The 188,741-nt window shown below is 61.9% G+C and carries 162 protein-coding genes and 1 pseudogene; 103 read left to right on the forward strand and 60 right to left on the reverse strand.

Annotated features, from left to right (window positions below):
* The 4 genes from P3T40_RS23730 to P3T40_RS23745 all read left to right on the forward strand — a co-directional run.
* A partial coding sequence (locus P3T40_RS23730) for an electron transfer flavoprotein-ubiquinone oxidoreductase (protein WP_429270147.1) occupies positions 1–856 on the forward strand: 856 nt, incomplete at its 5' end.
* Between the two features lie 53 nt (positions 857–909).
* A complete protein-coding gene (gene bktB / locus P3T40_RS23735) occupies positions 910–2,106 on the forward strand; it encodes a beta-ketothiolase BktB (RefSeq protein WP_429270300.1) in 1,197 nt (398 codons plus the stop codon).
* Between the two features lie 34 nt (positions 2,107–2,140).
* On the forward strand, positions 2,141–2,992 hold the full coding sequence (locus P3T40_RS23740) for a 3-hydroxybutyryl-CoA dehydrogenase (RefSeq protein ID WP_429270148.1): 852 nt from the start codon (positions 2,141–2,143) through the stop codon (positions 2,990–2,992).
* Positions 2,993–3,218: 226 nt separating this feature from the next.
* Positions 3,219–3,578: a hypothetical protein gene (locus tag P3T40_RS23745; protein WP_429270149.1), complete on the forward strand. Its 360-nt coding sequence runs from the start codon at positions 3,219–3,221 to the stop codon at positions 3,576–3,578.
* A 105-nt stretch (positions 3,579–3,683) separates the two neighbouring features.
* Here P3T40_RS23745 and P3T40_RS23750 read toward each other — a convergent pair whose 3' ends face one another.
* The gene (locus P3T40_RS23750; RefSeq protein WP_429270150.1) at positions 3,684–4,049 is read right to left on the reverse strand and encodes a hypothetical protein; all 366 of its coding nucleotides are present in this window, start codon (positions 4,047–4,049) and stop codon (positions 3,684–3,686) included.
* Between the two features lie 389 nt (positions 4,050–4,438).
* Here P3T40_RS23750 and P3T40_RS23755 point away from each other — a divergent pair, with 389 nt between their 5' ends.
* From P3T40_RS23755 to P3T40_RS23770, 4 genes are all read left to right on the forward strand, one after another.
* Entirely contained in the window at positions 4,439–5,410 is a 972-nt protein-coding gene (locus P3T40_RS23755; protein WP_429270151.1) for a LysR family transcriptional regulator, read from the forward strand.
* 527 nt (positions 5,411–5,937) lie between these two features.
* Positions 5,938–6,819: a glutamate/aspartate ABC transporter substrate-binding protein gene (locus P3T40_RS23760; protein WP_429270152.1), complete on the forward strand. Its 882-nt coding sequence runs from the start codon at positions 5,938–5,940 to the stop codon at positions 6,817–6,819.
* 66 nt (positions 6,820–6,885) lie between these two features.
* The gene (locus P3T40_RS23765; protein ID WP_429270153.1) at positions 6,886–7,626 is read left to right on the forward strand and encodes an amino acid ABC transporter permease; all 741 of its coding nucleotides are present in this window, start codon (positions 6,886–6,888) and stop codon (positions 7,624–7,626) included.
* Positions 7,626–8,327 carry an ABC transporter permease subunit gene (locus tag P3T40_RS23770; RefSeq protein ID WP_429270154.1) on the forward strand — a complete coding sequence of 234 codons (702 nt, stop codon included), beginning with the start codon at positions 7,626–7,628 and terminating at the stop codon, positions 8,325–8,327. The genes P3T40_RS23765 and P3T40_RS23770 overlap by 1 nt, the downstream gene beginning before the upstream one ends.
* A gap of 101 nt (positions 8,328–8,428) precedes the next feature.
* Here P3T40_RS23770 and P3T40_RS23775 read toward each other — a convergent pair whose 3' ends face one another.
* Positions 8,429–9,262 carry an oxidoreductase gene (locus P3T40_RS23775; RefSeq protein WP_429270155.1) on the reverse strand — a complete coding sequence of 278 codons (834 nt, stop codon included), beginning with the start codon at positions 9,260–9,262 and terminating at the stop codon, positions 8,429–8,431.
* 164 nt (positions 9,263–9,426) lie between these two features.
* On the opposite strand from P3T40_RS23775, the gene P3T40_RS23780 reads away from it, so the two are divergent.
* Positions 9,427–10,338: an AraC family transcriptional regulator gene (locus P3T40_RS23780; protein ID WP_429270156.1), complete on the forward strand. Its 912-nt coding sequence runs from the start codon at positions 9,427–9,429 to the stop codon at positions 10,336–10,338.
* Between the two features lie 7 nt (positions 10,339–10,345).
* On the opposite strand, the gene P3T40_RS23785 is transcribed toward P3T40_RS23780, so the two are convergent.
* Together P3T40_RS23785 and P3T40_RS23790 are read right to left on the reverse strand one after the other, a co-directional pair.
* The gene (locus P3T40_RS23785) at positions 10,346–11,512 is read right to left on the reverse strand and encodes an MFS transporter (RefSeq protein ID WP_429270157.1); all 1,167 of its coding nucleotides are present in this window, start codon (positions 11,510–11,512) and stop codon (positions 10,346–10,348) included.
* Positions 11,509–12,303, reverse strand: a complete 795-nt coding sequence (locus P3T40_RS23790) for a DeoR/GlpR family DNA-binding transcription regulator (protein WP_429270158.1) — start codon at positions 12,301–12,303, stop codon at positions 11,509–11,511. Before P3T40_RS23790 ends, P3T40_RS23785 begins: the two co-directional genes overlap by 4 nt.
* A 306-nt stretch (positions 12,304–12,609) precedes the next feature.
* Between P3T40_RS23790 and P3T40_RS23795 the strand changes: the two genes are divergently transcribed.
* From P3T40_RS23795 to P3T40_RS23815, 5 genes are all read left to right on the forward strand, one after another.
* Complete coding sequence (locus tag P3T40_RS23795) at positions 12,610–13,509, forward strand: LysR family transcriptional regulator (RefSeq protein ID WP_429270159.1); 900 nt, start codon at positions 12,610–12,612, stop codon at positions 13,507–13,509.
* A 153-nt stretch (positions 13,510–13,662) separates the two neighbouring features.
* Positions 13,663–14,337, forward strand: a complete 675-nt coding sequence (locus tag P3T40_RS23800) for a histidine phosphatase family protein (protein ID WP_429270160.1) — start codon at positions 13,663–13,665, stop codon at positions 14,335–14,337.
* A 24-nt stretch (positions 14,338–14,361) separates the two neighbouring features.
* Positions 14,362–15,378, forward strand: coding sequence for a phosphotransferase (locus P3T40_RS23805; protein WP_429270161.1), 1,017 nt, complete (start codon positions 14,362–14,364; stop codon positions 15,376–15,378).
* A 55-nt stretch (positions 15,379–15,433) separates the two neighbouring features.
* Complete coding sequence (locus P3T40_RS23810) at positions 15,434–16,198, forward strand: SDR family oxidoreductase (protein WP_429270162.1); 765 nt, start codon at positions 15,434–15,436, stop codon at positions 16,196–16,198.
* Positions 16,199–16,271: 73 nt separating this feature from the next.
* Positions 16,272–17,516 carry an acyl-CoA dehydrogenase family protein gene (locus tag P3T40_RS23815; RefSeq protein ID WP_429270163.1) on the forward strand — a complete coding sequence of 415 codons (1,245 nt, stop codon included), beginning with the start codon at positions 16,272–16,274 and terminating at the stop codon, positions 17,514–17,516.
* A gap of 69 nt (positions 17,517–17,585) precedes the next feature.
* Here P3T40_RS23815 and P3T40_RS23820 read toward each other — a convergent pair whose 3' ends face one another.
* On the reverse strand, positions 17,586–18,275 hold the full coding sequence (locus P3T40_RS23820) for a TetR/AcrR family transcriptional regulator (protein ID WP_429270164.1): 690 nt from the start codon (positions 18,273–18,275) through the stop codon (positions 17,586–17,588).
* 63 nt (positions 18,276–18,338) lie between these two features.
* Between P3T40_RS23820 and P3T40_RS23825 the strand changes: the two genes are divergently transcribed.
* The 3 genes from P3T40_RS23825 to P3T40_RS23835 all read left to right on the forward strand — a co-directional run bounded on the left by P3T40_RS23825 (position 18,339) and on the right by P3T40_RS23835 (position 23,623).
* Entirely contained in the window at positions 18,339–20,489 is a 2,151-nt protein-coding gene (locus tag P3T40_RS23825) for an alpha/beta hydrolase fold domain-containing protein (protein WP_429270165.1), read from the forward strand.
* Between the two features lie 2 nt (positions 20,490–20,491).
* Positions 20,492–22,192, forward strand: a complete 1,701-nt coding sequence (locus P3T40_RS23830; RefSeq protein WP_429270166.1) for a long-chain-fatty-acid--CoA ligase — start codon at positions 20,492–20,494, stop codon at positions 22,190–22,192.
* A gap of 279 nt (positions 22,193–22,471) precedes the next feature.
* Positions 22,472–23,623 (forward strand): porin, encoded by a 1,152-nt coding sequence (locus P3T40_RS23835; protein ID WP_429270167.1) that lies wholly within the window; start codon positions 22,472–22,474, stop codon positions 23,621–23,623.
* A 55-nt stretch (positions 23,624–23,678) separates the two neighbouring features.
* Here the strand turns inward: P3T40_RS23835 and P3T40_RS23840 are convergent, their stop codons facing one another.
* Positions 23,679–24,371 (reverse strand): Crp/Fnr family transcriptional regulator, encoded by a 693-nt coding sequence (locus P3T40_RS23840; RefSeq protein ID WP_429270168.1) that lies wholly within the window; start codon positions 24,369–24,371, stop codon positions 23,679–23,681.
* Positions 24,372–24,860: 489 nt separating this feature from the next.
* Here P3T40_RS23840 and P3T40_RS23845 point away from each other — a divergent pair, with 489 nt between their 5' ends.
* The 6 genes from P3T40_RS23845 (at position 24,861) to P3T40_RS23870 (ending at position 31,474) form a co-directional block, all read left to right on the forward strand.
* The gene (locus P3T40_RS23845; RefSeq protein ID WP_429270169.1) at positions 24,861–26,504 is read left to right on the forward strand and encodes a fatty acid--CoA ligase; all 1,644 of its coding nucleotides are present in this window, start codon (positions 24,861–24,863) and stop codon (positions 26,502–26,504) included.
* 30 nt (positions 26,505–26,534) lie between these two features.
* On the forward strand, positions 26,535–26,999 hold the full coding sequence (locus tag P3T40_RS23850) for a MaoC family dehydratase (protein WP_429270170.1): 465 nt from the start codon (positions 26,535–26,537) through the stop codon (positions 26,997–26,999).
* Positions 27,000–27,151: 152 nt separating this feature from the next.
* A complete protein-coding gene (locus P3T40_RS23855; protein WP_429270301.1) occupies positions 27,152–28,786 on the forward strand; it encodes an alpha/beta fold hydrolase in 1,635 nt (544 codons plus the stop codon).
* A 58-nt stretch (positions 28,787–28,844) separates the two neighbouring features.
* On the forward strand, positions 28,845–29,267 hold the full coding sequence (locus tag P3T40_RS23860; RefSeq protein WP_429270171.1) for a phasin family protein: 423 nt from the start codon (positions 28,845–28,847) through the stop codon (positions 29,265–29,267).
* 78 nt (positions 29,268–29,345) lie between these two features.
* A complete protein-coding gene (gene phaZ, locus P3T40_RS23865) occupies positions 29,346–30,179 on the forward strand; it encodes a poly(3-hydroxyalkanoate) depolymerase (protein ID WP_429270172.1) in 834 nt (277 codons plus the stop codon).
* 92 nt (positions 30,180–30,271) lie between these two features.
* The gene (locus tag P3T40_RS23870) at positions 30,272–31,474 is read left to right on the forward strand and encodes a DUF445 domain-containing protein (protein WP_429270173.1); all 1,203 of its coding nucleotides are present in this window, start codon (positions 30,272–30,274) and stop codon (positions 31,472–31,474) included.
* Positions 31,475–31,528: 54 nt separating this feature from the next.
* Here P3T40_RS23870 and P3T40_RS23875 read toward each other — a convergent pair whose 3' ends face one another.
* Complete coding sequence (locus P3T40_RS23875; RefSeq protein WP_429270174.1) at positions 31,529–34,273, reverse strand: LuxR C-terminal-related transcriptional regulator; 2,745 nt, start codon at positions 34,271–34,273, stop codon at positions 31,529–31,531.
* A gap of 431 nt (positions 34,274–34,704) precedes the next feature.
* Between P3T40_RS23875 and P3T40_RS23880 the strand changes: the two genes are divergently transcribed.
* From P3T40_RS23880 to P3T40_RS23895, 4 genes are all read left to right on the forward strand, one after another.
* Positions 34,705–36,495, forward strand: coding sequence for an acyl-CoA dehydrogenase C-terminal domain-containing protein (locus tag P3T40_RS23880; protein WP_429270175.1), 1,791 nt, complete (start codon positions 34,705–34,707; stop codon positions 36,493–36,495).
* 93 nt (positions 36,496–36,588) lie between these two features.
* Positions 36,589–37,350 (forward strand): OmpW/AlkL family protein, encoded by a 762-nt coding sequence (locus P3T40_RS23885; RefSeq protein WP_429270176.1) that lies wholly within the window; start codon positions 36,589–36,591, stop codon positions 37,348–37,350.
* A gap of 459 nt (positions 37,351–37,809) precedes the next feature.
* Positions 37,810–39,987, forward strand: a complete 2,178-nt coding sequence (locus P3T40_RS23890; protein ID WP_429270302.1) for a TonB-dependent siderophore receptor — start codon at positions 37,810–37,812, stop codon at positions 39,985–39,987.
* Positions 39,988–40,076: 89 nt separating this feature from the next.
* On the forward strand, positions 40,077–41,294 hold the full coding sequence (locus P3T40_RS23895) for a PepSY-associated TM helix domain-containing protein (RefSeq protein WP_429270177.1): 1,218 nt from the start codon (positions 40,077–40,079) through the stop codon (positions 41,292–41,294).
* A gap of 156 nt (positions 41,295–41,450) precedes the next feature.
* Here P3T40_RS23895 and P3T40_RS23900 read toward each other — a convergent pair whose 3' ends face one another.
* Complete coding sequence (locus P3T40_RS23900) at positions 41,451–42,329, reverse strand: LysR family transcriptional regulator (protein ID WP_429270178.1); 879 nt, start codon at positions 42,327–42,329, stop codon at positions 41,451–41,453.
* Positions 42,330–42,420: 91 nt separating this feature from the next.
* On the opposite strand from P3T40_RS23900, the gene P3T40_RS23905 reads away from it, so the two are divergent.
* The gene (locus P3T40_RS23905) at positions 42,421–43,500 is read left to right on the forward strand and encodes a nitrilase-related carbon-nitrogen hydrolase (RefSeq protein ID WP_429270179.1); all 1,080 of its coding nucleotides are present in this window, start codon (positions 42,421–42,423) and stop codon (positions 43,498–43,500) included.
* A 111-nt stretch (positions 43,501–43,611) separates the two neighbouring features.
* Entirely contained in the window at positions 43,612–44,073 is a 462-nt protein-coding gene (locus tag P3T40_RS23910; protein WP_429270180.1) for a hypothetical protein, read from the forward strand.
* Between the two features lie 13 nt (positions 44,074–44,086).
* Here the strand turns inward: P3T40_RS23910 and P3T40_RS23915 are convergent, their stop codons facing one another.
* Positions 44,087–45,178 carry a phosphoserine transaminase gene (locus tag P3T40_RS23915; RefSeq protein WP_429270181.1) on the reverse strand — a complete coding sequence of 364 codons (1,092 nt, stop codon included), beginning with the start codon at positions 45,176–45,178 and terminating at the stop codon, positions 44,087–44,089.
* Positions 45,179–46,543 carry a hypothetical protein gene (locus tag P3T40_RS23920; protein ID WP_429270182.1) on the reverse strand — a complete coding sequence of 455 codons (1,365 nt, stop codon included), beginning with the start codon at positions 46,541–46,543 and terminating at the stop codon, positions 45,179–45,181.
* Positions 46,544–47,152: 609 nt separating this feature from the next.
* Between P3T40_RS23920 and P3T40_RS23925 the strand changes: the two genes are divergently transcribed.
* The 10 genes from P3T40_RS23925 to P3T40_RS23970 all read left to right on the forward strand — a co-directional run bounded on the left by P3T40_RS23925 (position 47,153) and on the right by P3T40_RS23970 (position 56,329).
* Positions 47,153–47,566 (forward strand): DnaJ family domain-containing protein, encoded by a 414-nt coding sequence (locus tag P3T40_RS23925; protein ID WP_429270183.1) that lies wholly within the window; start codon positions 47,153–47,155, stop codon positions 47,564–47,566.
* 185 nt (positions 47,567–47,751) lie between these two features.
* Complete coding sequence (gene tadA / locus P3T40_RS23930) at positions 47,752–48,276, forward strand: tRNA adenosine(34) deaminase TadA (protein WP_429270303.1); 525 nt, start codon at positions 47,752–47,754, stop codon at positions 48,274–48,276.
* A 27-nt stretch (positions 48,277–48,303) separates the two neighbouring features.
* A complete protein-coding gene (ldcA, locus tag P3T40_RS23935) occupies positions 48,304–49,230 on the forward strand; it encodes a muramoyltetrapeptide carboxypeptidase (RefSeq protein WP_429270184.1) in 927 nt (308 codons plus the stop codon).
* 315 nt (positions 49,231–49,545) lie between these two features.
* Positions 49,546–50,262 (forward strand): GntR family transcriptional regulator, encoded by a 717-nt coding sequence (locus P3T40_RS23940; RefSeq protein ID WP_429270185.1) that lies wholly within the window; start codon positions 49,546–49,548, stop codon positions 50,260–50,262.
* A 351-nt stretch (positions 50,263–50,613) separates the two neighbouring features.
* On the forward strand, positions 50,614–52,098 hold the full coding sequence (locus tag P3T40_RS23945; protein ID WP_429270186.1) for an NCS1 family nucleobase:cation symporter-1: 1,485 nt from the start codon (positions 50,614–50,616) through the stop codon (positions 52,096–52,098).
* 23 nt (positions 52,099–52,121) lie between these two features.
* Positions 52,122–52,901, forward strand: a complete 780-nt coding sequence (locus P3T40_RS23950; protein ID WP_429270187.1) for an aspartate/glutamate racemase family protein — start codon at positions 52,122–52,124, stop codon at positions 52,899–52,901.
* A gap of 335 nt (positions 52,902–53,236) precedes the next feature.
* A complete protein-coding gene (gene puuE, locus P3T40_RS23955; RefSeq protein WP_429270188.1) occupies positions 53,237–54,187 on the forward strand; it encodes an allantoinase PuuE in 951 nt (316 codons plus the stop codon).
* A complete protein-coding gene (uraD, locus tag P3T40_RS23960) occupies positions 54,184–54,705 on the forward strand; it encodes a 2-oxo-4-hydroxy-4-carboxy-5-ureidoimidazoline decarboxylase (protein ID WP_429270189.1) in 522 nt (173 codons plus the stop codon). The genes puuE and uraD overlap by 4 nt, the downstream gene beginning before the upstream one ends.
* A 101-nt stretch (positions 54,706–54,806) precedes the next feature.
* A complete protein-coding gene (alc, locus tag P3T40_RS23965; protein WP_429270190.1) occupies positions 54,807–55,817 on the forward strand; it encodes an allantoicase in 1,011 nt (336 codons plus the stop codon).
* Positions 55,817–56,329, forward strand: a complete 513-nt coding sequence (locus P3T40_RS23970) for an ureidoglycolate lyase (protein WP_429270191.1) — start codon at positions 55,817–55,819, stop codon at positions 56,327–56,329. Before alc ends, P3T40_RS23970 begins: the two co-directional genes overlap by 1 nt.
* A 159-nt stretch (positions 56,330–56,488) precedes the next feature.
* On the opposite strand, the gene P3T40_RS23975 is transcribed toward P3T40_RS23970, so the two are convergent.
* The 3 genes from P3T40_RS23975 to uraH form a co-directional block, all read right to left on the reverse strand.
* On the reverse strand, positions 56,489–56,758 hold the full coding sequence (locus P3T40_RS23975; RefSeq protein WP_429270192.1) for a helix-turn-helix domain-containing protein: 270 nt from the start codon (positions 56,756–56,758) through the stop codon (positions 56,489–56,491).
* Between the two features lie 247 nt (positions 56,759–57,005).
* Entirely contained in the window at positions 57,006–58,199 is a 1,194-nt protein-coding gene (locus P3T40_RS23980; RefSeq protein ID WP_429270193.1) for a urate hydroxylase PuuD, read from the reverse strand.
* A gap of 359 nt (positions 58,200–58,558) precedes the next feature.
* Positions 58,559–58,912 (reverse strand): hydroxyisourate hydrolase, encoded by a 354-nt coding sequence (uraH, locus tag P3T40_RS23985; RefSeq protein WP_090686492.1) that lies wholly within the window; start codon positions 58,910–58,912, stop codon positions 58,559–58,561.
* 604 nt (positions 58,913–59,516) lie between these two features.
* Here uraH and P3T40_RS23990 point away from each other — a divergent pair.
* Positions 59,517–60,947 carry an 8-oxoguanine deaminase gene (locus tag P3T40_RS23990; protein WP_429270194.1) on the forward strand — a complete coding sequence of 477 codons (1,431 nt, stop codon included), beginning with the start codon at positions 59,517–59,519 and terminating at the stop codon, positions 60,945–60,947.
* 151 nt (positions 60,948–61,098) lie between these two features.
* On the opposite strand, the gene P3T40_RS23995 is transcribed toward P3T40_RS23990, so the two are convergent.
* The gene (locus P3T40_RS23995) at positions 61,099–62,031 is read right to left on the reverse strand and encodes a LysR substrate-binding domain-containing protein (RefSeq protein WP_012433318.1); all 933 of its coding nucleotides are present in this window, start codon (positions 62,029–62,031) and stop codon (positions 61,099–61,101) included.
* A 253-nt stretch (positions 62,032–62,284) separates the two neighbouring features.
* Here P3T40_RS23995 and P3T40_RS24000 point away from each other — a divergent pair, with 253 nt between their 5' ends.
* From P3T40_RS24000 to P3T40_RS24015, 4 genes are all read left to right on the forward strand, one after another.
* A complete protein-coding gene (locus P3T40_RS24000; RefSeq protein WP_429270195.1) occupies positions 62,285–63,898 on the forward strand; it encodes an ABC transporter ATP-binding protein in 1,614 nt (537 codons plus the stop codon).
* 100 nt (positions 63,899–63,998) lie between these two features.
* Positions 63,999–65,117, forward strand: coding sequence for an ABC transporter permease (locus P3T40_RS24005; RefSeq protein ID WP_429270196.1), 1,119 nt, complete (start codon positions 63,999–64,001; stop codon positions 65,115–65,117).
* A gap of 19 nt (positions 65,118–65,136) precedes the next feature.
* Positions 65,137–66,066, forward strand: a complete 930-nt coding sequence (locus P3T40_RS24010; protein ID WP_429270197.1) for an ABC transporter permease — start codon at positions 65,137–65,139, stop codon at positions 66,064–66,066.
* 78 nt (positions 66,067–66,144) lie between these two features.
* Positions 66,145–67,239, forward strand: coding sequence for a BMP family ABC transporter substrate-binding protein (locus P3T40_RS24015; RefSeq protein WP_429270198.1), 1,095 nt, complete (start codon positions 66,145–66,147; stop codon positions 67,237–67,239).
* Between the two features lie 200 nt (positions 67,240–67,439).
* On the opposite strand, the gene P3T40_RS24020 is transcribed toward P3T40_RS24015, so the two are convergent.
* Complete coding sequence (locus P3T40_RS24020) at positions 67,440–67,649, reverse strand: dodecin (RefSeq protein ID WP_429270199.1); 210 nt, start codon at positions 67,647–67,649, stop codon at positions 67,440–67,442.
* Between the two features lie 250 nt (positions 67,650–67,899).
* On the opposite strand from P3T40_RS24020, the gene P3T40_RS24025 reads away from it, so the two are divergent.
* The 7 genes from P3T40_RS24025 (at position 67,900) to P3T40_RS24055 (ending at position 75,912) form a co-directional block, all read left to right on the forward strand.
* Positions 67,900–69,492: an ABC-F family ATPase gene (locus P3T40_RS24025; protein WP_429270200.1), complete on the forward strand. Its 1,593-nt coding sequence runs from the start codon at positions 67,900–67,902 to the stop codon at positions 69,490–69,492.
* A gap of 454 nt (positions 69,493–69,946) precedes the next feature.
* Complete coding sequence (cyoA, locus tag P3T40_RS24030) at positions 69,947–70,840, forward strand: ubiquinol oxidase subunit II (RefSeq protein ID WP_429270201.1); 894 nt, start codon at positions 69,947–69,949, stop codon at positions 70,838–70,840.
* 3 nt (positions 70,841–70,843) lie between these two features.
* On the forward strand, positions 70,844–72,853 hold the full coding sequence (cyoB, locus tag P3T40_RS24035) for a cytochrome o ubiquinol oxidase subunit I (protein WP_429270202.1): 2,010 nt from the start codon (positions 70,844–70,846) through the stop codon (positions 72,851–72,853).
* Entirely contained in the window at positions 72,853–73,461 is a 609-nt protein-coding gene (cyoC, locus tag P3T40_RS24040) for a cytochrome o ubiquinol oxidase subunit III (RefSeq protein WP_429270203.1), read from the forward strand. Before cyoB ends, cyoC begins: the two co-directional genes overlap by 1 nt.
* A complete protein-coding gene (cyoD, locus tag P3T40_RS24045; protein ID WP_429270204.1) occupies positions 73,462–73,755 on the forward strand; it encodes a cytochrome o ubiquinol oxidase subunit IV in 294 nt (97 codons plus the stop codon). It abuts the gene before it with no gap.
* 239 nt (positions 73,756–73,994) lie between these two features.
* A complete protein-coding gene (locus P3T40_RS24050) occupies positions 73,995–75,185 on the forward strand; it encodes an NAD(P)H-dependent flavin oxidoreductase (protein WP_429270205.1) in 1,191 nt (396 codons plus the stop codon).
* 70 nt (positions 75,186–75,255) lie between these two features.
* A complete protein-coding gene (locus P3T40_RS24055) occupies positions 75,256–75,912 on the forward strand; it encodes an OmpW/AlkL family protein (protein ID WP_429270206.1) in 657 nt (218 codons plus the stop codon).
* Positions 75,913–75,997: 85 nt separating this feature from the next.
* Here P3T40_RS24055 and P3T40_RS24060 read toward each other — a convergent pair whose 3' ends face one another.
* Positions 75,998–76,201: a DUF1289 domain-containing protein gene (locus tag P3T40_RS24060; protein WP_074299488.1), complete on the reverse strand. Its 204-nt coding sequence runs from the start codon at positions 76,199–76,201 to the stop codon at positions 75,998–76,000.
* A 601-nt stretch (positions 76,202–76,802) separates the two neighbouring features.
* On the opposite strand from P3T40_RS24060, the gene P3T40_RS24065 reads away from it, so the two are divergent.
* The 4 genes from P3T40_RS24065 (at position 76,803) to P3T40_RS24080 (ending at position 80,912) form a co-directional block, all read left to right on the forward strand.
* Positions 76,803–77,903 (forward strand): polyamine ABC transporter substrate-binding protein, encoded by a 1,101-nt coding sequence (locus tag P3T40_RS24065; RefSeq protein WP_429270207.1) that lies wholly within the window; start codon positions 76,803–76,805, stop codon positions 77,901–77,903.
* A 98-nt stretch (positions 77,904–78,001) separates the two neighbouring features.
* Entirely contained in the window at positions 78,002–79,168 is a 1,167-nt protein-coding gene (locus tag P3T40_RS24070) for an ABC transporter ATP-binding protein (RefSeq protein WP_429270208.1), read from the forward strand.
* Positions 79,165–80,094 (forward strand): ABC transporter permease subunit, encoded by a 930-nt coding sequence (locus P3T40_RS24075; RefSeq protein ID WP_429270209.1) that lies wholly within the window; start codon positions 79,165–79,167, stop codon positions 80,092–80,094. Before P3T40_RS24070 ends, P3T40_RS24075 begins: the two co-directional genes overlap by 4 nt.
* Complete coding sequence (locus tag P3T40_RS24080) at positions 80,094–80,912, forward strand: ABC transporter permease subunit (protein WP_429270210.1); 819 nt, start codon at positions 80,094–80,096, stop codon at positions 80,910–80,912. Before P3T40_RS24075 ends, P3T40_RS24080 begins: the two co-directional genes overlap by 1 nt.
* A 769-nt stretch (positions 80,913–81,681) precedes the next feature.
* Here P3T40_RS24080 and P3T40_RS24085 read toward each other — a convergent pair.
* The 3 genes from P3T40_RS24085 to P3T40_RS24095 form a co-directional block, all read right to left on the reverse strand.
* Positions 81,682–83,085 carry a methyl-accepting chemotaxis protein gene (locus P3T40_RS24085; RefSeq protein WP_429270211.1) on the reverse strand — a complete coding sequence of 468 codons (1,404 nt, stop codon included), beginning with the start codon at positions 83,083–83,085 and terminating at the stop codon, positions 81,682–81,684.
* 370 nt (positions 83,086–83,455) lie between these two features.
* Complete coding sequence (locus P3T40_RS24090; protein WP_429270212.1) at positions 83,456–84,427, reverse strand: alpha/beta fold hydrolase; 972 nt, start codon at positions 84,425–84,427, stop codon at positions 83,456–83,458.
* A 53-nt stretch (positions 84,428–84,480) separates the two neighbouring features.
* On the reverse strand, positions 84,481–86,049 hold the full coding sequence (locus P3T40_RS24095) for a flavin-containing monooxygenase (RefSeq protein WP_429270213.1): 1,569 nt from the start codon (positions 86,047–86,049) through the stop codon (positions 84,481–84,483).
* A gap of 182 nt (positions 86,050–86,231) precedes the next feature.
* Here P3T40_RS24095 and P3T40_RS24100 point away from each other — a divergent pair, with 182 nt between their 5' ends.
* Positions 86,232–86,879, forward strand: coding sequence for a TetR family transcriptional regulator (locus P3T40_RS24100; RefSeq protein ID WP_429270214.1), 648 nt, complete (start codon positions 86,232–86,234; stop codon positions 86,877–86,879).
* A 175-nt stretch (positions 86,880–87,054) separates the two neighbouring features.
* On the opposite strand, the gene P3T40_RS24105 is transcribed toward P3T40_RS24100, so the two are convergent.
* The 3 genes from P3T40_RS24105 to P3T40_RS24115 all read right to left on the reverse strand — a co-directional run bounded on the left by P3T40_RS24105 (position 87,055) and on the right by P3T40_RS24115 (position 90,110).
* On the reverse strand, positions 87,055–88,227 hold the full coding sequence (locus tag P3T40_RS24105; RefSeq protein WP_429270215.1) for a tetratricopeptide repeat protein: 1,173 nt from the start codon (positions 88,225–88,227) through the stop codon (positions 87,055–87,057).
* A 117-nt stretch (positions 88,228–88,344) separates the two neighbouring features.
* On the reverse strand, positions 88,345–89,025 hold the full coding sequence (locus P3T40_RS24110) for a PspA/IM30 family protein (RefSeq protein ID WP_429270216.1): 681 nt from the start codon (positions 89,023–89,025) through the stop codon (positions 88,345–88,347).
* Positions 89,026–89,510: 485 nt separating this feature from the next.
* Positions 89,511–90,110, reverse strand: a complete 600-nt coding sequence (locus tag P3T40_RS24115) for a plasmid mobilization protein (RefSeq protein WP_429270217.1) — start codon at positions 90,108–90,110, stop codon at positions 89,511–89,513.
* 436 nt (positions 90,111–90,546) lie between these two features.
* On the opposite strand from P3T40_RS24115, the gene P3T40_RS24120 reads away from it, so the two are divergent.
* Together P3T40_RS24120 and P3T40_RS24125 are read left to right on the forward strand one after the other, a co-directional pair.
* Complete coding sequence (locus P3T40_RS24120) at positions 90,547–93,024, forward strand: penicillin-binding protein 1A (protein WP_429270218.1); 2,478 nt, start codon at positions 90,547–90,549, stop codon at positions 93,022–93,024.
* 367 nt (positions 93,025–93,391) lie between these two features.
* Positions 93,392–94,270 (forward strand): lipid A biosynthesis lauroyl acyltransferase, encoded by an 879-nt coding sequence (locus P3T40_RS24125; RefSeq protein ID WP_429270219.1) that lies wholly within the window; start codon positions 93,392–93,394, stop codon positions 94,268–94,270.
* Positions 94,271–94,388: 118 nt separating this feature from the next.
* Here the strand turns inward: P3T40_RS24125 and P3T40_RS24130 are convergent, their stop codons facing one another.
* Complete coding sequence (locus P3T40_RS24130) at positions 94,389–95,198, reverse strand: hypothetical protein (RefSeq protein WP_429270220.1); 810 nt, start codon at positions 95,196–95,198, stop codon at positions 94,389–94,391.
* Positions 95,199–95,617: 419 nt separating this feature from the next.
* Here P3T40_RS24130 and P3T40_RS24135 point away from each other — a divergent pair, with 419 nt between their 5' ends.
* From P3T40_RS24135 to P3T40_RS24155, 5 genes are read left to right on the forward strand one after another with little or no spacing between them, the layout of a single operon-like run.
* A complete protein-coding gene (locus P3T40_RS24135) occupies positions 95,618–98,095 on the forward strand; it encodes a type VI secretion system Vgr family protein (RefSeq protein WP_429270221.1) in 2,478 nt (825 codons plus the stop codon).
* Positions 98,096–98,099: 4 nt separating this feature from the next.
* Positions 98,100–100,040, forward strand: coding sequence for a T6SS effector phospholipase Tle3 domain-containing protein (locus P3T40_RS24140; protein WP_429270222.1), 1,941 nt, complete (start codon positions 98,100–98,102; stop codon positions 100,038–100,040).
* A complete protein-coding gene (locus tag P3T40_RS24145; RefSeq protein WP_429270223.1) occupies positions 100,030–100,746 on the forward strand; it encodes a T6SS immunity protein Tli3 family protein in 717 nt (238 codons plus the stop codon). Before P3T40_RS24140 ends, P3T40_RS24145 begins: the two co-directional genes overlap by 11 nt.
* On the forward strand, positions 100,743–101,003 hold the full coding sequence (locus P3T40_RS24150; protein WP_429270224.1) for a PAAR domain-containing protein: 261 nt from the start codon (positions 100,743–100,745) through the stop codon (positions 101,001–101,003). The genes P3T40_RS24145 and P3T40_RS24150 overlap by 4 nt, the downstream gene beginning before the upstream one ends.
* Positions 101,000–102,400 carry a hypothetical protein gene (locus P3T40_RS24155; protein ID WP_429270225.1) on the forward strand — a complete coding sequence of 467 codons (1,401 nt, stop codon included), beginning with the start codon at positions 101,000–101,002 and terminating at the stop codon, positions 102,398–102,400. The genes P3T40_RS24150 and P3T40_RS24155 overlap by 4 nt, the downstream gene beginning before the upstream one ends.
* Before the next feature lie 140 nt (positions 102,401–102,540).
* Here P3T40_RS24155 and P3T40_RS24160 read toward each other — a convergent pair whose 3' ends face one another.
* Genes P3T40_RS24160 through P3T40_RS24170 form a run of 3 tightly spaced genes read right to left on the reverse strand, consistent with a single transcriptional unit; the run spans position 102,541 to position 108,355 of the window.
* On the reverse strand, positions 102,541–104,127 hold the full coding sequence (locus P3T40_RS24160; protein WP_429270226.1) for an efflux transporter outer membrane subunit: 1,587 nt from the start codon (positions 104,125–104,127) through the stop codon (positions 102,541–102,543).
* 2 nt (positions 104,128–104,129) lie between these two features.
* Positions 104,130–107,261 carry an efflux RND transporter permease subunit gene (locus tag P3T40_RS24165; protein WP_429270227.1) on the reverse strand — a complete coding sequence of 1,044 codons (3,132 nt, stop codon included), beginning with the start codon at positions 107,259–107,261 and terminating at the stop codon, positions 104,130–104,132.
* Positions 107,258–108,355 carry an efflux RND transporter periplasmic adaptor subunit gene (locus P3T40_RS24170; protein WP_429270228.1) on the reverse strand — a complete coding sequence of 366 codons (1,098 nt, stop codon included), beginning with the start codon at positions 108,353–108,355 and terminating at the stop codon, positions 107,258–107,260. The genes P3T40_RS24165 and P3T40_RS24170 overlap by 4 nt, the downstream gene beginning before the upstream one ends.
* Positions 108,356–108,617: 262 nt before the next feature.
* Here P3T40_RS24170 and P3T40_RS24175 point away from each other — a divergent pair, with 262 nt between their 5' ends.
* A complete protein-coding gene (locus P3T40_RS24175) occupies positions 108,618–109,241 on the forward strand; it encodes a TetR/AcrR family transcriptional regulator (RefSeq protein ID WP_429270229.1) in 624 nt (207 codons plus the stop codon).
* Positions 109,242–109,339: 98 nt separating this feature from the next.
* Here the strand turns inward: P3T40_RS24175 and P3T40_RS24180 are convergent, their stop codons facing one another.
* Positions 109,340–109,552, reverse strand: coding sequence for a hypothetical protein (locus P3T40_RS24180; RefSeq protein ID WP_429270230.1), 213 nt, complete (start codon positions 109,550–109,552; stop codon positions 109,340–109,342).
* 411 nt (positions 109,553–109,963) lie between these two features.
* Here P3T40_RS24180 and P3T40_RS24185 point away from each other — a divergent pair, with 411 nt between their 5' ends.
* On the forward strand, positions 109,964–111,070 hold the full coding sequence (locus tag P3T40_RS24185) for a LysR family transcriptional regulator (RefSeq protein WP_429270231.1): 1,107 nt from the start codon (positions 109,964–109,966) through the stop codon (positions 111,068–111,070).
* A 271-nt stretch (positions 111,071–111,341) separates the two neighbouring features.
* Positions 111,342–111,800 carry a GNAT family N-acetyltransferase gene (locus tag P3T40_RS24190; RefSeq protein ID WP_429270232.1) on the forward strand — a complete coding sequence of 153 codons (459 nt, stop codon included), beginning with the start codon at positions 111,342–111,344 and terminating at the stop codon, positions 111,798–111,800.
* A gap of 215 nt (positions 111,801–112,015) precedes the next feature.
* Here P3T40_RS24190 and P3T40_RS24195 read toward each other — a convergent pair whose 3' ends face one another.
* Positions 112,016–112,873, reverse strand: a complete 858-nt coding sequence (locus P3T40_RS24195) for an alpha/beta fold hydrolase (protein ID WP_429270233.1) — start codon at positions 112,871–112,873, stop codon at positions 112,016–112,018.
* Between the two features lie 112 nt (positions 112,874–112,985).
* Positions 112,986–113,681, reverse strand: coding sequence for an alpha/beta fold hydrolase (locus P3T40_RS24200; protein WP_429270234.1), 696 nt, complete (start codon positions 113,679–113,681; stop codon positions 112,986–112,988).
* A gap of 171 nt (positions 113,682–113,852) precedes the next feature.
* On the opposite strand from P3T40_RS24200, the gene P3T40_RS24205 reads away from it, so the two are divergent.
* Together P3T40_RS24205 and P3T40_RS24210 are read left to right on the forward strand one after the other, a co-directional pair.
* The gene (locus tag P3T40_RS24205) at positions 113,853–114,485 is read left to right on the forward strand and encodes a CGNR zinc finger domain-containing protein (RefSeq protein WP_429270235.1); all 633 of its coding nucleotides are present in this window, start codon (positions 113,853–113,855) and stop codon (positions 114,483–114,485) included.
* Positions 114,486–114,539: 54 nt separating this feature from the next.
* Positions 114,540–115,238 (forward strand): haloacid dehalogenase type II, encoded by a 699-nt coding sequence (locus P3T40_RS24210; protein WP_429270236.1) that lies wholly within the window; start codon positions 114,540–114,542, stop codon positions 115,236–115,238.
* 43 nt (positions 115,239–115,281) lie between these two features.
* Here the strand turns inward: P3T40_RS24210 and P3T40_RS24215 are convergent, their stop codons facing one another.
* The 6 genes from P3T40_RS24215 to P3T40_RS24240 all read right to left on the reverse strand — a co-directional run bounded on the left by P3T40_RS24215 (position 115,282) and on the right by P3T40_RS24240 (position 121,404).
* Positions 115,282–115,512, reverse strand: a complete 231-nt coding sequence (locus P3T40_RS24215; RefSeq protein WP_429270237.1) for a DUF2795 domain-containing protein — start codon at positions 115,510–115,512, stop codon at positions 115,282–115,284.
* A 73-nt stretch (positions 115,513–115,585) separates the two neighbouring features.
* Positions 115,586–115,837 carry a hypothetical protein gene (locus P3T40_RS24220; protein WP_429270238.1) on the reverse strand — a complete coding sequence of 84 codons (252 nt, stop codon included), beginning with the start codon at positions 115,835–115,837 and terminating at the stop codon, positions 115,586–115,588.
* A 276-nt stretch (positions 115,838–116,113) separates the two neighbouring features.
* Positions 116,114–117,451, reverse strand: coding sequence for a C45 family autoproteolytic acyltransferase/hydolase (locus P3T40_RS24225; RefSeq protein ID WP_429270239.1), 1,338 nt, complete (start codon positions 117,449–117,451; stop codon positions 116,114–116,116).
* Between the two features lie 123 nt (positions 117,452–117,574).
* Positions 117,575–119,308, reverse strand: a complete 1,734-nt coding sequence (locus P3T40_RS24230) for a ClcB-like voltage-gated chloride channel protein (protein WP_429270240.1) — start codon at positions 119,306–119,308, stop codon at positions 117,575–117,577.
* A 100-nt stretch (positions 119,309–119,408) separates the two neighbouring features.
* Complete coding sequence (locus P3T40_RS24235) at positions 119,409–120,146, reverse strand: glutathione S-transferase (RefSeq protein WP_429270241.1); 738 nt, start codon at positions 120,144–120,146, stop codon at positions 119,409–119,411.
* Between the two features lie 154 nt (positions 120,147–120,300).
* Positions 120,301–121,404: a YeiH family protein gene (locus tag P3T40_RS24240; protein ID WP_429270242.1), complete on the reverse strand. Its 1,104-nt coding sequence runs from the start codon at positions 121,402–121,404 to the stop codon at positions 120,301–120,303.
* 119 nt (positions 121,405–121,523) lie between these two features.
* Here P3T40_RS24240 and P3T40_RS24245 point away from each other — a divergent pair, with 119 nt between their 5' ends.
* The 8 genes from P3T40_RS24245 to P3T40_RS24280 all read left to right on the forward strand — a co-directional run bounded on the left by P3T40_RS24245 (position 121,524) and on the right by P3T40_RS24280 (position 129,466).
* Positions 121,524–122,432 carry a LysR family transcriptional regulator gene (locus P3T40_RS24245; RefSeq protein WP_429270243.1) on the forward strand — a complete coding sequence of 303 codons (909 nt, stop codon included), beginning with the start codon at positions 121,524–121,526 and terminating at the stop codon, positions 122,430–122,432.
* 173 nt (positions 122,433–122,605) lie between these two features.
* Positions 122,606–123,469 carry a sugar phosphate isomerase/epimerase gene (locus tag P3T40_RS24250; RefSeq protein WP_429270244.1) on the forward strand — a complete coding sequence of 288 codons (864 nt, stop codon included), beginning with the start codon at positions 122,606–122,608 and terminating at the stop codon, positions 123,467–123,469.
* Positions 123,470–123,574: 105 nt separating this feature from the next.
* Positions 123,575–124,579 carry a sugar kinase gene (locus tag P3T40_RS24255; RefSeq protein WP_429270245.1) on the forward strand — a complete coding sequence of 335 codons (1,005 nt, stop codon included), beginning with the start codon at positions 123,575–123,577 and terminating at the stop codon, positions 124,577–124,579.
* Positions 124,580–124,608: 29 nt separating this feature from the next.
* Complete coding sequence (locus P3T40_RS24260; RefSeq protein ID WP_429270246.1) at positions 124,609–125,892, forward strand: MFS transporter; 1,284 nt, start codon at positions 124,609–124,611, stop codon at positions 125,890–125,892.
* A gap of 4 nt (positions 125,893–125,896) precedes the next feature.
* Positions 125,897–126,862 carry a 2-hydroxyacid dehydrogenase gene (locus tag P3T40_RS24265; protein WP_429270247.1) on the forward strand — a complete coding sequence of 322 codons (966 nt, stop codon included), beginning with the start codon at positions 125,897–125,899 and terminating at the stop codon, positions 126,860–126,862.
* Between the two features lie 13 nt (positions 126,863–126,875).
* Positions 126,876–128,066, forward strand: coding sequence for a LacI family DNA-binding transcriptional regulator (locus P3T40_RS24270; RefSeq protein WP_429270248.1), 1,191 nt, complete (start codon positions 126,876–126,878; stop codon positions 128,064–128,066).
* Between the two features lie 59 nt (positions 128,067–128,125).
* On the forward strand, positions 128,126–129,040 hold the full coding sequence (locus tag P3T40_RS24275; protein ID WP_429270249.1) for a YhfC family intramembrane metalloprotease: 915 nt from the start codon (positions 128,126–128,128) through the stop codon (positions 129,038–129,040).
* Between the two features lie 60 nt (positions 129,041–129,100).
* A complete protein-coding gene (locus P3T40_RS24280; protein ID WP_429270250.1) occupies positions 129,101–129,466 on the forward strand; it encodes a DUF3022 domain-containing protein in 366 nt (121 codons plus the stop codon).
* 37 nt (positions 129,467–129,503) lie between these two features.
* Here the strand turns inward: P3T40_RS24280 and P3T40_RS24285 are convergent, their stop codons facing one another.
* Together P3T40_RS24285 and P3T40_RS24290 are read right to left on the reverse strand one after the other, a co-directional pair.
* Positions 129,504–129,941: a PGDYG domain-containing protein gene (locus P3T40_RS24285; protein ID WP_429270251.1), complete on the reverse strand. Its 438-nt coding sequence runs from the start codon at positions 129,939–129,941 to the stop codon at positions 129,504–129,506.
* 117 nt (positions 129,942–130,058) lie between these two features.
* Entirely contained in the window at positions 130,059–130,517 is a 459-nt protein-coding gene (locus P3T40_RS24290) for a Spy/CpxP family protein refolding chaperone (protein WP_429270252.1), read from the reverse strand.
* A gap of 196 nt (positions 130,518–130,713) precedes the next feature.
* On the opposite strand from P3T40_RS24290, the gene P3T40_RS24295 reads away from it, so the two are divergent.
* From P3T40_RS24295 to P3T40_RS24305, 3 genes are all read left to right on the forward strand, one after another.
* On the forward strand, positions 130,714–131,598 hold the full coding sequence (locus P3T40_RS24295) for a LysR family transcriptional regulator (RefSeq protein ID WP_429270253.1): 885 nt from the start codon (positions 130,714–130,716) through the stop codon (positions 131,596–131,598).
* 51 nt (positions 131,599–131,649) lie between these two features.
* Entirely contained in the window at positions 131,650–132,114 is a 465-nt protein-coding gene (locus P3T40_RS24300) for an Lrp/AsnC family transcriptional regulator (RefSeq protein ID WP_429270254.1), read from the forward strand.
* Positions 132,115–132,392: 278 nt separating this feature from the next.
* Complete coding sequence (locus tag P3T40_RS24305; protein WP_429270255.1) at positions 132,393–133,490, forward strand: saccharopine dehydrogenase C-terminal domain-containing protein; 1,098 nt, start codon at positions 132,393–132,395, stop codon at positions 133,488–133,490.
* A 19-nt stretch (positions 133,491–133,509) separates the two neighbouring features.
* Here P3T40_RS24305 and P3T40_RS24310 read toward each other — a convergent pair whose 3' ends face one another.
* Positions 133,510–134,091, reverse strand: coding sequence for an AAA family ATPase (locus P3T40_RS24310; RefSeq protein WP_429270256.1), 582 nt, complete (start codon positions 134,089–134,091; stop codon positions 133,510–133,512).
* Positions 134,088–134,246 (reverse strand): cytochrome bd-I oxidase subunit CydX, encoded by a 159-nt coding sequence (gene cydX, locus P3T40_RS24315; protein WP_429270257.1) that lies wholly within the window; start codon positions 134,244–134,246, stop codon positions 134,088–134,090. The genes P3T40_RS24310 and cydX overlap by 4 nt, the downstream gene beginning before the upstream one ends.
* 255 nt (positions 134,247–134,501) lie before the next feature.
* Between cydX and P3T40_RS24320 the strand changes: the two genes are divergently transcribed.
* From P3T40_RS24320 to P3T40_RS24370, 11 genes are all read left to right on the forward strand, one after another.
* Positions 134,502–134,942 carry a hypothetical protein gene (locus P3T40_RS24320; protein ID WP_429270258.1) on the forward strand — a complete coding sequence of 147 codons (441 nt, stop codon included), beginning with the start codon at positions 134,502–134,504 and terminating at the stop codon, positions 134,940–134,942.
* Between the two features lie 208 nt (positions 134,943–135,150).
* Positions 135,151–136,128: a magnesium/cobalt transporter CorA gene (gene corA, locus P3T40_RS24325; protein WP_429270259.1), complete on the forward strand. Its 978-nt coding sequence runs from the start codon at positions 135,151–135,153 to the stop codon at positions 136,126–136,128.
* Between the two features lie 423 nt (positions 136,129–136,551).
* Positions 136,552–137,508 (forward strand): sugar ABC transporter substrate-binding protein, encoded by a 957-nt coding sequence (locus tag P3T40_RS24330; protein WP_429270260.1) that lies wholly within the window; start codon positions 136,552–136,554, stop codon positions 137,506–137,508.
* Positions 137,509–137,830: 322 nt separating this feature from the next.
* Positions 137,831–139,426, forward strand: coding sequence for a sugar ABC transporter ATP-binding protein (locus tag P3T40_RS24335; protein ID WP_429270261.1), 1,596 nt, complete (start codon positions 137,831–137,833; stop codon positions 139,424–139,426).
* On the forward strand, positions 139,423–140,481 hold the full coding sequence (locus P3T40_RS24340) for an ABC transporter permease (protein WP_429270262.1): 1,059 nt from the start codon (positions 139,423–139,425) through the stop codon (positions 140,479–140,481). Before P3T40_RS24335 ends, P3T40_RS24340 begins: the two co-directional genes overlap by 4 nt.
* Positions 140,482–140,623: 142 nt before the next feature.
* On the forward strand, positions 140,624–141,676 hold the full coding sequence (locus tag P3T40_RS24345) for a LacI family DNA-binding transcriptional regulator (protein ID WP_429270263.1): 1,053 nt from the start codon (positions 140,624–140,626) through the stop codon (positions 141,674–141,676).
* Between the two features lie 379 nt (positions 141,677–142,055).
* Complete coding sequence (locus P3T40_RS24350; RefSeq protein ID WP_429270264.1) at positions 142,056–143,834, forward strand: methyl-accepting chemotaxis protein; 1,779 nt, start codon at positions 142,056–142,058, stop codon at positions 143,832–143,834.
* A 350-nt stretch (positions 143,835–144,184) separates the two neighbouring features.
* A complete protein-coding gene (locus P3T40_RS24355) occupies positions 144,185–144,946 on the forward strand; it encodes a 2-keto-4-pentenoate hydratase (RefSeq protein ID WP_429270265.1) in 762 nt (253 codons plus the stop codon).
* 602 nt (positions 144,947–145,548) lie between these two features.
* Positions 145,549–147,471, forward strand: coding sequence for a PrkA family serine protein kinase (locus tag P3T40_RS24360; RefSeq protein ID WP_429270266.1), 1,923 nt, complete (start codon positions 145,549–145,551; stop codon positions 147,469–147,471).
* 182 nt (positions 147,472–147,653) lie between these two features.
* Positions 147,654–148,925, forward strand: a complete 1,272-nt coding sequence (locus tag P3T40_RS24365; RefSeq protein ID WP_429270267.1) for a YeaH/YhbH family protein — start codon at positions 147,654–147,656, stop codon at positions 148,923–148,925.
* On the forward strand, positions 148,922–150,640 hold the full coding sequence (locus P3T40_RS24370; RefSeq protein WP_429270268.1) for a SpoVR family protein: 1,719 nt from the start codon (positions 148,922–148,924) through the stop codon (positions 150,638–150,640). Before P3T40_RS24365 ends, P3T40_RS24370 begins: the two co-directional genes overlap by 4 nt.
* A 311-nt stretch (positions 150,641–150,951) precedes the next feature.
* Here the strand turns inward: P3T40_RS24370 and P3T40_RS24375 are convergent, their stop codons facing one another.
* From P3T40_RS24375 to P3T40_RS24385, 3 genes are all read right to left on the reverse strand, one after another.
* Positions 150,952–151,281 (reverse strand): DUF4148 domain-containing protein, encoded by a 330-nt coding sequence (locus P3T40_RS24375; protein ID WP_429270269.1) that lies wholly within the window; start codon positions 151,279–151,281, stop codon positions 150,952–150,954.
* A 68-nt stretch (positions 151,282–151,349) separates the two neighbouring features.
* Entirely contained in the window at positions 151,350–151,625 is a 276-nt protein-coding gene (locus P3T40_RS24380) for a hypothetical protein (protein WP_429270270.1), read from the reverse strand.
* 225 nt (positions 151,626–151,850) lie between these two features.
* Positions 151,851–152,072, reverse strand: coding sequence for a hypothetical protein (locus P3T40_RS24385; protein WP_429270271.1), 222 nt, complete (start codon positions 152,070–152,072; stop codon positions 151,851–151,853).
* A gap of 257 nt (positions 152,073–152,329) precedes the next feature.
* On the opposite strand from P3T40_RS24385, the pseudogene P3T40_RS24390 reads away from it, so the two are divergent.
* Positions 152,330–152,527, forward strand: a pseudogene (locus P3T40_RS24390) (transporter substrate-binding domain-containing protein); the annotation flags it as partial.
* 106 nt (positions 152,528–152,633) lie between these two features.
* Here P3T40_RS24390 and P3T40_RS24395 read toward each other — a convergent pair.
* Complete coding sequence (locus P3T40_RS24395; RefSeq protein ID WP_429270272.1) at positions 152,634–152,804, reverse strand: hypothetical protein; 171 nt, start codon at positions 152,802–152,804, stop codon at positions 152,634–152,636.
* 218 nt (positions 152,805–153,022) lie between these two features.
* Between P3T40_RS24395 and P3T40_RS24400 the strand changes: the two genes are divergently transcribed.
* The 3 genes from P3T40_RS24400 (at position 153,023) to P3T40_RS24410 (ending at position 154,754) form a co-directional block, all read left to right on the forward strand.
* Positions 153,023–153,964, forward strand: a complete 942-nt coding sequence (locus P3T40_RS24400) for a DnaJ C-terminal domain-containing protein (protein ID WP_429270273.1) — start codon at positions 153,023–153,025, stop codon at positions 153,962–153,964.
* Positions 153,965–153,973: 9 nt separating this feature from the next.
* The gene (locus tag P3T40_RS24405; protein WP_429270274.1) at positions 153,974–154,291 is read left to right on the forward strand and encodes a chaperone modulator CbpM; all 318 of its coding nucleotides are present in this window, start codon (positions 153,974–153,976) and stop codon (positions 154,289–154,291) included.
* A gap of 136 nt (positions 154,292–154,427) precedes the next feature.
* On the forward strand, positions 154,428–154,754 hold the full coding sequence (locus tag P3T40_RS24410) for a DUF3443 family protein (protein ID WP_429270275.1): 327 nt from the start codon (positions 154,428–154,430) through the stop codon (positions 154,752–154,754).
* Between the two features lie 49 nt (positions 154,755–154,803).
* Here the strand turns inward: P3T40_RS24410 and P3T40_RS24415 are convergent, their stop codons facing one another.
* Entirely contained in the window at positions 154,804–155,673 is an 870-nt protein-coding gene (locus P3T40_RS24415; RefSeq protein ID WP_429270276.1) for an EAL domain-containing protein, read from the reverse strand.
* Positions 155,674–156,047: 374 nt separating this feature from the next.
* Here P3T40_RS24415 and P3T40_RS24420 point away from each other — a divergent pair, with 374 nt between their 5' ends.
* The 3 genes from P3T40_RS24420 (at position 156,048) to P3T40_RS24430 (ending at position 159,117) form a co-directional block, all read left to right on the forward strand.
* On the forward strand, positions 156,048–157,070 hold the full coding sequence (locus P3T40_RS24420; protein WP_429270304.1) for a VTT domain-containing protein: 1,023 nt from the start codon (positions 156,048–156,050) through the stop codon (positions 157,068–157,070).
* Positions 157,071–157,414: 344 nt separating this feature from the next.
* Positions 157,415–158,002 (forward strand): ATP phosphoribosyltransferase regulatory subunit, encoded by a 588-nt coding sequence (locus P3T40_RS24425; RefSeq protein WP_429270305.1) that lies wholly within the window; start codon positions 157,415–157,417, stop codon positions 158,000–158,002.
* A gap of 296 nt (positions 158,003–158,298) precedes the next feature.
* Complete coding sequence (locus P3T40_RS24430; RefSeq protein WP_429270277.1) at positions 158,299–159,117, forward strand: formate/nitrite transporter family protein; 819 nt, start codon at positions 158,299–158,301, stop codon at positions 159,115–159,117.
* A 95-nt stretch (positions 159,118–159,212) separates the two neighbouring features.
* On the opposite strand, the gene P3T40_RS24435 is transcribed toward P3T40_RS24430, so the two are convergent.
* Genes P3T40_RS24435 through P3T40_RS24450 form a run of 4 tightly spaced genes read right to left on the reverse strand, consistent with a single transcriptional unit; the run spans position 159,213 to position 161,612 of the window.
* Complete coding sequence (locus P3T40_RS24435; protein ID WP_429270278.1) at positions 159,213–159,593, reverse strand: DUF1634 domain-containing protein; 381 nt, start codon at positions 159,591–159,593, stop codon at positions 159,213–159,215.
* Complete coding sequence (locus P3T40_RS24440) at positions 159,590–160,453, reverse strand: sulfite exporter TauE/SafE family protein (RefSeq protein WP_429270279.1); 864 nt, start codon at positions 160,451–160,453, stop codon at positions 159,590–159,592. The genes P3T40_RS24435 and P3T40_RS24440 overlap by 4 nt, the downstream gene beginning before the upstream one ends.
* Before the next feature lie 17 nt (positions 160,454–160,470).
* Positions 160,471–161,223: a GntR family transcriptional regulator gene (locus P3T40_RS24445; protein WP_429270280.1), complete on the reverse strand. Its 753-nt coding sequence runs from the start codon at positions 161,221–161,223 to the stop codon at positions 160,471–160,473.
* A 53-nt stretch (positions 161,224–161,276) separates the two neighbouring features.
* The gene (locus P3T40_RS24450; protein ID WP_429270281.1) at positions 161,277–161,612 is read right to left on the reverse strand and encodes a thioredoxin family protein; all 336 of its coding nucleotides are present in this window, start codon (positions 161,610–161,612) and stop codon (positions 161,277–161,279) included.
* A gap of 310 nt (positions 161,613–161,922) precedes the next feature.
* Here P3T40_RS24450 and P3T40_RS24455 point away from each other — a divergent pair, with 310 nt between their 5' ends.
* On the forward strand, positions 161,923–166,866 hold the full coding sequence (locus P3T40_RS24455) for a response regulator (RefSeq protein ID WP_429270282.1): 4,944 nt from the start codon (positions 161,923–161,925) through the stop codon (positions 166,864–166,866).
* Between the two features lie 130 nt (positions 166,867–166,996).
* On the opposite strand, the gene metG is transcribed toward P3T40_RS24455, so the two are convergent.
* Entirely contained in the window at positions 166,997–168,517 is a 1,521-nt protein-coding gene (metG, locus tag P3T40_RS24460) for a methionine--tRNA ligase (RefSeq protein WP_429270283.1), read from the reverse strand.
* Positions 168,518–168,921: 404 nt separating this feature from the next.
* Here metG and P3T40_RS24465 point away from each other — a divergent pair, with 404 nt between their 5' ends.
* Together P3T40_RS24465 and P3T40_RS24470 are read left to right on the forward strand one after the other, a co-directional pair.
* Positions 168,922–169,827, forward strand: a complete 906-nt coding sequence (locus tag P3T40_RS24465) for a LysR substrate-binding domain-containing protein (protein ID WP_429270284.1) — start codon at positions 168,922–168,924, stop codon at positions 169,825–169,827.
* Between the two features lie 285 nt (positions 169,828–170,112).
* Positions 170,113–171,246, forward strand: a complete 1,134-nt coding sequence (locus tag P3T40_RS24470) for an acyltransferase family protein (protein ID WP_429270285.1) — start codon at positions 170,113–170,115, stop codon at positions 171,244–171,246.
* Between the two features lie 128 nt (positions 171,247–171,374).
* Here the strand turns inward: P3T40_RS24470 and P3T40_RS24475 are convergent, their stop codons facing one another.
* The 10 genes from P3T40_RS24475 to P3T40_RS24520 all read right to left on the reverse strand — a co-directional run bounded on the left by P3T40_RS24475 (position 171,375) and on the right by P3T40_RS24520 (position 184,738).
* Positions 171,375–172,688 carry an MFS transporter gene (locus P3T40_RS24475; protein WP_429270286.1) on the reverse strand — a complete coding sequence of 438 codons (1,314 nt, stop codon included), beginning with the start codon at positions 172,686–172,688 and terminating at the stop codon, positions 171,375–171,377.
* A gap of 78 nt (positions 172,689–172,766) precedes the next feature.
* Complete coding sequence (locus P3T40_RS24480; RefSeq protein ID WP_429270287.1) at positions 172,767–174,641, reverse strand: diguanylate cyclase domain-containing protein; 1,875 nt, start codon at positions 174,639–174,641, stop codon at positions 172,767–172,769.
* Positions 174,638–175,765, reverse strand: coding sequence for an extracellular solute-binding protein (locus P3T40_RS24485; RefSeq protein ID WP_429270288.1), 1,128 nt, complete (start codon positions 175,763–175,765; stop codon positions 174,638–174,640). The genes P3T40_RS24480 and P3T40_RS24485 overlap by 4 nt, the downstream gene beginning before the upstream one ends.
* A 465-nt stretch (positions 175,766–176,230) precedes the next feature.
* Positions 176,231–177,676: an NAD-dependent succinate-semialdehyde dehydrogenase gene (locus tag P3T40_RS24490; protein WP_429270289.1), complete on the reverse strand. Its 1,446-nt coding sequence runs from the start codon at positions 177,674–177,676 to the stop codon at positions 176,231–176,233.
* Positions 177,677–177,829: 153 nt separating this feature from the next.
* Positions 177,830–178,159, reverse strand: a complete 330-nt coding sequence (locus P3T40_RS24495; RefSeq protein WP_429270290.1) for a hypothetical protein — start codon at positions 178,157–178,159, stop codon at positions 177,830–177,832.
* 202 nt (positions 178,160–178,361) lie between these two features.
* The gene (locus tag P3T40_RS24500; protein WP_429270291.1) at positions 178,362–181,121 is read right to left on the reverse strand and encodes a UPF0182 family protein; all 2,760 of its coding nucleotides are present in this window, start codon (positions 181,119–181,121) and stop codon (positions 178,362–178,364) included.
* A gap of 130 nt (positions 181,122–181,251) precedes the next feature.
* Positions 181,252–181,998: an SDR family NAD(P)-dependent oxidoreductase gene (locus P3T40_RS24505; RefSeq protein ID WP_429270292.1), complete on the reverse strand. Its 747-nt coding sequence runs from the start codon at positions 181,996–181,998 to the stop codon at positions 181,252–181,254.
* 191 nt (positions 181,999–182,189) lie between these two features.
* Positions 182,190–183,680, reverse strand: a complete 1,491-nt coding sequence (locus P3T40_RS24510; RefSeq protein WP_429270293.1) for a S41 family peptidase — start codon at positions 183,678–183,680, stop codon at positions 182,190–182,192.
* Between the two features lie 115 nt (positions 183,681–183,795).
* Positions 183,796–184,212, reverse strand: a complete 417-nt coding sequence (locus P3T40_RS24515) for a DUF1398 domain-containing protein (RefSeq protein WP_429270294.1) — start codon at positions 184,210–184,212, stop codon at positions 183,796–183,798.
* Between the two features lie 52 nt (positions 184,213–184,264).
* Positions 184,265–184,738: a MarR family winged helix-turn-helix transcriptional regulator gene (locus tag P3T40_RS24520; protein WP_429270295.1), complete on the reverse strand. Its 474-nt coding sequence runs from the start codon at positions 184,736–184,738 to the stop codon at positions 184,265–184,267.
* Between the two features lie 749 nt (positions 184,739–185,487).
* Here P3T40_RS24520 and P3T40_RS24525 point away from each other — a divergent pair.
* Positions 185,488–186,498 carry a helix-turn-helix domain-containing protein gene (locus P3T40_RS24525; protein ID WP_429270296.1) on the forward strand — a complete coding sequence of 337 codons (1,011 nt, stop codon included), beginning with the start codon at positions 185,488–185,490 and terminating at the stop codon, positions 186,496–186,498.
* A 91-nt stretch (positions 186,499–186,589) separates the two neighbouring features.
* Here P3T40_RS24525 and P3T40_RS24530 read toward each other — a convergent pair whose 3' ends face one another.
* Positions 186,590–187,897, reverse strand: coding sequence for an MFS transporter (locus P3T40_RS24530; protein ID WP_429270297.1), 1,308 nt, complete (start codon positions 187,895–187,897; stop codon positions 186,590–186,592).
* Between the two features lie 192 nt (positions 187,898–188,089).
* On the opposite strand from P3T40_RS24530, the gene P3T40_RS24535 reads away from it, so the two are divergent.
* Both P3T40_RS24535 and P3T40_RS24540 read left to right on the forward strand, forming a co-directional pair.
* Positions 188,090–188,284 (forward strand): hypothetical protein, encoded by a 195-nt coding sequence (locus P3T40_RS24535; RefSeq protein WP_429270298.1) that lies wholly within the window; start codon positions 188,090–188,092, stop codon positions 188,282–188,284.
* A gap of 152 nt (positions 188,285–188,436) precedes the next feature.
* Entirely contained in the window at positions 188,437–188,691 is a 255-nt protein-coding gene (locus tag P3T40_RS24540; protein WP_429270299.1) for a hypothetical protein, read from the forward strand.
* Positions 188,692–188,741 lie beyond the last annotated feature (50 nt).

Below are 188,741 nucleotides of genomic sequence, written 5' to 3' on the forward strand. Positions count from 1 at the left end.
GGGTCTCGGCTATTCCAACCCGTACCTCTCGCCGTTCGAGGAATTCCAGCGCTACAAGACGCATCCGTCGATCCGCGCGTTCCTCGAAGGCGGCAGGCGCGTCTCGTACGGCGCACGGGCCATTACCGCGGGCGGCCTGATGTCGCTGCCCAAGCTCGTGTTCCCGGGCGGCGCGCTGGTCGGCGACGATGCCGGCTTCCTGAACGCCTCGCGCATCAAGGGTTCCCACGCCGCGATCAAGACCGGCATGCTGGCCGCCGAGGCCGCGTTCGATGCGGTGCAGGCTGGGCGTCACTCGGACGAGCTGGCGGCCTACCCGGAGGCATTCAGGACCTCCTGGCTGCACAACGAGCTGTACCGTGCGCGCAACTTCAAGCAGTGGATGAGCAAGGGCCTCTACCTGGGCACGCTGATGGTGGGTCTGGAGCAGAAGCTGCTGGGCGGCAATGTGCCCTGGACGCTGCACCACCAGCATTCGGACCACGAGACGCTGAAGCCGGCCTCACAGTGCAAGCCGATCGTCTATCCGAAGCCCGACGGCAAGCTGACGTTCGACCGTCTGTCCTCGGTGTTCATCTCAAACACCAACCACGAGGAGAACCAGCCGGCGCACCTGACGCTCAAGGATGCGAGCGTGCCGGTGAACGTCAACCTGCACACCTATGCGGGACCGGAATCGCGCTATTGCCCGGCGGCCGTGTACGAGTTCGTGAAGAACGACGACGGCAGCGAGCGGCTGGTGATCAACGCGCAGAACTGCGTGCACTGCAAGACCTGCGACATCAAGGACCCGACGCAGAACATCGTGTGGGTGACGCCTGAGGGCGGTGGCGGGCCGAACTATCCGAACATGTAATCCAAGGGCGCACCCGTGCGCCGACGAACAGGAGCCACACGATGAGCAATACGATGAACAGTACAACGAATGAAGTGGTGGTGGTGAGCGGTGTGCGGACCGCGATTGGCGATTTCGGCGGTGCCCTGAAGGACATTGCGCCGACCGAGCTCGGCGCGCGAGTCGTGCGTGAGGTGCTGGCACGCGCGAATGTGGACGGCGACGCGGTCGGTCACGTCGTGTTCGGCAACGTCGTGCACACCGAGCCGAAGGATATGTACCTCGCGCGCGTCGCGGCTATCGAAGGCGGCGTCGCACAGCATACGCCCGCGCTAACGGTGAACCGCTTGTGCGGATCTGGCCTGCAGGCGATCGTGTCGGCCGCGCAAACGATTCTGCTCGGCGACGCCGACGTCGCGATCGGCGGCGGTGCGGAGAACATGAGCCGCGTGCCATACAGCGTGCCGTCGGCGCGTTTTGGACAGCGCATGGGCGACGCGAAGCTTGTCGACATGATGCTGGGCGCACTGCACGACCCGTTCCACTCGATTCACATGGGCGTGACGGCCGAGAACGTCGCTCGTAAGTACGGCATCACGCGCGACGATCAGGACGCGCTCGCACTTGAATCGCATCGCCGTGCCGCGCGCGCAATTGCGGAGGGCTATTTCCGCGAGCAGATCGTGCCCATAGCGGTGCGCACGAGGAAAGGCGAGGTCGCGTTCGATACGGACGAGCACGTGCGCCTCGACGCGAGCCTCGACGACTTCTCGAAGCTCAAGCCTGTGTTTGTGAAGGATAACGGAACAGTGACGGCGGGTAACGCTTCCGGTATTAATGACGCGGCCGCCGCCGTGTTGCTGATGAGCCGGGACGCCGCGCGCGCTCGAGGCGTCAAGCCGCTTGCCCGGCTCGTTTCGTATGCGCATGCGGGGGTCGATCCGGCCTATATGGGCATCGGCCCTGTGCCGGCAACACAAAAGGCGCTCGAGCGCGCGGGCATCGATCCGAGCCAACTGGACGTCATCGAGGCCAACGAAGCGTTTGCCGCGCAGGCCTGCGCGGTCACGCGTGAACTCGGGCTCGATCCGGCGAAGGTCAATCCGAACGGATCCGGCATCTCGCTCGGTCACCCAATCGGCGCGACTGGCGCGGTGATTACCGTGAAGGCACTGTATGAACTGCAGCGAATCGGTGGCCGCTACGCGCTCGTGACGATGTGTATTGGCGGAGGCCAAGGCATTGCTGCCATCTTCGAGAATCTCCAGTAGACGTGCTACGCAGCAACAGGCAAATCGACCAATCATGACAATCGAAACGTTAGGCGTCGTCGGCGCAGGCACGATGGGCAATGGAATCGCGCAGGCCGCGGCCGTTGCAGGACTTAAAGTCGTTTTGATCGACGTTACCGACGCCGCGCTGGTCAAAGGCGTCAACGCAATGACAGCCAGCCTTGAGCGGCTTGTGGCAAAAGGCAAACTGGAGGCGGCTACGCGCGACGCGGCGCTCGCTCTCATCGAAACGTCCACTGACTATCAGCGCCTCGCTGTCGCCGATTTCGTGGTCGAAGCGGCCACAGAAAACCTCGATCTGAAGGTGCGTATCCTGCAGCAGATTGAGTCTGTGGTGCGACCCGATGCCATCATCGCGTCGAACACCTCGTCGATCTCGATCACGGCGCTCGGCGCGAACCTCGCTGATCCATCGCGCTTTGTCGGCATGCATTTCTTCAATCCGGTGCCGCTGATGCCGCTGGTTGAAATCATCAGCGGCTTACAAACCCGTGCCGCGACTGTCGAACTGGTTCGTGAACTGACGGTACGGCTCGACAAGTCGCCGATCAGCGTCAAGAATTCACCCGGATTCGTGGTCAACCGGATTCTCGTGCCGATGATCAACGAAGCATTCTTCCTGCTGTATGAAGGCGCCGCGACGGCAGAAGAAATCGATGCTGGAATGCGGCTAGGTGCAAGTCATCCCATTGGCCCGCTCGCACTGGCAGACCTGATCGGACTGGATGTCCTTCTTTCCGTGACGGACGTGTTCCTGAGGGACTTCGGCGATTCGAAGTATCGGGCTTGCCCGCTGCTGCGCGAACTGGTCGCGGCCGGGCGTCTTGGGCGAAAAAGCGGCTGGGGGGTGTATCGGTATGAATGACGGGGCCGAGCGGCTGGATTTCGAGGGAGTCGAGTGATGGAACGGACCCGAACTATCGTTTAATCCTGGGCGAGCGGCATTTCGAGCGGCGCGTGATATCAGCAGGGCGCGCTCGCAAGCGTAATTTTCGGCTAATTCTCACTGCGTAATGTGCGCGTCAGTTCCGATGTCACGACAAGGGAGAATTATGATGCGCAGGTGGGCCGCTATTCTGACTGCAGTGAGCATGAGTGTGCTGATAACAGCTTGCGCTACACCCGTGGAGCGAGCCAATGAGAAAAATGATCTGCTGTCCGCAGCAGGCTTCCATATCGTCCCGGTGACCACAGACCAACAACGCCTGGCGTTGCAGACCTTGCCGCCCAATCGGGTCGTCCAGAAAGTCAAGGACGGTAAGGTCATATTCGTCTACGCGGACCCTTATGCGTGCGGCTGCCTGTATATCGGCGACGAAGCCGCGTGGGACAACTACAAACGCGAGCAGCTCCAGCAGAATTTCATCGATCAGCAACGGATGACCGCCGAAATGAATGAAAACGCGGCCTGGAACTGGAGCATGTGGGGACCGGGCTGGTGGGCGTATTGACCCGTTCAGGCCGCACATCAGGCCAGAGTGCCACAGAGAAGCGTGATCGGCGCTTCTCTGTGCCTTGCGTCGTCGAGCGCGACGCCTTCGCGATCAGGCCTGCTGCTACGTTTCGGACCGCATCGCTTCGTCGTCATGCGTCGCGGCGAGCTTGCGTATCGTCGCCGTGCTCCGCTTTGGCTTCAAACGCCTGATCGCAATAGCCGCCGCACTCGCGGAGACCCGGTTGATCAGCGCGAATGGGTTGCGGTCACTGCCCTGCACCAGTGCAGTTGCGCCGGGCAGACTCACTCGCATGACACAGTGCTTGTCACCGGGGCCGTCCGCATCAGAAAGGTGTACCGTGACTCGGGTAATCCGTTGCCGTATGCGCCCAAATACTTCTTCAATGCGCTGCTGTATGTGCTTGCGCATGTTGCTGGCGGCAGTGGCCGACAAACGGTGACCTGACGTCTGAATGGTGATTTCCATCGCACTCTCCTGTTGGCAGTTTGTAAGGGAAGCGAGTTCAATCTAACGAACCAAGCCGGTCGCGACTATTCGAATTTTTCGTTCACCGGTTGAAAAAAGCCGAAGGGTGGCCGGTTCACCCCCTGCCACCTAAGACCTAAGTTTCCCCTCATTCTCGAGCCTTAGCATGACCTGACATCGAGGCCGCCTTCGTCATGGACGCGAGGCGCCGCGGATCAAACAACGGTTGTGTGCAGGAGCGTGAATCATGGATTTCTTTTGGATACCTATGGGAATTTTGGGGCGAATCAGGCTTCTCGGTACCGGGTCGGCTGGTCGGGTATCGGAGATGGAGAGCCACATTCGGGAGATCGAGAAAGTAAGGTTATCTGTCGATCATCGAGGCCCAATTGACGGACTGTTTCGTGACAGAAGCTCACTTCTTGACTAGCGGGGGGAGGGTCGCGAAAGTGAATTTCAAGCACCTGTACTACTTCTGGATGACCGCGAATACGGGCGGTGTTCTTCGTGCAAGCGCTCTCTTGCATATCACGCCACAGACGCTAAGCAGCCAGATAAAGAGGCTCGAAGAGCGATTGGGTCGACGCCTCTTCGAGCGCGACGGGCGAACTGTCCGCCTGACCGAGGCGGGCAAGGTCGCTGTCGGCTACGCAGCGCAGATCTTCGAACTGGGCCATCGGCTCGAGGCTTCGCTCAAAGGTGGAACGTCATCATCCCCACCGGCTGAGTTCAGAGTTGGCATTGATCAATCGATGCCGACGCCGATCGCATGGCGTCTCCTCGAGCCTGCTGCCGCGTCGACGCGCATCGTCGGACGTACAGGTGATCTGGCAACACTGTTGGCAGAACTGGATATGCGAAACCTCGACCTCGTGCTTGCCAACGCGCCGGCGCCAGCCGGAGCAAACGAACACGCCGTGAACCATCGGCTGGGGTCATCGAGCCTGGCCATGTTTGCCGCTCGAAGCGTGAGAGAAACAGCAACCGCACCGTTTCCGCAGTGTCTGGAAGGGATGCCCCTACTGATGCCGGGACCGGAAAGCCCCGTCGGTGATGGTCTGCAGAAGTGGCTGCGCCACAAGCAGGTAAGTCCGCGCATCGTGGGTGAGTTCAATGACTGGGCTCTAATGATCTCGTTTGGAGAGGGAGGCAGAGGCGTATTCGCTGCCCCGGACGTCCTCGAGGAAGACTTGTCGCGGCAATACGATTTGCGTCCAATTGGACTCGTCGACGACCTGGCCCTGGAGTTTTACGCAATCTCCAACGCAAATGGCGATTGCAATGCCTGGATTGCGCAAATCGTCAAAGCGGCACGGAACACGTTGCGGTTAAACGCCGATTGCCAGCTGAACGTCATCTAAATGATTTTGCGCGAACTGGATGAGCCCGCGCTCATTCAGACGCCGCGTTTCGCACCGGGCACTTCCATCAGGCAGCCGGTCGGACGTCGTAAATAAAGCCATAAATGGGAATGTTTGCGGGTACGAGCGGATGCGCTGCAATGCGCTGGACGTCTTCGACGACGCTTTGGTCAGCATCGCTGATGGTGCGCCATTTGATGTAGCGGCCCTCCGGTGAGCCGGCGTAAGGACGTCCGCCCCTATAGAAGCAATTGCTATATGCATATGCGCAGCGGTGCGGTGCTGTCTACCGCCAGTTCAACCGCGCAGTCCGAAATCGGCTTGCGACGATTGCAGAAGCGGTTGACGCCGTGGCAAACCAGCAACTGAAAAAAGAATAGGGTACATTGCAGGTCATGCTGCCTCTGCCCGAAGCAGCAGAGGCTCGCGATGGCGCGCGCTGTGCGTCAACCGGGTGCTGAGCCTGATCGAACCTTAGTCCACACGAAACCATCCGTCTCGAGACCATGATTACGCCTGGAAAAAAAATGCTTCGATTGCTGCTCGCCGCCACGTGGGTGGGAGCGGGATCCGCCCATGCGCAGAGCGCCGGCACGCTACAGAAAATCAAGGAGAGCGGGACGGTCGTCCTTGGCGTCCGCCCTGCGGTGGTGCCATTCTCGTACTACGACGACCAGCAGAAGCCCCTCGGCTATTCGCAGGACGTCGCGCTGGCGATCGTCGACGGGATCAAGAAGAAGCTGAATCTGCCGAACCTCACCGTGCGCACGGTTGCGATCACGCCGCAGAACCGCATTCCGCTGCTGCAGAATGGCACGATCGATATCGAATGCACTACCACGACCAACAATGCGGAGCGGCAGAAGCAGGTGGCCTTTTCCGATACGATTTTCGTCATCGGCACGCGCCTCCTGACGAAGAAGGATTCGGGCATCAAGGACTTTGCCGATCTCAAGGGGCGCACGGTCGTCACCAACGCCGGCTCCACCTCCGAGCCGATCCTGCATAAGCTCAATACCGAGCAGCACCTGGGCATGACGATCACGACGCAGAAGGACGTGGCGGAATCGTTCCTCTCGCTGTCGACGGGACGCGCCGACGCCTTCATGCTCGACGATGCGATGCTCGCGGGCGAACGGGCGAAGTCCCCTGATGCCGCCGACTACGTGATCGTCGGCAAGCCTCAATCGAAGGAGGCATACGGCTGCATGTTCCGCAAGGACGATCCGGACTTCAAGCAGGTGGTGGACGATGCCGTCGCACGGCTGCAAACGTCGGGCCAGGCCGATGCGTTCTACAAAAAGTGGTTCGACGGCCCGATTCCGCCGAACGGACTCAACCTCCATCTGCCGGAGAGCGATGATCTGAAGACGCTCTTCAAGGCTCCCAACGACAAGCCGCTGAGCTGACCTGAGCTGAGCCGGGTGCGCGGCCGGATCGGCCGGTCATTGCGGCCGTCATGACGTGGAGCGGGCATGAGCTATCGTTGGGAGTGGACGGTCTTCGTCCAGCCTGTCGGGACCGGGGAGCCAACCACCTACCTCGGCTGGATCGCCGCCGGCCTGGAAACGACCGTCGGCATCGCGCTCGCGGGCTGGATCATCGCGCTGGCGGTCGGCACGGCGATGGGTATCGTGCGGACCTTGCCCGGCAGGTGGCTGTACTGGTGTTCGGCCACCTACGTCGCGGTGTTTCGAAATATTCCGCTGATCGTGCAGTTCTTCCTGTGGTTCTGGGCGGTCCCCGAACTGCTGCCAGGCCGGCTCGGTAGCGCGATAAAGCATTTGCCGCCCACCGAATCCGGTGCGCTGGCGTCCGTCATCTGCCTCGGCCTGTTCACCTCGGCGCGGGTGTGTGAACAGGTCCGCGCGGGCTTGCAGGCGCTGCCGGCCGGGCAGCGGGCCGCGGGGCTGTCGCTCGGGCTCAGCCGGTTCCAGACCTACCGCTATGTGCTGTTGCCGGTGGCCGCGCGCAATCTCGTTCCGCCACTGACGTCCGAATTCCTCAACATCGTCAAGAACTCCTCAGTGGCCTCCACGATCGGCGTGCTCGAACTGACCGCACAGGCGCAGCGCATGATCGACTACACGTCCCAGGCCTACGAGTCTTTCATCGCGATCATCGCGGGTTATGCGCTGCTGACCGGCATCATCATGTTCGTGGGGCGGCGCATCGAGCGGTCGGTTCGGCTACCCTTGGGTTCGGGTGGCCGATGATGTCGTATCGCTTCCACTGGTCAGTCATCCCGAAGGACTTGCCCGAGCTCAGCCGGGGGCTGCATATCACGCTGGAAATCACGGCGGTTGCGCTCATTGCAGGGTTTTGTCTCGGGATTCTGCTGACCTTGTGCCGCCTGTCCCGTTCGCGACCGCTCGCGGCGTTCGCCCGGGGCTACGTCACGGCCTTTCGTGCAGTGCCATTGATCGTGGTGCTGCTCGGCTTCTTTCTGGTCGCACCGCAACTCCTGCAGGCGTTGTTGCATCTTCCCGCGAGCACCGACATTCGTCGCGTGTCGGCGCTGATCGCCTTCTCGCTGTTCGAGGCCGCCTACTATGCGGAGATCATTCGTGCAGGTATCAATAGCGTACCGGCGGGACAGACTCAGGCTGCATTGGCGCTCGGCATGACGCCACTGCAGGGCATGTTGCTGATCGTGCTGCCGCAGGCGATACGGGCGGTGGTGCCGCTACTGCTGACACAGGCCATCATCCTCTTCCAGGACACGTCGCTCGTCTATGTCATCGGACTCGGCGACTTCTTCACGATCGCATCGAACGTCGGCGCGCGGGACGGCACGACGGTCGAGCTGATCCTGTTCGCCGGCGCATGCTATTTCTGTGCATGCACGGCAATGTCGGCACTGGTCAGGCGCCTGCAACGTCGTCTGGGCGTCGGCGCGGACAGCATGACGCTGTGAGCCGGTGGGCAATCCACGCGGTGCCGTTCAAGCCGTTGACACTCCAGGATTTACGATTCGGCCGGCGATGGCATTGCGCGTCTGACTGCGCACACTGACATTCAACCGTCCGTCGACCGGGTGATCGCCTCCCACGTCGTGATTTCATCGGCGAGCTCAGACAGTTTCGTTCGCACCAGACCCAGTGCGTCACTGCCAAGGATCAGGTGGGCCGGTGGCGCGTCGCTGGCGATGACCGCTAACATGGCGCGCGCGGCCTTCGCAGGATCCCCGAGCTGCTTGCCGCTTTTCTTCTCGCGCGCGTGCCGGATCGGGTCGAACAGGGCGTCATAGTCCGCGATCGAGCGGGGCGTCCGGGTCATCGAGCGTCCGGCCCAGTCCGTGCGGAACGAACCCGGCGCAACAGCGGTCACGGCGATGCCGAACGGCTTGACCTCCTTGCCGAGTACCTCGGAAATGCCTTCCAGCGCGAACTTGCTACCACAGTAATACGCGATGCCCGGCATGGTGATGAAGCCGCCCATCGACGTAATGTTAAGAATATGTCCACGCCGGCGTTCGCGCATGTAGGGCAGTACGGCTTTCATCATGGCGACGGCGCCGAACACGTTCACGTCGAACTGCCGGCGCATTTCAGCCAGCGGGGACTCCTCCATCACGCCTTCGTGACCATATCCGGCGTTGTTGACGAGCACGTCCACCGGTCCGACAGTCGCTTCGATCTGCTCAACAACGCCATCAATGGCCGCGAAGTCGGTTACGTCGAGTATCCAGGCGCTAACCCTCTGCGGAGCCAGTGCTTCGAAGTCGCGTCGTGCCTGCCCGCTTCGCACTGTGCCGACTACGCGATGACCAGCCGCGACCGCCTCCTGGGCCAACGCCCGGCCGAAACCACTGCTGACGCCAGTAATGAGCAACGTCTTGTTGGATGACATGAATACCGCTCCTAAGAAGCACAAGAGAACTTCATGGTATTCCTTTGCGTAGCCGATTTTCAGGTCTTATATTCTGGCGTTATTGCCTATTCCTATGACACAGGAGAAACTCCGTGGGAACGACTGAGCGCGGCCAACAGCCTTCCAGGACCCATCAGCAGCGAATGGCAGGATTACTCCGGACGTTAGCACCAGAGGAGGGATACAACCTCACGGCGGTGCCTGATGTGCGCGTTTTGCGTTCTGACCGGACGTTATCCCGCGTTCCGGTCTTGTATGATCCGGGCATCGTGATTGTCTGCCAGGGACGCAAGCGAGGATATTTCGGCGAGCAGGTCTATCTGTACGACGAGCAACACTACCTCGCGGTGTCGGTGCCGGTGCCTTTCACGATGGAAACGGACGCGACGCCAGAACGCCCTTTGCTGGCCATCTACATGCACCTTGATTTCCAGGTGGTGGCTGACTTGCTGATCCGGCTCGATCGCAATGGCATGCCGGCGCACGATGACGCACCGCAAAGCATGATGTCCAGCCCCATGGATCCCTTGCTGCGAGAGTCCGTGCTGCGCTTCCTGGAGGCGCTGAACGAGCCTCTCGATGCTGCCATCCTTGGCCCGGCGCTGGTGCGGGAACTCTATTTCCGCGTGCTGACGGGCGCGCAGGGCAATGCCATGCGTGCGGCTTTGGCGATGCAGGGACAGTTTGGCAAGATCGGAAAGGCGTTGCGGCGGATCCACGCCACATACGCGCAGTCGCTCGATCTTTCGCAACTGGCTAGCGAGGCCGGCATGAGCGTGCCCACGTTCCATAGCCATTTCAAGGCCATCACGCGTTCGTCGCCCATGCAGTACGTGAAATCCACGCGCCTGCATCAGGCCCGTCTGCTCATGGTGCGCCAAGGCATAACGGCAGAGGCGGCAAGTCATGCCGTGGGCTATGCGAGTCCCTCGCAGTTCAACCGCGAGTTCAAACGGCTTTTTGGGCTGACACCGGCCGCAGAGACGAAGCGCATGCGCGAGAGCTTTGCGATCCCGCCTGCACATACGAAGTCAGACTACGTATCGTCTCACTGACCGTCCCTCACTCCACCGCCACCTTCGCGCCACCCAGACGACTCGCGCCGCGCACTGCCTGCCCACCAAACGCGCAGACGATCAACGCTGCCACCACCAGCACGCACAACGCCAGTCGCAGCCCCAGCAGCCCTGCGCCGAATCCGATCAAAGGCGGTCCCACCAGAAAGCCTGCGTAGCCTGCCGTGGCAGCCATGGAGACACCTACGGCGGGCGTCGCAGTCGAGCGGCCCGCTGCACTGAAGATCACCGGGACGATGTTGGCCAGACCGAGGCCGACGAGCGCAAATCCTACGCAGGCGGTGAACGCGCTCGGAAAGCCCAGCACCAGAGCAAGGCCGCTCGCCGCGACGAAACCGCCCAGTGCCACGACGGTGCCGGAACCCAGCCGGCGCACGGACACGTCGCCGATGATGCGACACGCTGCCATCGAAAACGCGAACGCGGAATAGCCAACTGCCGCAACGCTCGCCTCGCCAGTCAGAACGGTGCGCAGGAACACCGCGCTCCAGTTGGCCACTGCGCCTTCCATCATCATGCAAAGGAACGCGAGCGCCGCAAGCTTCATGACGCCCGCGCTTGGCAGCGCAAAGCCGCCGCCACCTGGCTTCGCACGCGGTCCAAGATCGCGAAGCGCGAGACCGGCGGCAGAAAGGATCAGTACTCCGATCAAAACATCCGGCAACGCCAGACCGGCGATCACACCCATGCCGTTTTTCTGGATCATCGCGCCGGTTGTGGCGCCGAGCAGGCCGCCCGCGCTCCATGCGGCATGGAACGAAGACATGATCGGCGCTTGCCACGCGCTTTCGATGGTACTGGCGTGGCCGTTCATCGAGACATCCAGCGCGCCGTTTGCCGCGCCCAGCAATAGAAGCACGGCGCACAGCAGCGGAAAGCTCGGCGCCAGCGCAGGCAGCGGCAGTGCGACCACAAACGCCGCGCCCAGCAGTGCCGTTGCCCGTCCGCTGCCAAGCCGGGGAGCGAGGCGTCCGGCAAACGGCATCGCGACGACGGCGCCTAGCGCAAACGCAAACAGAGCGATACCCAGCGAGGTGTCGCTCAGCGAAAGGTGTTCCTTGATGCGCGGCACCTCGACCGCCCATGCGCCAATCCCAAAGCCATTGGCCATGAACACCGCGAGGGTCGCAATACGTTCCTTGATGGGCTTCATGACGTGGCCACCATGACACTACCGCAGACCTTTTCAAGCTCGCGTCGTCCTTCGGCGCGGAGGTCTGCCTCGACAATCAGATAGTCGACATCCGATGCAGGCGCGATTGCGTACGGCGCCGCGGTCATCAGCTTTTCGGATGTCATGGCAATGGCGACCAGACCGCTCGCTTTCACCATGGCACGCTTGAGTTCGGCATCTTCCGCGTCGAACGCCGCCACCCCTTCGATGGGATCGAGGGCGCACGCGCCCAGGAAGCATATATCCGCCTTGATCTGCTGGATCTGCAGCAATGCAGTCGCCCCCACCGCGCCAGCGACATGTTTGCCGACGCGACCGCCGACCAGAATGACCTCGAACCCCGGCCGATCCAGCAAACGCAAGCAGGCCTCGGGCGAGTTCGTGATCACCGTGAGGCCGGCGTTGTCAGGCAGCGCTTGCGCAATCGCGACGTTCGTTGAGCCCGCGTCGAGCAGGATGATCTGCTTCGGCTGCACGATCGACGCCGCAACGATGGCGAGCCGCTGCTTGCGGTCGACCGCCTCGCGCATCCGCGTGGACGCCGGCTGGTCAGCGGGGGAGGTGAGCAGTGCGCCACCATAGACGCGCTTGCAATGGCCGGCACTCGCGAGATCGCGCAGATGGCGGCGCACGGTGTGCTCAGACGTGCTGAGTTCGAGTGCCAGCTCCGACGCGAGCACGCGGCCCTGCGCTCTTAGTCGCTCCAGAATGAGCCGCTCGCGTTCCTCGGGCAGAAGCCCGTCCACCGCGTCCTGTCGCGTACGTTGCATGAGTGTTTCTCGCTTGCCTGGTGAAAACGTTCATAATCGAGCATAAAGTAGCATAAACGAGCGAGGCGTGCAATGAGAGCTACGCGCCGCGCAGCGACGCACCGAAGATGCGAATCGCTTCCTTCATCGATGGGTCGCGTACACGCACAATGGCATGATGCGGATACACGGACATCACGTCGGTTGGGCCGGAGATTCTCGCGGCGCATCATTTGCCGCGGCTTTAGCAATCTTTGCGGCGCCGACGCGTGCGGGTGAACATGAGAAGTCGAAAATACAGTTCAAGAGGCGTCGCGGAATTTGAAAATGAGTCTGTCAAAGGTCGATCTGAATCTCTTCGTTGTCTTCGAAGCCGTCTACAGGACGCGAAATCTGACGCGGGCAGCGGAGTTGCTGTTCATCACTCAGCCTGCTGTCAGCAATGCATTGGCCCGCATGCGCAAAACATTCGACGACCAACTCTTCGTGAGTACCTCGGCCGGTATGATTCCGACGCCCGTTTCGGAAAACATCATCGGTCGGGTTCGCGAAGCGCTGCAGTTGCTTGACTCGAGCACTCACGTCGGAGGACTTTTCGACCCCGCCTCGTCCGAGCGTACCTTTCGGCTCAGCATGACCGATCTCACAGAGGCGCTCCTTTTGCCCGCGCTGGAGGAGGTGCTGCAGCGGCTCGCGCCCGGTATCCGTATCGAAAGCTACTTCACGACGCGTAAAGACGTGCCGGAAGCGTTAGCCAGCGGTGCGGTCAATCTGGCGATCGACGCGCCGCTGCTTGACGACCCCTACCTCGAGCAGGAGCCGCTCGGCCGCGACCGCTATGCATGCATGCTGCGCCACGATCATCCGTATACAAAGAAGAAGCTGACGCTCGATGACTACCTGAGTTTCGGTCATATCCACGTATCCAGCCGTCGGCAGGGACCGGGTCTCGTCGATGCGGAACTGAACAGGCTGGGCGTGAGGCGATCGATTCAGACGCGGGTGCAACACTATCTGGTCGCCCCGCTGATTGCGATGCGAACCGATCTCGTCCTCACAGCCCCGCTCGTGCTCCTGCAGCGCTATGACGCGCGAATCCTCGAGTTGCCGTTCGATCTAGCGGATCTCGAGTCCCATTGTTACTGGCACCGAAGCGTGACCGGGGACCCGGCGCATCGTTGGCTGCGCGAGCAGATTGGCCGTCTGATGCGGGAAATGAACCAATAGCCAGGGCCTACGGACGCCTACTGACGGCTACGGCGGCCCCCGAGAGCACCGGCGCTAGGTGTCACGAAAAGTTATAGCCAGTCATCATAACAATAAATTTCCTGAATGGTGCGGCGCTGGGTATTCTGCTAGTCATGTTGAGACGAGGATGGCATGGCAGAACTCTATCTTGTACGGCATGGCCAGGCGTCTTTCGGCGCCGAAAACTATGACGAGCTATCACCTACCGGTCGTACCCAATCACTTTGGCTCGGCGAGTATTTCACGCAGGCGGACTTGCGGTTCGATCGCGTGGTCATCGGCACGATGCAGCGGCATCGGCAAACTGCCGACGCCATTCTCTCCGCAATGGGTGGCCCGCAAGTCGAGATCGCGCAAGACGCGGGTTTGAACGAATACGATTTCCAGGCATTGTTCGCCGCCTTGGGCGAAGAGGGCTTGCCGCAGGGTTTGTCGGCCACAAGTTCAAAAAGGGACTTCTACAAGGGGCTGCGGCACGTGCTGCAGCTCTGGGCCGATGACCGCTTGCCGGGCCGTGTACCTGAGACATGGCATCAGTTCCAGGCGCGTGTCGAACGTGCGCGCCTGGCAATCCAGCGAACGGGTGGCAGGCGCGTTCTGGTAGTGAGTTCGGGTGGTCCGATCGCGGTCACTGCCCAACAGGTCCTGCAGGCGCCTGCAGCGAGCGCGATTGCACTCAACATGCAGATTCGCAACAGCAGTCTTTGCCAGTACGTCTTTAACGATTCCGCAATGTCGCTAGTCAGTTTCAACTCAGTGCCTCATCTCGAGCGTGCCGAGCGGCATGAATTCGTCACCTATGGCTGACGCCATCGCAACTGCAAATACATCATGAACGCCAGCCTTCAATTCGACATCGAGCATCTCACACGTTATCTGACGGCGCACGTGCCCGGGTTTCGTGGCCCGTTGTCCGTCGAGAAATTTCCCGGCGGACAATCCAATCCGACATTCCTTTTGAACGCGCAGAGCGGGCGCTACGTCCTCAGGCGTCAACCACCCGGCGAACTGCTCAAGGCCGCGCATGCCGTCGATCGTGAGTTTCGCGTGATATCGGCGCTCGGCCGGACACCCGTCCCTGTCGCCCGTGCGTATCACCTTTGCGAGGACCGTGACGTCATCGGCAGCCTGTTTTACGTCATGAGCTACGAAGACGGGCGAATCTTCTGGAATCCTGCGTTGCCCGAGGTGCCTGTCGAGGGACGCGGCGCCATCTACGACGCACTGCTCGGCACGATGGCGGCTCTGCACGACGTGGATATCGACGAAGTCGGCTTGTCGGACTACGGCCGACCGGGCAACTATTTCGCGCGTCAAATCGACGTCTGGACCCGGCAATATCGCGCCGCGCAGACCGATGGACTGGAATCGATGGAGTCGCTGATCGAGTGGCTGCCTGCCTACTGTCCAACGGAAGCCGACAAGCCTTCGCTCGTGCATGGCGATTTCCGTATCGACAATCTCATGTTCATGCACGACGCGCCGCAAGTTCGCGCGGTGCTCGACTGGGAGCTGTCCACGCTCGGCAATCCACTGGCTGATATCGCGAACTTCTGCATGTGTTTGCGGCTGCCGCCCGACGGTCATATCGCCGGACTCGCCGGCCTGAATCGAGAGGCGTTGGGTGTGCCGGATGAGGCATCGATTGTCGAACGGTACTGCGAGCTGCGGGGCCTGTCGTCGATTGAGAACTGGAACTTCTACCTGGCGTTCAGCTTCTTCCGGTTCGCCGCGATCGCGCAGGGCGTGAAGAAGCGGGCCCTGAGCGGCAATGCATCGAATGAACAGGCGCGACAGGTGGGGGAGATGGCAGGGGTGCTTGCGAAGATGGGCACTGACCTGATCTGAAAGCCGGCAAGAAGGCCGGCAAGAAAACCGGAACATGGACATACGGAGACTCATTGTGACTACTAATTTGTTTGATCTGCAAGGAAAGATTGCGCTGGTGACGGGAGCGAGCCGCGGTATTGGTGAGGAGATCGCCAAACTGCTCGCGGAGCAGGGTGCCCACGTAATTGTGTCGAGCCGCAAGCTGGAAGATTGCGAGTCTGTGGCACGCGAAATCAAGGAAGCGGGCGGCAGCGCGGAAGCGCATCCGTGCCATGTCGGACGTGTCGAGGACATTCTCGCGATCTTCCAGCATATTCGCGCACGGCATGGCCGTCTGGATATCCTCGTCAATAACGCAGCGACCAATCCGTACTTTGGCCACATCCTCGATACTGATCTGACCTCCTTCGAAAAGACGGTGGAAGTCAATCTGCGCGGTTACTTCTTCATGTCCGTGGAGGCGGGCAAGTTGATGCGGGAACACGGCGGCGGTGCGATCGTCAACACGGCTTCGGTCAATGCCTTGCAGCCCGGCGACAGGCAGGGCATCTACTCGATCACCAAAGCCGCCGTCGTCAACATGACGCGGGCATTCGCGAAGGAGTGCGGCCCGCTCGGGATTCGAGTGAATGCGCTGCTCCCTGGATTGACCAAAACCCGCTTTGCAGGAGCCTTGTTCGAAGATCGGGCTACCTACCAGAACTGGGTGTCGCAGATCCCGCTGCGGCGCCACGCAGAACCTCGTGAGATGGCGGGCACCGTGCTTTATCTGGTGTCCGATGCAGCGAGCTACACCAACGGAGAGTGCATCGTCGTCGACGGTGGACTGACGATCTAGTCAAGTCGAAGAAAAGCGCGTCGTTGGCCGATGCGTCGACGACGACTTCAATCAGGATTATGGAAGAGTAAAAATGGATTTCGCATACAGCCCGAAAGTTGAAGCGTTGCGCACCCAGGTGCGTACGTTCATGGACACCCACATCGTTCCGCGCATCCGGCAATGGCACGACGAAGTGAGTGCAGGTCAATATCCGGTTTCCTTTATGGAGGATTTAAAGGAGAAGGCGCGTGAAGAGGGTCTCTGGAACCTGTTCCTTCCGCACCTGCGCGACGACGAGCCCGGTACCCGGCTGACCAATCTCGAGTACGCGCCGCTCGCTGAAATCATGGGGCGGGTGTCGTGGGCGTCGGAAGTGTTCAATTGCAATGCGCCGGACACGGGCAATATGGAGCTGCTCCATATGTTTGCCACACCCGCTCAGCGCGAGCAGTGGCTCAAGCCTCTGCTCGACGGCAAGATCCGCTCGGCCTTTGCGATGACGGAGCCGGCCGTGGCCTCCTCGGACGCAACCAATATCACGACGTCGATTCGTCGTGACGGCGATGACTATGTCATTGACGGCAGGAAGTGGTTCATCACGAACGCAGCCCACCCGAATTGCCAGATCTTCATTGTGATGGGCAAAACGGATCCCGACGCACCAAGCCACGCTCAGCAGAGCATGATTCTCGTGCCCCGCGATACACCCGGCGTGAAGGTGATCCGCAATATCACGGTGGTCAATCACGTGGCGCCGGAAGGCCACTGCGAGATCGAGTTCAAAGGCGTGCGCGTGCCGCGGTCGAATCTTCTTGGTGAAGAGGGCAGCGGCTTTGCACTGGCGCAGGCGCGTCTTGGGCCGGGACGGATTCACCACTGCATGCGCTCGATTGGCGCCGCGGAACTGGCGCTCGAACTGATGGTGGAGCGAGCCCAGGCACGCACGGCATTTGGCAAGACGCTGTTTGAACACGGGACGGTCGCCGAGTGGATCGCGAAGTCCAGAATCGAAATCGATCAAGCGAGGCTGTTTGTGCTCAAAGCCGCGTGGATGATCGACAACGTGGGGGCGAAGGGGGCGCGCAAGGAGATCTCGATGATCAAGGCGCTGGTGCCGAGTGTTCACATCGCCGTTTGCGAGCGGGCGATGCAGGTGTTTGGCGCGATGGGGCTGAGCCCCGACACGCCATTGGCCGATAGCTGGACGTGGGGCCGTGCGTTGCGGTTCGCAGATGGCCCGGACGAGGTTCACCTGCAGAGCATTGCACGCATGGAACTCAAGGCGCAGCGCTATGAGCCGGGGAAGAATAATCCCTACCTGATGGCGCCGGTGTAAGGCATCGCGCCAGTTTCAACGCGTGACCTTGCGAGGGCGCCGTGGGTTTCCGGCGCTCTCGCGAGACAACTAGCTCTCGCCGCCTGACCCCTCCAGCAGGGACCGCGTTTCTTCCGACGGCTTAGCCGTGAGTATGGTTTCAAAGGTATCCATCAAACTGGACACCGCGTATCGCGGGGACCAGAGTCCTCCCGAATCGCCACTATCGCGGCTCGCTTCCCACGCGGCCAGCGAGGCATTGCCATAGATGCCAATAAGCGACAGTCGGTGATCGACGATTGCCGGCGCAATATCGGCAAGCAGATTCCGCAGCAGTGCGTTGCAACGCTGATAACCCAGATTCCACTTGTTTTCCAGCGCCTCTCGCAAGAACGCGCGGTTGTTCAACTGCAGGTTCGCGATCATGCGGATGTAGGTTGCTTGACCCGTACGATCCGCCAGTTCAAGCATCGGAAAGAGCAGCGCGCCTAATACCGCTCGCACGTTTATCCCTTCCTCTGCCTCCAGTTTGTCGAGCCGCGCCTGACGGTCTTCGTCGATCAGGCGCGCGCCGTCGACGACAAGCTCACGTGCCAGTTCCAGTTTGTTGCCGAAGTAGTAGCGCAGCGAGGCGCTGTTGCGTTGTCCTGCGGCGGAAATGATGTCCTGCACGGATACCCCGTCCAGTCCGCGCAGCGCGAACAGGCGTTGGGCTTCTTCTTTTAAGCGAATTCGTGTCTCCGCTCCATCTGAGCGAAGGGTTTTCCCTAGCGTCGTCATTACTTTACCGTGTCGAGTTAATTAACTACACTGGCATAACTAACCCAGTTTGAGAAACTTAGCATGAAAGTCGTAATCGTTGGAGGAGGCATTGGTGGCCTCACGACCGCTCTGGCGCTGCTGCGCCACGGCATCGAGCCGATTGTACTGGAGCGCGCCCCGCAATTGACCGAGGTCGGAGCGGGCGTCCAGATCGCTGCGAACGGCACGATCGTGTTGCGGGAACTGGGGCTCGAGCCGGCGCTGGCGAGCGTTGCGACCGTGCCCGCGCGCTTTGATTACCTCGAGTTGTCCACGGGACGTCTTCTGTACGTTGCTCCGCTGGGCAAGGAGGCAGAGGCACGTTACGGCGCGCTGCTCTACAACGTCCACCGCGCGGACCTGATCGACCTGCTCGCGAACGCCGTGCCGCCCAATGTGGTCCGGCTGGGGGCAGAATGCGCGTCGATTTCCCAGGACGCGGAGGGCGCCTACGTCACCCTGAAAAACGGCGAGGTGATTCGTGGCGACGCGGTGATCGGCGCGGATGGCATTCACTCTGCGGTTCGGACGGCCCTGCGGGGACCCGAGGAGAAGCAGTTCGCCAATATCCTGATGTGGCGCTCGCTTATCCCGGCCGACCGGCTCACGGACCTGAAGTTGCCGGTGGCGGGGAACAACTGGTTCGGCGTGGGCAGGAATATCGTTTCGTACTGGGTGCGCAAGGACCTCTACAGCGTGCTCGCGTCGGTGCCCGCAACGGAAGTGAGCCGCGAGTCGTGGACGCAGTCGGGGGACGTCGAGCAGCTGCGGCGCTCGTTCGCGGGTTCCGAGCCGACCGTCCAGAAGATGCTGGAAGCCGCGGACTCGACGTTCATCACGGGGATGTACCACCGGGATCCGATCGAACACTGGAGTTCCGGACGGATCGCGCTGCTCGGCGACGCCGCGCATGCGATGGTGCCTTATCTGGCGCAAGGCGCCTGCCAGGCGATCGAAGACGCGTGGGTCCTTGCCACCTGCCTCAAGAATCATGGGCCGGACGGCGTTCAGGACGCCTTACTGGAATACGAACGGCGCCGCCAGCCGCGTACGACGCGGATTCAGGCGGGCGCGCGCTTTGTCGTCGATTGGGCACACGAGCCTGACGAGGCACGTGTGCGTCAGCGGAACGGACGACTGAAGGGGCTCTCACGTATCGATCCGCTGGCAGAGGCGTCGTGGTCGTTCGCATGGGGGCACGACATTCTCAAAGCGGTCAAGCTGCCGCCGGGCGAGGTTGTGGGTCTGAGCGCGGCACGCGAAGGCAAGCGAATGGCACGCCCCGAGAGCCAGCGCGCTTTCGATCTCTGGAAGGGCGTGTTCAAGCCGGATGATATTGCGCGTGGCGACCGGGGACAGCGTGCCGCCTACGAACGGTTCCTGCTGGAGCAGTTCCCGGCGCCGGCTAGCACCGAAGTGACGGACGTCGATCTTCACGGCGTGAGCGCGTTGCGCGTGGTTGCGGCGGGAGCAGGGCAAACGGCGACCGTCTTGCACTTCCACGGCGGCGGCTATGTGCTGGGTTCGGCTGCGAGTTCGGTTGAATACGCGAGCCGTCTCTCGCACGCCCTGAACGGTCCGTGCTACACGGTCGACTACCGCCTCGCGCCCGAGCATCCGTATCCAGCGGCATTCGATGACGCATTCAGCGCCTATCGAGGCTTGCTTGCTGCGCGTGTCGATCCGTCGACGGTGTTCCTGAGCGGCGAATCGTCCGGTGCCGGCCTGGCTCTAGCGCTGGCGGCTGCATTGCGTCGCGCGGAGCTGCCGTTGCCGGCCGGCGTCATTGCAATCTGCCCGCTTACTGACCTCACGCTGGGCGGCCCCTCCGTCATGGCGAATTCGGGCGACGACCCGGCTGCGAATCGCGAGACGTTGTCCAACCTTGTCGCGTCCTACTTCCAGGGCCACGAGCCGACCGACCCGATGGTGTCGCCGCTGTTCGCGGATCTGGCAGACCTGCCGCCGGTGTTCCTCGCAGCCGTTGAGGGAGAGGTGCTGGAAAGCGACACGACGCGTTTTGCGCAGCGCGCAAGGACAGCCGGCGCGAACGTGACGTTGAAGATGGTGGCCGATTCGGTCCACGTCTTCACACTATTCCCGTTCTTGCCGGAAACCGCTGCGACGCTCGAAGAAATCGGCCAGTGGAGTCGCCACCTGCTTCCACTGCATTTCGTCTCATGCCCGGAGTAGACATGACGGCAACCTCAACGCGTCGGTTGAGCGGCGTTCCGCGAGATATATCCGCGCCGCAGACATCGCTATACACGAATCTCGAAGTCTCCTCGAACCGCCATCCGGAAAAGGCCGCGATCCTTTACTACGGCAGTACCGTTAGCTACCGGCAGTTGCGATCCGAAGTCGACGCGATGGCCGGATTCCTGCAGCAGCATTGCGGCATTGCCCGGGGTGACCGCGTCGTCCTGTACATGCAGAACAGCCCGCAGTTCGTGGTCGCCTTCTATGCGGTGCTGCGCGCGGATGCGATCGTGGTGCCCGTCAATCCAATGAACCGCTCTTCGGAGCTGCAGCACATACTTGAAGATAGTGGGGCGAGAGTCGCCTTCGTCGGCGAAGAACTCATGGAGCACGTACGCTCGCGGCTGGGCAACCAGGTAGACCATGTGATCCGTGCGCGCTATGCCGACTATCTTCGCAACGGCACTGATCTGCCGCTGCCCGATGTCCTGGCTTCGGGTGAGCCGCAGCGTCATGCAGAGTCGATCGGCGGCCATGCTGGCGTCGTCAGCTGGAACGACGTTCTCGCGCGCGCGTGTATTCCGCGCGATCACGAATCCCGGCTTGAGGATCTGGCGGTCATTCCCTATACGTCCGGTACGACCGGTCGCCCCAAAGGGTGCATCCATACCCATCGTAGCGTGATGCATTCAACGGTCTCGTGCGCTGAATGGCCGAACCTCGCGAACGAGACCGTGATGCTGTGCTCGGTGCCGCTGTTTCACGTCACCGGAATGCAGAACTGCATGAACATGCCGGTGTTCATCGGCGCCACGATGGCGATCATGACCCGCTGGGACGCGAAATGCGCCGCACAGGTGATCGAACGCCACCGCGTGAACACGTGGGTCACCGTTCCCACCATGATCATCGACCTGCTGAACCTTGCGGACATCGGCAGGTTCGACCTGAGCTCCATTACGTACCTGAGCGGCGGCGGTGCCGCGATGCCGCACGCCGTTGCGCAACAGATCCAGGAGCGCTGGGGCATCCCGTACGTAGAAGGGTATGGCCTGACCGAAACAATGGCTGCGACCCACATCAACCCGCCGCGGCACAGCAAGCCACAGTGTATGGGCGTGCCGGTCTTTTGCACGTATTCACTGGTTGTCGATCCCGAGACGTTCGAGCCTCTCGGTGAAGGGGAAACCGGCGAGATTCTCGTGAGCGGTCCTCAGGTATTCGACGGCTATTGGAAGTCGCCGGAAGCCACACACGATGCATTCGTTCTGATCGATGGAAGGCGGTATTTGCGCACGGGAGACCTCGGCTATATCGATCGTGACGGGTATTTCTTCGTCGTCGACCGGTTGAAACGCATGATCAATGCCTCCGGCTACAAAGTCTGGCCGGCCGAGGTCGAGGCCATGCTGTTCGAGCATCCGGCCGTCCAGGAAGCGTGTGTCATCGCGACTCACGATCCGCGACGAGGCGAGTCGGTAAAGGCGCTCATCGTGCTACGGAACGGCGAGCACGCGACGCAAGAAGACATTGTGTCGTGGGCCCGCGAGCGCATGGCGTCGTATAAGGTCCCGCGCGTCATTCAGTTCGCGGCCAGTTTGCCCCGTACGACGAGCGGAAAAATCCATTGGAGACTGCTGCAGGAAGAGGAAACGCGCAGTCGAGACGTCCACCCCGAAGGCTGCCGGCCGGGTTGATCTGTTGCTTGCGCGCCGCGCTTTGTCAGGCTCGTAGGGTAATCCCCCACGCCTCTTCAACGCGGCGGAATAAGGCGTGCCGCAGTGGTCGCCGAGTTCGCAGCGCGGAATGTAAATTTTCTGGCAGTTACGGTCGACGTTTCCGGGCACCGTGTGGTTGTGGGCACAACGTTACGCAACAAAGAAACGCGGTGCTCGTCGCCAGTTGGCGATACACAGTTTGTGGATGTGGTTCACATGGTTCGTAGTACGACATAATCATAATATTGGAGTTGATCAATGAGGAAGGCAAGGAGATTGGCTGGAAAAGAGTGGCATCGACGCAAGGCCGGCCTGTTGGCCGCCGTCGTGTCTACTGCGACGCTGTATTCCGTCTCAGCAGCGGCGCAGTCATCGGTCACGCTTTTCGGCCTCGTCGATGAGGGAATTCGCTACACGACGCATGCGGATCCGCAAGGTGATTCTCGCGTCCAGATGGCCAACGGCGGTAGCGAGAGTCTTTGGGGACTCAAGGGAGCGGAAGACATTGGCGGCGGAACGAAGGTTATCTTCGCGCTGGAGAATCGCTTTTTCCCGAACACCGGGGAGGTCGATCCGGCTTATCCGTTCTTCAATACGGCTTACGTTGGCCTGCAGTCGAGCAGTTACGGAAAACTGACAATGGGTCGGCAGATCAACCCGCTTGCCGACGCTGTTCTAAGCGCCTTCGTGACCAATGCATGGATGCCGACCTTCTACCAGTTCCGGCCGGAAGTCATGATGGCTCAGGGCGTCTGGACGAGCAACATGGTCAAATATGCCGCGCGATGGCAATACCTGACGGCTGAGCTGTCGTATGCGTTTGGCGGCAATGCAGGCGCGTTTGGTTCGGGCAGTCAGATTGGGGCGTCGCTTCTCTATCTGCCCGCCATACCGCTGCGTCTCGCTGCGGCGTACCTGGACTCGCGCGATGCCGTGAACACTTCCGCGCACCTCAAGTCATGGACGGCTGGCGGCTCCTATACCTTCGGCAGCACGACGGTCACGGCCGGCTGGGCCGAAAATCGGCAGGATGACGGGTTTGTCGGCAATTTCCCTAATGGTCCGTTCAGCCCGCCGGAATTGTCCGCGCTTGAATTCAATACGTTCAGTTCGCGGCGCATGTTTTACGGCGGCGTCACGCAGCTGCTAGGGGATGCAACCCACCTTTCTGCGAATGTGTGGCGCACGACCCAGACCGGGAAGACGGAAGCAGCCAACGGGAATTCGACGCAATTCCAGCTGGTCGCGGACTACAACTGGTCGAAACGCACAGATACCTATCTGGAAGCGGACTACTCGCTGTATCGCGGTGGCATGGTCGGCGCACAGTTCCAGGGGATCAACGCCCTGAGCTCGTCGTACACCACGACGCAGCTAGGCATCATGGCCGGCATACGGCATACGTTCTAGGCTGCAGGATAGGGCGACGAGGCCGGCGCGCGGCTCTAAAGCCCGGTGGGAGCGATCACGGATAGTCCTGGAAGGACGAGAGAATGTCTTTCGAACATATTTCGATTCGACCGTACCGGAGAGCGATCGCTCCTTTTTCGGCCAATACCTTGAGTTCGAGCGACAGCGTCTGGCGCGTGATGCCGAGCATCATGGCTAGGGTGTCCTGCGAGATGCTGACGTTCTGGCGGCTCTCTGGCCACGTGCTCACGTCGCCTGACGCGAGCAGCAGCAGGCGCCGGGCAACGCGTGCACGCGTCGAGTGGAGGGTGGCATCCTCGACCATGCGATAGAGCCAATTGAGGTGGATGGTCTGCAACTCGGCGATGGCCCGGAGGAAGGCCTGACTTTGCATCAGTTCGTCAAAGGCAGGTGTCCTGACCACGAAGACGGTCGATCGCTCGATCGCGACGACATCGCGCGCGCGTGGCTGGCGACTGGCCATGGAGGTTTGTCCGAACCAGTTGCCTGGTTCGAGGACGGCCAGGATTGCCTCTTTGCCGTCCTCGCGCAGCGTAAAGGCTTTGAGTCGGCCATTTTTGAGGCCACAGAAGCAGGTCGGCATATCGCCGCGGTGGAATAGATATTCGCCGGGCTGCAGCGTCACCAACTCGCTTCGCTGGACAAGCGCTTCCTGCTCGGCCGCAGGCAAAGAGCGGAACCAGTGGTTCGTCCGCATTTCTTCGGACGTGTCCGTCATGAATGCCATTATCGGGTTCGGGCTGCTGATCAAGAATATCAATGCATTTTATATGTGCGGAAAATCGCAACGCAAGCCAGGGCAAAGAGGGGGAGCCCTCGGCTAGCGGCAGCGACAGCTTGCCTTCACCGCCCCATACCTTGGTGATCCTCGTGTTGTCCATGATGGACATGACGAGCTCGTTGACCGCGGGTTTCCGTGTTGTCCAGCGGTATGACGCGGGAAATACCGCAGATTGACCACAGGACGACCGGCAATACCGAGCTTCGACGAAATCATTAACCCGGGTCTTGCAAGCGCCCGTCCCCCGGTTGTTTCCTCGGTACTCCCCCATTCAGGGGGTACTTCCCGAGCCCTGACCCTTGGATGATTGACCCAACGCGATACCACAGCAGGCCGGGAAAGACAAATAGACCTGCGTTTCGCCCGCAATCCACGTTTGCAGCCCAGATTTGCAACCCACGCTTGCAACTTATTCAGGAACTGAAGGAGACATAGATGCAGAACGCAGTCAACACGCTCGAATCCGACGCTTACGCCTATCCGCTGCTCATCAAGCAGCTGTTGCTCACACCGTTCGTTCAGGCGCAGGAAGAGGAGATCGTCTACCGCGATCAGGTCCGCATGACCTATTCGACGTTACGCGAACGTATCGCACGCCTTGCCAACGGTTTGAGCGAACTGGGTGTGAAGCACGGCACCACCGTCGGGGTGATGGATTGGGACAGCCACCGCTACCTCGAAAGCTATTTCGCCGTGCCGATGATGGGCGCTGTCCTGCAGACCGTGAATGTGCGTCTGTCGCCCGCAGAAATCGCCTACACGATCAATCACTCCGGCGCTGAAGTCCTGCTGGTTCACACTGATTTTCTGTCTGTCGTGGAATCGATCAAGGACAAACTGGAATCGGTGCGTACTTTCATCTGGATCGATGAACCGGACAGCGAAGCAGTCGAACACACAATTCCGTTTTCGACCGAATACGAGGCGATGCTGGCGGCGAGTAGCACGAGCTACGTGTTTCCGGATTTCGATGAGAACACGCGCGCAACGACTTTCTACACCACCGGCACGACCGGTCTTCCGAAGGGCGTCTACTTCACGCATCGGCAACTGGTTCTGCACACCCTCACCCTGATGGGCGCGCTGGCGAGCCCTGTTTCGGGACAGCGTTTCCATCGAGGCGACGTGTACATGCCGCTCACCCCGATGTTTCACGTCCACGCATGGGGCATGCCGTATATCGCCACGGTTCTGGGTGTGAAGCAGGTCTATCCCGGACGCTATCTGCCGGACCGGCTCGCGCGACTCGTGCGCGAAGAGGGCGTCACGTTCTCGCATTGTGTCGGCACGATCCTGCACATGCTGCTCTCGTGCGAGGAAGGGAAGGCGACTGACATGAGCGGATGGAAGATCGTCATCGGTGGCGGCGCGTTGCCGCAAGGCCTTGCCAAGGCGGCGGTGGACCGCGGCATCGATGTGTTCGTCGGTTACGGGATGTCGGAAACGTGCCCCGTACTCAGTCTCGCGCAACTTCCGCCCGGCGCCGAAAAGCTCGACGCCGACGAGCAGCTCCGCCTGCGCTGCAAGACCGGCCGCCCCGTTCCTCTCGTTGACCTGCGTGTCGTCGACGACAACATGGACGAGCTTGCCCACGACGGCAAAGCCACCGGCGAGCTCGTCGCGCGGGCACCGTGGCTTACGCAAGGCTATCTGAACAATCCCGACGCTTCGAAGCAGCTTTGGGCCGGCGGCTATCTGCATACGCAGGACATTGCCAATATCGATCCTACCGGCAACATCCAGATCACCGATCGTCTCAAGGACGTGATCAAGTCCGGCGGCGAGTGGGTGTCTTCGCTCGAGATTGAAAATCTGATCTCGCGCTACGACGGCGTTTCCGAAGTGGCCGTCATCGGCATCAAGGATGACAAATGGGGCGAGCGACCGGTGGCGCTGGTCGTGCTCAAGGAGGGATTCGCGGTCACGGAGGACGACATCAAGCAACACGTACTGTCGTTCAGCACATCCGGAAAGATATCCAGATACGCGGTGCCGCAGATCGTGAAGTTCGTCGATGGGCTGGCAAAAACGAGTGTCGGCAAGATCAACAAGAAGTGGCTGCGCGAGCAGTTCGCCTGATTGGCAAGCAAATTTCCAGGAGCGGAAGCGATGAGTTTGGAAAATTACAGCGTTGCCACCATCGGCGACTTCGTAGGGCGCGAGCTGGGCGTATCGAACTGGGTGGTGGTCGACCAGGCGCGTATCAATGCCTTCGCCGAGTGCACGGGCGACAAGCAATGGATTCACGTGGACGAGGAGCGGGCGAAGCGTGAGAGTCCGTTCGGCGGCACGATCGCACACGGCTATTTGACCCTGTCGTTGCTGGGTGGCTTCGCGATCGAGATCGGCGTCGTTCCCAAGGATGCTTCGGCGGGCCTCAACTACGGTCTGGACAAGGTGCGCTTCATGACGGCCGTCAAGGCAGGGGCGCGTGTGCGGAGTCGTGTCACGCTCGTCTCGGCGGAAAGCAAGGGCGGCGGCCGCGTCCTCATCAAGATCATGAACGAACTGCAGATCGATGGCGAAGACAAGCCGGCACTGATTGCAGAAACCCTCGCGATGCTGGTTGCGTGATTCCTGACGTTTGGCGAAGCGGAAGATATTCCTGAAGGAGCAGCAAAATGGCGGTAATCAAAGAAAGCCGGCAGCAGAGCGCGCAGCAAAGCCAGCAAGCAAGCCAACCAGGCGATAAGGTCGATGATCTCGCGGCGTCGGCTGCTGAGGGAATGCTGGGTCCCAATCCCTTTGTCGGCCTGCGGCCCTGCGACATCGTCGCAACCGCACAGAAAATCGGCGCTCAGGCATTGCGTCAACCTGGGTTGGCCATGGAGCAGGAAGCGGCTCTCGTTCGCGAGCTTTTCGGGCTGTTCTCGGGTAACGCGGAATCCACGCCCCCAAAGGGCGACAAACGCTTCACCGACGCCGCGTGGCAGAACAATTCGCTGTATCGCATGACACTGCAAGGCTACCTTGCGTGGCAACGTGCCCTTGCGGGTTTCGTCGAGCGCTCCGGGTTGGACCCCGCTAACAAGGAGCGTGCGCGCTTTGTGATGTCGCTCATAACGGACGCGGCGTCTCCGACGAACACGCTATTAGGCAATCCTGCGGCGCTCAAGAAGGTCATTGATACGGGTGGCGCCAGCCTGCTGGACGGCGCCAACAACATCATGATGGACCTGCTCAAAAATCAGGGCATGCCTGCGCAGGTCAACAAGACGGCTTTCGAGGTAGGCAAGAATCTGGGTACCTCCAAAGGCGCGGTCGTTTTCCGCAACGAAGTGCTGGAACTGATCCAGTACGCGCCGACGACGCAGCAGGTCCACAGCCGGCCGCAACTGATCGTGCCGCCGCAGATCAACAAGTTCTACATCTTCGATCTCTCCGAGGGCAAGAGCATCGTCGACTATCTGGTCAAAAACGAGCTTCAGGTGTTTGTCGTCAGCTGGCGCAATCCGACTGCGGCGCAAAGCCACTGGGATCTGGACACCTACGTCACCGCGCTCATGGAAGCCATTACGGCTGTGCGTGAGATCACCGGCTGCGACGACGTCAACCTGCATGGCGCCTGCTCGGGTGCGATGACCATCTCCGCCTTGCTTGGACATCTCGCGAGCAAGGGTGACAAGACAGTCAATGCCACCACGCTGATGGTCGCTGTACTCGACAACACCGCCGACTCGCAACTCGGCCTCTTTGCAACGCCTGAGGCGATTGCGGCGGCCAAGCAGCACAGCATTTCACGCGGCGTGCTGGCGGGCGAGGAAATGGGCCGGGTCTTCGCGTGGATGCGGCCCAACGATCTGGTGTGGAACTACTGGGTCAACAACTACCTGCTGGGCAATGCACCGCCCGCTTTTGACGTCCTGTACTGGAACAACGATACGACCCGGCTCCCGGCGAAGATGCATGGGCAATTGCTGGACATTTTTACGCAGAACCTCTTCAGCAAGCCGGGCGCGCTGACGGTGCTGGGCACGCCGATCGACCTGGCCGAGGTCAAGTGCGACAAGTATGTGGTGGCAGGCGTCACCGATCACATTACGCCGTGGAAGGGGGTGTACAACACCGCGACGACGTTTGGCGGCGATACCCGTTTCGTTCTGAGTTCGAGCGGTCATATCCAGAGCCTGATCAATCCGCCTGGCAATCCGAAGTCAAAGTACTACCTCAACCCCAAGTTGCCGGCTAGCGCCGAAGCGTGGCTTGATGGCGCAAAGGCTGAAGCGGACACGTGGTGGGGCAACTGGCGAGACTGGCTGGTGGCCCGGTCCGGCGAAAAGCGGGCAGCGCCTGCGGCCCTTGGCAGTCAACAGCACCCGGCCGGTGTGGAAGCACCCGGCACCTATGTTTCGGAAGCCTAACCGGCTTGACTGCCGGATAGCGAAAGCAATTTTTTTCAACTACTTTAACGGAGTCATCATGACAGCAACCAATCCCAGCAATATCTTTGGTGAATATACGAAGCTCATCACGCAGTTCAAGCTGCCGGGCGTCGACGTAGCCGCCATCCTCGAATCGCGCCGCAAGGACATTGAGGCGCTCGCCGAGGCGAACATGACGGCGCTCGCCGGTGTCCAGCAACTTGGTCAGAAGCAGGTAGATATCGCGCGTTCGACGATGACTGAACTCCAATCGCTCGTGACCCGTTTGAGGTCCCCCGGCAGCGAATCCGCTGTTGCAACGGGTGAAGGGGTGCAAAAGGCACTGCAAAAGGCATTCGTGGACATGCAGGAACTGGCTGACGCGGCGTATCGCGCTCAAACGGACAGTATTGCTGTCGTGACGAAGCGTTTTGCGGAGCATGTCGAGGAACTGAAAGCGCTTGTGCAGCCGAAGAAGTGATCTGGCGGGCGGGTGCGAGCCCGCCGTCATGAGCGAACCAAGCGAAGCGCAACGTCCACGCAACAGGGAACCAACCGGATGACCGAATTACAAACAAGCCCGGAGTTTGTCGACGCCATGCAAATCCAGACGATCGACCTGGACGGCCAGTTGCTGCGCGTCGCCGTCCGGCGTGGCAGCGACGCCTCGCCGCCGCTGCTCCTGTTCAATGGCATCGGTGCGAATCTCGAACTGGTTGAACCGTTCGTTGCGGCACTGGATGACGTCACCGTCATCATCTTTGACGTCCCCGGCGTAGGCGGCTCGCCCGCCCCTTTGATCCCGTACCGGTTTTCGACGCTTGCCGTCCTGTCCGACAAGCTCCTGACACGGCTGGGTTACACCGGCCCTGTCGACGTGCTCGGGGTATCGTGGGGTGGGGCGCTGGCCCAGCAGTTCGCGCACCTTTACCCCCAGCGTTGTCGCAGGCTGATTCTCGCGGCGACGTCGCCCGGGGTGATCATGGTGCCAGCGCGGCTGTCGGTACTTTCAAAACTGATCGGCCCACGACGGTATACTGATCCGGCGTACCTGCGGCAAATTGGGGCGGAGATATACGGCGGCGCGTACCGGCACGACGCCGCGCTGCTCGATGCACACACCCGCCATATCCAGCCGCCGCGCGGGCGTGGCTATCTGTATCAATTGCTGGCTGCATCGGGCTGGACCAGCTTGCCCTGGCTGGGCGGCCTTCGGCAAACGACGCTCGTCATGCATGGCAACGACGACCCGATCGTGCCGCTGACGAACGCAAAGATCCTTGCGGCCAGGATTCGAAACGCAACCCTGCACGTGATAGATGACGGCCATCTTTTTCTGATCACGCGGGCAACTGAGGTTGCTCCGGTGGTGAAGCGGTTCCTTCGGGAGTAGGCGAGTTGAGTTTTGTGACTGGGACAGACAGGAACGACGGAAGCGCGCAGGTTGACTCAACAACGGACGAGAAGCTCGTTCGGCTGAGGCGTATGCGCACGACGGCGACCTGTCTGCTCGCGGCGATGATCGTGCTGCTGGTTGTGTGCGTAGCCTGGCAGGCGGCGCATCCGTGGCTGCAGTGGCCGCGTGCGTTTGCCGAGGCGGGTACGGTCGGTGCGATTGCGGACTGGTATGCCGTAGTTGCGTTGTTCCGGCACCCGTGCGGAATCCCGATCCCGCACACGGCCATCATCCCCAAGAACCAGCAGCGCATCGCCGAGAGTCTGGGTAGCTTCATCGAGCAAAACTTCCTGACCCCCGAAGTCATCATCGGCCGACTGAGTGGCTTCAACGCGGCAGAAGCGCTGGCAGGATGGCTCGCAGTCCGTGAAAACAGCGCAGTGATCGCGGACGTAGTGGCGGGCTCGCTCCCCCGATTGCTTGAGGGTATCGACGAGACGGACGTTGAACACATTTTCAACCGGCTCGTGATACCGCGTTTGCGCACGCTGGACGTATCACGCGTCGCGAGCCAGGTCCTGGATATCCTCACCGAAGGCAACCGTCATCAGCCTCTACTAGATCGCGGACTGAGCGCCGTGGAAACGTGGTTGAGCGACAACGTGGACCTGATCAAGGCGAAGTTCAGCGAGGCGTCGAAATTCACACCCGCGCCGCTGGACGCCTATATCGTCAACAAGTTTGTCGAAGGCATCATCGCGCTCATTCATGAGGTCGTGGCGAATCCCGAGCATGAGCTTCGGCATCAGTTCGACGGCGCGGTGCAGGATCTATCCAATAACCTGCGGACGTCAGCGGTTTATCGCCGGTTTGGTCGAGTGTTGCTGCGCGACTGCATCCGGCATATCGAGGAAGGCGGCTATTACCGCGTCCTGCTCGATCATCTCCGTGCGCACGTACTTGCCGATCTAGGAAGCGGGCGCTCGGCGTTGCGCGACATGATCACCGGCACCTTCGTCTCCATCGGCAAAGGCGTGGCGAGTGAACCCTCCATTCAGCACAAGCTGAACGCATGGTGGCTCGATATTGCCGGCCTGCTCGTGCTGCGCCATCGTCATCAATTGTCGGGGCTGATCACCGACGTCGTGAAAGGCTGGGACGCGAAGGAGGTGAGCGGGAAGCTTGAGGCGGAGATAGGGCGGGACCTGCAGTACATCCGGATCAACGGTACGTTTGTCGGCGGCATGGCGGGCGTCCTGATACATGCCTGTGTATTTCTTATCGCGCGATAAGCCAGCATGGTGAGGCACCAGGTGGCCCAGATTCGGCCCGCGTAGCGCGGGTTGCTACCTGTGTTTAACCAGGCCGAGTGCCTGTGCGCGCGAGACAGCCTGGGCGCGTTTATCAACTTCGAGCTTGGTAAACACGCTCTTGATGTGGGACTTGACCGTTTCAGGTGTGATCCCGAGCGTACGCGCAATTTCCTTGTTCGACTGTCCCTGTGCGATCAACTCGACGATGCCGCGCTCCCGCGAGCTGAGGCGCTCCCGCTCGGCTTCCTGGGGGGGCTTGCTGTTGGGTTCGTGCTGTGCTCGCCAGCTATCCAGCAGACGGTCTAGCCACTTCACGATTACCTGCGCTTTGGCAGGGGTGGGGACGTTGTCGCGCGCCAGCTTCAGTAGCGGGCCGACCTCAGGCCCTTGATCGACGATGGACTGGCAGACACCTGCGGGTGCTGCGACCGTCGCAACCTCGTGGAATACCTCGAGCGCCCGTTCGCGCTCGCCTGCGTTCAGCCACGCCAGCGCGAGGAGGGTCCGTAGTCGTAGCGCGAGATAAGTTCCGTGGATGTGTTCGAGACGCTCCAGTGCGCCGCTCAGGATGACGACCGCCTCTTGTGTCTGCTGCCGTCGTATCGCCAGGTACGCAGCCCCGAGGTCCCGGTAGTTCTCGATCTCCGGCGACACCGGAGTGGACAACTGGCCATTTGATCCGGCCAACTGACGAAGTTGTGCGACGCACGCGCCCGCTTCAGCAAGCCTGCCTTCTGCAAGATTCAGCCGGGTTCTTTCTGCGAGCGCGGCGGCAACCAGCCGGTTCCATCCACGTGCCTGCCCCAGTGCCTGCCCACTATCGAGCAAGGCATACGCGTGCGCAAAATTGGAGCGCGCCACGGCGATTCGAACGAGTATGCGATAGCTGATCAGCACGCTGTCGAGAAATACGGCAAGTTCCATGACCGGCATCAGCTCGACGAGCAGCGCTTCAGCTTCGTCGAGGCGCCCTTGCTCATAAAGCAACTGGGCGATCATCGGGGCGCACAACGCCGCCGCTATCGAGTGCGAGCCTGAATGGTGCTCGGCGAGATCCATCGCTTCTTTGAACAGGCGCTCCGCAAGCGGAAAGTGCAGTTGCTGCATTTCCACATGGCCGAGCAGGCAAAGCCGATACACCGACGAGAATACGCTGCGCTGGTCTTCCGCGACGGAATCGGGAATCCACGGTGTGGCGTGAAGGGCTTCAAGATTGCCCGCTTTCCAGTGGCAAAAGCGGGCCACGTTCGAGACCGCATTGGTGGTCCAGGCATCGCGCGACGGTCGGCTCAGATAGTCTTGCGCGAGCGTGAGCGCCCTTTGCGGGTCATCCTGCAAGGCGGCAAGCGCCGAGCGAATGGCGACGCACTCCCTGCGGACGCGATCAGCGTCGCTACCCTTGCCGGCGGCATCGCGTTCGATCGAATCCAGCATCGGCACCGCGTCAGCGAAGCGCATGGCGAGGACCGTGCCCCAGGCCGTCGCAAGCGTGACGGTGACCTGTGCCCGCATCAGGTCAGCTGGGAATTGACGCTGCCAGCCGACCAGCGTGAGCAGATCGCCTGCCTTGAGGAGGGACATTGCGCAGTGTTCCATGAGGCGAAGGGCATCCCTCGTTGCGCCGGCCGCAATGGCATGCCTGACCGCGTCGGTCCACTGGCGCTGCGCCGCGTACCATTGCCACGCGTGGCGATGCAGTTCGGTGATTTCGTCGTGGTACCGGGCCTCCAGCCGCCGTTGCAGGTACTCGGCCATGAGCGGGTGATAGCGGAACCAGTGTCCTTCCAGGTCCAACGGCTCCAGCAGCAACTGGCGCGCGACAATGGCGTCCAGCATGAGCTGGCTGGTCTTCAGGCCGGTGAGCGCCTCACAAAGCGGTGCACTCAGGCGATCGAGTATCGCCGTACGCAGCATGAACTCGAGCATCGCAGAAGGTAAGGACTGCAGTATGTCTTCGAGGTAGTCTGCAAGCGGCCTCGATGCGCCGGTCGGAGCGCTTGCCCGCCAGCCTCGCGGGCGATCGTCCCGGGCCAGCACCGACGCGGAAATGCGCAGCGCGGCGGCCCAACCTTCGGTGGTCGCGAACAGCGATTTCACGTCCGTGGTGCGGAGCTTGCCAGGGCATTCGCGCTCGACGAAACGGCGCGTCTCGTCGAAGTTGAATCTCAGCGTCGACGCATCGATTTCCAACAGGTCGTTTCGCGCTCGCAGCTTCGCCGTGGGAAGCGGGGGATCGGTTCGGGTGCAAAGCACCACATGGACCTGCGAGGGCACATTGGCGATGAAGAGCGACATCGCCTCGTGAATCGGTGCCTCGCTGATCAGGTGGTAGTCGTCGATGAAAAGGTAGACCTCGTCGTCGACGTCGACAAGTTCGTTAATCAACGTCGCCGCGAGCGCATTCGCCGGCACAAACGACGCTTCCGCGGTCAAGCCGATCACTGAGACGCCTACGTTGGCGCACGCTTGCCGTAATGCATGCGCGAGGTGATTGAAGTATCGGCCGGGTTCGTCATCTTCGGCGTCGAGAGATAGCCAGGCGACCCGCGCGCTGCCCGCCGCGAGCACATTTAGCCAGCTGAGCGCGAGCGATGTCTTGCCGAATCCGGCGGGTGCCTTGATCACCGTCAGGCGCTTCGTTTCCGTCTGGGCGGCAAGAGCGGCAAGGCGCGGACGATCGATCAGGCCCGTGGGCAGGCGTGGCGGAAAGACCTTCGTTGCGAGGAACAGAGGTGGCCTGTTCGTGGGCGGCGTTTTTGTCGCTTCTATCACGTGCATCAACTGCTCCGGGCATACGGGTTGACCCTGGCTGCCATCCCCCGTCCACGCAATCGTGCTCCCCTCTACGGGGGATGTTGTGCGGTGCTGCGCTCGGACACTATGTATTCCAGCGAGGCGATCGCAGTTCTACAACCGGACAACTGCACGGACAACGGTGCTGGACAAGGGTGCGGCACGCCGGCCGGTCATGGGGGAATCGCCCCTCGGTGGGCGCCTCCTGAACCGGTGTTTTGTTCATCAAATGATACGCCCAACGACCTTGACGGAGGAGACATGTCTGCCGGATCGCATCGTATTGCGGCGCACAAACTGCAGACACTGATCTTTCAGAGCGCTGGTTATTCGATCGTCGGCGATTTTTTCAGGGGCTGGCCGGCGTTGTCCGGTGAACTGGACCCACTGCAACAAAACCCATACTGGAGATGATGATGAGCACCTATATGGCACCACTGCGCGACATGCGCTTCGTGATGACGGAACTGGCCGGGATTAGCGAGTTGTCAGCGCTGCCGGGCTTCGAGGAGGTGACGCCCGAACTCGCCGAGGCTGTGCTCGACGAGGCGGCGAAGCTCGCGACCGAAGTGCTGGCGCCGCTCAACAAGCCCGGTGACGAGCAGGGCGCACGCCTGACGAAGGACGGCGTGGTTGCAGCGGACGGTTTCGCGAAAGCCTACCGGCAGTTCGTCGCCGGCGGCTGGAGCGGTCTCTCCGGCGACCCGGAATTCGGCGGACAGGGATTGCCCGAGTTGCTGCAGGCGGCGACTGTCGAGATGTGGAACTCGTCCAACATGGCGTTCGCACTGTGTCCTCTGTTGACGGCGGGCGCCACCGAGGCGCTGAGACAGCACGGCTCGGAAGAGCTCAAGGGGCGCTATTTGCCCAATCTCGTCAGCGGCGAGTGGACGGGCACCATGAACCTGACCGAGCCGCAAGCGGGCTCGGATCTCGCCGCCGTGCGCACGAAGGCCGTACCCGAAGGCGACCACTACCGCCTCTTCGGCCAGAAGATTTTTATCACGTGGGGCGATCACGATATGACGGACAACGTCATTCATCTCGTCCTCGCACGCACGCCGGACGCGCCTGAGGGCGTGCGCGGCATATCGCTGTTTGTCGTGCCCAAGTTCCTGCTGAATGACGATGGCTCTATCGGGCAGCGCAACGACGTGCACTGTGCGTCCCTCGAACACAAGCTTGGCATTCACGCGAGTCCGACCTGCGTGATGAGCTTCGGTGATCAGGATGGGGCGATCGGTTATCTGGTAGGGCAGGAGAACAAGGGTCTCGCCCATATGTTCACGATGATGAACGAGGCACGCCAGAAGGTCGGTATTCAGGGGCTCGCGATGGCGGAGCGGGCTTATCAGCAGGCCCGCGAATACGCGAAGGAACGCGTCCAGGGGCGGCTCGCGGCGAGCAAATCGGGTGGCGCCGTAGCCATCATCCATCACCCGGATGTGCGGCGCATGTTGATGACGATGAAGTCCCAGGTCGAAGCGATGCGTGCTTTCGCGTACGTGATGGCGGCGGACATGGACCGCGCGCACCGTGACTCCGACGCCGCTGAACGCGCACGTCGCCAGACGCGTGTCGATCTGCTGATCCCCGTGTTGAAGGCATGGTGTACGGAGTTGGGCGTCGAGGTGGCGTCGACGGGCGTGCAGGTGCACGGCGGGATGGGCTACATCGAAGAGACGGGCGCATGCCAGTTCCTGCGCGACGCACGAATCGCGCCGATCTACGAGGGCACGACAGGCATCCAGGCTGCCGACCTCGCAGGCCGCAAGCTCGCGTCAGATCAAGGCGCGGCGATGATTGAACTGATTGCGCAGATGCGTCAGGACGCGGCGCAGCTGGTGGGCAGCACGGATACGCAAGTGGCGTCCATTGGCAAGGCGCTGGAGGCCGGCATCCAGGCGCTCGACGATGCCACCGCCTGGATGCTGCACGCATTGGCGACTCAGCCCGATGCCGCGCTTGCCGGTTCCGTCGACTATCTGATGCTCACCGGCTACGTGTGCGGCGGTTGGCAGATGGGGCGCGCAGCGCTTGCTGCATCAGGAAAGATCGCAGCGAATGAGGACCCGGACTTCCATCGCGCCAAGCTCGTCACTGCATGTTTCTACACCGACAAGGTCTTGCCCAAAGCGAATGCGCTTCTGGCGACAATCCGCAGCGGTGTATCGAGCGGGTCGAACCTGCCTATTGAACAGTTCTGAGCGGCGGCTCAGGAAAAAGCGTCGGTGCGACGATCAAGAAAAATCATCGACGCAAAATAATTGATATGGTATGCGAAATAAATAGGAGGAGACATGTTTAAAAAATCTGCATACCTTGCGCTATTGTTATCGGGCGCGATATGTACCAGTGCGATGGGGCAGAGCGCAGGCAGTCTCATCACCAGCGTAGGCGGGGCCTGGCTCGACTTTGGCCCATCTTCCGCAACCTCGTTGCAGAGCAGCTCCGCTTTGGGCACGTTCACGTCTTCGGGAACGGGTGGTCAGATACATAACACATTCACCTTAAAGCTCTCGACGACTTATTTTGTTACGGACCATATTGCGCTGGACCTGGCAACGGGCGTACCTCCCAAGCTCAAGCTTTATGCGCAGGGCAACGCCACACCATTCGGTGCCGGCGGGCCATCGCTCAATTTGGGAAATCTACAGCCGCTCGCCACCACCCGGTCGTGGGCACCCGTTCTTTTCCTGAAGTATTTCTTCTTCGACGCGCAGACGAAACTGCGCCCGTTCGTCGGTGTTGGTGCAAACTATACGTGGTACTCGCATACCGAACTCAATCCGACCTTCAGTGGGGCGTTGCAACAGATCGCAGGACCGGGCGGGCAGGTCAAGGCTTCGCTCAGTCCGTCATGGAACCCCGCGTTCGAGGCGGGCGTTTCTTACAATATCAGCAAGAACCTGTACGCGACTGCGTCGGTGACGTATCTGTCTCTCAAGACAAATGCGACGGTCAGCTCCGTGGCCGCCAATGGTCAGACGGTGTTGGCCAACAGGACGCACATTACGGCGGATCCGATCATTACTTTTATCGGGATTGGGTACCGGTTTTAACCCGTTGAAGTTGCCGTTCATGGGTGTCGCAGATTCGTTCGTGCATCGTCGTTGCTGGGTTTGATCGCAGCGTGGTGCAGCGGGGGGTTGTCCTTTTCTTTGCCGCCGGTTTCCGCGTGCGCCATCGTTTTGTTTAAAGAGGCAGTCTCGGTGTCACCATCGGCGTCAAAGCGTCGTGCCTCTGCTTCTACACTTGCCGCGAAGGCGAAACCTACCGCTGAGTTCAGCCCGCAAGCCGGCCGTAGTAGCCACCCCCGTACTAGACCTACCCCCGCTGTAATCCTCCCACGCTTCCGAAAGCTTCCCGCAAGAATTTTCTTGCAGATGCGAATGACTCGCATTATGATTCGCATTCTGTATTGAACCTTTCACTTAACAACGATCCGCTACGAGCGCTCCCGTCCCGTGCAGACCTTGCTGCACGGGCGTTTGCCTGCGCCTGCGCTCAATCAGAACAACATGCAGAATCCGTTTTCCATCCGCCGCCTGGCGTTTGCCCGCGGCACGACCCGTACTCCCTCGCTTCTCAGTGCCGCGCTTCTGGCAAGCGCCGGCCTCTCGCTCTCCACGCTGTCGACGCCCGGCTGGGCGCAAGCCGCCGCGACCGATGCGGTTACGTTGCCCGCTGTTAGCGTCACCGCATCGGCTGCTGACGCGGCCACGCAAACCGATCAGGTCAGCGCCGGCGCGCTCGGTTCACGCAAGCAGGTCGACACGCCTTTCTCGACCCACGTCGTATCGAGCGAGGAGGCGGACGATCTGATGGCATCGACGGCCAACGATCTGTTCCAGTACGATCCGGCGGCAGCCGTTAGCAGCAGCAACCGGGTCAGCGAAAACTCGATGTTTACCGTGCGCGGCATGCCGGTCGACACGCTGAACGGCATCAAGGTCGACGGTCAGAGTTTCCCCTCGTGGGACACGGATCTCCCGCTCGAGCCGTTCGAACAGGTGCAATTGCTCAAAGGGCTGTCGGGCTTCATGTATGGCTTCGGCTCACCGGGCGGTATCGTCAACTACGTCCTGAAGCGCCCAACCGACGATCCGTACCGGAGCATTTCGGTCGGCTACGAGTCGGCGGGCGTGTTCAGCGAGAGGGTCGATCTGGGCGGCCGCTTCGGCAACGACAACCGCTTTGGCTACCGCCTGAACCTGGTGAACGAAGACGGCAATACCGAGGAGCCCAACGGTCATGTGCGCCGCCAGGTAGCGTCGCTGGCGTTCGACTTCCGCATCACGCCGGACCTGACCTGGAGCGCCGACGCGTTCTATCAGAAGCGCAAGACCAACGGCACGCTGTTCGGCCTGATGTTCGGTACGGGATTGGGCATTCCCGATGCGAGCTCGATCAACCGCGACCTCACGCAGCCGCAGAATTACTACGAGACGGAGATGGCTTCGTTCGGCACGGGCCTCGACTACCGTCTCTCCGAGAACTGGCACGCGAGCCTGAAATACCGCTTTGCCAAGGAAAATCGCACCAACTCGGATAGCCTGATCTTCGTAAACGACAGCGCCGGTGACTATTCGAACACGCTTTATGCCGCGTTGACGCGCTACTTCTACCAGAACGTCGATGCGATGGTGCAGGGCCAGTTCAATACCGGCAGTATCAAGCATGACGTTGTGATCGGGGCAGGCTTCCAGTCGCAGACCAGCGAGTACGACAACAGTGAAGGCTGGAACGAAGGCTACAGCCTCGGCACCGGCAATCTGTATGGCAGCAGCCTGCTCACCAATGCAGACGTCGGCATTGGCGAGAATCTGTACCGGCAGTCGCGTACCACTCAGGCTGCCTTGTACGCAAGCGATACCGTGCAGTTCACCTCGCGCTTCTCGGCGTTGCTGGGCCTGCGCTACACGCAGTTCCGTCAGGACGTCTACGCTCCGAGCAGCGCCGTCACCTCGCAATACAGCGCGGATCCGGTCACGCCGACTGTAGCGCTGATGTTCAAAACTGATCCGTACTCCACACTTTATGCGAGCTATGTCGAGTCGCTGGAGCAGGGCGGTTCGGCATCGAACACCAACCTCAATTATCCGGCCACGTACGGGCCGCTGCGCAGCAAGCAGTACGAGATTGGCTTCAAAACGGATCACCGGAAGTGGGGCGCCAATGTGGCGCTGTTCCGTGTCGACCAGGGCTACAACTACACCAACACCGAGAACGTCTTCGTGCAGGACGGCACCAAGCGCTACACCGGCGTCGATGCGAGCGGCTGGCTCGCGCTGACAAACGAGTGGCGCGTGCTCGGCGGCGTGATGTGGCTCGATACGAAGGCGGTGGATATCGAGGACCCGAGCATCGAAGGCAAGCGCATCTACGGCGCGCCGCGCTTCACGGTGACCGGCCGCGTCGAATACAACCCGTCTTACCTGCGCCCGCTCACGCTGGCCTTTGGCGGCAAGTATGTTGGCAACGAAGCGGTAGATGCGGCCAATACACAGTTCGTGCCGTCGTATGTGACGTATGACCTGAGCGGCAAGTACGAAACGCGCATTGCCGGCAAGGACGTGACGCTGCGTGCGGGGATCAACAACCTGTTCAACCGTCGCTACTGGACCACTGCGTGGGGCTATTACGTCTCGCCTTCGCCGACGCGCACCGCTGTGGCGAGTGCGACGATGCAGTTCTGAATGCGGCCCGCTCGCGTTTTGCAACGCGCGGCCCTCGGGGCCCTGCCGCAGCCGATGCGAGGGGCCCGCACGCGTTCGACGCTGCGCCTATGAGATCGATCCTTGTCCGCCTGCATCGCTGGTTCGGAATTGGCACAGCGCTCTTCCTGTTCGTTTCCGGTCTCACGGGCGCGATCATCGCGTGGAATCAGGAACTGGACGCGCTACTGAATCCTGAGTTCTACTACGCGCGTTCCACGGCACCCGCGCTCACGGCACTCGAACTCGCCAACCGGGTCGAGGCGGCAGACCCGCGTCTGCATGTGACCTACCTGCCGCTGGGCATCGTGCCGGGCCGAACCCTGCAAATGCGTGTGCAAGGCCGGCCCGATCCGGCTACCGGCAAGCCTTATGTGCTGGACTTCAATCAGATCGCGGTCGATCCCGGCACCGGGACCATCCAGGGGCGCCGCGACTGGGGCGCCTTGTCGCTCAAGCGGCTCAATCTGATGCCGTTCCTCTATCAGTTTCACTACACGCTTTATTTGCCGACCACAGGCAGCGGTATCGCGATCGGCGTTTGGCTGTTGGGCATCGTCGCGATCGTCTGGTTGTTCGATAGTGTGATTGCGCTGGTGCTGGCGTTTCCGAGCTTCAAGACGTGGCGTAAGTCGTTCGCGTTTCGTCTGCGCCGCGGCGGCTATACGCTCGCATTCGACCTGCATCGCTCGGGTGGCGTATGGGTTTGGGGCCTCCTGTGCGTGATTGCGTTGACGTCGATCTCGATGAACCTCGAGCGCCCCGTGATGCGTCCCATCGTGTCGCTGTTTTCGAGCTTGGCGCCCGAACCTGAGAGCAACCCCGAGTTGCAGTCGACCCAACCGGCCGGCACCGCCATGTTGAGTCGCGAGCGCATCGTCGAGCTGGCGACCGCTGCGGGACATAGGATGAAGTTGAATGCCGAACCCGGCGCGACGTTTGAAATCGCTTCGCTTCGTCTATACGGGGTGGGCTATTTTGAACCGGGCGGTCTTTACGCCGACGGCCGTCTTGGCAATGCCTGGACCTACTGGGATGCAAGGACCGGGCGCGAGATGGGCGGCACGGTGCCGGGGCACGGTACGGCTGGCGATATCTTCCTGCAGGCCCAATTCCCATTGCATTCGGGACGACTCTTCGGGCTGCCGGGCCGTATCCTCGTCAGCTTTATGGGTGTGATGGTGGCACTGTTGAGCGCGACCGGCCTCGTCATCTGGTTCAAGAAGCTCAAGGCGCGGCGCAGTGCCTCGCGGCGGGTGAAGGCCGGCAAGTCGGCGTTGATTCAATAGTTTTCTGCTTGCCGGTGCGCGTGGCGTAACTCGCTTGCCCCGTTTGCCTTGCTCATCCGGCTCGCGCTACGTTATTCGCGTCGCTGGACCTCGCGGTGGGCTGACCGCGCCGACCGTTTCATCCGGCTTAGCTGCCTTGTCACGCGCGTAGTATTTTTACGCCGGATATTTGACCGTCGCCCGCACGAATTCAACGAACCGGGTTACCACGGCATCATCCCGTCCGAGCTGCCACGTCAACCCAACTTGCCATTGCGCGGCGGGATTGCGTAATGGCAGCACGCGCGCATCGCGCAGCAGGTACTGCGTGCGCGAGGGCAGAAACGCCGAGCCGACGCCTGCCGCAACGGCAGCGAGGACCGACTGGATGTCGTCGACCTGCTGGATCACGCGCGGCACAAAGCCATGCTCGCCACACCAGCGATCGATCTGCGCAGCCAGCCCCGGCCCTCGTCCACGTGCGAGACCAATAAACCCCAGTTCGTTCAATTCGTTCAGATTGGCCGGTGTGCGTTTCCAGCGCGCGTGTTGCGGCACAGCCAGTGCCAACGCTTCGTCCAGCACCGGAAACGCCTCCAGCCCGGCGTCCGCTGGCAAACGCAGGAATCCGACATCCAGCTTGCCGGCGAGCAAGCGCCGGCTTTGCTCCGCCGACGACAGGTCGTTCAGCGTGACGCTCACGTTCGGATGGCGTCGGCGGAACTCCGCAATCAGTTGCGGCGCGAGTGTCAGGGTCGAGAGTCCGAGCCCGACCCGCAAAAAACCGCGCTTGCCGCTGCTCGCCTCGCGCGCACGCGCATGAATCTCGTCCGCGTCCCGCACCAGCGCCTGCGCGTCGGCAAGAAACCCTGAGCCGAAGGTGGTGAGTTCCGCGCCGTGCCGGCCGCGCTCGAAGAGCCGCGCGCCGAGACTCTCTTCCAGCGCAACGATCTGCTTGCTGAGGGCCGGCTGACTGACGTTCAGCGCTTCGGCCGCGTGGCCGAAGTGCCGCAGCTCAGCGACGGCCAGGAAGGCACGCAGGAGTTTGAGTTCCATTCCAAAAGGTAATCGAACATATCGGAATATTCATTTTACTTATCGAATGCCCAGCGGTCCAATGGAGTTGTCCTGTTCATCACGCCGCGAGATGTCATCCATGTCAGTTCCCACGCTTCGCGTTGCATCCATTCCGTTGCGATCCCGTCGCGGCGAGGCCATGCAGAATGTCGCGCATATCGCGCAGTGGCTTGCGCTGAGCGCTCGCGAGGCGATCGGCCTCGTCGTTTTTCCGGAGACCTGTCTTGCCGGCTATGGCAGCCTTGTGAAACTGCATCGCGATGAACTCGAAGCGCTTGCTGAACCGCTCGACGGGCCTTCGCTCGGCGCGGTAGCGGATGCCGTCGAGCGCACGGGTGTCGGCGCTGGCGTGGGCCTGATCGAGCGTGCGCCGGATGGACGCCTCTTTAATAGCTACGTGGTGTGCATGCCCGGCGGAATCCGGCATTGCCACCGTAAGCTGCATGCATTCGAGCATCGGCGCATTGTGAGCGGCGACCGCTTCACGGTGTTCGATACCGTGTGGGGCGTTCGAATCGGAGTCCTGATCGGTGGCGACGCCTATCTGGTTGAGAACGTGCGTATGACGGCACTCATGGGGGCGACGCTGCTCGTCGTTCCGCATCGAAGTTATGCCACGCAGCGCGGCGGTGGACGGGCGATGCAACCGGTGTCCGCCGAACAATGGCAAAGGCGCGACAGCGCGGCTGGCGGAGTAACCGGGCTTGCTACTCGTGGCGGCACAGCGGTGGGTGAAGTGGGTGCAGTGGACGGACGCGCGGATGGCAACGCAGCGGCTTGGCTGCGTGCCTGGCTGCCCGCTCGGGCAGCCGATAACGGTATGTTCGTCGTACTGAGCGATGGACTGGACGCTGTCAGCGAGGGGGCTGGCTCAGGCGCCGCCATGATCGTCGATCCGTGCGGCCGTATTCTGGCCGAAAGCGCCGGCGCGGGAGGTGAGGAAAGCGCCATCGTTTCGGCAGGCATTGACCCGCATCTGATCGATACCAGCGCGGGTCGTCAATGGCTCAAGGCTCGTCGCCCGGATCTGTACGCGCCGCTCGGTCGAGCGGACCATCAGGCGGCGAGCTTCGAACCGCGCGCCGTCTCCGCACGCGGTTCGATTGCTCTCAGTTTCGCTCAGGTCTCGCGCAACCGGCTGCCACGCTAGCGTCCCCTCGAGCGAAAACGAGGCACAGTCCCCACTACCATCCTTACAACTGCACCCGGGTCTGGCACACGTCTATAATCTCCCTCGAATTCGACTCGGGACATTCAACCAGTGAAAACGATTATTGCCGTCGCGCTCACCGCGCTCGCCCTCACGGCCTGTGCTTCGTCCTACGACAAAGAGACGCAACGAGACCACGACTTCACCCGCTCCGAGCGCCTTCTCGATGCGGCACAAACGAATGCCACGGTGAACTGCCACGATGCGGCGCAATGCGATGAGGCGTGGCAGTGGACCAAGACCTACGTGGGCCAGCGCTCGGAAGAGCCGGTGACTCGCGCGGACGCGCTCGCTATCGAGTCCGACGTACCGGGCAGTTCGGGTCACGCCACCTATTCGGCCACACGGGTGGCGAAGGGTGGCGGCGCGACGATCACCTTATATGCGCAGTGCAAGGGCATGTACGGCCCGGACCATTCGATGGGCTCGGACTACGACGAGTGCGTGAAGAAGATCTCGACGACGCAGAACGGCTTCGCACTGTTCCTGCAACAGCACGTTAGCGCCAATTGACGGCACGTGCTGTTTAACCTTCCCGGCGGCGAAACTCGCCCAGCCATTCCGACAGGGCGGTGACCGCGTCCAGCGTCACCGCGTTGTACAGCGAAGCACGCAGGCCGCCGATCGAGCGGTGGCCTTCGAGGCCATGAAAACCCTCCCGCCGCGCGGCCTCCAGCAGGCAAGCCTCCATCTGCGGCTCGGGCAGGCGGAACGCCACGTTCATCGTCGAGCGGCAAGACGGTGCGCTGTGCACGTGATAGAAGCCGCGGGCCGCATCGAGCGCACGGTATAGCACTTCCGATTTAGCGCGGTTGATCGCGGCCATCGCCTGCACACCGCCGACTTCATCGCGCAGCCAGCGCGTCACCAGCATCAGCACGTAGATGGCGAACACCGGGGGCGTGTTGTAGACCGAGCGCGCGTCGATATGGGTGCGGTAGTCGAGCAGCGTCGGCAAGCCGGTTGTCGCTCGCCTGGCGAACTCATCGCGCAGGATGACGACGGTGACGCCGGCCGGTCCGAGGTTCTTCTGCGCGTGCGCGTAGATCATCGCGTAGCGTTCGATGTCGATCGGCGCAGCCAGCAAATTGGACGACATGTCGCAGACGAGCGGCACATCGGGTAAGCCTGGTGTGTCGGCGAATTCGAGTCCTTCCACCGTCTCGTTGGACACGTAATGCAGATAGGCCGCCTCTGGCGAGAGCTTTAGTTCGTCCGCAGACGGCAACTGTCGGAAGCCGTCGGCACGGCCGTCCCATATGACGCGCGTGTCGCCCTCGAACCGCGCCTCGACCGGCGCCTTGGCGCTCCAGTAGCCCGACACGATGTATTCGGCGTGACGGCGGCTCGCGCGCAGGAAATTCATCGGCAACATCGAGAATTGCAGGCTGCTGCCGCCCTGCATGAACAGCACGTGGTAGCCGGCAGGAATACCGAGCAGCGCGCGCAGATTGCGCTCGGCTTCATCGAGTACGCCGCGGAACCAGTCCGAGCGGTGGCTCATGCCCAGCACCGACAGACCGGTCTCAGGCAGCGCTTCGATGGCGTCACGCGTTTGGCGCAACACGGAGGCCGGCAAGGCGCCTGGGCCGCCGGAAAAATTCATAGGTTCGTTCATTCAAGCCGCCGTGCGACGCTGCATCAACCGTTCGAACGCGTCGACGATATGTTGGACAAAAGGATTCTTGTGGGCCATCGTACCCGAGCTCCGCTCGTAGTGGGCGAGCATGGTCGCGTTGGCCTCGAAGACGAAGACCTGCCCGTCGGGCAGCACAGTGAAGTCGATACCACCGTAATCGAGATCGAGCCGGCGGCCGATGGCGATGATCGCCTGCAACGCCCGCTCGCCCAGCGCGGTGGCAGGGTCCTGCAGGAAACGCCGCTCCTCGTCGAGCTTCCAGGCGTGGCCTTCCATCTCGGCAGAGAAGTAGTGGACCATCCAGTGCGGCGAGATGGCCAGGTGATACGGAAACGGTTCGCGGTCGACGAAAATCATCCGGTACTTGCGGTAGTAACCGTCTGCGGAGCGATAGTCGCGAAACGCGGTCAGATATTGCGGACCCTGGCTTTCGCGTAGCCGTGTTTCCAGCGCAGTGACGCTCTCGCAGTGAACCAGCCCTTCGCCGCCGTGAGTGGCCGCAGGCCGGACCAATAAAGGCAGTGCGAGGCCGCTGTCGTGTAGCAGGCCGGCAAGCGCAGCAGGCGAGGAAGGCGCGCTATCGATACGGATGCACTGCGCGACTTGCACGTCGTGCAGATCGCCGAGCAACTGGGGGATGCGGTCCCGTGCCGTCCGCTCGATCGCTGCAGGAGGATTGAGCAGCGGGCGCTTGTCGTAAGTAGCGAGGTGTGACATGAAGCGAGCAAGGCGCCCGGCGAGCGGCGCCGCGACATCCGGTTCGCCGATTGCATTGAACACGAGATCGAACGGCGGAAGCTGCGTGTCTTCTGCGCCAGCGGCGTAGTCGATGGCGTATTTGATCCGACAGTTGATGGCGCCGGGCAAGAGCGCTTCGAACGGCACGTTGCCCGAGGCGCGCGCCGCGCACAGCACCAGCACCCGGCGCGCCTGGCCAGGCGCCTGTTCGACAAATACGCGCTGGATGCGATAGGCGCGCTCGCGATACGTGTCCGCCTTTGCGGTACGTCCCGCCCCGGCGTGGATCGCGGCGAGATTCTGGCAGGCAATCGCGACGTTCGGGTCGAGCGTGAGGACGAGTTGATACCAACTGGCGGCGATGTCGTGATCGCCTTTCATGAAGTAACCGGTGGCGACGTCGCACAGGTTCGATGCGCTGGCTTCCGCGGAGCCGCTCGCGTACGCGTCGAGCGTGTGGGCGGCGATCAGATGGGCGACGGCGCCGAGCTCGTCGCTGGCGGCACGCCTTGCGTCGGCGAGCGCGCGATGTTGCGCCGGGTCGAGCGGGAAGGTACGCGTTGTGTCGGCTGACGGCGCGGCTGAGTGATCTGTATCTCGAGTCATATTCCTGCGGGATGTGCGTCGTGGCGATGCGCCAGCGCGCGACCGAAGGATAGTGGGCGCGCGCGAGATCCAGATTACAGCCGTTCGCGCGCCCGTTACAGAAGTTTACGCGGGGCTCAGGTATGGGCTCAAAAGCGCATGCCCGTTGAGCAGCCTCCCGCGAGCGCACCGCCGCTGCCACCGGCGGCGCCGCAGAACACGCCGCATCCGGAGAGTGCTGCGGACAGCACTACGCCCGCGAACACGGCGCGTGCGAGAGACCGTCCGCTCCGACTGCCGGCAAGCTTGGCGGCTGCGACATCGCGTTTGCTGGATGACAAAGGTTGGGGCGGGGCGTTAGACGAACAGATCATGCTGGATGGGCTGGGCACGAGGTTAACACGCATAAGAAAGCTCAACGCAGAAGTAAAAGGTAGGGTGGCCGTCGCCAGCGAAAGCAGATCGTAATGTGTGACCTGCGAGGCAGCCGGGAGAGACACGACCCTAACGCGGCACCCTGCGCCCTCAAATACGCAGAATCCGAAAATCAGAGGGGATCGTCAGTTGCCAGCCGAGCCTTACACCTGGCTCCCTGATAGAATGCGTGAGCCGCAACGTAGTGGACTGCAGATGAGATTGCTTGATGCGTTAGTTGAACAACGTATAGCCGCCGCGGCAGCGCGCGGCGAGTTCGACGATTTGCCGGGAGCGCGCGCCGCGCATGCGCTGGAGGACGACGTCCAGGTCCCTCAGGAAGTGCACGCCGCGAACCGTATCCTCAAGAATGCGGGATTTATGCCGCCCGCCGTCGAACAACTGCGGGCGCTGCGCGACCTGCACGACGAACTGAACGCGGTCAGCGATCGCGCCACCCGTTGCCGTCTCCATGCACGCATGCTTGCGCTCGACATGGCGCTCGAATCGCTGCGCGGCGGCCCGCTGGTCCTGCCGCGCGAGTATTGCCGGCGGATTGCCGAGCGGCTCTCCGAACGGGCAGCGGGCAGCGCGACCAGCGTGCCTGCCGGTGAGCCGGGGCCGCAGTGAGCGAGCCGCTCGCGAACCCCGCAGCGTTTGCAGGTTCGGCGGTCTCATCCGATGCGCTCGAGCTTGCCGCTAGCGAAGTCTCTTCCGGCGCCACACACGATCTTCCAGCCAGCGCCTGTGCCGGTACCGGCAGCGGCGAATCTGCTCCGGCTAGCCACGCTGCAACGGCCGACGAACCTCAGGCTATCCCAGTCTCCTTCTCGGAACGCGATCTCCACTTCATGAAGCTGGCCCAGGCCGCCGCTGAGGAAGCGCGTGCGGCAGGCGAAGTGCCGGTCGGTGCAGTGCTGGTTCGTGGCGACGAGGTCATCGCGAAGGGTTTCAATCATCCCATCGGGGCACACGACCCGTCCGCTCATGCCGAGATGGCCGCGCTGCGGGCCGCGGCGCAGGCCCTGGAAAACTACCGATTGCCTGGCTGCGAGTTGTACGTGACGCTTGAGCCTTGTTTGATGTGCGCCGGTGCGATCATGCACGCGCGCATCGCCCGCGTGGTGTTCGGTGCCCGAGATCCGAAGACGGGGGCGTGCGGCAGTGTGGTCGACGCGTTTGCCAATCCGCAGCTCAATCACCACACGACGGTGGTGGGCGGCGCGCTGGAAAGCGAATGCGCCGCTGCGCTCAAGTCATTCTTTGCAGACCGGCGGCGCGCCGTGCGGGAAGCGCGGGATGCAGCTCGGGGCGAACCTGGCCCCGCCGAGCCACTCTAAAAACTAACCCTTCCATCACTGCCGATCATGATCGCCCATCGCACTTTCGAATTGATCGCGCCTTCGGGCTACCCGCATGACCCGGAAGCGATTCACCGGGCGCTGCATCGTTTGCATGCGCAGGGGCATCGCGTCGAGGGCGTCAACGCAACCGAGCGCCGCTATCAGCGCTTCGCGGGTACAGACGGTGAGCGCGCCGCCGAGTTGAACCGGCTAGCCGACCCGGCGCGCAAGCTGCCGGATATCGTGCTCGCCGTGCGCGGCGGCTACGGCGCCGTGCGCATTCTGCATGGCCTCGACTATGATGGCTTGCAACGGCGGCTGACCGATCAGCCCATCGCGTTCGTCGGCCATAGCGATTTCACCGCAATCCAATTGGCGCTGCTGGCGCGTGCCGGCCTGAAGACCTTCGGCGGTCCGATGCTGATGGGCGACTTCGGCGCGGAAAGTCTTAGCGAGACCATGTCGCAGCACTTCTGGGAGGCGCTCACCAAACCGACCGTCACGCTGACGAGCACGGTGCCTCAAGTTCAGACGGTGGACGTCAGCGGCACGCTGTGGGGCGGCAATCTGGCCGTGCTGGCCTCGTTGGTCGGCACGCCTTATATGCCGCCGGTAGAGGGCGGCATCCTGTTTGTCGAGGACGTCAACGAACAGCCGTTCCGGCTCGAACGGACGCTCTATCAACTGCATCTGGCGGGGATTCTCGAGCGGCAACAGGCGCTGGTGCTTGGCGATTTCTCGGGAGGCAAGCCCTTCGAGTACGACAATGGCTACGACCTGAACGCGATGATCGAGCACATGCGCTCGGTGGTCGGCATTCCGGTAGTCACGGGTCTGCAGTTCGGACATATTCCGAACCTGGTGACGCTGCCGGTCGGCGCAGACGCGCATCTGGTCTCCAATGCGCATGGCTTCAAGCTAACGGCGTCGGGCTATCCGTACCTCAGTTGACGGGTGTGGCCGGAGCAAGGTGAAGCGGGCATTGCCCGCTTTTTTGCTGGCCACAAACGCAACTAACGGTCAAATGTTTGAAGCAGCCACAAACACTGGTGTGGGTGACGAGCGCAAATTTTGTTGACAAAATCCGCTATCAGAAAGGTGGCCGATTTCCACGAACCGGGCGCTTGGCCAAGCGGGGCGGGCCTTCGCGCAACGCCGATGGGCTCCGCCTATCGATCCGCCCTCCAATTGTCGAAAATTCAATATAGAAATTGTTGACAATCATTGTGTCCAACCTATGATGAGCAACATAACGGAACGCATACTATGTCGACCCCATCCTCCGCCACCTCGAATGGTTCGAAACCCGAAGCGATCGCTGAGCGCATCCGCGCCGCGATCCTCGAGCACCGGTTGGCGCCTGGGGCCAAGCTCACTGAAGCGCAGTTGTGCGAAGTATTCGACGTCAAGCGCGGACCGATCCGCCAGGCGCTCGCGTCATTGGCGACCGAACGGCTTGTCGATCTCGAGCCGAACCGTGGCGCCTTCGTCGCGAGTCCGTCGCTGCAGGAAGTGCACGAAGTGTTCGAGATGCGCCGCATCATCGAACTGGCGGTGGTGGAACGGATCTGCGCAGGGCATGGTCCGCGTCGTCTGAAGAATATCGGCAGCATGATCGGCCGCGAGCGCAAAGCGTTCGAAACGCGCGATTTTTCTGCGTGGATCCGCCTCTCGGGCGAGTTCCACACGGAGTTGGCATCGCTCACCGGCAATACGGTGTTGTGCGACTGCCTGAATGGACTCGTTGCACGCTCAACCTTGATTTCGGCTTTGTACGAATCACTCGGCCGCAGCCCGTGTTCGTTCGAAGACCATGAAGCGATTCTCGCCGCGCTCGACGCCGGCGATGCCAAGGCGGCGGCGGCCCTGATGTCGCGCCATTTGCAAAGCGTCGAACTGAAGATGCTCGACAGGCCGACCCGCGGCGCAGCGGATCTGCACGAAGTATTCGGCGCACGGCCGGGAAGTACCGCGGCAGCTTGATGTGACCTGCCCCAAGCGCGCCGGGCGGCGTGCGCAAAAAAGAGCGCGGCTACGCGCTGTACTAAACGTGAACTGATGAATCATCGCGAACTGGCGGTGTGGCGAACTTCGCCCATACGACCTGTACGCGGCTGCTCATAAAGAGTCGTGTAAACGCGAGAACGCTTCGGCGCGAGCCCGCGGCCAACGGCGAAGCGATAACAATAAGTGCTTAGGTGTACAGATAAGTACAGAGACAACCGCGGAGCCACGATGCGTGTGCTGACCAACCCAGCTGGGAAGGGCGTTGTGCGTATCGGATGCATTGCCCGTCGATCTGCAATCGACGGTCCCTATATTCAAGGAGGAGTCATGGCTCAGTTCAGTGCAGCACCGCATAATCCCGCTATCCCTGCCTTTAACGACGAGGGTCCGGCCGCCGACCCCGGCATGCCTGCCGGTTACAGCGAGCGACTCTATAACGAAGACCTCGCACCGCTGCGTCACCAGACCTGGAGCGCGTACAACATCTTCGCGTTCTGGATGTCCGACGTGCACAGCGTGGGCGGTTACGTGTTCGCCGGCAGTCTGTTCGCACTGGGTCTCACCAGTTGGCAGGTGCTGATTGCGTTGCTGGTCGGCATTACCATCGTCAACCTGTTGTGCAACCTGATCGCCAAGCCGAGCCAGCAGAACGGCGTGCCGTATCCGGTCGCGTGCCGCGCGACGTTCGGCGTGCTCGGCGCGAACCTTCCTGCGGTGATTCGCGGCCTGATCGCCGTTGCGTGGTACGGCATTCAGACCTATCTCGCGTCGAGCGCGCTTGTGATTGTGGTGCTGAAATTCTTCCCGCAACTGCTGCCCTATGCGGACGTACACCGCCATGGGTTCATGGGACTCTCCACGGTCGGTTGGGGCGGTTTCATGCTGCTGTGGGTGCTGCAGGCGCTGGTGTTCTGGCACGGCATGGAAACGATCAAGAAGTTTATCGATTTCGCCGGACCGGCTGTGTATGTGGTGATGTTCATCCTCGCCGGCTACATGGTGTGGCGTGCGGGCTGGCAGAACATCGGTATCAACCTGGGCGGCGTCAAATATCACGGGCTCGAAGTAGTGCCGGTGATGATCACGGCCATCTCGCTGGTGGTGTCGTATTTCTCGGGGCCCATGCTGAATTTCGGCGACTTTTCGCGCTACGGCAAGAGCTTCCGCAGCGTGAAGAGGGGCAACTTCTGGGGCTTGCCGGTCAACTTCCTCGCGTTCTCGCTCGTGACCGTGATCACGACCGCCGCCACGCTGCCGGTGTTCGGCCAGTTGATCACGGACCCGGTGGAAACGGTCGGTCGGATCGACTATCCGAGCGCCGTGATTCTCGGCGCGCTGACCTTTACGATTGCGACGATCGGGATCAATATCGTGGCTAACTTCGTTTCGCCGGCGTTCGATTTCTCGAACGTTGCGCCGCGCTTGATCAGCTGGCGCATGGGCGGGATGCTGGCGGCGGTCGCGTCGATTTTCATTACGCCGTGGAATCTGTTCAACAACCCGGCGGTGATTCACTACACGCTCGATGTGCTGGGTAGTTTCATCGGTCCTTTGTATGGTGTCCTGATCGTTGATTTCTATCTGGTGAGGCGTCAGAAGATTCTGCTGAACGATCTTTACACGGTGTCCGAAACGGGGGCGTACTGGTATCGCAACGGCGTGAATTACAAGGCCGTCGCCGCCTTGTTGCCCGCGGCGGTGATCGCAGTGATTTGCGTGATGGTGCCGTCGCTCAACGGCATGGCGAATTTTTCGTGGTTCATCGGCGCGGCGCTCGGCGCAGTGTTCTATCGCGCTTTGACCATCCGGTAAGCCAGTGGCAATAGGAGTTGAAGATGCGTATCAAACTGATCAACCCGAACACAACCCTGCGTATGACGGAGGCAATGGGGCGTTGCGCGAGGGAAGTCGTCGCACCCGGTACCGAGCTGATTGCGGTGAGCCCGTCCATGGGCCCGCCGTCGATCGAGGGCTATTACGACGAAGCGCTCGCCACCCCCGGCTTGCTGGCCGAGGTCGCAGCGGGCGAGCGCGAAGGTTGCGATGGTTACGTGATCGCGTGTTTCGGCGACCCGGGCCTGTATGCGGCGCGGGAACTGGCGCGTGGTCCCGTGATCGGCATTGCCGAAGCGGCGATGCACGCGGCCAGCGTGCTGGCGCCGGGTTTTTCCGTCGTGACGACGCTCTCGCGCACCTGCGGCATGGCCTGGCATCTGGCCGAGCGCTACGGCATGACGCGCTTTTGCCGCAACGTGCGCGCCACGGACGTCGCCGTGCTCGAGCTGGATCAGCCGGGGTCGGCGGCGCGCCGCATCATTCTCGACGAATGCCGTCGTGCGCTGGAAGAGGACGGTTCCGATGCCATCGTGCTCGGCTGCGCCGGGATGGCCGAACTCTGTGCTGAGATCGAGGATGCGCTGGGTGCGCCGGTTGTCGAAGGCGTGACGGCGGCGGTGAAGTGGGTGGAGGCGCTGGTGACGCTGCGGCTGGGTACCGCCAAGCGCGGCGACTACGCAAGGCCGCTTGCCAAACGCTACGACGGTGCGCTGGAAGCCTTCAGCCCGACGGAGGCGAATCCGAACCCGATGCCGGCGCGCGTTTCTCGCGTCGGCTAGGCAGAGCGTTGGGGACCGGGCATGACGATCGCAAAGACGCGAAAACGCGCGAAAGCGCCTCTCGAGGGCGGGTAAACGCTAGCGCGTCGCGGTCCCAAACCCCCAGCGGGCCGACGGCGCACATACATCCGGTCTGACACGCACTATCTGGCCGGGTGTATGGGCGCGCCGGGGTGTTTTCGCTACACTGGTTCCACCGGACGCTGGTGGCAATCAGTCGGCGTTTTCTGCTGTTTCCGCCCGTGCCGGCGCCAGTTTGAAGCGAATTTCAAGCGAGTTTCAAGCGAGTTTTCAAGTTCCATCACCCAGTTTTGTCACCACGCATTCGTCAAACCATGCCACTCGACTCGAACTATCCACGCGACCTGATCGGCTACGGCCGTCACCCAGTGCAGGCAAACTGGCCCGGACGGGCGCGCGTCGCGGTGCAATTCGTGCTGAATTACGAAGAGGGCGGCGAAAACTGCGTGCTGCATGGCGATCCGGGCTCGGAGCAGTTCCTGTCCGAGATTGTCGGTGCGGCGGCCTATCCGGCGCGCCACATGAGCATGGAGTCGATTTACGAATACGGCTCGCGGGCAGGTGTCTGGCGCATTCTGCGCGAATTCGAAAAGCGCGGTTTGCCGCTGACCGTATTCGGCGTCGGCATGGCCATTGAGCGTCATCCTGACCTCGGCCGTGCTTTTGTCGAATTGGGGCACGAGATTGCGTGCCACGGGTACCGCTGGATTCACTACCAGGACGTGTCGCCGGAGAAAGAGGCTGAACACATGCGCCTCGGCATGGAAGCGATCGAGCGTGTGACGGGCGAGCGTCCGCTTGGCTGGTACACCGGTCGCGACAGTCCCAATACACACCGTCTGGTCGCCGAATACGGCGGCTTTCTGTACGACTCGGATTACTACGGCGACGACCTGCCGTTCTGGATGGACCTCGAGGTCACCGGCGGCGCGAAGACGCCACACCTGATCGTGCCGTACACGCTCGACACCAACGATATGCGCTTTGCGAGCCCGCAAGGTTTCAATACCGCCGATCACTTCTTCACGTATCTGCGCGACGCGTTCGACGTGCTCTACGAAGAGGGCGACGAAGCACCGAAGATGCTCTCTATCGGCATGCACTGCCGGTTGCTGGGGCGCCCGGGCCGGTTCCGCGCGCTGCAGCGCTTCCTCGACCATATCGAACAGCACGATCGCGTGTGGGTCACGCGGCGTGTCGACATTGCGCGGCACTGGCGCGAACACCATCCTTACCAACAAAACAACCGCGGGGCTGCGGCATGAAGGCGATGCAATACACTCTGGACCAACTCAACCGCATCTCGACCGACGCGTTCGTCGCAGCGCTGTCGGGCATCTTCGAGCATTCGCCGTGGGTCGCGGAAGTCGCGGCTGAGCAGCGGCCTTTTGCGAGCATCGACGCGCTGCATCGCACGATGTCGAACGCCGTCGAAACAGCCGGTGAAGCGAAGCAGCTCGCGCTGATCAACGCCCACCCGGAGCTTGCAGGTAAGGCCGCGGTGCGCGGCGAACTGACGGCAGAGTCGACCCGCGAACAGAGCGGTGCGGGCCTCGCCCAGTGCACGCAGGAAGAATTCGACAAACTCGTGGGACTGAACGCGGCGTATCGCGAGAAATTCGGTTTCCCGTTCATTCTCGCGGTGCGCGGCTACGACCGCCACGGCATCATCGCCAACTTCGAAGCGCGCGTGAACAATAGCCGCACCGACGAACTGCGCGCGAGTCTCGACCAGATCTACCGTATCGCACGCTTTCGGCTCGACGACCTGATCGACGCGTAATCACGCGTTGGCATCAACCAGGCACGCGCAGGCGTTCACGCACGGCGCAAGTCTCGAAACGAAGCGTTTTCTAGCACTATTAGACAGGAAGGAAGACAAAGATGGCACTCCCGATTCTCGACCCCAACGCACCGGATTTCACACGCCGCTATGTGAACCTGGCGGACCCGCGTCTTGGCGCGCAGGCGCTCGAGGCTAGCGACGATTTCTTCGCGCCGAAGGAACGGATGCTGAATCCGGAACCTGCTGTCTTCATTCCGGGCAAGTACGACGATCACGGCAAGTGGATGGACGGCTGGGAAACGCGCCGCAAGCGCACCACCGGCTACGACTGGTGCGTGGTGAAGCTGGCGCGTCCGGGCGTGATCAAGGGTCTTGACCTCGATACGAGCCACTTCACGGGCAACTTCCCGCCGGCGGCTTCGGTGGAGGCCGCGCGCGTGGTGGACGGCCAGCCGAACCAGTCGACCCAGTGGACCGAAATCGTCCCGTCGACGACGCTGCAAGGCAACAGCCACCACTATCATGAAGTCAGCGACGCCAACGCGTACACGCACCTGCGCGTGAACATCTACCCGGACGGCGGGATTGCGCGCCTGCGTGTCTACGGCCAGCCGCAAGTGGACTGGGCCGGCGCGAGCCGCACCGAGCAGTTCGACCTGGCTGCGATGGAAAACGGCGCATATCTGGTCGCTGCGAACAACCAGCACTTCGGTGCAGCGTCGACGATCCTGATGCCGGGCCGTGGCGCGAACATGGGCGACGGCTGGGAAACCCGCCGCCGTCGCGAACCGGGTAACGACTGGGCGATCGTCGCGCTAGCGCAACCGGGCGTGATCAGGAAGATCGAAGTGGATACCGCGCACTTCAAGGGTAACTATCCGGACCGCTGCTCGATCCAGGCTGCATACGTGACGGGCGGCACCGACAGCTCGCTGATCACGCAAGCCATGTTCTGGCCGGTGCTGCTGGGCGAACAGAAGCTGAAGATGGACAACCAGCATTACTTCGAAAGCGAAGTGGCTTCACTTGGCCCGGTGACGCACGTGCGCTTTAACATCATTCCGGACGGCGGTGTCTCGCGTCTGCGTCTTTGGGGTACGCTCGCATAATGAAAACGCTCGCCATCGAACCGTTGACGAAGGATGCGTTCGCCCCGTTCGGCGACGTGATCGAACTCGAAGGCGCGAAGCAGATTCCGATCAACCTCGGCACCACCATCCGCTATCACGATCTCGCGAAAGTGGACGTGACGGACGAGGGCGGTCGGACGTTGGTGAACCTGTTTCGCGGCCAGCCGCGCGTGCTGCCGTTCGAGGTGAAGATGCTCGAGCGTCATCCGCTTGGTAGCCAGGCGTTTGTGCCGCTGAACGACAAGCCTTACCTGGTGGTGGTGGCGCCAGCCGGCGAGTTCGATCCGGCGCAGATTCGTGCGTTCGTGACGAGCGGCTGGCAGGGGGTGAACTATGCGAAAGGCGTGTGGCACCATCCGCTGATCGCGCTTGGCGATGTGAGCGATTTCATCGTGGTGGATCGCGGTGGAGATGGACTCAATCTCAATGAGCAGGATCTTGCCGAGTCGCTGTGGCTGACCGAGGATGCGTTGAGTACGGTGACGGTTTGATGGAGTAGCGTGCGACGCGTGCGTAGCGAGCAGATTAGTCGCAGGAGGAACAAAAACGCCCAAGGCACTTGCCTTGGGCGTTTTTTATTGGCGTGGCGTCATCAAAGGGGCGTAGCGAAGCATCGGCCGGAGCCGATTTCGCCGCCGGAATGGGACGGCTCATCGCGTAGGCGCCGGCTCTGCACGCTGCTCAATCAGGATGTCCTCAAGGGTGCGGCCATAGCCATGCTCAACGACCCTCAGATCGTATCCCGCTGCTTCGAGCAAACGCACGAGTGCTGACACACTCATATCGTGTCGCGCGAGCGTTTCCATGCGCGCCACGGTGGTACGGGCAACACCCGCGCGGCGCGCCAGTTCTTCCTGCGATACGCCTGCTTTGCGGCGGCAGTCTTTTAGCATGTCGGCGACGTCGGCGAGCGTGGTCATGTGTGGCCCCGGGGCATCAGATTGTGCGGAATGAGGCGATATAGTAGCCGTTGGGCTACATCTTGAATTACCTGAAAGCTCGATCGCGGCGGCAAACCTACACTGCCTGGTGCGTTATGCAGCGGAAGGGCAGCGTCGTCCTGGTACAACGAAAAACGGGCTTTCCGCTTCCGCGAAAAGCCCGCTGCTTGGCTGATGCCACCAACTACACCGGCCAGCCGCCATAGCGGCCGGCCCCTCAGCTACTTTACTTCAAAGCCCCAGCCTGGAACCACGCCGCAACTTTCTGACGTTCATCGTCCGTCATATGCGTCACGTTCCCGAGTGGCATTGCCTTCAGCGTCACCGCCTGCTGGTACAGGCGCTGCGCATTCTGCGAGATCTCATCGGGCGTGTCGAACATCACACCTGCCGGCGCGCTGCCCATCAAGGTCGGATGCGCGGAGTGGCACGCAGCGCAACGTTGCTGCAGAATCGGCGCAATGTCGGCGACCTTCAGTGTCGGCGCATTGGCAGCTTCGGCTTGCGGCACGACTGGCCTCGGCATCGTCCAGAAGAGGGCGCCGAACATCAGCGCAATCCCGACCAGCGGCAGATACCACAGCACCTGACCGCGGTGACGCATGACGAAGAACTGACGAATCAGTGCGCCGGCCATCATGATCATCGCGAGGATGATCCAGTTGTACTGGTTCGCGTACGTCATCGCGTAGTGGTTCGACAGCATCGCAAACACCACCGGCAGCGTGAAATAGGTGTTGTGCACCGAACGCTGCTTGCCGCGCTTGCCGTAGATCGGGTTCGGCGTGTCGCCCTTCAGCATCGCGTCGACCATCTTGCGCTGACCCGGAATGATCACGAAGAACACGTTAGCCGACATGATCGTCGCGAGCATTGCGCCGACGATCAGGTAGGCCGCGCGGCCCGCGAAGATATGGCAAGCAAGCCATGCGGCGAACAGCACGTAAAGGCCGACGCAAATGCCGAGCACCTTGTCCTTGTTACCCAGCACGCGGCACAGCGAGTCGTAGACGATCCAGCCGGCGGCAAGGAAGCCGAGCGCGGAGAAGACCGCCACCACCGGACCCATATCCAGCACGTTCGTGTCGATCAGGTAGGTGCTCGGCGAGAACAGATACAACACCGTGAAGAGGCTCGCGCCCGACAGCCACGTGGTGTACGACGGCCACTTCGACCAGTGCAGGTCGTCCGGCATTTCCGGCGGCGCGACGGTGTACTTCTGCATGTTGTAGAAGCCGCCGCCGTGCACGTGCCACAGTTCGCCGAACACGCCACGCCTGCGCTGGTTCGGGTCCGTAGGCGGTTTCAGGCTGTTGTCGAGTGCGACGAAATAGAACGATTCGCCGATCCAGGCGATCGCGGCGATGACGTGAAACCAGCGCAATGCCAGGTTCAGCCAGTCAGTGATAAAGCCTTCCATGAACTCCTCCACTTCTCATTCGTTGTCTACGCGGGCCGGCGGCGGCTCGATCCGGGTCAGTGACGACCTGGTTCCCAGGTCTGCCATGCGCCACTCGCGCAAACTGCTGTTAGGGGACGCGGTGCGCTCAGTTCGCACAGCGCCGTATTGCGGTTATTGGTTTGCCCCGATGGGTCAAAGCGATCGAGGTCAAACAGGGTGGCTCGCATTCGACTGCGCTTCGCAGGTGTCTCCAAGCATCTGCGAAATGCAGCGGTGGCGAAGTCGGTGAGGCGTAAGCCCGGCCCGGTTTCCATCCTGTATCTCCGCGGCGTCCTGGTTGCCCCTCAGTTGTCGCTCAGTTGCCGCTTAGCTGCCGCTTAACTGCCCCGATACGTGCTGTACGACCACGGCGACACCAGTAGCGGCACGTGGTAGTGCGCACCGGCATCGGCCACGCCAAAGCGCAGCACGACGCGATCGACGAAGCGCGGCTCCGGAACCTTGGTGCCGATCGAAGCGAAGTAGTCGCCGGCGCCGAACACGAGTTCGTATTCGCCTGCGACCAAAGCGTCGCCTTCGAGCAGCGGCTGGTCACAGCGGCCGTCGTCGTTGGTAAGGGTGGTTTTCAGCGCGCGGCGCGTATCGCCCGAGAGCGCGAAGAGTTCGACCTTGATGCCCGCGCCGGGACGGCCGTTGGCGGTGTCGAGCACATGGGTAGTGAGCTTTCCCATTCGCAATTTTCCTTATGTGGATGCGAGGTTTCGGCGGCGGCCCGATCCAGAATACGTTGCGGCGGATCGAGGCTCCACGTCAGTGGCTACATACCCGTCGGCGAATTGAAGCGAGCGCCGTGGCAACTATTTTAAGAAGGATGTTCCCCTCCGCGCACGAGCGATAGGAAAGATAATAGCTGGCGCATGACAGCCCGCTGTAAGGCTCGCCGCCACGCCTCGCAAACCTCGCGCAAACCCTTGTCGCGCGGTCACGAGCCCTGAATGACTGCTTGTCTCGATCCTACCGACGCCAAAAATGCCCACTATATCGGTGGCCTGAACCTGGGTATCGCAGTGGCGCATGTTGTCAGCGTTATTTTGGCCGTCGAAGGTTACGTCTGTGCGCAGCAGCAATGCGGCGCACCCCGAAGACGGCGTAGCACGCTGGGTAACCGGGCCAACGGCGTTCGAATGGACGCGGCGGCACGGCAGCGTGTCCGCCACATCGCGTTCGAACGACTTTGCACACGGTAGGGCGTACCGGCACAGCCGGTATCAGCCTCGCCGTTGCGGCCAGCTCGCAGGGCACGCCGTAACGGCAGCAACAAAGCGGAGAAAACGAATGACGATGGAACAGCAGGAAGGCGTAGGCGCAGGCGCAAACACAAGCGCAGGGGCAAGTGCATATAAACGCGGCAAAACGATGCTGGTCAGGCACGCGGACGTGCTGGTCACGATGGACGGCGCCCGGCGCGAGTTGCGCGACGGCGGCCTGTATATCGAGGACAACCGGATCGTCGCAGTCGGGCCGACGCCGGAGTTGCCGCAAACGGCCGACGAAGTGCTGGATATGCGTGGGCACCTGGTGATACCGGGCCTGATCAACACGCATCACCACATGTATCAAAGCCTGACGCGGGCGATTCCGGCCGCGCAGGACGCCGAGTTGTTCGGCTGGCTGACGAACCTTTACAAGGTGTGGGCGAATCTCACGCCGGAGATGATCGAAGTCTCGACGCTGACTGCGATGGCCGAGTTGCTGCTGTCCGGCTGCACGACCTCGAGCGACCATCTGTATATCTACCCGAACGGTAGCCGGCTCGACGACAGTATTGCGGCCGCACGCCGGATCGGCATGCGCTTTCATGCGGCGCGCGGCAGCATGAGCGTGGGGCAGAAGGACGGCGGATTGCCGCCGGATTCGGTGGTCGAGCGCGAACCGGACATTCTGAAGGACACGCAGCGCCTGATCGAGACGTATCACGACGAGGGACGTTACGCGATGCTGCGCGTGGTGGTCGCACCATGTTCGCCGTTTTCGGTGAGCCGCGACCTGATGCGCGAATCGGCGGTGCTGGCGCGGCAATACGGTGTCTCGCTGCACACGCACCTGGCGGAGAACGTCAACGATATTGCTTATAGCCGCGAGAAATTCGGCATGACGCCGGCGGAGTATGCGGAAGACCTCGGCTGGGTGGGGCACGACGTGTGGCATGCCCACTGCGTGCAACTGGACGACGCGGGAATTGAGTTGTTTGCACGGACCGGTACGGGCGTTGCGCATTGTCCCTGTTCGAATATGCGCCTGGCCTCAGGCATTGCACCGGTGAAGCGGATGCGGCTCGCGGGGGTGCCGGTAGGGCTTGGCGTGGACGGCTCGGCATCGAACGACGGTGCCCAGATGGTCGCGGAAGTGCGCCAGGCGCTGTTGTTGCAGCGGGTCGGCTTCGGTCCCGACGCGATGACCGCCCGCGAGGCGCTGGAGATCGCAACGTTGGGCGGTGCGAAGGTGCTCAACCGCGACGATATCGGCGCGCTGGCGCCGGGCATGGCGGCCGACTTTGTCTCGTTCGACCTGCGTCAACCGTTGTTTGCCGGCGCCTTGCATGATCCGGTGGCCGCACTGGTGTTCTGCGCACCGTCGCAGGTGTCGTATAGCGTGATCGGCGGGAAGGTGGTGGTGAAGGACGGGCAGTTGGCGACGCTCGAACTGGGCCCGGTGATCGAGCAGCACAATCGTCTGGCGAAAGCTCTGTATCAGGCCGCCGTTTAAGGTATTTGAGCTAATGCACCGATCGGGTCTATCGTGAACTTGGCTGCATAGTCGGACCGTGCAGATAGACCTGCATATGAAGAAGCAAAGCCTGACAGGTGTAAGCCAGGCACAACCTGGCGCCCGCGTCCCGTGACGCGGGCAACAAGACTTACGGTTTATCGATCAAGGTCTTGGTCGCTTCGGCAACCAGGCTTCTCAACCAGCGCACTTCGTCGGAGTAGTGAACCCGTTCGTGCCACAACTGGTAGTACTGCATCGGCGGGAAATCCAGCGGCGCGGGCACCACGGTCAGGGGCAGGAACTTCGCGTAGTAATCCGCAAAGAGCCGCGTCGTCGTGAAGATCAGGTCTGACTTGATCAGCACATACGGCGCGAGGTTGAAGTACGGCAGAGTCACGACGACATGACGCTTTAAGCGCTCGCGCGCGAGATGCACGTCGATCGCGCCGCGTTGGCCCACCGAATAGGGAGTAGGCGCAAGATGCGGAGCATTCAGATACTGGTCGAGCGTCAACCCGCCGCGCTTGGCGAACGGATGGGCGTTGCTCATCAGGCAGACGATCTGGTCGACAAACAGGTTCGACAGATGCAACTGCTCGGGCGGCTCCGGCCAGTTGCCGACCACGATATCGAGCTTGCCGTCTTCGAGCGCCAGTTCATAGTCGAACGCCGGCCCGAGCGAATGAAATTCAAGCGTCGCATTGGGCGCAGCCTGACGAAAACGCTCGACCACCGTCGGCACGAACAGCACGTTCAGATAGTCCGGGCAGCCGATCCGGTAGCAGCGAATCGAGGTCGCCGGATCGAAGTTGTGCTGCTGGAACTTGATGCGCTCGATTTCGCGCAGGGCGTTTTGCACCGGTTCGAGCAGACGCAGCCCGTACTCGGTCGGGACCATGCCGGACTTGCCGCGCACCAACAGCGGGTCGCCGGTGATGTCGCGCAGACGCCGCAACGCCGCGCTGATGGCGGGCTGGGACTGATTGAGTTTGACGGCCGCGCGCGTCACGCTGCGCTCCATCAGGAGGGTGTGCAAGACGCGTAATAAATATGTGTCGATCGCCTCGCGTTGCTGGCTCATGACTTCTCCGAAATATATGTTCTGGCTGATCGAACGGACCTTGGGGTATATGACTTTTAATATGAACGCAAAGATGCGTCAAGAGAGGGATACCCGCACAGCGCGCTCTGGCGCGGGTTTGCGGGAATTTTGGCGGCTCGACTGACAGGGTCGAATTAGGTATTGTCATTTCGATATAGCGAAGGAACGGCGCATTCGTCCGGGGCGCGCCGCCTCGTAGCAACAGACCGTCACAGGCGTATTACGGAAACTCATGGGCGATACTTCTTTTCATAACGGCGACGCCGCCGCGCAGTCTGCGGGCGGCCCGGCGATCCCGGCTACTGTGCCGCGCCTCGTGCTGGCGGGCATCACCAAGCAATATCCGGCCGTGCGGGCCAACGACGATGTGACGTTGATCGTCGCACCCGGCGAGATTCACGCGGTACTCGGCGAAAACGGCGCGGGCAAAAGCACGCTGATGAAGATCATCTACGGTGCGGTGCGCCCGGATGCCGGCGAGATCCGCTGGGAGGGGCAGGCGGTGGAGATCGCGAGCCCGGCGGCCGCGCGCAAGCTCGGTATCGGCATGGTGTTCCAGCATTTCTCGCTGTTCGAGACGCTGACGGTGGGCGAGAACATCGCACTCGCGCTCGACGAACCGTTCGACCTGAAAACGCTGGCGAGGCGCATCCGCGAGGTGTCGGCGGATTACGGCCTCGATATCGATCCGCAGCGCCACGTGCACAGCCTGACGGTGGGCGAGCGGCAGCGCGTCGAGATCGTGCGCTGTCTGCTGCAGAACCCGCGTCTTTTGATCATGGACGAACCGACTTCGGTGCTCACGCCGCAAGCGGTCCGCAAGCTGTTCGAAACGCTGCGGCGCCTCGCTGCGGAAGGCTGCAGCATTCTCTACATCAGCCATAAGCTCGACGAAATTCAGGAGCTATGCGACACCGCTACGGTGATGCGCGGTGGCCGCGTGACCGGTCATGTGAAGCCGCGCGAGGAAACCCACGCGTCGCTCGCGCAGTTGATGGTCGGCCATTCGCTGCCGGACTACACGCGCCGCACGCATACGCCGGGTGACGTGCTGCTCGACGTGAAGCATCTCTCGGCGGCGAGCGCCGATCCGTTCGGCACCTCGCTCGACGACGTCTCGTTCAGCGTGCATGCTGGCGAGATATTCGGCATCGCCGGCGTGTCGGGCAATGGCCAGGCGGAACTGCTCTCGGCGCTGTCCGGCGAGCAGTGCGGCACGCGCGCCGATGCGATCACGATCTGCGGCAAGCCCGCGGGCAGGCTCGGTGCAGGCGGACGCCGCTCGCTCGGCTTCGGCTTTGTGCCGGAGGAGCGCCTCGGTCGCGGTGCGGTGCCGGCCATGACGCTCGCAGAAAACGCGCTCCTGACCGGCTATCGTCAGAAGATGGTGAACTCCGGCTGGATCAAGGCCGGTGCCATGCGCGCTTTCGCAAAGAAATGTATCGACGCGTTCGACGTGCGCTGCGGCGGCACCGAGGCGCTCGCGCAGAGCCTGTCGGGCGGCAATCTGCAGAAGTACATCGTCGGACGCGAGATTTTGCAGGCGCCGAAGGTGCTGGTGGTTGCGCAGCCCACCTGGGGCGTCGATGTCGGCGCCGCGGCGTTCATTCGTCAGCAGTTGCTGGATCTGTCGGCGCGCGGCGTCGCGATTCTGGTGATCTCCGAAGAACTCGAAGAACTATTCGATATCTGCGATCGCATCGCGGTGCTCGCGCGCGGCCGGCTGTCGCCGGTGCGCGTCACCGGCGACACCAATGCCGAGGAGATCGGTCGATGGATGGCGGGCCTGTTCGGCGGCCGGGAAGAGGGCGCGGCGCCTTCGCCTGAGGAGCCGGCGCATGCCTAGCATGCCTACACCTCGAATGGCTCACGAGGCACCGTTATCGAACCCGTGGAACACCTGAAACCTCACGCTCACGAATAACCCTACGGCACCACGCAGACTCATGATCTTTCCGTATCGACTCGAAGCCCGCACCGCGCCCTCGCGCACGATGCAGCTCGCCGTGCCACTGATCGCCGCGCTGCTCACACTCGCGATCGGCTTCCTGATTTTCGGTCTTGTTGGCCGCGATCCGCTGGAGGCGATGCACGCGTTCTTTATCGAACCGCTTTCCAGCGTCAACGGTTGGTCCGAACTGTTGCTGAAAGCCTCGCCGTTGTGCCTGATTGGACTCGGGCTCGCCATCGGCTATCGGGCCAACGTCTGGAACATCGGCGCCGAAGGGCAGATGCTGCTCGGCGGCATTGCGGCAAGCGGCGTTGCGATCTATTTCGACCAGGCAAGCGGCTGGTGGATTCTGCCCACCATGATGCTGGCGGGTGTCGCGGGCGGCATGGTGTGGGCCGCGATTCCCGCGTTTCTGAAGAGCCGCTACAACACCAATGAGATCCTCACGAGCCTGATGCTCACCTATGTCGCCACCCAGTTGCTGATCTATCTGGTGAGCGGCCCGTGGCGCGATCCGCAGGGGATGAATTTCCCGCTCTCCGAGATGTTTAGCGGTGACGCGCTCTACCCGACGTTCTCCGGTGACTGGCACTGGAAATTCCTGCGCGGCACGCGTCTGAATGCATCGATCTTCGTCACGCTCGTGGCGATTCCGCTCGTGTGGCTGTTCATGCGCAAGAGCTTCGCCGGTTTCCGCATGAACGTGGGCGGCCTCGCGCCACTCGCCGCGCGCTATGCCGGTTTCTCGGACAAGAAGACCATCTGGACTTCGCTCCTCATCAGCGGCGGTCTTGCCGGCCTCGCGGGCATGGGGGAAATCGCCGGGCCGATTGGCCAATTGCAGGCCACCTGGTCGCCGGGCTACGGCTTCACGGCGATCATCGTCGTGTTCGTGGGGCGGTTGCATCCTGTGGGCATCGTGCTGGCCAGTCTCCTGATGGCGCTGCTGTACCTCGGCGGTGAAGCGGTGCAGACCTCGATGCAGTTACCGCAGGCGCTCTCCGGTGTGTTCCAGGGGCTGTTGCTGTTCTGCCTGCTGGGCGCCGATCTGTTTGTGAATTACCGCGTGCGCCGCCGTACGGCAGCGGCTCATGTGGCCAATGAAGCCCACTGATTTTCCCCGACCCGGTCTTATGGATATCCAACAAGCTAGCGCGCTCACCTCGAGCGCTGTCACCGCCGCGATTCCGCTGATGTTTGCAGGCGTGGGCGAACTCGTCACCGAGAAATCGGGGGTCCTCAATCTTGGCGTGGAAGGCATGATGCTGATGGGCGCTGTCAGCGGCTACGCGGTCACTGCCATCACCGGCGACCCGTGGCTCGGTGTGCTGGCTTCGATTGTGGCCGGGCTCGCCATGTCGCTGCTGTTCGGCTTCCTCACGCTGACCATGCTGGCCAATCAGGTCGCCACCGGTCTTTCGCTGACGATCTTCGGCATCGGGCTGTCGGCTTATGTCGGCAAGCCGTATACGTCGGCGGCCGTGCGTGCGTCGATCGATGTATGGGCCATTCCGCTGCTATCGAAGATTCCCGTGCTGGGGCCAGCCTTCTTCAGTCTGACGCCGCTCGACTACCTCGCGTTCATCATGTTCGCCGTGGTGGGCTGGTTTCTGTACCGCACCCGCGCGGGCCTCGTGCTGCGCTCGGTCGGCGAGTCGCCGCAGGTGGCGCACTCGGTGGGTTTCCCGGTGATTGGCGTGCGCTACGGCGCGGTCGCGTTCGGCGGCGGCATGGCGGGCCTGGCGGGCGGCTACTACTCGATCGTCAATCTGCACCTGTGGCAGGAGCAACTCACTTCGGGCCGCGGCTGGATCGCGCTGGCGCTGGTGGTGTTCTCCACATGGCGCCCGGGGCGTCTCCTGATCGGCGCGTTGCTGTTCGGTGCCGTCACCGGCCTGCAGTTCTACGCACAGGCGATCGGCGTACCGGTGCCCACTCAGTTCCTCGCGATGCTGCCGTATGTCGCGACGATCGTGGTGCTGGTGCTGATCTCGCGCAATCCGAACACGATCCGCCTGAACGCGCCGGCGTCACTCGGCAAGCCTTTCTTTGCGGCGGGTTAGCCGGTCCGCCCCGACATGCCTCCCATACATAAGCTCGCTACATGGTTTGAACGAATCAATTACACGACAGGAGAAAACATGAAGAGAAGAAATCTGCTGACCGCCACGGCGCTGGGGGCCATGTCGCTCGGCCTCGGCATAACGCTGTCGCAAACCACGCAGGCGGCCGACGTGCCCGGCGTCGCATTCGTCTACCTCGGCAACCCGGGGGACGCCGGCTGGACCTACGCGCACGATGCGGGTTCGAAGGAAGTCGAAGCGAAGTTCGGCAACAAGATCAAGATCACACGCGTGGAGAACGTGCCGGAATCGGCCGACTCGGAGCGCGTGTTCCGCGATCTGGCCAACAAGGGCAACAAGATCATCATCGGCTCGAGCTTCGGCTACCAGGATTTCGAACTGAAGGTGGCGAAGGATTTCCCGGACACGGTGTTCCTGCACGCGACCGGCTACAAGAAGGCGCCGAACTTCGGCACCTATGACGTGCGGATGTATCAGGGCGCGTATCTGGCCGGCGTCGCCGCGGGCTATGTGACCAAAACCAACACGCTCGGCTTTGTCGCTTCGGTGCCGATTCCTGAGGTGGTCCGCAACATCAACGCGTACACGCTCGGCGCGCGTTCGGTGAATCCGAAGATTCATACCAAGGTCATCTGGATCAATAGCTGGTTCGATCCGGGCAAGGAAAAGCAGGCAGCGGAAACGTTGATCGGGCAGGGCGCCGACGTGCTGTTGCAAAACACCGATTCGAGCGCCACGTTGGCGACGGCTTCGGAAAAGCATGTGCATGCGTTCGGCTGGGATTCGGACATGAAGAAGTTCGGTCCTGACGCGCACCTGGGTTCGGTGGTGGGTAACTGGGGCGTGTATTACACCGCGGTGGTCCAGCAGGTGCTGGACGGCAAGTGGAAGAACGATCCGGTGTGGTGGGGCATTCCGCAGAAGGCGGTCAGCCTGGATGACCTGAACACGTCGGCGATTCCGGCCAACGCGCTGAAGGACGTCGAGGCGAAGCGCGACCAGATCGCGGGCGGCAAGTGGGATGTGTTTACCGGTCCGATCAAGGATCAGGCGGGCGAAGTGAAGGTGCCGGCCGGCAAGACGCTGACCGATGCGGAACTGCAGCGTCTGAACTGGTATGTGGATGGCGTCGACGGCGCATTGCCGAAGTGATGGCCACGCGCGTTGACGGATGGCGGCAGGCGTGACTGCCGCTAATGCGTGCCGGTTTAGCGCAAGCCTGGTGCCGGTTAATGGCAGTTAATGGCGGTTAATGGCGGTTAGGGCCGCTCAACGCGAAAAGTCGACCAGGGCGGCGGTTCAGCGACCGCTGCTTTTAAGGGCTGCGTCCTCGCGGACGCAGCTTTTTTTCCTTATTCGATCCGCAGACCGACCTTGATGGTCACCTGCCAATGCACGACCTTGTCGTCTTCGATCTGACCCCGCGTTTCGGTCACTTCGAACCAGTGCAAATTGCGCAGGGTCTTGGATGCTTTTTCAATCGCCGTGCGGATCGCATCGTCGCTCGACTTGGCCGATGAGCCGGTCAACTCGATCTGCTTGTAAACGTGGTCTTTCGACATCTCCTCCTCCTTCTTCTTCAGGTTAGTGAGAAAAGTATAGGCAATCGCGCCCCGTGTGCACTGACGGATCAAGGTGCACATCGCGTGCCTGACGGTTCAAATGGAGGGCGCGATGATTCGGCCCTTTGTCGCGCGAGAAGCGGCTGAACGACCCTTTACAGGAAATCAAGCCGCCCACGCGCGGGCTAACATCTTGATAACCTGCTAAAATGATGGGTTGTTCGCCGCAAATTCATTCAAAGGACGCGCCGTGCTGTCTACCGCAAATATCACCATGCAATTCGGGCCTAAGCCCCTCTTCGAGAACATCTCGGTCAAATTCGGGGAAGGGAACCGGTATGGCCTGATTGGTGCGAATGGCTGCGGCAAGTCCACCTTCATGAAAATCCTCGGCGGCGATCTGGAGCCGAGCTCGGGCAACGTGATGCTCGAACCCAACGTGCGCCTCGGCAAACTGCGCCAGGACCAGTTCGCCTATGAAGACGTACGCGTGCTCGACGTCGTTATGATGGGCCACACGGAAATGTGGGCCGCCATGACCGAACGCGACGCAATCTACGCGAATCCGGACGCGACCGACGACGACTACATGCACGCCGCCGAACTCGAAGCGAAGTTCGCCGAGTACGACGGCTACACGGCCGAAGCGCGTGCAGGCGAGCTGCTGCTCGGTATCGGCATTGCCATCGAAGACCACAACGGCCCGATGAGCAACGTGGCGCCGGGCTGGAAGCTGCGCGTGCTGCTCGCGCAGGCGCTGTTCTCAAAGCCGGACGTGCTGCTGCTGGACGAGCCGACGAACAACCTGGACATCAACTCGATCCGTTGGCTGGAAGACGTGCTCAACCAGTACAACTCGACGATGATCATCATCTCGCACGATCGACACTTCCTGAACCAGGTCTGCACGCACATGGCAGACATGGACTACGGCACGCTGAAGGTCTATCCGGGCAACTACGACGACTACATGCTGGCCAGCACGCAGGCGCGCGAGCGTCAGCAGAACGCCAACGCCAAGGCGAAGGAACGCGTGGCCGATCTGCAGGACTTCGTGCGCCGCTTCTCGGCCAACAAGTCGAAGGCCCGTCAGGCCACCAGCCGTCTGAAGATGATCGACAAGATCAAGATCGAGGAATTCAAGCCTTCGTCGCGGCAGAATCCGTTCATCCGCTTCGAATACGAGAAGAAGCTGCACAATATCGCGGTGGTCGCGGACACCATCACGAAGAAGTACGACCGCACGATTTTCAGCAACTTCAGCATCAGCGTGCAGCCGGGCGAACGTATCGCCATCATCGGCCAGAACGGCGCCGGCAAGACCACGTTGCTGCGTTCGCTGCAAGGCGGCGTGAAGACGGACCACGGCACGGTCAAGTGGGCTGAAAACGCGAATATCGGTTACATGCCGCAGGACACGTACGAAGAGTTTCCGGACGACGTCACGCTGATGGACTGGATCGACGGCTACCGCAAGGAAGGCGACGACGAGCAGATGGTGCGCGGCACGCTGGGCCGTTTGCTGTTCAATGCAGACGACATCCGCAAGTCGGTGAAGGTGCTCTCCGGTGGCGAGAAGGGCCGCATGATCTGGGGCAAGCTGATGCTGGGGCGTCACAACGTGCTGCTGATGGACGAGCCGACCAACCACATGGACATGGAATCGATCGAGTCGCTGCAGATCGCGCTCGACAAGTACGAAGGCACGCTGATTTTCGTGTCGCACGATCGTGAGTTTGTCAGCGGTCTGGCGAACCGGATTATCGAAGTGCGTTCGGACGGCACGCTGTATGACTTTGGCGGCAACTACGAGGACTTCCTGTCTAGCCAGGGCGTGCAGTAAGCCGCTTAGTTCGCTTCGATCCGCTTCATGATGTAGCCGCTTTGCACCTGTCCTGGACTTAGGGTGGGTGCAAGGCGGATCCCGCGGTAACGCGATTCGATCGCGCTTCAATTCCTTCCTCGATTTTCCTGCGGCACATCCCTCTTGCGTCTGGTCAACATCTTGTTGGCAAGCGCGTCGCTGCTTTTCACATGTCCATTCCATCACCTGCCGGATGAGCTCCAGGCGGCGCGAACATGTCATTTTCCAACTGCTCACGTTATGGCCTCCCGCGTGGCCTGCGCTCGCATGCACACAAAATGACACATCGTCTGTGCTTTCCTTGGCCAGGATCAAATTTCGCCTGAACCTCCGCTCGTAAAATCCTGCGGCGTACGCATTCAACTGCGTGGGTTGCGTGTTGCGAAGATGCAGCTGATTTCGGGGGTGGCTCAATGAAAAGCAGGCAAATATGATGAACAAGGGAGTCCTTAACAACAGGGTGTGGATACCCGCCGGGGCCGCACTGGCCACGTGTCTTTCAGGATGCAGCACGCTCGACGTACTCGACCCGAAAGGTAGCATCGGCATCGCCGAGAAGTCGCTGATCGGCACAGCGACGTTCACGATGCTGATCGTCGTCGTGCCGGTCATCCTGATGACGCTCTGGTTTGCCTGGCGCTATCGTGCCAGCAACCGTCAGGCGACTTACGCGCCGAAATGGGCACACTCCACGGCGATCGAAGTGGTCATCTGGACGGTGCCGTCCATCATCATCCTGTGTCTCGGGGTGCTGACATGGAAGACCACGCACGAACTCGATCCGTACAAGCCCATCGAGTCGGCCGTCAAGCCCATCAACGTTGAAGTAGTGGCGCTCGACTGGAAATGGCTCTTCATTTACCCGGATCTCGGCATTGCATCGGTCAATCAACTGGCTTTCCCGGTGGGTACGCCAGTTAATTTCCTGATTACGTCTGACTCGGTCATGAACTCGTTTTTCATTCCGCAGCTGGGTAGCCAGATCTACGCCATGGCGGGCATGCAAACGCAGTTGCACCTGGTTGCGGACGAAGCAGGCGACTACGCCGGCGTCTCGGCCAATTTCAGCGGCAAGGGCTTTTCCGACATGAAGTTCCGCGCGCTGGCCACCAACCCCGAGCAGTTCAACGCGTGGGTGGAAAAGGTCAAGGCATCCTCCGGCCGGCTCGACATGAACGAATACAACACGGTGGCGCAGCCGAGCGAGAAGGAGCCGGTGCGCTATTTCTCATCGGTCGATCCGAAGCTGTTCCACAACATCATTGCGAAGTACAACAACGGCAATGTTCTCGATTTACAGAACGCCAATTGCAGTACGAAGGGGTAACACATGTTCGGAAAACTGACACTTTCGGCGATTCCGTTCGATCAGCCCATCATCATGGGTGCGGGCGCCCTGATGGTGATCCTCGTCCTCGCTGCACTGGGCGCGCTGACCTGGTTCGGCAAATGGAAATGGCTGTGGAGCGAGTGGCTTACCAGCGTCGATCACAAGAAGATCGGCGTGATGTACATCGTGGTTGCAGTACTGATGCTGCTGCGCGGTTTTGCCGACGCGGTCATGATGCGTCTGCAACTGGCACTCGCCTATGATTCGCCGGGCTATCTGCCACCGCATCACTACGACCAGATCTTTACGGCGCACGGCGTCATCATGATTTTCTTCATGGCGATGGCGCTAATGGTGGGTCTGTTCAACCTGATCGTGCCGCTGCAGATCGGCGCACGTGACGTGGCGTTCCCGTTCCTGAATTCGCTCTCTTTCTGGATGACCGCAATCAGCGCGATTCTGATCAACCTGTCGCTCGTCATCGGTGAGTTTGCGCAGGTCGGCTGGCTCGCGTATCCGCCGCTGTCGGAGTTGCAATTCAGTCCAGGCGTTGGGGTCGACTATTACATCTGGAGTTTGCAGTTGTCGGGCGTCGGCACGCTGATCACGGCCATCAACTTCTTTGTCACCATTATCCGGATGCGTGCGCCGGGCATGTCGCTGATGAAGATGCCGGTGTTCACATGGTCCGCGCTGTGTTCGAACGTGCTGATCATGGCGACATTCCCGATCCTGACGGTGACGCTCGCGTTGCTCGGTCTCGACCGTTACCTCGGCATGCACTTCTTTACGAATGATGGCGGCGGCAACGCGATGATGTACCTGAACCTGATCTGGGCCTGGGGCCACCCCGAGGTCTACATTCTGGTTCTGCCTGCGTTCGGCATTTACTCTGAAGTGATCGCGACGTTCGCGAAGAAGCCGTTGTTCGGCTACAGGACGATGGTGTACGCAACATGTGTGATTACGGTGCTGGCGTTCCTCGTCTGGCTGCATCACTTCTTCACGATGGGTTCCGGCGCGGACGTCAATGCGTTCTTCGGCATTATGACCATGGTCATTGCCATCCCGACCGGCGTGAAGATTTTCAACTGGCTGTTCACGATCTATCGTGGACGCCTCGAATTCACCGCCCCGGTGCTCTGGACGATCGGCTTCATGATCACGTTCACGATCGGTGGCATGACCGGCGTGATGATGGCGATTCCCGGCGCGGACTTCGTGCTGCATAACAGCCTGTTTCTGATCGCCCACTTCCATAACGCGATCATCGGCGGCGTGGTGTTCGGATATCTGGCGGGCGTTCACTACTGGTTCCCGAAGGTCTTCGGCATCAAGCTGAACGAGAGACTCGGCAAGGCCGCATTCTGGCTCTGGTTCGTCGGCTTCTATGTGTCGTTCATGCCGCTCTATGTGCTCGGCTTCATGGGCATGACGCGACGCCTGAATCACTATGACAACCCTGCGTGGCATCCGTGGCTGATCTTCGCTGCATGTGGCGTGGTATTTATCGCGCTCGGCGTGGTCTGCCAGGTTCTGCAGGTGGTCGTCAGCGTGCGCAATCGCAAGCTGCCCGAGTACCGCGACCTGACGGGCGATCCGTGGGACGGCCGCACGCTCGAATGGGCCACGTCGTCGCCGCCGCCGGTCTATAACTTCGCGACCATCCCGGCGGTCCATGAACTCGATGCGTTCACGCATATGAAGGAAACGGGGCAGGGCCTTGGCAAGGACGTGGTGTACCGCGACATTCATATGCCGTCGAATACCAGCGCAGGTTTCTTCATCGGCATCTTTAGCCTGATGCTCGGTTTTGCCGGGGTCTGGCACATCACGTGGCTCGCGGTCCTGGCGCTCATCGCCATCATGGCGACGGTGATCGGTCGCAGCTTCGGTGACAACGACGGCTACTACATTTCTGCCGATACGGTGCGCCGGACCGAAGAGAAAAACGGCAAGGCAAGTAAAGAGAAGCTGGGCGACGTGTTTGCCGCTGCGGAGGTCAACTGATGTTACAGAACACTCATGTCGCCGCACTGGGCGAACTGGAAAGCGAGCACGCGCCATCTCACTCGGTATTCGGGTTCTGGCTTTATCTGATGACCGACTGCGTGCTGTTTGCGTCACTATTTGCGGCGTTTGCCGTGATGGCGCACCAGTTCGCGGGCGGGCCGTCCGGTAAGGATCTGTTCGATATTCCGGGTGTCGCGCTGGAAACCGCCGTCCTGCTGCTGAGCAGTATCACCTACGGCTTTGCAATGCTCGGCGCGCACAAGCGCAAGTCGGGCGTCGTGCTCGGCTGGCTGGCAATTACATTCGTGCTGGGTCTGGCGTTTCTCTGGTTCGAAATGCAGGAGTTTTCGCACCTCATCGCCGAGGGCGCCGGGCCGAGTCGCAGCGCCTTCCTCTCGGCGTTCTTCACGCTGGTCGGCACACACGGCTTGCACGTCACGGTGGGGCTCATCTGGATGGTCGTGCTGGCTATGCAGATCGTCCTCAAGCCCGAAATGTCCGAGCGCGAGATTACACGCCTCGCGTGCCTAAGTCTCTTCTGGCACTTTCTGGATATCGTGTGGATCTGCGTATTTACGTTTGTCTATCTTGGGAGCGTGCTCTAAATGGCTCATACGCAATCGCTGCATGAAGAAGAGGCACACGGCAGCGCGCTCGGCTATATCGTCGGGTTTGTCCTTGCCGTTCTGCTGACGGCCGCATCGTTTGGACTGGTGATGGGCGGTATGCTCCCCCCACAATCAGCCATGGTTGTGCTGGCCGTGCTGGCGCTCGTGCAGATCGTCGTTCATCTGGTGTTCTTTCTGCATCTGAACACCTCGTCCGGTCAACGCTGGAACGTGATGGCGCTGTGCTACACGGCGGTGGCCGCGGTCATTCTGATCGGCGGCACGGTGTGAGTGATGCATAACGTCAGCATGAACATGATGTCGCGGTAAGTCTGTTGCTCGTTGGGTTACGGTGCTCACGCCACAACACGTGTCGCGTTCACCGGCCCCGCTGATTCTGCGTTGCCCATGACGCCGGACAAAGGAGCGTGTGCCCGAACAGGCACACGCTCCTTTTGTTTGATGTGCCGCAATGCGTGCGCCACCCGATTGACGAGTATTGACGTTTTATTTCGTCGACCCGGGGCCTCATGTTCTCATCTCATTCCTTTGCACCGCTGGTCATCCGCGGCCACACGCTGCTGCCGATCGTTCAAGGCGGCATGGGCGTTGGCGTTTCGGCGCACCGGCTGGCTGGCAGCGTCGCGCGTGAGGGCGCACTTGGCACGATCGCCAGCATTGACCTGCGCCATCATCACGCCGATCTGGTCGATCTGTGCCGGGCGAATCCGGATCGTGCGACGCTCGAAAGCGCCAATCTCACCGCGCTGGCACGCGAGATTCACGCGGCCCGCGCCTTGAGCGAAGGGCGCGGCATGCTGGCCGTCAACGTGATGAAAGCGGTCAATGCACACGCGGACTATGTGCGGGTCGCCTGCGAGAACGGTGCTGATGCCATCGTGATGGGCGCGGGGCTGCCGCTCGACCTGCCTGACATGACCCAGGGCCACGATATCGCCTTGATTCCGATTCTCTCCGACAGTCGCGGCATCGCACTCGTACTGAAGAAGTGGATGAAGAAGGGGCGCTTGCCCGACGCGATCGTCATCGAACATCCGGCCCACGCCGGCGGTCACCTCGGCGTGACGAACCTCGCAGATATGAACGATGGCCGCTTCGGCTTTGCACGCGTTCTCGAGGAACTGGAGCCGATTTTTGCGTCGCTCGGCCTGAGTCGCAAGGACGTGCCGCTGATCGTCGCCGGGGGTATCAACAGCCACGACGCCGTGCGGTCCTGGCTCACAGCGGGCGCCAACGGCGTGCAGATCGGGACGCCTTTCGCCGTCACGGAGGAGGGCGACGCGCATCCGAACTTCAAACGTGTGCTGGCCGAAGCGACAGCCGACGACATCGTTGAATTCGTCAGCGTGACCGGACTACCGGCGCGAGCCGTCAGGACGCCATGGCTCACGCGATATCTGCGTAACGAAACCCGCATTCGCGACAAGATTGGGACGCTGAAGAACGCGTGCCCCACCGCGCTGGAATGTCTGAGCGTGTGCGGTTTGCGCGACGGCATCGAAAAGTTTGGGCACTTCTGCATCGACACGCGGCTCGCCGCGGCGCTACGTGGCGATGTCGCCAACGGCCTGTTCTTCCGCGGCCGTGAGGCGTTGCCGTTCGGCAGTGCGATTCGCAGCGTGCACGACCTGATCGAGCTGTTGCTGACCGGAGTGGCGCGACCTCCTGTCGCAGGCCGATGGGCGTTTTCGCTAGGTTGACGCGGGTCAACCCGACGATTGAGCAGAGCTTCCACAATCCCCGGGAACCTTTCAACGACCGGGGAATAACATGAAGAACAAGACAAAAAGCGGCCTCAAGGCCGCAGTGATCGCATCGTGCCTGCTGGGTATGGGTCTTACGATGTCGCAGGCGCGCGCGGCGGGCGATGACGAAATGAGCGGTATCCACGCGGGCGACGTCCTGGTGCGTTTGCGGGCCATCAGCATCACTCCGAACGTGTCCACGAGCAACACCCTGTCGGCGCTGAATGTAGGCGTCAACAATGCAATCGTGCCGGAACTCGATCTGACCTACATGATTCGCGACTACCTCGGCGTCGAGCTGATTCTCGGGACGTCGCGCCACCAGGTGACGTCGAGCCTCGGCAACCTGGGCGGCGTGAACGTGTTGCCGCCCACGCTATTGCTGCAGTATCACTTCAACCACCAGGGCCGCATCCGGCCGTACCTCGGCGCGGGCGTGAACTACACGTATTTCTACAACAACGGTCTGAATGTCGGCGGTCAGCCGATTTCCATCACCAACCACAGCTTCGGACCGGCCGTGCAGGGTGGCATCGACGTCCAGGTGACAAAGTCGGTGTTCGTCAACGCGGACATCAAGAAGATCTGGATGAGAACGGACGCGTCGCTTGGCGGGGCAGCGCTGGGCCGGCTGGATATCGATCCGGTCGTGGTGGGGCTCGGCGTCGGGATGCGCTTCTGAGTCGAAGAACAGAACGCCGGGTCTCCCGGCGTTTTTTATTCAACCGCTGATTCGGGCAACGCCCGCCAGGCGGACAGTCTGGTCGTCAAAGCTTGTCGTTCTTGAAACGCATTGCCGTCCCTTCCTGTTCGATGCGTACCCACACCGCGCGCTTTTCCTCATCGGTCAGGAAGACCCAGTTCGACACCTCGGTTGCCGTGCGTCCGCAACCCTTACAGACCTCATCGAAGAGCGTGGAGCAGACGCCAATGCACGGGCTGTCCGGAAGAGCGTGGAGATTCGAAGCCATTCAAAACCTTGGGACGGGACGCAGGAAAGTGCCGCTATGTTAACCGATACGGCGAATTCGCCTCGGGCGCCGCCGCCGGGTGTCATTGTAAAGATTGCTTACATAGTGACTTCGATACCTGTCGCTACCTATCGATTCCGTCAAACCAGCAACGAACGGATGTCGCTCCGACGCCGAACATCGTGCCGCAACGGCCCGTTGCTGAAGCGAATCCGCTCGAATCCCGCAGCGTGGGTATGAAAGCCATTCGAAGGCTGTCGCGCCATGTCCAATGCTGTCGCGTTCCCGAGCGTATGCGCGACGACCCGATAAAGCCGCAGCGAAATCCGCCAAGACGATTCGAGGTAAGCACCCCGTGTTTTTTTCCGGGTGGACATGTGGCAATAACCCGCTAAAATTGCGCGCAATTTTGTATCCGCGCGTCAAGCTGGCGTGCTCGCGCAAGCCATTCGCGCTGTACCCTTTGCGCGACAGCCTGGCTTTTTTTTTGAAGCGCGCAATAATTAGTGGTAGTTTTCGGGTTTTTCAGGGGAGCCGCAGGCGGTGCGCTGCGGCGCGTGGAGTAGACGGTCGGCCGTGGCCGACAGGATGGGAGAACGGGATGAAAAAACTGGTAGTGCGCCAACTGGCGACGCTCATGCTGTGCGCCACGCCGTGGCTGACGGCGGCCGCAAAAGATACGCAGTTGAATGTGTATAACTGGTCCGACTACATTGCCAAGGACACCATCCCGAACTTCACCAAGCAGACCGGCGTTCAGGTCAAATACGACAACTACGACAGCGACGATACGTTGCAGGCCAAATTGCTGACTGGCAATTCGGGCTATGACATCGTCGTGCCGACCAGCAATTACGCCGGCAAGCAGATTGCAGCGGGCATTTTCGCCCCGCTCGACAAATCGAAGCTGCCCAATCAGAAATACCTCGATCCGTCGCTGATGGCGCTCGTCGCCGGCGCCGATCCGGGCAACAAGTACGCCGATCCATGGGCCTACGGCACGACGGGGCTTGGTTACAACGTGACCAAGGTCCAGCAGATCCTCGGCAAGGACGTCCCGCTTAACAACTGGGACATTCTGTTCAAGCCCGAATACATTTCGAAGCTGAAGGCGTGCGGCGTCTCGGTGCTCGACGCGCCAGACCAGATGTTTGCGGCTGCGCTGCATTACATCGGCAAGGATCCGATGAGCACGAACCCGGCCGACTACCGCGCCGCGCTCGAGATGATGAAGAAGATCCGCCCGTACATCACGCAGTTCAACTCGTCGGGTTACATCAACGATCTGGTCGGCGGCGACATCTGTTTCGCGTACGGCTGGTCGGGCGACGTGGTGATCGCGAAGCATCGCGCGGTCGAAGCGAAGAAGGCGTACAAGATCGAGTATTACATTCCGAAGGGCGGTGCACCGGTCTGGTTCGACGTGATGGCGATTCCGAAGGACGCGAAGAACAAGGAAGCCGCCCTCGAGTGGATCAACTACATCGAGACGCCGCAGGTCCACGCCGCGATCACGAACGAGGTCTACTACCCGAGCGCGAACCTCGAAGCGCGCAAGTATGTCGACAAGGACGTGGCAGACGATCCGGCTGTCTATCCGCCGCCTGACGTCATCAAGACGCTTTTCCTGCTGAAACCGCTGCCGCCGGAAATCCAGCGTCTGCAGACCCGGCTGTGGACTGAGTTCAAGTCGGGCCGCTGAAGTTCGCGGCCGAATGATCCGCAGCTAAGCCTCATCATGAAGCCCCCGGTGTTCACCGGGGGCTTTGTTCGTCAAACGCGGGAGTGAAGTAGCAAATCATGAGTAGTGACCAGTCGGGTGCGCTGGCAGGGGCCGGCACGCCGCCCCCGGGCAGCTATGCCGTTGCGAACGATGCAACGGAAAACTTCGTGCAGATTGTCGATGTCGTCAAGAAGTTCGGCGAGACGTTCGCGGTCAAGCAGGTGAACCTGTCGGTGAAGAAGGGCGAACTGTTCGCTCTGCTCGGCAGTTCGGGCTGCGGCAAGTCGACGCTTTTGCGGATGCTGGCGGGCCTCGAGAGCGTGACTTCGGGCAAGATTCTGATCGACGGCGAGGACCTCGCGCAGATGCCGCCGTATCGCCGGCCGGTCAACATGATGTTCCAGTCATATGCGCTGTTTCCGCATATGACGGTCGAAGGGAACGTCGCTTTCGGGCTCAAGCAGGAAGGCGTGCCGAAGGCGGAGCTGAAGGAGCGCGTGCAGTCGGTGCTGGACCTCGTGCAGATGGGACGCTTTGCCAAACGCAAGCCGCATCAGCTCTCGGGTGGCCAGCAGCAGCGCGTGGCCCTTGCGCGCAGCCTGATCAAGCGGCCCAAGCTGCTGCTGCTCGATGAACCGATGTCCGCGCTCGATAAGCAGATTCGTCAACGCACGCAGATCGAGCTGGTCAACATTCTGGACAAGGTCGGCGTCACCTGCATCATGGTGACTCACGATCAGGAAGAGGCGATGACGATGGCCGGGCGCCTCGCGGTGATGAGCGAAGGCGAGATCATCCAGCTCGGCACGCCGCATGAAGTGTACGAGTACCCGAACAGCCGTTTTTCGGCCGAGTTCATCGGTTCGACCAACCTGTTCGATGGCAACGTGGTCGAGGACGAACCGGATCACATCTTCGTTGAGACGTCCGATCTGCCGGTTCGCCTGTACGTGAACAATGGCATTACCGGACCGCTCGGCATGCCGTTGACGATCTCCGTGCGACCCGAGCGCATCGCGCTCACGCGTAAGCCGCCAGAGGGCGCGTACAACTGGGGCAAGGGCGTCGTCACGAATATCGCGTACATGGGCGGCTATTCGCTTTACCACGTGAAGCTCGACGGCGGCAAGACGGTGGTGGCGAACGTCACGAGTCTGGCGCTCTCCGAGATCGACCCGCCGACCTGGGGCGACGAAGTGTATGTGCGCTGGAGTGCTTCTGCGGGAGTGGTGCTGACGTCATGAAAAGCGCGCTGAGTTCTTTCGCGTCGTGGCCCGTGCGGCGCTTCGGCCTGACGGGCCGCACTGCCGTGGTGGCCGGACCTTTCATCTGGCTGCTGCTGTTTTTCCTGGTTCCGTTCCTGCTGGTCGTGAAGATCAGCTTTGCCGACCTGCAGCTCGGCATTCCGCCGTACACGGAGCTGACCAGCTTCCAGGACGGCATGGTTCATATTGCGCTCGACCTGTCGCACTACGCGTTTCTGCTGACCGACAGCCTGTACTTCGCGACGTATGTGAACTCGGTGGTGGTGGCGGCGGTGTCGACGCTGCTGTGCCTGCTGCTTGGCTACCCGATGGCGTATTACATTGCGCGCTCGAATCCGGCCACCCGCAACATTCTGATGATGGCGGTGATGTTGCCGTTCTGGACGTCGTTCCTGATTCGCGTGTACGCATGGATCGGTATCCTGAAGAATAACGGCTTGCTGAATAACTTTCTGATGTCGATTGGCCTGATTCATACGCCGATCGAGCTGTATCACACGAATACCGCGGTTTATATCGGCATGGTGTATTCGTACCTGCCGTTTCTCGTGATGCCGCTGTATGCGCATCTTGTGAAGATGGACATCACCTTGCTGGAAGCGGCCTACGACCTCGGCGCGAAGCCGTGGAAGGCGTTCTGGCAGATTACGTTGCCGCTGTCGAAGAACGGCGTTATCGCGGGATGTCTGCTGGTGTTCATTCCGGCGGTGGGGGAGTACGTGATTCCGGAACTGCTGGGCGGGGCGAACACGTTGATGATTGGCCGCGTGATGTGGAATGAGTTCTTCGACAACGCCGACTGGCCGATGGCTTCCGCGGTGACGTGCGCAATGGTGTTGCTGCTGCTGGTGCCGATGGCGTTCTTCCAGTACGCGCAGGCGAAGGCGTTGGAGGAGCGACGCTGATGAAGCCGAATCGCATTTTGCAGATCATTGCGCTTGGTATTGGGTTTCTGTTTTTGTATATCCCGATTGTCAGCCTGGTGGTGTATTCGTTCAACGAGTCGCAACTGGTGACAGTGTGGACGCATTTCTCGACACGCTGGTACGCCGCGCTGCTGAACGATGACGAGCTGATCGCCGCGGCGTGGTTATCGTTGCGGATTGGTTTGATGACGGCGTTTGCGTCGGTGTTTATCGGCACATGGGCTGGATTTGTGCTGGCGCGGATGGGGCGGTTTCGCGGGTTTACCTTGTACACGGGGATGATTAATGCGCCGTTGGTGATTCCGGAGGTGATTCAGGGGATTTCGCTGCTGCTGCTGTTTATCGAAATGGCGAAATGGCTTGGGTGGCCAGCTGGACGTGGAGTGTTCACGATCTGGATCGGGCATGTGATGCTGTGTATTTCTTATGTGGCGATTATTGTGCAGTCTCGTGTGCGGGAGTTGCATCCTTCGCTGGAAGAGGCAGCTCTTGATCTTGGGGCTACGCCGTTGCGGGTGTTCTTCTTTATTACGTTGCCGTTGATTTCGCAGGCTCTTGTTGCTGGGTGGCTTTTGTCGTTTACTTTGTCTATCGACGATCTCGTTCTGTCTGCGTTTTTGTCTGGGCCCGGGTCTACTACTTTGCCGCTTGTTGTGTTTTCTCGTGTTCGCTTAGGGTTGAATCCTGAGATGAATGCCTTAGCTACGCTGTTTATTGCTGTTGTTACCGTTGGTGTTATCGTTGGGAATCATTTTATGCAGCGCAGTGAGAGGAAGAGGATGGCCATGGCCGTTTGAGGTTTTTGACGTTTTTGCCTGCGCGGCGCTTTGGTTGTTTTCTTAGGGCGTTGGCCTTTCCTTGCATTGTTATCGGTCTATTAGGTTCGCCCCTGTGCGGGGCGGCACCTACTTTCTTTGCCGCCGCAAAGAAAGTAGGCAAAGAAAGCGGGCTGCAACCGCCAGCCTGTAGTGAGCCATCTCGGTCTTCGACCGGGAACGGCCCAAGACGAGACGTGCTCTCGCGCCGCCCCCGTTCGTGACAAAGCACTCATCCGTTCCAGCGTCGCGCTGCGCGCCCCGCCGTCGGGTATATTGCCTTCTGCAAAGTCTATAGGAAGTCTAAGTGTTGGCCCATCCCCCCCCCCCGTCTTCCCCGGCAGACCCATCCGCGACGCACGGAGTGCGGAGTGGGGTGGATGGGCGCTTTGTCACTTACGGTGGGAATGCGAGGGCGGGTCTTGTCTTCGGACCACTAACGGTTACGTGCAGAGGCGGACACCTACGGGCTGGCGGTGTGAGCCCGCTTTCTTTGCCTACTTTCTTTGCGGCGGCAAAGAAAGTAGGTGCCGCCCCGCACAGGGGCGAAGCTAATAGACCGATAACAAATCAAGGAAAGGCCAACGCCGTAGGCAAACGACCAGAGACAACCTGACCAGACCGATAACAAATCGAGGAGAGGCCAACGCCGTAAGAAACCAGCCAAGGGCAACGCAACCAAACCAAAAAAGCAAGCAAATCCCAACGCCGTAGGCAAACCACCAAACCGCCGCGCAGGCAAAAAAAACCGTCAGGCCTTATACCCCATCCTAACCCCACCCCAATGCCTGCCATCAACAAAAACAGGCGCAGAAGCATCCTTCATAAGCACAAACTCCCCACCCCCCATATCGCGCCGATACGTCTGCAACAAAAACCGCTTCGTATGAGTAGCAGCAGCGAGCCCAGTCCGATCGTCGAACACCCTCCGATTCCGGCAATTCGCCGCATTCCAGACCGGATCATCGCGCTGCGGCTGAGAAAACTTCTTGTTGTGCGTCGGCAAATACCCCCGCGCATCGACCGCGGCACAAAACGCCACTCGCGGATCTAGCGCGAGCAAAGGCTCCTGCACCGCAGGCAACACCCGATCCGTAAAAGCAAGAAACCGCGTCGTGAACTGCGGCGGGTTCGTCCCCGGAATGGGCACATACGTCTGATCGAACAGGTCCGCTATCGTCAATTCCCCACTCGCCACCGCGCTCTCAAACATCTTCCCAATCTTCGCCGCCGTCTGCTGCACCGCTTCAATAAACCGCGTATCCGTCGTCTCCACACCTGTGGCGGCAGTCAGTTCGATCAACGTCTCCGATACGCCCAGCAAATTCCCCAGCCGGTCCTTCGCCTGCACGAAGTTCTGGCTCGAATCCTCCACGCCGCTCGCCATCTCCAGTACCTGTGCTTCCAATCCCGTGCACTGACTCTCGATCTCCCCCGTCAACGTCGCAATCTGTCCCGCCTCCGCATTGAGCTGCGTAATCGCTTCGCCCGTCGAATGCACCACTTCGCCAATTTTTCGCGTGCCTTCGCGCACCCGATGCGCTCGCGCTGTATTCGCCGACCCCTCGTTGGTCAGTTGTTCCGTCTGCTGGGTCAATTGCGCGAGGGTGGTCTCGATCTGGCCCGTCGCCTTGGCCGTCTTCGCCGACAGGTTCTTCACCTCCGCCGCGACCACCGCGAAACTCTTGCCGGAGTCGCCAGCCCGGGCGGCTTCGATTGCTGCGTTGAGCGCCAGCAGATGGGTCTGGCGCGCAATCAGTGAAATCTCCTCAGAGACCCGGCTCACGTGCGCCAGCGCGGCTCGTAACGCGCCTATGTGGCTTTCGATCACCGTCACACCCTCGACGAGGCCGTGGATGTCGTCGAGCGACGCCTCCAGCGTCTGCTGCGACTCCTGGACCCCGCTGGCAACCGAGGTCGTCACGTCGCGCATTTCGCGCGCGGCCGTCGCAATCCGGCGATTACCGGCCATCGTCTGGGTCGCGGCGTCGCGCAGCGAGCGGCACACCTGGGCCTGGCGCTGCACGCGTGCCGCCACCTCTTCGACGTGGCCCGACACGTCGCAGATCTCAATGCCCAGTTTGCCCGCTTGCGCGGCAATGTCGCCGACGATAGACGGCGTCCGGCCCGCCCGGCGAAAGCTAAAGCGCGTCATGAGTGTCTCCTGGATGGCGCGGTTTGGCGCGGTCATCCAGGTCGGATGCCGCGTCTTCTCGCTGTATTGACGGCATCCTGGCGTGCGACTTGATACGGGGTATCCCGAGGTCGATATGATGTGGGTCTCGGCACCGGGTCGTCGATCCCACCCCCGGCGTGCCGGGAAACCGCTACCGTCCATCGCCTGACTGACTATGATCGAAGCTTTTGCGTGCGTTACCGGCTGGCAGCAGCTCTACCAGTTGTGGGAGCTGATCGTAATGGCCTGCAAGTTTCTGTGGGATCTGTTGCGACTGCTGGGAGGCGGGGGCTGAGCGAGCGCACGCGCCACTGAAGACGGGCATGTGCCCGTCGATCCTCGCCCCCCATCAAGCCGTAACCGTCTTCCTGCTTACCGTTTCTTTCGCGAGAAACGCACGCAAGTCCTCCAGCACCCGCCCGGGATCTTCCTCCATCGGAATGTGGCCAAGCCCCTCATACATGACGGACTGTGCACCCGGAATCCGCTGCGCGAATTGCGCCGCGTGCGCGGGCGGAATCCAGCGGTCCTTCGCACCCCACAGCACGAGCGATGGGACGTCGAGCGACTTCAGCACATCGGTATCGAGGTCGGCGAAATCGAGTGTCGGCACCATCTTGCCGATCGCCGCGCGCGTGTCCTCGCCGTGGAAGAACTCGATATAGCGTCGCAGCACCGGCGCGGCAAGCCTGCGCGGATCGCCATAGACATTTCGCACAGCACTCCTGATGATCGGCTCGGGAAGCCACCACGGTGCGCTCGTGCGCACCAGTGCACTGTTGAACAGTCCAATGTAAATCGGCAGCTTCATCGGGAAACCCGCCGAGTCGATCAGCACCAGCCGCTCCACCGCATCGCGATGGCGTACCGCGTAGTCCCACGAGATCAGACCGCCGAGCGAGTTGCCGATCAGCGTCGCGCGGCTGATGCCGAGCGCCTGTATGAACGTATCGATGAAGCGCCGGTAGGTGGGCATGTTCATCGTCTCGATCGCGCCGGACGGGCTGCGCAGCGGCCCGGTCACGCCGAATGGCGGCAGATCGAGGCGGATCACGCGATAGCTGCGCGCGAGTTCTTCCGCGACCCCGTCCCAGGTATGCAGCGATGACGCGAAGCCGTGAATCATCACAAGCAGCTCGCCGCTGCCTTCGTCGACGTAGTGAACGTCGGTGCCCATGATACTGACGAATTTCGAGCCAGACCGCGTGTAGCGCCGCCGCAGCGCCTCGCGTGATACGCTGGTGATGCCAAGACGCGCGGCGAGCGAGCGCGGCGGCAGCACCGCGTTCTGCGCTTGTGGAGCGGTATCGAGGCTTGCCATGCTTATCTCCCTGATTGTTTGAGTTCGAGAACGGCGGTGCCTCGCGGCCGACGTCAGCGCACGAAGCGATAGTCGTGCGTGCGCACCCGGCGGGTGCGCTTGCGGAAGCTGAAAGTGAAGCCGGGCCAGATGGCGGTGACCTTGCCGCTCTTCGTCTGATACCAGCTATGGCAACCGCTCGCCCACACCGAGCGCCGCATGTCCTCTTGCAGGCGCGCGTTGAATGCCTGTTGCACGTCGGGCCGCAGGTTCATGGTGCGGGCGCCGCGTCGGCGCAGTTCGCTCAAACAGTCCGCGATGTACTGCACCTGTGACTCGATCATGTAGATCATCGAGTTGTGGCCGAGCCCCGTGTTCGGTCCCGCCATCATGAAAAAATTCGGGAAGTCGGCGATGCTGGTGCCGAGATACGCCTCGGGCCCGTCGCGCAGCCACCTGGCGCCGAGATCCGCGCCGCCGATGCCGGTGACGTCGAACGGCGCGCCGACGCCGTTGACCTGAAACCCGGTGCCGCAGATGATCGCGTCGGCTGCGTGATGGATGCCATCTTCGGTGACGATGCCGTCGGCGACGATCTCGCGGATCGCGCTGGTGACTACATCCACATTGGGCTGGCTGAGTGCCGGATAGTAGTCGCTCGACATCAGCACGCGTTTGCAGCCGAGCCGGTAGTTCGGCGTCAGTTTGGCGCGCAGGGCAGGGTCCTTCACGCGCCGCTCCAGATAGCTTATGCCGAACTTCATCGGATACTTCATCAGCTTCGGATTGACGACGAAGGCGATGGCGCGCGATTCAAGCTGCCAGTAGATTGCGCCGCGCACGAAGCGCTGCGTGAACGGCAGATGCCGGAACCACCATTGCGCCCGCTCGCTAACCGGCTTGTCGGGTTTCGGCATGATCCACGGCGCGGTGCGCTGAAACAGCTCGAGTTGTGTGACGCGCGGCTGGATCTGTGGCACGAACTGGATCGCGCTCGCGCCGGTGCCGATCACCGCGATGCGCTTGCCGTCGAGCGAATAGTCATGGTCCCAGCGCGCCGAGTGGAACAGTTTGCCGGCAAAGCGTTCGAGGCCGGCGATCCGCGGCAGTGCCGGCCGTGACAACGGTCCGCTGGCCGCAATCACGATGTCGGCTTCGATTGTCTCGCGCCCGGTCCAGGCATCCGCCGTCGGCAATGCAGGCGCTGCGCCAGGTGTCGCGCCGACGGCGTCGTCGCCAGCCGCTGCATGCGCCGCTCTCTCACCATGCTCGATCTCCAGCCGCCACACCTGACGGCTCTCATCGAAGCGAGCTGCCGCCACGCGCGCATGGCAACGCACGAACGGCTCGAGTCCGTACTTGCGAACACAGTGCTTCAGATACGCGAGAATCTCGGCCTGCGGCCCGTACGCACTTGTCCACCCGGGATTGGGCTCGAAGGAAAACGAATACAGATGCGAGGGCACGTCGCAGGCGGCGCCCGGATAGGTGTTGTCGCGCCACGTACCGCCGATGTCGCCCGCCGCCTCGTAAATCGTGAACGACTCCAGTCCCATCTGCCGCAGGCGGATCGCCATGCCGATGCCGGCGAAGCCGCTCCCGACGATGGCAATGCGTGGCGTAGCAGGCGAGGGGGACGGCATAACGACAGTACTCCGGGTCAATTGGGATGCAGTGAGACGCGAGCGAGGGCTCGAACAAGCGCATGAGCAATCCCGCCATGTCTACAGTTGTCTACTCCGTAACGCGCAGGGTAGACAACTGTGCACCTCGCGTCAAGATGGTTTACAGTTCAGACGTTGCACGCGCTTTGCTTTTGAACTCCATGGAACCCATTCCCAACCCCGAGCTTGATCTCGCACCCGGCAAGCGTCGGCTGATTGAAGCGGCGTTGCGCCTGACGGCGGGCGGCCGCAGCTTTGCGACTCTGGGTCTGCGCGAACTGGCGCGTGAGGCCAGTTTGAATCCCAACACGTTTTACCGGCATTTCGACACGCTCGACGATCTGGCGCGCGAAGCGGTGGAGTGGGTAAGCCGGCGCTTGCGGCCGATGCTGAGGCGCGAGCGCTGGCTCGCCGCGCACGACGAGCCGCATAGTGTGCCACGTCGGGCCTGTGCGGCGTTTTTCGCGTTTGCGCTGGACAACCGCGAAGCGTTTTTGAGCGCGCTCGCCGAGTATCACGGCACCTCGCCGGCGCTGCGTGATGCCGTGCGCGTGAACCTTCACGAGGTGTCCGCGGAAATGGCCGATGACATCGTGCAGCTCAACCTGATGCCGGCCCTGGCACGGGCGACGGTGGATGAAGTCTGCACGCAGATCGTGCTGCAACTGTTTCATCTGTCGCATGAGTACATCGGCAATGCGGCTCACCGCGAGGCGCTGATCGATTACGCAGAGCGCTTTATCGTCAGGCTGTTCGCAGGCGCCGTGGTGCTCGCGCAGCATCAATCGCCGCTTTCTGCGAGCGCATAAGCGGGGCATCGGCAGGACATCGGGCTTCGCATACTTCGCATAGATTGCCCAAAAAAAACAGGCTCCACGAGGGAGCCTGTTTTCACTGGTGTTTCGCGCATCAGAACATCAGAACATCAGCGCATCGGCCCCTGGCATCAGCGCGCGGCACCAGGCCGCATGGCGCATCGGTCGATCAGGTATCGCTCCAACCACCCGAGTCGTCGTTGCCCATATCGACACCGCCACCGCCGTTGCCGTCGTCCCAGTTGTTCGACCCCTGGCCGAAATCGACGCCGCCGCCATTGTCGCCGTTATTACTGTCGTCACGGCGGCGACGGCTTTCATCGTCGACGATCACTTCGCGTTCACGGCCCGAATTGAGCGCCTCGCCGAGCAGCACGCCGGTCAAGAGGCCACCCATGCCGCCGCCGAAACCGCCGCCGCCTTGTTGCACGATAACCTGCGGCGGTTGCTGCGGCGGATAAGGATAGGGCGCTTGCGGCGGATTGCCGAAACGCTCGGCCTCGCGTGCGTAAGCGGAGTCGCCCGTGCCGGCCGGCGCGGCCGCACACGGATCGGGACGGCCCTCAGCGCGTGCCTTGAGGCTCGCGACACGTTGTTCCAGTTCGTCGAGCTGATACGGCGGCACCGGATTCTTGCTGTTCGACAGCGCTTCGACAAGACTGCGCAACTGGTCTTCCGTCCCTTCGACTTCCCTCGCCAGCGCCTCGTGTCCCACAGCGGTGGAAAGCTTCACATCGAGCTTCAGCGAACGCACGGCGTTCAGCAGGTCGGTGGCACGTTTGAGCTGGGTACGACGATCGTCGTCGGCACGCGAATCATCCTGCGTGCGGGCACGGCGCAGCGTCCAGCGCAGCACCAGCGCAATCGCGCCGATCAGCACAATGATGCCGATCCACATGCCCATGGACGGACCATGCCGCTCAGGGACCTGCGGCGCCATCGGCGACTGCTGCTGCACGGAACCGGTGTTCTGTTGCGCGAACGGATTGCTGGTATGGCCCGTTGCCACGCCACCACGTTCCGCGTCGCGGCGGATGCGCGCTTCGGTCTGCGCGAAGCGTGTCGCGTCGGTGAAGCGGATTTGCGGGTCGAGCGTCTTGGCCTGCTGGATCTGCGCCAGTGCGTCGCCCGAGCGGCCTTCGCGATCCAGCACCTGGGCGTAGAGGTAGTGTGCGCGCGCGTTGTCCGGATGCGCCTGCAGCACTTCGGTCAAGCCGGCGTCGGCCTGTTGCCAGTTGCCCTGAGCCATCGCCGATTCGATCTGCTGGGCAGTCGGCACCGCGAAGGCCGCGCCGGACACCAGCATCAGTGACGCGAACAGGGCTGCGAGAAATTTTTTCATGTGTCGGACCGGACGGCTTGACGCCCGTCTCCATGTCAGTCGATTCTCCGGTGTGACACGCAGCGCCGCACGGGTCGCCGGCGCTGCGTCACCTCCGGTGTACTACCTCACTGAGTGTTACTGCGCCGGCGTGTTCAACTGCTTCTTCAGCGCTTCAAGGCGGTCTTCGACCGAGGGGCCGCGATTGAGATCGGCGAGCTTGTCGTCGAGCGCCTTGCCGCTTTTCACGTCGGCGGAATTCAGGCGAGCGTCGGAGCGTGCATTCGACAACGCCACCTTGTCTTCGAGCTTCTGGAAGTCCTCGGACAGATTGCGCCCGCCGATGCCGCCCAACGCGGTCGCCGCGACGTCCTTGGCCTGGGCGATCTGTTGCTTGGCCTGCAGGATGTTCGAACGTGCGTTCAGGTCGTTGCGACGGCCACGCATGTCCTCGATCTGGCTCTTCAGCTGATCCACAGACGGCTCGAGCGTGGCGAGTTCTTTCGCGAGTGCATCGCGTTCCGTCTCGGCGGTGGCCTGCGCACCGAGGGCTTCACGGGCGAGCGCTTCGTCACCCGATTGCAGCGCGCGCTTCGCGCCGTCTTCGTACTTCTTCGCCTTGTCGGCGGCAACGTCGCGCTTGCTTTGCTGAGTGGCGACCTGCGCCTGGATCTCGATCAGCGAGTTCTCCGCCTTGGCGATGCTTTCGTCGAGCTCGCGCACGATCTGGCGCGAATCGCGCGACGGATCTCGCACGGAATCAGCAGCGTCGTTCAGGAGACCTTTAAGCGTGCGCGAGATGCTGTCAATTAGCGACATGAATACCTCCGTAGAATGAAATCGGCGCTGAGTGCCTGGCGCGTCCAACCACTTGTGACGACTAGTTTACGCTGCCGCGCGCGGTATTGCGCGGGCAACCGGTGCGGAGGTCGGGGTTTGCGTGCCAATTGCAATAGCGGCATCGCAAATTGTTTGGCCACTGCATTGCGTCTGCGTGTCAAACGTAAGCCAGGCGGGCTCAGCAGCTGGCGGATATTACACCACGAGATATCTTAAAACCGTCTTAAAGGCTCGCTTCCTGCGAGTTTCAAACGTCGATTCCCAGCATACGCCGGCCAAATATTTCAACGTTTGTAAAGAGCGACGCGAAATGCATCGAGGGGGACGCGGGCGGGGAGACGCGCTGTGCGCGCATCACGAGTCGTGCCCTGCGGCCGTCGTGACCTTACAGTGGCGAAAGTATCGTTCTGACGACTTCAATCGCTCTGCGGCATCACGCCGCGTGAGCGAAGAAAAAGGAGGGTTCAGGCGAAGCGGCCGTCTTCCGCCGTCGGATCGTTGCGCGAGTCTTCCTCATCGGGCCTCGTGTCGATACGCACACGCAACCGTGGAGCAACGGGCGTAATCGGCGCAACCGGCGCAACCGGCGCAACGACGTGCGGCGTATTGCCCGGGGCCTGCGGCTGGGGCGCGATTGTGGCCGCCTTGGCTGCGGCGACGCGCGCCACTGCCTCCGCATCCGCCATGGCCTGTGCTTCTTCAGGCGTGCGCACCAGCGCTGCGAGCACATCGGCCGGCAGCAGCGGTTCGTGTGCCGCTTGCGGCTCGGCCGCCACGGCATTGGGAGCGCCCTTCTTCAGCACGGCGGGCAGGGCTGCCTGAGCGTCGCGGGTACCGCGCGCGACCCGCTCCAGCGCTTCGTTGAGTGCGTCCGGCTCGCGCGGCGCGCGCAGCCTGTCGACAATGCTCGCCGCCTTCACCGGTTCGCTGGTCGCGCCGAAACTCAGCACGGCGCGCCGCATCAGCTCACTGACGCTAATGCCGAGTTCTTCGGCGCTAGCGGCAATTGCGCGCTTCTGGGCGGGTGTCACGAATACGACGATGCGTTCGCTGGGCTTGTTCATAGTCTGCTCGCGTACTTGTTGGCGTCGAACGGCTGGTTTTGCGCGCTGCCGCGCTTTCCCCGCGCGAGGAGTCCATCATAAGGCGAGTTGCGCCGATGCGAAACGGGCGGTGCATTAAAATCCCGTGACATCAAAGGCTTGGATTGTTTCCGGCAGACTTGTCCACAGGCCTTTCAACAATTTCTGTTGATAACCTGCCGCGGCCCGTGCAGCATGGCGGAGGCGGCTTTCGAGGAAGCTTCGCCAAGGAATTCTTACAAAAAAAGCGCCTTGGGCCCCGCGCGATTTCTTTAAAATGTGCTGTTACGTTGCGCCGGGACCCGTCTGCGCGGGCCCCTATCGGGGCGCGCCGTGGGGCTAGCCGGGGGCGTTCGGCCACGCGGTGGTATTAGCCGCCCGCAGAGAGGCGTGGAGTCAAGCGCCAACTATTCGAGTCATGCCAATCATCAAACGACCGCAATCCGCAAATTCTCCGGGTGGTGACGACCGGGATCCCTACCACCGCAACTCAGGACGCAACGACGCTTCGCGCGACGAACCGCGCCGCCGTTCGCTGGGCGCGCGTATTGCGCTGACCTTCGTCGGCCTGCTGGCGACGCTCATGGTCGTCGGGGCGCTGATCGTCGGCTATGCGCTCGTCGTGATGGGGCCGCAACTGCCGTCGCTCGACGCACTGACTAACTACCAGCCGAAGGTGCCGCTGCGCATCTATACCGCGGACCACGTGCTGATCGGAGAGTTCGGCGAGGAGCGGCGCAATCTCGTGCGCTTCCAGGATATTCCGGACCAGATGAAGAAAGCGGTGCTCGCGATCGAAGACTATCGCTTCTACGAGCATGGCGGCGTCGACTTCGTGGGTATCCTTCGCGCGGGTTCGGCCGACCTGCTGCACGGCGGCGCATCGCAGGGCGCAAGTACGATCACCATGCAGGTGGCGCGCAACTTCTTCCTCTCCAGTGAGAAGACCTACACGCGTAAGGTCTACGAAATGCTGCTTGCATACAAGATCGAGCGCGCACTGACGAAGGACCAGATCCTCGAGCTGTACATGAACCAGATTTATCTGGGCGAGCGCGCTTACGGTTTTTCGGCGGCGGCGCGTGTGTATTTCGGCAAGGATCTGAAAGATCTTTCACTCGCCGAATGCGCGATGCTCGCCGGCCTGCCGAAGGCACCGTCGGCGTATAACCCGGTGGTCAATCCGAAGCGCGCGAAGATCCGTCAGGAATACATCCTGAAGCGCATGCTCGATCTGAAATACATTACGCAAGACCAGTACGACGCGGCGGTCAAGGAAGAGATTCACACCAAGAACCCGGGCAATGAATACAGCGTCCACGCCGAGTATGTGGCGGAAATGGTTCGCCAGATGATGTACGCGCAGTACAAGGACGAGACCTATACGCGCGGTCTGAACGTGATCACCACGATCGACTCCGCGGATCAGGACGCCGCCTACCATGCAGTGCGCAAGGGCGTGATGGACTACGAGCGCCGCCATGGTTATCGCGGGCCGGAAGGATATGTCGATTTGCCGGCGCCCGGCGACGACCGCGATCAGGCGATCGACGACGCCTTGACGGATCACCCGGATAACGGCGAGATCGTCGCGGCCGTGGTCACCGCGGCGAACTCGAAGGAAGTGAAGGCGCAGTTCCTCGACGGCACCGAGGCGACCATCAATGGCGACGGCCTGCGCTTCGTGACCGCCGCGTTGGGCGCGCGCGCCACCGCGGCGCAGCGCATCAAGCCGGGTTCGATCGTGCGTCTTGTCGCGGACGACAAGGGCAACTGGCAGATCACGCAATTGCCGCAGGTGGAAGGCGCACTGGTGTCGTTGACGCCGCAGGACGGGGCGATTCGCGCGCTGATCGGCGGCTTCGACTTCAACAAGAACAAGTTCAACCACGTGACGCAGGCATGGCGTCAGCCGGGCTCGAGCTTCAAGCCGTTCATCTATTCGGCGTCGCTCGACAAGGGCCTGGGACCGGCGACCATCATCAACGACGCGCCGCTGTATTTCCCGCCGAGCCAGCCGGGCGCCGACCCGTGGGAGCCTAAGGACGACGACCAGCCGGACGGTCCGATGCCGATGCGCGTCGCATTGGAGAAATCGAAGAACCTGGTGTCGATTCGCATTTTGTCCTTCATCGGCACGAAGTACGCGCAGGACTTCGTCACGCAGCGTTTCGGTTTCGACGCCGACAAGACGCCGCCCTATCTGCCGATGGCGCTCGGGGCAGGCCTCGTCACGCCGCTGCAATCGGCGGGGGCGTACTCGGTGTTTGCCAACGGCGGCTACCGGATCAATCCGTATCTGATCGCCGAAGTGACCGACGCGCGCGGCGACGCGATCTCGAAGGCGCAGCCGTTGACGGCGGGCCGCGACGCGCCGCGCACGATCGAGCCGCGTAACGCGTACATCATGAACAGCCTGCTGCACTCAGTGGCGACGGTGGGTACCGGCGCGGGCACCAACGTACTCAAGCGTTCGGACCTGCAGGGCAAGACCGGTACGACGAACGACGCTAAGGACGGCTGGTTCGCCGGGTACCAGCAATCGCTGGTGGCGGTGGCCTGGATGGGCTACGACCAGCCGAAGAGCCTCGGCAGCCGCGAGTTCGGTGCGCAACTGGCATTGCCGATCTGGGTGGATTACATGGGCAAAGCGTTGCGCGGCGTGCCGCAGGCCGAGCCGGCCATGCCCGATACGGTCACCTCGGTCGACGGCGAACTGTTCTACACGGATATGACCCCGGGCAACGGCTTCGTTGCCAGCATCGGCCTCGATTCGGCCAATCCGCTGGCCGGTGCGAGCGATGCCATGGGCGGCGTGGGTCCTGCGGGGATGACGCCGCCGGACGTGTCGTCGAGCGAGAAGCAGCAGATCATGGACATGTTTACCAAACACTGATGCTGCGGGCGTGTCCGGGCTGCAGGACGCCGGGACACGCCATGCCTCGCGGCGCCACGCGCCGCGGCGGTTTGCAGCGGCACGACGGCAGGGCGACACGGTACGAATTGCCCCGCCAGCCCGATGTCAAATGAATGCGACGTAATGTAACTTCTACCTAATAGTGCGCCGGGCGGGGTCATTCCGGTTTACTATCCAATCCTCATATGTAAACTTCCGTCTCGCTGAAACGCGAGATCTCCCGCTTTCCCACCTTGGCGCAGCGCGCTACCCGGTTTCGACGCGCGCGCATGTCACTTCACCTGGCAACTCTGGCTTAGCTGGCGGCGAAGTGTTTGCAACACCGCTCTCACCGGGATCTCTTCCTTTGAAAAGCCGAATACTCATCGTTCTGATGACAGGACTGTTGCGCGCGTTCGCGTTCCTGCCCTATGGCGTGCTCGCGCGCCTCGGCACCGGAATCGGCGCGCTGCTCTACCGCATTCCCAGCACGCGCCGCCGCGTCGTCCACACCAATCTGAAACTGTGCTTCCCCGACATGAGCGACGAGGAGCGTGAGCGCCTCGCGCGCGCGCACTTTTGCCATGTGATTCGCAGCTATGTCGAACGTGGACCGCAGTGGTTCGGTAATGCGCAGGCGATTTCGCGGCTGGTGGAAGTGGAAAGCGCCATCGACCTCGCGGAAGCTCACTCGCGGCCGACGATTTTCGTCGGCTTTCACTTCGTGGGGATCGAGGCCGGTTGCATGATGTACTCGACGCGTCATCCGGTCGCTTCGTTGTACACGCCGATGTCGAACGTGCTGTTCGATGCGATGGCCAAGCGCCAGCGCGGCCGTTTCGGCACGGAGATGATTCCGCGCAGCGACAGTGTGCGCCGCGCGCTGCGCGTGCTGCGCGACGGCAAGCCGGTGATGCTGGCGGCGGATATGGACTTTGGTTTGCGCGACTCGGTGTTCGTGCCGTTCTTCGGCGTGCCGGCCTGCACGCTCACCTCCGTGTCACGCCTTGCCAAGGCGGGCAATGCGCGGGTCGTACCGTTCGTCACGGAAGTGTTGCCGGATTATCGCGGCTACAAGCTGACAATCTTCGAAGAACTAAGCGATTTTCCCTCGGCCGATACCACGGTCGATGCGCGCCGGATCACCGAGTTTCTCGAATCCCAGGTGCGGCGGATTCCGGCGCAATACTACTGGGTGCACAAGCGCTTCAAGCACCGGCCGGTGGGGGAGCCGGCGGTGTATTGAGCGGGTTGCGCAGGTCGCAGCCCAGCAGGGTTGCGAGTAAGGCGGCTTTCGCTCGCTACACGAGGCGCCGCGGACCACGCTCGACGCATTGGCTCGCACCAATGAAGCCGGTGCGAGTTCAACGACTTATGCTGGTTGTCCTAAGGTTAGCAATAGGGCATTCGACAAACGATGTGGACAATTGGATCCGGTCCGCGATGTCGGATAGAACCACTTCGCGCAAAGGCATTAACTTCAGACAGGGAGTAACGCACTCCTTATTAAAATGCTGATGCCGTACATATTCATGCGACGCATGAAAGTCAACAGGCAATTTTAGTTCTGGTCTTTTCAGCGCCTTCTTCGTGTCGCATCTCACAATGTCAATCAGCGATTCGGCCGCCCCGTCAATTGCACGCAGCGCGTCCCCGGTATCTGATGCCCAGTCGATGCCCCCACGCATGGTGCTGAGCCTGAATACATCACGATATAACGGCAGCAGCAAGATACGGATACCACCATCCAGCTCATTGAAGCGCTGGTCAACCGGGCTGTCGGGGCCAATCCGGTCGATCTCGGCAGGATAACGCCTCAAAAATGCGGTCTGTTTCCGGATCTGCCATGCCACGTAGTCGGGCTCATTTCCTAACCTGATTCGCAAGTCCTGATCGCGCTTTTCGCGAACGGCCATTGGCTCATTTTCGGACGGGGCCACGGGCAAATGCGGCTGACGCAGCGGCGCTTCCTCCTGTTCAAGCGCCGCGATCCGGGCGTCCGACGGTTGCGGAGTAGTGCGGTCAACGGTATCAAGTGCGGCCAGCCATCTCTGTTTTGCTACCTCCCGGTAGTCCGACCTGCAGACGGAAAGCGGCGGTACCGGAGACAGGGCCATTATCGACGACGAAGCAATCACGAAGAACAGTGGAGCAAAAAGGCGACGCGATTTCATGGCACACACAAGACGAGTTTTGAAACGGCAGCAGTATGGGGTATAGGGCTGAAAACGACCAAATGCTCGCGTACCACCCTCTATATCGTGCGTGCCCCTGCCCACCCCCCCTTTGAATGAGGTGGCGGAAAACGTACAAAAGCCAAAAATCATAGGCTGTCATCTTGTGCATTTGCCTTGTCGACAAGTCACTTGTTCGTCGGGATGACGGTTCGCACTACCATACAGGTCGTGGCACGTCCCTCGGCCGTAGTCGTTCTTTAGGGATGCCCTCTTGCCCCCCTTTTCTCTGCATCCTCCGTTCATTTTCCGATATCGCGATTTGGGACCTGTCCTATTGCGACCGTTCAACCCGGCTGTGCATTATCGCGGGGAATGATCTGTCACGATATGTCGAACGGAGAATTAGAAGAATGAAAATGGAGAGTGTGGCTGGTACTGCTCGACCAGTATCACCTGCAGGGATCACAGGACGGCAGCGCTACTTTCTCAAAGTGCTGGGTCAGGAGAAACTCAAGGACATTTCGGTGGTGTCCTTCACCCTCAGTGAAAAGATGGGTGAGCCTTACCACATCGATATCAATGTGAGGCATTCGCACAGGTTGGCACGGGAGATTGTCCTGGGCCATCAGGCCAGGTTCAGGATGGAGCCGGAGGACGGCAGCGAGCCACGCGTCTTCTGGGGGCGCGTGACACGCTTCTCGCACACGAAGACCACGAAGGATGAGAGCCACTTCGAGATCGTTGTCGAGCCGCACATCGGCTGCCTGAGTCCGCGCACGACACAGACGTACCAGCACAAGAGCGCTCCCGAAATCATCGAGGGCATCCTGCGGCGCAACGGTCTGAAAGGGCACGACTTCCGGTTCACGTTGCGTCGCCAGTATCCCCAGCACGAGTTCAGGTTCCAGTACCAGCAGGGCGACTGGAACTACATCAATATCCTCATGCAGCAGGAAGGCATCTACAGCTACATCGTGCCAGGGAAGGTGGGTGATGTCGTGGTATTTGGTGATGACATCGACCACTACATCTATCAGCCGACGCTGACGGCACTGGCGCGGGCGGCATCGGGCCTCATGACGGACGCTGAAACTGTGTCGGCCCTGCGCACGCATACCACCATGGTTCCGCAGTCGTATGTTGTCGCTGACTACAACCCCGACCAGGCATGGGAGCGGTTCAGGGCAGAGGCCAATGTTGCCCGGAAGGACACGACGACATACGGACGGCCGTACATTTACGGCACCCATCATCTGGACCAGAGTGGGGCGCAATGGGAGGCACAGTTGCGCCACGAAGCGGCGCTCGCATGGCAGGTGGTCTACGAAGGGGAAAGCAATGTCCACGGACTATGCGTAGGGCGCATCCTGCGCACCGATGCTGATCTGCCGGACGCTCCGCACGGTCAGGTGATGATCGAAGTCACCCATACCGGAGCGCGGGACAAGCCCTACCGCAACACCTACAAGGCGATTCCATCTGACCGGCGCTTCCGTTTGAAGATCGAGGATGACAGGTGGCCGAAGATAACCGGCTCGCTCAGTGCCCGTGTTACATCGCCTGGCCGGTACAAATACGCGTACCTGACGCAGCAGGGCTACTACGTGGTGCGCTTCGACTGCGACTATGGAGAATGGCCTGCCGGTGGCGAGAGCGTGCCGTTGCGCCTGGCCAAGCCATTTGCAGGTGCTTTGCAGACGGGCTTCCATTTCCCTGCCGTTGACGGCACCGAAGCCATCATCGAGTTCCGGGACGGCGATCCGAACAAGCCCTATATCAGCGCGTTTCATCACAACAGCCAGCACGTTGACCTGGTCACCAGTAACGACCGGTGGATGTCACGCAACGTCATCCACACCCAGGGTGACAACAAGTTCGTGCTGGAGGACTGGGAAGGTGAAGAGCACGCCAGTTTGTCGACCCGGCACTCGGGGAAGAGTCAGCTGGTCCTCGGGCACATTGTCAACGGCAGGCGCGAGCATCGTGGCAATGGCTTCGAGTTGCGCACCGATGCGCAGGGAGCCGTGCGCGCGGGTGGCGGGCTATTGCTGTCCAGCGACATGCAGACGCAGGCGGACGGGAAGCAGACAGACACGACCGCAGCGCTGAGCCAGCTACAGGTTGCACTGGCGCAGGCACGGGGACTGGCCGAAGCCGCGACTATCGCCAAAGCTGAAATTGCTGATCTGAAGGCCGAAAACGAATGGCTTAGAAACAGCCTGAGTGAGTTGAAAGAGGCGGTGATGCTGCTGTCTTCACTCAAGGGGATCGCGCTCGCGACCCCGGATCGGGTCTCCGTGGCTGCGGGCAAGGACGTGAACATCACGACCAGTGGTGGTTTTAACGTGAACGCACAGCGCAATGTAACCCTTGCGTCCTCTGACACGCTTTCGCTGTTTGCGCACAATGCCGGGGCGAAGCTCTACGCCGCGCGCGGCAAGGTTCAGATTCAGGCGCAGTCGGACGCGATGGAACTCGTGGCACAGCAGAACATGCAGCTTACCAGCGCGGCAGGCACGCTCACGCTCAATGCGGCCAATGGTGTCGTGCTCAGTGGCGGCGGCACGGCCTACATCAAAGTGCAGGGCGATAACGTAGAAATCGGCGGCGCGGGAGACCTCATCCTGAAGATCACGGATATCGACAAGAGCAGCCCCGGCGCGTTGTCGCTGCCGCTGCCGAAGTTCAACCAGACGAACGTCCCGAGCGACGAACGATTCATCCTCAGTGACGATATTACCGGGCGACCGCTCACAAATCGTCCGTACAAGATTCAGACGGCAGACGGCCGCGTCGTGGAAGGTGTGACCAGTGACAAGGGCGAAACGTCGCTGACGCAGAACGATATCGCCCAGGGTATCAAGCTGATGCTTTCGAAAATCAAGGGGACCTGATTCAATGGATGACCAGAACAACCGGCCGGACGCGCAGTCCGGTGCGCAGCCACAGCCCTACCAGCACGATACTGCGACCAACGTGGCTCCGATGCAGCGCGATCACCTTGGACGCCCGTATTGGGAGTCCTACATGTCGCCAGCAACCTATCAGGTGCGGGCTGAAGCGCGCGTCCCACCACACATGCCGGGTGTCATCATCTTCGTGCACGGCGTGAACTCCGAGGGTGAGTGGTATGACTTGGCAGAGAAAGCGCTATGCGAGGGGCTCAATGTCAGGCTTGGCCGGAATGATGAAACCAAGTTGGTACAAAACTCATACACCGATAAGGCGGAAGGAGGGGATCGTGTAGGGCCGCGTCAGATGGAGACATTTCGCAACTCTCCCGTCATCCGCTTCTACTGGGGCTATCGCAGTGAATACGATGACCTGAAACGGTGGAGGGTGCCGTTGCGCAATCTTGAAGGTGACGATTATTGGGCACTGGAGTGTCTCAGGGATGGAGGTCCGTGGTATTGGGGTGGTGGTCCGTTCCAGAACGGCACCAACAACCTCCAGCAGCTCTGGAGCGAGAAGGGTTTCTCGCGCTCGGTCTTTGGTTTCGACATGCAACACCTGAATACCGAAGTCGAGCGGCAGTTGCAGAGTGCGCCGCCGCGCATCTATTACTCGCACGCGGCACAACGCCTCGCTAAACTGATCGACACAATCCGGAAAGAATACCCCCGTGACGCCATTACGCTGATGTCGCACAGTCAGGGAACGATGATCGCAATGGCTGCAACCCTGCTTTGCAAGGAGCGGGCGCCTGACGCGGTGTTCGTGATGAATTCCCCATATGCACTTGAGGACAAGAACACGGATGCGCTGACCTGCGGCAGCGAGCGCCCTACCGGCGAAGCTCGCGTCAATACGTTCCGTGCGATTGCGAATCGCATCAGGCAGGACAAGCAGGTCTACACCGAAGAGATGATGCAGCAGTTGCATGTCGGCGCCTCACAGGACATGAATTTCTGGCGGCCCGACCTGAAGCTGAACTATGGTGTGCCGGAACGGGACAATCATGGCCGTCTTTACGTCTATTTCACACCGCATGACCGGGTGATGGGGGCATCGCCTCTGCAGAGTATCGGCTGGCAGGGCGTGAACGACACGCTGCTTGCAGAACTTGGCGATACCGTCAAGCAGCGCATGCTCGCGCGTAGTACGGCGGTTGGCGATGAGCCCGGCGTGCGGAAGTTCGGCACGCTGCCGCCGATTTCCGAGGATCAGCTTGTGTCTGGTGCAAAAAACACTGACTTCTGGAACGGAAATCGCGGAGTAGCGGGTGGGCTGTTCGGTGTTACGGATATATGGGCGGTCCCAAATGCCAGCCAGACGGTGACTGTCAATGCCGAGAAGGTACCGAACCCGCTAACGGCGGAAGATATGAGTACCTTTGAGAAATCGCGCAGGTACGCGCCCGAGTACGGGAAATTCAATGCGGACAAAAACAACCCGAACGAAGGCTCTTACGATGATTCTACGTTTCCGTACTACAGGTCAATCTATGAGCCGGAAAAATACGGGGCCCGTGACGATGTCTACAGCAATTGCGGACGCAGGACCGGGCGGGAATCGCGTGACGAAATGATTGACCGTATCAGTGACTACAAACCCGAGCCAACCAATCACAGCACGCTTCCTATGTACAGCGACTTCATGACGCGGGTGGCGGCATGGGACGTTCCAGTTGGCTTCTGCGACGCCTTTGAGGACCGTGAATTCTGGTTTGATCTAGTCAAAATGGCTGAATGGACAAGCGGACACGACACGTATTTCGACTACGGCACGTTCGAAAAGGTTGAAAAGCCTGGGACGGTGGACTGGACCACAGTGGCGGAGGAAATCAGTGGGGCAGAAGCGAAACGCATTCAATTCGGGAAAAATTATCGTGGTTCGTAAGCTCATCACACTGGCCCTGTCGGTAGCCGCGATCGGCTGTGCGGCGCAGCAACCATGGTCGTTCAACCTTGCAGATTTTTTGGGCGCAAAGGAATTACCCTATGACTCGCCGCCCCAGGTGATCTACCGCATTGATGATCATCGCTTCGTCACGCTGGAGCATTACCGGGACTGCAATCACGGCGACGCGTTCTACAACGATACCAAGGCTGGGATTCGCAGTTACCTTGGTCGTGGCACTGTCGAGAACTTTCAGGGGCGCGTTATCAACGCCGATCCTACGGGTAGAAATTTGGTGTTTCCGGCAGGTACGGCACCGTACACGGCATGTAGTGACCGTGGCTGCAATCCCACGATGGCTTATTCGACTGACGGAGGTGCGACGTTTCATGGAATGACATACTTCGAACACAGTATGGACCCGTTTAAGGATTCCAAGGACTACACGGTTGCCGCGACACAAGACGCCCTCTATGTAAGTGAACGACTCGGTGAGACGACCGACCGAACAGCTACTACCAGATATCCAATGGTTCCCGGTTTCGCTTACTTCGCAAAGCAGAAGTTGCCTGACGGGCAGCACATTGACTTCAATGCTAAAGCTCCAACCGGTCTACATACCCCGTCCGGTCAGGACCACATAACCTGTGACGCCTCGATCAAGCCGACCAATCCCGATGCGCCGCTTGAGAGGGATCGCCAATGAAAAATCCGGTACGTGAAGGTGACGCAACCACGCACGGCGGCGTGGTCAAGCACGGTTCGGCTTCGTTCAAACTCGGTGGGCATCGTGTCGCGTTGCAGTATGACATCGTGACATGCCCCGAACATGGGGACAATCCGATCATCGAGCACGGCGAAGGGTACAAGGAAGATGGTCGCAAGTGGGTTGTCGATCGGTGCCGTACACAGTGCGGTAGCCTCGTCATTGCAAGCCAGTCAGGGATGAAGAACCGGTCATGAGCACGAAATGGGTGGAACCCACGGTAAAGGAATTCGACTACAGCAAACCGCCTTCCATCTGGATCAGCGTGATTGCCTTTGTCGTTATCTATGTCGCTGCCTTTGTAATTACGGTGCTGACGTGGAAGCAGGGGCAACCGTTAATATCCACCGCGTTTCTCGTGCGGGTGCTGGTGGTTCCGCTGCTACTTTGGGGGGCGCTGTGCAGTCTGAACTACTTCAGCCACGAGGACTGGATCGAACGCGTCAACATCTGGAATAACCTGTGCCGGATGACATATGTCCACTGGCGCCTGTGGGCGCAAGCCCGTGTGGCGATCATTGGCAGCGTCACGCTGACGCCTGAAAACGAGTTGGCCGAGCGCATGCTTGGGCTCGAAGGTAGCGCACCCGCGAACGCCGGAAAACTTCTACCGGTGTTGCTGGAGAAAAGCACGGTCAGTGCGTCACGTAGCCACCAGATTCTGGAGCAGCTGGTGACGCCGTTTGTGCCGTATATGTCGGGCATTGCGGGGCGACATACATTCAGCATCGTCGTGCAGTCGAACCGCGAACAGGACGTCAATGATTTGCGTGCGCTGCTGCGCAGGCTGATGCCGCGCGACTTCGATTTTGTGGAGATTTCAAGGGCGGAGGAAGCGTTGGATGTGGGGCTGGTCGAGGGCTGGCTATCCGGTGAAAGGATGCCGGACTTCTGCCTGGTGCTGGCGTATCAGCTTCACTCAGAGAGCAAACAGGCGACCTGCTCGGAGGCGGCGGTTGCGCTGCTGTTTGCATCAACGACGATCATTGCCAACAGCAAGGGCAAGCTCAAGCCCCACGCGTGGCTGTTCCGGCCAGTCCCCGCAGCAATGGATACGGTGTTCGATGCGCTGAAGATTATGCTGGCGGCCCAGCAGACACCGAATGAGCGCATCAAGCATCTCTGGCTCAGCCACGTACCGGGGCGAGGGAAACATGCGACGGTGACGGCTGTGAAGGATACGGAACTGAACCTCGCCGTACATGACCTGGACGCTGCTATCGGCGTACCAGGGCCAGTGAATCCACTGCTGGTCCAGGCGCTCGCCGCGCAGATGGTGCAGCACGGCCAGGGAACGCAACTGGTCGCGACCCCGCACAAGGGGGGAGTCATGCTGAATCTGGTCGGCACCAGCATTGCACCGGTCCAAGGCGTCGAGGAGAGGCTTCCGACAATGCTGAATATCAGCTTCACGCTCCTCGCGGGCTGTCTGCTGCTCCTGCTTCTGCTCGTGTTTGTTGACGCACAGGCATCGACCGGTTGGTTTATCGCTCTGCCTGTTGCTTTCGTCGTTTTCCTGATCGTGCAGGCGTTCTTTTCCCTCGTAAGACGCAACCAGGTCGCGGATGACTTTTATCGCAAGTTACCTTGGTAAGCCGGGGCCGTCGCAAGCGGGGAGACGGGGCGCGGCGAGTGCGCGGCTCGGCGCACCGCGGGGGTGAAGAAGAACCTGTGAGGCGCTGCGCTCGGGCGTCTACGCTGCCTGCGCAGACGCTGATAGCAGCGCCGCAGGGCTCATTGGGGCGTGATGCTGTCCGTCTGTACGGTGGATGTTGCCGCAACCGGGCCTGCCTTTGGCGCTGCCGAAGCTGAAGCGGAGCCCGCAGCCGCAGCCGCAGTTGCACCCGTTCCCGCACCTCCCGCCGCCTCCACCGGCGGCGTCCCCATCGCCTGAAACAACGCCGCCGTATCGGTCAGCCGCGCGCCCGTATAGCGGATCTCATCGAGCCTCGCGTTGCGAAACTGCTGCTCACTCGAGCGTGCAGCCGACACCGGCACAGCCCCCAGACGGTAGCGTGCCGCCGTCTCATCCGAAATGCCCTGCGCCGCACGGGCGGCGACGTTGGCGGCATCGAGCGCCTGCGCGTCGTGTTCGAGCGCCGCGAGCGTATCGGCCACGTTCTGGAAGGCGGCGAGCACCGTTTGCTTGTACTGATCGGTGGTGGCGTCGTAGGTCGCCAACGCCGCGCGCCGTTGCGCGAGCAGCGCGCCGCCATGAAAGATCGGCTGTGACAGCGTGCCCGCGACCGCCCAGATCGCTCCCGCACCGGAGAGCGCCGCCGGCCAGCTGAAGCCGCCTTGTCCCATCGAAGCCGTCAGCGACAGGTTCGGGTACATCTGTGCCGTGGCCACGCCCACATCGGCCGCGGCCGCCTTGAGTGCGGCGTCTGCGGCCTGAACATCCGGGCGCGCGCGCAGCAGCTCCGACGGCACGACCACCGGCACTTGCTCAGGCACACGCAACTGCGCCAGATCGAGATCGGGCGGGGCGGCGTCGGGCGTGCGGCCAATCAGTACTGCAAGCGCGTGCCGCGTCGTCGTCCACTGTTGCTTCAGGCCCGGCAAACTGGCCGACAGCGACGCCGCGCTCTGTTGCGCGTTCAGCATGTCCGCATGCGAGATCGCGCCGAGGGCGTAGCGCCGGGCCGCGTCGCGCGCGTCATCGTTGGCCAGCGCGACAAGCCGCTCGGTGGTGTCGATCTGCGCATGCAGCGCGGCTGCCGTGATCGCCGCAGTGACGATGTTAGCCGCCAGCGCGCGCCGTGCTGACTCCAACTGGTAGATCTGCACATTGACGCGCGAAGCAAGCGCTGCGTTGGCGAGCCGCGAGGCGCCGAACAGGTCGATCGTGTAATGCGCCTGCAACTGGCCGACGAACGTGTTGTACAGGAACGTGTTCGGCCCGAGTTCTGGAACCGCTAGCGCACGCTGTCGGGCTCCTTGAGCAACTGCATCGATGGTGGGCAGCAATGAACTGCCGATCTGGCCGCGCAATTGCTCGCGCGCGGCGGTCAGGCTCTTGTCGGTGGCAGCGAGTGTTGGGCTGTTGCGCAGACCTTCGTCGACCAGCGCGTTCAGGTCGTCGGACTGATAAAGATGCCACCACGTCGGCACCGGCTTGGCGCCCACCACGAACTGCTGTGTGACGCCCTGCGCGGGCACGGTTTCGGTGATCTGCGGCTCGGCGCCATAGTGCGCCGGTTGCGGCATCGCCGGTGGGTCGCCGTTCGGGCCGAACGAGCAGGCCGCGAGCGCGAGGGCGCCGCTGCTCAGCACGAGCGCCCGGGCATGTCCGGCACGTTTGAAGACAGAAGTAGCCATGATCAATTTCCCGAATGCGACGCTTGCGTCGAGGAAGCCGGCGGCTCGCGCTCGTCGCCGCGCACCCTGAACGAGGCGGCATATAACGCGGGCAGATAGAACAGCGTGAGCACCGTGGCGCTCGTGATGCCGCCCATCAGCGCGGTGGCCATCGGCCCGAAGAAGTTCGAGCGCAACAGCGGAATCAGCGCCAGCACGGCCGCCGCCGCAGTCAGCGTAATGGGCCGGAAACGCCGTACCGTAGCGCCGACGATGGCATCGAAGCGTTTGTGCCCAGCGGCGATATCCTGCTCGATCTGATCGACCAGAATCACCGAGTTGCGCATGATGATGCCGAACATGGCGATCACGCCGAGCATCGCCACGAAGCCAAATGGCTGGCCGAACAGCAGCAGCGTGGCGACCACGCCGATCAGGCCGAGCGGGGCGGTCAGCACCACCATCAGCACTCGCGCAAAGCTCTGCAACTGGACCATCAGGAGCACCAGCACGGCAATGATCATGATCGGCATCTGCGCGTTGATCGACGTTTGACCCTTGCCGCTTTCCTCGACCGAGCCGCCGATTTCAATGCGATAGCCCACCGGCAGCGTCTCGCGGATCTGGGCAAGTGCCTTGTCCACGCTATGTGTCACGTCGATACCTTGTGCGTTGGCGGTCACGTCCGATTGCACCGTGATGGTCGGTTGCCGGTCGCGCTCCCAGATCACGCCGTACTCGAGGTCGTAGCGCATGTGGCCGAGCGTGCCAAGCGGCACCGGGCCGTTCGGCGTGGGCATGGCCAGTGTGACGAGCTGCGCAGGATCGACGCGTTCCGTCTTCGGCGCGCGCAGATCGACACTGATCAGCTTGTCGCGTTCGCGATATTGCGTGACCGTGTAGCCGGACAGCGTCATGGCGAGGAAGCTCGACACGTCGTCCGAGGTGACGCCCAATTCTCGTGCCTTCTTCTGGTCGATCTCGAAGCGCACCGAGCGTTCGGCCGGCTCGTCCCAGTCGAACTGGACGTTGTTCGTACGCGGGTCGGCGCGCATCGTCGCGGCGACGCGTTCGGCAATCGAGCGCACCGTGGCAATGTTGTCGCCGCTGACGCGGAACTGCACCGGATAGCCGACGGGCGGTCCGTTTTCGAGGCGCGACAGGCGCGTGCGGATCGCCGGGAACTGGTTGCGCAATTCCGGTTCGAGCCATTGCGCGAGCTTCTCACGGTCCTTGACCGACTTCGCGGTGATCACGAACTGCGCGAAATTCGGCTGCTGCAATTGCTGGTCCAGCGGCAGATAGAAACGGGGCGCGCCAGTGCCGACGAAGTCGACCGTGTGATCGATCTCCGGGCGACCGACCAGCACCTTTTCGAGCCGCTGTGCCTGGCGCAAGGTTGCCTCGAAGGACGCGCCTTCAGGCAACCGGACGTCGACCAGCAATTCCGGTCGGTCCGAACTCGGGAAGAACTGTTGCGGTACCAGCGTGAAACCTAGCAGCGAGACCACGAATAATGCAACGGTGATCGTCAGCACGACGAAGCGCCGCTCGATGCACCAGGTAATCCAGCCACGCAGCCGCGTGTAGAAGCGGGTGTCGTAGATATCGTGTTCGTAGTCGTGCGCTTCGTGATCCTGACGCTTGCGCTCCGGCAACATGTGATAGCCGAGCAGCGGGATCAGCACCACGGCGGCGAGCCACGACGCGATCAACGCAATGGCCGACACCTCGAAGATGGAGCGCGTGTATTCGCCTGTGCTCGACTTCGCCAGCGCGATCGGGAGGAAGCCCGACACCGTGACGAGCGTGCCGGTCAGCATCGGAAACGCGGTGCTGGTGTACGCGAACGCGGCGGCGCGGGTGCGGTTCCAGCCCTGTTCGAGCTTCACCGACATCATCTCGACGGCGATGATCGCATCGTCCACCAGCAGCCCGAGCGCAAGCACGAGCGTGCCGAGCGAGACCTTGTGCAAGCCGATATCGAACAGATACATGCACAGCGCGGTCACCGCCAGCACGATTGGAATGGAGATGACGACCACCATCCCGGTGCGCACGCCCAGAGACACGAGACTCACCACCAGCACGATCGCAATCGCTTCGGCCACCGCTTCCAGAAAGTCGTCCACCGACTTCGCGACGGCATCCGGCATGCTTGAGACTTCCAAGAGCTTCAGCCCCGCCGGCAGATACGAGCGCAGGACGGCCGACTGCTTGTCGAGCGCCTTGCCGAGCTGGATCACATCGCCGCCGGGCTGCATGGTCACGCCGATGCCGAGCACGGCCTTGCCGCCGTAGCGCATCTGTGTGGAGACCGGATCGTCGTAGCCGCGTTTGATGGTGGCGATGTCGCCCAGACGAAACGAGCGATTGTTGATGCGGATCAGCGTATCGGCGAGCGCATTGACGTCCTTGAACTGGCCGGTCGGGCGCACGAACACGCGGTCGTCCAGCGTGGTCAAGGTACCAGCCGGCGACACGCTGTTCTGCGAGTTAATGGCCTGCGCAAGCTGTTGCGGCGAAACGTTCAGACGCGTGAGCTGAGTGTTGGCGATCTCGATGTAAATGTGCTGGTCAGGATCGCCAAAGTAGTCGACCTTGGCCACGCCCGGCACGCGCAGCAGCACCGTGCGCAATTCATCCGCGTAGTCGTGCAGTTGCGCGGCGGAAAAGCCGTCGCCTTCGAGCGTATAGATATTGGTGTAGACGTCGCCGAATTCGTCGTTGAAGAACGGCCCCTGGATGCCTTGCGGCAGGGTGCCGGCGATGTCGCCGACTTTCTTGCGCACCTGGTACCAGGTTTCCGGCACCTCCTTGACGGGCGCGGAGTCCTTCATCGAGAAGAACATCAGCGATTCGCCGGGGCGCGAATAGCTGCGCACGAAGTCGATATACGGCGTTTCCTGCAGCTTGCGGCCAATGCGGTCGGTGACCTGTTCCTGCACCTGGCGGGCGGTGGCGCCAGGCCAGAAGGTGCGGATCACCATCACGCGGAACGTGAACGGCGGGTCTTCCGATTGTGCCAACTTCGTGTAAGCGAGAATCCCGAAGGCCGTTGCGAGCGCAATCAGAAACACCACTAGCGCCTGATGACGCAGCGCCCACGCGGACAGGTTGAAGCGTCCCTCTTCGTGTTCATGCGTTGTGCTCATGAAGCGAAGTCCTCGGGATGCAGCGGGGCGATCGGGTGGACCTTCTCGCCGGCAGTCACGGTGTGCACGCCCTGCAGCACGACGCGTTCGCCGTCCTTGAGGCCGCCGGAGATGGCGATGGTGCGTTCGTCATAGCGTGTGACCTGCACGCGGCGCAATTCCAGCACGTTGTCGCCGTCATGCACGACCCAGACAGCGGTGTCTGTGCCGTCGTGGAACAGCGCGGTGGCGGGTAGTGTGAACGATGCGGCGGGCTGCGTACCGGTGTTGCCGGAGGTGAGCGCAACGTCGGCCGTCATGCCCAGCCTCACATCCGGGCCGGGGTCGAGCAGCGTGAGATTCGCGCGATACGTGCGGCTTTGCGGATCGGCTGCCGGCGAGAGTTCCCGCACGCGGGCGTTGAAGGCGCGGTGAGGCAGCGCCGACATCGTGACCTTGGCGGTCTGGCCGACGGCAAGCGCCGCGAGCGTGCTTTCCGGCACATCGACGACCACGTCGATATCGCCGCTCCACGCGAGGTTGTAGACGGCTGTTCCAGCCGAGACGTTCTGCCCCGTCTGCGCGTCCTCCGCAGTGATCACCCCGGCGTGATCCGCGAGCAGGTCGGTGTACTGCAACTGGTTCTTCTGCAGCGCGGCTTGCTGTGCTGCCTGATCGCGCTGGGCCAGTGCGGAGGCGTACGCATTGGTGGTCTGTTCGAGCTGCGCGGCCGAAATCAGGTTTTCGCGCGCCTGCGCCTGGTCACGATCGAGTTGCTGCTTCGCGTACACGAGGCTGTGCTGCGTGGCGTCGAGTTGCGCCTGCGCGCTGGCGGCGCTCTTCTGCGCATCCGCCGGGTCGAGGCGGGCCACGACTTCGCCGATCTTGACGGTGTCGCCGAGCCGTACATGCCGCTCGATGATCTTGCCGGCAATCCGGAACGACAGCGGCGTCGAGTAACGCGCCTGTACTTCGCCAGGCAACGAAGCCGAGAGCGGGCTGCCGTCGGCATGTGCGGTGGCAACCACCACCGGGCGCGGCACGGGCGCTGCCGCCTGTTGCTGATGGCATGCGCCTAGCATCACGAGGCCGGCCAGCGCGAGAGCGTAGGCCATGCGGCGGGCGGGGGCGGAACGGGAATGCGGATGAGAGTGCGCGCGCATCACATGCGATGCGCTACAACCGGGACGATTCACAATTACCCCAATCAGGAGACGGCGAACGAACACGGCAAGCCACAGCGGCTGGCCGGCGAGGGCACGTTTGAAACGACGCGTGCAAGACACTGTTGCTTCAAATGATCAGTTGCATTCTAATACACACCTGTATCTGAGTGTATGCTCGTATGTGAAATCTTTCCGGTGCTAAACTTCCCGCATGAAACGCCAACGACTCACACGCGAACAGAGCAAAGACCAGACGCGTCAGCGCCTGCTCGACGCCGCACAAGCTATTTTTATGAAGAAAGGGTTCGTCGCCGCGAGTGTCGAAGACATCGCTGAGGCGGCCGGTTACACACGCGGGGCGTTCTATTCGAACTTCCGCAGCAAGCCCGAGTTGTTCCTCGAGCTGCTCAGGCGCGACCATGAGGAGATGCAGGCGGATCTGGATAGCATCTTCGAAGAAGGTGCGACGCGCGAAGCGATGGAGGCGCGCGTGCTGGAGTACTACAGCAATATGCACCGCGACAACAAATGCTTCCTGCTATGGGCGGAGGCAAAGCTGCTGGCCGCGCGCGACGGCCGCTTCAGGCTGAAATTCAACGCGTTCATGCACGAGAAGCTGCAGCAGTTGAGCGAATATATCCGCGAGTTTTCGGCGCGCGCAGGCACGCCGCTGCCGCTGTCGGCTGAAACTTTGGCGTTAGGGCTGATGGGACTGTGCGACGGTGTGCAGTACTTCTACACGGTCGATCCGCAAAACGTCACGAGCGACACTGCGGAGGCGGTGCTGGCGGGATTCTTCGCGCGCGTAGTACTCGGGCGCGATGTGGGGAAGTGAGGCTGGCGGCGGGGTTATCGTGCTGCGAAGGCCTTGCCTTTTAACATTCATCGGGCGTTAATCATCCGATGAATGTTCGCAGAGCGATTGGCGCGGACTCAGTCGACCGGAAAATTCGCGCAGGTGTCCGTCACGGGAGCCGAGCAGGCGAACGAATACTCGCCGCTCCATTGCAGGGCAGTCTTACCCGCATGCAGGACCTGGCGGACGTCGGGGCTGGTTTCGTAGGCGATGAAGGCGGAGCAGGCGACTGCGGACAACACGACCAGTGAAAACGCGATTTTTTCGAAAACTTGAAAACGGTATGGCATGGCGATATCTTCCTTTCACCCTCAATGATACCGCAGATTAGGGTTTTCACCTAGTCGTTTGAGCCGCAAATCACGCCTTCCTGGCACGCGTTTTTAATTGCCCAAAAACGGTGCGGCATGCCTGCTTCACGCGCCGAACGGCGCGCAACTTCCTTCAATTTCCTCCGCAGCGCCAATCTGACCGTTTTGCCATCTTCGGGTCAGGGTTGGGCCATGAGCGATCGATACAATCAAACCCGTTGGGCAAGCCTTGGTGCGAGCGACTGGGGGCGTGGTTCTCACGCACACAGTCCGTCGTCGAGGTGCGATGTCACCTGCTTCTAGTCATCGGCTTGCGTAGTCGCCGACGCTCCGTTTACGCGCCGCGTTGGTGTTCGTTGGCATGGCTTTAATAGCGGCAGGAGTGGCCTCATGAATCATTTGCAGTCGATGCGGGTTTTCGTCAAAGTGGCCGAACTCGGGAGCTTCGCCCGTACTGCCAGCACGATGGGTATTTCTACCGCCGTCGTCACCCGCCACGTGGCCGACCTCGAAGAACGTCTAGGCACGCGGTTGCTGAACCGGACCACGCGCAGCCAGTCGCTGACCGAATCGGGCCGGGTCTATCTGGAGCGCGTGCGCCCGATCCTCGACGATCTCGAAGGGGTCGAGCAGATGGTGGTGGCGCGCAATCACGAACCGGTCGGCACCTTGCGCATCGTGGCGCCCGTGGTGTTCGGCCTGCATAACTTCGCGCCGGTGCTGCAGTCCTACGCCGAGCGTTATCCGAACGTCATCCCCGATGTCACGCTGGTGGACCGCCATGTCGATCTGGTCGAAGAAGGTTTCGACGTCGGCGTGCTGATTGCGCGGCAGATGCGTAGCGCGAGCATCGTCACGCGGCGCCTGACTACCGGCCACATGACCGTGTGCGCGACGCCCGCCTATTTGCAGAAACACGGCGCGCCGACCCGTCCCGAACAGTTGCAGGATCACCCGAGCCTGTCGTTACCGTCTGAATACGGAGGCGACGAACGTGTTTTCACGAGCATCGACGGAACCGGCGAAGTGCGGGTGCGGCCGACCAACGCGATCGTCGCGAACAATACGGAAATGCTGCGTCAGTTCGCGCTGCTCGGCATGGGCATTGCCATCCTGCCGAGCTACCTGATTGGCCGCGACCTCGAGCGTGGCCGGTTGGTGCGTCTGCTGGGCGCTTATCGCTTGCCGCAGATCGAAGTGACGATTGCCTACCCGAGCCGCCACCATCTGCCGGCCAAGGTGCGCACCTTCATCGATCATCTGGTGGAGCATTTCAGCCAGATGTCGAGCAACCTGCCGGGCGAACCGGCAAGTGCGCAGGACGCAGTAGCGCGCGTGGCGCAAGCAAAGCGCGCCGTGGTCGACGCCGAGGCAGTAGCGTTCGACTTCGACGACCGCGAAGAGGAAGCCTCCGTGCCGCGCGGCAAAGCCGCCACGTCGGTCACGCGCAAGGCTCCCCGGCCGACGCGCATGAGCGAGCAGCCGTCGCCGGTTTGAGCGGTACGCGCAAGCGGCGCAGGCCGCTTGCTTGCCCTTGATCGCGGAACGCCCAAACGCAGGCGAAAGCGGTGCAAAAGGGCGGCGATCACCACACCGCAGCGGATTTCGATGACGGTTTCGGGGCGATGCGAAGGTACGCAGGCTCAACTGAAATGCCCTTGAGCGTGTGACGGCAGTCAGGCGATACTTGCAGGTCGACGGGGTGCGAACACGCGCATCCCGACTATCTGCGGCAGGCCCGCACACGCTATTCGGGGAGCATGACGAGTTGGACGTGACCTTTGCCAACACCAGCGCCGATGACATCGAAGCGCTGGTGCAAATTCGTATCGATGCCATGCGCGAGAGCCTGGAGCAGATCGGCCGTTTCGATCCGACGCGTGCCCGTGAGCGGTTTCTCGCCTCGTTCGACGCAGCGTATTGCCGCTACATCCTCGTGGACGGCGTCAAGGCCGGCTTTGTGCTGCTCAGGCCCGAACCGGATCATCTGCTGCTCGATCATCTGTACATCGTCCCAGGGCATCAGGGGAAGGGCGTGGGTGCCGCGGTGCTAGACGCCGTGCTGGCCGATGCTGACGCGCAAGCATTGCCGGTCAGATTGGGGGCGCTGCGCGAGAGCGACTCGAATCGCTTTTATCAACGCCACGGTTTCATCAAAACCGGCGAGGGCGAATGGGATATTTACTACGCTCGCGCGCCGCGCACTCTGGCTACGCCCGGCGCCTGATTGACTGTGGCTTGACTTGACGCTGGCTGATCTTGCCCCGCTTGCCCAGAGCACCTGCAACACCCACCACAGAGGCCGCGACATCACGCGCATCGCGGCCCACCGCTCGGATCGACTTCACTTCTCCGCCGTCCCGATGACTGAAGACGAGTTCAGGGAACGACGACAGTCGTTCCCGTTGTCGATGCTGACCGTCGGATACCTCAGCGGATAAGTCAGCGAGTGAGGAAGTCCGAGATGGCGGCTGCAATCTCCGTGGCGTGCGTTTCCAGCGCGAAGTGGCCGGTATCGAAGAAGCGCACCTCGGCGCCCGGGATGTCGCGCTTGAATGCCTCGGCGCCGGGGGGCAGAAAGAACGGATCGTTTTTCCCCCACACCGCAAGCAAGGGCGGCTGATGGGTGCGGAAGTACTGTTGGAATTCCGGGTACAGCGCGACGTTGCTTCGATAGTCGCGGAACAGGTCGAGTTGGACCTCGTCCGCACCAGGCCGGTTCAGATAGAAGTCGTCAAGCGAGTAGCCATCGGGGGAAACCGACGCCGTGTCGGGCACGCCATGCGTGTACTGCCAGACCGTTGTATCGTGCGTGAGCAGCGCACGAAGGGCTTCGCGATTCGCGGGCGAAGCGTCTTGCCAATAGGCCCGGATCGGATTCCAGCCGTCGCTCAAGCCTTCTTCGTAGGCGTTGCCGTTCTGCGAAATGATCGCAGTGATCCGCTCGGGATGTCGGACTGCAAGCCGGAAACCGGTTGGTGCACCATAGTCGAACACGTAGACCGCAAAGCGATCGAAGCCGACCACCTCGGTGAAACGCTCGATGACGCTAGCAATGTTGTCGAACGTGTACGTAAAACTGTCGCGGCTGGGCATGTCGGACTGGCCGAATCCGGGCAGATCCGGCGCGACGATATGGAAACGATCGGCGAGCTTCGGAATCAGGTCCCGAAACATATGGCTCGAGCTCGGGAAACCGTGCAGGAGCAGCAGCTTTGCCGCACCCGGCTGGCCGGCTTCGCGATAGAAAACCTTGAAGCCGTCGACGTCGGCATGGCGATAGGTAATAGAACAAGTCATGATCTCTCTCCACAGGGGAACAGGGTAACGCGGGTGACCCAACAAACGCGCCGTGCGATGTTCGACATCGCAGGCCACTCGCGGAAAAACACGCGGAAAAGCGCGGAAAAAATTAACGAGCGGAAACCGACTGCACCGCTTCAACGATGATGTCCGTCACAGCGCCAGGAGCCGTTACGCTCGGCGTGTGATCGACCTGATGCGACCGCACCTGCGCCTTCATGCGGCCTGCCATGAAATGCTGGGTCTCGGGATTGATCATGCGGTCCTGTTCCGCGATGAGGAACCAGCTCGGACGGTCTTTCCACAACGGACGCCCGACCGCCTCGCCGATGCACGCCACCGAAATCGGACGCTGCACCGCGGCGAGCACCGCCAGTTCCTGCGGCGTCGCGTGCTGCGCAAACGCCTGCGCGAACGCCTCCTGCGGCAGCCAGATCAAGCCATGTTCATCCGGAGCGAGCTTCGGCGCCTGCGGATGCGATTCGCCACGGTAGAACACCTCGCCCACCGTTTCCCCTTCGTCGGGTGCAAGCGCGGCGACGTACACCAACGCCTCGACATTCGCAGACCGGGTCGATCCGATCACACCGCCTGCATACGCATGCCCGGCCAGCACCACAGGACCGTCGATCCTTTCAAGCACCCGGTCAAGCGCAGCCACATCGTCGCTCAACGAGGTCAGCGGCAACGGAGCCGCAACTGCGTTGATTCCTCGTTCATTCAGACGCTCGATCACCTTGCTCCAGCTCAATCCGTCCGCCCATGCACCGTGTACCAGCACGACGCTCACATTGCCTGACGACATGTCCCGCTCCTTTCAAGATAGTGGATGCTGCCTGTGACGTACGGCCAACCGCTCCGCACATGTAACCTGACTGATGTTGTTTTAAAGGTTACACAATGACAATGTAACTTGTCAAGATGGTTTTTAGTGGTTACGATATCTTCATCGTCATTGAAGATTCGACACAAGAAAATGGACTACCGTCGTATTCCCGCGATATTCGTCGCCGATGCACCGGGCCTCGATTTCCTGAATTCGATCGCCACGCCAGTGGATGAAGAAGTGGACTGGATCAGCGATGGAGCAGGGCTGCTGAGCTGGCTGGAACAGGCCGGCATGGTGCCGCCCGCCACGCTTGCGGCACTGCGCTCGCAATCCACACCGGCTGAGTTCGACGCCGTTGCGGAACAGGCGCGCGCGCTACGCGAGTGGTTCCGGGGATTTGTCCGGCAACGGAAGGGGCGGCCGCTCGCCACCGCGGATCTGCGCGAGCTCACACCTCTGAATCAACTGCTCGAGCGGGACGAGCGATATGGGGAAATCGTCGCTGACATCGCGGATGGAGTGTCGAGGCTTGAATTGCGCGCAAACCGGCGCTGGAAGTCGCCGGAGTCACTGCTGCTACCCATCGCCGAGGCGCTGGCAAGACTGGTGTGTGACGAAGACTTCACGCAGGTGAAGGCGTGCGAAGGTCCCCGCTGTACGTTGCTGTTTGCCGATCACACACGAGGCCACGCGCGCCGGTGGTGCAGCATGGCCCTATGCGGTAACCGCGCCAAGGTTGCGGCGCACCGGAAACGCCTCAAGGAACAGGAAGCCCACTGAGCTGACGTGGGCAGCCTCTAGGCGTTGTGCGGAACTCTTTTCAGGAGACATGAGATGAATCACATCAAGGCGATTGCGTTCGATTTGTACGGCACCCTGTATGACGTCCATTCAGTGGTGGCCCGCTGCGACCAGCAATTCCCAGGGCGCGGACGTGAAATCAGTACGCTCTGGAGACAGAAGCAGCTCGAATACACGTGGTTGCGCAGCCTGATGAACCGCTATGTCACGTTCGAGCAGGCGACGGAAGACGCATTGCGCTATACCTGCCGACACCTTCGGCTCGATCTGGATGACGAAGCCTGCAAGGCGCTTTGCGATGCGTATCTGCGCCTGCAGCCGTTCCCCGAGGTACCCGAGACGCTACGCGAATTGCGTCGACGCGGGCTGAAGCTCGCGGTGCTGTCGAACGGCTCGCCGCATTCGATCGGCGCGGTGGTGGGAAACTCCGGACTTCGCGCCGAATTCGACTATCTGCTGAGCGTCGACCCGGTCCGCGTGTACAAGCCGGACGATCGCGCCTACCTTCTTGCCGAACAGGCTTTCCAGCTGAACCGGTCGTCGATCCTGTTCGTGTCGTCGAATGCGTGGGATGCAACGGGGGCGCGCTATTTCGGCTTTCCGACAGGCTGGATCAACCGGAGCGGCGGCGTCTTTGAAGAAATGGGGCAGACACCGGATTGGCAACTGCGAGGACTTGACGGGTTGCCGGCGCTATTCGATGGGGATGCTGCGGCATTGACGCAGCGCTGATCCGGAGATCGTGACGCTGCCAGGGTCGTACACTCAGCGCAACTCAGATACCGAGGCCGGGGCCGAAATTGCCAGCGAGGTACGGGGTGATGGCGGAGATGTCCGCGTAATCCTGCTCGGGCAAGCCGTCTAGCATCGCCAGTACTTCATTGCTGACGCCGGCGTCGCGGGCGACGTCGACGAGTCCGTCTTTGTTGGTCGGAAACTGCACTTCACGCAAGAGATCGGCGATCTGCAGGTTGATTGCTTCGCCAGGGATAGCCGGGTTGGCCATGCACGCACTCCTTGATCGGGAAAGATAACGCCGTTGCGTGGCCGGATGGCCTCATGCAAGGGTAAAGCCGGGATCAGGTCTGCAGGTGTTCGTTCTGCCCCGTGAGCCCGCGCTCCAGATGACGCGACTTGGGCAGCGCGATGTGTTCCCACTGCTGTGGACGATTTTGGTCCGTCACGGCAACTCCGGGCGCCGCCGGTGCAACCGGCGCGGCGTTGGCGCGTTCGGCGGCCGGATTGGCGGTGCTATCGAGCGCGGTATGAACCGGCGCTGCGAAGCACGAAGCCGACAGCGTCACCATCACCATCAGTGTCGAGGTTTTCATCGCCCGACCTCCTTTACTCATGCAGCGCAGAGACTGCAGCAAGCACTGTGCCATTCCTGCGGCCGCAGGGGAGGCGCGTGCCCAGTGCAGCCGCGCTCGCGGCGCGCCGCACTTCTTCCATCTTAGACGGCAAATCTTGCAACTGCCGCACAAAAGCGTGCAACTCACCGCAAGACCGCGAGAGGGGGCCGTCTGCGGTCAATCATGGCAGAAAAAGGAATTTTGCGTTGGAAACGAGCATGCAGACCGGGCGCCCCAAGGCGGACCGTGCGGTCGTCAGCGGAGCACCTCAAAGCGCGTCCACGGCCACGACGGCCGGTCCTGCATGTAGCCGTTGAGCCAGTTCCACTGCGGATGGCGTTTCATGAACGCCTGAGCGTCGAACGGCCGCCCGCACGGGTGGCCCCAGCGCGCTCTGAAAGCCATCTCGCGTGCCATTTCGCTGTCCGCCACCTTGCCGTCGTTGGCGCCCCACGGATTGAACGGCCCCTGATCCGAGCCGCCAAAGCGCGCATCGTCCAGTTCCAGGTGGCCGCAGATGGTGCGCGAACAGGGGTTGTCGTTGCGGTCGAGATAGACGTCGTGATGGTCGGCAATCATTTCTCTCGCCAGGTCGACGTCGATCTTGCCGTGATGCAGCTCCGCAAGCTGCATGAAGCGCAAGCGCCGCGCGCCGTTCTTGCGCACGTCCGTGTAATCCTCGCCTTCGCCGACACACTCCTGGTTGCGGATCTTCAGGTCGGTCGCGGTGTTGTAGCCGCTATAGAAACCGTCTTTCGTGCTTTCGAAGCCGGAATAGTGCAGGCCGAGTTCGTAACGGGCAATCTCGCCCGTTTTCACGTCGCCGAGCAGCCAGCTATTCGCATAGCCGCCATTGTTGGCAATCGCAAACATTTCGCACCACTCGCCGATGCTGTTCGCATACTGCGTGGCGCGCCGGGAACGGTAGAACTCCGGCGCGCCAGCCGGGTTATAGCCGACGAAGTTGGAGATGGTGGTTTCGGTCACCATCAGGCCGGCGGCGGTAATCCAGAAATCGGTGAGGCTGGAAATGCAGCCCGGCAGGCCTTGCATCAGAATGCGGTGGCCGGATTCCGGCACGATGTCGAAGACGACGTTGAACGCGTCGCCCGCCGCGTAGCGGTCCCATGAGTTGTGCGCCATCACGATGCGGCCGTCGCGGGTGGCGTTGCCGGTGGCGATGAAAGCGCTGCAATGGTGTCCGCGCCGGCCGCGCCAGGGTTTGACGCCAAGCCGCGGCTGCTGGGCGGCCACGTGGCTTGGCCACCAGCTTTGCAGCAGATCCATGTAGCCGTTCCACGCCAGCACCTCGGCAAACGGCAGCTTGGCGCCGTCGGCGATGCCCTGGATTTCGTCGGCGAATTCGGTGTCGAGTTTGGGCGCGAACTGGGCGACCGCGGCGTTGACGAAGGTGTCGAAATCTTCGCCGGTGTCCCATTTGGCGAGGTAGCGCGCGGTGCGGATGGCGTTCTGGATTTCCGTGGCGAGTAACTGGCCGTGCTGTTCGCCGCGGTCGTACGGTTCGCCTTCGATATGCACGAAAATCCAGCCCGCCTGATCGCGGCGTGCCGCATCGGAGGAGGGTTCACTCATTATTGCTCCCGGTCGAAGGCGCGGGCGTCGGGGGGCGCCCGTCGCGGCGTTTCAACCGCGCCGCGCAAGGCGGCGTGCTGCCTATTCCATTCTAGAAGGTATGCCGCGCTTTGCACGGCGCGTTCAGCGCGTCGGGTTCATGCGGAAATAGGCGTCGAGCAGCGAGGTCTTGTAGACGACCCCGGCCAGTTTCGGATGCGTGACGCTTTCGATCACCGGCAGCCGTTCGCCCTGGAATGCCAGGAAGTGCTGAAGCGCGACGCCGAGCGACATATCGGGCGTCAGCACATCGAAGTGCGGCTGCAGGTAATCGGCAGCGGTTTTGCTGGCAGTGTCGCGCTTTTCCAGCAGGTCGGACGTGATGTCCTTCAGCGCGACGACGCCGAGGAACGCGCCGGCTTCGTCGGCGACATAGAGATACTTCACCGGATACTCGAGGAATACTCGCGTCATCTCCTGGACGGTGGCGTTCGGCTGCACGACCGTCTCGGCGGGGCGAATCAGTTCGCGCATCTGGGTGGCGCGCAGCCGCATGCGTTCCTGCTCCTCGCGATTGCGGTGCAGGGTGATTTCGTACATCGAGGTCTTGCCGATGGCGCGTGCCACGAAATACGCCACCACGCATGACAGCATCAGCGGCAGCACGACCTGATAGCTGAGCGTCATTTCGAAGATCATCAGGATCGCCATCAGCGGTGCCTGGGTGGCACCGGCGAGGAAGGCGCCCATCCCGACCATCGCGTAGGCGTAGGGCGCGGAGGTGGCGTGGGGCCACAGCGCATGCATGCCCTGGCCGAACAGCGAGCCGACGACTGCGCCGACGAAGAGAGTTGGAGTGAACACCCCGCCTACCGCGCCCGAGCCGGCAGTGGCGGCGGTGGCGACCAGCTTGAACACCAGTACGAAGACGAGCGCCGTCCAGGTCCACGGCGAATGCAGGACCGAGTTGACGACGCTGTACCCGTTGCCCCAGACCTCCGGCGACCACACGGACAGAATGCCGACCACGAGGCCACCCAACGCGAGCCGCACGGGCAGCGGCAACGGCAGCTTGCGAAAGCCCGCTTTCGAGACATCGAGCATGCGCAGAAACTGCGGCGCCGTGGCGCCGCACAGCACGCCTAGCGCGACGAACAGGAGTACTTCGAGACCCGCCACCGGCGGGAACGCCGGCATCTCATACGGTGGCCGGTAGCTGGTGAACTCGCGCATGGTGATGTTCGCGACCACGGCCGCGACCACGACGGGCCCGAAGCTTTCCATGGCCATCGAGCCGAGCACAATCTCGGTCACGAAGAAGGCGCCCGCAATCGGCGCGCTATATGCCGCGGTAATCCCGGCCGCCGCGCCGCAGGCCACCAGGAGACGCAGGCGCGCCGGGTCGAAATGCACCCAGCGGCCGATCAGCGACGCGGCGAGCGCCGCCAGTTGCACCATCGGACCTTCGCGGCCAATCGAGCCGCCGCTCGCAATCGTGAACAGTGACGAGACGCTACGCCAGAAGGACAGCTGCACCGGGACGATACCGTCGCCGATCGCGACGGCTTCCATGTAGTCGGTATGCGCGTTCTTGTCCGCGTGACGCCGCGCGAACAGCAGCAGGAAACCGGCGGCGAGACCGCCCGCAGCGGGGAGCCAGATGCGCGTGGTCCACGGCAAGCTGCGCGCCATTTCGACGAAGCTGCCTGAGTGGCCGACAAACCCCAGTTGCAGCAGCGAGATCGCCTGCCGAAAGGCGATGGTCGCAAAAGCGCCCGCGACGCCCACCACCACCGACCAGACCAGCATTGTGTGGGCGTCCGACAGCCGGAACAGGTCTTGCGCGCGGGTGCGCAGTTTCAGCAGGAATGAAAGCACGACGGCAGCAGGGTAGGTAAGGAATGGAGAGAAACCGCGCGCAAGAATAGCATTGCGCCGCGCGCATGGGAGAGCCGGGCATGGCGCGGTGCCAGCGTGGTCACCGCGCGGCCTTGTCGAGTTCCGGGTAGTGTCGGAATATGCCGCTTTCGTTGTAGGCCAGGCGCCGTTCAGAAGCCAGATAGGCGGCGATGTTCGGACGTTCCGCCACGGCGTCGTGGAGCGCGGCGAGCAGGGGGTAGTGCTCGCCGAAATGCTTCGTCGCACGCGGAAACGCGTAGTGCAGGCCGTCGATCAACTGGAACATCGACAGGTCGACGTAGGTCAGCTTGTCGCCCACCAGATGCGCGTCGCTCTGATAGTTCTGCGTGATCACGCGCTCGAAGTAGCGCATGAATTTCGGTATCCGGTTGTCGATGAAATCATGGGCGCGAATCTTGGCGGCGTCCATCTGGTCGTCGTAGTAGAGGTCCGTGGCAAGCGGGTGATGAGTGTCATGGACTTCGGTCACCACATCGGCGATCGTCAGTTGCAGCCCGTTCGCGACGTAGCGCAGGTCTTCGTCGGCGGGCGCGAGGCCGAGCTTCGGGCCGAGGTAGAACAGGATGTTGGCGGTCTGCGATATGAGCAGATTGCCGTCGCGCAGGAAAGGCGGTGCGAATGGCGGGCAGGATTCGCGCTTGCTTTTCATGACGGCCAGCATTGCACCCGTTCCTTGACCCTTCGCTTCGTCGCCGCGCGCCACTTCGATGTAGTCCGCGCGCGCTTCTTCGAGTGCGAGCCGCACGAATTCCCCGCGACCCTGCAAACCGTCCCAATAGTAGAGTTCAAAGCTCATCGATCGATCCTCTGTTGGTTGATTTCGCTGATTCCGGCTGATTCAGACTGCCTGCATGGCCAGTATGCCGCGCACGCGCGCCGTGTTGTGCGCAGAAATGCGCAAAGCCCCGCGCACGGCAGGGCAGGTTGCAAGCGGCGCACCCGGGTCGGTATCAACCGAACAGACGCTGCACGGCCCAGGTGATACCTAGACCGCCGCCAATCAGCCAGACATACAGGATCAGCCCGGTGGTCAGCGCCCGTGGACCGGCCTCGCGAATCTGCGAGATGCGAGTCTCGATACCGAGCGCGGTCATGGCCATGGTCAGCGCGAAGGTGTCGAGCGTGTTGAGCGTTTGCGTCGCCGTTTCGGGCAACACGTGCAGCGAATTCACCACCACGAAGCCAAGGAAGCCGAGCGCGAACCAGGGGATCGCCAGCTTGCGCGGCGCGTGCGGGGCGGCGCTTTGCTCGCCGCCTTGTTGCGAACCCGCTGCTGCAGCGCGCGGCGTCCGGTTGATCCACATGCCGATCACGAGCAGGACTGGTACGAGCAGCATCACGCGCGTCATCTTGACGATGGTGGCGATATGCTCGGCTTCTGGGCTGACGTTGCTGGCCGCGCCCACTACCTGGGCCACTTCGTGAATCGTGCCGCCAAAAAACAGGCCCGCGCCGATGGTATCCAGATGCAGCCAGCCGGCCTTGAACAATACGGGGTAGAGGAACATCGACAGGGTGCCGAACAGCACCACGCTGCCGACGGCCATGGCGCTCTTGTGCGGCTTCGATTGCAGCGTCGACTCGAAGGCGAGGACGGCTGCCGCGCCGCAGATCGCACTGCCGGCGGCGGTGAGTAACGCGGTATCGCGGTCGAGCTTCATCAGCTTCATGCCGGCCCAGGTGCCGATAGCGAGCGTGCTCACCACCACCAGCACCGACTCGGCGAGTCCGGGCAAGCCGACCTGGGCGATTTCCTGCAGGCTGACCCGCAAGCCGAAGAACGCGACGGCGATACGCAACAGTTTGCGTGCCGAGAAGTTGACGCCGGCCGCCCAGCTCGCGGGCATGCCGTCGCGCAGCGCATTGCCATACAGCGCGCCGGCGACGATGCCGACGATCAGCGGACTGAGGCCGAGGGCGGCAATGGCAGGTATGGCCGCGATGCGGGTCACGGCGGCGGCGAACAGGGCAACGAACAGGATGCCGTTGAGCTGTCCGCGGGTGGTGGAGACGGCGTGTTGGGGCGTCGCGGCGTGGAGGTGAGCGGTGGTCATGATCTTCGCCTGCAAGGCGGTTCTTTCTGATTGATTGGCGTAATCCTAATTTGAATATATCGATATGAAAAATCGTCATTTGTGACATAAACTATCTGCTGAACCGATAGTTCTTTTCCATGACCCCCGATCAGCTTATAACCTTCGCCGCCGTCGCCGAGCATCGCAATATCAGCAGGGCGGCCGTCGCCTTGCATCTGTCGCAGCCGGCGGTGTCGGGACAATTGCGCCAGCTGCAGGACGAATTCGGCGAGCCGCTGTATCAGCGCGATGGCCGCGGGGTTCGGCTGACCCCCGCTGGTGAACAGCTCGCCAGCTATGCCACGCGCCTGCGCGAGACCTGGCGGCAGGCTCATGCTTACCGCGATGCGTTGCGTGGACTCGAGAGCGGGACGCTGCGGGTCGGCGCGAGCACCACGCCCGCCAGCTATCTGCTGCCGTATCTCATTGCTGGATTTCACCGTCGTTATCCGGATGTGACGGTGCATACGACGGACGGCAACACGGCCGATATCGTCGGCGCGCTGGCATCGCTCGATATCGCGATGGTCGAAGGGCCGGTGGGCGTCGATCTGCCGCCGGATACGGCCGTGCAACCGTGGCGCGAAGATGAGATCGTGGCGATCATGCCGCGGAGTCATCCGCTCGCGCAGACTATGGGCGCTGGAGCGGGAGCACCGGCTAGCCGGATCGATCTGCAGGCGCTCAGCGCGCATCCGCTGGTGCTGCGCGAGGCCGGTTCGGGCGTACGCCAGATGGTCGAGCGGGCGTTCGCACGCGCCGGCGTGCCGATGCGGGTCGCGCTTGAGATCGCCGGTGTCGAAGGGGTAAAGGAGGCGGTGCGCGCGGGCATGGGGATCGGCTTCGTCTCTGCCATGTCGATGCGTCACGAGGCCGGCGCGCTATGCCTGTTTTCGCTCAGTCCGGAGCCGTTGACACGGCGTTTCTCGATCCTGATCCCGCATGCGAGTGCGCCGTCACGCGTGGTCGAACGGTTTCTTGAATTGACTGCAGGCGACGCAGGCTGATGGCGGGTTGCGACCTCCCGCGTCCAAGGCCGGTTTAGGGATTTCCACTATGGCGCCGCAACCCGATCGAGGCGCACCATTTGTCCTTCGAAGCGCGTTGGCGCTTTTTTTAAACATTCAGATGGAACCGGTTCCATTTGTCAGGAAACTGCGAAAAGCGGGGTGGTTTCGATATGTCCGAAGTAGTGATCGTCGCGAATGCTTTCGGTGCAGACGCCATCCGGCGCGATGGCCACGAGGCATGGCTGGAGGTGGTGGCACGCTCCGGCGCGGCGGCCTTCGAGGTGCGGCGAGAGCTGTTTGCGTCTGATGCGCAGGCCGGTTTGCCGGCCCTACGCGCACTGGGCGAAGCGATTCGCGCAAGCGGCATGTGGTCGGTCTACTCGACGCCCGCTGAGCTTTATACGGCTGCAGGTGAGTTCGATGAAGCCGCATTGCGGCTTGCGCTCGCGGAGGCGGATGCACTCGGCGCCAGGCTGGTGAAGCTGCAACTGGGCGGGTTTGGAAATGATGCTCGTTATGCGGGTAACGCCGACAAAAGCTACAGCGCCAGCAGCGCCGAAGTGCCGGGCAACTTTAACAGTACCGCAGGCACGACCCAGACAGCCCGGGCCGACGGCGCAAAAATCGCATCCTGCGTGCGCGGTTCCACCGCACGGCTCGTGGTCGAGAACGGACAGTTGCAGGAGGGCGGCCTGGTCGCACAGTTCGTCGGCCTATTCGAGGCCCTGCAACGCGAGGACTATGCGGACGTGCTCGGCATGACCTTCGACATGGGCAACTGGCAGTGGCCCGGCGAAATACCGCTGGATGCCGCCCGGTTGCTCGCCGCGCACGTCGAATACATCCACTGCAAGGCAGTGACCGGCGAGGGTGCGCGGCGTTTCGCGGTGGCCCCGGCAGCGGACGATCCGCTCTGCACCGAAGTGCTGCAAATGCTGCCGCGCGACGTACCGCGTGGCATCGAATTCCCGTTCGACCCGAACCGCTTCGCAGCCGACGCGGCGCACTATGTCGCGTGGCTAGCCGCCGCGTAGCGCGGTCAATGGACGGCAAAGCAACGCTAAACGACGACTCAGTCCACAGCAGACGCAAACCAGATGAATCGGCCACACAATGAATCAGCTTGATCAGGAGACCGCATGAATTCCCCACTCGATGTCATCACCTACGGCGAAGCGATGGCGATGTTCGTCGCGGCCGAAACGGGTCCGCTCGCCGGCGTCGGGCAGTTCACGAAGCGCGTCGCCGGCGCCGATCTGAACGTGGCGATCGGTCTCGCGCGGCTCGGCTTCAAGGTGGGCTGGATGAGCCGGGTCGGCAACGACTCGTTCGGCCAGTACGTGCGCGAAACCTTGATCCGCGAAGGGATCGACCAGCAGCGCGTGATCACCGACGAGCGCTATCCCACCGGTTTCCAGCTCAAGTCGAAAAACGACGACGGCAGCGACCCGGCAATCGAATACTTCCGCAAAGGTTCAGCGGCGAGCCATCTGTCGCCGGACGACTACACAGCGTCCTATGTGCTGCCGGCGCGCCACCTGCATCTGACTGGCGTCGCCCCGGCGATTTCCGCGTCGTCGCGCGAACTGGCCTTCCTGCTGGCGCGGGAAATGCGTGCAGCAGGAAGGACGATCTCGTTCGACCCGAACGTGCGTCCGACCCTTTGGCCTTCGCGTGCGGCGATGGTCGAAGGCTTGAATGCGTTGGCTGAACTCGCGGACTGGGTGTTGCCCGGCATCGGTGAAGGCGAGATTCTCACGGGTTATACCAAGCCTGAAGATATTGCGCGCTTCTATCTCGAGCGGGGCGCGCGTGGCGTGATCATCAAGCTCGGCGCCCGGGGCGCGTATTTCCGCACGGCGGACGATGCCGGCGTGGTCTCGGCGCAGCCGGTCGCGAAGGTGGTCGACACGGTGGGGGCGGGCGATGGTTTCGCGGTCGGCGTCGTGAGCGCCTTGCTCGAAGGGCGGCCGTTGCCGGAAGCGGTGGCACGCGGCAATCGCATTGGGGCGCTGGCGATCCAGGTGATCGGCGACTCCGAAGGTCTGCCGAACCGTGCCGAACTCGATGCATTGGAACAGGGCGACGCCTGCGCGTTGGGCGTCGCAGGGACTCATCAAAAGATGCCGGAGACGCAGGCGTAACGCGACCATCTGGCCGACAGGAGACAAACATGACCTCAACGCTTGCGATTCGCCGCTGGTGGACGATCATGCCGATCGTGTTCATCACGTACAGCCTCGCGTATCTCGACCGCGCGAACTTCGGCTTTGCCTCAGCGGCCGGGATCAATCAGGATCTCGGCATCAGCAAGGGACTGGCGTCGCTGATCGGGGCGCTGTTCTTCCTCGGCTATTTCTTCTTCCAGATCCCCGGCGCGATCTACGCGGAACGCCGCAGCGTCAAGAAGCTGGTGTTCTGGAGCCTGATTCTGTGGGGCGGTTGCGCGTCGCTGACGGGCATCGTCAGCAATATTCCGTCGTTGATGGTGATCCGCTTCGTGCTCGGCGTGGTCGAAGCGGCCGTGATGCCGGCCATGTTGATTTTTATCAGCAACTGGTTCACCAAACGCGAGCGCTCGCGCGCCAATACCTTCCTGATTCTCGGCAATCCGGTGACGGTGCTGTGGATGTCGGTGGTGTCCGGCTATCTGGTGCATTCGTTCGGCTGGCGGCACATGTTCATCGCCGAAGGTGCGCCGGCCATCATCTGGGCCGTGTGCTGGTGGTTCATCGTGCAGGACAAGCCTGCCGAGGTGTCATGGCTCACGCAGCAGCAAAAGAACGACCTCGCCGACACGCTGCGCGCCGAACAGGCCGCCATCAAACCGGTGCGCAACTATGGCGAGGCGTTCCGCTCACCGGCGGTGATCAAACTGTGCGCGCAGTATTTCTGCTGGAGTATCGGCGTGTACGGTTTCGTGCTGTGGCTGCCGTCTATTCTGAAGAACGGTTCGACGCTCGGCATGGTGGAAACCGGCTGGCTCTCGGCGCTGCCCTATCTCGCCGCGACCATCGCCATGCTGGCGGCTTCGTGGGCATCGGATAAACTGAATCGTCGCAAGGTGTTCGTCTGGCCGTTCCTGCTGATCGGCGCGGCGGCGTTTGCGGCCTCCTATGCGATCGGCTCGACGCATTTCTGGATTTCGTATGCGCTGCTGGTCGTCGCAGGCGCGGCGATGTACGCGCCCTACGGACCGTTCTTCGCGATCGTGCCGGAGCTGCTGCCGAAAAATGTCGCCGGTGGCGCGATGGCCCTGATCAACAGTATGGGAGCGCTGGGTTCATTCGTCGGCTCGTATGTGGTCGGCTATCTGAACGGCGCGACCGGCTCGCCGGCTGCATCGTATGGTTTCATGAGCGTGGCGCTCGTCGCCGCGGTGATCCTGACGCTCGCCGTGAAGCCGCAACAGCCGGCATCCGCGAAGCTCGTCGCCAATCCATTGCAAGGAAAATAAGCTGATGAACAAGATTGTCGCCTACAAGCCGCTGCCCGACGACGTGCTCGCGTATCTGCGCGAGCATGCCGAAGTGGTGCAGGTCGATGCCGGGCAGCGCGACGCGTTCGCGGCGGCGCTCAAGGACGCGGACGGCGCGATCGGCGCAAGCGTGAAGATCACCCCGGCCATCCTTGAAGGCGCGAAGAAGCTCAAGGCGCTGTCCACCATCTCGGTAGGCTTCGATAACTTCGATGTGCCCGATCTCACGCAGCGCGGCATCGTGCTCACGCATACGCCGGACGTGCTGACCGAATCGACGGCCGACACGGTGTTTTCGCTGATCCTCGCCACGGCTCGCCGGGTGGTCGAACTGGCGGACTGGGTGAAGGCTGGGAAGTGGCAGGGGAGCGTCGGTCCGGCGCAATTCGGGCTCGAGGTGCAGGGCAAGACGCTTGGCATTGTCGGCCTGGGGCGGATTGGCGGCGCGGTGGCGCGGCGCGCGGCGCTCGGTTTCAACATGAAGGTGCTCTATACCAACCGTAGTCCGAATCCGCAGGCGGAACAGGCCTACGGGGCGCGCCGTGTCGAACTCGCCGAATTGCTGGCGAGCTCCGATTTCGTGTGCCTGCAGGTGCCGCTCACGCCCGAGACGCAGCATCTGATCGGCGCGGCCGAACTGCGTGCGATGAAGAGGAGTGCGATCCTGATCAACGCCTCGCGTGGCGCGACGGTCGACGAAGCGGCGCTGATCGAAGCGTTGCAGTCCGGCACGATCCACGCCGCCGGCCTCGACGTGTTCGAAACCGAACCGTTGCCGGTTGACTCGCCGCTGCTCTCGATGCCCAATGTGGTCGCGCTGCCGCACATCGGTTCGGCGACTCATGAGACGCGCCATGCCATGGCGTTGAACGCAGCGGAAAACCTGGTTGCCGCGCTCGACGGCACGCTGACGCGCAACGTCGTGAACCGCGACGTCCTGCGCAAATAACAGTGAGCACGCCGTGAACAACCCGCATCCCGCAGCCCCGCGCCGCGCCACCATCACCGACGTGGCGCGCGAAGCCGGCACCGGCAAAACCAGCGTGTCGCGTTATCTGAACGGCGAATTTAACGTGCTGTCGCAGGAACTGCGCGCGCGTATCGAAGCGGCGATCGAGCGCCTCGACTACCAGCCTAATCAGATGGCGCGTGGCCTGAAGCGTGGCCGCAACCGGCTGATCGGGATGCTGGTTGCGGACCTGACGAATCCGTATTCGGTCGAAGTGCTGCAGGGTGTCGAAGCGGCCTGCCACGCGCTCGGCTACATGCCCCTCATCTGCCATGCGGCCAACGAAGTGGAGATGGAGCGCCGCTATCTGCAACTGCTGACCACCTACCGGGTGGAAGGCGTGATCGTCAACGCGCTTGGCGTGCGCGAAGAAACCTTGCGACCGGTGGGTGAGGGCGGCATTCCGGCAGTGCTGGTGGACCGCATGGTGGACGGGCTCGTTGCCGACATGGTGGGGCTCGACAATACGGCGGCGGTCGAACTGGCCACCCATCATCTGCTCGAGCGCGGCTTCGACGACATCTGGTTCGTCGTGCAACCGTTCGAGCGGGTCAGTTCGCGGCGGCTGCGCGAGGCGGCGTTTCGCGAGGTGATCGACGGCCAGGCTCGCGCCCGAGGCCACACGGTGGTGCTGGAGCTGGGCGATGCGGCGGCGGTCGAGCAGACGCTCGCCGAACTGGATCGCGCCGTGGACGCTGCCATTGATGCTTCACCTGGTGTGACCTTCCACCTCGCACCCGGTGCCGCCTCCGACGTGGCACCCGGCGTTACCGTCGACCTCACACACGGTACCCGGGCCGTCGACACGAAGTCAGGCACTGCACCTGGCCACGCTCAAGGTAGCACTGCCGCAGGCGCCCGACGTGTCGCGTTGTTCGCGGCCAACGCCCCGGTCGCGCTGTGTCTCGCCCGGCATCTGAACGCGCGCCGTGGCGCACGCTGGCAGGAGCGCATCGCACTGTTGTCGGTCGACGACCCTGAATGGGCCGAATTCGCCGGCATTACGACGATCCGCCAGCCGACTTATCAGATCGGCTACCGTGCGGTGGAGTTTCTCCATGAGCGCATCGATGGGGTCGAGGCGGCCGTTCGCGACTGCCTGCTGCCCGGCGAATTGATCGTGCGCGCCTCAACTTCGCGCTGATCTGCGATCATTCGGGCTGCGGCGCGCAGCGGTGCGCGCCGGTCATCGCAAGGAAACCCATGGTTGTTGCACCCCTCACGCTTACCTGTCTCGTACTCGCGACGCTGTTCGTCGCTCTTTTACCGATTGTGCTGTTCCGGCGCCTGCGCCGCCCGTTCGGGTTGAACGGCCGCGATACGATCGCGGGCATCGCCGTGTTTGCACTGTGCGCCATGGTGATCGAACGCGCGGTAAATGGCTTCGTGCTGCATCAGGCGATCACCGCCGCATGGCTGTCGAACCCGCTCAACTTCGTCATCTACGGCGCGCTGATCGCCGGCGTTTGCCAGGAGGTGGGACGTTTCGTTGCGATGCGGCTGATGTGGCGGCGTGCGACGGCAAGCACTGGGACGGCGGCCCATTCCGTCCCGGGACCGTCTATCGCGGCGGCGGACGCGGCTGCTACGACGACCGCAACGGCTACGAAGCTGGCGAGGGCGGCAAGGCCCAGAAAGGCACCTGCCACCTCGACCGGCGATAGCACGGCCCTCGGCTATGGCATCGGCCATGGCGGCGCCGAGGCCTGGATGGTCGGCGTGCTGGTTGAGATACAGTGGATCGTGTTTGCGGTGGTGGAAAACCGCGGCCAGCTCGAGAACTATCTGGACAACGTCCCCGTCGATTCGATGATGCGGATCCACCTGATTCTCGCCAGCCTGTCGCCGCAGACCGCGGGCATTTTCGTGTTGGAACGGGCGGCGTCGCTGGTGCTGCAGATCGGCCTGTCGGTGCTGATGTGGCGTGGCGTGCGAGCCGGCTGGCGCGGTATTCTGCCCTTGGCGATCGCGGCACATGCACTCGTCGAAGTACCCGCCGCGCTGTTTCAGGCCAAGCTCTTGCCGCTCGCCGCGGTGGATGGCCTGTATGCGCTGCTGGCGCTGATCGTGGCCGGTGTGCTGGTCAAAATTTTCCGCCGCGAGGCGCAAATGGCCTGAAAGCGGACCTGAGCACGCACCCCAACCCTCTGGCGATTTTCCTACCTTCGGTCTGTAAAAATGGAAGCCTACCAATACGACTGCGCGAGCCCCGACTTTGAAGAGCTGGCGCGGGTCATCAGCGACCTGTTTCCCGAACAGACGCAGTTTATCCAGCGCGCGGCCGAGGACGGCACGCCAACGCTGGCGGTGCACTGGGTGGCGATGCGCTTTGGCGCAGCGGCACGCCGCATTACGGTGACGCTGGCGATGACACCTGCGGTGCTGGAGCGTTACCGGGCAACGCCGGCGCGGCAGCGCGGACGCAGCTTTGCGGTGCTGCGCGCGTACGTCGAAGCGACCATCGGCTCGCTTGAAGAGCAGTATGCGAACGGCGAGGCGGTGCCGCGCGAAGTCACGATCGAACTCGACGAGCAGTTCGCATGACCGTGGGGCGGCAGCGTGCCGCCCTGGCGCGCTGTCTTCAATCTACCGTTCGATAAACCTTGGCAAAGCGCGCCGCCTGCACGACGCCAAAGTCGCCCGGCGCGTATTGCATTACCCAGTCGCCGGCCGTGCCGTGCAGCACGTCGCCGCCGGCCGCGGAACGCGCCAGCGAGAACGGCTCGTCCATCCGCCGCGCCAGTACGACAGCCGGGCGGTTGCGGTATGGGCCCGGCTCGCCGTGGGCGAGAGCAGGCTCGGCGGGGACGTATTTCGCGTCGAAGCGATCGCGCGACACCACCCAGCGGTCTCCGGTTGAGCCCGTCACCAGGGCATCGCGCGGCGCATAGCGGTTCGGGCCTTCGAGGCTCATCAGTTCACCATCGCCGGGCGCAAATTCGACTGTGACGGTTTCGTCCTTGACGACACGTTGAGCGGCCGCGTCGGAGCGCAGGTCGAGGTTCTTGAGTTCGATCATGAGGCAGGGTGCCGGTAAGGTAAGAGCCGAATAATGCCAGAAGCATAAAAGACAACGCCTGCCGGTGAGGGCAGGCGTTGTGTGAGGCGTACCTGAAGCGTTCGGACAGCGAGGGCCTTACTGCGGCGCTTTACCGTGCTTCTTGCCACCGTTGTGCGGACCTTGGTGGAAGGTCTGATCGGCCAGCTTCTTCTGTTCCGGCGAGAGGCTGCTGTAGAGCGGTTCGAACGCATCCACCAGCTTCTTCATGCCGTCAGCATGCGCTTGTGCGATCGTCGAGTATTGCTTCATGTCGTCGAGCGCCGACAGGGCGCCCGCTTCCTGGCGCTGTTTGAACAGCGCGCCCATGGTCTCGCCGTTGTTGCGCATCACGTCCGCAAAAGCGTTCCACTGCGTTTCCTGCGCCGAGGTGATCTTGAGCTGCGAGTGCAGGTAGGCAATACGGTCTTCGACGTTGCGCTCATGCTTGCCCGCCGGTGCGGACGCGGCGGCGGGAGCCGAGGCCGGTGCGGCGGTCTGTGCGAAGGCGCCGCTCATGGCGAGCGTGGAAGCCAGGATTACCAGTGCTTTTTTCATCGAAACTCCTGATGTTCGTTCGTATTCGGATACAGCGCAGTAGCGCGCGGACAAGGCGCGGGTCATGCAGATGGCGTCTTGCCAATGAGCCGGTCGGAATGCCCGCTTTGCCAAGCTCGCTATTAGTATCACGATATCCCTACAATGCGACTACGTTGCGACAAACGCTTACAACCGAAACGAACAGGAAACGCGGGTGGATAAATTTGTCAGCATGGAGATCTTCGTGGCTGTGGTGGAGGCGGGTAGCCTGACGGCCGCAGCCGAAAGGTTCGATATTTCTTCGGCAATGGTTGGTAAACATATCCGTTCGCTTGAGACGCGGCTTGCCACCCGCCTTCTGACTCGCACCACGCGCCGTCAAAGTCTGACGGAGATTGGTCGTCAGTACTACGAGCAGTGCCGGCGCATTCTGACTGACGTGAAGGAGGCCGAGTCACTTGCCGAGGCGATGACCGCGACGCCACGCGGTGTGTTGAAAGTGACAGCGCCGCTGACCTACGGCGTCGAGGTGTTCGCACCGGCGATGACCGACTACCTGAATGCATGGCCCGACGTGAGTCTCGAACTCGATCTGTCCAATCGGGTGATCGACCTTGTCGAAGAGAGCTTCGATGCCGCTGTGCGGATCGGCCGGCTGCCGGATTCAAGCTTTGTCGCGCGGCCGTTGAAGCCTTACCGGATGCGGGCGTGTGCCTCGCCCGAGTATCTGACGCGGGCCGGCACGCCGCGCTCGCCGGCCGATCTGGCGCAGCACGAGTGCCTCGGATTTTTGCATTGGGGCCGCGAGGGCGCGTGGCGGCTAAACGGCGAAGCGGAGGGCGAGAGCCCGCTGCGTGCCGGCCGCTTTCGGGCGAACAACGGGCAGGCGCTCAAAGTGGCGGCGTTGCGCGGCTTCGGTTTGGTGTTGCAACCGGAGGCGTTGCTCGCGAGAGAAATTGCCAGTGGACAGCTGGTGTCGGTGCTCGAAGAGTATCTGCCGCCGGGCGCGCCCGTGCATCTGATCTACCCGCGCGACCGCCGCGCCACGCCTAAGCTGACGAGCTTCATTGACTTCGTGATCGAACGCTTCGGCGCGTGATGTGATAATCCGCACCATGCTCTTCAACTTTCCCAAACAAGATTGCCATCGATGAGACCACCGCGCCTCGATCAACTCGACGACCTCGACCGTAACCTCGTTGCGCTGCTGCAAGCCAACGCGCGCGAAAGCGTGGCCGACCTCGCGCGCCAGCTCGGCGTGGCGCGCACGACGGTGATCGCGCGCATTGCGCGGCTCGAACGCACCAACGTCATTGCGGGCTACAGCGTGAGGCTCGGCCAGGATGTGCTCGATGCGAGCATCTACGCTTACGTCGGCATCATCATCGCACCCAGGCACGGGCTGGACGTGCAGAAGCGGCTCGGCAAGATGCCCGAGGTGCAGTTGCTGTGCGCGGTGAGCGGCGAGTTCGATTACGTCGCGTGGCTACGCGCGGATTCGCCGGACCGGCTCAATGACCTGCTCGATCAGATCGGCACGCTGGAGGGCGTCGAGCGCACGACGACGTCGATCATTCTGGCGCGCAAGATCGATCGGGGGATGATTGGGGGGTGAGCGAGGAGGGCTGGAGCCGCTATAAGCGCCTGCCCTCGGAACTGTTATCGGCCCTCGCTTTCACCACTCTGTTTACACCGCTTTTATGCATTTTCGTCAGATTGATGTATTGCGTCGTCATATCGTCGAAATAGCTGGTCATAGCGCAGCACTTTGTGCCTATAAACTGATTTTGCTTCTCCCTAAACTGTATCGCAGGGTTCAGCCCGCCGGGCGCAGCGCCAAGCGCAGCGCACTTTCGACGCTGGAGACAGCATACACAGAACAAGGAGAAGCATATGAAAGTTGCCATCGTTGGCGCAGGTTTGATCGGTCACACCATTGCTCATATGCTGCGTGAAACCGGGGACTACGAAGTCGTCGCGTTCGACCGTGATCAGCACGCCCTGGACAAGCTCGCCGAGCAGGGCATCCCGACCCGCCGCGTGGACTCCGCCGACGCCGCCGCGTTGCGCGCCGCCGTGCAAGGCTTCGACGCGCTGGTCAACGCACTGCCGTACTACCTGGCTGTGAACGTTGCGACGGCGGCCAAGGGCGCCGGGGTTCATTACTTCGACCTGACCGAAGACGTCCGTGCGACGACCGCGATTCGCGCGATCGCTGATGAATCCGACCACGCCTTCATGCCGCAATGCGGCCTGGCGCCTGGCTTTATCGGCATCGCCGCGCATGAACTGGCGAACCGCTTCACCGAAATCCGCGACGTCAAGATGCGCGTCGGCGCGCTGCCGGAATTTCCGACCAATGCGCTGAAGTACAACCTGACGTGGAGCGTCGACGGCCTGATCAACGAGTACTGCCAGCCGTGCGAAGCGATCCGCGACAGCCGCACGCAATGGGTGCAGCCGCTCGAAGGCCTCGAGCACTTCTCGCTCGACGGCACCGAATACGAAGCCTTCAACACCTCCGGCGGTCTCGGTACGCTGTGCGAAACGCTGTCGGGCCGCGTCGAAACGCTCGACTATAAATCGGTCCGCTATCCGGGCCATCGCGAACTGATGAAGTTCCTGCTGGAAGACCTGCGCCTTGCGAGCGATCGCGATAACCTGAAGTCGATCATGCGCCGTTCGGTACCGTCGACCGCACAGGACGTCGTGCTGGTCTTCATCACCGTGACGGGGATGCGCGACGGTCAGTTGGTGGAAGATGTGTTCACGCGCAAGATTTTCGCGAAGACGGTCTGCGGTGTGCCGATGAGCGCGATCCAGATCACCACGGCTGGGGCCATGTGCGCCGTGCTCGATCTGTTCCGCGAGAAAAAGCTGCCGCAACGCGGGTTTGTGCGTCAGGAGCAGGTCTCGCTGCGTGATTTCCTGGCGAACCGCTTCGGTCAACTGTACGAGGGGCGCTCGCTTGACACGATGGCGACGGTTTAAGTCGCGCGCTCACGCGCTGCTACGCGGTCACAATCCGCGCAAGCAGCGCGTCGTAGTCCTGCGCATCGGGCGCCGTGTTGTCGAACATCAGCACGTCCACGCTGCTTTCGGCACTCGGCACGAAGCGCCGTTGCCGGTATTCGTCCCAATGGGCGAGCTTATAGGCGTCGTTTGGATCCCCTCGCTCAAGGATCCGTTGACGCGCCGTCTCTTCCGAGGTGGTCACCCAGACCACGCGAATCTCGATGTCATCGCTGACTTCCAGCCACGCCCGATCGAACAGTTTGCGCTCGCGCACTTCGCGCGAGAGCGGCGCCACAACCAGTGCGCCGATGCCGAGTGCGAGGTTGTCCCGCGCGGTGTCGATCAGGCCGCGGTACTCCGGGTCGCGCAGATGCTGAAGGAAGAGTGGGCTGTCGCGGTCGTTGGGGTCGTTGGTCAGCAGTCCCATCGCGGCGGCACTGTAGCCGCCGTATAGCGTGTCTTTGTCCAGCAGACAGAAGGCGCTGCCGGCTGCCGTCATCAACGGGCCGATCAGCCGTCTGGCGAGTGTGGTCTTGCCCGTGCCTGCATGTCCGCAGATAAAAACCAGGTACGTCACAAACGCTTGTCTCCGTTCGGGCCAACCGGGCTGACAGCCGCATCGTTCGGCGCCGCGTCACGGGTGAACGTGCCGTTGGCCTCGAGCCACATCACATTGATGATCCCAAAGCCGAGCGCCACGCCGATACCCAGAATCCAGCTGAAATACCACATGGCAATCTCCTTGATGGAAATCCGGAATACTCGATGCGTGGCGCGTCGCGTTGGCGGGTGTAGCGAAGCAAACGTGGTGGCACGTGAGGAGCATGCTGTCCCTGTGACACGATCATGAACAAGTTGCGGGCCGCGCGCAAGAGGGCGTGAGGCTAGCCGTTCGGCCAGGCTGGCGGATTGGTGGTGCGTTGCTATCATGGCAAAACGCTGGCATCCGCCGCACGCCACATCAATAAAAAGGGGAGACGCGCCATCATGCCAAAGCACCTGCCAGTCATCTGGCGAGCCGCAGTGCTGGCCGCCGTGCTCGCCGGCCTTGCCGCCTGCGCCTCGGAACCGGCGGAGCCGGTGGCGTTCAAACCGGTGCCGGCAGAACGCATCGTCAAGGCGGGCTACACCCAGCCCGGGGAGGGGCTCGTCGCCGTGGACGTGCGGCGCGAACGTTCGCGCGATCTGGTCGTTCGGTTTCGCGACGCGCTCGTGTACGTGGACGGCGAGCAGGTCACCGACCTGTTGAACGGCGAGCATGTCGTCTTCTACCTGAGTCCTGGCGTGCACCGCATTGCGGTCTCGACGCAATTCGATCCGATTGTCGAAATCCGTTTCGTCGTGACCGCCGACAACCGTTACACCAACCGCGCCTCGGCTACCTTCAACGCGGATCATCGCATTGAACTGCACCGGGTCGCGCAATAGCGTAATCACGCGAATACCGCGCCGTACGTGTTCCGCCCGGCTGGGTTGCCCACGCCGCGCTGGCTCGAAGTGACAATTCGCGGACATCCCTGACACATAAAGCCGCTAACATGGCGGCTGTCATGTGTTCAAACGCGCCTGCGTGCTGTCCCGGTCAAGCACCGCGACGGCTTGCAAACCCGGCGCCGCTTTCAAGGTAACCCACACCATGCTGATCAATTGCGCGGCCTACCAGGATGGCCGCAAGCTCGCCGATATCCCGATCGAAGACATCAGCGAGTACGTTGCGCGGCCCGAGTGCTTCGTCTGGGTCGCACTGAAGGACCCGAGTCCTGACGAGCTCGGCGTGATGAAGGAAGAGTTCGGCCTGCACGAACTCGCTGTCGAAGACGCGCTGGTGGGCCACCAACGACCGAAGATCGAAGAGTACGGCGAGTCGCTGTTCGCAATCATGCATACGGTCGAGATGGATGACGACAACGAGCTGCTGATCGGCGAGGTCGACGTGTTTGTCGGCTCGAACTATGTGCTTTCCGTGCGGCACCGGACACGCTTTGGTTTTAGCGACGTGCGTGCGCGCTGCGAGCGCGAACCGAAGCTGCTCAAGGAAGGTTCAGCCTTCGTACTGTATGCGCTCGCTGACTTTATCGTCGACCGCTACTTTCCGATTCTCGAGGCGCTTGGCGCGGAAATCGAGGAGGTCGAAGACCGCATCTTCGACAAGAACAGCTTGAGCGTGTCGCGCGCGATCATCGAGGACCTGTATTCGCTCAAGCGCCGGCTCGTGAGCTTCCAGCATCACGTGGCGCCGTTGCAGGAAGCGATCAGCAAGCTGAGCGGCGGCCGGGTTCCGCAGGTGTGCTCAGGAATGGAAGCCTACTTCCGTGACATCTACGACCATCTCGAACGCATCGTGCGCACCATAGACGGCCGCCGGGAAATGATCGTGACGGCGATCCAGGTCGATCTCGGCATGATTTCGCTGGCCGAGAGCGAGGTGACCAAGCGCCTCGGCTCCTTCGCCGCCCTGTTCGCGGTGCCGACGATGATTGCCGGCATCTACGGCATGAACTTTCAGACCATCCCCGAGCTGCACTACAAGTACGGCTATCCGATCTGCATCGCCGTGATGTTCACGGTTGACGTGTTCCTGTGGTGGCGCTTTCGCAAGGCCGGCTGGCTTTAACTACCGGCCAGTGCAGCACGGCGGGGCCCAATACGCCCAGGGCCGTGCCCACGAAACCCACTCGCCGCCATGCCGTACGCATAACCATCGCTCCCCGCACGATGCTCCCACTTGCATCGTACGCAATATCAGTCCAGCATTAGCGGCCCGCCGCCGGCAAACCTTGCAGGCGGTGGCAAACCAGCATGTGCGGACCAAACGGGAGATCCATGCCAAAACAACCTCAGAAGACCTGTTCAAACGGACGCCTGAGTTCGAGCCAACGCGGACGTATCAACTGCACGCAGCGGGCGAGGCGCCTGTGCGGTGCAACAATACAATCCGTTGACACTGACAACTGGCTGCATTGAGAATGGGCTTCGCAAACGTTTGCGCTAAATTAATAACGCGGCTCATCGTGAGCCTATAAATCTGGAGATATGCATGGACCACCGCATTCGCCGCCGCGTCCTGGCGGCCGCTGTCGTTCTGACTGCTTCCGTTGCGCTGCCTTTTTCATCCGCTCATGCAGAGGCTGCCAAAAAGCCGAAAGTGGCGCTCGTCATGAAGTCGCTCGCCAATGAGTTCTTCCTCACCATGGAAAACGGCGCGAAGGACTATCAGAAACACAACCCGAATGAATTCGACCTGATCACCAACGGCATCAAGAACGAGACGGACACGGCCGCCCAGATCCAGATCGTCGAGCAGATGATCGTTTCGAAGGTCGATGCGATCGTGTTGGCGCCGGCCGATTCGAAAGCGCTGGTGCCAGTGGTCAAGAAAGCGATCGATGCAGGCATCATCGTCGTGAATATCGACAACCGGCTGGACCCGGACGTGCTTAAGTCGAAAGACTTGAACGTGCCGTTTGTCGGTCCCGACAACGCCAAGGGCGCGCAGAAGGTGGGCGACTACCTGGCGAAGAAGCTGAAGGCCGGTGACGAGGTCGCCATCGTCGAAGGCGTGTCGACGACCACCAACGCGCAGCAGCGCACCGCCGGCTTCAAGGCGGCGATGCAGCAGGTCGGCGCGAAGATCGACTCGGTGCAGTCGGGCGAGTGGGAAATCGACAAAGGCAACGCCGTCGCTTCGGCCATGCTCAACGAGTACCCGAACCTGAAGGCGCTGCTGTGCGGCAACGACAACATGGCCATCGGTGCGGTCTCGGCCGTGCGCGCGGCCGGTAAGCAGGGTAAGGTCTATGTGGTCGGCTATGACGACATCGACGCCATCAAGCCGATGTTGAAGGACGGCCGCGTGCTCGCGACCGCCGATCAGTACGCGGCCAAGCAGGCCGTGTTCGGCATCGATACGGCGCTCAAGGCCTTGAGCGAGCACAAGAAGCAATCCGAATTGTCTGGCGTGGTGGAAACGCCGGTCGATCTGGTGACGAAATAAGCTGAGTTCAGCTTAACGCAAGCGGGCACCGCGATCGCGCTGCAGTTTGGCGCGATCCGGCCGGCCGGATTGGACGGCCAGTGCAGATGGCCAGTTCGGAGAACCTGCCCGTGCCAATTCAATAAACGCTCAAGAAAGCTGCGCCGCCGCCGTTATTCCAGAGATAAGCGTCATGTTGGCGGACGCGGCGGGACGGGGCGCGTTGGAAAGTCCAGCGTGTTACCCGCCTTGAGCCGGCATGACACGTGGTCGCCCGACCCGGGCTTGAGCCGGCTGCGTCCGTCTGAAGCCCACGTAAGGCGGCCCCGGAACCAGGATCGCGATGGAATTGACTGATCACCACGCACTGCCCGCCGTGTTGTCCGTGACGGGGATCGGCAAGACATATGCCGAACCCGTGCTCGCTGACGTTGCGCTCTCGCTCTTTGCCGGCGAGGCGTTGGCGCTGACGGGCGAAAACGGCGCGGGCAAGAGCACCTTGTCGAAGATCATCGGCGGCCTTGTCGTGCCGACCGGCGGCACGATGCGTCTTGCCGATGCGCCGTATGCGCCGGCCAGCCGCACCGAAGCCGAGGCGCTCGGGGTGCGCATGGTGATGCAGGAACTGAACCTGCTGCCGACCTTGTCGGTGGCAGAAAACCTGTTTTTGAACCGCTTGCCGCAGGCTGGTCCGCTGCGCTTCGGCTGGATCGACCGCCGCCGCCTGCGCGAAGATGCGCGCGCCGCGATGGCGCAGGTTGGGCTCGAAGCGATCGACCCGGACACGTTGGTCGGCGAGTTGGGCATCGGTCATCAGCAGATGGTCGAAATCGCCCGCAACCTGATTGGCGACTGTCGGGTGCTGATCCTCGACGAGCCGACCGCGATGCTGACCGCGCGCGAAGTCGACCTGCTGTTCGAGCAGATTGAGCGGCTCAAGTCGCGCGGCGTTGCTCTGGTCTATATCTCGCACCGGCTGGAAGAGTTGGCCAAGGTGGCCGAGCGGGTGGCGGTGCTGCGCGATGGCCGGCTGGTGAAGGTCGAGGCCATGAACGCGCTCACGAGCGAGCAGATCGTCACGCTGATGGTGGGGCGCGAGATCGGCGAGCGGATCGATCTGGGCGTGCGCAACATCGGTGCGCCGCTCCTGAAGGTCGAGGGCCTCACGCGTGGCAAGGTCGTGAATGACGTTTCCTTCGAGGTGCGCGCGGGCGAGATCTTCGGCGTGAGCGGTCTGATCGGCGCGGGCCGTACCGAGCTGATGCGGCTCATTTTCGGCGCCGACCAGAAGGACAGCGGCACGGTGTCGCTGGCAGCTACGCCCGGCGCGGCACCGACGCCAGTGCAGATTGGGTCGCCGACGGACGCCGTGAATCACGGCATTGCGCTCATCACCGAGGATCGCAAGGGGGAAGGATTGTTGCTGCCGCAACCGATCGCGGCGAATGTCTCGCTCGGCAATATCGGCAGTGTGGCGCGCCACGGTGTGGTCGATGCGAAGCGCGAGAACGCGCTGGCGCAAAAGCAGATCGCAGCGATGCGGATTCGCAGCTCTGGGCCGGGGCAGATAGTCGGCGAGCTATCGGGCGGTAATCAGCAGAAGGTCGTGATCGGCCGCTGGCTGGCGCGCGATTGCCGCGTGCTGTTATTCGACGAACCGACGCGCGGCATCGACGTCGGCGCGAAGTTCGATATCTATGGTCTGATGGGCGCGCTGGCTCGCGAGGGCCGTGCGCTCGTCGTGGTGTCGAGCGACCTGCGCGAACTGATGCTGATCTGCGACCGGATCGGCGTGATGTCGGCGGGACGCATGACGGGGATGTTCGAGCGCGCCAGCTGGACCCAGGACGCGTTGCTGGCCGCGGCATTTGCGGGCTATCGCGCGCGCGAAACGCTGCTGCACGCCGTCGACACCAACGAACCAGGGAGTCTGTCATGACGAAGCAACCGGTACCTCCGGGCGGCAATCAGGGCGCCGCTCAAGGTGCCCCCGGCGCGGCGAGCGTGACGCCCCCGGCCGACCCGTCCGCGCCGCTCGCGAGCGGCAAGCCGGCGGGCACGCGTCTCGGCTTTTCGAACTATCTGGGTCTGGCGGGCGCGCTGCTGGCGATGATCGTGCTGTTTTCGGTGCTCAGCTCGCACTTTCTGACCTACGACACGTTCAGCACGATCGCCAACCAGATTCCCGACCTGGTCGTGATGGCGGTGGGCATGACTTTCGTGCTGATCATCGCCGGGATCGACCTGTCGGTCGGCTCGGTGCTGGCGTTGGGCGCGTCGGTGGTCAGTGTGGCAGCCCTGAAGTGGCATTGGGCGCCGCTGCCGGCGGCGGTGCTCGGTATGGCCGCGGCCGCGCTGACCGGCACGGTGACGGGCGGGATCACGGTGGGCTGGCGGATTCCGTCGTTCATCGTCTCGCTCGGCGTGCTGGAAGCGGCGCGCGGCCTGGCCTACCAGATGACGAACTCGCGTACCGCCTATATCGGCGACGCATTTGACGTGCTGTCCAACCCGATCGCCTTCGGCATTTCGCCGGCCTTCCTGATCGCGGTGGCGGTCATGGTAATTGCGCATCTGGTGCTTACGCGCACGGTGTTCGGCCGCTACCTGGTCGGCATCGGCACGAATGAGGAAGCGGTGCGGCTGGCCGGCGTCAATCCGCGCCCTTATAAGGTCATCGTGTTTGCGCTGATGGGGGCGCTCTCCGGCCTCGCGGCGCTGTTCCAGATTTCGCGGCTCGAAGCGGCCGACCCGAACGCGGGCGACGGCATTGAACTGCAGGTGATCGCGGCGGTCGTCATTGGCGGTACGAGCCTGATGGGCGGCCGGGGTTCGGTGATCAGCACGTTTTTCGGTGTGTTGATCATCTCGGTGCTGGCGGCGGGACTTGCGCAGATCGGCGCGAACGAACCCACCAAACGTATCATCACCGGCGCGGTGATCGTAGTGGCGGTGGTGCTGGATACGTATCGAAGCCGACGCAAGCGCGCCTAGGCGGCGAGCGTCGGCGTGGTAGCAGGCAAGTGGGGCCAGGCAGTGCGTGGATAGAGCAGGTTGGATCTGTCATTGATGCAAGCGCCCGGTATGGTGCAGGTCGCACCGGCCGGCGGGAAAACAGGCAGGAGAGCAACAGGATATGGCGACCATCAAGGATGTAGCGGCCGTGGCAGGTGTGTCGTTCACGACGGTTTCGCACGTCGTGAACAACTCGCGGCCGGTGTCGGCCGATGTGCGCGCAAAAGTCGAACGTGCGATCCATCAACTCCACTATGTGCCGTCGGCGGTCGCCCGGTCGCTGAAGGCGCGTGCGACCGCGACGATCGGGCTGGTGGTGCCCAACAGCACGAACCCGTATTTTGCGGAACTGGCGCGCGGTATCGAGGACGGTTGTGCGCGCAACGGTTACTGCTTGTTCTTCTGCAATTCCGACGACGATCCAGCCAAGCAGCGTAACTATTTGCGGGTGCTGCAGGAAAAGCGCATCGATGGACTGATCGTGGCCTCGGCCGGCGACGACGCCGTGCTGGCGCAGGCGCTGGCCGACGCGCGCGAGCCGCTGGTGGTGGTCGATCGCAACATCGAGGGACTCTCGGCGGATCTGGTGCAGATCGACCATGAAAAGGGCGCGTACCTGGCCACGCGCCATCTGCTCGAACTCGGCCATGTGAAGATCGGTTGCATTACCGGGCCGGTTGCCACGGCCGTCAGCGCCATGCGGGTGCACGGCTTCATTCGCGCCATGGCGGAGCGCGGCATCGAGATTGCGCCGGGCGCGATCGTCGAAAGCGATTTTTCGGGCACCGGCGGCTATCGCGCGGCGAGCCAGTTGTTCGACGCGGTAATGCCCTCGGCGATCTTCGCCGGCAACGACATGATGGGCATCGGCGCTTTGCGTGCCGCGGCGGAGCGCGGCATCAACGTGCCGCGCGACTGCTCGATCATCGGTTTTGACGATATCGAACTGGGGCGCTTCACCTATCCGGCCCTGTCGACGGTGGGCCAGTCGGTGCGCGCGCTTGGCGAGATGGCGGCCCAGACCCTGATCGAGCGGATCACCGGCACGGCTGCGGGCACGGCGGGCGCGCCGGCGCGCCGGCGGGTGGTCGCGCCGCGGCTGATCGTGCGCGAATCGACCGCGACATGGGCGGGCGCCGGGGCAGGGGCGGACCGACAGGGCGTCACGGCATAGGCATAGGGTCCGGTTGCCCCACCGTTCGCTCCCACCTTCCACAATAACGGTTTGATGGAAAAGGCCGTCGCAAGTCATCCTTGCGCGGCCGGGCAGCCATGCCTGGCCGCCTGAAAACATAATTCTCAGGGCACGCTGCTCTCCGCCCGCATTCCCCGCCAGCCGTCCCCACAGCCCCTGGTTCAATCCTGACGGTTTTGTAATTCATACCAATTCGGTCCGCTAGATTCCTCACACCATATAAAAACTTTAAGTATGGGATTGGCATGCCGTAAACGCCTGTTAGAGCGCGAATTCTAAAAGCGCCAGGCAGATCGAGGCGACTCGCACGTCGCGCCACGTACGCACTCTCCCCATTCGATACGTCACAGGAACAAGCATGTTGAACAAGGGCATCACCATCAAGGCGCGGATCGGCCTGATCATGGCTTTTCTCGCCGCATTGCTGCTGATCATCGGCGTGCTCGGCCTGACGGGCATGAGCCACTCGAACGACGCCTATCACGAGACGTTCACCAACGAGATGCCGAGCGCCGTCGATATCGGCAACGCCGAGCTTTACGCGGCGCGCGAACGCCTTGCGCTCGATCGTGCGGCTTTCCTGTTCGGGACCCCGGAAGTGGCGGCCACGGTGGAGCGCGCGCGAACCATGCGCACGACCTCCGATGCGTGGTGGAAAAAATATTACGACCTGCCGCGTGACGCGGAGGAGGACCGGCTCGCCCAGGATGTCTCGGCCAGGCGCGAGACGCTGCATCAGGCGATGGACGGGTTTGCCGCGATCGTGAGCGGGTCCGACCAGTCGAAGGTCGCGGCTGCCGCGAAGGACCTGCAAGTCAAATACAACGAACTGTCGTCCGCCGACGATGCCTTGCGCAAGCTCCAGTTCACGCAGGGGCAGGCAGGTTTCGATACCGTGCAGAATAACTTCGCCACGTTCCGCCTCGTGAGCATGGTCGCGGTGGTCGTCGGGCTGCTGGCGGCGCTGTTTTCGTATCTGACGCTCAGCCGCGCTATCGGCCGGCCGCTTGGCGAGGCACTCGGTCATTTCGACGCGATCGCTGCCGGCGACCTGCGCCGTCCAGTAGTGGTGGCCTCGCGCGACGAAATGGGCCAGTTGCTCGAAGGCATCGCGAAGATGCAGCGCAGCCTCACCGAGACGGTGCGCTCGGTGCGTAGCGGCAGCGAATCGATTGCCACCGCGACACGCCAGATCGCCGCGGGCAATTCCGACCTGTCCTCGCGCACGGAAGAGCAGGCCTCGGCCCTGCAGGAGACTGCATCGAGCATGGAAGAATTGACCGGCACCGTGAAGCAGAACGCCGACAACGCCCGCCAGGCGAGCTCGCTGGCGGCCAATGCATCGGACATTGCCAACAAGGGCAGCGCGGTGGTCGGGCAGGTGGTCGGGACCATGGGTGACATCAACCAGAGCTCCGCGAAGATTGCCGACATTATTTCGATTATTGAAGGCATTGCCTTCCAGACCAACATTCTGGCGCTCAACGCGGCAGTCGAAGCGGCCCGCGCCGGTGAGGAAGGCCGCGGCTTCGCGGTGGTGGCCGGTGAAGTGCGCAGTCTGGCGCAACGCTCGTCGGCGGCTGCGAAGGAAATCAAGGAACTGATCGACACCTCGGTGGAGCGGGTCCAATCCGGCTCGGCGCTGGTCGACGAGGCCGGCCGCACGATGACGGAGATTATTGGCGCGGTGCAGCGCGTCACGGACATCATGGGTGAAATCGCCGCCGCCTCCGAGGAGCAGAGCAGCGGCATCGAGCAGGTGGCGCGCGCCGTCAACCAGATGGATGAAGTGACCCAGCAGAACGCGGCACTGGTCGAAGAGGCTGCTGCGGCGGCTCAATCGCTCGAAGATCAGGCCGGCAAGCTGCGCACCGCCGTGGCGGTGTTCCAGCTCGAAGAGGGGGCGTTCAAGGCGCCCGTTACCCAGATAGTGAACCGTCCGGCCACGAAGCCCGCGGTGCGCAAGGCGGCTGCGACGCCTCGGGCCCGCGCGTCGGCGCCAACGCCGGCCACGACGCCGGCTGCGGCCTCTGCCGCAAGCGCAGCGAGCGCACCGGCGCCGGGTAAGGCCGCGGCGTCGATCAAAGCCCCCGTGCCAGCCACGGGCGGCAGCGACAACGACTGGGAAACGTTCTGATGGGCGTCCGAGAGGCAGGCTGACACCCTGCCGCTGCAGCGCCATCGGCCGCTTGTGAGGCCTAGCCCACCGCGCTGGAGCAGAAACTAATCAACAATCAGGACCACGGTTGCGTATGCAACCGTGGTCTTTTTTCGTTGTCAGCGTACTAAGCGACCCGGTTCGACTCCTGATCCGGTACATTGACGGGCGCGACTACCGTTGTATCCGGGTAGCTGCGGCCGGTGAGTGCGTCTGCCGCGGCCGGTCGCATCCTGCTTATCCTGCCCGGAACGCTGCGCCGTGCGGCATCGCCCGGCCCCGCTCATGCCATTCCGACCCATTCAATGCGCCAGCCAGAAAGGACCGACATGACGCCACACGACCTCGCGCAACGCCTCGTTGACGCGCGCAGGCAGCATCGCCTGATCGATGCACCACCGCCGGACAGCCTGCCGCCCGACGCAGCCACCGCTTATGCGATCCAGCAGGCGGTGATTGCGGGACTCGGCCAGCGGACCGGCGCCTGGAAAATCGGCGCCAAGGCGCCGGGCGGAGCGGCCTCGGGCGCGCCCATTCCGGCCTCGCTCGTGTTCGAGTCGCCCGCGCGCGTCGCACATGGCGGCTTTTTCCGCGTCCTGCTGGAACTGGAGATTGCGTTTCGCTTCAGCGAGGCCATTGAGCCGCGCGGCGAGGCCTATGCGCGCGACGAGGTGCTCGCGCGGGTTGGCGTGGTGCTGCCGGCGATTGAGATCGTGGATAGCCGCTTTGGCGAGTGGCCCAATATTGCTCCGCTTGCGCAACTGGCCGACGCGCAGAACAACGGCGCGCTGGTAACCGGACATCCGGTGGCCTACTCGGGATTCGCGCGCACGTTCGATTTCGTGTCGCCGGAGCTGGAATTGACCTTTGAGGGCGCGTCGTTGCTGCCGGAAGCGCTCGGCAACCCGGTTGGAGATCCGCGCGAGTTGCTGGTCTGGTTTGTGAATCATTGCGCGGCAATGGGTATTACGATCGAACCGGAGTGGACCATTACCACCGGTTCCTATGTGGGCGCGCACCGGATCGGCCAGGCCGGCATCGTGCATGGCCATATCGACGGGCTGGGTGAAGTCGAAATCGAGTTGACCTGACCCATCCCAATCAGGTGTCCGCACGGACATCCTGTCCCTGGGGACGCATCCGGGCATGCCGTCTCCCCGTATACACCTATGAAAGCCATCCCGCGAGCGGCCGAAATCCAGTTATGTAAGTAGCCGACCATGCCACTGATATGGATATCGGTCGTGATAGCCGGACACTGTACGTTTGCGTGTAACTTGCGGTGAACGAAAGCGGCGCTGCAGTGACGAACGCATCGAGTGCCACGCGCAAGCCAACATGTAACACGGCGTGAATGTTGTGCACGAAAACGCTTCGCTGCGCGTTGAGGAAAAAAGGCGCACGCTGCAGTCATTGCGATGCTTCGGGCCAATGCAGGGAAACAGAAGAGACACAAGACGTTTTGCGCAAGATAGCAGTGTGGGTGGCTGCAATCCTGGGCAATCCGGTCGAAGATTGTAGGTGACCGAATCTGTGTTTCCAAGTGAGGATTGTAGGGAGGGCAACACGGCACGATTTTCATCACGTAGTCCGTGAAAAAAAATTTAAAAGGGTTTAGGATGAATTCGAGCGATGTCGTTTCCGAATAGCGCGCCGCGCACGACATCGGTCTAGACTTTGGCGAGGAGGTAGCATGGATATCTACAGCAGTTTCGCGACCCGCTTCGAGAAAACGCGAGAAGATGAACTCTCGCTCGAGGAGTATCTCGCGCTCTGCAAAGACAATCCCGCCGCGTACGCTACAGCTGGCGAACGCATGTTGACGGCAATCGGAGAACCCGAACAGATCGACACTCGCAACGACCCGCGCATGTCGCGGATCTTCGCGAACAAGGTCATCAAGGTATACCCCGCATTCCGTGAGTTCTACGGAATGGAAGACGTGATCGAGCAGGTGGTCGCGTACTTCCGGCACTCGGCCCAGGGGCTCGAAGAAAAGAAGCAGATTCTGTATTTGCTCGGCCCGGTCGGTGGCGGCAAATCGTCGATCGCGGAACGTCTGAAGCAACTCATGGAGCGTGTACCGTTCTACTCGATCAAGGGCTCGCCCGTGAACGAGTCGCCGCTGGGTCTGTTCGACTACGACGAAGACGGTCCGATCCTTGAAGAGCAGTACGGCATTCCACGCCGTTATCTAAAGAGCATTCTCAGCCCATGGGCCGTCAAACGGCTGCATGAATATAACGGCGACATTCGCAAGTTCCGCGTCGTGCGCCGCTATCCGTCGATCCTTCGGCAGATTGGTATTGCCAAGACAGAACCGGGTGACGAAAACAATCAGGACATTTCGTCGCTGGTCGGTAAAGTCGACATCCGCAAACTCGAGCAATACGCACAAGATGACGCCGATGCGTACAGCTACTCCGGTGGCTTGTGCCTCGCGAATCAAGGCCTGCTCGAATTCGTCGAAATGTTCAAGGCGCCAATCAAGGTCTTGCACCCGCTCTTGACCGCTACCCAGGAAGGCAACTTCAAGGGCACGGAAGGCTTCGGCGCTATCCCGTTCGACGGCGTGATCCTCGCTCACTCGAACGAATCTGAATGGAAGGCGTTCCGCAATAATCGCAACAATGAGGCACTGCTCGACCGGATATTCGTCGTAAAAGTACCGTATTGCTTGCGCTACGGCGAAGAGATCAAGATCTACGAGAAGCTGCTCCGTAACTCGTCGCTGTCGAGCGCGGTGTGTGCGCCCGGCACCTTGAAGATGATGGCGCAGATGTCGGTGCTGACGCGCTTGCAGGAGCCGGAGAATTCGAGCCTGTTCTCGAAGATGCAGGTCTACGACGGCGAGAATCTGAAAGACACTGATCCGAAGGCGAAGTCGTTTCAGGAGTATCGCGACTTTGCCGGCGTCGATGAAGGCATGACGGGTGTGTCGACCCGCTTCGCATTCAAGATCCTCTCGCGCGTGTTCAACTTCGATTCAACCGAGGTCGCAGCGAATCCGGTGCATCTGATGTACGTGCTCGAACAGCAGATCGAACGCGAGCAGTTCCCACCGGAAACCGAGCAGAAGTACCTGTCCTTTATCAAGGACGTGCTCGCGTCGCGCTATGCAGAGTTCATCGGCAAGGAGATTCAGACCGCTTATCTGGAATCGTATTCGGAGTACGGGCAGAACATCTTCGATCGTTACGTCACGTATGCCGACTTCTGGATCCAGGACCAGGAGTTCCGCGACCACGACACGGGCGAGAGTTTCGACCGCGCGTCGCTGAATGCGGAACTGGAGAAGATCGAGAAGCCCGCTGGCATCAGCAATCCAAAGGACTTCCGCAACGAGATCGTCAACTTCGTACTGCGTGCGCGTGCGGCGAACGCAGGCAAGAACCCGGCGTGGATCAGCTACGAGAAACTGCGCGTCGTGATCGAAAAGAAGATGTTCTCGAACACGGAAGAACTTTTGCCGGTCATCTCGTTCAATGCAAAAGGATCGGCGGAGGAACAGCGCAAGCACGAAGACTTCGTCAACCGGATGGTCGCGAAGGGTTATACGCCCAAGCAGGTGCGACTGCTGTGCGACTGGTATCTGCGCGTGCGTAAGTCATCGTGATTGGCTCATGAAACTTATAGCGTGCCGCCCGCGCAAGCAGACTGCGCGGGCACCTTGCGAGGCGCAAGTTGCATGGCATAGCGTGCATTTGCAAGGCGTCTCGCGCACCTGAAATGAGTGCGGCTGCATGGGATCAGAGTAAGTGCTGAAGCACTAACTCTGATCGACACGGGAGACCGGATGTGCTTCATCAAATCATCGACCGCAGGTTAGCTGGCAAGAACAAAAGTATTGCAAACCGCGAACGCTTCTTGCGTCGTGTCAAAGGCTATATCCGTCGTGCCGTCTCGGAAGCGGTGCGCGACCGCAGCATCAAGGATATTCAGAACACCCAGAGCATCACGATTCCGCGCAAGGACATTGCGGAGCCGTCGTTCAGGCATGGACCTGGCGGCAAGCGCGAAATGGTGCACCCGGGTAACGCCGACTATATCCGCGGCGACAAGATTCCGCGTCCCCAGGGCGGTGGCGGCGGAGGCAGCGGCAACCAGGCCAGCAATGAAGGCGAGGGTCAGGACGACTTCGTGTTCGAACTGAGCCGCGAAGAATTCATGCAGTATTTCTTCGACGACCTCGAATTGCCGCGTCTGGTCAAAACCCATCTGCTGGCCGTGCCTACCTGGAAAAGCATTCGTGCAGGCTGGGCGGCGGAAGGCACCCCCAATAACATCGACGTGGTCCGTTCGCTGCGTAGCGCGCTTGGCCGGCGTATTGCGCTCGGTGCGCCGCTCGTCAACGAGTTACATGAACTCGAAAAGCAACTCGAAGTCATGAAGGCCGACCCCGACGATCGCCGCGAAGACATCAAGGTACTTGAGGAGGAAATTCATCATCTGCGCGGGCGCATCTGGCGCATCCCGTTCATCGATCCTTTCGATCTGCGTTACGTGAACCGCGTGAAGCAGCCGACGCCGTCCAGTCAAGCAGTGATGTTCTGCCTGATGGACGTGTCGGGTTCGATGGACGAGCAACGCAAGGATCTCGCCAAGCGCTTCTTCATTTTGTTGTATCTGTTCCTCAAGCGTAACTACGAAAAAATCGAAGTGGTGTTCATTCGCCATCACACGCGGGCAGAGGAGGTCGACGAAGACACCTTTTTCCATTCGACCGAAAGCGGCGGCACGGTGGTGTCGAGCGCGCTGGAGTTGATGAAAAAGGTCCAGGAGGAGCGCTATTCGCCCACTGAATGGAACATTTACGGGGCGCAGGCCTCCGACGGCGACAACTGGACCGACGATTCGCCGAAGTGCCGCAAGATCCTCAGTGATGACATTCTCGAAAAGGTGCGCTATTTTGCGTATATTCAGGTAACGCCCGAAGAACAGAACCTGTGGCTCGAATATGCGCAGCTCGCACTGTCGCAGCCGCACATGGCGATGAAGAAGGTCGAAACGGCCGCCGACATCTATCCAGTGTTCCGGGAGTTGTTTGAAAAGCAGGTGGCGTCGTCATGAGCACCAAACATCTGCACAATGAGGCGCGCGGCTATCAGCCGGAGCGCAAAAAAGGCGTGCCGAAGCAGAAGTCCGGGCATGCCGAAGCCGCAGCGGCCGGAACAGAGGCCACTGACGCGGGAGCGGGTCTTGACGTAGCTGAAGCACGGGGACACACCGGAACGCCCGCCGACGGGCAAAGGGAAGTCCGTATGAACGTAGTCGATAGACGGCCTTTGCCGTGCCCGTCCGACTGGACCTTTGAGCTGATCGAGGAATACGACACCCATATTGCGCATGTTGCAGAGCAATATGAGCTTGACGTGTATCCGATCCAGCTTGAACTCATCAGCGCTGAACAGATGATGGATGCGTACGCGTCCGTCGGCATGCCGGTCAACTACCGGCACTGGTCGTTCGGCAAGCACTTCCTTTCAACGGAAAAAAGCTACCGTCGCGGCCAGATGGGGCTGGCGTATGAAATCGTCATCAATTCGAACCCCTGCATCGCGTATCTGATGGAAGAGAACACGATGACGATGCAGGCTCTCGTCATCGCGCACGCGGCCTACGGGCACAACTCGTTCTTCAAGGGCAACTATCTGTTCAAGCTCTGGACGGATGCGCACGCGATCATCGATTACCTCGTCTACGCGAAGAATTACATTGCGGAGTGCGAGGAGCGCTTCGGTCTGGACCGGGTGGAGGAACTGCTGGACTCCTGCCATGCGCTGCAGAATTACGGCGTCGACCGGTACAAACGGCCCCAAAAGCTCTCGTTGCAGAAGGAGTCCGCGGCGCGGCGCGAGCGGGAAGCGTATCTGCAGTCGCAGGTGAACGAGTTGTGGCGCACGTTGCCGAACAAGCACACGCCGCTGCCGGAAGAAACCGACGACCGCTATCCGCCCGAGCCGCAGGAAAACCTGCTGTACTTCGCGGAGAAGAATGCGCCGTTGCTGGAGCCGTGGGAGCGCGAGGTGATCCGCATCGTGCGCAAGATCGGCCAATATTTCTATCCGCAGCGCCAGACCCAGGTGATGAACGAAGGCTGGGCGACGTTCTGGCACTACACGCTGCTCAACACGCTCTATAACCAGGGCAAGCTGGAAGACGGCTTCATGATGGAGTTTCTCCATTCGCACAGCAACGTCGTCTACCAGCCGCCGGTCACGAAGCCGTATTACAGCGGGATCAATCCGTATGCGCTCGGCTTTTCGATGATGAGCGACATCCGCCGCATCTGCGAAAACCCGACCGACGAGGATCGCAAGTGGTTTCCCGAGCTGGCGGGTAGTCCGTGGTTGCCGGCGCTCCACTACGCGATGCGCAATTTCAAGGACGAAAGCTTTGTGGCGCAGTATCTGTCCCCGCATCTGATCCGCGAAATGCGGCTCTTCTCGGTGCTGGACGACGACATGCGCGACGCGCTGGAAGTCTCCGCGATCCACGACGACAGCGGCTATCAGTATGTGCGCCAGGCGTTGTCGCGGCAGTACGATATGCATCACCGCGAGCCGAACATCCAGGTCTGGTCGGTCAATACGCGCGGCGACCGCAGTCTGACGTTGCGGCATTTCATGAGCGACAACCGCCATCTGTCCGGCGATAGCGATGAGGTGCTCAAGCACATGGCGCGGCTGTGGCAGTTCGACGTGTATCTGGAAAGCGTCGACGAAAACGGTACGGTCAGGAAGCGCTATGAGTGCCGGTACGTGCCGCCGGCGGTGCGGGTTTGAGGCGCAGCATGCGCTAAGGGATGTTTCTATTAAAAGCCAGCCTTCGGGCTGGCTTTTTGTTGGCGCGATGGCCTGCGTGGCGCCCACGCAGTCTTGCCTACCCGGGCGCTATCGCCAGCACGTGAGGGCGGCAGCGTGCAAAAGTAACTTCGGAAGGACAAAAAAACGCCCAGTCAGGGGGCTGGGCGAAGTCACCAGGAGTCTGGCGACGGAGGATTTCTGTACTGGGATACAGGCTGGCGTGTACAGCAGCTACGGGCCTGTTTCCTATTTGCGGCTTGTGAGCCGCTCTGTCCTGAACAACGCGTCGGTTAATGAGCGACGTACACGGGCGGCGAGTAGCTGCTGACCGTCACTTCGCGCCGTTGACCCGACTGCGAGCTACCGCTGGTGCTCGGGCCGTAGCCGGTGCTCGCCGCTTGCGCGGTGGCGTTCTGCGCAGCCACACGGGCTTCAGCAGCCTGGATGTCCGACGGGTAATACGGGTCAGCGCCACGGGCAGGCGAGTAGCCGGCCTGTTCCACTTGCACCAGTTCCGCACGCACCTGGGCGCGGGTCAGGGGCTGGCTCGATTGGGCGTACGAAGCCACCGGAGCAGCGAGCACAGCGGCGATAGCAACAGCTTGAATAAGGGATTTCATGATCTTTGACCTCCGAAGATTATTTTGTCGACTGCCACAAACAAACTTTCTAAACCGGTACGACCGAATTAATGGCCGAAGAACACCGAGTGCAGGCCGGTAACGGGCTTAGCCGAACCCGACTGCGACGTTTGTTGGTTCACGCCACCGTACGAGCTGTTCGTATTGGCGTTGGCATCGGCGCGTTCAGCGGCAATCGTTTGTACGCTCTGGCCTTGTTGCGAAGCAGGTGCTCCAACTGAAGGACGGTAGAACGGAGCCGGGCCGTAGCCGCTTGCGAACGCGGGAGCAGCGAGGGTGGCAGAAGCGGCAACCAGCAGGGCAGCAAGAATCTTGGTCTTCATGATGGACTCCATATACGTTTCGACTTCGGTTCAGGAAGGCGTCGCGACAAGGGCCTGAGCGGTGTGTCTGCAACGTCGATGGAGCCAGTGTATACCCTAGCTATCAAATATTTGTATCGATAGGATGAAATCACTGTTATAAATTGGCCGCCAATCCCATCAGGCCTGTCAGATAAGGCTGAGCGGCGGCGGCCCGGTGCGGCCGCCCGAAAAATGGCGCGTCCCTTACGCCACGACGATATCCGTCCCCAATTGATGCAGCAGGTCGCGTAACGCTTCGGCCTGGGCCATCCGCGCGCCGCCACGTAGATGAATCTGTACGGCGTGGCCGGCAATGCCATCGACGGGATGCGCAAGCCATAACTCGACCGCGAGACCGAGGCCGTCGGGCTGATTGTCGGCCACCGGTTCGATGACACGCGGCTTGAAAGAGGCACGCTCGGACATGTCGAATTTCCTCCTGATCGGATGTTGAGCCTCGATCCTAGTCAGCCTCAGGTGGGTCGACAAACGACAAATACGCGTTTGCAAATCATCGTGCCGCTTAGCAGGAATCGCGCTTAGTACAGGAACATTTGTTGGTTCTGCTGGACTGGTGGTGGCTGCTAAGGTAGCGCTCGTACATCGTTGCAGCGATGCCGCTGCCTTAGCAGCGTTGCCTGTATTGCAACACGGCGTTTCAATACGCGGCCGCCACACGCAAGAAGCTGCAGCCCACCAATCCGGCTGACTGGATTGCGTTCCTCACGTCGGGGAAGGTCGATCTGGTACTTGCTAACTTCACTATTACGGATGAGCGTGCCAAGCAAGTCGACTTTAGTATTCCTTACTTTTTGTCGGGTAAGCAGTTCCCCGCCAAAAAGGGCGTGCTGAAGTGGGCGCCGACATCCCGAAGGGCAAGGTGCGCCTGACGGCCTTCGTCAACCGAGGTGCACGCTACGAAGGCCGCGAACGGGAGGTCCGAAACTTCGGCCTCCCGGATGGGTCAGTCCCGGGAGGCCGCCACGTCTAACTCACCGACGGCTCGCCTTCCCCGGGCTTCTTGCCGGGCCGGTCGGCCGGCGATTGCTTGCGTTTTTCGTCATGCCGCTCGGGCATTTTGCTCTTCTCGCTGTCACTATGAACGGCTTGCGGCGGATGCTCAAGATCTGGCGGAGTGGTGTGTTGGGATTTGCTCATGACGGGCTCCTTGGGTGAATCCAATCAAGGAGTAGCAACCGCCGGTCCTGAGGTTGGGGTTTGTCTGGCGCCTGATGGGTGATCGCGGTGGGATTGGTCTTACAAGCGTGCTGCGCAAGTAACACGGCGCGTGAGGCGCCTCTAGTTTGATATAGAGTAATAAAGCAGCCGGATTTGAACACAGTGCCGTCCTCACCTTTTATGGGGCTGTCTTTCACATGAAATACAAGGACTATTACGCCACCCTCGGGCTGGAGCGCAGCGCAACCGAGGATGACATCAAGCGCGCCTACCGCAAGCTTGCCCGCAAGTATCACCCGGACGTCACCAAGGAGGCGGACGGCGAGGAGCGCTTCAAGGAAGTGGGCGAAGCGTACGAGGTGCTCAAGGATCCGGAAAAACGTGCGGCCTACGACCGGATGGGCGGCGAATGGCAGAACGGCCAGGAATTCCAGCCGCCGCCGAACTGGGACGAAGGTTTCGAGTTCAGAGGAGCGGGCAGGGAAGCGCCGGACGAGGCCAATCTGGACGATTTCTTCGAAGCCATGTTCGGTCATGCACGCGCCGCGCAGCAACGGCAGGCCGCCGGCGCGATGGCCGGCCAGGATCACCACGCAAAAGTGGTGATCGATCTGGAAGACACCTATCGCGGGGCGCAGCGGTCCATTTCACTGCAAATGCCGGTGCTCGACCCACAGGGCAATGTCACGCTGCAGTCGCGTACGCTGGACGTGACCATTCCGAAGGGCATCCGGGCCGGCCAGCACCTGCGGCTCAACGGTCAGGGCGGCCCCGCAGTGGGCAACGCGCCGCCCGGAGACCTGTATCTGGAGATCGCCTTTCGCGAGCATCCGCGTTTTCGCGTCGACGGCCGCGATGTTTCTCTCGACTTGCCGGTCGCGCCCTGGGAAGCAGCGCTTGGCGCTCAGATCAAGGTTCCGACACCCGACGGATCCGTCGAAATGACCGTGCCCAAGGGTTCGCAAGGAGGACGTCGCCTGCGACTCAAGGGCAAAGGCATTCCGGGGACGCCACCAGGCGATCTGTACGTAATCCTGAACATCGTCTTGCCGCCGGCCGATACCGAGCGCGCAGCCGCCGCCTATGACGTGATGCGGCAGGCGTTCAACTTCGACCCACGTGCGCATTTTTATGGATGATCGCTCATCATGAAAGAGTCCGTGACGACCTATCTGGAAGGCCAGATTGTCAATGAAGAGATGGAGTTCACGCTTGTCGAGTTGTGCCAGGCGAGCGGTGCGTCGCAAGATGAGGTGACCCTGTGGGTCGCTGAGGGCGCATTTACTCCGCGCGGAGCTGAACCGCAGGAGTGGCGTTTTAGCGGTGCATCGCTGCGCCGCGTGCGCACGGCCCGGCGTCTCGCGCACGATCTCGAGATCAATCCGCCAGGTATTGCACTGGTGCTCGATCTGCTCGACGAAATCGATGCGCTGCGCGCCAATCCGAGGCGTGCGCGGAGCGCTTAAAACGCGTTGATGTGAACACTGCGCGGTGAATACTGCGCGACTGAAAATGCGCCCCGCCTGAAGCGCGAATGCACCGCATAGGTAAGCGGTTGCCTCGCGATGAGAGCACCGTCGCTGCCTTCGCGTGTTCGAGTCCATGCGAAGGCAGCCCCGAGCGTGTTTCCGGCCCGGTTCCAGATGTAAAAATGATCCCGCTCAGCCGCTCCAGGCAACGACGCTGGCACGCTCCGTCTCGATTGCCATCAGCAGTCTGGCCACCGCGACCATCGATTTCAACGTGGCCAACGCAAACACGCTGTTTGCTTCGGGCAACTATGCGTTCAACGATATGGCATCCTATATGACCGGCATCTTCGATATGGGCATACCGTTTTTCTACGGGCGTCACGTCTACTATGGGATCACGGGTACGACGTCAGCCGGCGGCGGCACCGGGCCGTACGTTGCGTTCACGTCGAGTTGACGGGATAGCAGGGCTGGTTAGGCGCGGTGTGCAATCCGAGGCGCGCCACTCAATGGATAGCGAGTGCATTTTCGAGCTTCGCTTGCGGTCGCGCCACGTGATAGCCCTGCACGTAGACTTCTGGTCGTTGCCTGAGCCAGCGTAACTGCGCCTCGCTTTCTACACCCTCCACGACGACCCGCATATCCAGCTTGTCGAGCAGGTCGAGGAGGCCGGTCATCACCACGCAGTCGCGTGCCGACACCGGCACGCGAGCCATAAAGCCGCGTGCCAGCTTGACCGTATCGATCTGGGTCGCGCCCAGCATCGCGAGCAGCGAATAACCCGAGCCGAAGTCGTTAAGCGCGATCCGCACGCCGAGTTGACGCAAGGAGCGCGTGAACTCTTGCGTCGACAACACCGTCGATGCGTCTTCCGTCGCGACGAGTTCGAATTCGAGCAACAACGGATCGATTCCGTGACGCTGGGTCGTCTCGCGGATGGTGGTGGCGAGCGCAACATCGAGTAACTGCGACGGCTGGATATTGATCGCTGCAGCCGGCAGCGCCTGGCCGGCCCGCCGCATCTCGCCGAGTTGCAGGCATACCGACTCCAGCATGAATTCCGTGACCTCGCGCGCGGTCTCTCGATCTTCGAAGGCTGACACGAAGCACTCGGGCAGCAGCAGACCATACTCGGGATGCTGCCAACGCAGCAGGCATTCCACGTTAAGCAACTGGAGTGTCTGTGCGCGGACAACCGGCTGGAAGGCAACGCCGAATTCGCCGGATCTCAGGCCTTTGCGAATCCGCTGCGCAAGCGTTTCGTCGCGGCTAGTCGACGCTGCCGCTTCGTGCGTAGCGTTTCGGTCGGTCAGTTTTGACGTGGCATTTCCGATGCGGTCCACGGCGCCTTCCTTTTCAATGTGGGCGGTAAGCATTTGACGAGCCCCTGGGGCGCGTTGCCGACGGTGAGGTTAACGGGGCAGTGACCAGCTTAGCTTCCTTGATGTCGGTCGTTCAGAGCGCGAGCGAACAGTCTGACGCAAAAGCGCGAGGGCTCCGGTTCACAGCCGGCGGTCTGCTGGCGCACGCTGCGCGTCAGCCTGCCCGCCAGCGCGATGCCAATCGGCGTTTTTGTTTAGAATCCGTTAGTCGACGGTACGCACGGGATTGTCCAGGACCATGGATTGCTGATTTTCTCTTGTGCGGCCGTTCGAATGCACGGTCGCGCCTGTTCCTCGAATCCGATGCAGGTTGCCGATACAGAACGGGAGTCGAGCCATCGGCGATGGTTTTCCACAGGAGCGGTATGGTGTGGCATTTTCCGACAGCTATTCCGCCTGCGCTGTGTGCGTGGGCGGTCTTCATGAGCGTGTTGATCACGCAACTGGGCGCACCCGTGCCGGCTGCGCCGATGTTGGTTCTCGCGGGCACCATGGCCGCCGTGGGCGAGGTCTCGTACTCCAGCGTGTTCGTCGCGGCGGTCTGCGCCACCTTGCTGGCTGACACGCTGTGGTTCACCACCGGGCGGCTGCGCGGCCGGCGCATGTTGAATTCTTTGGTGCGCTTCTCGTTGTCCTTCGATGCCACCGTGCGGACAGCGCGGAACATTTTTGAACGCCACGGCGCGCCAATTCTCGCGGTATCCAAATTCGTCCCCGGGCTTGGGCTGATTGCCGCGCCCTTGCTCGGCACCACGAGCATCGATCCGCGTATTTTCCTGCTGTGGGACCTGCTGGGCGCGTCGCTTTGGGCTGGGGCCTGGCTGATCGGCGGCGCCGCGCTGCACGACTATATCGCGCAAGGGATGCTGCTGATACGGCACAACGGCGGCACCATCTTCGATCTGTTCGCCGTGTTGGCCGTCCTGTTTGTCACCTATCGCTGGGTGCGCCGGATCCAGTTTCGCCGTTGGCTGGCGAAGATTCGCATCAGCCCCGAGCAACTGGACGAGCTGATGAAGTCGAATGCTCCGCCGCTCATCTTCGATGCGCGTCCACCGGAAGTGCGCGCGAAGGAAGCGTACCGGATTCCGGGCGCGCGGGCGCTCGACCTGCAATCGCCCGAGCAACTGGATCCGGAACTGCTGGCGCGTCCGATCGTCGTGTACTGCGTCTGTCCTAATGAAGCGACGGCGAAGCGGATCGTGGCCCAGCTGCATGCAAAGAATATTCATCACGTGCAGGCGCTCAAGGGTGGGCTCGACGCATGGGAACGGCACGGTTATCCTGTCGAGCCGTTGTCAGCGGATTTTCATGCACCGAGGGACGAGGAAGGCGATTTCGATCCGGTGCTGGATAACGAGTACACCGTACGGGTCCGTCTCACGAAATAATGCGCTTCGCCGGGTGGGCCGGACACAAACATGGCCGCCGTTCACAAACTTCGATACCTATGTCACTATGCAAGGCATGAACTCACGTAACGTTCCGAACCGGTCGCATCATCATCACGGCAGCAGCCCGTTGCGCCGTGGTTCGTTACGTCTCATCGCACTGAAGTCAGGAACGCACTGAGTTCCAGCTTCATGCAAAACGACCAAAGGCGCCTAAGGCGCCTTTTTTTATTTCTACACTACCTGGAGTGCAAGCATGACCATGATTCGCGGAACACGTTTTATCGTCGGTAAGGAAGCGGCACAAGCCCGCGCGTTGGAAAATCGCTTCCGGAGCTACCTTCATTGATGCCGGTGCCGAAGAAGCCATCGTGCCTGCGCTGTGGTCGCAGGATACCTTCGTGGAAAAGGCCGGTGGCAGCGAAATCATTGGGCAAATGTGGGCCTTTCCGGACAAGAAAGGCCGGCCCTGTTGCCTGATTCCTGAGGCCACCGCGCTGTTTCAGGAACGCTGCCAGGAACTGCTCGAGGGGCACCGCGAACGCATGCTGTTTTACGTGGCACGCTGCTATCGCTATGAACGTCCCCAGGCCGGCAGGTACCGCGAGTTCGTGCAACTCGGCTTCGAGTACCTGTGTCCGGACCCCGAGCGCGCGCTGGTCCGCAGCCGCGAACTTGCCGCAGGCTTTCTCGATTCGTTAGGGCTGCGTTACGCGCTCGACCTGGCTGCGAAGCGCGGCCTTAGCTATTACCTGAACGGGCAGGGGTTCGAGATTCGCTGCAACGAACTCGGCGCACAACAGCAAATGACAGGTGGGGGCGCGTATCGGGAGGGCGCGGGCTTCGGTCTCGGCGCAGAAAGGTTGTTGTTGGCGATGAGCATGCAAGGTCTGTTGACAGCATTAACCGCAGGTACTGACAGCGGGAACTAACAGCAGGCTAACGATTTGCTAACAGAGAGCGACGCAGAGAAACACTCGGCAAGCTCATCGTGATCGCGGCCCCGGACAACATCGGGGCCGCTCACACTGCCCCGTCTTAGTGCAACTCCGCGAAAAAGGGATACAGAATTCGGCTAGCCGCGGGAGCACAGTTTTGTAGAGCTGCCAAACACGCGGTTTCAAGCCAGTTTGATGATGAATATCGAGTTTTGCCGAACTATCATTGCGCCAGATTGACGCACCCTCAGCGCGGATGAAGAGGGAAGAGACCAACTCGTGGAGCCATGATGTACGCAGAGAGTATCGACAAATTCGCCAAGATCGGCGCGCATAAAGCAGTAGCGATTGCGCGTTCGCCACTCGCCTTTCTGATTGGCGCGGCTATGGCAGGGGCCTATATCGGCTTCGGCGACATCCTGATGTTTTCGGTCGGCTCGCATGTCGATCCGGCTTACGTGCACCTGATCATGGGTGCGGTATTTGCCTGCGCGCTGACCATCGTCGTGTTCGCCGGCTCGGATCTGTTCACCGGTACGGCGATGTACATGCCGTTTGCCGTGTTGCGCGGCGAGACGGGTGTAGGCGGGATGGTGCTGGTGTGGATCGTGTGCTGGATCGGCAACCTGATCGGCGCGGTGGTGCTCGCGGTGATCCTGCATGCGGCCGGCGGCGGGGTGCTGCTGACCGACGGTTCCGAGGTCTTCTTCAAGGCGGTCACGGCAAAGATGTCCGCGCCGGGTCTCGCGCTGTTCTCGAAAGGACTCCTGTGCAACTGGCTCGTGTGCCTTGCGATCTGGATGGCAGCACGCACGAATAACGACGGCGCCAAACTGGGCCTGATCTTCTGGCCGGTCTTCGCGTTCGTGGCAAGCGGCTTCGAACACAGCGTCGCCAACATGTTCGTGTTCGCGCTGGCGCTGATCGGCGAGCATCCGGACAACATCACGCTTGCCGGTGCTGTGCACAACGAAATTTTCGTCACGCTCGGCAATCTTGCCGGTGGCGCCATCTTCATGGGTCTCGGCTACTGGCTGCAGGAAGGCGGTATCGGCCATCCTTCGAAAAGCCGCCTGCCGGCGAACGCTGGCGGCGCCCATACGAGCTGATAACGCAACACTACGCTGAACTGCGTTGACGAATGCCCGCGCCTGAGAGATCAGGCGCGGGCATTCTGCTTTTTGGGGCAACGGGGCGGCTCATGTTAGCCGCTCATGGATACACTCATATGCGCGCCGACGACGCAGCCGGCCGCCACGATCAGCAGAACCAGCACGGTAATCGCGCTAAAGCGGTAGTCGCGCTGACGCAGGAACATGCCGAGCGTCAGGATCAGGTGCAGAACCGGCAGCAGGATGAACAGGGCAATGCCGGCTGTGACGATGGGCATGCCAGCCGGCAGCGCGACTCGATGGCCGCCGGTGGGAGCAGCACTTAGCGTCAAAACGAAGCCTACTGCGATGGTGAGCGAGGCCACCCACGTGCCGTACTTCAGCAACGCGGCGAGCCGGCGCTCGAGCGCCGGCGAAGTCTTCGGATGGATTGGCGCTGCGTTTGGCGTGGTGTTTGATGGCGTCGGCCTCATGCCGGTCCCCCCAATGGCTTGACGTGAAGGGCTTCGAACAGCATCTGTGCCGCTAGCGCAACGAGGACGGCCACAAAAAGAACCCGCAGTTTGTCGTTCGACACGCGCATCAGCACCCGCGCGCCCAGCACTGCACCGGCGACGGAGCCGAGCGCCACCGGGCCGGCGACAGCACTGACGATATCCCCGCGAAGGAAACAGGCGCCTGCGCTGGCGGCCGCCGTCACGCCGATCATGAAGTTGGAGGTGGCCGAAGACACCTTGATCGGCAGGCGCAAGGCCGTATCCATGGCGGGAATTTTTAGCACACCGCTGCCGATGCCGAGCAGCGCAGAGATCAACCCCGCGCCGTACATCAGCAGCATACCGAGCGGTACACGCTGCACCTGGTAGGCGACCTCGTGGCCGAGCGCCCGATCCGGATAGGTGGAGTCGAGGCCGAGCGAGGCGGCCCATCCTCCCGTGCCGGCTGCGACGGCCGTGCCTGCCGGATCGACGCGCCGCGCCAGCATCTGACGCGCCGACACCAGCAGGACCAGCGCGAACAGCAGAAACAGCACGGACACCGGAATGATCCCTAGCAGCAGCACGCCGCACAATGCGCCCAGGGTGGTGGCGGTTTCGAGCACGAGGGCGAGGCGGACATTGGTGAGGCGGGCGCGCAGGAACGGCGCGGCGCCGCCGCAGGAACAGGCGATGACAGAAACAATGCTGGCGCCGATTGCAACGTGAATGTCGAGATGGCCGAACATGGTCAGGATCGGCACGATAAAGATGCCGCTCGCCATGCCAAGCATGCCGCCTAGCGCGCTTGCCCCAAGCGATACCGCGAAGAGCCACAGAGCGAAGCCCATATTCATGACGAATCCCCCGTGCGTCAGCCGCGCTTCGTGCGCCGTGCGAGCCGCGTCACGAACTGGATCTGATCGCCCCGGTAGTAGAGCTTTTCATAGTCGACCGGCTGATGGCCCGCACAATACGAGGTGCGTTCGATCAGAAAGATCGGACTCCCAGGTGCGATGCCGAGTGCCTGCGCGACGGTCTCGTCCGCGCAAGTCGCTTCGAGCCGGTATTCGGCTTCCACCAGCGGCATGTCGTACTTCTGTTCGAGCAGGGAGAAGATCGGTTCGGTGTCCAGATCGTTGCCGATAATCTTTTCGCCGATATCTTTGGGCAGCCACGTTTCATCGAACGAGAGGGGCATGCCGTCCGCGAGCCGCACGCGCTGGATACGCATGACCAGCGTGCCAGCGGCCAGCCCGAGTTGGCGTGCCACCCGGTCGTTCGCCGGCACCACCTGCCTGTCGACGAGGCGTGCGCTCGGATGGCGGCCGAGCGCACGCATATCTTCGACGAAGCCGCTCAGCTCGGTGAGTTCCTGCGTGATTTTGGGCTGGGTAACGAAGGTGCCTTTACCGCGGCGAATTTCGATCAGGCCGCGCTTGATCAGGTTCTGCACCGTCTTTTGAAGGGTGGTGCGGCTCACGCCGAAGCGCTCGAGCAGGCTTTCCTCGTTCGGCAGGCGGCTGCCTGGCGGATAGGTGCCGTCCGCGATGCTGGCTGCCAGCACCGCTTCAACCTGAGCGTAGAGCGGCAGGCTGCTTTCTGGGTCGATAGTCATGTGAGACATAGTGACATCATGACGTCACTATGTCAATGCTGGACGTAGTCAATCGCACGGCCTCAGGCGAGCGCGTTCAATCCTTCCACCACGGCCCGCACCTCGGTGGGGCGCACCACCCGCGCGACTTCGGCGCCATCGCGCAGAAAGATGAGAGTGGGCCACAGCTTGACCTTGAACGAGCGGCCGAGCGGCCGGCCGGGGCCGTCCTCTACTTTCAGACGACGCACTTCCGGATGAGCCTCGAATGCCTGACCGATCAGCGGCTGGGCAGCCTTGCAGTAGCCGCACCAGTCGGTGCCGAATTCGAGGACCGTTGCGCCCGCAAGCATGTCAACCTCGGCACGGGTCGGCGAGGTGGTGGAATAGGCGTTGGAAGCGGCAGCGTGACTAGTCATTTTTGCTCCGGGATGGACTATGCGGGGACGTTGCGGGCAGCACGATTTACCGGACTTCAGGGTTTGCAACGCGCTGCAGCACAGCTTCAATGTATCGGAAAACTTCACCTGCGGCATTTGGCGAACATATCGCCATAAGCGCGTCGCTTTCGTGTGCTTTAAATGGCATTCTCTCGCTTGCTTAAGCGTTCTGAATGCGAGAATCTTGCGAAGCTGGTCCGTTCGCACCGAGCCGCTACAGTGCCTATCGCGCAACGGTTGCGAACGTCAGCCAATTCAACAAGACAAGTGTGCCGAGGAGATTGCGTTAATGAAGCCGGATAGCCGAACGGCCGACGCGTTGCGCGACAGTTTGACCACGACCTTCCTGGTCGGTGGCGGGGAAATGGGCGCGCTGATTCGTGCGCACGACTGGAATTCGACCTCGCTCGGCGCGCCGGAGAACTGGCCGCAGGGCCTGAAGACCGCGATCCGCATCATGCTCACATCGCGCCAGCCGATCTGGATCGGTTGGGGGCCGGAGCTGCTGTTCTTCTACAACGACCCCTATAAATCGATCATCGGCGGCAAGCATCCGGTCGCGCTCGGTCAGCCGACCGAGGTGGTATGGCATGAAATCTGGAGCGATATCGCACCCTTGCTCGCCACCGCGATGACCGGCTACGAAGGCACCTTCACCGAACAGAAGCTGCTGATCATGGAGCGCAACGGCTTTCCCGAGGAGACGTACTACACCTTCTCGTATAGCCCGATCCCCAATGACGACGGCAGTGCCGGCGGCATCATCTGCGCGAACAGCGACGATACCGCGCGTGTCATTGGCGAACGTCAGCTGATGCTGTTGCGCGAACTGGCCGCCTCGACTGCGGATGCCCGGTTATGGCACGACGCCTGCGAGTTGAGCATGCGCGCGTTGCAGACCGATTCGCGCGATATCCCGTTTGCCCTGCTGTACATGGCCGAACCGGGAGGAGCGGACGTCACGCTGGCGGGCGCCAGCGGTATCCCCCCTGGCCATCGCGCGGCGCCCGAATCCATGCGCGCCGACGACGCAGCGCGCTGGCCGTTTGCGGAAGTGCTGCGCACGCAAAGCCCGCTGGTCGTGAGCGATCTGGCGCAACGCTTTGGCCCCGGACTGCCGAGCGGCCCGTGGAGTCTCGAACCGGCTCAGGCCGTCGTGCTGCCCGTCATGCCCGGCGGCGAGAAGGCACGGGCCGGAGTCCTCGTCGCGGCGCTCAATCCGTGTCGCCTCCTCGACGACGGCTATCGGGCCTTCCTCAATCTGGCGGCAGGGCAGATCGGCGCGGCCATCGGTTACGCCCATGCGTATGAGGAAGAGCGCCGGCGCGCCGAAGCGCTCGCGGAAGTCGACCGCGCCAAGACCACCTTCTTCTCGAACATCAGTCACGAATTTCGCACCCCGCTGACCCTGATGCTGGGTCCGCTCGAAGAACTGCTCGCGAGGCCCGGTGCGACCAGCGACGCCGACCGCAACCTGATCGAGATCACGCATCGCAACGGCCAGCGGCTGCTGAAGCTCGTCAACGCGCTGCTCGACTTTTCGCGTATCGAAGCAGGGCGTTTCCAGATCAGTCCCCAGCCGACCGATATCGCCGCCTTCACCGCCGAGCTCGCCTCGCTGTTTCGCTCCGCCATCGAGACAGTGGGGCTGCAACTGGAAGTGGACTGCGGACCCGCTCCGCTGATTGCCGAGATCGATCGCGACATGTGGGAAAAAGTCGTGATGAATCTGCTGTCGAACGCGTTCAAGTTCACGTTCTCCGGCTCGATCAGGGTGACGGTGCGGCAGGCGCAGGACGGTAGCATCGAGATGAGCGTGGCGGACTCGGGCATCGGGATTCCGCCCGCTGAGATTCCGCGGCTCTTCGAACGGTTTCACCGGGTGCCCGGATCGCCGGGCCGCTCGGTCGAGGGCAGCGGCATCGGCCTTGCGATGGTGCAGGAACTGGTCAAGCTGCACGGCGGGTCGATCCGGGTCGATAGCACGCCCGGCACCGGCAGCCGCTTTACCGTCGTGTTGCCGCGCGTCACAGCGCTGGGCGCCGTGCCGCAACCCGCGCTGGCCGCGCCGGCCTCGCTGAGCCGGAACGCCCTTGCGTATGTCGATGCCGCGCGGCGCTGGATCCCCGCCGCGAACCCGCTTTCCGACAGTGAACTGGACGAGACGCCGTCCTTGCTGGACCCGGCCGAAACGCCCGTGCCCCTGCCTGCCGGACACGTCGCCGGGCGGGTGCTGGTGGTCGACGACAACGCCGATTTGCGCGAGTACATGCGCCGCATTCTCAGCCAGGCGGGGCACGAAGTCGCGGTCGCCGTCGACGGGCAGGAGGCGCTGGAGGCGGTGCGGGCGAGGCTCCCAGATCTCATCGTCTCAGATGTGATGATGCCGCGGCTCGACGGCTTCGGTCTGCTGCGCGAACTGCGCGGCGACCCGGACTTGCGCGAAACGCCGGTCCTGCTGCTGTCGGCCCGCGCCGGGGAAGAGGCGCGCGTGGGCGGTCTCGAATCTGGTGCTGACGACTATCTGACCAAGCCGTTCTCGGCGCGTGAACTGCTGGCGCGCGTGACCGGCAATCTGCAACTGGCGCGCCTGCGCCGGGAAACCGAACGCAGTCTGCGCGAAGAGTCGAGGACGCTGGAGATCCTCAACCGTGTCGGTACGGCGGTGGCCGCGGAACTCGACCTGAGCCGCGCTGTGCAGGTGGTGACCGACGCGGCGACGGAGCTTACCGGCGCCGCCTTCGGCTCGTTCTTCTATAACGTGCAATCGGATGATGGCGGCAGCTACATGCTGTACTCGCTCTCCGGCGCGCCGAAAGAAGCGTTCGCGAGTTTGCCTAAGCCCCGCAACACTGCGCTGTTCGCGACCACCTTCAAAGGCGAGGGTATCGTCCGCGTCGACGATGTGACGCAGGACCCGCATTACGGCAGGAACGCTCCCTTTCACGGCATGCCGTCGGGCCACCTGCCGGTCCGCAGCTACCTCGCTGCGCCGGTGATCTCGCGCACGGGCGAGGTCATTGGCGGCTTGCTGTTCGGCCATCCGGAGGCGGGTGTATTCGACGCCCGGGCCGAGCGCATCGTGGTGGGGATCGCGGCGCAGGCCGCCATCGCCATTGACAACGCGCGGCTCTATCAGGCGGCGCAATCGGAAATCGCCGAGCGCACCAAGGCCGAGCACGCGCTGCGCGAACTGAACGAGACGCTGGAGCGTCGCGTGAGCGAGGCCGTCGCCGATCGCGACCGGCTGTGGGAACTGAGCGAGGATCTGTTGGCGGTGGCCGATTTCGACGGCTCGCTACAGCGCATCAGTCCATCGTGGCAAAGCACGCTCGGTTTTCCGCTGCATTGGTTGATGTCGCACTCGTATATGGAGCTGGTTCATCCCGACGATGTCGCCCTCGTCACCGACCAACTGGAGCGCTTGCGGCGCACGGGCGTGCCAGCGCGTTACGAGAGCCGTCTGAAACGCACCGACGGTACGTGGCGCTGGATAGCATGGACCCTGTCGCTTGATCGGGCCGCGGACCGCATCAATGGCGTGGGTCGCGATGTCACCGTCGACAAGGAAACCGCCGAAGCCTTGCAGAATGCCGAAGAAGCGCTGCGCATGGCGCAGAAGATGGAATCGATCGGCAAGCTGACCGGCGGTGTGGCGCACGATTTCAACAATCTGCTGCAGGTGATCGGCGGCAATCTGCAACTGCTGGCGAAGGACGTGGCCGGCGCCGACAAGGCCGAGCAGCGTGTGCGCAACGCGCTGGCAGGCGTGGCGCGCGGCGCCAACCTCGCCTCGCAGTTGCTGGCTTTCGGCCGGCGTCAGCCGCTCGCGCCAAAGGTCGTCAATCTCGGCCGCTTTATTCGCGGGCTCGACGATATGTTCCGCCGCGCGCTAGGCGACGGCATCGAGATCGAGACGGTCGTCTCCGGTGGCCTGTGGAATACGCTGGTCGATCCGTTTCAAGTCGAAAACGCGCTGCTCAATCTGGCGATCAACGCCCGCGACGCGATGCGCGGACACGGCAGGCTCACCATGGAGGCGGGCAACGCCTCGCTCGACGACGCCTATGCGCAGCGCAATGCGGATGTGACGCCGGGCCAGTATGTGATGGTGGCGCTCACCGATACCGGCTCGGGCATGCCGCCAGAGGTGCGCGAACGCGCCTTCGAACCGTTCTTCACCACCAAAGCGGAAGGTCAGGGCACGGGGCTGGGACTCAGCATGGTGTATGGCTTCGTCAAGCAGTCGGGCGGCCACGTCAAGATCTACAGCGAGCCCGGTCACGGGACGACGGTGCGCATCTATTTGCCGCGCGTGCGTCAGGAGGAGGACCTCGAAACGCACGTCGACGCGGGTCCGGCCAAGGGCGGTGCGGAAACGGTGCTGGTGGTCGAGGACGACGAGGATGTGCGCTCCACGGTGGTCGAGATGCTGACCGATCTCGGCTACACGGTTCTCAGGGCCAAGGACGCGCAGAGTGCGCTGGCGATCGTGGAAAGCGGCGTGCCGATTCATCTGCTGTTTACCGATGTGGTGATGCCAGGGCCTCTGCGCAGCACGGAGCTCGCTCGCAAGACGCGCGAGCGCTTGCCCGCCATTGCGGTGCTGTTCACCTCGGGCTATACCGACAATGCGATCGTGCACGCCGGCCGGCTCGACGAGGGCATCGAATTGCTCAGCAAGCCGTACACGTACGAGGCGCTGGCTCGAAAAGTCCGTCACGTGCTGAGAAATGAGAACGTGCAGAGCCTCGATGAGGCCGCTTCGGGTGCGCGGGATGCGAGCGCTGACGCGTTCGGCAGGGGGCAGCGCGATGAGGTTGGGGGCGAGACCGCGCATGGCAGCGATGCGCCTGACGCCGCCGATGCCATCAATCGTCTGCGGATTCTTTATGTCGAAGACGACGAACTGGTGCGCCTGAGTACCGCTGAATTGCTGCGGACGTTCGGACTGCAGATCGTCGAAGCCGGGAGCGATGTTGAGGCGCTGCGCATTCTCCGCGAACAGCCGGTCGACTTGCTGCTGACCGATGTCGGGCTGGCGGGCAAGTCGGGCGTCGATCTGGCGATCGATGCATGTCGCGGTCATCCGCAACTGCAGGTGATTTTCCTCACCGGCTACGACCTCGTGCTGACGCCCGAACAACGGCAGATGCTGCCCAACGCCATTCCACTGCGCAAGCCGTATGATCCGCTCGCGCTGATCGATCTGCTGCAACGCCGCGCCCGCTGACGCAAGGCGGGCGAACGGGTATGGCGCTCGCCATGCCCGTTCGCAGGACTTCCTGGCGTTGTGTCGTTTCATGGCCGCCAAGCCGCGGCTGGATGCAGCTAACCTTCGCTGTACGTCGCTACGCGTGGTTTTAGCCCGCCCGCTTGGGAAACAGAATACCTTCCCTGATAAGGCCGCCGGGTTTGACACCTTCGCCCCACGCCCGATCCCAAGCCGTCCCGGCCGAGACGCCAAGCCACGATTGCAGCTCTTGCATCTTGCCCGGCATCACGGGGTGGAGCAGGTTGGAGACACCGTAGAGCGCTTCCAGCAGCGTGTAGAGCACGGTATCCAGGCGGTCGGCGGCATGGGGGTCTTTGGCCAGCGTCCACGGCGCGCTGCTCGCCACATAGACGTTGAGCTGTTTCACGAACTCCATTACCTGTTCGGCGGCCCGCCCGAGTTTCATTTCGTCCACCAGCGCCAGCACGGCCGCAGGGAGTTCGCGCGCCCGCGCGATCAACGCCTGCTCCGGCGCTTCGTAGACCTTAGGCACGGGTACGTAACCGCCGCGATACTTCGCCACCATCGACAAGGTGCGCGACGCAAGATTGCCCAGATCGTCGGCCAGATCGCGATTCAGGCGCTGTTCGATCACAGCCTCGCTGATGATTCCGTCAAAGCCGAAGCTGACCTCGCGGATCAGCGTATAGCGCAGTGCGTCGACGCCGTAGGTGTCGGCAGCCGCCAACGGATCGACGCCGTTGCCGAGCGACTTGCTCATCTTGCGTCCGTCAGCGCCCAGCAGATGCCCCGACACATGCAGCCGCTGATACGGCGCGATGCCCAGCGCGTACGTCATGCTCAGCCAGAAGAGGGTATGCGTGCGCAAAATATCCTTGCCGATCACGTGCCGCACCGAAGGCCAGAAGTTTGCGAAAGCGGGCTGATGGGGATAGCCGAGCGGCGATACATAGCTGAGCAGGGCATCGAACCAGACATAGGTGACGTGCCACGTGTCCCATGGAATCGGGATGCCCCACTCGAGACGGTCCACCGGTCGCGAGATGCTCAGGTCGCCTATCGGTTCTTCCAGCAGCTTGAGGATCTCGTTGCGGTACTGCGCGGGCTGGATCAGATCAGGCGTATCGAGCAACAGCTGCCGTATCCATTCCCGGTGCGCCTCCATGCGGAAGAAGTAGTTGGGCTCGCGTCGTACCACGGACGGCTCCTTGTCCTCCGGCAACTTGCCGTCAACCAGTTCCTTCTCGGTGACGAAGCGTTCCTGGCCGACCGAGTAGAGCCCTTCGTAATCGGCGAGATAGATCTCGCCGGCGTCGAACAGGCGCGTCAGGCATGCGGATACGACGCGCGCATGGGCCGGCGCCGTCGTGCGCACGAACAGATCCGGCTCGACCGACAGACGCCGCCACGCTTCCTGAAACGACTTCGCGTGACGTTCGGCAAACTCGCGCGGCGCCTCGCCGGCCTGCATCGCGGCCTTGGCGATTTTCTCGCCGTGCTCGTCGGCGCCGGTGAGCAGCACGACCTGATGGCCGGCCGCGCGCAGATAGCGGGCCATGATGTCCGCGTGGACACTGGCGTAGGCATGGCCCATATGGGGCCGGTCGTTCACATAGTAAATGGGCGTGGTGATGTATCGGTACGTCATTGCCGCTCCAAAAAAGAAAAGGGACGCCAGCGGCGTCCCTTTTTAGAAGCAAAAAAGCCCTCAGCGCCTGGGGGGAGAACCTACCAGGAACATACGCATCGAACGAGCGGGGGCTTGGATAGCTTGGATTTTCATCGAGAAATGTCGAAAGGCGAATCAGCGGCGCGAGCCGCAGACTTTGAATCGTGCCAGCAATTCCGTTCACTGTCTAGCGGCGGTGGAGGGCGGCTGGCGGGCGCGTGAGCCGGCATCCGGCACTCTCCGGGCACACACATCGGGCCAGCGCTCGGACATAATGGCGGCAACGGTGCCGTCGACGCACCACTGGCCGCTCGCACCCAACCCGGCACGGTCGAGCGGCGTCCGCCATGCCGTTTAACTGTGACTGACGAGGATTACCCCGTATGGACCGCCTCCAGGCAATGGAAGTCTTCACCCGCGTGGTCGAGACCAACAGCTTTTCGAAGGCAGCAGAACTGCTGGATTTGCCGCGCGGCTCGGTAAGCAACCTGATTCAGGCGCTCGAGCAGCACGTTGGTGTCCGCCTGTTGAACCGGACCACACGCCAGGTTAGCGTCACCGAAGATGGTGCGCTGTACTACGAACGTTGCGTCGGTATCCTCTCAGAGATCTCGGATGCGGAGTCGTCACTGTCGAACAAGCGGCAGAGCCCCGCGGGCACCATCCGGGTCGACACCTCCGGCACCCTGGCGAAGGCGCTGTTGTTGCCGGCGCTCGGCGATTTTTACCAGCAGTATCCGGAGATCGAGGTGCGTCTCGGACTCGCGGACCGCAATATCGACCTGATTCAGGACGGCGTCGATTGCGTGATCCGCATGGGCTTTCTGGAGGAGTCGAGCCTCGTGGCACGGCGCATCGGCAACTCACGCATCACGACCTGTGCGTCGCCTGCGTATCTTGCCCAGTATGGGACGCCGACCACGCTGGAGGAGCTCCAGGGGCACCGCGCCGTCAACTACGTTTCCGCGCGCAGCGGCAAAGTTTTCCCCTTCGAGTACCAGGTGAACGGCGAAGTGGTCAAGGTGACGCTCGACGGCGCGCTCGCAGTGAACGATGGCACGGTCTACATTACCGCAGGCGTGCTGGGCTACGGCATTATCCAGCCCTCGCGTTTCATGGTCGCGGACATGATCGAGCGGGGCGAGTTGCAGGAAATACTCACGGAATACACGATCCCGTCCACACCGCTGTCGATTCTTTATCCGCACCGGCGCATGAGTTCGCGGGTCCGCGCATTTACCGAATGGATCACCGAACTTGCTAACCGGCATCCGGATCTCGGCCTTTGAGAGGGCGTCGCGTTCCGTGCCATACGTAAGGACACGGGCAACAAAACCGGCAACGGAGCGACGCGCTGCACGACGCGCGGCGGAATTATTTTTTTACAACAAATTATTTCGCACAAAAAAGCGGCATTTTTTTAAATTGACGCGTCGTGCTGCCGCGATTTTTTTCTCTTCCATGACGCCCTATGATGGCCTGAGCGCGCCGGACGAGCGGCCTCTCAACCGTGTCGCCACGGCCTTCAGCAATTCAGGTGTGACTGGCGTACACCGACCCGGACGATGGCATTCATGGACAACAGAATTCGCGGTTTCGACGGACTACGCGCCATTGCCGTTCTGATGGTGTTTTTACAGCATCGCGTGCTGAGCAGCCGCGATGAGACCGGCCATCTCGGTGTATGGATTTTTTTCGCACTCAGCGGTTTTTTGATCACCGGCATCCTGAGCGCACAGCGCAGAACCATCGAGAAGGGCGCGAGCGATTTTTTTGCTGAACTCAAGCGCTTTCTGTTTCGGCGGACGCTGCGCATTTTCCCGATCTATTACCTGCTGCTGGCTGTCATGGCAGTCCTGATGATGTTGGGGCATGCGAGTCCCCAACTGAAAGGCGGTTTGCCGTTTCATTTCGCTTACCTGTCGAATATCTGGATCGGCGAGGTGTTGCGTTATTGGCCCGGCCCCTGGTCGCATCTGTGGAGTCTTTCGATCGAGGAGCAGTTTTATCTGTTCTTCGCGCCGCTACTTCTGCTTGTACCGGTTCGCTGGCATTTGCTGGTCTGCTATGCGGTATTCGTGACCGGTGTGGCGTCGATGCTGTTGATGCGGGCTGCGGGCACGCCGGACATCGTCATCTACACCCATCCGTTGACGAACTTCTGGATGCTGGCGCTCGGTGGCATCGGCGGAGCGTGGTTGCGCATGGAAGGCTCACTGCTGCGGGCGTTTCTGTCGCGACAGTCGAGCTTCGTCGTGTTGTTGCTCGGCGTGACGCTGCTGTGCGTCACCGAGCCCAACTGGACGACGGCCGAGAATCCCGCCGCATACACGCTCGTCTGCACGCTCTACGGCATGTGCATTGCGGCACTCGTCTGTGCGGTTGCGTGCAGCGGCAGCAGCGCGCTCGTTGGCATGCTGGAAACCGCCTGGCTGGCGTCGCTGGGCCGCATCAGCTACGGCTTCTATCTGTATCACAACTTCGTGCCGGACCCGACGCGGCTCAGCCGGGTGAAGGCGCTGTTTCACGGCGCGGGCGAACCGCCGTGGGCCCGGTTCGCGGGAATCGTGATTTCGTTTGGTGTCTCGCTGCTGTTGGCGACGCTCTCGTGGCGCTTTATCGAAGCGCCAATTCTGCGACGCAAGGCGGAGTGGGCCCAGCGTGTCGTGAATACGACTGAGCAACGTGCTGGCTTCTATAAAAGTTAAGGCGAAATACGCCGCGGCTCGCGGGATGTGAGGAGCATGCTTCGGAGTCGTGCGGCCGTGGTCATGCAGCCTTGTAGCGATGCAAGCACGCAAGTACGCCAAGTACGCAACCCCGCGGCTTTGCAGCGTTACTGCACGTTTTCTTCCGCTTCGGCGGCTTGCGCATCTGGCGGCGCTTTGCCCTTGGGTTCGACACCGTCCACGCTCGCGTGAATGCGTCCACCGGCAAAGCGCACCTGCAGATTGCGGTATTTCCTGAGGTAGTGAAGACCGACCAGCGCAGCAGCGAAGCCGGAAGCCGCGCCCACGCCGAGTGCCCAGCGCGGTCCGAAATGATCTGCGACCCAGCCGACAATCGGCGCGCCCAGCGGCGTGCCACCCAAAGCGATAGCCAGCAGGATGGCGATCACCCGGCCGCGCATGGCGGGCTCGGTGGAGAGTTGGACAAGGCTATTGGTCGACGTCGTAAAGGTTTGCGTGCACACACCGATGACGGCCAGTGTGAGCCCGAACAGCCCGTAGGTGGGCATGCACGCGGCCAACGTGCAGCCAAACCCGAAGAGGGCGGCGCTCACCAGCAACAGCGACAAACGCGGCCTCGCCCGGCGTGCCGCCAGCAACGCGCCCGTCACCGATCCGATCGCCATCGTCGAGGTCAGGAGTCCATACTGACCCGCACCGGCATGAAACGCCGTGACCGCCATGGTGGAGATAAAGATCGGAAAGTTGAGCCCGAACGTGCCGATCAAAAACAGCATCAGCAGCAGCGCCTTCAGGTCGGGCCGCTTCCAGACATAACGGAAGCCGTCGACAAAACTCCCGCGCGCGCGACGCGCCTTGAGCTTATGGTGCAGTTGGTCGACGCGCAGAATCTTCAGCGAACACAGCACCGCGGCAAACGAGGCCGCGTTGATCAGGAATACCCAGCCGGTGCCGACCGAAGCGATCAGCACGCCGGCCACCGCTGGGCCGATCATGCGCCCAGCGTTGAACGAAGTGGAATTCAGCGCTACCGCGTTCGACAGATCCTCTTCTCCCACCAGCTCGACGACGAAGGTCTGCCGCGCGGGCGAATCGAACGCCGTGACGCAGCCAAGCAGGAACGCAAACAGGTACACCTGCCACAACTGCACGAGGCCGGTGACGGTGAGCAGACCCAGCCCGAGGGCGAGGGCGCCCATCACCGCCTGGGTCACGAGCAGAAGCTTGCGGCGGTCGAGATGGTCGGCCGCAAAACCGGTCAGCGGCAGCAGGAGCAGCATGGGCCCGAACTGCAGCGCCATCACAATGCCGACGGCGGTCGCATTCCTGTGGGTCAGCTCGGTGAGGACGAGCCAGTCCTGGGCGGTACGCTGCATCCAGGTGCCCACGTTGGAGACGAGCGCGCCGCCTGCCCAAACCCGGTAGTTGAAGCCGCTCAGCGAGCGGAAGGTGCCTTTCACCGAACTATCCTTGCGGCGGGATTGAACTTGTGGAACCGCGGCGCCGGCCTGGTGCCGGGCATGTAGCGCGGGGCTACCTCACAGCACGGTGTCCGCGTTACCCAGCCCCGGCGCCGAGCCGAAGCGGTCGGTGTCCTCGTCGTCTGCCTGCTCGTTATGCGCCGAGCTGTCCCGCTGGCCGGCGCTCTGCGGGCGCGGGCCGCGCGTGCGCGCGTCGAGCAGGTCCTGGTAGTGCAGCCACGATGCATGCTCGCCCGATTTGGCGGCATACATGGCGGCATCGGCATTGAGCAACAACGCTTCGGCGGAGGTGCCGTCGGCCGGATAGTGGCTGATGCCGATACTCGCGCCCACTAGCATGGGCTGCCCATCGATCAGCAGCGTGTCGTTCAAGGCGCGGATGATGCTCACGGCAATCCCCGGCGCCGCCTCGGTCGAGCGGGCGCCCTTGATGAGCACGATGAACTCGTCGCCGCCGAGGCGCGCCACCATGTCGCCTTCGGACTGGCCCTCGGACAAGACCGCCTGCAGACGCCGCGCTACGGTGGCCAGCACGCGGTCACCGACCGCGTGGCCGTACTGGTCGTTGATCTGCTTGAAGCGGTCGAGATCGACGAACAGCACGGCAAGCCTTTCGCCAGCCGAGGCAGCCTCATGAATCGCCGCCTCCAGGCGGTCGGCGAACATCATCCGGTTGGGCAGCCCGGTCAAGGCGTCGTGACTGGCGAGATGAACCAGTTCATGTTGCTTGTTATGCAGCACGTCGAGCTGCGAGCGGATTTCCCGGCGCATTCGGTCGAAGCAACGCGCCAATACGCCGATTTCGTCGGTACGCCTGAGCGGCAGGGCGCCCATCGTATGGTCTGCGAAGAAATGGGTGGCGGCATGCGCGAGCATGTGCAGCGGCTGCGTCAGCGCCCGCGCGAACACGATGGCCAGCAGGAACGCCAGCACGCTCGAGACCAGCACCATGCGCACAATGCGGTCGCCGAGCAGCGTCGCTCCGGCCAGCACGTCCGAAAGCGGCTTGGCGAGGCCAAGGACGATGAAGCGGTTGCCGTCCGCCACGCCGAACGGCCTGCGGATGAAGGCCAGCACGCGGCCCTCGGCCTGATGTGGCCGCATCAGCCCGTTCATCAGTACGTCGTTTTTCGACTGCGCGAAGAGCGGCACGGTGGCCGGAAAACTGTCCTGCATCAGGATGCGGCGCCCCCGGTCGAATCCGAAGGTCTGCGCGGCATCCGGGTGGATCAGGAAATCGCCCCATTCGTTGGCGAGGTACACGTGGTAGTTGCGCGGCAAGTCCACTTGCAACACCTTGAGCAGGCTCGCGAGGTCCACGTCGATCACGAGCACGCCGGTCACGCTGCCGTCCGCGCCGATGACGGGCGTGCCGAGACGCAGCGTAGGTTTGCCCTCGGCGGAATGCGCGCCGTGTTCATGGTTGACCGTGATCGGCGAAATATAGATGCCGCGCGGCGGCAGCGCGAGCGTGTCGAACACGTAGGCAAACTGACCTTTTTCCTGCAGCCCACTGGCCTCCACCCGCACCGCGTTCTGTGCGTTACGGTCGAATCGGATCAGTTCGCGACCATAGTGCTGGCGCGCGATCAGGCGGATCTGCAGATACTCGGGATGATTCGCCATGAAGCTGCCGAACACTTTCGCCAGCCTCTCACGCGCGGCATTGGTGCCTGACCCATTGTCGAATTGTGCGACCTCGCCGGCCGACGGCAGCATGGCGAGCACCTGGGCGTCGGCGGCTACATCGTCGATCGCCACCGAAAAGCGCTCGCCGAGCAGTTCGGTGGAGGTCAGCAGATTCTGTTCGGCTTCGTGCACGAGCATTGTGCGGTTGGCGTGGTAGGCGTAGAAACCGGTCGCCCCGGAGGCGACCACGCCGATGCAGGCGAGCAGTAGCGACAGCTTGAAGGTCAGGCCGGGACGCATCATTTGAAGGTCTCCGGCAGGTCGCCCGAGACGATCTTGCTCCATAGCGCTTCACGCCGCTGAACGTCGACGACCGGGCGGATCCAGACCAGATGCGCGCTGACGTTGCTCTCGGGCGAGGGCGTCAGCGTGTTGGCGAGGCCCTGGCGCTGGATCAGCAGCACGCTGACGTCTGGTTCGAGCATGTAGTTGATCCAGGCGAGCGCGAGCGGACGATTGGCCGCGGCATTCGTCATGGCCCAGCAATCGAGCCAGGCGAGGGCGCCCTCGTCCGGGATCACGTAGCCCACATCCGCGCCGGCCCGGCGTAACTGGGCGAGCTGCTGGGTGCCGTAGTTACCGAACATCAACGCAACCTTGTGCTGGATAAAGAATGCCGTCGCCTCCTCGGGGAGCGTGTAGTAGGTCAGCAGATTGCGGCGCAGGTCGATCAGCTTGAGGGCGATCGCGCGGGTTTGCGTGGGGCTCAACTGGAACGGGTCGGGATAGCCGAGCGCAAGCGCCGCAAACGAGAAGTTGTGCTGCGCGCTGTTGAAGTCCAGCACCTTGCCGCGATAGCGTGGATTCCACAGTTCCGCCATCGAAGTCGGCGCCACCGCGATCTGCTTGCGGTCGTAGATCAACCCCATCGACGAGTAGGTGAACGGAATGGCGTAGACCTTGCCGCCTGCGGTCAGGCCCTCGATCGACGAGAGCGCCTGAAAGCGCGGCAATTGCCGCCGCGTATTCGGAATCTGCGCGAGGTCGAGCGGCGCCAGCATGTGCTCTTCGGTGTAGCGCTGAATTTCGGCCGTGTTGGCGGCGAGCACATCGAACTGCGGCGTGCGGCCCGCATGCATGTTGCCCCAGAGCGCTTCGTCGGAGTCGACCAGCGTCACTTCCACCTTGGCATGAAAGCGCGCTTCGAAGGCTTTCACGACATCGGGATCGGCGTAGCCGGGCCACGCCAGCACCCGCAGGACGCTTTCGCCGGCTCTCGCCGGGGCGGCCGCGAACAGGTAGCCGCATGTGAGCAGCGCGAGCAGGACGAAGACGCGATATGCGCGACAGATTTTGCAGTGCGGATTCGCCGGTGTCCTAACGGATCGGGGCGTGTGTCGCGATAAGGATAGGGGGCCCCAGTGCATGTCATCGGTCCTTTGGCAAGCGTGTCCACGCGATCAATACCGCTTTGCATCATGCACCCCAATTCGAGCATTGGCATGACCGTGACGTGGATCGCCTCGCCGTGGGTTCGGTTGGGTGAATCGTGATCTGTTATTCGCTTTTTGCGAAGGGTGCTGCGCGCTTTGTTCGTTTCGCGATCTGATTCCGGCCCGAAACCGTTTCGCCAAAATACGCGAGCACGCCTCTCGTATGCATAACGGCCTCGGAGGCGATCTCTTTAGCCGAAAAGGTAGTGCGAATCCTCCAAAAAATGACTGAGGGAAGCTTTCGCCTGGGCGCGAGCGAAGGGTGGGTGATGGCGGTAAGCCGATCCGCGGGGGCAAAAAAAGCGGCCCCTTGCGGGGCCGCCCGGACTTCAAGCGGATGAGGCCGGATTTGCCTCGCGGCGCGCCAGCCTGCTGGCTGGTTGGCCGCTCAGGTATCGATCAGGACGACATCACCGTCACGGCCTTCGTCACCAGATACGCTTCCACGGCCTCAGGGCCGCCTTCGGAGCCGTAGCCCGAATCCTTGACGCCGCCGAACGGCATTTCCGGCGTGGGCGTGGCGGGCTGATTGATCCACAGCATGCCGACTTCAAGCTGCTGCGAGAGCAGATGCACGTTCGCGAACGACTTCGTGAAGGCGTAGCCGGCAAGGCCGTACGGCAGGCGGTTAGCCTCGGCAATGGCGTCTTCGAGCGAGTCGAAGCCGCGAATCGCCGCGACCGGACCGAACGGCTCGTTGTTGAACACATCAGCCTCGAGCGACACGTTGGTCAGCACCGTGGGCGCAAAGAAGTTGCCTTCCGTGCCGACGCGCTCGCCACCGGTTGCGACCGTGGCGCCCGTGGCGCGGGCGTTATCGAGCACCTTGGCCATGGCTGTGAGGCGGCGGGCATTAGCGAGCGGCCCGAGCGTGGTGCCTTCGGCGAGGCCGTCACCGAGCTTCAGGCTCTCGGCGTGCTTGACGAGCGCCTGCGAGAACTCTTTGCGGATGCTGTTGTGGACCAGAAAGCGCGTCGGCGAAATGCAGACCTGGCCGGCGTTGCGGAACTTCGCACCGCCGGCGGCCTTGACGGCCAGCGCGACATCCGCGTCTGCCGCGACGATTACCGGGGCGTGGCCGCCCAGCTCCATGGTGGCGCGCTTCATATGCTGGCCAGCCAGCGCGGCCAGTTGCTTGCCGACCGGCGTCGAACCGGTGAAGGTCACCTTGCGGATGACCGGGTGCGGAATCAGGTAGCTCGAGATTTCAGCGGGGTCGCCGAACACGAGACCGACCGTGCCGGGCGGCACGCCTGCCTCGACAAACGCCTGCAGCAGGGCGGCGGGCGATGCCGGGGTTTCTTCCGGCGCCTTGACGAGGAACGAACAACCGCTCGTCAGGGCGGCGCTCAGCTTGCGCACCACCTGGTTGACCGGGAAATTCCACGGCGTGAAGGCGGCGACGGGGCCGATCGGCTCCTTCAGGACCAGATTCTGGGCGGCCAGATTGCGCGACGGCACTACGCGGCCGTAGATACGGCGGCCTTCGTCGGCGAACCATTCGATGATGTCGGCGGCCGACAGCATTTCGACACGGGCTTCGGCGAACGGCTTGCCTTGCTCCTGCGTCATCAGGCGCGCGATATCCGACGCGCGTTCGCGCACCAGTGCCGCGGCCTTGCGCATGATGGTGGCGCGCTCGTTGGCGGGGACCTTGCGCCAGGCTTCGAAGCCCTTTTGCGCGGCGGCGAGTGCGCGGTCCAGATCGGCGATGCCGGCGTGGGCAACCTTGCCGATCGGCTTGCCGGTGGCCGGGTTGATAACGTCGAGGGTCTTGCCGCTCGCGGCGTCGCACCACTCGTTATTGATCAGGAGTCGGGTGTCGGTATAGCTCGATGTAGCCATGCTGGGTTCCTCTGATGGGTAGGGGCGAGTGGCCGCGACAGCGTGCTGGCGGCCGGAGATGGGCTTCTGATATGACAATCTTAGCCGATTGTGGCCGACGGCACAGGCGGTGCGCGGCCAGGCACCGCCCGCCGCCGGTGTGGCGTGGCGCGCTTACTGCCCGGACGGCTGGGCTTTGTGCTGGTTGGCGCAGTCCGCGGTGGCGATCATGCTGGCCTGGTCGGGCGTCATGCCCTGACCCTCGAGGCTATAAACCTTGTCGATGATGGCGTTGATGGCCTGCCGGTCGGAGTCGTTCTTGTAGTACTTGGCGGCCTGGTCGAGCGCCTGCGTTTTCGTCTTCTTGTGCAGGCGCCACGACGCGACCTGCCCGGCAATATCGCCAAGCGCGAAACATTGATCGCTGACTGTCTGCGCCACCGCCTGCACGGCCGGTTGCGCGAGGCAAACCGCCAGCGCTGCTGATACGACGACTCGCTTCATTCCTGCTTCCTGTGATTGGCTGAGGGACGGTTCATGGGCGAGGGCGTTGCCCGCCGCGTGTGAACCGTCAAACGGAACGGCGTAGTTTACCGGTAAGCGGGCCGCGTTGCGTTGTCGGCCGGCAATCCCGCGTTAGCGCGTTAGCGCGGTTGCGCACCGTCGCACCGTCACGCCGGCGGTAGAGCCGGCGCTCAAGGCGGCCTCATTGCCGCCCTTGGGTCCGCCCGCCGCCCAGCGCTTCGAGTAGCGGCCGCAGCGCATCGAGTTCCGCGCCGAAACCGCTCCAGTCGCCCGCCTTCAGTCGCTCGATGGCACGGTCATAGTGGGCTAGCGCGTCACGGGCGCGCGCATCCGCCGTGGCGCCCGGTGGCGAGGCCAGCGGGGCGTTTTGCTCGAAGAGTGCCGCCAGCGCGCCGCCCAGGGTCTCCGCCATGACCACCCGGTCTCCGTATGCCGCGATCACCCGTTTCAACTCGGGCAACTGCCCCGACTCCGCGCGCAAGTACAACGGCGAAACGTAAAGGATGGAATTCTCGATCGGCACGACCAGCAGATGGCCGCGAATCACCCGCGAGCCCATCTGGTTCCACAGCGAGATCTGCTGTGAAATCTCAGTGTTCTGCTGGATACGTGCCTCTATCTGGAAGGGCCCATACACCAGTTTGTCCTTCGGGAAGGTATAGACGACCAGCTTGCCGTATTCGGGCGGGTCGCAGCGTGCCGCCAGCCACGCGATCATGTTGTCGCGCTGGTTCGGAACCATCGGCAGCATCAGCACGAACTCTTCGTGCGGTTCGCCCGGTAGCCGCATGATCGTGTAGTAAGGCGCCATCGGCGTGCCGGGCGCGTTAGCGCCGTCGATCCCCACCAGTTCACGTGGGAACTGCCAGAGGTCTTCGCGGTTGTAGAAGACTTCCGGTGCATCCATGTGATAGGCCCGATACAGCTGCGCCTGGATCAGAAACAGATCCTCGGGGTAGCGGATGTGCTGTTGCAGGTCTTGCGGCATCGCAGCCAGCGGCTTGAAGAGCCCCGGGAAAATGCGCTGCCAGGTGCGAACGAGAGGATCATCAGGATCGCTAACATAAAAGTCGACCGTGCCGTTGTAGGCGTCGATGACCACCTTGACGGCATTGCGAATGTAGTTGGCGCCGTCGTCCGTGCCCGCCTGGGCATAGGGGAACCAGCGGCTGGTCGTATACGCGTCCTGAATCCAGAACAGGCGCCCGTTGCTCACGACAAGGTAGGGATCGTGATCGAGCATGAGGAACGGGGCGATCGTGCGCACCCGGTCCTGAATGTTCCGGTGCAGCAGAATCCGGCTGTTGCCTGTGATGTAACCGGTGAGCAGGATGTTGGGGTCGTCGTACTGCCAGGCAAACAGGCTGCGCCGGGCGGTGCTGCCGAGGCCGACGCCATCGCGCCCGCTGTAGGTGGTGTAGACGTTGTCCTTGCCCTTGGGATAGTCGAATTCGGGTACGCTGCCGTTGACGATGACATAACCGCTGCCGCCTTCGCCGAAATAGACCCGCGGTTGAACAATGGTGGGTCCGCCGCTCGCCACCGGGGGGATATCCTGCAGGTATAGGGAGGGCAAACCTTCCGTCGATTTCTCGGTGACCGGCGACATGACGATGCCGTTGCCGTGGGTAAACAGGAGGTGCAGGTTCACCCAGGTCTGGGCGTTTTCCGGCAGCATCGACGGCTCCAGTTCGCGCGCCGACAGCATCACCTGCCGGTAACCGGAGGCGAGCCGGTAGCGGTCGATGTCCACCGAGAGAAATTTGTAGTAGGTCCGGATCTCCTGCAGCTGGGCATAGGTATCCAGCAGCGGCTGCACGTCCCACAGGCGGATGTTGTCGACGGTTGCGCGATTCGCGTCGAGTGACGCGAGATCCAAACCTAGCTCGGCCGGAAACGGCTTCACTGCAATCTGCCCGAGTCCGTAGGCCCTCCGCGTCAGCGCGATGTTGTACTTGATATACGGCGTTTCCAGTTGCAGTTCGCTCGGTTTGACATACAGGCGCTCGAACAGCGCGGGGTAGATCTCGGCGAACAGCAAAGAACTGCCGAACAACACCAGCAGCGATGCGGCAGGAATCCGATAGCTCAGCCAGCGCATGTTGAGCCACGACACGACTGCTGCAGCAGCGGCCACGCCGACCAGCAGCCACAGCACCGGTAGTTCGACGTGGATGTCGGTATAGCCGGCCCCGACCACCACGCCGTTGTCGCCGTAGAGCAGCAAAAAGCGGTCGAGCGTATAAGACCAGGCTTTCAGCGCAAAGAACAGTCCGAGCAGCGCCGAGCCATGCGCCGTGGCCGCGCGCGAGAGTCCGCGTGGCATCTGCTCGACCGTGATGTCGCCGCGTATCGCATAGACGAGACCGGCCACGATCGCGCTGCCGAACAGCAACTGCAGCAGCCAGTTCTTGAGCGCGATGCAGGCGGGCAGCGAGAACAGATAGAAACCGATGTCCTTGCCAAAGACAGGATCGCGCTCGCCGAACGGAACCTGATGCACGAAGCGCAGCACCAGGTCCCAACTGGAGGTTTCCCCCGCGGCGATAACGAGTCCGAAGGCGAGCGCTGCACCGGCGATGCTGATGCGCCAGGGAATGTGTGGCGCGAGCTGCTCCGCCATCCCGCTGATACGCTCAGGTGTGCCGGGCGCTTGAGCCACTTCCACCTGCCAGCTGCCGGGCCGCCGTGCGCAGCGGTGGGCAATGAAGCCCGACGCGCCGATCACGCTCGCCGACACGGCGAACACGGCGGCGAAGAGGAGCGCCTGGGCGGAGATGACCGTCCAGAAGACGTTGACATAGCCGATTGAGCCAAACCACAGCCAGTCGACCACCACGCCGGTGATGCGCCCAGCGACGATCAGTCCGGCGATTACCGCCACCACCACCGCGATGGCGGTACGGCTGAATCGTACGCGGGGTTTTGGTTGCGGACGCATCGACCCTCCTCGATCGGCCCGCGACTCGTATTGGACGCAAAGCCTGATCGAATGATTGTATGCCGGAGGGTCAATCGATGTTGCGGGGCGCTCGCAAGCCTGCTTGCGAAACGCCGCGCTCTTCGTGCGCCTAACGCAAGCCACCGCCCGTCAGCAGTTGCTCGCCCGTCAGCCAACCCGCGTCATCCGAGGCGAGGAACACCGCCACCCGGGCGATATCCTGCGGCTGGCCGATGCGCCCGAGCGGCGTCTGAGCCACCAGCGCGGTCTCGATGTCGGAACCGACGAAGCCTGCGTCTTTCGTACCTTCGGTCTCCACCATGCCAGGATTAATGGTGTTGACGCGAATCTTGCGCGGGCCCAGCTCGCGTGCCAGCACGCCGGTAATCGCATCGACGGCGCCCTTGGTGCCCGTGTACACGGCGCTGCCCGGCGGGGTGATGCGGCTCACCACCGAGCCGATGTTGATGATGCTGGCGCCTTCGCCCAGGTGCTTCGAGGCCGCCTGGGTGGTGAGCAGAAGCCCGAGCACGTTGACGTTGAAGTGCCTGTGGAAATGCTCTTCGCTGATCTCTTCAAGCGGCGAGAACTCATAGACGCCCGAGTTGTTGACGAGGACATCGAGACGTCCGTACGTTTCGATGGCGGAATCGATAATGCCTTGTGCGTCGGCGGCCTTCGAGACATCGCCGCGCACGGCGATCGCGTTGCCGCCGGCCTGCGTAATGGCGGCGACGACTGCATCAGCGCCTGCCTGGCTGGAGGCGTAGTTGACGACGACCGACGCGCCTTCCGCGGCGAGCGCTTTAGCAATGGCCGCGCCGATACCTTTCGATGCGCCGGTTACGACGGCTACTTTGCCGGTGAGCTTGGTCACGATTGAATCCTTTCAGGGGAATAGATCGGAGCACTTGCGGGATGTTTCTTGCAGGTGCATTGGAGGTACGGCTGAAAGGACTGTAGATGATTGACCGCGCGGGATCATCGGGCCCGCGGCGAATTCATTTGACGGATGTGGCGAACAATGGAGCGGGGCGGAAGCGGACCCGCCCCGGTTGTCAGTGATCCTCAGTGCTCAACCGGTTCGCCCTGCGATTGCGGCGGTTCGCTCTGTGCGAGACGGCGCTCGAGCAGCGCCTTCGATTCCAGCACCGGTTTGCCTTGCAGCTTGTTCAACGCCTGTTGCAACATGAAGTCGTCGCTCGAACCAAATTCCACCGGCGCCCGGTCGCGATCCCTCTGGCGCTGTTCCGGCGTTTCCTTGTCACTGCGTTCTTCGAGCAACCGCAATTGCTCGATACGGTCCTGCTGGCGCGCTTCCAGTTCTTTCTTCTCGTTCGGATCCTGGATGTTCGCGAGGTGATTCGGATAGTCGGCTTCGCGCGTCACGAGCGCGTCGTCGGGGTCGCCGTCCGCAAACTGGTCGACAGGAACGTCGGGACGGATGCCGATGTCCTGGATCGAGCGGCCGTTCGGGGTGTAGTAGTACGCCGTCGTCAGGCGCAACGCCGTGTCTGAGGTCAACGGCACCGAGGTTTGCACGGAACCCTTGCCGAAGGTGGTCTTGCCGAGGATCACCGCGCGATGCGCGTCCTGCAACGCCCCAGCCACGATCTCAGATGCTGACGCCGTATACGCGTTGGTCAGCACGATCATCGGCACGGTCTTGAAGATGGCCGGCTCGTTCTCCAGCGGATCACTCGCAAAGGACGACAGCCGGTAGTACGCATAATTGTCGCGATAGGCGCGCTTCGAGTACTCGACCTGACCGTTGGTGGTCACGACGATCGAATCGCGCGGCAGGAACGCGCCCGCTACACCGACCGCGCTTTCCACCAGGCCGCCACCGTTGTTGCGCAAGTCGAGAATGAGCCCCTTCAGATTCGGCTGCTCGTGAGCGATCGTGCTGAGCTTGTCCGCCAGATCGGGCGTGGTGTTCTGCTGAAAGCTCGTAATGCGTACGTAAGCGTAGCCCGGCGCCGGCACGCCCGTCTTCACGCTCTGCAGTTTGATAATGGCGCGCGTGACGGTCAGCGGGAACGTGCGGTCTTCGCTCTTGCGATAGAGGGTGAGCGTGACCTTGGTGCCTGGGTTACCGCGCATGAGCGTCGAGGCCTGATCCGGCGTCATGCCGTTGACGGGTTTGTCGTCGATGCGCGTAATCAGGTCGCCCGGACGAATGCCGGCCCGAAAGGCGGGCGTGTCGTCGATTGGCGCGATGACCTTGATGAGGCCTTCTTCTGCTCCGGTTTCGATGCCGATGCCGGCGAAGCGGCCAGTGACCTGTTCCTGCAAATCCTGAAAGTCAGTTTTGTCGAGATACGCCGAATGCGGATCGAGGCTCGACACCATGCCTTTGATCGCCGCAGTGAGGAGCTTGTCGTCGTCGACGGGTTCGACGTATTCGTGCTTGATCTGCCCGAACACTTCGGCAAAAAGTCTGAGCTGGTCGAGCGGGAGTGGGGCAGACGGAGGTTCAGCGGCCGACGCGAAGCCGGGCAGCATGGCCGCGGCACCGAATGTCATGGTCAAGGCGAAGAAACAGGGTAATTTCCGCATGATGACGATCCGGTATGCATGGAATTTCTCAACAGTACCGTAGCCGTTTTCGTTTCGCAATCGTGGGCAACGACGTGGATCGGTTCGTCGCTGAAGTGGAAGAGACGTATGGCTGCTATTTGACTTCTACTGCCGGATAGCTTTCGATGTATGACTCGCCGAGACATCCGTAATAGCTTACCGTGCGTGCATTGAGGTTCACGTCATAACGAACCACGCCCGCCTGCCAGGAGGCCAGCAGGAATTCAGCAAACGTGCTCTCTCCGGCCTGATCGACGCGCAACGCCCGGATCAGCGCATCCCGATCGAATCGCGGCACGTGGGCCGCACCCGATAACAACGGCGTACCTTGCACGACCACCGGGCCTTCATCGGTCAGATACAGGCTTTCACAGGCCGGCAAGAACCATACATTACTGCTCACCCCTGCGCGGCGAAGGGTTTCGGCCAGATACGGAAATCCGCCGACCTTTGGCCGGGCCGCCATGGCCCGTTGCTGCGCCGCCTCGAGATTTACGATCGCCTTGCTCATCTACGCTCCCCTTAAAACTGTGTTGCTACGAATCCGTCGTCCGCATTACGCGTCAGTCCACGGGAACGCTGTTTATCCGATGCAGCTCTGCAAGCTTGCTCAACAGGCTTCGAAGCGTGGTCTGCTCGTCAGGATCCAGAGCGCCAAAGAAGTGTTCGTCGTTTTCATCGGCAATCGTGGCGAGCGTGGGCAGAGCGTGTCTTCCCTGTAACGTCAGAGAAAGGAACTGGACGCGGTTGTCCTCCTCACTCGTCGTCCGGACGATCCATTGCTTTTCCTGCAGCTTGTCCAGCACCTTCGAGATCGCCCCACGCGTCATGCCCATCAGATCGGCGAGCCTGGCCGGTGTCATGTCCGTGCCACCTTGAATCTGATTGAGGGCGACCCATTCGGCCACCGATACGCTCCGCTCTTGCAAAGCACGCGCGAAGTTGCCCGAAACATGATTGGACACGAGTCGCAGCCAGTAGCCCAAATGTATGTCGAGAGTAGGCTGGGATTGCATCGGCGTCTTCTGATGGCGCATAACGAGGTCCGTCGCAGATTGATTTCCATGGAAACTACTATGGTTTCCATGGAAACTTGTGTCAAGCGCTGTCGTTAGCGGGAGGGATCATCGGGCAGGTCTCGTTTCCGCGTAAGGAAGCGGAAAGGAGAACAGGTAAAAAAAATTAAAAACTGGCACGCACGGTCAAGTGTGGCGATAAAAAGCGATAAGAATGGCGCTGGGTTGCTATGACGGGATCGGGGATCTGTCGGACAACCCGCACAAAAACAAACAATCATAAAAAAAGCCGACCGGAATCCGGTCGGCTAAAAGATTCTGGCTTTTCCGAGGGCCGCGCCAAAACCTGAGAGAACTGGCATTATCGCATCGGCGGTCAACTTGTGTGGCCGATCGAGCTCGCCCGGCGATCCTTGATTGCCGGGCGAAGCCTTTTTCCCTTTACGGTCACCCTACCTTCATTCATACCTGGTCAACTGGCCAGTGGTCTTTGAAAGCCGCTACGGCTCGTTCTCCAAGGCGACAGACGCGCCGCGCTGACACTTTCCTTACGGTACTCGACGAAGGTTCAATTGCATCCGTGTTTCCGCTCGCGTCGGCGCGTCCGGTTTTCACGGACTGTGCCGGTCAGGATTGACCATACGAGCTGTTCCTGAATGATTTCCCGCGCGATGTACGAAAAAGTTCATGCAAAATGAATTTTTCGGTTAAATTTCCGTAGCGGCTGCCCCGGCCGCCGTCGAAGCCACTTCAGTCACCAATCGTTTTACATGAACGCCCGCGCTACCCCAGCCGATCTCTGCCGTCCGTTTAAAGACGGTATTGCCTATAGCCATTTCAGCGTGCTACGGGAGCCGCCGCAGCGGCAGTTGCTGGCGTGGCGGGAGCGGGTCGGCCATGTTATCGACGTGCTGCCCTCGCGATCCGATCTGGAAAAGCCGTTCCATGCTTCGATTGACCGTTATCAGGTCGGCAAGCTGGCATTTACAGATTGCCGGTCGGACCTGATGGTGCTCGAGCGGTCGCTGGCCCGGATCTCGGTAGACAAGGTGCGCGACTTCGCCTTTCATGTGTTTCTGGAGGGTGGCACCGAAAACATCGTCGTGCCGACTAACCGGCGCTACAGTAGCGCTTCGGCGGCAAGCATCGTCGCGCTGGATATGGGGCAACCCATCCGCATGCAGCGCAATGCATGCAGGGTGCTGACGTTCTTTGTACCCGGCGAAATCGTCCAGGAAGTCTTTCCTGATCCGGATGCCCTTCATGGCCGCACACTCCATAGTTCCGCACCGTTCGCACAACTGATCGTCGAGCACATTGCGGCGTTGGCCCGGAACATAGCGTGCATGAGCGCCGACGAAGCGGACGGCGCTATTCGCGCAGGCGCCCAGTTCCTCGTCGCCGCATTTGGAAAGGAGGCGGGACTGAACGGCAACGCGCGTGCGGCGGCCCGCGCGGTCATGTTCGGTCAGGTGCGGCGCCATATCAAGGCGCACCTGTACGAAGAGACGCTGTCTCCCGAAACCGTGCTCGACGCGCTGCACTTGCCACGCCGGAGCCTGTATCGCCTGTTCGAACACGAAGGCGGTCTGAGTGCCTATATCCGGCATCTCCGGCTAAGGAGTGCGGCCGACGATCTGGCGCGCTTCCCGCATATGTCAGTGACGAATATTGCCTACGGAGTCGGCTTTAAAAGCGCCTCGGACTTTACGCGGGCCTTCCGGCGTGCCTACGGGATGGCACCACAGGATTTCCGGGCGATGGCCATCAAGTCGGGTTAGGCAAGTCGGCCTCGAAACGGCCATATTCCGTCGCGGACGAGGCGCCCGGCGTCGACCCGAGCACACGCACACGCGCACGCCGGTTCGGAGTTCAGCGCTTGAAGGGCCGTTCCTTGAACAACAGCAGCGCGCAAAAACTCACCGCGCATGCCGGCGTCACATACCAGGCTGCAGACATTGGATTGCCCGTCCATTTGATCAATCCCGTCACGATGAATTGAGCCGTCCCGCCAAACACCGCGACGGCGAGCGCGTGCGACACCGCCATGCCGCTAGCGCGCACCCGTACTGGAAGCGATTCAAGCACCAGCAGGGTGACGACACCGGCGCCGAGCGCCAGCAGCAAACTAACCACCGCGACGCCACACAGGATAGGGAGTGCGCTTTTCGCGTGGGTCATCATCAGAAACACGGGATAGATCAGCAACGCCATGCCTCCCGAACTGACGAGCGCCAGTGGTTTGCGGCGCGGCAGGCGGTCTGTGAGAAGGCCGGCAAGCGGCGGAATGCAGACCAGCAGTAGTGCAGAGCACGCGGATACCTGGAAGCCGGTCATCGCGGGCATATGCTTCACTCGAGTCATGTAGCTCGGCATGTAGTAGACGATCGCGTAGACCGGTATGGTATGCCCCATCATCATCAGCATTGCCAGGAAAATGGTTTTGCCGTGTGCGCGCAGAAGTTCGGCCGACGGCATGGAGGTATGTTTGGCAGCGCTGGCGGGAAGCGGGGTCTCGCGCAGCCTTTGACGAACGTACATACCGACAGGAGCGACCAGAAGGCCGATCAGGAACGGCACGCGCCAGCCCCACGCGGCGAGAGCGTCCGGCGACATCGTGCTGGTGAGCAGCACGCCCATGGCTGCGCCCAGCAAGGCCGCCGAGCCCTGGCTAGTGAACTGCCAGGCGAGCAGAAAACCACGCCGCGCTACGGGCGCGGACTCCATCACGAAACTCGCGGCCACGCCGATGTCGCCACCGACCGCAAGGCCCTGCAATGATCGACCGGCGACAATAATCAACGGCGCCGCGACACCTATCGTGGCAAACGACGGGCACAGGCCGAGCACGGCGGTCCCGGCAGCCATCATCCAGCAGGCCCTCACCATCGCCGCACGGCGCCCGACGCGGTCTGCATATGCGCCGATCATCATCGCGCCAAGCGGGCGCATGAAGAAGCCGACGCCAAACGTGCCGACTGCCATCAGCAACGAGGTCATCGGGTCTTTTGCGGGGAAGAACTGCTGCCCGATCATGACCGCGAAGAAGCCGTACACGGTGAAATCGAACATTTCGATGCCGGTCGCGAGTGACGCTGCGACAACGGCTTTGAGAGTCTCGCGGCGATTGGTCTGATCGCCGTCTGGCTGGTCGCATTGCGCGACGTAAGTATTGGTCATTCTTTCGTAGCGTGATCGATATGGGCGCGTGAGCTTCGTATGGAAAAGCCGTGCTCACTGCATGATGCATTTCAACATACCACGTTTGCCCACAATATTTGCGCGAGTCGAACGTCTTTGTTTTCAGGGCGCAACATGCTCCCGGCTTTGGACACTGAGATTTATTTCCCTCTTTTATAGTAGGGCTTAACCATGAATATCGATGAGATCGAGAAATTTCTTCGCGAGGCACGCGCCGCCAATGGCCCCAGTCCTCTTCAGGATGTACAGAACTGCGATCCGGAGGATTATGCGGACTACGGCTTTTCAATCTTTCCCGCCCAAGGCTTTCTGTCGATCAATATACCGATCAAAGGCGGTACGTTGCTGTCGGTCAAAATATTCTGAGCGGAATCGGGCTGGTCGATCAGGACTCTGGAACAACATCGCAAGGGATGGACGAGTAAATTAAACATTTGTCATGGTTTCATCAGATGTGCGGTAACGACCGACAGGTATCCTCAAAGCGAATCCCGACCTCGTTGAAACCGCAATCAACCATGTCCAAAGTCAAAACCTTTGTCGCCACCGCCGCTCTCGCTGCCGCTTCGTTGTCCGTCCATGCAGGCACGATAAATTCACCCGGCTTCTGGACCACGCCAACCGTTCACGGCTACGGCAAGATGCACTTTCTTCCGAACGGCGCTTTCAAGCCGCAGCCGGGTCACACCTATAAGGTGGTTTTCTCCTTGACGCAGGGGGCCAAGGACGAATGGCACTTACTTAAGCCAGCATGGAGGAGAAGACGCGGGTAAGTACTTGAAGAGAAACGGAGGAGGCTGATCCAGGGATTGATAGGATGGTT

It is taken from the genome of Paraburkholderia sp. EB58 (genome assembly GCF_050436665.1).
Lineage (GTDB): Bacteria > Pseudomonadota > Gammaproteobacteria > Burkholderiales > Burkholderiaceae > Paraburkholderia.

Bases quoted from the DNA above. Each gene is read 5' to 3' on its own strand.
- bktB (WP_429270300.1), top strand. From the start codon at position 910: ATGAACAGTACAACGAATGAAGTGGTGGTGGTGAGCGGTGTGCGGACC.
- P3T40_RS23740 (WP_429270148.1), top strand. From the start codon at position 2,141: ATGACAATCGAAACGTTAGGCGTCGTCGGCGCAGGCACGATGGGCAAT.
- P3T40_RS23745 (WP_429270149.1), top strand. From the start codon at position 3,219: ATGAGTGTGCTGATAACAGCTTGCGCTACACCCGTGGAGCGAGCCAAT.
- P3T40_RS23750 (WP_429270150.1), bottom strand. From the start codon at position 4,049: ATGGAAATCACCATTCAGACGTCAGGTCACCGTTTGTCGGCCACTGCC.
- P3T40_RS23760 (WP_429270152.1), top strand. From the start codon at position 5,938: ATGCTTCGATTGCTGCTCGCCGCCACGTGGGTGGGAGCGGGATCCGCC.
- P3T40_RS23765 (WP_429270153.1), top strand. From the start codon at position 6,886: ATGAGCTATCGTTGGGAGTGGACGGTCTTCGTCCAGCCTGTCGGGACC.
- P3T40_RS23770 (WP_429270154.1), top strand. From the start codon at position 7,626: ATGTCGTATCGCTTCCACTGGTCAGTCATCCCGAAGGACTTGCCCGAG.
- P3T40_RS23775 (WP_429270155.1), bottom strand. From the start codon at position 9,262: ATGTCATCCAACAAGACGTTGCTCATTACTGGCGTCAGCAGTGGTTTC.
- P3T40_RS23780 (WP_429270156.1), top strand. From the start codon at position 9,427: ATGGCAGGATTACTCCGGACGTTAGCACCAGAGGAGGGATACAACCTC.
- P3T40_RS23785 (WP_429270157.1), bottom strand. From the start codon at position 11,512: ATGAAGCCCATCAAGGAACGTATTGCGACCCTCGCGGTGTTCATGGCC.
- P3T40_RS23790 (WP_429270158.1), bottom strand. From the start codon at position 12,303: ATGCAACGTACGCGACAGGACGCGGTGGACGGGCTTCTGCCCGAGGAA.
- P3T40_RS23795 (WP_429270159.1), top strand. From the start codon at position 12,610: ATGAGTCTGTCAAAGGTCGATCTGAATCTCTTCGTTGTCTTCGAAGCC.
- P3T40_RS23800 (WP_429270160.1), top strand. From the start codon at position 13,663: ATGGCAGAACTCTATCTTGTACGGCATGGCCAGGCGTCTTTCGGCGCC.
- P3T40_RS23805 (WP_429270161.1), top strand. From the start codon at position 14,362: ATGAACGCCAGCCTTCAATTCGACATCGAGCATCTCACACGTTATCTG.
- P3T40_RS23815 (WP_429270163.1), top strand. From the start codon at position 16,272: ATGGATTTCGCATACAGCCCGAAAGTTGAAGCGTTGCGCACCCAGGTG.
- P3T40_RS23820 (WP_429270164.1), bottom strand. From the start codon at position 18,275: ATGACGACGCTAGGGAAAACCCTTCGCTCAGATGGAGCGGAGACACGA.
- P3T40_RS23825 (WP_429270165.1), top strand. From the start codon at position 18,339: ATGAAAGTCGTAATCGTTGGAGGAGGCATTGGTGGCCTCACGACCGCT.
- P3T40_RS23830 (WP_429270166.1), top strand. From the start codon at position 20,492: ATGACGGCAACCTCAACGCGTCGGTTGAGCGGCGTTCCGCGAGATATA.
- P3T40_RS23835 (WP_429270167.1), top strand. From the start codon at position 22,472: ATGAGGAAGGCAAGGAGATTGGCTGGAAAAGAGTGGCATCGACGCAAG.
- P3T40_RS23840 (WP_429270168.1), bottom strand. From the start codon at position 24,371: ATGGCATTCATGACGGACACGTCCGAAGAAATGCGGACGAACCACTGG.
- P3T40_RS23845 (WP_429270169.1), top strand. From the start codon at position 24,861: ATGCAGAACGCAGTCAACACGCTCGAATCCGACGCTTACGCCTATCCG.
- P3T40_RS23850 (WP_429270170.1), top strand. From the start codon at position 26,535: ATGAGTTTGGAAAATTACAGCGTTGCCACCATCGGCGACTTCGTAGGG.
- P3T40_RS23855 (WP_429270301.1), top strand. From the start codon at position 27,152: ATGCTGGGTCCCAATCCCTTTGTCGGCCTGCGGCCCTGCGACATCGTC.
- P3T40_RS23860 (WP_429270171.1), top strand. From the start codon at position 28,845: ATGACAGCAACCAATCCCAGCAATATCTTTGGTGAATATACGAAGCTC.
- phaZ (WP_429270172.1), top strand. From the start codon at position 29,346: ATGACCGAATTACAAACAAGCCCGGAGTTTGTCGACGCCATGCAAATC.
- P3T40_RS23870 (WP_429270173.1), top strand. From the start codon at position 30,272: ATGCGCACGACGGCGACCTGTCTGCTCGCGGCGATGATCGTGCTGCTG.
- P3T40_RS23875 (WP_429270174.1), bottom strand. From the start codon at position 34,273: ATGCACGTGATAGAAGCGACAAAAACGCCGCCCACGAACAGGCCACCT.
- P3T40_RS23880 (WP_429270175.1), top strand. From the start codon at position 34,705: ATGAGCACCTATATGGCACCACTGCGCGACATGCGCTTCGTGATGACG.
- P3T40_RS23885 (WP_429270176.1), top strand. From the start codon at position 36,589: ATGTTTAAAAAATCTGCATACCTTGCGCTATTGTTATCGGGCGCGATA.
- P3T40_RS23890 (WP_429270302.1), top strand. From the start codon at position 37,810: ATGCAGAATCCGTTTTCCATCCGCCGCCTGGCGTTTGCCCGCGGCACG.
- P3T40_RS23895 (WP_429270177.1), top strand. From the start codon at position 40,077: ATGAGATCGATCCTTGTCCGCCTGCATCGCTGGTTCGGAATTGGCACA.
- P3T40_RS23900 (WP_429270178.1), bottom strand. From the start codon at position 42,329: ATGGAACTCAAACTCCTGCGTGCCTTCCTGGCCGTCGCTGAGCTGCGG.
- P3T40_RS23905 (WP_429270179.1), top strand. From the start codon at position 42,421: ATGTCATCCATGTCAGTTCCCACGCTTCGCGTTGCATCCATTCCGTTG.
- P3T40_RS23915 (WP_429270181.1), bottom strand. From the start codon at position 45,178: ATGAACGAACCTATGAATTTTTCCGGCGGCCCAGGCGCCTTGCCGGCC.
- P3T40_RS23920 (WP_429270182.1), bottom strand. From the start codon at position 46,543: ATGACTCGAGATACAGATCACTCAGCCGCGCCGTCAGCCGACACAACG.
- P3T40_RS23925 (WP_429270183.1), top strand. From the start codon at position 47,153: ATGAGATTGCTTGATGCGTTAGTTGAACAACGTATAGCCGCCGCGGCA.
- ldcA (WP_429270184.1), top strand. From the start codon at position 48,304: ATGATCGCCCATCGCACTTTCGAATTGATCGCGCCTTCGGGCTACCCG.
- P3T40_RS23940 (WP_429270185.1), top strand. From the start codon at position 49,546: ATGTCGACCCCATCCTCCGCCACCTCGAATGGTTCGAAACCCGAAGCG.
- P3T40_RS23945 (WP_429270186.1), top strand. From the start codon at position 50,614: ATGGCTCAGTTCAGTGCAGCACCGCATAATCCCGCTATCCCTGCCTTT.
- P3T40_RS23950 (WP_429270187.1), top strand. From the start codon at position 52,122: ATGCGTATCAAACTGATCAACCCGAACACAACCCTGCGTATGACGGAG.
- puuE (WP_429270188.1), top strand. From the start codon at position 53,237: ATGCCACTCGACTCGAACTATCCACGCGACCTGATCGGCTACGGCCGT.
- uraD (WP_429270189.1), top strand. From the start codon at position 54,184: ATGAAGGCGATGCAATACACTCTGGACCAACTCAACCGCATCTCGACC.
- alc (WP_429270190.1), top strand. From the start codon at position 54,807: ATGGCACTCCCGATTCTCGACCCCAACGCACCGGATTTCACACGCCGC.
- P3T40_RS23970 (WP_429270191.1), top strand. From the start codon at position 55,817: ATGAAAACGCTCGCCATCGAACCGTTGACGAAGGATGCGTTCGCCCCG.
- P3T40_RS23975 (WP_429270192.1), bottom strand. From the start codon at position 56,758: ATGACCACGCTCGCCGACGTCGCCGACATGCTAAAAGACTGCCGCCGC.
- P3T40_RS23980 (WP_429270193.1), bottom strand. From the start codon at position 58,199: ATGGAAGGCTTTATCACTGACTGGCTGAACCTGGCATTGCGCTGGTTT.
- uraH (WP_090686492.1), bottom strand. From the start codon at position 58,912: ATGGGAAAGCTCACTACCCATGTGCTCGACACCGCCAACGGCCGTCCC.
- P3T40_RS23990 (WP_429270194.1), top strand. From the start codon at position 59,517: ATGACGATGGAACAGCAGGAAGGCGTAGGCGCAGGCGCAAACACAAGC.
- P3T40_RS23995 (WP_012433318.1), bottom strand. From the start codon at position 62,031: ATGAGCCAGCAACGCGAGGCGATCGACACATATTTATTACGCGTCTTG.
- P3T40_RS24000 (WP_429270195.1), top strand. From the start codon at position 62,285: ATGGGCGATACTTCTTTTCATAACGGCGACGCCGCCGCGCAGTCTGCG.
- P3T40_RS24005 (WP_429270196.1), top strand. From the start codon at position 63,999: ATGATCTTTCCGTATCGACTCGAAGCCCGCACCGCGCCCTCGCGCACG.
- P3T40_RS24010 (WP_429270197.1), top strand. From the start codon at position 65,137: ATGGATATCCAACAAGCTAGCGCGCTCACCTCGAGCGCTGTCACCGCC.
- P3T40_RS24015 (WP_429270198.1), top strand. From the start codon at position 66,145: ATGAAGAGAAGAAATCTGCTGACCGCCACGGCGCTGGGGGCCATGTCG.
- P3T40_RS24020 (WP_429270199.1), bottom strand. From the start codon at position 67,649: ATGTCGAAAGACCACGTTTACAAGCAGATCGAGTTGACCGGCTCATCG.
- cyoA (WP_429270201.1), top strand. From the start codon at position 69,947: ATGAACAAGGGAGTCCTTAACAACAGGGTGTGGATACCCGCCGGGGCC.
- cyoB (WP_429270202.1), top strand. From the start codon at position 70,844: ATGTTCGGAAAACTGACACTTTCGGCGATTCCGTTCGATCAGCCCATC.
- cyoC (WP_429270203.1), top strand. From the start codon at position 72,853: ATGTTACAGAACACTCATGTCGCCGCACTGGGCGAACTGGAAAGCGAG.
- cyoD (WP_429270204.1), top strand. From the start codon at position 73,462: ATGGCTCATACGCAATCGCTGCATGAAGAAGAGGCACACGGCAGCGCG.
- P3T40_RS24050 (WP_429270205.1), top strand. From the start codon at position 73,995: ATGTTCTCATCTCATTCCTTTGCACCGCTGGTCATCCGCGGCCACACG.
- P3T40_RS24055 (WP_429270206.1), top strand. From the start codon at position 75,256: ATGAAGAACAAGACAAAAAGCGGCCTCAAGGCCGCAGTGATCGCATCG.
- P3T40_RS24060 (WP_074299488.1), bottom strand. From the start codon at position 76,201: ATGGCTTCGAATCTCCACGCTCTTCCGGACAGCCCGTGCATTGGCGTC.
- P3T40_RS24065 (WP_429270207.1), top strand. From the start codon at position 76,803: ATGAAAAAACTGGTAGTGCGCCAACTGGCGACGCTCATGCTGTGCGCC.
- P3T40_RS24070 (WP_429270208.1), top strand. From the start codon at position 78,002: ATGAGTAGTGACCAGTCGGGTGCGCTGGCAGGGGCCGGCACGCCGCCC.
- P3T40_RS24075 (WP_429270209.1), top strand. From the start codon at position 79,165: ATGAAAAGCGCGCTGAGTTCTTTCGCGTCGTGGCCCGTGCGGCGCTTC.
- P3T40_RS24080 (WP_429270210.1), top strand. From the start codon at position 80,094: ATGAAGCCGAATCGCATTTTGCAGATCATTGCGCTTGGTATTGGGTTT.
- P3T40_RS24085 (WP_429270211.1), bottom strand. From the start codon at position 83,085: ATGACGCGCTTTAGCTTTCGCCGGGCGGGCCGGACGCCGTCTATCGTC.
- P3T40_RS24090 (WP_429270212.1), bottom strand. From the start codon at position 84,427: ATGGCAAGCCTCGATACCGCTCCACAAGCGCAGAACGCGGTGCTGCCG.
- P3T40_RS24095 (WP_429270213.1), bottom strand. From the start codon at position 86,049: ATGCCGTCCCCCTCGCCTGCTACGCCACGCATTGCCATCGTCGGGAGC.
- P3T40_RS24100 (WP_429270214.1), top strand. From the start codon at position 86,232: ATGGAACCCATTCCCAACCCCGAGCTTGATCTCGCACCCGGCAAGCGT.
- P3T40_RS24105 (WP_429270215.1), bottom strand. From the start codon at position 88,227: ATGAAAAAATTTCTCGCAGCCCTGTTCGCGTCACTGATGCTGGTGTCC.
- P3T40_RS24110 (WP_429270216.1), bottom strand. From the start codon at position 89,025: ATGTCGCTAATTGACAGCATCTCGCGCACGCTTAAAGGTCTCCTGAAC.
- P3T40_RS24115 (WP_429270217.1), bottom strand. From the start codon at position 90,110: ATGAACAAGCCCAGCGAACGCATCGTCGTATTCGTGACACCCGCCCAG.
- P3T40_RS24120 (WP_429270218.1), top strand. From the start codon at position 90,547: ATGCCAATCATCAAACGACCGCAATCCGCAAATTCTCCGGGTGGTGAC.
- P3T40_RS24130 (WP_429270220.1), bottom strand. From the start codon at position 95,198: ATGAAATCGCGTCGCCTTTTTGCTCCACTGTTCTTCGTGATTGCTTCG.
- P3T40_RS24135 (WP_429270221.1), top strand. From the start codon at position 95,618: ATGGAGAGTGTGGCTGGTACTGCTCGACCAGTATCACCTGCAGGGATC.
- P3T40_RS24140 (WP_429270222.1), top strand. From the start codon at position 98,100: ATGGATGACCAGAACAACCGGCCGGACGCGCAGTCCGGTGCGCAGCCA.
- P3T40_RS24150 (WP_429270224.1), top strand. From the start codon at position 100,743: ATGAAAAATCCGGTACGTGAAGGTGACGCAACCACGCACGGCGGCGTG.
- P3T40_RS24155 (WP_429270225.1), top strand. From the start codon at position 101,000: ATGAGCACGAAATGGGTGGAACCCACGGTAAAGGAATTCGACTACAGC.
- P3T40_RS24160 (WP_429270226.1), bottom strand. From the start codon at position 104,127: ATGGCTACTTCTGTCTTCAAACGTGCCGGACATGCCCGGGCGCTCGTG.
- P3T40_RS24165 (WP_429270227.1), bottom strand. From the start codon at position 107,261: ATGAGCACAACGCATGAACACGAAGAGGGACGCTTCAACCTGTCCGCG.
- P3T40_RS24170 (WP_429270228.1), bottom strand. From the start codon at position 108,355: ATGGCCTACGCTCTCGCGCTGGCCGGCCTCGTGATGCTAGGCGCATGC.
- P3T40_RS24175 (WP_429270229.1), top strand. From the start codon at position 108,618: ATGAAACGCCAACGACTCACACGCGAACAGAGCAAAGACCAGACGCGT.
- P3T40_RS24180 (WP_429270230.1), bottom strand. From the start codon at position 109,552: ATGCCATACCGTTTTCAAGTTTTCGAAAAAATCGCGTTTTCACTGGTC.
- P3T40_RS24185 (WP_429270231.1), top strand. From the start codon at position 109,964: ATGAATCATTTGCAGTCGATGCGGGTTTTCGTCAAAGTGGCCGAACTC.
- P3T40_RS24195 (WP_429270233.1), bottom strand. From the start codon at position 112,873: ATGACTTGTTCTATTACCTATCGCCATGCCGACGTCGACGGCTTCAAG.
- P3T40_RS24200 (WP_429270234.1), bottom strand. From the start codon at position 113,681: ATGTCGTCAGGCAATGTGAGCGTCGTGCTGGTACACGGTGCATGGGCG.
- P3T40_RS24205 (WP_429270235.1), top strand. From the start codon at position 113,853: ATGGACTACCGTCGTATTCCCGCGATATTCGTCGCCGATGCACCGGGC.
- P3T40_RS24210 (WP_429270236.1), top strand. From the start codon at position 114,540: ATGAATCACATCAAGGCGATTGCGTTCGATTTGTACGGCACCCTGTAT.
- P3T40_RS24215 (WP_429270237.1), bottom strand. From the start codon at position 115,512: ATGGCCAACCCGGCTATCCCTGGCGAAGCAATCAACCTGCAGATCGCC.
- P3T40_RS24220 (WP_429270238.1), bottom strand. From the start codon at position 115,837: ATGAAAACCTCGACACTGATGGTGATGGTGACGCTGTCGGCTTCGTGC.
- P3T40_RS24225 (WP_429270239.1), bottom strand. From the start codon at position 117,451: ATGAGTGAACCCTCCTCCGATGCGGCACGCCGCGATCAGGCGGGCTGG.
- P3T40_RS24235 (WP_429270241.1), bottom strand. From the start codon at position 120,146: ATGAGCTTTGAACTCTACTATTGGGACGGTTTGCAGGGTCGCGGGGAA.
- P3T40_RS24240 (WP_429270242.1), bottom strand. From the start codon at position 121,404: ATGACCACCGCTCACCTCCACGCCGCGACGCCCCAACACGCCGTCTCC.
- P3T40_RS24245 (WP_429270243.1), top strand. From the start codon at position 121,524: ATGACCCCCGATCAGCTTATAACCTTCGCCGCCGTCGCCGAGCATCGC.
- P3T40_RS24250 (WP_429270244.1), top strand. From the start codon at position 122,606: ATGTCCGAAGTAGTGATCGTCGCGAATGCTTTCGGTGCAGACGCCATC.
- P3T40_RS24255 (WP_429270245.1), top strand. From the start codon at position 123,575: ATGAATTCCCCACTCGATGTCATCACCTACGGCGAAGCGATGGCGATG.
- P3T40_RS24260 (WP_429270246.1), top strand. From the start codon at position 124,609: ATGACCTCAACGCTTGCGATTCGCCGCTGGTGGACGATCATGCCGATC.
- P3T40_RS24265 (WP_429270247.1), top strand. From the start codon at position 125,897: ATGAACAAGATTGTCGCCTACAAGCCGCTGCCCGACGACGTGCTCGCG.
- P3T40_RS24275 (WP_429270249.1), top strand. From the start codon at position 128,126: ATGGTTGTTGCACCCCTCACGCTTACCTGTCTCGTACTCGCGACGCTG.
- P3T40_RS24280 (WP_429270250.1), top strand. From the start codon at position 129,101: ATGGAAGCCTACCAATACGACTGCGCGAGCCCCGACTTTGAAGAGCTG.
- P3T40_RS24285 (WP_429270251.1), bottom strand. From the start codon at position 129,941: ATGATCGAACTCAAGAACCTCGACCTGCGCTCCGACGCGGCCGCTCAA.
- P3T40_RS24290 (WP_429270252.1), bottom strand. From the start codon at position 130,517: ATGAAAAAAGCACTGGTAATCCTGGCTTCCACGCTCGCCATGAGCGGC.
- P3T40_RS24300 (WP_429270254.1), top strand. From the start codon at position 131,650: ATGAGACCACCGCGCCTCGATCAACTCGACGACCTCGACCGTAACCTC.
- P3T40_RS24305 (WP_429270255.1), top strand. From the start codon at position 132,393: ATGAAAGTTGCCATCGTTGGCGCAGGTTTGATCGGTCACACCATTGCT.
- cydX (WP_429270257.1), bottom strand. From the start codon at position 134,246: ATGTGGTATTTCAGCTGGATTCTGGGTATCGGCGTGGCGCTCGGCTTT.
- P3T40_RS24320 (WP_429270258.1), top strand. From the start codon at position 134,502: ATGCCAAAGCACCTGCCAGTCATCTGGCGAGCCGCAGTGCTGGCCGCC.
- corA (WP_429270259.1), top strand. From the start codon at position 135,151: ATGCTGATCAATTGCGCGGCCTACCAGGATGGCCGCAAGCTCGCCGAT.
- P3T40_RS24330 (WP_429270260.1), top strand. From the start codon at position 136,552: ATGGACCACCGCATTCGCCGCCGCGTCCTGGCGGCCGCTGTCGTTCTG.
- P3T40_RS24335 (WP_429270261.1), top strand. From the start codon at position 137,831: ATGGAATTGACTGATCACCACGCACTGCCCGCCGTGTTGTCCGTGACG.
- P3T40_RS24340 (WP_429270262.1), top strand. From the start codon at position 139,423: ATGACGAAGCAACCGGTACCTCCGGGCGGCAATCAGGGCGCCGCTCAA.
- P3T40_RS24345 (WP_429270263.1), top strand. From the start codon at position 140,624: ATGGCGACCATCAAGGATGTAGCGGCCGTGGCAGGTGTGTCGTTCACG.
- P3T40_RS24350 (WP_429270264.1), top strand. From the start codon at position 142,056: ATGTTGAACAAGGGCATCACCATCAAGGCGCGGATCGGCCTGATCATG.
- P3T40_RS24355 (WP_429270265.1), top strand. From the start codon at position 144,185: ATGACGCCACACGACCTCGCGCAACGCCTCGTTGACGCGCGCAGGCAG.
- P3T40_RS24360 (WP_429270266.1), top strand. From the start codon at position 145,549: ATGGATATCTACAGCAGTTTCGCGACCCGCTTCGAGAAAACGCGAGAA.
- P3T40_RS24370 (WP_429270268.1), top strand. From the start codon at position 148,922: ATGAGCACCAAACATCTGCACAATGAGGCGCGCGGCTATCAGCCGGAG.
- P3T40_RS24375 (WP_429270269.1), bottom strand. From the start codon at position 151,281: ATGAAATCCCTTATTCAAGCTGTTGCTATCGCCGCTGTGCTCGCTGCT.
- P3T40_RS24380 (WP_429270270.1), bottom strand. From the start codon at position 151,625: ATGAAGACCAAGATTCTTGCTGCCCTGCTGGTTGCCGCTTCTGCCACC.
- P3T40_RS24385 (WP_429270271.1), bottom strand. From the start codon at position 152,072: ATGTCCGAGCGTGCCTCTTTCAAGCCGCGTGTCATCGAACCGGTGGCC.
- P3T40_RS24395 (WP_429270272.1), bottom strand. From the start codon at position 152,804: ATGAGCAAATCCCAACACACCACTCCGCCAGATCTTGAGCATCCGCCG.
- P3T40_RS24400 (WP_429270273.1), top strand. From the start codon at position 153,023: ATGAAATACAAGGACTATTACGCCACCCTCGGGCTGGAGCGCAGCGCA.
- P3T40_RS24405 (WP_429270274.1), top strand. From the start codon at position 153,974: ATGAAAGAGTCCGTGACGACCTATCTGGAAGGCCAGATTGTCAATGAA.
- P3T40_RS24410 (WP_429270275.1), top strand. From the start codon at position 154,428: ATGCGAAGGCAGCCCCGAGCGTGTTTCCGGCCCGGTTCCAGATGTAAA.
- P3T40_RS24415 (WP_429270276.1), bottom strand. From the start codon at position 155,673: ATGCTTACCGCCCACATTGAAAAGGAAGGCGCCGTGGACCGCATCGGA.
- P3T40_RS24430 (WP_429270277.1), top strand. From the start codon at position 158,299: ATGTACGCAGAGAGTATCGACAAATTCGCCAAGATCGGCGCGCATAAA.
- P3T40_RS24435 (WP_429270278.1), bottom strand. From the start codon at position 159,593: ATGAGGCCGACGCCATCAAACACCACGCCAAACGCAGCGCCAATCCAT.
- P3T40_RS24440 (WP_429270279.1), bottom strand. From the start codon at position 160,453: ATGAATATGGGCTTCGCTCTGTGGCTCTTCGCGGTATCGCTTGGGGCA.
- P3T40_RS24445 (WP_429270280.1), bottom strand. From the start codon at position 161,223: ATGTCTCACATGACTATCGACCCAGAAAGCAGCCTGCCGCTCTACGCT.
- P3T40_RS24450 (WP_429270281.1), bottom strand. From the start codon at position 161,612: ATGACTAGTCACGCTGCCGCTTCCAACGCCTATTCCACCACCTCGCCG.
- P3T40_RS24455 (WP_429270282.1), top strand. From the start codon at position 161,923: ATGAAGCCGGATAGCCGAACGGCCGACGCGTTGCGCGACAGTTTGACC.
- metG (WP_429270283.1), bottom strand. From the start codon at position 168,517: ATGACGTACCGATACATCACCACGCCCATTTACTATGTGAACGACCGG.
- P3T40_RS24465 (WP_429270284.1), top strand. From the start codon at position 168,922: ATGGACCGCCTCCAGGCAATGGAAGTCTTCACCCGCGTGGTCGAGACC.
- P3T40_RS24470 (WP_429270285.1), top strand. From the start codon at position 170,113: ATGGACAACAGAATTCGCGGTTTCGACGGACTACGCGCCATTGCCGTT.
- P3T40_RS24480 (WP_429270287.1), bottom strand. From the start codon at position 174,641: ATGATGCGTCCCGGCCTGACCTTCAAGCTGTCGCTACTGCTCGCCTGC.
- P3T40_RS24485 (WP_429270288.1), bottom strand. From the start codon at position 175,765: ATGCACTGGGGCCCCCTATCCTTATCGCGACACACGCCCCGATCCGTT.
- P3T40_RS24490 (WP_429270289.1), bottom strand. From the start codon at position 177,676: ATGGCTACATCGAGCTATACCGACACCCGACTCCTGATCAATAACGAG.
- P3T40_RS24495 (WP_429270290.1), bottom strand. From the start codon at position 178,159: ATGAAGCGAGTCGTCGTATCAGCAGCGCTGGCGGTTTGCCTCGCGCAA.
- P3T40_RS24500 (WP_429270291.1), bottom strand. From the start codon at position 181,121: ATGCGTCCGCAACCAAAACCCCGCGTACGATTCAGCCGTACCGCCATC.
- P3T40_RS24510 (WP_429270293.1), bottom strand. From the start codon at position 183,680: ATGCGGAAATTACCCTGTTTCTTCGCCTTGACCATGACATTCGGTGCC.
- P3T40_RS24515 (WP_429270294.1), bottom strand. From the start codon at position 184,212: ATGAGCAAGGCGATCGTAAATCTCGAGGCGGCGCAGCAACGGGCCATG.
- P3T40_RS24520 (WP_429270295.1), bottom strand. From the start codon at position 184,738: ATGCGCCATCAGAAGACGCCGATGCAATCCCAGCCTACTCTCGACATA.
- P3T40_RS24525 (WP_429270296.1), top strand. From the start codon at position 185,488: ATGAACGCCCGCGCTACCCCAGCCGATCTCTGCCGTCCGTTTAAAGAC.
- P3T40_RS24530 (WP_429270297.1), bottom strand. From the start codon at position 187,897: ATGACCAATACTTACGTCGCGCAATGCGACCAGCCAGACGGCGATCAG.
- P3T40_RS24535 (WP_429270298.1), top strand. From the start codon at position 188,090: ATGAATATCGATGAGATCGAGAAATTTCTTCGCGAGGCACGCGCCGCC.
- P3T40_RS24540 (WP_429270299.1), top strand. From the start codon at position 188,437: ATGTCCAAAGTCAAAACCTTTGTCGCCACCGCCGCTCTCGCTGCCGCT.